This is a genomic window from Mesorhizobium wenxiniae, from assembly GCF_002284535.1.
Taxonomy (GTDB): domain Bacteria; phylum Pseudomonadota; class Alphaproteobacteria; order Rhizobiales; family Rhizobiaceae; genus Mesorhizobium; species Mesorhizobium wenxiniae.
On sequence record NZ_NPKH01000023.1, the window covers coordinates 160646 to 385106 of the forward strand.

The following is a 224461-nucleotide window of genomic DNA, read 5'->3' on the forward strand; positions in this document are numbered from 1 at the left end:
TGGGGCGGGCTCGGCCTCTATCTCGCCAAGTCCTTCGACGTAGACGTGCAAGGTGTGACGTTGTCGACCGAGCAGCATGGCGTCGCCACCGACCGCGCCCATGCGCAAGGCCTGGAAAACCGCGTGCATTTCGAATTGAGGGACTACCGCGAGCTCAACGAGCGCTTCGACCGCATCGTCTCGGTCGGCATGTTCGAGCATGTCGGCGTCAATCACTACCGGACCTTCTTCGACAAATCGGCGACGCTCTTGAAGCCGGACGGCGTCATGCTGCTGCACACGATCGGCCGCTCCGGCGTGCCGTGGGCAACCAGCGCCTTCATCCGCAAATACATCTTCCCGGGCGGCTATATCCCCTCGCTCTCGGAAGTGATGCCGGCGATCGAAAAGTCGGGCCTCATCGTCACCGACATCGAAATCTTGCGGCTGCATTATGCCGACACGCTGAAGCACTGGGGCGAGCGCTTCGCCGCCAACCGCGACAAGGCCAAGGCGATTTACGACGAGCGTTTCTGCCGCATGTGGGAGTTCTACCTAGCAGCCTCGGAAGCCGCCTTCCGCTGGCAGGATCTGGTGATCTTCCAAATCCAGATCGCCAAGAAGAACGACACGCTGCCGATGTCTCGCGACTATATGGCCAAATGCGAGAAGGCGCTGGAGATGCGCGACATGGGACATCGCCCAAAAGCCGTTACCGCCAAGCCCGCGCGGCGGCGCAAGGTAGCGGATATGGAATAGACCGCCGGCGATCGCCCCATTGCGGCTTGCCTTTGCCGGCCCGCACGCTGAAAAAGGTCTCGTCGTCGCCGCGAGACCTTTTTTTATGACCTATCTCATCTACATCGTTGCTGCCCTTGCCGAGATCGCCGGCTGCTTTTCGATCTGGGCGTGGTGGCGGCTGGAAAAGTCGCCGTTGTGGCTGGCGCCAGGCCTGGCCTCGCTCGCATTGTTCGGCCTCCTGCTGGCGCTGATAGACGTCAGCGCGGCGGGCCGTGCCTATGCTGCCTATGGCGGCATTTACATCACTGCCTCGCTCGGATGGCTGTGGCTGGTGGAAGGCGTGCGCCCCGACCGTTGGGATCTTGCCGGTTCCGCGCTCTGCATCGTCGGCGCCTCGGTCATCCTGCTCGCACCTCGGGGTGCCTGAGCTATGGAACTGCCTATCCCGCTTCGACAGGCCGTCGAGCGCCTCCTCGAAAAAGTTCCGCTGCCGACGCTGAAGCAAGCGGCAAAAACGCTGTCGGACCGCTACCGCGCCGAACTGCGCGACGGCCGTCTGCACATGGCCGAGCAGATGGCGGTCAAGGCCTATCTGGCGACGCGGCTGCCGGCGACCTATGCCGCCGTCCGTGCCAGCCTCGATGCGCTCAGCGAGGCAAGACCCGATTATGCTCCGAAAACCCTGCTCGATGTCGGCGCCGGCCCTGGTACGGTGCTTTGGGCCGCGCTCGATCTCTGGCCCGACCTCCAGCAGGCGGTGCTCATCGAGGCGAGCGCCGCGGTGCGCCGGGTCGCCGAGGCGCTTGCCACTGAGGCGATGACGGCCAGGGTGGCCTGGCTGGCCGGCGATGTCACCCTCGATCTCGCCGATCTCAAACCGGCCGAGCTGGTCACCTGCGCCTATGTGCTGGACGAGATCGGACCGGCGTCGCTGCCAAAACTCATCGACCGGCTCTGGCACCTGACCGACAACACGCTGCTGGTCGTCGAGCCGGGCACGCCGGCCGGATGGCAGCGCATCCTTGCCGTGCGCCGGCAGCTGATCGAGGCGGGCGCGCATGTGCTTGCGCCTTGCCCGCATGAGGCTCCCTGCCCGCTCGTGCCGCCCGACTGGTGCCATTTTTCGCGCCGTGTCGCGCGTTCGCGCCTGCACCGGCTGGCTAAAGACGCCGACGTGCCATGGGAGGACGAGAAATTCATCTACATCGCCGTCTCCCGCCAAGCTGTTGCCCCACCGCAGGCACGTGTAATCGCACCGCCGAAATCGGGCTCCGGCAAGGTCCTGCTGAAACTTTGCCAAAAGGACGGCAGTGCCGACGAGAAACTGTTCACCAAGCGCCACGGTGAACCGTTCAAGGCGGGGCGGCGGCTGGACTGGGGTGATTCCGTCTAGCGACTTCGGCCCGCGTCCACCACACACTTGATTTTGTTCTTCATTTGTTCTAGCTATCGCGCAGAATCACGACCTTACCGAGTCAACCGGAATCGGAGCACGGGAATTCCGTCCTGTGGACGGTTTATCGTTCCTGTGAACAGTGGGCATCAAAGCCGGTTGGACAGGTACTGTTGCAGATAAGTCAGCACTGATTTTTCCCATTCTGATATCGAGGAGCCGGGATCGAAATCGGGGACATCATGGCAGAGGCAGCACGAAAATTCGGCGTGGCGGAAACACCGCTCTATCGCGAGGCACCGAACAACATCGAAGCTGAGCAGGCGCTGCTCGGCGCCATCCTCGTCAACAACGATGCTTTCTACCGCGTCTCGGATTTCCTGAAATCCGGCCATTTTTACGAGCCGCTGCATAGAAAAATCTTCGAAGTCGCCGCCGAACTCATCCGTATGGGCAAGATTGCGACACCGATCACGCTGAAGACCTTCCTGCCTGCCGACGAGAAGGTGGGCGACATGACGGTTGCGCAATATGTCGTGCGGCTGGCCGTCGAGGCGGTCACCGTAGTTAACGCCGCCGACTACGGCCGCGCCATCTACGATCTCGCCACGCGACGCGCACTGATCACCGTCGGCGAAGACATGGTGAACATCGCCTACGATGCGCCGGTCGACATGTCGCCGTCCGAGCAGATCGAGGATGCCGAACGGCGCCTGTTCGAACTGGCCGAGACCGGCCGCTACGATGGCGGCTTCGAGAGCTTCACCGATGCGGTCAAAACCGCCGTCGACATGGCCAATGCCGCCTATATGCGCGACGGGCACCTGTCGGGCGTCGCCACGGGCCTGCGCGATCTCGACCGCCGCATGGGCGGCCTGCAGCCCTCAGATCTGATCATCATCGCCGGCCGCCCCGGCATGGGCAAGACCTCGCTTGCCACCAACATGGCCTTCAACATCGCCGAAGCCTATGTGCCGGCGCAACAGGCCGACGGCTCGTTCAAGGCGGCAAATGGCGGCGTCGTCGGCTTTTTCTCGCTCGAAATGTCATCGGAACAGCTCGCTACCCGCATCATTTCCGAGCAGACCGAAATCCCGTCGTCAAAAATTCGCCGCGGCGAGATCAGCGAGATGGACTTCGAAAAGCTGGTCGCATGCTCGCAGACCATGCAGAAGATCCCGCTGTTCATCGACCAGACCGGCGGCATCTCGATCGCCCAGCTATCAGCGCGGGCGCGGCGGCTGAAACGCCAGCGCGGCCTCGACGTCATCGTCATCGACTATATCCAGCTGATGCAGGGATCGAGCGCCAAGTCCTCACAGAACCGTGTGCAGGAGATCACCGAAATCACCACCGGCCTGAAGGCGCTGGCCAAAGAGCTTGCCGTGCCGATCATCGCGCTGTCGCAGCTGTCGCGCCAAGTCGAAAGCCGTGACGACAAGCGCCCTCAGCTTTCGGATCTGCGCGAATCCGGTTCGATCGAGCAGGACGCCGACGTGGTGATGTTCGTCTACCGCGAGGAATACTATCTGAAGAACCGCGAGCCGAAGCCCGGCACCGACGAATACATCAAATGGGAAAACGAGATGAACGAGATGCGCGGCAAGGCCGAGGTCATCGTCGCCAAGCAGCGTCATGGGCCGACCGGATCAGTCAGCCTCGCTTTCCAGGGCGAGTTCACCCGCTTCTCCGACCTCGCCGAGGAGCATCATATTGCGGAGAGGTTTGAGTAGTTTTTGACTTACCGCCGCGCTCCGTCACACCCCCCTCTGGCCTGCCGGCCATCTCCCCCGCAAGGGGGGAGATCGGCAGCTTTGCCGGCATTGCTCTTCCTGCAACGTCAGCGATTGGCCAAAGCGATGGCGACATCCAATCTCCCCCCTTGCGGGCGAGATGTCCGGCAGGACAGAGGGGGGTGGGCAGGATCACCAGCCTCCGGCCGCTTTGGAGCGTCATCAGCCTGATGGCCAAATCGCGCATCCAGTTCATCTGCCAGAATTGCGGTTCGGTGCATCAGCGCTGGGCCGGCAAATGCGATGCCTGCGGCGAGTGGAATACGCTGGTCGAGGAAGGCACGTCCGGCGGCATCGGCTCGGGTCCGGCCAACACCCGCACTGCGCGCAAGGGCCGTGCCGTGGTGCTGACGACTTTGTCCGGCGATATCGAGGATGCGCCGCGCATCGTCTCCGGCATCGGCGAACTCGACCGCGCCACCGGCGGCGGTTTCGTGCGCGGCTCGGCCCTGCTGGTCGGCGGCGATCCCGGCATCGGCAAGTCGACGCTGCTCACTCAGGCTGCCGCAGCGCTGGCGTCCAAGGGCCACCGCATCGTCTATGTCTCGGGCGAAGAGGCGGTTGCCCAGATCAGGCTGCGTGCGCAGCGGCTCGGCGTCGCCGATACTCCGGTGGAGCTTGCCGCCGAAACCAATGTCGAGGACATTCTCGCCACCATCGCCGACGGCAAGCGGCCGGATTTGGTGATTCTGGATTCGATCCAGACCTTGTGGACCGACATGGCCGATTCGGCTCCCGGCACCGTCACCCAGGTGCGTGCCGCCGCCCAGGCGATGATCCGCTATGCGAAATCCACGGGTGCGGCGATCGTGCTCGTCGGTCACGTCACCAAGGAAGGCCAGATCGCCGGGCCGCGCGTCGTCGAGCATATGGTCGACGCAGTGCTCTATTTCGAGGGCGAAGGCGGCCACCACTACCGCATCCTGCGCACGGTCAAGAACCGCTTCGGACCGACCGACGAGATCGGCGTCTTCGAAATGTCTGATATGGGCCTGCGCGAGGTCGCCAACCCGTCCGAACTTTTTCTCGGCGAACGCCACGCGAAAGCGCCGGGCGCCGCGGTTTTCGCCGGCATGGAAGGCACAAGGCCGGTGTTGGTCGAGATCCAGGCGCTGGTGGCGCCGTCGTCGCTGGGCACGCCGCGCCGCGCCGTCGTCGGTTGGGACGGCGCCCGGCTGTCGATGACCCTCGCCGTTCTCGAAGCTCATTGCGGCGTCCGCTTTGGCACCCATGACGTCTATCTCAACGTCGCCGGCGGCTACCGTATCTCGGAGCCGGCTGCCGATCTGGCGGTAGCGGCCGCACTGGTTTCCTCGCTCACCGGTCTTGCCCTTCCCGCCGATTGCGTCTATTTCGGCGAAATCAGCCTTTCGGGCGCCGTGAGGCCGGTTGCGCACGCGCAGCAGCGCCTGAAGGAAGCCGAAAAGCTGGGTTTTGGAAGCGCGGTTCTGCCCTTGGGCAGCGAGGAACTTGCCGGGGGGATAGGGGCCGGCGCTTTCCAGCCCACCGAGCTTGCCGATCTCGTGGCGCGCATAGCCGGCGCACGGCGCAGCCGCGCCGACGAGCAAGAGTGACGCGGCTCATGAAGTGGGGCAAAAGACATGCCGATTACGCTGCTTGACGGAATTCTCGTCGGCTTCACCTTGGTCTCGGCGATGCTCGCCATGGTTCGCGGCTTTTCGCGCGAGATCCTTTCCGTCGTCTCCTGGATAGCGGCGGCGGCTGCGGCGTTCTTCTTCTACCAACCGGTCCTGCCTTACGTTCAGCCCTATGTCGACAATGAGAAGATTGCCATGGTGGTGGCCGCCGGCATCGTCTTCATTGTCGCGCTGATTGTCGTCTCCGTCATCACCATGAAACTCGCCGACTGGATCATCGATTCCAGGGTCGGCGCGCTCGACCGCACGCTCGGTTTCCTCTATGGGGCGGCGCGCGGCATCCTGGTCGTCGCGGTGGCCCTGCTGTTCTTCAACTGGCTGGCCGGCCCCAAGGCTCCGGGCTGGGTCGCAAACGCCAAGTCGCGGCCGCTGCTCGAATCGATCGGCGCCAAGCTCGAAAGCCTGCTGCCCGAGGATCCGGAGAACGCGATCCTCAACAGGCTCAATCCGAATCAGCCGGCACCCCAGATCGGAGCCGAGACGCCTCCGGCGGCCGACGCGCCGGCGGCGGACGCACCGGCAGCCGGCGACGATGCTCCGGCGCTCGACGGGAGCGCGACCGACGCGCCACCGGCCGACAATGCACCGGCCAATCCGGCGCCGGCAAACTGACGATCATGTGAAAGCCGCAAACTCTACGTTGCTCTCGGGCAGTCATCACACTATATAGCGACTTTAGCGGAGCTGAAGATGGCAGACGCAGACGACGTGCTTTCCGCCGAAGCTGACGATCATTTCCATGACGAATGCGGTGTCTTCGGTATTTTTGGCCGGCAGGACGCCGCGGCTATCGTCACGCTCGGCCTGCATGCGTTGCAGCATCGCGGCCAGGAAGCGGCCGGTATCGTTTCCTATGACGGCACCCAGTTCCATGTCGAACATCATGTCGGCCTGATCGGCGACACCTTCACCAAGCAGCGCGTCATCGACAGCCTGCAAGGCAACCGCGCGATCGGCCACACGCGCTACGCCACCACAGGCGGCGCCGGCCAGCGCAACATCCAGCCGTTTTTCGCCGAGCTCGCCGACGGCGGCTTCGCCGTCGCCCACAACGGCAACCTCACCAACGCCATGACGGTGCAGCGCGCGCTGCAGAAACAAGGCGCGATCTTCTCGTCGACCTCCGACACCGAGACGCTGCTGCATCTGGTCGCCACCAGCAGGGAACGCGATCTCAACTCGCGCTTCATCGATGCGGTGCGCCAGGTCGAAGGCGCCTTCTCGCTGGTGGCGATGACTTCCAAGAAGATGATCGGTTGCCGTGATCCGCTCGGCATTCGCCCGCTGGTGCTCGGCGATCTCGACGGCGCCTGGATCCTGGCTTCCGAAACCTGCGCGCTCGACATCATCGGCGCCCGTTTCGTGCGCGACCTGAAGCCCGGCGAGATGGTCGTCGTCACCACAAAGGGCATCGAGAGCCTGTTTCCGTTCGAGCCGCAGAAGACCCGCTTCTGCATCTTCGAATATGTTTATTTCGCACGCCCGGATTCATCGGTCGAAGGCCGCAACGTCTACGAGGTGCGCAAGCGCATCGGCGCGGAGCTGGCGCTGGAAAGCCCAGTCGATGCCGACATCGTCGTGCCGGTGCCGGACAGCGGCACCCCGGCGGCGATCGGCTTTTCGCAGGCCGCGGGCATCCCGTTCGAGCTCGGCATTATCCGCAATCACTATGTTGGCCGCACCTTCATCCAGCCTGGCGATTCGATCCGCCACATGGGTGTCAAGCTCAAGCACAACGCCAACCGCCGCATGATCGAAGGCAAGCGCGTGGTGCTGGTCGACGATTCGATCGTGCGCGGCACCACCAGCCAGAAGATCGTGCAGATGGTGCGCGATGCCGGCGCCAAGGAAGTGCACATGCGCATCGCCTCGCCGCCGACGCGAGCCTCCTGCTTCTACGGCGTCGACACGCCGGAAAAGTCAAAGCTGCTGGCGTCGCGCATGTCGGTGGAAGAGATGGCCGAGTTTATCCGCGTCGATTCGCTTGGATTCCTGTCGATCGACGGGCTTTACCGCGCCGTCGGCGAGGCCGGTCGCGACAATGAGCAGCCGCAATTCTGCGACGCCTGCTTCACCGGGCAATATCCGACCCGACTCGCCGACTTCGAAGGTTCGGACAATGTGCGCACGCTGTCGCTGCTGGCGGCGGGCGGGGCGTAAGTCTTGCTGGGACCCGCGAATTTCGCCGGTTTGCAAATTTCGTCGCGATTGCTGTGTCGCGCCCCTCTGTCCTGCCGGACATCGTAGAGCGCTAACCTTCGGAGCTGCCCGGTGACCCCTGCCCTCGACCTTTCCGGCCGCGTCGCGGTCGTCACCGGTGCCTCGCGCGGCATCGGCTACTTCATCGCCCTGGAACTTGCCGCCGCTGGAGCGCATGTCATCGCGGTTGCCCGCACCGTCGGCGGACTGGAGGAACTCGACGACCAGATCAAGGCAATGGGCGGACAAGCCACCCTTGTGCCGCTCGACCTCGCCGACATGGCCGGCATCGACCGGCTGGGCGGCGCCATCCACGAGCGCTGGGGCAAGCTCGACGTCCTGGTCGCCAATGCGGCGGTGCTCGGCGTCATCTCGCCGATCGGTCATGTCGAGGCCAAGACCTTCGAAAGGGTGATGACCATCAACGTCACCTCGACATGGCGACTGATCCGCTCGGTCGATCCGTTGCTCAGGCTCTCCGATGCCGGCCGCGCCATCGTGCTTTCCTCCAACGCCGCCCATTCGGCGCGAGCCTTCTGGGCGCCCTATGCGGCGTCGAAGGCGGCGGTCGAGACCATGATGCGTTCCTGGGCGCATGAGACCGAAAACTTGGCCCTCAGGGTCAATGCCGCCGACCCCGGCGCCACCCGCACCGCCATGCGGGCGCAGGCAGTGCCCGGCGAGGACCCGGAAACGCTGCCGCATCCCCAGGAGATCGCCAAACGCATCCTGCCGCTGGCCAGCCCTGCGCTTAGGGAAACCGGGCTGATCTTCCAGGCCAAGCACAACCGCTTTGTTGCCTACCGGCAGCCGGAGTAGACGCATCGCGCAATTTGGCGGAAGAATTGCACCGCCACCGACGTTGTTGGAATGCCAAACGTTCGCAAACGGAGGACCACCATGCGCAAACTGCTTCTCGTCACCGCCGCTGCATCGCTAGCAGCCATCGGCGTTGCATCCTCGCAGGATGCGACAATGAGCTTCTTCGTCACCAGCGTCGGCTCCGGCAAGGGAGCAGATCTCGGCGGCCTTGCGGGTGCCGATGCGCATTGCGGGTCGCTGGCCGAAGCGGCCGGCATTACCGGTAAAACATGGCGCGCCTATCTCTCGACCAGCGACACCGACGCACGCGATCGCATCGGCAAGGGACCGTGGTTCAACGCCAAGGGCGTCAAGATCGCCGACGATATCGCTTCGCTGCATAGCGATGCCAACGCCATCACCAAGCAGACGGCGCTCGACGAAAAGGGTGGAGTGGTCAACGGCCGCGGCGATAAGCCCAACCGGCACGACGTGCTGACCGGCTCCAATCCGGACGGCACGAAAATCGCCGACCAAACCTGCGGCGACTGGACGCTCAGCGGAGCAGAAGGTGCGGCAATGACGGGCCATCACGACCGCATGGGTCTCGACGATTCGGCCGCCGCCAAATCGTGGAATTCCTCGCACGCTTCACGCGGCGGGTGCAGTCAGGAGGCGCTGAGGAGCACCGGCGGCGACGGCCTGTTCTACTGCTTTGCCGTGAACTGAGCTGTTCCAACAAACACAGGACATCGCACGGCTGTGATGCGAACCACCGCCCCGGCCGCGCTTTCGCCGATCGCCCGGAGTTGATAGGATCGCCCGACTGCCACAATAAGCGAGGAAATTTCCATGGCTTCGAGCGTAGCGTTGGTCTGGTATCTGGTGATTGCCGGTCCGCAAGGCGGCATGGTGGTGCTGCCCAGCACGTTCGACACCCGCGAACAGTGCACCTCCGCCATCACCGAATATCAGAAGCAGCCGACGCCGGCCGGCTGGTCGGTGCAGTGTGTGCCGAGCGCCTCGCCGTTCGCCGACGAGGGCGAAAGTGAGTAGCCGGCGGCGCGCGTTTCAGCACTTCGCACTGACCGTCAGTTCCGGCCTGGTATTGATGGTCTGAAACACCACGCAGTAGCGTTCGGTCAGCTTGAGCAACGAGTCGACGCGCTCTTGTGGCTCGTCGGTGTCGAGGCCGAAATTCAGCCGGATGGCGCGGAAGCCGACCGGCGCATCTCTTGCCACACCTAAGGTGCCGCGAAAATCGAGATCGCCTTCGGCCTCCACCGTGGCGGCGCCGAGCTTGAACTCCAGCGCCGTTGCCACTGCCTTCAGCGTCACGCCGGCGCAAGCGACCAGCGCCTCCAGCAGCATGTCGCCCGAGCACAATTCGAGCCCCGAACCGCCGGTAGCCGGATGCAGACCGGCAACGGCGAGCGCCCTGCCCGTCTCGACCTTACAGGCGATCGACTGGTCGTCGATCGAGCCTTTGGCCCGAAGCGTGATCAGCGCGCGCGATGCGTCATCGCGATAGGCCTCCTTGAGCGGCGCCTGCATGGCCTTCAGTCCGGTGGCGTCCATCTCGAATCCTTTCGACCGTCATTTTCATCGCTCGTCACGATACTCGAATGGAACCGGTACGGGCTAAACCTCGATTTCACGACATTTGGATCGGAGTGACAAGCTGTCCAGACATTGCTGCGTCGTCAGACCTGATGACTTCATGCGACCTGGGGGCGCCCACGCGATGACGCCGTCCGTCCGAGCCCGTACCTCGGGTGAGGCCAGGCACATGGCGACGGCCTCGTAGCCGAGAGTGCCGGGGTACAGGGCAACGTGCGTTGGCGGGCTGTGATTGGCGGGCAGAGGATGGCACGCGCCTGCGCGATAATGGCCGACACACCGAGCCGGCCGGCGGCTTCGGAAGCGTTCAGGAACTGGGCGGAAGAGCCCATGAATCACCTTGTTGCTTTTGACCGCCTTTCTATCGGGGCTGACTCAGGGGCCGAGTCAATAGTGATGTTCACGGCGTGCTCCGCAGGGAGCTTGCGATGGTCACTTCGTATCGAACTGACGTATCGGCTTGATGAGATGAATCGAGTTGCGCAACTAAGTCCTGTTCAGCCGCATCGGCCGGACGGGATACCCAGCTGCCAACCCTGCCCTAACGCAAGCCCACCGCTGGCGTAGCGCCGCGCAGGGTTTCGCCCGTGTAGCGTACGCCGTGGCCCTGATCGTCGCGGCCGCCGTGCTGATCATCGGCAACGATGCGGCAACCACTGCTGACGGTAGGGTGTCAGGACAAGGCAGCATAGTCTGGCGAAATGACGGGATTCCTAAGCATGCCAGGCACCACCGACACCGCCGCCGAGCGCACCCTTGGCATCATCCTGGTTTCGGCGTCGGCGGCAGTGTTCGGCCTCACCGGCGTGTTGACCAAGTCGATCCATGCCGACCCGCTGACCATCACCTGCTGGCGCGGCTTTGTCGGCTCGATCCTGATCACCCTCTATGTGCTTTGGCGGCGCCGCCGCTCCGGCAGGCGTGAAAGCCTGCGCCTCGGCTGGCGCGGCTGGCTGTTGGCGGTCGAGGGCGCGCTCGCCAGCATCGCCTTCATCTCGGCGTTCAAGTTCACCTTCGTCGCCAATGTCGCGATCATCTACGCCACCGCACCCTTTGTCACCGCGCTGCTTGCCTTCGTGCTGGTTCGTGAGCGCTTCCGGCTGCAGACGCTTGCCGCCGCCGCCGTGTCGCTCTGCGGTGTGGCGATCATGGTCTGGTCCGGCTTCGGCACCGGCCATCTGTTCGGCGACGGGCTGGCGCTGCTGATGACAATCGGCAGCGCGCTCTACATGATCATGGTGCGCGCTTTCCGCGACACGCCTGTGGTGTGGGCCGGGGCAGTGTCGGCATTCCTTTTGTTCGTGCTCGGCTGGTTCGTCACCGATCCATTGGCGGTCTCAGCCAGAGACGCAGCGCTGCTCGTCGCCTTCGGCATGTCGTTCGCGCTGGCCTCTATTCTGTGGACGGAGGGCGCGAGGCTCATCCCGGCCGCCGAATCCGGCCTGCTGGGCTCGGCTGAGGTACCGTTCGCGATCCTGTTCGCCTTCGCGTTCCTGGCCGAGGTCCCGCCTGCCGCCAGCATGATCGGCGGTGCCATCGTGCTCTGCGCGGTGTTCGCCCATGCCGGGCGCGACTGGCAGGCGGCGAGGCAGCGTTCTGCGGGTGAAAAATCTGCCCCTGAAATAAATTTATAAAGTCATGGAACCATCATCGGGTTCAGGCATTGTAGGCCGACGGGTCATCCCAAGTCCCCCAAACCCCTCGGCCCGTCTAACCTATAGCCGACCGCAAGGTCGGCTTTTCTTTTGCGAGAGTTCTTTTGGTACGACGGAAGAGAGATCCTCACTGAAACGGCTCGGCCAGATCTTGCGGCTCTAGTACCGCCAAAGATACCTCCGCATTGACGTTGAGCCCACTTCGTCTAGGTTCTCATCGAAGCGGTCAGAAAGAGCCGCGACGTGAAAATCTGTTGGGAGAGACGCGGCATGATCCTGACACTGGCGCTGCTTGCGGGGCTCGTCGCGGCCTGGCTGCTGATCGGCGTGGTGGAAAAATTCCGCCTCGGCCTGCGCTTCACGCAGGCGCTGCTTTATGTACCGTTCAAGCTCGCCTATCGGATTGCCGACGGCCGCATCAACATCGCCCGCAACGCAGCCGCCCCGGTCATCTATGTCATTTCGCACCAGTCGCGCCTCGAACCCGCGCTGATGCTGTCACTGCTGCCGGAAGATACTCTGCACATTCTCGACCAGGCCTCCGCCAAGTCACCCTGGCTCGAACCATGGCGCGAGCTTGGCCGCACCATCGCCTTCAACGCAGAGCATATCTTCGTCAGCCGCCGGCTGGTGCGGGTGCTCAAGGGCAAGGGCCGCCTTGCCGTCTATTTGCCGGACGCGGTCGAGCCGGATATCAAGACATTTCGCCTGTTTCGCGCCGTTACCCGTATTGCCATGCAGGCCGATGCCCGCATCGTGCCGATCTTTGTCGCCGGCGCGCGCACTCTGCCGGTGTCGCTGACGCCGGCGGACAAGGCGCCGCGGCGCTGGTTTCCGCGCCTGTCGATCAGCGTGCTGGAGCCGATGACCATCGCCGAGCTGGTGGCGCGAAACCCTGATCAGTCCTCGAACACCAATGCGCTGTTCGACCGTTTCGCGGAAGCCCGGCTTTTCGGCAGCGATCTTAATCGCGGCCTGTTCCTCGCCATGCGCGACGCCGCCGACCGAGTCGGCGCCTCGCATCCTATCGTCGAAGACGTGGTCAGCGGCACGTTGAACTACAGAAAGCTGTTCATCGGCGCGCGGGTGTTGGGCCGCCGCTTCGAGGCGGTGACGGCGCCGGGCGAAGCGGTTGGAGTGCTGCTGCCCAACGCCAACGGTGTCGTGCTGTCGCTCATTGGCCTGTTGTCGGCGAGCCGGGTGGCGGCGATGATCAACTACACAGCAGGCCGGGCCAGTGTCACCGCCGCCGTGCGCACGGCGGAAGTCCGCACCGTGGTCTCGTCGCGAGCCTTTATCGACAAGGCCAACCTCGCTGACATCGTCGCGGCGGTGGAAGAAGGCGGCGCCAAACTGTTATGGCTGGAGGACGTGCGGGCCAGCGTAACCGTGCTGGACAAGCTCGCTGCCGCCTTGCTGTGGCGCTGGCCGCTGCAGCCGCAGAATGCGGCCAAGCCAGCAGTGATCCTATTCACCTCAGGCTCGGAAGGCACGCCGAAGGCGGTGGTGCTGTCGCATAGGAACCTTCTTGTCAACGCCATGCAGGCCGAAGCCCGCATCACTATCTCGCCGGCCGATATCCTGCTCAACGTGCTGCCGGTGTTCCACTCGTTCGGGCTCACCGGCGGCACCATCCTGCCGCTGGTCACCGGAGTGAAACTATTCCTCTATCCGTCGCCGCTGCACTACAAGCTGATCCCCGAGGTCGCACGCAAAGCAAGGCCGACCCTCATGTTCGGAACCGACACGTTCCTCGCCAACTATGCGCGCACCGCCAAGGACGGCGATTTTTTTAGCCTGCGCTTCATTGTCGCGGGCGCCGAGGCGGTGAAACCGGAGACACGCCGCGTCTATCGGGAGCGCTTTCAGGCCGAGATCATCGAGGGTTTCGGGCTGACCGAGGCGTCACCAGTCGTTGCCGTCAATACCGCCATCCACGGCCGCGACGGCACGGTCGGGCGGCTGTTGCCAGCCATGCGCATGAAGCTCGAGCCGGTCGAGGGCATTAGCGGCGCCGGACGGTTGTGGCTCGACGGGCCGAATTTGATGATGGGCTACATGACATCAGATCGGCCCGGCGAATTGCAACCGCTCAACGGCTGGCACGATACCGGCGACATCGTTTCGGTCGACCGCGAAGGCTTCATCACCATTCGCGGCCGGGCCAAGCGCTTCGCCAAGATCGCCGGCGAGATGGTGTCGCTGGGCGCAGTCGAGATGCTGGTACAGTCGCTATGGCCGGAAGAACACCACGCTGTGGTGGCGGTGCCGGACAGGCGCCGCGGCGAGCGCATCGTGCTGGTCACCACCGCTGATGAGGCCGAACCCGATGAATTGCGCAAATTCGGCAGACAAGCCGGTGCCGCCGATCTGATGGTGCCGAACGACATCGTCAGGGTCGAGGAAATCCCGGTGCTGGGTTCAGGCAAGACCGACTATGTCGCGACCCGTAAACTGGCGATTGAACGACTGGGGCTCAGCGCGGCAGCTTAACGCTTAGAGCGCTTTTTAGTGGACCCAAAAACGCGCTCTAACTCTTTGTTTTAACGCATTTTACCGGACGCCAGACGAACACGTTTGGCTGCAAATGCTCTAGAGGACCACAACCGACAACAGCAGGATGAACCCGACCGCTATCATCAGCAGGCCCGGCCAGTTCTGCGACAGGCCGAGGAAACCGAGCCCGCGCCGCCGCGGCTCAAGTGTCGGACCTGGCGTTGCGAGCTCTGGCGTCGAGCGATCCGGCGCCGCGCGAACAGGTGCCGGATCGCTGAGCCGCCCACGCCTTAAGGCCGCGCCAGCCATGTACACAACGCCAGCGACAATAAGCAACGCACCAATGAGGACGACAGCCATATCTACTCACTCTTCTTCGGCTCCTGCGCCGGGCACAGCAACTTGAGAGGTTGGTAGCGAGGCGTTCGCGAGGTCGCCCGCTGAGACAGAACGGTCAAGATACCCGGCAGGTTCCCGCTAAAGCGGGATGCGTCCAAATTGAACCGGAAATCCCGCTCCATTTATTTGTTTTAGCCGCATTTCTGCGACGCCAAGTGATTCCACTTGCTGCAAAATGCTTGAGGTGACCGTCGGAGGAATTGGCGGCAGGTCTGTCAGCCGATGTCTGAAGGCGGCACCTTCTCGCCTTCGCGCTTGGCGCGCTTTGAATAGGCGCGGATGCTGAACGGCAGGAACAGCAGATAGCCGACAACCGACGCCGTCAGCGTGTACCAGGGATAGGTCATCAACAGCAGGATGTAGAGAACGACGCCGAGGATGATCGGCAGCACCTTGTCACCCGGGACTTTCAGGCTTTTTCCGGAATAGACCGGCAACCGGCTGACCAGCAGGAAGGCTACCAGAACGGTGAAACCGGCGGCGATGAAGGCGGCAGGGCGGGACGGCTCCACACCAAGCCGCAGGAAGAAGAGATAAAGCGGCAGCATCACCAGCACGGCGCCCGCCGGCGCCGGCACGCCGACGAAATACTCGGTCTGCCACTGCGGGCGATCAGTTTCTTCGTCGAGCACGTTGTAGCGAGCGAGCCTCAGCCCGCAGGCGATGGTGAACAGGAGCGCGGCAATCCAGCCCGGCGAGCCGGCCTGGTCGAGCAGGAAGGCATAGAGCACCAGCGCGGGTGCGACGCCGAAATTGACGATGTCGGCCAGCGAATCCATCTGCGCGCCGAATTTGGACGTCGCCTTCAGCATCCGCGCCAGGCGGCCATCGATGCCGTCGAGGAAGGCAGCGAGCAACACCATCACCACTGCCGGCTCGAAACGGCCTTCGAAGCCGAAGCGGATGCCGGACAGGCCGGCGCAGATGGCGAGCACTGTGACGAGATTGGGCAGCACCATACGCATCGGAATTTCACGGATGCGCGGACCGCCGCTGCCATGCGCCTCGAATTTTTTGAACGGCGCACCCACGGCTCAGGACACCCGCACGAGCGGCGTTGCAGCAATGCCGCCGAATTCAGCCAGTATGGTTTCACCGCCGACTGCGGTCTGGCCGACGGCGACACGCGGCGTTGCGGTCGAGGGCAGGAATACGTCGACACGCGAGCCGAAGCGGATCAGCCCGAAGCGCTCGCCGATGCCGATCGTGCCGCCGGTTTCGGCCCAGCAGACGATGCGCCGCGCCACCAGACCGGCGATCTGCACTGCGGCCACCGTGCCGTTGGGGCTTTCGATGACCAGACCGTTGCGCTCGTTGTCGGCGCTGGCCTTGTCGAGTGCGGCGTTGAGGAACTGGCCCGGCCGATGCTCTATTCTTGTGATGCGGCCGCGCACCGGAGCCCGATTCACGTGGCAGGAAAAGACGTCCATGAACACCGAGATGCGGGTCATCTCGCCGCCACCGAGGCCAAGTTCGCGCGGCGGCACTGCCGGCCCGACCGCCGTGATGATGCCGTCGGCCGGGCTCACCACCAGCCGGTCCTCGACAGGCGTGACGCGCTCGGGATCGCGGAAGAAATAGACGCACCAGGCCGTCAGGATGAGGCAGACCCAGAACAGGATCGAAGAGAAATAGCCGAGGAAAAGCGTCACCGCTGCGAAGGCGGCGATAAACGGATAGCCTTCGCGATGGATCGGAACGAACGTTTTCTTGATCGTGTCGACGAGGTCCATGGGATGGGAACAGCCTAGTTTCAGGTCCGGCCTCAATAGCGGAAACACCCTGTGGCCGCAACGCAACAATAGGAAAGGCCGGCTCGGCTATTGATCCCGTTCACCGTCGATGGGACGCACAACAGCCGAGGACGACGCCGCCGTTACGCGGACGATGAGAGAGGTGGATCGACGCGTACGGCGCATTGAGCCGGTTCACGCGGCCAATCCTAATCTGGTGACGCAAAAACCGCCGTCGCCGGCCCTCACCTGTCGGGACGGAGCACTCTCGCCCGTCCTTGGCAGGACAGCGCTTTCTCGTCGGCCCGTTAGCCGTGACGATTCGCGCAACCTGGAGGTTCTCGGTCCATGCAGAAATCAGCAGCCAAAGAAGTAAATGTCGTGATGAACGGTCTGGCGTTCGGCGAGTCGCCGCGCTGGCATGACGACAGGCTTTGGTTCTGCAACTGGGGGACCGGCCAGATCGTCGCCGTCGATGCCGAGGGCAACAGTCAAGTCATGCTCACCGTGCCGGCCACCCTGCCCTATTCGATCGACTGGCTGCCGGACGGCCGCCTGGTCGTCGTCAGCGGGCGTGATGGGCTGGTGCTGCGGCAAGAACCAGACGGTACGCTGGCCACCCACGCCGATCTGCGAGGTCTTTCAACGAGCCCTTGGAACGAGATCGTCGTCGACGGGCGCGGCAACATCTACGTCAATGGCGGAGGACCGGCGCCGGCTCCTGGCCAGCATTTCGGCCCCGGCACCATCGTGCTCATTGCGCCGGACGGGTCGGTGCGGCAGGTGGCGGACAAGATCGCCTTCGCCAATGGGATGGCGGTGACGCCTGACAACAAAACATTGATCGTCGCTGAATCGCACGCCAACAGGTTAACCGCCTTCGACATCGCCGCCGATGGCAGCCTCGCCAACCGGCGGCGATGGGCCGACCTCGGCAACGGCTTTCCCGACGGCATCTGCCTCGATGCCGAGGGCGCGGTCTGGTATGCCGACGTCCCCAACCGGCACTGCGTGCGCGTGCGCGAAGGCGGCGCAATGCTCGACAGCGTCGATGCCGATCGCGGCTGCTTTGCCTGCATGCTCGGCGGTGCCGACGGCAAGACACTGTTCATCGTCGCCGCCGAATGGCGCGGCTTCGAACACATGATCAGCGATGCCCGCACCGGCCAGGTGCTCAGCATCGAGGCTTCCGCGCCGGGCGCCGGCTGGCCATAAGGGCTACGACACCTCGGAGGGGCGGCGGCGGACAACGACGCCGAACTCGTCGCGCTCGCGAGCAATGCGCAGCCGCTCCTCGGCCTCGGTTGCCTCACGCTGGCGGTCCCACATCGACGCGTACAGACCAGCCTTGCGCATCAAGGCGGCATGCGTGCCGCGCTCGGCGATCTGGCCGTCCTGCAGCACGATGATCTCGTCGGCCGAAATCACCGTCGACAGCCGATGGGCGATGACGATGGTCGTGCGGCCCTTACTGACGAGATCGAGCGCCGCCTGGATCTCCTGTTCGGTATGGCTGTCGAGAGCCGAGGTCGCCTCGTCGAGCATCAGGATCGGCGGCGCCTTCAAAATGGTGCGGGCGATCGCCACACGCTGCTTCTCGCCACCGGACAGTTTCAGCCCACGCTCGCCGACCATCGACCGGTAGCCGTCGGGCAGACGTTCGATGAACGGCCCGATCTGAGCGAGTTCTGCCGCCTTGCGCACATCCTCCTCGCTGGCATCGACGCGGCCGTAGCGGATGTTGTAGGCGATGGTGTCGTTGAACAGCACGGTATCCTGCGGCACCATGCCGATCGCCGCGCGCAGGCTCTCCTGCGTCACGTCGCGAATGTCCTGGCCATCGATCAGAATCTTGCCGCCCTGGATGTCGTAAAAGCGGAACAGGAGCCGCGAAATGGTCGACTTGCCGGCGCCCGATGGCCCGACAATGGCAACCGTCTTGCCGGCCGGCACTTCGAAGCTGATGCCTTTCAGGATCTTGCGGTTGGGATCGTAGGAAAAGTGCACGTCGCGGAACTCGACCTTGCCGGCGCCGACGACCAGCGGCTTGGCACCCGGCTTGTCGACGATCTCCTGCGGCACATCGAGCAGATCGAACATCTGCTCGATGTCGGTCAGGCCCTGGCGGATTTCGCGATAGATGAAGCCGATAAAGTTGAGTGGGACCGAAAGCTGGATTAGCATGGCGTTAATGAAGACGAAGTCGCCAACCGTCTGCGTACCAGCCTGCACCTCTAGCGCCGAAAGGCACATGACGATAACCGTGCCGAGACCGAAGATGACGCCCTGGCCGAAGTTCAGCCAGCCGAGCGAGGTCCATATCCTGGTGGCGGCGGCTTCGTAGCGCGCCATTGAACGATCGAAGCGCTCGGCTTCCATGCTCTCGTTGTTGAAATATTTAACCGTCTCGAAATTGAGCAGCGAGTCGATCGCCTTGGTGCTGGCGTCGGTGTCGCTGTCGTTCATGTCGCGGCGAATGACGATGCGCCAGTCGCTCGCCCTGATGGTGAACCAGATGTAGAGCCAGACCGTCACCGCCACCACAGCCACGTATTTCCATCCATAGGTGACGGCGAAGATGCCCGCTGTCAGCGCGAATTCGAGGATGGTCGGCAAGGTGTTGAGCACGGTGAAGCGGACGATCGTCTCGATGCCCTTGGTTCCGCGCTCGATGATGCGCGACAGGCCGCCAGTGCGGCGCTCGAGATGGAAGCGCAGCGACAGTTGATGCATGTGGATGAACGTGCGGAAGGCGAGCTGGCGCACCGCATACTGTCCGACGCGGGCAAACAGCGCGTCGCGCAACTGGTTGAAACCGAGTTGCACCAGCCGCACGACATTATAGGCGATGACCAGCATGACCGGCGCCAGCAGGAAAGCCGGCAGCGGCGGCACCGACTTGGCGTCACCAGCCAGCGCATCGGTTGCCCATTTGAAGAAATAGGGGCCGGCAACCAGTGTCAGCTTGGCGACGACCAAAAGCACGGTCGCCCACACCACCCGTGCCCTGAGGTCACCACGGTCGGCCGGCCACATGTATGGCCAAAGATTGCGCAATGTCTTGAAGGTCGAACCGGATTCAGCGGAAACGGTTTTTTCGGCCATTTTTATCGCCTTTTTCTTATATCTTACTGCTTGACCGCCATCTCTTCCGAAAACTGGCCTCCACTTTTCGCTGACGCGGTCCTTCGATTCGGGACCATGATCTAGCGGCCGGAGCAGCACGAAGTGACGAGCGCGGCCAGCGATGCGGAAACATTGGCGAGCGCATCGCTGTCGACTTCATAGCGCGAGCGTTGCCGGTCCGGCTTGTAGCGGACGAGCCCGGCGTCGACCAATACCCTCAGGTGCTGTGAAACCGTGGACTGCGCCAGGTCGAGATGGTCGACGACCTCCCGGCAGCAGCAGGAGCGGCTGGCCGAAAGGTGCCTGAGGATCTCGATCCGGGCCGGATGCGAAAGCGCGGCGAGCTTCGCGGCCACGGACTGGCTGTCGGCGAAGCCGCAAGTCTTTTCGGTCAAGGGAGCATTCATCGTTTATCGGCGATAGACGATGAACGAGCTTTCCGCAAGAGGGCGGAAAGAAGAAAAAGATTTCTAATCAGCCTTCGTCGGGGCAGTCGTCATCTGGTCGCCCATCGCCTTGAGGTTGGCGGCTTCGCCTTCCTGCGATTTTTCCGGGACCTTGAACACCTGCCCCGGCCAGATGCGGTCGGGATTCCTGATCTGATCCTGATTGGCGAGGTAGATGGTCGAATAGCGCACGCCTTGGCCATAGACGCGCCGCGAGATCTGCCACAGCGTATCGTGGCGGCGGATAATAACGGCGCTGTCGGCGTGTTCGAGCTTCGGCGCCGCGGTCTCGGGAATTTCAGCCGATGTGGCGGCAACTGCGGGCGCTTCGGCTCCGATTGCAGCAGGCGCGCCAGCGGCGGAGGATGGCGTGGCAGGCTTCTGCTCGGCGGGCGCCACGGCGGCGACCGACTCGCCCGGCTCGCGCTCGAACGGCACGGCGGCGCGGGCCAGTACCTTTGCCCCGTCGGCATCGAGTGCGTCGACATGGATGGTGTAGGTGCCAACGGGAATGCTGCGCGTCGCCTCGACCAGGAAGTGGCCGTCGGGCGAAGTTTTCGCGTCGCCGAGCAAGATATCGTTGGCATAGGCGCGCACCTTGCGGCCGGGATCGGCGAGCCCGGCGACGAAGATCTTGTTACCGTCGATCTCGATGGCTTCGACGACGATCTTTGGCCCTGCAGCTGGTGTCGCCGGTGCGACAGGCATGTCCGGAGCCGGCGCGGGGGCGACTTCGGCAGTGGCCGGCGCCGTGGCAGCCGGTGCGCCTGGGGCCGGTGCTGCGGCAGCGGGGTCCCCGGCAGCGGAGTCCTCGGCAGCCGGGGCGGCCGCCTTGTCGCCAACAGGCGCTTCAGGCTTCTTCTCGGGTGTAGGAACGGTGAGCAATTCGGAGGCCTTGCCCGGCTCCTCGATCATCGCCAGCACCTGGCCAGCAGCACTCTGGGGAATCGAGACGACGGCTGTCTGCGCCGAGGGGGTCACGACATTGCCGGTCATTGAGCGCAGCGCGATCGTGTAATCGCCGGGTTTCAGCGGATCGTCGAGAACGATGGCAAAAGCACCATCGGCGCCGGCGACCGTCGAGCCGAGAACCGTCGAACCGTTGAGAATCTCGACCTTGGCGTTGGGTGCGGCATTGCCGGCGACGACGATAGAGCCCTTGATTTCGACCCGAACAATATCGAAGGTCGGCGCGATCGCATCGGCCGTGGCCGGCGCTGCCGGTGCCCTCGCATCTGTGGCCGGCGCGGGCGAAACCGATCCATCGGTCCCCGGCTCGGCCGGCTTCTCCGCCGGCGGCGTCAGCGATGCCACTTCCGCCGGTGGCGCGCGATTGAGATACGGGTCGAGCGCGCCCGACACATAGGCGGTTCCCGCCGCGGCGACGGAGCCGCCGACGGCGAACAAAAGCGCCTTTACTGGATTAATTGTCATATTTCCCTGCCCTTAGCCACCTAATGCCGGTCTAGCCTGTTTTGCCCAAACCGACAAGAAAAAGGGGGCCGACAAGAAAAAGGAGGCCAGCAAGAAAAAGCCCGCCCGGGCTTGACCGCGAATAAAGACCCAATCACCAATCATCTCATGAACACGATTCGATCCATCTGCGTCTATTGCGGCTCGTCTCCAGGCCGCGATGAAACCTATGCCAAGGCCGGACACCTGCTTGGGCGTTCGATCGCCAAGTCCGGCCTGCGTCTGATCTATGGCGGCGGCACCAGAGGCATCATGGGAGCCGTTGCCGAAGGGGCGTTGCGGGCCGGCGGAAAGGTGACGGGCATCATTCCGCGCTTCCTGATCAACAGGGAGGCCACCGAAACCGCGCTTAACCGGCTCGACGAGCTCGTGATCACCGACAACATGCACGAGCGTAAACATACGATGTTCGAGAAATCCGACGCCTTTGTGGCGCTGCCGGGCGGCATCGGCACGGTCGAGGAAATCATCGAGATCATGACCTGGGGCCAGCTCGGCCATCATCGCAAACCGATCGTCTTCGGCAACGTCGGGGGATTCTGGGACCCGATGCTGGCGCTGCTCGACCATATGATGGCCGAAGGCTTCATCCACACCGCGCAGCGGGTCAAGCCGCTGGTGGTCGACGATCCGGAAGCGATCGTCGCCGCCATCATAGTCGCCGGATCATCGGTCGACGCACCGACCGATGGTGTGCAGTCGGTAATCGACAAGCTTTAGGGGAGTAAAGGCAGTAGGGCAGCAGGTAGTGAATGCCGCGCTTATGAAGCGCGATCCTACTCCCCTACTCCCCCCGCAAGTCGGCGACTTGCCCGGCGGACCCGCCAGATGACATTGCCGACATCGTCGGCGACGAGCAGTGCGCCGGTCCGATCGATAGCAACGCCGACCGGACGGCCCATCGCCTTACTATCACGCCCGATAAAGCCAGCGAGCACATCTTTTGGAGGACCGCTCGGTTTACCATCGCGGAACGGCACGAAGATCACCTTGTAACCGCTGAACACGCTTCTATTCCACGAGCCATGCTGGCCGACGAAGGCGCCGTTGCCGTAGGCCGGGCCGAGCGAGGTGCCTTTGGAGAAGGTCAGTCCCAGCGAGGCGGTATGGGAACCCAGCGCATAATCGGGCTTGACCGCCCTCGCCACGAGATCGGGGCGCTGGGGCTTGACGCGTTCGTCGATGTTCTGCCCGAAATAGCTGTAGGGCCAGCCGTAAAAAGCGCCGTCACGAACCGAGGTCATGTAATCCGGGACGAGATCGTCGCCGATCTCGTCCCGCTCATTCACGGCGACCCAAAGCTCGCCAGTTTCAGGGTTCCAGGACAGCCCGTTCGGGTTGCGCAGCCCTGACGCGAAGACCCGGGTGCGGCGGGTCGACCGGTCCACTTCAAGGACGGCGGCGCGATTCTTCTCCGCGGCCATGCCATTTTCTCCAACATTGCTGTTGGAGCCGACGGTGACATAGAGCTTGCGTCCATCCGGACTTGCGATCACGTCCTTGGTCCAATGATGGTTGATATCTCCGGCCGGTAAGTCGACGATCTTTTCCGGCGGCGTTGTGACTCGGGTCTGGCCATTGGAGTAGGGGAAAGCGATGAGGGCGTCGGTATTCGCGACATAGAGCTTGCCTTTGGAAAGCGTCATACCAAAGGGTGAATTGAGGCCTTCCGCGAACGTCATGCGCACATCCGCAATTCCGTCGCCATTGGTGTCGCGCAGGAGCGTGATGCGGTTGGCGCTTTTGGTCGCGGCGCCGGCGCGCTTCATAGCCAGGTCCATGAAGACCTTTCTAAGGCTGAAGCCTTGGTCATCCTTGGCAGGAGCATTGGTTTCGGCTACCAGCACGTCGCCGTTCGGAAGCACGTGCAGCCAGCGCGGATGGTCGAGGCCGGTGGCGAAGGCGTTCACCATCAGCCCCCGAGCCGGGGTTGGCATGCCACCTTTCTGCCAGCCCTTCGCCTCGGCGATGTTGACGGTCGGGATCAGCGTCGGTCTTGGTTTCGGTAAAGTGGGGTTGGGGCCATAGCCGGTCATTGCCCCCGTTTTCTGCGCCGAAATGCCAGCGCAGCTCGCCATGACGGCTCCCAATACAGCTATGAGTACGCTTCGAGGGAAGCCGGCATGCATCGGACGTCCTCCGCACAGATTTGCGTCGTGCTCTTTACGCAAACGCGAGTCAACGACGTATTATTCCAAACTGGCTCCAATAACGGCGTTCGTAGGTGCGCCTCGGATGACCATCAAAACCGTCACACGAAACCGGTTCGCCCGTGCTAGTGATCACAGTCTGGTCCCCGCCGCGCGGCGGCATATTCGAGACACTGGCGACGCGACCATGAACATCACTCTCAACCCGGAAGGCAGCGACCTGTCGCCTTATCTGCCAGACGAGCACGGGCTGTTCTTCGTCTATCACTTCACCGCCAAGGCGCGGGCTCGGCCATTTCCGTTTCGCCTTCAACGACACGATGCTGATCGGCGGCCGCAAGCAACCGCTACGGTCGGTCGACAATATCCGCAAGGCGATCGACAACGGTTCGCGCAAAGTTCCGCTCTTCGGCAGAGCTGATCGAGGCTGTCATGGGCCAGTCGCTCGACGGCATGGCGACGGAACTCGGGAGCCTGGGCGATACGCTCGACGCATCGAGGACCGCATCGTCTGCGACGCATGGCGTCGCGGCGGTCGTCTATCTGTTCGTCAGGCGGCTGGGGCGCGGGGTGTAGCGCCGGCCTTGCGCGCCGAAGAAAACATCGACCAGGAATAGATCGCCAGTGCCGTCCAGATCAGGCCGAAGGCGATGGCCTGGGTGCTGCCGAAGGGTTCGCCGAAAATCAGCACGGCGATCAGAAATACAATGGTCGGCGCGATATACTGCATGATGCCGATTGTGGAGAGACGCAACAGCTTGGCCCCGAAGGCAAACAGCAGCAGCGGTATGGCGGTGACCGGGCCGCAGCCGATCAGCAATGCGGTATCGTTCAGGGAACTGGAGACGAAATGGTCCTGCCCTGTGACGATGAGCAAGATGATGTAGCCGAGCGCCGGCACCGACAGTAACAGCACCTCGAGCAAAAAGCCCTGGCTGGGACCGATTGGCAGCGTCTTGCGGAAAAAGGCATAGGCGGCAAAGGAAAACGCCAGCACCAGAGACACCCAGGGCAGCTTGCCGGCGTCGATCGTCAGCACCGCGACCGCAATGGCCGCCAGCAGCACCGCCGCGATTTGCAGCCTGTCGAGCCGCTCGCCAAGCAGCAGCGCACCGACAACGACGCTGACAAGCGGGTTGATGTAATAACCAAGCGCGGTCTCGATGGTGCGGTCGACCGCAATCGCCCAGACATAGATGCCCCAGTTAACCGAAATCAGCGCCGCCGTCAGCGCCGCCATCGAAATGATGCGCGGCGAACGTAACGCCGCTTTGAAATCCGCCGTGCGTCCGGCCCAGATCAAAACGGCCGCCGCGATCGGCACCGACCAGACGATGCGGTGCGCGATGACTTCGGCCAGCGGCAGATGCGCGACAGCCTTCATGTAAAAGGGCAGCAGCCCCCACAGGAGATAGGCGCCCAGGGCCAACAGAAAGCCACGCCGGGCCTTTGAGTCTGCTTCGAGCTGGATTGCTTGCGTGGGCATGGCCCAACGCTATGCGCCAGCCGCCGGGCCAAGACCATCGCAAAGTTCTGATGGATCAATGGACTTTCGCTGATGGTTCAATCCTACTCCGCGCGACCAGCCCGGCCATCTCGCGGTTCTTCATCAGCTTGTAGACGATCGAATCCATCAGCGCCTGGAACGAGGCGTCGATGATGTTTTCTGAGACGCCGACCGTCCACCAGCGGGCGCCGGTTGCGTCATGCGATTCGATCAGCACGCGGGTGATCGCCTCGGTGCCACCATTGAGGATACGCACCTTGAAGTCGGCAAGTTCGAGGTCGGCGATCTCGTTCTGGAATTTTCCGAGATCCTTGCGCAGCGCGATGTCGAGCGCATTGACCGGGCCGTGTCCTTCGGCCACCGACATCTTCTCCTCGCCGTCGACCATCACCTTGACGATCGCCTCCGAGACCGTCTTCAGCTGGCCGTTGGCGTCGAAGCGGCGCTCGACCATGCAGCGAAACGAGGTGACGCTGAAGAATTCCGGCAGGCCGTGCAGCATCTTGCGCGCCAGAAGCTCGAAGCTAGCATCGGCGCCCTCATAGGCATAGCCTTCGGCCTCGCGCTCCTTGACCACAGCGATCAGTGCGTCGAGCCGGTGGTCGTCCCGGGGCATGTCGATGCCGCGTCGTTTCAGCTCGGCGAGGAAATTGGCCTTGCCGCCCTGGTCCGAGACCATGACGCGGCGGCGATTGCCGACCGCTTCCGGCGGCACATGCTCGTAGGTGGCCGGCTCCTTGGCCAGCGCCGAGGCATGGATGCCGGCCTTGGTGGCGAAGGCGGAAGCGCCGACATAGGGCGCCTGCGCTTCCGGCGCGCGGTTCAGCAATTCGTCAAAGGCCCGGGAAAGGCGCGATATTCCGGCCAACGCTTCGGCCGAAATGCCTGTCTCGAAGCGGTTGGAAAAGGCCGGCTTCAGCGCCAGCGTCGGCACGATCGAGATCAGATTGGCGTTGCCGCAGCGCTCGCCGATTCCGTTCAGCGTGCCCTGGATCTGGCGCACACCGGCCTCGACGGCGGCCAGCGAATTCGCCACCGCCTGGCCGGTGTCGTCATGGGCATGAATGCCGAGATGGTCTCCGGGAATGCCTGAGGCGATGACCTTCTCGACGATGGCGCGCACTTCCGACGGCTGCGTGCCGCCATTGGTGTCGCACAGCACCACCCAGCGCGCGCCGGCGTCGTAGGCGGTCCTAGCGCAGGCCAGCGCATAATCGGGATTGGCCTTGAAGCCGTCGAAGAAATGCTCGCAATCAACCAGTGCTTCCTTGGCCGAGGCAATCGCCGCTTCGACCGAGGCCTTGATCGCTTCGAGGTTTTCCTCGTTCGTGCAGCCCAGCGCGATGCGGACATGGTAGTCCCAGCTCTTGGCTACAAAGCAAATGGCGTCCGACTTCGACTGGACCAATGCGGCAAGGCCTGGATCGTTCGAAGCCGAGACCCCAGCCCGCTTGGTCATGCCGAAGGCGACGAAATTGGCACTGGCCGTGCGGGGCTCGGCGAAGAAGGCGGTGTCGGTCGGGTTGGCGCCGGGATAGCCGCCCTCGACATAGTCCATGCCGAACTCGTCGAGCAGCCCGGCGATGGCGATCTTGTCCTCGACTGAAAAGTCGGTACCCGGTGTTTGCTGGCCATCACGCAGTGTCGTGTCGAAGAGATAGAGGCGCTCGCGGCCCATGATCATTTCCCCGCAAACCGATCCGTCGCCCGGATCAACCGGTCGAGGATGCCCGGCTCCGAATAGGCATGGCCGGCGCCCTCGATCAGGTGGAAATCCGCTTTCGGCCACGCCTTGTGCAGCGCCCAGGCATAGCGCGCCGGGCACGGCATGTCGTAGCGGCCATGAACGATGGTGCCGGGGATGTCCTTCAACTTGAAGGCATCACGCAGCAGTTGCCCTTCCTCCAGCCAGCCGGCATGGACGAAATAGTGGTTCTCGATGCGGGCGAAGGCCACGGCATAGTCGTCTTCGCTAAACCGGCTGCTGGTTTCCGGATCGGGCAATAGCGTGATCGTCTCGCCCTCCCACAGGCTCCAGGCGCGGGCGGCCTCGACCTGCGCCTTGCGGTCGCTGCCGACCAGCCGCTTGCGATAGGCGGCCATCATGTCGCCGCGCTCGGCCTCGGGGATCGGCGCCAGGAAGCGCTCCCATTTGTCGGGGAACATTTCGGAGACGCCAAACTGGTAATACCATTCGAGTTCCGCACGCGTCAGCGTATAGATGCCGCGCACGACCAGCTCGCTCACATGTTCGGGGTGTGTCTCGGCATAGGCCAGCGCCAGTGTCGATCCCCACGAACCGCCGAACACCAGCCATTTGTCGAAGCCGCACATGTCGCGCAGGCGCTCGATGTCGGCGACCAGATGCCAGGTGGTGTTGGCCTCGAGCGAGGCGTTGGGCGTCGACTTTCCGCAGCCGCGCTGATGGAACAGTATGACATCGTAAAGCTTCGGATCGAACAGTCGCCGGTGCTTTGGCGAGATGGTGCCGCCCGGTCCGCCATGCAGGAACACAGCCGGCTTGGCACCCCTGGTGCCGGACCGCTCCCAATAGACCTGATGGCCGTCGCCGACATTGAGCATGCCTGACTCAAAAGCCTCGATCTCTGGGTAGAGGGTGCGGAGTTCACTGCTCATAATTTCAGGCCCTGCTGCGGCCAGTTGGCCGTCTCGTGATCCGGATGCTGGAAGGAGATGATCTGTTCCTGCCGGGTGTAGTAGTCAGGATCGTCATGGATCGGCGCCTCGAAGATCTTCTCCACCCAGGGCAGCCGCGCGGCGTAGTTGACCTGTATCTGCGGCGCGAGGTCGGAGCGATCGTCAAAAGCGCCGATGGCGATCTCAAGCCCGCCGGGCTGCCGATAGGTCAGCGGCGTGCCGCAGCGGGCGCAGAACCCGCGATCGATATTGACCGACGACTGAAAATAGCTCGGCTCCTCACGGACCCATTCGACGCCGTCCTTGGGCACCGTCACCAGTGCGCCGAAGAAGGAACCAAACTGCTTCTGGCACATACGGCAATGGCAGATGGACGGGCGCCCAAGCGCCCCACGGATGCGGAAACGCACGGCGCCGCACTGGCAGCCGCCGGTTCGAACGGTTTCGGTCATGATCTTTCCTCCGGCGGCCATTGTTCGGTGTCGTGGTCGGGATGCTGGTAGGAGACGAGATCGGCGAGATAGGAGGCTGACGAGATATCGGCCATCGTGTCCTCGCCGGGCAATGTGTGGATGCGGTCGACGTAGGGGAGCTTTGCTTCGGTACCCCACTGGATGGTGGGCGCGATCTCCTGCGGAGCGTCGAAGGCGGCGATGGCGAGCGCGATACCCTCGGGCGCCTCGAAGGTCAGCGGGGTGCCACAATCGGCGCAGAAGCCGCGCAATGCGGCGTTGGACGAGCGGAAGCGTTTGGGCTCGCCGCGCGTCCAGTCGAGTTTTGCGCCACGCACGGACACCAGCGGCAGGTAGAAATTGCCGCTTGCTTTCTGGCACATGCGGCAATGGCAGACGGAGGCATCACCCAGCGCGCCTTCGACCCGGAAGCGCACGGCGCCGCACTGGCAACCGCCTGTGTAGACCGGTCTGTTGTCTAGACTCATTGCTTCACTCCGCGGCATGGCAGACGGCTTCGATATTGTTGCCGTCGGGGTCGAAGACAAAGGCGCCATAGTAGTTCGCGTGATAGTGCGGACGCAGGCCTGGCCCGCCATTGTCCTTGCCGCCGGCGGCGATTGCGGCTGTGTAGAAGGCGTCGACCTCGGCGCGGCTGCGCGCAGTGAAGGCGACGTGCTGACGGTCCTTCGGCTTGTCCTTGCCTTGATGCAACCAAAACACCGGCCGGTCCCGGCCATAGCCGCCGACCTTGGCGCCGCCGGTATATTCCTGCGGCACCATATAGAGGAGCGCGGCACCGAGCGGCGCCATCGCCTTGTCATAGAACGCTTTGGAAGCGTCGAAATCGGAAACGGTGATGCCAAGATGATCGATCATCTTTTTACCTCCCAAGTGGTGATGCGGGCGCCGGTGACGGGGTCTTTGCCGTCCTTCAACTGAATACCTTGCGCCAGCAAGTCGGCACGGATGCGGTCGGCCTCGGCCCAATATCCGGCGGCGATCAGTGCGAGCCGTTTGGCGATCGCCCTGGCGATCGCGTCTTCATCGACCTTGGTCGGCGTGACGTCGAAGCCGAGGAACAGCAACGCCGCCTTCAGCGAAGCGGCAGCATCGTTGCCCGCTGCGGCAGCCTTGCCGCCACCGGCACCACTGAAATCTACAGCCTCACCGGCCAACTGCGTCAGCACCTGGAACGCAGAATAGGTTGCGAGATCGTCCGACAGGGCTTCCACCACTTCCACCGGCAATTGCTTTGCCGCCGCCGGTGCCAGATCCGCCGCCCGCTTCCATTTGCGCAGCGTGTTTTCCGCCTCTTCCAGCTTGCGCACGGAAAAGTCGATCGGCTCGCGATAATGCGTCATCAGCATCGCCAGCCTGAGCACCTCGCCCGGCCATTTGCGGCCGCCAAAGGTATCCGTCTCCAGCAACTCGTTGATCGAGTAGAAGTTGCCCAGGCTCTTGGACATCTTCTGCCCCTCGACCTGCAGGAAGCCGTTGTGCATCCATACCTTGGCCATCACGTCAGTGCCGTGGGCGCAGCGCGACTGGGCGATCTCGTTTTCGTGGTGCGGGAAGATCAGGTCGAGCCCGCCGCCATGGATGTCGAAGACCTCGCCGAGATAGGCGGCCGACATCGCCGAGCACTCAATGTGCCAGCCCGGCCGGCCTCTGCCCCACGGGCTGTCCCAGCCCGGCTCTTCCGGCGAGGACAGCTTCCACAGCACGAAATCGCCAGGGTTCTTCTTGTGGGGATCGACGGCGACGCGAGCGCCGGCCTGCTGTTCGTCGAGATTGCGATTCGACAATTGGCCGTAGTCCGGCATCGAGGCCGTGTCGAACAGAACTTCGCCTGCCGCAACATAAGCATGGCGGCGTTCGATCAACCGTTGAATCAAGGAGATCATGTCGACTTTGCCATCGGCGCGCGGCTGGACGAATTCGGTGGCGCGCGGCTCGACTGTCGGTTCCAGGCAGCCGAGCGTCGCCACATCCTTGTGGAACTGGTCGGCGGTTTTTTCGGTGACGCGCCGGATCGCCTCGTTCAGCGACAGCTTTCCCGAGGCAATTTCGCCGCCGAAATCGCGCAGTGCGCGGTCGTTGATCTTGTCGTCGACATCCGTGATGTTGCGCACATAGGTGACGTGCGCTTGCCCGTAGAGATGGCGCAGCAGACGGAACAGCACGTCGAAGACGATCACTGGCCGCGCGTTGCCGATATGGGCAAAGTCGTAGACCGTCGGGCCGCAGACATACATGCGCACATTGCGCGGATCGATCGGGAAGAAATCCTCCTTCGTCCGCGTCAGCGTGTTGTAGAGGCGCAGGCCCTTCGATGCGTCAGACATTCGTGCCTTCCCGGTGCGTTACCTTTTGGTTGGGGCCACTTGCGCTGAGACGCAAATCAGGCACCAGCCTGCTGGCCGGGGCGTTTGTCCACTCTAGAAGGAAGATAGGCGAAAACGTCCGGACCAGCGCGAAGCTAGCCAATAATGCAAATGCCACAAATGGCGAAAGACGTTCTCATGAGCGGCTTTATCGCCTCACCCAGTGTTGCCGTCAAGTCGCAACTTTCGGCAAAAGAGTCGCCGGATCACAGGTAATGACGCAGTGAAACATTTTATTAAACATCTCGGCACAGTCATGAAACATTCGCCGGCTAGATCACCAGATGTCACGATTTGGTCGGATTCGACCAGCAAACGCGGACACGAAGACGTTACCAGGGAAGAGAAAAATGCCCCGAACCAAGCAGGACTCCAGCAGCGCGAAGCAACCGGCGCTCGCCAGCCAATACCGGGCGATCGGCCCGGCCGCCATCGTCGCCGCCCTTCTCCATACCGCGAAGAAGAAAAAGCCGGCGCAAAAGATCACATCGCCGCGCGCTGCCTGATGCGACGTCAGCCGACGCCATGCGCCGGCAATGAGGCGCCGAATGTGCCAGGAAAATAGCTGCTAGAACAAGGTCATCTGACTGTCGTCCGCGCCGGATTCTGGCGCCTGGCCTTTTCGGGCTCCGCCCCCACGACGCCCCTTTTCTGAATCTCCGGTCCGGTGTTGGCGACCTCGTTGACGAGGTCGGAAACCGGGAAAGCCTCGAAGGAGTCGAGCTGTGCCGGTCCGAGCAGGTCCGCCCCGTCGCGCGGCTCCAGGGTGCGGCAATCCAGCCAGCGGGCGAAATCCTGCGGATCTATCACTACCGGCATCCGGTCATGGCTATGGGCGACGTCGGTATTGGCGTTGACGGTCAGGATGGCGCCGGTGTCCATTTCGGAACCGCCCGGCTCGGCATAGGTCTCGATCAGCCCGGCGAAGGCGACAAGTCCGCCGTGCCTCGGCCGCACCCAATAGGGCTGCCCCCTCTTGCCGCCTGATTGACGCCATTCGTAGAAGCCGGAAGCCGGCACCAAAGCGCGGCGATGGCGCATGGCGGTGCGAAACGAGGCCTTTTCCGTTGCTCCCTCCGAGCGCGCGTTGAACAGCAGCGGAAACTCACGCGTGTCCTTCACCCAGGCCGGGATCAGCCCCCAACCGCACCAACATCGACTGCCGGTCGGGCTGGTTCGAGCCTGGCGCCTGCGCCAAGCCTGCAATCGCCATCAGGACCGGCTGCGTCGGCGCGATGTTGTAACGGGCCGGAAAATCCTCCAGCTCCGCCAGACCGGGAAAAGCGGCAGTCTGGTCCGGCGTGGCGGTCAAGGCAAAGCGTCCGCACATAAGCGAAACTCGTTGAAACGGTCGGATGTGAAGGTGGCGATGGAACTGGCGTTGCGCAACCGCTAATGCTTCTTCACGCCGACCGGTCCACAACCGGCTGCAGCGAATGACGATCGGAGATCCATGGACGAAATGCGCAAGATTCTGCCGGCTGTCTCGGTCGCCATTGTCCGCGGCGACACGGTGCTGCTGGTCAAGCGGGCGCGGCAGCCTTCGCAAGGATTTTACGCGTTTCCAGGCGGCAAGGTCGAGGTCGGCGAAACGCTGGAACAAGCCGCGCAACGCGAATTGCTGGAGGAAACCGGGCTGCATGCGCACAACTACCGCGCACTTCGGGAAATCCACATCGACGGCGGCAGCGACGGGCACCCGGTCGACTATCTGCTGACGGTGTTCGGCGCTACCTATGCCGGCGGCGAGCCCGTGGCCAGCGACGACGCCGAGAACGCCGCCTTCTATACGCTCAGCGAAATGACGGCGCTGCCGCTTGCCGCTTCGGTGTTTGCCGTTGCCGAAGAATTGCTCAGGAATGCAGGGGCGTAACCTCCAAAATCGCCTTGCAGTCGACAGATTGTTTGGCCACATAGACTCATGATCCGCGCATCGCTTTTCCTTGCAGCTTGCCTCGCCGCCAGTACGGCATTCGGGGCGCGGCCGGCTCTGGCCGCCGAGTCGCCGTTCGAGCCGAAGCTGATGCGGCTGGCGGAGGTGCTTGGATCGCTGCATTTCCTGCGTAATCTGTGCGGCGAGAAGGGCGACCAGTGGCGGGTCGAGATGGAGAAGCTGATTGCTTCGGAAAATCCGGACTCGGAGCGGCGCGCCCGCTTCATCGCCAGCTTCAACCGCGGCTACCGCTCCTTCGGCGGCACCTACACGCAGTGTACCGCCTCGGCGACCGAAGCCATCAGCCGCTATATGAAGGAGGGCGAGACGCTCTCGCGCGACATCGCCTCGCGCTACGGCAACTGACCTTGACACCTCGCTGCGTGTCCGGTGGCGCCTTCATCCCTGTGTTGCACTTTTGCAACGGTATTAACGAAACGTTACGGCGCGGATGCGGAATTAACTCAAACTGAAGGTTTTCATCCCGCTCGCCGGCCTAATCGGCTAAGTTTGAATCGGATCGAACGCAGGTTTGCAAAACGTGACGAGCCCTTGTCGAAACGACCCTAGAAATGTCGTATTTACAAGTACTTACTTAACCTGCGTGTAAAAGGGACAGCCCAAGCCTGATCCGCATCTGCCGGATCGCCGCTTGAAAAGGGTGGACATCGCAATGGAACATGCCGTCAACGACATCGACGCGCTGGTCAGGGAAGAAAAGCGCCTGACCGCCGTGGAAAGCCACAGCGAGGCCTGGGCGGAAGGGCTTTCGGCTGGAATCGAGCCGGAAATCATCGCCGAGGCGGCCCTTGAAACGGCGTTCGGTGAAATGCTGCGCGCCAATGGCGAGACCTCGGCCCTTGCCCTGCTCGACCGCATGCGTGAAAAGGTGATAGCCGGGGCCTTCGAACCAGGACGGCTGCGGCACTGAACCGGCATCAGGCTCTTTGACGACGGCGTGCCGCTTGGGCGGTCATGCCCCGGGCACCTGGGCGGGCCTGGGCATCTGGACGGAATCATGGAGAGGCAGGCGGTGAATTTTTCGACGTCAGGCCAGCCGCGTGGCTTGGCCCTCAGCATCCGGCTCGTCGCTTTTTGCGCCGCGGTCCCTCTGGCTTTTTGCCTCGCAAGCAGCCCTGCTTATGCGCTGAGTGAAATCAAGCGCGAGGACCTGCCCTCGCCAGTCACGCCGCCCGCCGATGACGACATGTCGCCGCCCGGAACCGCGGTGCCGATGCCCGATCCGCTCGGCACGACACCGCCTGCGACCAACCTGCCGAGGCCCCCCGACGAGCGGGAACAGGTCGAACCGGAAGGGCCAAAAGACGATGGTGGCATGGCCAATCCGCAAGCCGATCCGGATGAACCCTTGCCCGAGGTCGTCTACGATCTCGGCAAGCTGCCGGAGCCGGTCAGGCGCATGCACGATTTGATCCTCGAGGCCTGCAAGAGCGGCGACATCGAAAAGCTCCGGCCGTTGATCGGCCAGGGCGATACGATGACCCAATTGTCGCTGAGCGAGATCGAAGGCGACCCGATCACCTTCCTGAAAAGTCTTTCGGGCGACACGGAAGGCCAGGAGATCCTCGCCATCCTGGAAGAGGTGCTCAGTGCCGGCTATGTCCATGTCGATGCCGGCACGCCGCAGGAGCTCTATGTCTGGCCATATTTCTTCGCGCTGCCGCTGGACAAGCTCGACGCCAGGCAGCGGGTCGAGCTATTCAAGATCGTCACCGCCGGCGACTATGACAGCATGAAGCAGTTCGGCGCCTACATCTTCTACCGCGTCGGCATCACGCCGGACGGACAGTGGACATTCTTCGTCGCCGGGGATTGAGCGGCATTGCCCTTTCCTACCCTCAAGCCCGCTTAGAGCATCGGAGTGGGTCCCCGCTTTGGGAAAGCCGATGCTCAAAGAAAGAGATAGACCGGTGGTCCGATCGATTTGAAAGTCCGCCGCTTTAGACCGGCAGCGCCTCGGAAAACTCCACAGCCTTGCCCTGCCCTGGCGTGACGATCTCGCCTTCCCACATCACGCGGCGGCCGCGGACGACTGTTCCGACCGGCCACCCGGTTACTTCTCTGCCGTCATAGGGCGTCCAGCCGGCCTTGGAGCCGGCCTGCGCATTGGTGATGGTTTCGCGGCGCTTCAGATCGACGATGGTGAAATCGGCGTCGTAGCCGGCGGCGATGCGGCCTTTCCTGGCCATGCCGAAGATACGCTGCGGACCGTGGCTGGACAGGTCGACGAAACGTTGCAACGTCAGCCGGCCGGCATTGACGTGATCCAGCATGATCGGCACCAGTGTCTGCACGCCGGTCATGCCGGACGGCGAGGCAGGATAGAGTTTTGCCTTCTCCGCCAGCGTGTGGGGGGCGTGGTCGGAACCCAGCACATCGACAATGCCTTGTGCAATGCCGTGCCAGATGCCGTCGTGGTGGCGCGATGCGCGCACCGGTGGGTTCATCTGGATCAGCGTGCCAAGCCGCGCATAATCGTCCAGGCTCAGCGTCAAGTGATGCGGCGTCGCCTCGCAGGTCGCGACGTCCTTGTGCTGTTCGAGGAAGGCGATCTCCTCTGCGGTCGAGATGTGCAGCACGTGAATCCGGGCGCGAACCTGGCGCGCGATGCGCACCAGGCGCTCGGTGCAGCGCAAGGCGGCGATCTCGTCGCGCCACACCGGATGCGAGGACGGATCGCCCTCGATGCGCTCACTCAGCCGCTCGCGCAACCGGAACTCGTCCTCGGAATGAAAGGCGGCCCGACGGCGCGTATTCCTCAGAATCGAGGCGACGCCCTCATCGTCCTCGACCAAAAGGTTGCCGGTGGACGAGCCCATGAATACTTTTATGCCGGCAGCACCGGGTAGCCGCTCCAGTTCGCCGGCATCCCCGGCATTGTCGCGGGTGCCGCCGACCCAGAAAGCAAAGTCGCAATGCATGCGGCCGGTGGCGCGCCGAACCTTGTCGGCAAGGGCTGCTTCGCTGGTGGTCAGCGGGTTGGTGTTGGGCATCTCGAAGACGGCGGTGACGCCGCCCAGCACCGCTGCCCGCGAGCCTGTCTCCAAATCTTCCTTGTGCTCCAGCCCTGGCTCGCGGAAATGCACCTGGCTGTCGACGACGCCGGGCAGGATGTGCAGGCCACGACAGTCGACCGTCTCGCCGGCTGATGGCTGGCCGAGATCGCCGATGGCGGCGATGCGCCCGCCGTTGATGCCGATGTCGCGCCGGCCCTCGCCATCGTGGTTGACCACCGTGCCGCCTGTCAGGATGAGGTTGTAGGTCGTGGCCATGCTGATCCGGTCTCTTGCGGGGGGAGTGTCAGCGGCTTACGTAATGGCCGACTGTTTTGCAACATCAGGTTCTTTTTCCGCCCATGCCCTTTGCCCAGTTGAAAGACCGTGCCCTCATTTCCGTGTCAGGCCCGGATGCCGAGATTTTTTTGCAGAACATTCTGACCACCGACCTCGACGCACTGGCTGCGGGCGAAGCAAAACCTGGCGCCTTGCTGACGCCGCAAGGCAAGATCCTGTTCGACTTCCTGATCTCCCGCGCTGGCGAGAATTCCTTCCGCCTAGAATGCCGAGCCGATATATCAGACGATTTCATGCGCCGGCTGATGCTCTACAAATTGCGCGCCAAGGTCGAGATCGCCAAGTTAGATCAGGGGCTTGTCACCGTCGCGTGGGGAAGTGATTCAACCACTTCGCAATCTGATTCAACGCCGGTTGCCGATGCACGGTTCCGCGACGCGTCCGTGACGCGCTGTTATGGCGGCACGGGTGAGGGCGGCGACCCGGCCGCATGGCAGGCTCTGCGCATCGCCCATGGGATTGCCGAAAGCGGCTGCGACTATCCGCTCGGCGACGCCTTCCCCCATGATGTGCTGCTCGACGAGACCGGCGGCGTCGGCTTCAGGAAGGGCTGCTATGTAGGCCAGGAGGTGGTCTCGCGCATGCAGCATCGCGGCACCGCCAGACGGCGGGTGCTGATCGTTTCGGCCGAACGGCCCCTGCCCGCTCCTGGCGCCGAACTGACAGTTTCCGGGCGACCGGTCGGCACGCTTGGCACTGCCGCCGGCACGGCAGGCCTCGCCATAGCCCGTATCGACCGCGTCAAGGCAGCGCTCGACGCCGGCCAGCCGATCATGGCGGAAGACGTCCCTGTGTCGCTCGCCATCCCTGCCTGGGCGAAGTTCACCTTCCCGCAGCAACCTGTCGGCGCGGAGGAGACCTGATGGCGGCCGACCGTGCCGGCGCACCGCCGCGCGCTTGGCAGCGCATGCTGTCGGGCCGACGGCTCGATCTGCTCGACCCCTCGCCGCTCGACATCGAGATTTCGGACATCGCCCAGGGGCTTGCCCGCGTCGCCCGCTGGAACGGCCAGACCAGCGGCGACCACGCCTTTTCCGTCGCCCAGCATTCGCTGCTGGTCGAGGCGCTTTTCGGCGAGCTGGTGCCAGACGCCCCGGCCGACGCGCGGCTGGCGGCTTTGCTGCACGACGCGCCGGAATATGTCATCGGCGACATGATCTCACCGTTCAAATCGGTGATGGGCGGCAGCTACAAGGAGTGCGAGCTGAGGCTGCAGCGCGCCATCCATCTGCGCTTTTCGCTGCCGGTCGAACCTAGCGCGGGCCTGCGCAAGGAGATCAAGCGCGCCGACCAGATCGCCGCCTATTTCGAGGCGACGCTGCTTGCCGGCTTTTCGACCGCCGAGGCGACCGAATTCTTCGGCCGGCCGCGCGGCTTCAATGCCAACCGCTTCGATTTCACACCGCGTTCGGTGACCTGGGCGCAAAACGCGTTCCTCGAACGGTATGCGGCGATCGAGAAATGGCGGCGCCAAACAGTGCAGCCGGCCGACTGAAAAAACGGTAAATTAACCGGAAAGGACAACAGTACCGTGTTCGATCACGGTCTGCAGGCGCGCCTCATGTCCGTCACTCATGCCAAGGCTGGTTCGCCCGTCCGCGGACGGAGGGCCGAAGGCATAGGCCTGCCGCGACGGATAGAAAACGAACTGCGCAAACAGAATGATCGTTTTTCGGCCGCCGTCGAGAACATGTCGCATGGCTTGGCCATGTTCGATGCCGACGAGCACATGATCATCTGCAACGGCAATTATATCAGCATCTTCTGCCTCGACGCCGAGATCGTGCGGCCCGGCATCCGGTTTTTCGACATTCTCCAGCACAGCGTCGACATCGGCGTCGCCTCGCACAGCGCCGAAGAACTTTATGCCATCCGCAAGCCCTATATCGACCAGGCGAAACCTTCGACCTATGAGGAAACGCTGTCGGATGGGCGCATAGTTAACATCTCGCACCGGCCGCTTGCTTCAGGGGGCTGGGTGTCGATCTATGAGGACATCACCGAGCAACGGCGTGCCGAACAGGAACTGAAGGAGCAGCACCGCCGTTTCGACGCAGCACTCGCCAACATGTCGCAAGGCCTTTTGATGTATGACTCGGACGGCAGGCTGATCGTGCGCAACGAACGTTTCCTGGAACTCTACCACGTGACGCCGGCCGACATTCCGCTTGGCATGGGCCACCGCGACGCGCTCGAGCAACTCGTCCGCCTGGGTCTCTATGCAGAAATCGACATCGACAGCGAAATCTCGAAAACCGCGGCCTGCCTTCAAGCCGGAGAAATAAGGTCGACCTACCGCCATCTTGCCGATGGCAGAACCCTTTTGGTCGTGCGACGGCCGATGAGTGGCGGCGGATGGGTCGCAACCTTCGACGACGTTACCGAGCGCCGCCGCGTCGAAGAGCGCATGACCCACCTTGCGCATCACGACACGCTGACCAACCTGCCCAATCGCTCAATGTTCCGCGAACGGCTCGATCAGGCCTTGGATGAGGCCACGGACCTGGCGATATTCTCGCTCGACCTCGATCGCTTCAAGGCCGTCAACGACACCTGGGGGCATCCGGCCGGCGACTGGCTGCTGAAATGCGTGGCCGAGCGGCTGCAACGTTGCCTACGCAACGAAACGGACGTAGTCGCTCGTTTCGGCGGCGATGAGTTCGTTATCATCCAGTCCAATACCAAAGGTGCCGGCGACGCGGAAAAACTGGCAAGACGCATTGTCGACATCATCGGAAGGCCGTTTCGCGACAAAAGCCGCGACATGCATATCGGCATCAGCCTTGGCATCGCCCTTTTCCCCAATGACGGCAGGGATGCCGACACGCTGCTGAAAAACGCCGACATGGCCCTCTACAGGGCGAAAAGCGAAGGACGCAACGTCTATCGCTTCTTCGAGCCAGGCATGGATGCGATGGTGCGGGCACGACGCGCACTCGAAACCGATCTGGAGGCAGCGCTGCGGCGGCAGGAATTCGAGCTCGACTTCCAACCCATCATGAACATCGCTTCCAGCGAAATCGTCGGCGCCGAAGCCCTGATGCGGTGGCACTCGCCGGCACGCGGCTTGGTGCCGCCAGACGACTTCATCCCGGTCGCCGAAGAGATTGGGCTGATCGTGCCGCTGGGAGAATGGGCGCTGAGGAACGCCTGCACAGTTGCGGCGGGCTGGCCGGATGGGCTGCGTATCGCGGTCAATGTCTCGGCTGTGCAGATCAAAAGCGGCACCTTTGCCCGCAGCGTGATCTCCGCGCTGGCATTTTCCGGCGTGCCGGCCGATCGGCTTGAACTGGAAATCACCGAAACGGTGCTGATGGATGAGAGCGATACCGTGCTCAAGACGCTCAGCCAGTTGCGCGACCTCGGCATCCGTATCGCGCTGGACGATTTCGGCATCGGTTATTCGTCGCTCAGCTATCTCCGCCGCTTCCCGGTCGACAAGATCAAGATCGACCGCTCCTTTATTCGCGACATCGACAAGCGCGACACGGCCGCGATCGTGCGGACGGTCATCGGCCTCGGTGCCCAACTTGGGATCACCGTCACCGCCGAGGGCGTCGAAACCGAAGCTCAGCTGGAGTTCCTGAGCAGGGAAGGCTGCGTCGAGGCCCAGGGCTATTTGATCGGCGCACCGTCGAAGGCGGCGGACATCAATCCCCTGCCGAAGTCGCGCGCCGCGATCAGGCAATCCGGCTAAGTGCGACAGGCCAGACGAGCCAGTCAAAGGTGTCCGCTCAATGCCTCCACCATGTCCTTGTTCGTCGCCACAGGAACGATCTCGAATTCGACCAGATCCGCCCATTCGACGACCCACTGTTGCAGGAGCGTGACGTCATCGGCCTCCACCAGCAGGAAGCAGCGGCTCATATCCGCCGCGATCCAGCTGTGGTGCACAAGAAGCGCGTCCGGCTTCAGGCGGCCCTGGTCGCGGAAGCGACGGTAGATCTCCTTGCGATCACAGCCGCGAAAATCCTCGGTCACAAAAAACAGCATCTCTGTCCCCCACTCGGATGATTATCGCCCCGGCCGGTCGAGCCGCTCCAGGAACCACTGCGTCAGCCGCACCCAGACCTCATCTTTTTCGCCGGAATCCTCCCAGCCATGGTCGAGGTTGGGATTGTCGTTGACCTCGATGACGAAGACACCGTCCTTGGTCTCCTTGAGGTCCACCCCGTAGAGGCCATCGCCGATACAGCGCGCGGCCCTCACCGCCGTCTCGATGACATGGGCCGGCGCCTCTTTCAAGGTAAAGGTCTTGATGCCGCCCTGGTCGGGCTTGCCGTTGGCCTTGTGGTTGACGATCTGCCAGTGCTTTTTGGCCATCAGATAGTGCACGGCAAACAGAGGCTGGCCGCCGAGCACGCCGACGCGCCAGTCATATTCGGTCGGAATGAATTTCTGCGCGATCAAGAGATCGGAATCCTCCAGCCATTCGGTGGCTAGCGTCTTCAGCTCCTCGAAGGTGGCGCATTTCTTGACGCCGCGTGAAAACGACGAGTCCGGGATCTTCAGCACCAGCGGAAAGCCCAGCGTCTGCGCCGCGATTTCGAGATCCGAGGTGCCGGCGATCATCACCGTCGGTGGCACCGGAACCTTGTTGTAGGTCATCAGCTCGTTAAGGTAGACCTTGTTGGTACAGCGGATCATCGACAGCGGATCATCGATGACAGGCATGCCTTCCTGCTGGGCGCGGCGCGCGAAGCGATAAGTGTGGTTGGAGATCGAAGTGGTCTCGCGGATGAACAGCGCGTCGTAGTTGGCGAGTTTGGCCAAATCCTTTTTGGTGATCGGCTCGATTTCGACGCCCATCTTTTCGGCGATCTTGGCCCAGTAGCGCAGCGACGAGATCTCCGATGGCGGCAACTCCTCGTGCGGATCGACCAGCGTGGCGAAGGTGTAGCGCGCCGGCGTGCGGCCTTTGGTGTCACGCCACTCGCGGTTGGTGTAGGTCTCGAGGCACTGAAGGAAGCGCTTTTCTTCCTCCTCGGTCATCCTGGCCAGCGGATGGAAGCCGATCTTGCGGATCGACGCCCATTCGGAGCTGTCCGTGATGTGGACTTCCAGTGCCGGCGCGCGAAACCAATCGAACAAAAGCTTGGCAAAGCGATCCCATATCCTCGACGGGCCGATGCCGAAGAAGATGCAGACTTTTTGCGGAAAGGCGCCGCCCAGATCCTTGCGGCACTTGTTGAGCGCGAGTTCCAGCTCCGGCAGCGCGTGATCGTAGAGCTTGCGCTCGGACAGGTCGATCATCGTCTCGACCGTCGGGATGACCTTGTGTCCGCGCGAGCCGGCGAGCAGCGAGGCATAGTAGCCGCGGCTTTGATAGCCGTAATTGTTCGACAGGTTGATAACCTTCGGCCGCTGGCCGCGAAACAGCGCCGGATGGGCAAGGTAGTCGCGATTGGTGATGATCTTGTGCGGTGTCGCCACCTGATCGAGATCGTTCTGCCGGCCGGTAAGGATGACCCAGGTCATTGTCTGTCGCGCTTTCCGAGGGTAATGGCGGCACGCAATCCGTCGCGGCCGAACTGCGCCATGTTCATAAAGATGCCGTAAGGCACGGGAATATTGGCGGCATCAAGAATGGTCTCCTGTCTCTCGTCTTCGACCCAGGGATCGTGGATCAGGATATGGTCGCCGTCGTCGCCGATGGCCAGCACCCAGTGCGGAACCTTCTTGCCGAACATCATGAAGCCGCTGATCAGGACCAACACCAGTTTCCCCTCGGCGATCGCGGTGCGGATATCGTCTATGGCGAATGGACGGTAATTCACCGGGATGCGGTAAAGTTCCGCGCGCCGGCGAAAGTCGACCTGCGCCAGTTCCATCACCCGGCGCTTGTCTTGGCTGCGCACCGACTGCAGGAACAGCGCGCCATGGAAGGAGACATATATCTCGGCAGAGAGTCCGCTTTCGTGGCCGGCAACGGCGAGGCCGAACGGCTCACAGCCGCCAGGCCCCGACATCATGAAAACGGTGGTCGCCTCGCGCCACAAACGGATTTCCATGACCGGGTCGGGCACGAAGCCGGGCTCGAAATTGGCCATTGCCATCATCAGGCAGCACGGGCCGCAGGTGAATTCGCAGGTCTGCTGGTAGAACGGCACCTTGGTGGCGACCGGAATGTCGCCGCGCAAAGTCTTTTCGTAGCGCAGCGCCGTGGCGCCGTCCTCGTAATAGCCCGGTTCGCGGCCGATCTTGCGGTAGCCGCTCTGCTCGTAGATGCGAATGGCTCGGCTGTTGTCCTCGCGCACCTCGAGGCGCAGCATCATGCGGTTGTGTTCGAAGGCGGTCTCCTCCGCCGATGCCAGCAGCATGCGGCCAATGCCGAGCCCGCCAAAAAAGGGACCGATGGCGATGGAATAGAGCCGCGCGACGCCGCTGCCTTTGCGAAACAGCACGACCGCATAGCCGGCGACGCGGCCGTCGCTTTCGGCAACCAGTAGCTCGGCACTTTCGCGTTCGATCAGCTGGCGAAAGGAGCGGCGGGATATGCGGTCGCTCGAGAAAACAGCCTTCTCGATGACGGCGAGGTCATCGACGTCGGACGCGCGGGCCTTGCGAATCTCGGCAGGCATGCGGGCTCGGAAAACCTCGATTGGGTTGTGGAAAAGACCCTGGTCAGAAGTGTCGACAACACAGCCGAAGCGCCAGCATCCGTCAAGCGCTATCGCACTTCGATTCGGGCCGAATTGTGACAGTTTCGGCGGGCGCATGACGCCGAAAATCGAAATCGATTTTCGGAAGGATCATGCGCAAAATTAAAGTGCTACAGTGGTCCTTTGCGCGTCCAAAGGACGCGCGGCGCTGTAGGCGCAAGCTTTGAAAATTGGGTCGTCAGCTGGCCAGCCCGGCCAGAAGCTGGCTGTAGGCGCTCTTCGCCACGGCAGTCAGCTGCGCGCGCGGTAGCGAGCCGACGACGGCGCAGCCATAGCCCTCATCCAGCCAGTAGACGGCCTCGGGGCCGTTCTCTTCCGACCCGTAGGTGCCCTTGGCCTTCTCGGCCGATTCAGCCGTGACGAACAGCGAGATGCGCTCGCCCTTGTCGTCCTCATAAAGCAGCATCGCAGCCTTGCTCTCGCCAGCAGGCAGCAGCCGGCCGCCGACGAGTTGGAACCCTTCCGCCGCCAGATCCGGTGCGACCAGCTTCAGGCCGACCCTGTTGGACAGCCAAGTCTGCAGATGATCCTTGTCGCTGGCGGGCACTTCCACCGCATGCCGCTGCTCGGCGGCATAGATGACATGGGCTGCGATCGCCTGCTCGGCGAGCTGGTCCTCGGCCGGTTCTTCCAGACCGAGATGGTCGATGCCGGCGACATAACCACCAACACCGCCGATGGCCAGCACCGCCGCAGCCGCCAGCCACCAGCGCGAGCGCGATGCCGCCGTCTTGACCGGCGCCTCGCCGAACACGATCTTTTGCAACCGCGCCGGCACCGGCTCGTCGAGCACGCCGGCGAAAGCGGCACGAAGGGCTGCGCGGTCGGCGACGTAGCGGGCGCTTCTCGCCTTCAATTCAGGATTGGCATCGAGCCAGGCGTCATACGCCACGCGCTCGTCGCCCGGCAACTCGCTGTCGAGCGCCATGTGGATGTCGCGTTCGGAAAAATCGCGCCGGGTCATTTCTCGACGATCCTTATCGCCCGGCGGCGCGCGGCGTCATCCAGCAGGCCGCGCAACTCATCACGCCCGCGCGCGATGCGCGACATCAGCGTGCCGGCCGGCACGCCGAGGATGGTCGCGGCCTCGGCATAGGAAAAGCCTTCGATGGCGACCATGACCAGTGCCGCGCGCCGGTCGGGGCTGATCGCCTGCAACGCGTCGATAATCTCGCGCGAGGCGATGCTCTCCACTTGCTCGGCGGGTGCTGCCTGCGCTTCGCCCGCTTCCAGCGGCAGCATCGCGGCTTCGCCACGCCGGTTCACCTTGCGCATCTGGTCGATGAACAAATGATGCATGATCGTAAACAGCCACCTCCTGGGGCTTTCTCCAGTCTGCCAGTTGTCGAGCCGCACAAGCGCCCGCTCGAGACAGTCCTGAACGAGATCGTCGGCGGAATCGCGGTCACGCAGCAGCGAGCGCGCATATCGGCGCAGGCGCGGTATTTCGCCCAGGATTGCTGCCTTCTTTTCGTCCATGACCGCTGGTTCTGAGGTGCCTTGTTCATCCGATTGAACGCGCCTTCGCGGCGCGGCGCAAGCGGCCAGCGCGAAGCGGTCCGCCGCCCTGGTCACCCAAGCAACAAGATAACGCGGCCGGCGGGCGATCTATTCCCGGTTAAATTGAAAACTGTTAGCTATTGCTCGTCTGAAGCTTTTCCCTCGCCGCTCTAGTCAGCAGCCGCTGGTAGAACAGGCCGATGCCGATCAGCACCGCGCCGAGGCCGATGAAGGACAGCGCCCTCAGCACGCCTTCCAGTTCCGACATGTCGAAGAGGAAGACCTTCAACACGGCGACCGAGATCAGCGCGGCCGACGCGATGCGCAGCACCTGCGACTTGAGCCAGACGCCGGCGGTAAGCAGCGCCACACCAATGATCAGCCACAGCGCGGAATAGGTGTAGGTTTCAAGCTGGCCAAGGCCGCTCCACAGGCCGATGAACTCGCCCTTGAACAGCCGCCTCACCGACAGCGTCGCATAGACGAAAGCGAGCAGTGCCGCCACCAGCGCCAGCATCGCGGCATACCATTTCGGCCGCTTGTCTCTGGCATAGAGCGCGAGCCCCCCAGCAGCCACGGCCGGCAAGAGATAGGCGAGAAACAAAAGGTTGAACACCGGGATCTCGCCGGTCGATTCGTCCGTAAACAGCGGGTTCAGCGCCAGGAAATGCTGGATGACGATGAAGGCGACCGAGACAACACCCGCGGCAAGCGAACCATAGCGCAGCACCGAGCTTGGCGAGCGCATGTCGATGGCGACCAGGATCGCGCCGGCGCCGATGGCGATCAGCGTGTAGATCGCCTGTTCGGCGAGTGTCGCAGCACCCGTGTCGATGACGCCGCCATGCATGGCGTGGCGCACCAATATGGCAATCGTGAGCAGCGCAAACAGTGCTGCGCCCGCTTCCATAGCGAGGCGCGGCCGGCCATTGGTGGTGCGGGCGAGCTGCCACGCTGCAAAGCCAAAGGCGAGCGCCGGAACGCCGTATCCCGGCATCAGCCAGTTGAATACCGGCGTCGTCGACAGGAATTCGGCGCCGACGATTGTCGGATCGAAGGCGACGCGGCCGAGTACGGCAATGACCGCGCCGACCGAAATCCAGCCGAGCACCGGATAGGCGCGCCAGCGGGTGGCCAGCGCCGGCACAATGGCCGCGGCACCCAGCAGGATGGTGGTCCAGCCGGACCCAAAAGCCATGTAGATCATCAGCAAGGCGGCGACTGCTGCCCCACCAAGCGCGAACGAGACGGCAGCACCGCCCCTTAGCGGCGGCTCCTCACCGCGCGCGATCCACTCGCCGCCGGTGGCGAAGACCACGACCAGAAGGGCTGCAAACGCCGCGTAGACAAGATCGCGGTCGAGATTGCCGAAAGTGAACCAGAGCGCCAACAGAATGACCAGCGGTGCGACAATGCCCCATGCCGCCCATGAGGCGGCTCGGATGTGAGCCGATGCGGCAGATTTGCGCGCAGCCCAGAATCCGGCGCCGATAAACATAAGTCCAAGAAAGATACCGATCCTGAGCATCAGCGTATCGGCAACTGCAGCCGGCAGACCTTCGACGTCGAGAACGCCACCTGAAAAGTCTGAAGCGACGGAGGCTGGCGGAATGATGCCGAGATAGACCAGCACCGTCGCCAGCCCTGCGGCGTGCAGAAGCGCCAGCGCCAGCGGCCGGTAGAGCGCTATCGCGACCAGGGCTGCGATAAGGGCTGCTCCCGGCAGAGCATCGCCGGCAGCGAATGCCGGGTCGACGAACAGCGCCATCGCCGAAAGGCCGACGAAGAAGCCAGGTGCGATCGACGGCCAGTCGAAGCCCCTGGCGGGCTCTGCTTCGCCACCGCGACGGCCGAGCCAGACGAAGGCGAGCACGGCCAGGGTCACCGCATTGATGAAGAGGATGACAGGCAGGTTCGTGCCCGGCGCATCAGTCATGTAAAGAATGGTCCAGAGGCCGGTGCCGACGAACGCTGCCGCCATCAGCAATTTCCAGTCGCGCAGGCGTGCGATGACGCCGGTGGCGGCGAGCACGATCGCCAAATAGCCGAACAGCGCCCAAGGATTCGGCGCCTGCGAGGCGAGCAGCATCGGCGTCACCACCGCGCCGAGCAGGCCGATGCCGGCCAGCGCCTGGCCGTGGACGAGGGCGGCCGCGATAGTCGCCACACCGATGGCGCCGAGCAGCGTGAAGGCGAGCGCCGGCCCGATGAAGCCGTAAACGCCATGCGCGGCATAAACCGTGCCGAACAGGATGAAAGCACCGGCCGCCGTCAGGATCGCCGGAATATAGGCGCCGGCGACGCCCTGCACCGGCACCGTGAAGCCGGTGCGGCGGATGAACTCGCCAACGGCGACCAGCACCAGCCCGAGCATTGCTGCCATGCTCAGCCGCACGCCGGGACCGAAAATGCCGGCCTCGATGGTGTAGCGGATCAGGAACAGGCCGCCCAGCGCCAGCGCAATGCCGCCGACCCAGACCGCCCATCGGGTGCCGAGCGCCGTTTCGATGTCGGGTTTTTGCGTCGCTTTCGCCGTCACGGCGGCCGGTTGCGCTGGTGCAGATCCAGCCGGCGCCGCTTCGCCCGCAGCCCACGGTCCGGATGCAATCTCCGCGGCCTCAACCTCTGTGGACGGCTTTTCCTCAGCCTCGCCCGCCGATGACGGGACAATATCAGTCACGGCCCCAACTGCCGCGTCTGCTGGCTTGCTGTCGTTTGCGGCCGGTTCTACCGGCTTGGCCTGCGGCGGGGCCACATGCGCGCCCGAAAGCACGAGGCTGCGCAGCGCACCAAGTTCGCGCTCGATCAGGCCGATGCGGCTCTGCTGGCGCGAGATAATGACGAATAGCGCGATGATCGCGACTAGGCCGATCAGGCTTTCGAACATGGCGGTTCCCCCAAACCAAGCCAGTAGTTACTGACAAATACGGCGGCAGACGGCCACACTACAGCGCCGCGCGTCCTTTCGGACGCGCAAAGGACGCTGTAGCGCCTTAATTTTCCGCATGATCCTTTCCGAAAATCTATTCGATTTCGGGTCATGCGGCAGTCAGCGCGCCGCCAGATTGGCGGCCGGAAAGATCGAGCACGTTTCGGCGCCGAAAGCCAGCAGCTTGCCGTTGGCATCCTTCAGCGTTGCTTCCGAAACCGCCAATGTGCGGCCCTTGTGCACCACCCTGCCCTCGCACACCACCTCGCCGGTCTTCGCGTGATCGGCCGTGTCAGGTTCACCTTGAACTCCGCCGTCGTATAGACCTCGCCCTTGTCGAGCAGCGTTTGCACCCCGCAGGCAAGAGCCGAATCCGAGCGTCGCGGCCCAGCCGCCATGCACCCACCCAGCGGATTGAGATAGCGCTCGTTCGGCATGCCGCGGAACACCGCGCGTCCTTCCGACACTTCGGTCAGGTCGAAACTGAGCTGGAACGAAATCGTCGGCGCCGGGTATTTGTTGTCGATGATGCGCTAGAGCAATTCCAGGCCGGTATATCTAGAGATGTCGCCGTGCGGAATGGTGCCGAGGCCGAGCCGCGAGACCCGGCCGGGATAGAGTTCCACTTCGCTCATGTAATGTTTTCTCCGGCGGCGTTCTCGGCGCCAATCTCCTTGCCCGCCGCGTGGTGCTTGCGCACGGCGGCGAGGAAGCCGGCGCGGGCACCGGGCGCCTCGATCCCGCGCGGCTCGTAGACATGGCGGGTAAAAAAGAAGCCGGTCAGCCGGAAGGCATCCTCGATCGCCGCCGGATCGGCGCGCAGGCCGGAGCCGCGCTGCAGGAATGCGGGGAGCACCAGCATCTTGTCGCGCCAAGGCGCGCCTGCGGCGCGTGACACGGCGCGCCCGGATTTCGGCGAGACATAGGCAAGGTCCTGCCTGGCGCCGGTCGCAGCACACTGGCTGAGATCGAGGCCGAAGCCGAGTTCGTCGAGAATCAGCAACTCGAAGCGCGCCACCAGCTCGCCGGCGGCGTCCGTATCGTCGAGGTGGGCGATCATCACGGCCAACGTCTCGTAGAGGCCGCCATGAGCGTCGCGCTCGGGCAGCAGGCGCAGATGCGCAGCCATGGTTTGCAGCCCATAGATGGCGACGGCGCTGTCCATGAGCCGGGCGGCGTTCATCTCGATCGCTTCGGCCTGAAAGGTGCCAAGATGTTCGTCGAGCCGCGCCCGCCACAACAGGTCGACACGGTTGCCGGGCTGCAGAACGGGCTGCTGCTTGCGCGAGCGGCCGCCGCGCACAAGGCCGAGGTGGCGGCCATGCGCACGAGTCATGACCTCAAGAATGGCGCTGGTTTCGCCATGCTTGCGGGTGCCGAGAATGATTCCCTCGTCGCGCCATTCCATGAACGGAGCTTGTCACCGCTTCGATGGCGAAATCAAGATTGGGTTTTTGGGCCGCGCGCTGGTGATCGGCAAGCACTCGGCAGGGAAATTGCGTGGCGACCAACCGGCTCAGGAGAGCTGTGTCGATAGTGACGTTAATATGGAAACTCCAGCCCCATCTCGCGATAGCGTTCGGGGTCGTCGCCCCAGTTCTCGCGCACCTTGACGAACAGGAAAAGATGCACCTTCTGTTCGAGGATACCGGATATTTCCATGCGTGCCGCCTGGCCGATGGCACGGATCGTCTCGCCCTTGTGGCCGAGCACGATCTTCTTCTGGCTGTCACGCTCGACATAGATGGTCTGGTCGATGCGCACCGAGCCGTCCTTCTTCTCCTTCCATTTCTCGGTCTCGATGTGGGAGGAATAGGGCAGTTCCTGATGCAGCCTGAGATAGAGCTTTTCGCGGGTGATCTCGGCCGCCAGCTGACGCATTGGCAGATCGGAGATCTGGTCTTCCGGGTAATACCAGGGGCCGGTAGGCAGGGTTTCCGAGAGATAGTCGAGCAGGTCCTTGCAGCCCGACCCGGTTAGCGCCGAGACCATGAAAGTGCGCTTGAAGGGCACTTTTTCGTTGGCTGCCGCCGACAGGGCCAGCAGCGCCTCGGGCTTGACCCGGTCGACCTTGTTGAGGATCAGCACCATCGGCTGCCGCACATCCTTCAGCCGTTCCAGGATGGCATCGGCGTCGCCCCTGATGCCGCGCTCGGCGTCGATCAGCAACAGCACGATGTCGGCGTCCTTGGCGCCGCCCCAGGCGGTCGTCACCATCGCCGTGTCCAACCGCCGCTTCGGCTTGAAGATGCCCGGCGTGTCGACGAAGACGATCTGTGCGTTATTGTGGATGGCAATGCCGCGCACGATGGCGCGCGTCGTCTGCACCTTGTGGGTGACGATCGACACCTTGGCGCCGACCAGTTGGTTGACCAGCGTCGATTTTCCCGCATTGGGCGCGCCGATCAACGCGACGAAGCCAGAGTGCGTGGTGGTGGCTTCTGCTGCCGGCGGAACGTCTTCGGTGGCGGTCATGCCGCGCTCCCCTTGTTTAGCCAGACGCCTTCGCGCAACAGCAGTGCAGTAGCGGCGGCTTGCTCCGCCTCGCGCTTGGAGCGCCCGCTGCCGGTCGCCGGCAGAAAGGCGCCGACCTTGACGCTGACGGTGAACAGCGGATCGTGGTCCGGTCCCTCGCGGCTGTCAATTATGTAGACCGGCACGGCGCCTGCGGCCTGATGCGCCCATTCCTGCAGTTCGGTCTTGGCATCGCGGCGGGCGGCACCGATGGCCTGCGAGCGCGGCCGCCAGTATTTGTGGATGAAGGCGCGGGCCGCCTCCAGCCCGCCGTCGAGATAAAGCACGGCAATGAGCGATTCCAGCGCATCAGCCCGCAGATTGACGCGCTTGCGCCCGTCCACGCCGCGTACGTCCGAGCCGGCACGGATCAGCTCCGGCAGGCCGATCTCCTCGGCGATCTCCGCCAGCACCTCGGCATTGACCAGCGCGTTGAGCCGGAGCGACAGCTCACCTTCGGCAGCGTCCGGATACGCCGCCAGAAGCATGTCGGCGACGACCAGGCCGAGGACGCGGTCGCCCAGGAATTCGAAACGCTCATAGTCGATGCCGGCATGGCTGCTGCGGGCGCTGGCATGGGTCAGCGCGCGCTGCAGGCGCTGGCGGTCGGCAAAGGCGTGGCCGGTGCGCTGCATGAGCGCTTCGGCGAGCGCGTCGATGGTCAGCCGTTTTGTCGCCGCCATGATCCTAATTGACGAAATGGAGCAGGCGCGACGCGCGCATCAGCGACGGCCATTTCCAGATTTCGAGCGGACTGGCGCTGCCACCGATCGAGAAGAAGATGAGGTTGGCGCGGCCAACGAGATTGTCGTCGGGCACGAAACCGACGGTGAAGCGGCTGTCCGAGGAATTGTCTCTGTTATCGCCCATCATGAAATAGTGGCCGGGCGGCACGTCGAATTCCTGGGTGTTGTCACCGATCGAGTTGGGTATCAGGTCGAGCGTGTCATAGCTGACACCGTTCGGCAATGTCTCGCGATAGACGTCGACCGGCCCGCTCTTCTCGGTGATGTCGCGATTGTCGATCTGCCCGACCTTCTGGCGCGGCACGCCGACGCCGTTGATGAACAGCTGGCCATCCTTGACCTGGATCTTGTCACCCGGCAGGCCGACGACGCGCTTGATGTAGTCGACGGAGGGGTCCGGCGGGAACTTGAACACCGCCACGTCGCCGCGCTTCGGCTCGGCGCCCCAGATGCGGCCCGAAAAGAGGTCCGGCCCGAACGGCAGCGAATAGCGCGAGAAGCCATAGGACCACTTGGTGACGAAGAGGTAGTCGCCTTCGAGCAAGGTCGGCCGCATCGACCCTGACGGGATAGAGAATGGCTGAAAAAGGAGCGTGCGGATGACCAGAGCGAGCAAAAGCGCCTGGACGATGACGCTGACGGTTTCGCCAAGCCCGCCGGATTTCTTCTGAGATTTTTCAGCCACGCTCATGTCGTCCTCGATTATGCGTTGGTTGGTATAGAGTCTCGGCGCGCGCTGGGCAACGTCATGCCGGTGGTCAGATGCAATCAATATGGCGCTTCTTCGACGGGCAACGCCTCGATGATCACAAAGGCTTGAGCAAGCGGAAAATCGTCGGTGATGGTGAGGTGGATCGCCGCTCTGTGGCCTTCAGGCAGGATTTTGTCCAGCTGCGCCGCCGCCCCGCCGGTCAACGCTATGGTCGGCTTGCCGCTGGCCAGGTTGACGACGCCCATGTCGCGCCAGAACACCCCTTGCGCCATACCGGTGCCCAGCGCCTTGGCGCAGGCTTCCTTGGCGGCGAAGCGCTTGGCATAGGAGGCGGCGCGGGCGCCGCGGTTTTCGGAGCGGGCCTGTTCGACCTCGGTGTAGATGCGCTGGATGAAGCGCTGGCCATGGCGCTCCAGCGATTTTTCGATGCGTCTGATATCGATCAGGTCGCTGCCGATGCCAATGATCATTCGGCGGGAACTTCCCGTCCGGCGGTTCCAGCTCTGTCCGCCAGACGCAGCGAGCGCGAGAAAGAGCGGCGTGGCCACAGATAGATACACATCCGCTCGAGAAAACCGTCAGGCTTGCGGCGTCGAAAAAGCACTCTGTTCCTGTCCTGATATCCAAAGCTGCCGCTCCGACCATCCCGGGCCGGCCCGACAGCTACATTTTGCGCTTTGCGGCCGTCGAAAGGCAACAACGACCTTGATATAGCGATACGCTGGCCGCAGAACAACCGTAGCTGCATGCCGTCCGCTGCTGTCGCCTGCGGGACTGGCGTTTCGCCACTCCGGACACAGTGTAATCGCGACGGATTTGAGAGGAGAGTTCGCCGCAGAATCGGCAGCAACTCCAGCTATCTACGGCCCATACTCGCTGACCTCGACGAGATTGCCGTCCGGGTCGCGGAAATAGACCGACATCATCGGGCCACGGGCGCCGATCCGCTCGACCGGCCCGACTTCAACGCCAACGCCGTTGGCCGCCAGGCTGGCGCATATCTCCGAGAGCGGACGAGCGGCGACCAGGCAGAAATCCGCGGAGCCCGGAGTCGGCGCCTTGGCCTTGGGCTCGAAGGTGCGCCCGACGTCATGCACATTGATCTTTTGCGTTCCAAACAGCAGCGCCGTCGGCCGGTCCGGCTCGTCGAGGCGCCTGAAGCCGAGCACGCGCTGATAGAAGGCGCAGGTGTCTTCGACGGAGCGAACCGTCAGCACGAAATGATCGATGCCTGCAATCACGGCTGCGCCTCAGTTAACGTTGTTTTATGCATGTCGTTGTCCCAAAACCGCTGCGCACTTTTGGGCGATCCATCAGATATTGCGGCTGCCAGGTTTGATGGCCGGTATGGCGGCGAGCTCGGGCGGCAGCCTGTCGGCTGGGTAGGCCGGAACCTCGTATTCGGCGAGCGCGATCAGCGGCACGCCGACATCGGCCTTGCCGGCCGAGCGGTCGATGATGCAGGCAGCGGCAACGACCTCGGCGCCAAGCGCGCGCAGGCAGTCAACGGTCTCGCGGATCGACAGGCCGGTGGTGACGATGTCCTCGACGATGACGACGCGCGAACCCTTGGCGATCTCGAAGCGGCGGAGCCTGAACTCGCCCCCTTCCCGCTCGACCCAGATCGCCGGCGCGCCAAGATGGCGCGAGGTCTCGTAGGCCGGGATCAGCCCGCCGATCGCCGGACCGACGACATAATCGATCCTGCCGGACACAGCAGCGCGGATCTTCTCGGCCAGTGCCTTGCACAGGCGCTCGGTCTTGTCGGCATGCATGAAGACCCGCGCCTTCTGCAGGAAGACCGGGCTTCGCAAGCCCGACGTCAGGATGAAATGCCCTTCGAGAACGGCACCGGCTTCACGGAAAATGCGCAGCACTTCGTCGGTGTTCATCTCTGCCTTGTCTCCAGCACGCTGATGATTTCTAGCCGTTCACGCGTCGCGCATCGCTGACGCTCGAATTGTCCTTGAGCTGCGACAGCAGCCGGTTCAGGTGCTTCAGGTCCCAGACTTCGAGATCGATCAGCATTTCGGTGAAATCGGGCGCGGTGCGCACCATCGACAATGTATGGATGTTGGCGTCGTTGGATGCAACGACCTGCGCAATGTCGGCCAGTGAACCCGGCGCGTTGATGGCGGTGACCGAGACTCGCGCCGGAAACCGCTCCTTGGTGCGCTCGTCTATGTCCCAGCGCACGTCGATCCAGCGTTCGGGCTGGTCGTCGAAAGCCTGCAGCGCCGGCGACTGGATCGGATAGATTGTGATGCCGGTTCCCGGCTGCACGATGCCGACGATGCGGTCGCCGGGGACAGCACCTTCCGGCGCGAAGCGCACCGGCAGGTCGCCGCGGACGCCGCGGATCGGCACGGCGCCGTCCTTTGGCTGGTCCTTGTCCTTGCGTGCCGCGCGGCCCGGAATCTGGAACAGCATGCCGGCGGCGTTGCGGATCTTCGACCAGCCCTCCTCGCGCTGCTTGGGCGCGGCCAGCGTGACGCGCTCGTCCTTGTAGTCGGGAAACACCGCCTTCATGACATCGGTGGAGGCAAGTTCGCCGCGGCCGACAGAGGCCAGCACATCCTCGATGTCCTTGCGCGCCAGCCGATGCAGCACCGACTTCAGGCTCTCCTTGGTAAAGATCTTTCCGGATCGTTCGAAGGCGCGTTCCAGTATGCGGATACCGAGACCCGAATACTGCTTGCGGATGGCATTCTTGGTGGCGCGGCGGATCGCCGAGCGCGCCTTGCCGGTGACGACGACCGACTCCCACGCCGCCGGGGGCACCTGCGCTTTGGAGCGGATGATCTCGACTTCATCGCCATTCTTCAGCTCGGTCATCAGCGGCATGATGCGACCGTTGACCTTGGCGCCGACGCAGGTGTCGCCGACATCGGTGTGCACGGCGTAGGCGAAGTCGATCGGCGTGGCGCCGCGCGGCAGCGCGATCAGCATGCCTTTGGGCGTGAAGCAGAACACCTGGTCCTGGAACAGCTCCAGCTTGGTGTTTTCGAGGAAGTCCTCGGGATTGTCGCCTTCGGCAAGCTGCTCGATGGTGCGCCGCAGCCAGGCATAGGCGTTGGTCTCCTTCGAGATCGCGTGGGCAGTGCCGTTCATCTTGCCGCCGCTGTCCTTGTAGATCGAATGCGCGGCAACGCCATATTCGGCAATCTTGTTCATCTGATAGGTGCGGATCTGCAACTCGACGCGCTGGCGCGACGGTCCGACGATGGTGGTGTGGATCGAACGGTAGTCGTTCTGCTTCGGAGTCGAGATGTAGTCCTTGAAGCGGCCTGGCACCATCGACCATGTCGAGTGGATGGCGCCGAGCGCCCGGTAGCAGTCCTCGACGGTATCGACGACGACGCGAAAGCCGAAAATGTCGGATAGCTGCTCGAAGGACAGCGCCTTGGCCTCCATCTTGCGGAACACAGACCACGGCTTCTTCTGGCGGCTCTTGACCTCGGCCTTGATCGCATATTTCTCGAACAGCGTGGACAGCGCCCTTTCGATCTCGGACAGCACATCCTTGTTGCGTTCGAAGATTTCGGCGAGCCGCGCGGTGACGGCGCGGTAGGCTTCCGGATTGATGAAGCGGAAGGCGATCTCCTCGAGCTCCTCGCGCATGCCTTGCATGCCCATGCGCCCGGCAAGCGGCGCATAGATATCCATCGTTTCCTCGGCGATGCGCAGGCGCTTGGCTTCGGGCACATGGTCGAGAGTGCGCATGTTGTGCAAGCGGTCGGCGAGCTTGACCAGCAGCACGCGAACGTCTTCCGAGATCGCCAGCAAGAGCTTTCGCAGGTTTTCCGCCTGCTCGGCCTTCTTGGAGACGAGGTCGAGTTTCTTCAGCTTGGTCAAGCCTTCGACCAACTTGCCCATTTCCGGACCGAACAGCTCGTCGATCTCGGCCCTGGTCGCCGTGGTGTCCTCGATCGTGTCGTGCAGCAGGGCAACCGCGATGGTCGCCTCATCCATGTGCATTTCGGTGAGGATGGCGGCGACTTCGAGCGGATGCGAGAAATAGGGATCGCCGGAGGCGCGCTTCTGGTGACCATGCTTCTGCATGGCGTAGACATAGGCCTTGTTGAGCAGCGCCTCGTTGACGTCAGGCTTGTAGCGCTGGACGCGCTCGACAAGCTCATACTGACGCATCATGGGCGGGATCTCGCAGTGCTGAAACGAATCATGCGCCGCACTGGCGTACGGCGCATGTCATAGATAACCACGAAACCGCCGACGCGAAAGTGTCGGCAGCCGTTGCGAAGATCAATAGTCGTCGCTTTTTTCCGGCGGCACCAGACCTTCGATGCCGGCCAGGAGATCTTCCTCGGTCATGCGGTCGAAGGTGATGTTGTCCTCGGTGTCGTCGGCATCGGTTGCCGCAGCGGCGGTACCGGTCTGGTCGGCGATCGCCTCGCCATCGGCTTCCGGCTCGTCGACCTCGACATGCTTCTGCAGCGAGTGGATCAGATCTTCCTTGAGGTCGTCGGGCGACAATGTCTCCTCGGCGATCTCGCGCAGCGCGATGACCGGATTCTTGTCGTTGTCACGAGGGACGGTAATCTGCGCGCCCTGGCTGATCTGACGGGCGCGATGGCCGGCCAGAAGCACGAGCTCGAAGCGGTTGTCGACCTTGTCGATGCAATCTTCAACGGTTACGCGGGCCATGAGCTGCCCCTTTCATGCCTGGATTTGATGGAAAACAGGCGCGGTCCATAACCCGGACGTCGCCAAAATACAAGCTTTTTGGCAATCTCAGGTCTGGGGCCAAGTCCGGGGCCAGGTCAGGGGCGGACTAAGGCCGGGCCAAGGCGAGTCTGGGGGCGCCGCCTGCGACGATACGGCACCGATCACAATTGCTTGCTATACAGCATCATACCCTTGGATTGCCGTAAAACCGGCGTTATCTCGAATGACGAAGGTCAGCCGGTTATTTCAAGCCGACCGATAGGCACGCGCATTTAGACGACCGCTTATTTTCGAAAAGGAATATTTCCATGTTCGACCCTCGTGAGAAAATCGCTCTTTTCATCGACGGTGCCAATCTTTACGCCACGTCGCGCGCGCTCGGCTTCGATATCGACTACCGCAGGCTTTTGTCGAGCTTCCAGAAGCGCGGCTACCTGCTGCGTGCATACTACTACACCGCGCTGGTCGAGGATCAGGAATACTCCTCGATCCGGCCGCTGATCGACTGGCTCGATTACAACGGTTTCAAGGTAGTAACAAAGCCGGCCAAGGAATTCACCGACTCGACCGGCCGCCGCAAGATTAAGGGCAATATGGACATCGAGTTGACCGTCGATGCGTTGGAACTTGCCGATGTCGTCGACCACTATGTCATCTTTTCCGGCGACGGCGATTTCCGCACACTGGTCGAGGCGCTGCAGCGGCGCGGGCGCAAGGTGTCGATCGTCTCGACCATGGCGTCGCAGCCGCCGATGATCTCCGACGACCTGCGCCGCCAGGCCGACCATTTCATCGATCTGACGACGCTGAAGAACGAAGTCGGCCGTGATCCCTCCGAGCGGCCGGTGCGCCGGCCCGAGCCGGCTGAAGTCGACGAGGACGATTTTTGACGGCGGGGGTCTTGACCGCCCCCTTGGTCGCCTCCCCCGAGCCCGATCGCGACTGCCCGCTCTGCCCGCGGCTGCACGATTTTATCGCGCAATGGCGGCAGCGCGAGCCGTCCTGGTTCAATGCGCCGGTGCCGACCTTCCTTCCGCCCGAGGGCGAGGATGCGGTGCGGCTGCTGATCGTCGGACTGGCGCCGGGCCTGCGCGGTGCAAACCGCACCGGACGTCCCTTTACCGGCGACTATGCCGGCGACCTCCTCTACAACACGCTGATCGCGCACGGCTTTGCGCGCGGCCAATTCAAGGCGCGGCCCGATGACGGGCTGGAGCTTGTCGGCACGGCGATCACCAATGCGGTGCGCTGCGTGCCGCCGGACAACAAGCCGGTCGGCGCCGAGATTGCCACCTGCCGGACGTTCCTGGTGCCGACGATCGCGCGGTTCAAGAACCTGCGCGCCGTGCTGGCGCTGGGCTCGATCGCGCACCAGTCGACGGTGCGGGCGCTCGGCCAACGTGTTGCTGCTTATCCGTTCAAGCATGGCGAGCAGCAGCAAACCAATGGCGTGACGCTATTTTCCAGCTATCACTGCTCGCGCTACAACACCAACACCGGCGTGCTCACGGAAGCGATGTTTGTCAACGTCTTCAGGGATATAGCGGCGTTTCTCAAGAGCTAGATTCGGGCGGAGGCGCAAACAGCTCGGCCAATTTCTCCTGCCCGCCCTGAAGGACATTCAGATCGACATCGCCGCTGACGCCGTCGACGCGACCGCTGTCGTGGTACTGCCAATAGATCCAGTCGTCATGACCTGGCCACAGCGCCAGTGAACGAACCCAGAGCGGGCGACCGACGATCTGGCCGGCGTAGGCCCGTGCGGCCTCGTCGGTCACATAGAGGATCGCCGTTTTGCCGAAAGCTGCCTCGACAGGGCCGAGGAAAGCCGAGAGTTCGACATTCAATTCTTCGGGCGATGGCCGCCGCGGACAATTGCCGACGAATTCGATATCCACCACCGGCGGCAGCAGCGGTTGATCGCGCGGCACGACGGAGATGAAATTCTTCGCCTGATCGGCGCCAGGCCTGCAGAAGGTGAAGAAATGATAGGCACCGACTGCCAAACCAGCAGCGCGGGCCTCGCGCAGATTGGCGTCGAAGGCATTATCGACGTGGTCGCCGCCCTCAGTTGCCTTGATGACGGCGAAGGCAACATCGTCGGCGGCAACACGCTGCCAGTCGATCTGCCGCTGGTGATGGGAAACGTCGATGCCCCTGACCGGATACTTGCCGCGATCCGGAGAAAACGGACGGAGGTAGAAATAGCCGCCGGCCGCGACGAGGCACGCCAGGATCAGGCTGGCCGCACCCCAAAGGACGATCCGGTTCTTCATCCGGTCCTTCAAAAGAGTGGCTCCCAGCCTACCCACGCTCCTTCAGCAGCCGGCCCTTCTCGCGCGACCAGTCGCGCTGCTTTTCGGTTTCGCGCTTGTCGTGCAGTTTCTTGCCGCGGCCAACGGCAAGCAGCAGCTTGGCCCGGCCCTGGTCGTTGAAATAGATTTTTAGCGGCACCAGCGTCATGCCTTCGCGATCGACACTCTGCGACAGCTTGGCCATCTCGCGCTTGTTGAGCAGGAGTTTGCGGCGCCGGCGCGGCTCGTGGTTGAAGCGGTTGGCTTGCAGATATTCCGGCAGATAGGAGTTGATCAGCCAGATCTCACCGCCCTCGACCGAGGCGTAAGAGTCCTGGATGTTGGCCTGGCCCTGGCGCAGCGATTTCACCTCGGTGCCGGTCAGCACCAGGCCGGCCTCGATCGTGTCGAGCACCTCATAGGAAAACCGCGCCTTGCGGTTTTCCGCAACGGTCTTGTTGTTGGGATCGGCTTTTCTGACTTGATTCATGATGCGGAGAGGTGGCGCCTCATCCCTAATTAATCAAGCCGGCGTGCTTCATGGCCGCATCGATGTTCTCGGCGGTCGACTGCTCGACGGTGACCAGCGGTGAACGCAGCACGTTCTCGACCTTGCCGAGCTTTGACAGCGCATATTTCGCGCCGGACACGCCGGGCTCCAGGAAAATCGCCTTGTGCAGCGGCAGCAACCGGTCCTGCAAGTCCAGCGCCTTGGCGTTCTCACCGGAAAGCGTCGCCTCCTGGAATTCGGCGCACAGCCGCGGCGCGACATTCGCCGTCACCGAGATGCAGCCGACGCCGCCATGGGCGTTGAAGCCGAGCGCCGAGGCATCCTCGCCGGAAAGCTGGATGAAATCCTTGCCGCAGGTCGCGCGCTGCTCGGAAACCCGCTCGACCTTGCCGGTGGCATCCTTGACGCCGATGATGTTCCTGAAGTCACGCACCAGCTCGCCCATCGTTTCGGGCGTCATGTCGATCACCGAGCGCGGCGGAATGTTGTAGATGATGATCGGCAGGCTGGTCGCTTTGGCGACGGCGGCGAAATGCGCGTAGAGACCGCGCTGCGTCGGCTTGTTGTAGTAAGGCGTGACGACGAGTGCAGCGTCGGCGCCCGCCTTCTCGGCATATTGCACCAGGCCAACCGCCTCCTCGGTGTTGTTGGAGCCGGCACCGGCGACGACCGGAGCGCGGCCCTTGGCGACCTCGATGCACACTTTGACTACGTGGCGGTGCTCGTCATGCGACAGCGTCGGCGACTCGCCGGTGGTGCCGACCGGAACCAGACCGCTCGTGCCTTCGGCGATCTGCCAGGCAACGAGAGCGCGAAAGGCTTTCTCATCGAAACGGCCGCTCTTTTCGAACGGTGTCACGAGCGCGGTAAGCGAGCCTCTCAGCATGTCGTCCAACTCCCTGGGACTAGCGCATGACCCCGAAAATCGGAGTCGATTTTCGCGGGGGATCATGCGCCAAATTTAAAGTGCTACAGCGTCCTTTGCGCGTCTGAGACGACGCACGGCGCTGTAGGTGTTTTGTCGTGCGCGCCTTCTAGCCGAAAGCGAAGCGGCGCACCATAGTCTCGACACTGTTGCGCGGCAAGCATGGTGGTAATGCCAGCAAGCGCAATTTGAAAGGCCTCGATAGCGTTGTTTACGGGCTCTTCATCACAGCCAACTAGGCTTCGGTTGATCTGTGCCTGTTGGTAATGTGTAGACAGGAAATGATGAAGACCATGCCGACCAGGCAGCCTCATTTTTTTGCGCTGCTTGGCGCAATTCTCCTGCTGACGCCGAGCCTTGTGGCCGCGGGCAAGATCGATGTGCAGGTCACGTCGGCCATACCGATACCAAACCTGCAGGATACGGGCCTGCACGATACGGGATCTCCATCCGTCAGTGTCGCCAGGCTGAAAAGCGGCCTCGATGCGCTGGCGGCAAACGACATTGCCGGTGCGCTTCAAGCGCGCGAAACCCTGCCGGTCAATTCGCTCGACCGGCACATCCTTGCCTGGGCGATCGCACTCTACGGCGGCGACAAGGTGCCAAGCGGCGACATCGCCGATGCTGCGAAAATGCTGCCGAACTGGCCGGGCTTGATCGCCTTGCGCAAAAACAGCGAGCGTGCGCTCTATCGCGAAAATCCCGCGCCTGAGACCGTGGTGAAGGCTTTCGGCGGCAGCCAGCCACAAACAGTCGAGGGCGTGGTGATCCTCGCCCGCTCCTATGTGTCGCAGGGCAACGTCGAGGCAGCGCGCTCGGTGCTGTCGCCTTTCTGGCGCACTGAGAAACTGGAAGCCAAGGACGAAGCGGCGATCATCTGGGAATTCGGCAAGCTCATCGCCGCTGCCGACCACAGCTTTCGCATGGAGCGCATGTTCTATGCCGACCGGGTCAATTCCGCGCTGCGCGTCGCCGGCCTTGCCGGCGCCCAACAGCTGGCCGATGCCTGGGCAGCGGCGGACAGGGGCGACAAGAAAGCGGCCAAACTGCTGAAGGCGGTGCCCGCTGCGCAGCGTTCGGCCGGCTATTTCTTCGCGCAAGCCCAATATCTACGCAAGCAGCAGAAGTTTTCCGACGCCGCCGCAGTGATGATGAAGGCGCCGAGCGACCGCAGCGCACTGATCGATCCGGATGCCTGGTGGGCCGAGCGCCGGGTGCTGTCGCGCGAACTGGTCGACCAGGGCGACATGAAGACCGCCTACAAAATAGTCGCAGCACACGCCACCGAAAGTGCTGCCAACGCGGCGGATGCGGAGTTTCATGCCGGCTGGTACGCGCTGCGCGGCCTCAATGAGCCCAACACCGCTGCCAGGCATTTCGCGCGGATCGCCGATCTCGCCCAGGGGCCGATCTCGCTGTCGCGCGCCTATTACTGGCTCGGCCGTGCGGCCGAAGCCGGCGGTCCCGGCAGTGCGAAGGATAATTTCACCCGTGCCGCTGGTTACGGCACGACCTTCTACGGCCAGCTCGCCGGCGAGCGCGTCGGCCGGCAGGTCCTCAACATCGCCCATCCGCAGCCGAGCGCCGCCGATCAGCGGAATTTCGCCAATCGCGAGGCGGTCAGCGCCATCAAGCGGCTGCAGGAGGCGGGCTATGAGCGCTACGCCGACACGCTTTACCGCGACCTCGCCGGGCAGTTGACCAGTCCCGGAGAGCTGGCGTTGCTCGCCGCTATGGCGGAAAAGCAGGGCAACCATTTTCTGGCGCTGAAAATCGGCAAGATCGCCGGCGCGCGCGGCATCGATGTCGGCGCGCTGTCGCATCCGCTCGGCGTCATTCCCGCCACCGCCAACATTTCCGGCTCCGGCAAGGCGCTGGCCTATGCGATCGCTCGCCAGGAAAGCGAATTCAATATCGGCGCCGTCTCCAGCGCCGGCGCGCGCGGGCTGCTGCAGCTGATGCCGGGGACCGCCAGGCAATTGGCGAAGAAGGCCGGGATGACGTTCTCGCAGGCGCGGCTGACCACCGACGCCGGCTACAATGCGACGCTGGGCGCCGCCTTCCTCGGCGAGCAGCTCGGCCGCTTCGACGGTTCCTATGTCCTGACCTTCGCCGGCTACAATGCCGGCCCCAACCGCGCCGCCCAGTGGGTGGCTAGATTTGGCGATCCGCGCGGCAAGGACATCGACTCAGTAGTCGACTGGATCGAGCGGATTCCTTATACGGAAACAAGAAGTTACGTCCAGCGCGTGATGGAGAATTACGAAGTCTATAAGATGCGCATTTCCGGCAAGTACGATATCGTTGGAGATTTGGTGAACGGGCGGAGTTGAGGAGCGTCGACGGCGTTCGAGATTGGCGAATGCGTCGATGACGGCCAATCTCCCTCACGAGGGGGAGATCGGCAGTTTCGCCGGTCCGCCTTCCCGATTTGACCGCACCTTCCCTCGCCTGTAGCAGTCGGAGACTATCCGGCAGCAGCGAGGAACCACGTCTAGATGCCCAGCGACCAGGGTTTTTCCGATTTCTTCTACGCCTCGCCGGACGGGCTGCAACTTCACGCCCGTGTCTACGGCGAAGCGAATTCCGAACACTGGCCGGTCGTCTGCCTGCCTGGCCTGACCCGCAATTGCCGCGATTTTCATGAGCTGGCGCTGCACCTGTCGCGACGGGCGGAAGGTTCGCGAAAAATTGTCGCTTTCGACTACCGCGGGCGCGGGCAATCCGCCTACGACCCCGATATCGGCCATTACAATATCGGCGTTGAAGCCGGTGATATCCTCGCCGGGTTGGCGGCGCTGAGCATCGAGGCGGCGGCGTTCATCGGAACGTCGCGTGGCGGGCTGATCATCCATGTGCTCGGCACGATGCGGCCGGCCGTCCTTAAAGCCGTCGTCCTCAACGACATCGGCCCAGTGGTCGAGGCTAGCGGTTTCGCCTATATCCGCTCCTATCTCGAGCAGACACCAAAGCCGAAAACCCATGCCGAGGCGATCGGCGCCCAGTGCGGCGCGCATAGCAGCGACTTTCCAGCTCTGACCGAGGCGGATTGGGAGCGGATGGTATCGGCCCTCTACCGAGAGACGGATGAGGGGTTGGTGCCGGATTTCGACCCGAAGCTGGTCGATACGCTGGCGGGTCTCGATCTTACTCAGCCACTGGCAGATCTGTGGCCGCAGTTCGAGGCGCTGGCGGCCATACCCTTGCTCGCCATCCGCGGCGCCAATTCGAAGCTGCTTTCCGCCGAGACGCTCGAACAGATGCGAAAGCGTCACCCTTGTGTCGAGACGATTACGGTCGAGGGCCAGGGCCATGCGCCATTCCTCGAGACCGTCGGCCTGCCCGGCGCCATCGCCAATTTTCTTGATAGGGCCGAGCAACGCATCGGCTCGAGCTAATGCTCGAGAACTGAGGAATTTATTTGAGGCAGTGCCGCAGCGCATCCTGCTTTCGCGGAAAGTTATCCTGCGAAGCGCCCAGCGCGAAGCAGGATGGCGGAGAGGATGGGATTCGAACCCACGAGAAGCTTTTGACCTCTACTCCCTTAGCAGGGGAGCGCCTTCGACCACTCGGCCACCTCTCCGTTGCGCCGGTGGATAAAGAAAAGCGCCGGCACAATCAACAAGCCGGCGCGATTATCATTGAAAAAACCGGCTTCCGCCAAATGGCGCTTTCGCCATGCGGCGATTCTGCGGCAATCCCTCGGCCGGCGACTCACGACATCGTCGCAATTCCGGCGGGCAATTGTCAGAATCGGCCGGATTGCAAAGGTCTCGCCCAAGGGTTTCCGATAGCTCAATGGTTAACGGGAGCTTTCCGAGTGAGGCCAAATCGTGTCATTTGTGCAACAAGGCAGGGGGATAGCGCCTGCACAGCCCTTTCGCCGATACGATGGTGGTTGAACGCCGCCGCCTCATGGGTAATGTCGAATTCGAAGGAGCGGCGCGGTGCGCATCTTTTTCGGTAGTGGGGATGGGGCAGGGAACGCTGTCCTTCAGCAAAGAATACCCAGACCCGTTTTTTAACTTTTGACTGGAGGTCAGAAAATGAACATCAAGAGCCTTCTTCTTGGCTCCGCTGCGGCACTGGTCGCAGTTTCCGGTGCGCGCGCCGCCGACGCCGTCGTCGTCGCCGAGCCGGAACCCGCTGAATACGTCCGCATCTGTGACGTCTACGGCGCTGGCTATTTCTACATCCCCGGCACCGAGACCTGCCTGCGCATCGGCGGCTATATCCGCTACGACATCGGCGTCGGCGACGTCGGCACATTCACCGGTGCGGGTACCGTCGACGTCGAGGACGGCGACGAGCAGGATACCTACTGGAAGCGTGCTCGCTTCGCGCTGAAGACCTGGACCGGCCAGGAAACCGAGCTCGGCACGTTGAAGACGTACACCGAGACCCGCTTCAACTTCCGCAACACCCAAGGCGATACATCTCCGTACCTCAACGAAGCTTACGACAGAGGCGTTTCGCTGAACTTCGCCTGGATCCAGCTCGGTGGGCTGCGCGTCGGTAAGGACGAATCGGCCTTCGATACGTTCATCGGCTACGCCGGCAATGTCATGAACGATACGCTGGTTCCCTACGGCGGCTTCGACACCAACGTCGTCCAGTACTACTTCGACGCCGGCAACGGCTTCTCCGCCGTCGTCTCGCTCGAACAAGGTTATGGCGACTTCACGATCGACAGCTACGTTCCGCATGTGGTCGGCGGCGTGAAGTGGACGCAGGGCTGGGGCGCGATCACCGGCGTCATCGCTTACGACAGCAACTATGAGGAAGTGGCCGGCAAGGTTCGCCTCGACGTCACCCCGATGGAGAACCTGTCGCTGTTCATCATGGCCGGCTACGGCACGGACGACAACTACACGGATGGCGGCTTCGCACTCCCCGCCGCCGGCCGCGGCATGTACAAGCTGTGGAGCGGCAATTGGGCACTCTGGGGCGGTGGTACCTACACCATCAACGAGAAGACCTCGTTCAACACCCAGATCTCGTATGACGAGGGCGAGAATCTCGGCGTCGTGGCCAACATCGCCTACGATATCGTCCCCGGCCTGACGATCACGGCCGAAGCCAGCTACTTCCATCTTGGTGATGAGAGCGTCAGCAACTGGACCGGTGCCGATGACGACGACAACTTCGGCGGCCAGCTCCGCTTCCAGCGCTCGTTCTAATCAGCAGCGTTTGACTGAAATCGAACCCGGCGGGCAACCGCCGGGTTTTTTCGTATCGGCGTGGCTGTCGCGTTGCGTGATGCACGACGCCGCCAATGCCGGCCATGGTCGTTCTTTGCCGGATCGGCCTTCAATTTCTAAATCTCAACGCCGGCGAGTGGCATCAGCCACCATGCCTCAGCCAATGTCCAATGTGCGCGATTTGGCACTGACTTATCGACATTCGCTGCCGATCGGCCTGCAGCCGCCAATCTCCAACACTGGCGATTAGCCATCAGCCACCATGCCTTCGTCATCCCAGGGCGGAGCGAACGCGAAGCGCAGCGCAGACCCTGGGATGACGAAGAGAGGGATGCTGACCGGTGCCGGCCGCACGCTAAAAATCGGCCCGCGAATCTATGCGCTTGCGACCCCCGCGGTCCACGCAATGCGGACCGCGGACCTCAAGTCAAATCTCTGCAAGATCGCCCAGCGACTGTATCAGCGGCTGAATTTCGTTTTCATAATTCTTCCAGCGCTTGACGGACGATTTGTAAATCGGCTGACGAACCTGCCAGCGACTGGGCGTGTTGACCGAACCATCCCTATCGAAAAAGCGCAGGCAGGCGTCATCCCAAGGCAGCCCGAGATAATCTATGAGGCGGCGTGACTGCGCTTCCTGGTCCTCGACCAGCGTTTCGTAGCGATTTTCGAAGATAAGGCCTGGAAAAACCTTGTTCCAATGCTGCATCAGGCGGTCATACTCGCGATAGTACAGGCCTAGTGTTTTCAGGTCGGTGTTGTAGCTGTGCCCCTCGCTAAAATTGAGGACAAAGCAGGAGACGCAATTGTCGATGGCGTCACGACGGCAATGAATGATGCGTGCGTTGGGGAAGAGAAGCCCGATAAGGCCGATCAGTTCAAAATTGTGCGGCATCTTATCCACGACGCGAAGTGCGGCAGGCGCCCGCTCCCGCAAATAGGACAGATGCTCTTCGGCCAGCGTTCTGGACAGGTCTTCCGTGATCGACATGACTGGCTGGTGCAAATCTCCAGCCGATGATGTCTTCAGACCGATCGCATTCGCGACCCGCCTTAGTTTGCTAAGCTCCCCTGCACCATGGACATCGGGATGGCTGGCGCAGATCTGCTCCGTGAGCGTCGTTCCCGAGCGGGGCATGCCAACCACGAACACAGGCACTTCGGAAGGATTTCCATAGCCGGCCCGGGCGGCCAAAAAGTCCGGCGTGAAGGTTTCAATCATCGAATCGATCCACCGACGATACAAGTCGATGTCGAACTTGTAGCCGGAGGCCTGTTTCGCCCTGTTGAAATGATCGAATGCCTCATCATAGCGCTTGATGTCGTTTAGCACCTTGCCGGCGGCGAGATGGAGTTGCTGCGCGGCTTCCGAACCAAGTTTCGGATTACCGAGTTCGCGAAGGATGGATTGGAGCTCCTCTGGCTCCTCGGTGAACTTTCGTGTCTGTACAAGGTCGTTGTAGGCAGCCGGCACCCCAATACGGCGATCGATCGCTTCTTTCAGATAGTCGGCGGCTTCATCCATACGCCCTAAGCCGCTGAGCGCGCCGGCCAGCCCGGCTCGCACCTTGGGATGATCGCGGTTGATTTTCAGCGCCTTCTCGTAAAGGGGCAAAGCCATGTCGGGCTTGTCAAACGCCGTGTAGGTGCGGCCCAATGCGCAAAGTGCTTCGATAAGGCCGGGCTGCAGTTCCAAGGCGTACTGCATATGCCTGATTGCGTGCGAATACTCGCTGACCTTCACATAGGCCTCGCCCAGGCTGAGGTGGTAGTAGGGGTTTTTAGGTTCCTCGCCGACCGCCCGTGCGAAATATCGCAAGGCCCTCTCATCATCGTAACCCAAGTATACGGTCCCCAAGATGTACAAGGCGAGCGGATGGTTTGGCGTGCGCGCCAGAACCCGAAGGCATAGGTCCTGAGCCTCGTCGAGCCGCTTGGCCTGCTGAAAGGCATATGCCTGTTTCAGCAGCGCGTCGTCGGCCTGCGCACGCGACTGGGCGTTTCTTTTCTGCGGGCTCGCTAAAGGCTTCACTATCGGCACGTTCGCTTTCGGCGCGGGTCCGGGCTTGATGTGCTTTGACCAAGCAGGTGGGAGTCGATTGTTCATAATATCTCGCTAGCAAAAAGAGCGGGGGAAATCCAGCATGCTGGTTGCAGCCAAGGCGGGAGCTTGCGCGGCCAACTGTGCCGCGCTAGCAAGAAGGCCCCTTTTCGAACGAGCCTTTGCCATGCGCCAGCGCCCTCCCCTCATGTCGATCGTCAGTGCGCTTCCCTCGACGGTGCCGTTTGTCGGCCCGGAGGCACAGGAACGTGGTCGGGGTCGTGCGTTTCGCGCCCGCATCGGCGCCAATGAGAGCAGCTTTGGCCCTTCGCCGCGCGTCGTCGCCCGCATGGCCGGCCTCGCCCGCGACATGTGGATGTATTGCGACCCCGACAATCACGATTTGAAGGTAGCTGTCGCTGCGCATCTTGGCGTCAGTGCCGAAAACGTGGTGGTCGGCGAAGGCATAGACGGGTTGCTCAGCCTGGTGGCGCGCATGTATGTGGCGCCGGGCGACGCGGTGGTCACCTCGCTCGGCGCCTATCCGACCTTCATTTTCCATATTGCCGGCGTCGGCGGCCGGCTGGTCGCGGTTCCTTATGAGAACGATCGGGAAAGCCTCGACGGCCTATTGGCTGCGGTCGCCAGGGAAAATGCGGCGCTGGTCTACCTGTCCAACCCGGACAATCCGATGGGCAGTTGGTGGGAAGCGGCCGAACTCATCCGCTTTATCGAAGCCCTGCCGGAGACCACAATGCTGGTGCTCGACGAGGCCTATGGCGAGTTGGGCCCGGCCTCGGCGCTGCCGCCGATCGATGTCGCGCAGCCGAACGTCATCCGCATGCGCACCTTCTCGAAGGCCTACGGGCTGGCCGGCATACGCTGCGGCTATGCGGTGGCCGAGGCCCAGGTGATCCGCGATTTCGAGAAGATCCGCAACCATTACGGCGTCAGCCGCATGGCGCAGATCGCCGGCGTGGAGGCGCTTGCCGATCAGGACTATCTCCAAAACGTGGTGGCGCGGGTCGCTGCCGGCCGCCGGCGAATCGCCGAGATCGCCGAGGCCAACGGGCTGAAGCCGCTGCCCTCTGCGACCAATTTCGTCACCATAGACTGCGGCGGCGACGGCGCCTTCGCGCTGAACGTGCTGCAGGCGCTGCTGTCGCGCGACGTGTTCATCCGCAAGCCGATGGTGCCGGTGCTCGACCGCTGCATCCGGGTCAGCGTCGGCCTCGACCATGAGCTCGACATTTTTGCTGAGGAACTTCCGGGCGCGTTGGCGGTGGCACGGGGGAACTGAAAGGCACTCTTCCTTCTTCCCTTGTTTGTAGGAGAAGGTGGATCGGCGCGTAGCGCTGAGACCGGTGTTGGACGGAGTGCCGGCGGTGCCAAGCTGGAACACCCCTCATCCGACCTCGCTTCGCGAGGCCACCTTCCTCCCACAAGGGGAGAAGAAAGAGCCGCGCGGCTTGCGCCGTCTCGCCTGCCGGAATGTTCGATTCACACCCCTTGAATTAATTGAACGTTCATTTTATTATCACGCTTCTCGATCAGGTGACCATGGCGCGCACGACCGGTTCGGACGGGGAAAAGACCGAAGCTGCGGTCCGTGAGGCGGCGGTCAGCCTGGTCGCGCGTCTTGGCTACGAGGCGATGTCGATGCGCCAGCTGGCCGCCGAGGTCGGCGTGCAGGCGGGGGCGCTCTACCGCTATTTCCCGACCAAGGAAGACCTCTTGTTCACGCTGATGCGCGAGCACATGGTAGGGTTGATCGAGGCGTGGGAAGCGGCGCGCCCGGCCGCGGCCGATCCGGCGACGCGGCTCGCCGCCTATGTCAAAAACCACGTCGCCTTCCACATCGAACGCCGCCATTCCACCCATGTCTCGAACATGGAATTGCGCAGCCTTTCGCATGATCGCCTGACGCAGATCCTGCGCCTGCGCACGAACTATGAAAAGGAGCTGCGCGCCATTCTGCGCGACGGCGCAGAGGCCGGCGACTTCATCGTCGAAGACACAGGTCTGACTGCCATGGCGCTGATCCAGATGATGACCGGCGTCATCGTCTGGTTCCGGCCGGGCGAGCGGCTATCGATCTCGGAGGTAACCGCCACATATCTTTCAATGACGATGCGCCTGGTTGGAGCAAAGGCCCACGGCGCGACAAAGACCTACAGCGTCGCAGCCCCTTCCGGCGAGCAAAGGACGTTGTAGCATTTTGGTTTTGCGCATGATCTACCGCGAAAATCGAATTCGATTTCGGGGTCATGCGCCGGGAGGAACGGCATGTACACGCACACACTTAACTTCGGGCTTGACGAAGACATCGAGGCGTTGCGCGACCTGGTGCGGCGCTTCGCCCGGGACAAGATCGCGCCGATCGCCGCCGAGATCGACCGTTCGAACGAATTTCCGGCGCATCTGTGGGCCGAGCTCGGCGGGCTCGGGCTGCTCGGCATCACCGCCGATCCGGATTTCGGCGGCACCGGCATGGGCTATCTCGCTCATGTTGTCGCTATGGAAGAGATTTCCCGCGCCTCGGCCTCGGTCGGCCTCTCCTACGGCGCCCATTCCAACCTCTGCGTCAACCAGATCAATCGCTGGGCGACGCCGGCGCAGAAGGAGAAACATCTGCCCGCTCTATGCACCGGCGAAAAGGTCGGCGCGCTGGCAATGTCGGAATCCGGCGCCGGCTCCGACGTCGTATCGCTCAAACTGCGCGCCGAAAAGCGCAACGACCGCTACGTTCTCAACGGCACCAAGATGTGGATCACCAACGGCCCGGATGCCGAAACACTGGTCGTCTACGCCAAGACCGATCCGGAGCTCCATTCGCGCGGCATCACCGCGTTTATCGTCGAAAAATCGATGGCCGGGTTTTCCGTCGCGCAAAAGCTCGACAAGCTCGGCATGCGCGGCTCGAACACCGGCGAACTTGTGTTTGAGAATGTCGAAGTGCCGTTCGGCAACGTGCTTCACGAGGAAGGGCGCGGTGTCGAGGTGCTGATGTCGGGCCTCGATTACGAGCGCACGGTGCTCGCCGGCGGCCCGCTCGGGTTGATGACGGCGTGTCTCGATGTGGCGATCCCCTATGTGCACGAGCGCAAGCAGTTCGGTCAGCCGATCGGCGAGTTCCAGCTGGTGCAGGGCAAACTCGCCGACATGTATACGGCGATGAATGCCGCGCGCGCCTATGTCTATGCCGTCGCCGCCGCTTGCGACCGCGGCCAGACGAGCCGCAAGGACGCCGCCGCTTGCGTGCTGTTCGCTGCCGAGAAGGCGACGCAGATGGCGCTCGACGCCATTCAGTTGCTGGGCGGCAACGGCTACATCAATGACTATCCGACCGGCCGGCTTCTGCGCGACGCCAAGCTTTATGAGATCGGCGCCGGCACCAGCGAAATCCGCCGCTGGCTGATCGGGCGCGAAATCATGGCGGAGGGGGTATAAGATGGCTACGCTCCAGTCCCAGATCTCGCCAGCATCCGACACGTTCCGCGCCAATGCCGAGCGCATGCGGGCGTTGGTCGCCGACATTGCGGAAAAGGCGGCAACCGTCGAGCGTGGCGGCTCGGAGGAAGCGCGTGAACGGCACCAGAGCCGCGGCAAGCTTTTGCCGCGCGAACGCCTGGCCCAACTGCTCGACACCGGCTCGCCCTTCCTCGAAATCGGCCAGTTCGCGGCGTGGTCGATGTATGGCGAAGACATCTCATCGGCCGGCATCATCGCCGGCATCGGCCGCGTCGAACGCACCGAAGTCATGGTCGTCGTGAACGACGCCACGGTGAAGGGCGGCACCTATTATCCGCTGACCGTAAAGAAGCATTTGCGCGCACAGGAAATCGCGCTGCAGAACAAATTGCCTTGCGTCTATCTGGTCGACAGCGGCGGCGCCAATCTGCCAAACCAGGACGAGGTGTTTCCCGACCGCGACCATTTCGGCCGCATCTTCTACAACCAGGCCAACATGTCGGCTTCAGGCATACCGCAGATCGCCTGCGTCATGGGCTCGTGCACGGCGGGCGGCGCCTATGTGCCAGCGATGTCGGACGAGACAATCATGGTGCGCAACCAGGCGACCATCTTCCTCGGCGGTCCGCCGCTGGTGAAGGCCGCTACCGGCGAGGATGTCAGCGCGGAGGAACTGGGCGGCGCCGATGTGCACACGCGGCTTTCCGGCGTTGCCGACCATTATGCGCTGGACGACGAGCACGCGCTGGCGATCGCCCGCCGCATCGTCAAGAACCTGAATCGAAAGAAGGAGATCGGGCTGGCACTTCGCGATCCGATTCCGCCGCTTCATGCAGCCGATGAGCTCTACGGCATTGTGCCGACCGATCTGCGCCAGCCCTATGATGTGCGTGAAGTGATCGCGCGCCTCGTCGACGGCTCCGAGTTCGACGAGTTCAAGCAGAATTACGGCACCACGCTGGTCACCGGCTTTGCCCATCTCAACGGCATGCCGGTCGGCATCATCGCCAACAACGGCGTGCTGTTCTCCGAAAGCGCCCTCAAGGGCGCGCATTTCATCGAGCTGTGCTGCCAGCGCAAGATCCCGCTGATCTTCCTGCAAAACATCACCGGTTTCATGGTGGGGCGAAAGTACGAGGCCGGCGGCATCGCCAAGGACGGCGCCAAGCTGGTGATGGCCGTCGCCACGGCGCGCGTGCCGAAGGTGACCATCATCATCGGCGGCTCGTTCGGCGCCGGCAATTACGGCATGTGCGGACGCGCCTATTCGCCCCGCTTCCTGTGGATGTGGCCGAATGCCCGCATTTCGGTAATGGGCGGCGAGCAGGCGGCCACCGTGCTGGCCGTCGTCAAGCGCGAGGGGATCGAGCGCAAAGGCGGAGAATGGAGCGCAGAGGAAGAGGCAAAATTCAAGAAGCCGATCCTGATGAAATACGAGCACGAAGGCCACCCGCTCTACTCCTCCGCCCGGCTCTGGGACGACGGCATCATCGACCCGGCCAAGACGCGCGAGGTGCTGGCGCTCAGCCTATCGGCGGCGCTGAACGCCGGGATCGAGGAGACAAAGTTCGGCGTGTTCAGGATGTGAGATGAGCGAAATCGACCACAGAATTCGCGTTCATACCGGCGACATCACCAAGCTGGCTGTCGATGCCATCGTCAATGCCGCCAACACCTCGCTCTTAGGCGGCGGAGGCGTCGACGGCGCCATTCACCGGACGGCCGGGCCTGAACTTCTGACTGAATGCCGGATGCTAAATGGCTGCAAGGTCGGCGACGCAAAACTCACCAAGGGCTACAGGCTGCCGGCACGCTACATCATCCACACGGTCGGCCCGGTCTGGCAAGGCGGCGACAAGGGCGAAGCCGAGCTGCTCGCCTCCTGCTACCGCCGGTCGCTCGAAATCGCCGCCGCCAAGGATTGCCGGACGGTGGCATTTCCGGCGATCTCGACCGGTGTATACCGATATCCAAAGGACCAGGCGACGCAGATCGCCGTTGGCACGGTGAGCGTCTTCATCGGCCACAACGCGCTTCCGGAAACCGTCACCTTCTGCTGCTTCGACCAGCAGACGGCAGAACTGTACCGGCAAACCGTTGCTGCCCTGGCGAAGGGTGATCTGCACCGATGAAAAGTACGATCCACATTATTCAGACTCATTTTCAACCAGGGTACTGGTCACGCGGAAAGATTGCGGCTATTGCTCTTTGCAAATACCAATGGGGATTGGGCGAAGATGAGACTGCAACTTTTTCAGAAAACAACTGTATCTATACTTGCGGGGTTGCTTATATTAGCGGCGCCAGGCGTTGGCACAGCGGAATCGCTGGCGGGAAGCAAAGGCGACCGCCGTTTCGCAGTCCATTTTCCGCCAGGTTCGACGGGAGACTGCCCGAAGGCCTACAAAGCCTATGTTGCAGCCAGCGGGCATTCCGCTTATGCCACGAGCTTTTATTCGCGCGTGGTCGACCTCTATATCATCTGTGGCTCAAGACTCAATGCGCCGTCCCAGAAGGCTGCGGAAGAGATGGCGCTGCGCAACTGCCAGTCCGGCTTGACGAGGTGGAAGGTCAAGACCGCCAGCGGCGGCTGCGCGATCGCGGCGTCGAAGTAGGCGCTGCTTCCGCAAGGACAGGCTGGCGGGCAGGACAGAGGGGGGTGTTCAAGCGCCCTGCCCCCCGCGGGGTTGGAACCTTACTCGCGGAGGTCCCATGTTCGCCAGGATCCTGATTGCCAATCGCGGCGAGATCGCCTGCCGGGTTATTCGCGCGGCGCGCAAGATGGGCGTGCGCACGGTCGCGGTCTATTCGGATGCCGATGCCAGGGCTTTGCATGTCGAGATGGCCGACGAAGCTGTGCATATCGGCGCCTCGCCTGTCGGCGAAAGCTATCTGCGCGGCGACAAGATCGTCGCGGCGGCTTTGGCCGCCGGCGCGGAAGCCATCCATCCCGGCTACGGTTTTCTGTCGGAAAACCCTGATTTCGTCGACCAGGTGACGGCGGCGGGGCTCGTCTTCATCGGCCCGTCAGCGGCCTCGATCCGCGCCATGGGGCTGAAGGACGCGGCCAAGCGGCTGATGGAGAAGGCCGGCGTGCCTGTTGTGCCGGGCTATCACGGCGAGGCGCAGGAGATTGTGCTGCTCGCCTCCAAGGCACGCGAGATCGGCTATCCCGTGCTGATCAAGGCGCGCGCCGGTGGCGGTGGCAAGGGCATGCGGCGCGTCGAACATCCCGACGACTTTTCCGAGGCGCTGTCGGGTGCGCGGCGGGAGGCCAAGGCCGCTTTCGGCGACGACCGCGTGCTGGTCGAGAAATATATCGACAAGCCGCGCCACATCGAGGTTCAGGTATTCGGCGATAGCTTCGGCAATGTCGTGTATCTCTACGAGCGCGACTGCTCGGCGCAGCGCCGCCACCAGAAGGTGATCGAGGAAGCCCCTGCCCCCGGCATGACGCCGGCATTGCGCAAGGCGATGACGGAGGCAGCGGTGAAGGCCGCCAAGGCGATCAACTATTCCGGCGCCGGCACGATTGAGTTTATCGTCGATGCCTCGCAAGGGCTGAAGGCCGACCGCTTCTGGTTCATGGAAATGAACACCCGCCTGCAGGTCGAGCACCCCGTCACCGAAATGGTCACAGGCATCGACCTGGTCGAATGGCAGTTGCGGGTAGCGTCCGGCGAGAAGCTGCCGAAGACGCAGAGCGAGATCACGTTCTCCGGCCATGCCTTCGAAGCGCGCATCTATGCCGAGGACGCGGCAAAGGGTTTTTTGCCGGCGACGGGCACGCTGCATCACCTGAAATTTCCGGATTCCGCGCCCGAGGGCGCCAGCATGCGGATCGAGACCGGCGTGCGGGCCGGCGATGCCATCTCGCCCTTCTACGATCCAATGATCGCCAAGCTGATCGTGCACGGCAAGAGCAGGCAGGCGGCACTCGAAGCGCTGGGCATAGCCCTTTCGCAGACCGAGATCGCCGGCTCGACTGTCAACACCGCCTTTCTCGCTGCTCTTGCCGCTGATGCGGACTTTTCGGCAGGCGATGTCGATACCGGCCTGATCGGCAGGCATCAGCAAGCGCTGACCGCAGTCCCGCCGCCGAGCAGCGAGATCGTCGCCGCAGCCGCATTTGCGGCGTCCGGCGCCGGGACTCAGGCGCCGTCCAACGATCCGTGGTCGTCGCTTGCCGGTTATTCGCATTTCCACACTGTTCCGCGGCGCACGCGGCTACGATACGGCAATGATGAGATCGTCGCGCTCGTGTCGGTGCGGCCGGACAAGCGCTTCCAAGTGGCACTGGACGCACCTTATGACAGCGCCAGTCCGCTCGATCTTCGCGCCGCCCCTCGCCTCGCCCGCTGGCCAGGCCATGTCACTGTCTTTTCGGGCGCCATCGGCTACAGCTTCGCGGTGCCGGACCCGCTGGCGAGGGCCGACGAAATCGCCGCCGGCTCTGAGAGCCTGCGCGCGCCGATGCCGGGCCTGGTCAAGCTGGTGCGCGTGGCAAGAGGCGAGGCCGTCATCAAGGGTCAGCCGCTGTTGATCCTGGAAGCGATGAAGATGGAGCACACGATTTCCGCCACTCATGACGGGACCATCGCCGAGATCGCAGCGGAAGGCGCACAAGTCACCGACGGGACCGTGCTGGTGCGTTTTGCCGAGGAAGCCCACGTCTGACCGCTGTTCCTTCATCCACGAGGCGACGTCGAAGACACGCGCCACAAACGCGTGCCCAAAATGAAAATGGCCGGGTCTGCCCCGGCCATCTCCGATTGTCGCCAAGCGCTAAAGCGCGTCTCATGCGACGCGCTTTAGTTCTTGTTTTATGGATGTCGTTATCGCAAAATCGCTGCGCACTTTCGCGCGACATGCATTAGCCATTACGGCTGGATCGGCGCGTATTTGCCGTCGTGCCACTGGTTGATGTCGTAGCTGACGTTCTTGAGGTCGCCCTTTTCATCGAAAGTGACAGGGCCGACGACGGTGCTGATCGGCTCGCCATTCTTCAGCGCTTCGGCAACCTTGGCCGGGTCGTCGCTGCCGGCGCGCTTGATGCCCTCGGCAAAGGCCTGGATCACGGCATAGGAGAACAGCGTGAAGCCCTCGGGCACGAAGCCGCCCGCCTTGATCTTTTCAATGGCTTCCTTGGCTTCAGGCTTCGCCTGCGGATCCGACGGGAAGACAAACATGGTGCCTTCGCCGGCCGGACCGGCGACCTGCCAGAATTCCGGCGTGGCGATCGAGTCCGGCATGATCAGCTGATACTTCAGGTTCTGTTCCGCCGACTGGCGCAGGATGAGGCCGGCTTCGGGGTGGTAGCCGCCGAAATAGACCACATCCGCCTTCAGGTCCTTGAGCTTGGTGACAAGCGCCGCGTAGTCTTTTTCACCGGCGTTGATGCCCTCGTAAAGGATCTCTTTGAGACCGTTCTGGTTCATCGTTGCCTTGACGGCGTCGGCGACGCCCTGCCCATACGCGCTCTTGTCGTGCATGATGACGACGTTCTTGCCGGCATATTTCTTGGCGATCCATGGACCGATGAAAGCGCCCTGCGCATCATCGCGCGTATAAAGGCGCATGATCGTCGGCCAGCCGGCTTTCGCGGCCGCGTCGGTCAGCTCTGGATTCGACGAAGCCGGACTCATCATCAGCGTCCCGGCTTCGGCGTAGACGGCCGAGGCCGGAATGCTCGAGCCCGAGCAGGCATGCCCATCGACGAACTTGACACCGTTGGCAACGATGCGGTTGGCGACCGAAACCGCCTGTTTCGGATCGCACTGGTCATCCTGTACGTCGAGCTTGATCTGGCGGCCTTCGACACCTCCAGCCGCGTTGATCGCGTCGGCGGCGGCTTGCGCGCCCTGCTTGAACTGGTCGCCGATGGTGGCAAGCTGTCCGGTCATTGGTCCGACCACCGAAAAGGTGATGTCTTCGGCGAACGCAACCGGCGCGCTCATCATCAGGCCGATTATGGCCGCGCTCAAAATACCCAACTTTTTCATGGTGACACAACTCCTCCACTCTCGCGCGGCCGCTCCGGCCGCGCCTCTTCCAGTGTGGCCGGGAGAATCTCACCCTTCGCCAAGCCTGTCTAGGCGCATCGGCGGCACTCAATTGGGCCTGCAGCCTTTCTGTTTGACCATGATCTTTTCCAAAAACCGGTTTCCACTTTTTGGGGTCATGGTCCGAAAACGCAAAAGCCGCGCCTGCCTTGTTCCGGCCGGTCGCGGCTTTGTCGATCGAACAATCCCGAACGCTCACGCGCCCGAAAACCGCTCGCCTTCCCTGTCCGTCGCGCAGCCTGGCCGTATCCGGCCTGCCGCGTTCTTGTCATTGTTGGTACGACCGTCTTGCGCGGCCTTGTTCTTGCCGGCCCGGCCGTCTTGCGCGGCCTCGACCTGAAGCGTCCCTGTCGGTATCTCAGTGCCTGATGAACTCAGGGCCAACTTAGTGCATTGTCATCCATTCGCGGGCTTCGCGCAGAGCCCTGGCGATCTCGACCTTCGACATGGCGGCCGACAATTCCGAGCGCAGTTCCGCAGCGCGGACCGAACCCTTGATCGCAGCAATATTGAACCATTTGTGGGCGGCGACGACATCGGTCTCGCAATCGCGGCCAGTCGCATACATCATGCCCAGTTCGAAAAGAATGTCGGCCTGGGCAGTTGCCCCCATGGCGCCGAAGCCGGCTTCAGGCATTTCAAAACGTGCCATTTCAATCCCCTGTTCTAGCCCCTGTCAGGCTCCCGAGAGCTGCCTCGTTCTGTCCCTTGGTATCTGTTGATAAACCTTGGGGGTGGCCGCTCTTTCGATGTTTTCGAGAATGAACCGGAGGCTTGAATCCGTCGTTAAGTGGCGTGCTTAATTTGAGGAAAACAAAGTTAAAACAAGAGGTAAACGCGAGAATTCGTTAAGGATGCAAAGCCAGCAATTTCGCCGGTTTGCACTAAATTTGACGAAAATTTGCGAGGCGAAGATCAAGACTCCGCTAACCACGGGAGACAAAGACGGAGTTGCGAACGTTTCATTTCTCATCGATGAGACCGCTTCGGGCGACCAGAAAATCCTGAAGTCTTCCGCAGCGGCACCGCTTTTGTTTTGCCGGGACGTGAATTAGCTTACGTTTGCGTAAAAGGCAGACCGGCGGGCGGAACATCCGGCCGGATTTCCACAGGGAGGACAAACATGTTTCGCAAAATCAGCATGGCCTTGGCGGCCACATTGATCATGGCCGGCACGGCTTGGGCCGATCCGATCGAGGGCAACTGGAAAACGCAAGCCGGCGCGACCGCCGCCATAGCCGGCGGCGGCGGGGCATTCTCCATCACGCTCAAATCAGGCAAATTTTCCGGCAAGCGCATTGGTTCGTTCAAGGTGTCCGGCGCCAACAAATATATTGGGACCATAACCGACCCGGAGACCGACAAGACCTATTCCGGCAAGGCCTCGGTCTCAGGCGCTTCGCTCAAAATGAGCGGCTGCGTGCTCGGCGGGCTGGTTTGCAGGAGCCAGACCTGGCACAAGCTCTGATCGTTTTGACTGCCACAAATTGAAAACGGGGCCGCGAAGGCCCCGTTTTTGTTTGCGCCGTCTGTTTGAGTGCATCCTTCGTCCCTGTCACCAAGATTTGGGGGGCAGCAAGACTGCGGGCCGGCAGCACGACTGCGGCGACGCTCGTGGCCACCGCGCGGTGGCGGCGGGCACTCAACACTCCGTCGATAAATTTGAACCGCAGATGAACGCCGGCATCAGAACCGGTTCAGTTGCATCAGGGCATTCTCATGCGTGTTGAAGGAGACCACGCAATGTTCGCCCGCCGCTTCACCATCGTCTGCCTGCTGATGGGCCTGTTCGGCATGTTGTTCGCCATCCTGGTTGCCGAGGCCGGCCGCCCGGCCCGCTCCTGGGACCAGGCCAATTCCTGCCGGTTCGGTTGCCCGAGCCACCTTCGCCATTGAAGCCGGCAAAAACCTTAGAGAGAGGCAACATACCATGAACCGCATCGTCGCCAACGCCCTCAAGGCCCTTCGGCTTGTGCCGCGGGCGACGCTCATCCTGACGGTTCTTGCAGCGCCGGTTCTGGCCGTGCCCACGATGCGCGCCGCTACTGGCTCGACGATCGAAGCGCCGGCGTTGAAGAAGAACGGCGTCGGCTTTGTGCTGTTGGTCAGCCTGCGACGCGGCTAGGTCGATCGGCCTTCATTGAAGCCATTCAACAATGAAAAACGACCCTTTGGCCCCTCCCAACCGTATGGCCAAGCCTCTATATTGGGTCATGGAAAAGCGAATCTATCCCCAAGCCATAGACTCAGTCGTGATGCCGGAGCCGTTTGGCCGGCAGATCTTCAATGATGCCGGAAAGGCCGTCGCGGCCCTGCAGGCCCTCTACGACCGCAACACCAAATTCCTGCGCGATTCGTTTACGGCGCTCGCCGCAGGCGGCGACAACAACAAGCGCTACCGGGCCTTTTACCCCGAGGTCGGCGTCACCACGACTTCGTTCACCCAGATCGACTCGCGGCAGGCTTACGGCCATATGCCGACGCCTGGGCATTTCTCGACCACCATAACCCAGCCCGCCCTTTTCGAACGCTATCTCATCGAACAGCTTCGCCTGATCATGCGCAATCACGGCGTTCCGGTCACGGTTTCGGAATCGACGACGCCCATCCCGCTGCATTTCGCGTTCCTGGAAGGCTCCCATGTCGACGGCGCGGCAGCCGAGCGCATCAGGCGGCCGATCCGTGACCTGTTCGACGTGCCGGATCTCGACGGCACCGACGACCAGATCGCCAACGGCACGTTCGAAGTGGCTTTAGGCGAAGCCAGGCCGTTGGCGGCGTTCACGGCGCAACGCATCGACTACTCGCTGCACCGGATGTCGCACTATACGGCGACCAGTCCCCAGCATTTCCAGAATTTCGTGCTGTTCACCAACTACCAGTTCTACATCGACGAATTCGTCGCCCGTGCGCACGAGCTGATGGCGAAAGGCGGCGGCGGATACGTCGAATTCGTTGAGCCGGGAAATGTCGTCACCAAGGCTGGACAAAGCGCGCCTTGCCATGGCGTGGCGCCGCCGCGCCTGCCGCAGATGCCGGCCTATCATCTGAAGAAGCCGAACCATGGCGGCATCACGATGGTCAATATCGGCGTCGGCCCCTCCAACGCCAAGACGATCACCGACCACATTGCGGTGCTCAGGCCGCATGCCTGGGTGATGCTCGGCCATTGCGCCGGGCTGCGCAACACCCAGGCACTGGGCGACTATGTGCTGGCGCATGCCTATGTGCGGGAAGACCATGTTCTGGACGATGATCTTCCGGTCTGGGTGCCGATCCCGCCGCTGGCCGAAATCCAGGTGGCGCTGCAGGAGGCGGTCGCCGAAGTCACCGGTCTTTCCGGCTACGACCTCAAGCGTATCATGCGCACCGGCACCGTCGCCACCATCGACAACCGCAACTGGGAGCTGCGCGACCAGCGCGGGCCGGTGCAGCGGCTGTCGCAGTCACGGGCGATTGCGCTCGACATGGAATCGGCGACGATCGCGGCCAATGGCTTCCGTTTCCGCGTGCCCTATGGCACGCTGCTTTGCGTGTCCGACAAGCCCCTGCATGGCGAACTGAAGCTGCCCGGCATGGCGACCGAGTTCTACAAGCGCCAGGTGGCACAGCATTTGACCATCGGCATCAGGGCGATGGAAAAGCTGGCCGAGATGCCGATGGAACGGTTGCATTCGCGCAAGCTCAGAAGCTTTTCGGAAACGGCATTCCAGTAGCACCGATCGATCGACCGGAGCATGGCCGGAGCTTGGTAAGAGCGCAGCAGGGCATTTCGCCATCTTGATTGGGCCGCATTTCTACCGATAAGCAAAGTAGATGGCACGCGTTCGAAACATGATGACATCGGCGGCATTCGTCGCAATGCTCGGCTGCTCGGTCGCGCTGGTGGCTGGGTTTTTCGGAACGCTGCATCCGGCCTTCGATTCCTTCGCTCATTTCCGCGTTCATCTTGCCGTGCTGATGGCGCTTTGCGCGCTGCCCTTGCTCGTGACCTCGTTTCGCCTGCAGGCCGCCGCAGCGCTGCTCTTTGCGGGGGCTGCCTTTGCCACCACGTCGAACATCCTGCCAGTGCCCCGCCTGTGGCCAGTCCAGGCAGCCTTCGAAGCCAACCCCGGCGACCAGCCCGTTTACCCCGGCGACCAGTCGGTCTATCCCGGTCACAACGCGGTCTATCGCCTGCTGCAGATGAACCTGCGGTTCAACAACCCAACGCCTGAAAAGGTATTGTCGCTGATCGGCCGGACCCAGCCTGATGTGATTACCCTCGACGAGGTATCCGACATGTGGAAGGCAAAGCTTGGACTGCTGTCCAGCGCCTACCCCTACCGGATCCTCTGCCCTTACCCAAATGGCGTGTTCGGCGTTGCGCTGCTGTCCAGACGGCCGTTTGCCGCCGGCACACAACCACGCTGCGACAGGCGCGGCGCGATTGCCATCGCGACAGTCGATTTCGGCGGAACCGACGTCGACGTCGCAGCCGTGCACCTCACCTGGCCATGGCCGTACAACCAATCACGGCAGATTGGCGGATTGTCGGAAGAGTTCGCATCGCTTGGCGAGACATCGATCATGGCAGGCGACTGCAATGCAGTGCCGTGGAGCGCCGCCGTCCGGCGCGTCGCAGATCTTGGCAAGCTGACCGTGGCGCCTTCGCCGGGGCCGACTTGGCTCTACATCAATCTGCCGGATTTCCTGCGCTTCGCCGGATTGCCGATCGACCAGGTTTTCAGCAAGGGCGCGGTTCTTATCCATTCGGTGTCGAGGCTGGAAGGCACCGGCTCCGACCATCTTCCGCTGATGGTGGAATTCTCGTTCAGGCCGGAACAGAAAAAGCCGGTCGATGAAGATGAAACTGCGACCGCATCCGTGACACAGCACGGCAGGACTCGAGGCTGAGCGCCTACTGCTTGCGCAACAGGGCACCGATGAGGCGTTCGACATGGCCGCCGTGGCGATGCTCGCGCGCGTCGAAGGCGTTCTGTTTCGCCTCGTATTCGGCATAGACGGCCTTGATCCGGCGCCTCGCCTCGCGGTGCGTCTTACTGCAAACCCAGTTGTCGGCGAACTCCAGTCCCGTGATCGATCTTTCGGTCGCCCGCATCATTGTCCTGGCGATGCGGCCATGGTTATGCTCGTGAGCACGAACGCCGGCGAAGAACCGCTTCCAGCGCTTCTGAAGCGCCGGTGTCGCGGCTGAGACCATGCGGGGTAAGGTGTAGGTGAGATCGAGTGTCCCATTGGCCTGCCGCAGCCGACAGACGCCACCCTCCCTGCTGATCTCAAGGTCCCAACTTACGGTATAGGCGGTCAGCGCGATGGCGTGCGTCATAAAGCCGTGCCGCTTCGGGCCGTTGCGGTCCATGGCCTCGATCAGGGCGGCGCCCGTGGTTCCTGATATGTCGTACGTCCGGGTCTTGACCAGCACCTTCGTGTTAGCCGATGCCGACGGTGCGAAGCCGCACAAGCCACCAATCGCCACAAGGCACGTCAAAACCGCCAGGCGCATGGTCATCTCTCCGGTCAGAAGGGAAAGGAACCACAAGCGCCGCGCCGCTTCAACTTTTTTTAGACACCGCAAATATAATAAGCCTTTACCGGCTTTCATTTTGGTCGACGTCGAGATGGCCGGCGGGGCCGTTCTGGCAGGCTACATGTTCTGGTAGACTGGTCCCTCACCACCTTGTGGCGGCACCCAGGTTATGTTTCGGTTCGGGTCCTTGATGTCGCAAGTCTTGCAGTGGACGCAGTTCTGCGCGTTGATGACGAAGCGCACGTCCTTCGCCTCGGGATCGGCGGCGGCGTTGCCATCCTTGTCGACCCATTCGTAGACGCCGGCCGGGCAGTAGCGTGTCGAGGGCCCGGCATAGACATCGTGTTCGGAACGCTGCTGCAGGTCCATATCCGCGACCAGCAGGTGGACAGGCTCGTTTTCCTCGTGGTTGGTGTTTGAGAGAAACACCGAGGACAGGCGGTCGAAGGTGAGCACGCCGTCCGGCTTCGGATAGGCGATCTTCTTATGCTTAGCGGCCGGTTCCAGCGTCGCATAGTCGGCCTTGCCGTGCTTCAGCGTGCCGAAAGGCGAGAAGCCGAACAGCGAATTCAGCCACATGTCGAGGCCGCCAATACCGACGCCGACGACGGTGCCGAAGCGCGACCACAATGGCTTGACGTTGCGCACCTTCTTCAAATCCTTGCCGATATCGGTCGCCCGCCATGCCGCCTCGTAAGTAGCCGGTTCGTCATTGGCACGGCCGGCGCCGATCGCCTCGGCGATATGCTCGGCCGCCAGCATTCCGGAGAGCACGGCATTGTGCGAGCCCTTGATGCGCGGCACGTTGACGAAGCCGGCAGCACACCCAATCAGCGCGCCACCGGGGAAGGACAGTTTCGGCACCGACTGCCAGCCGCCCTCGGTGATGGCACGGGCGCCATAACCCAGCCGCTTGCCGCCCTCGAATGTGCGTTTGATCGCCGGGTGGGTCTTGAAGCGCTGGAATTCATCGAAAGGCGACAGATAGGGGTTCTTGTAATTGAGGTGGACGACGAAGCCGACCGCCACCTGGTTGTCTTCCAAATGGTAGAGGAAGGAGCCGCCGCCGGTCTTCATGTCGAGCGGCCAGCCGAAGGAATGCTGGACAAGGCCTGGCCGGTGGAGCTCCGGCTTGATCTGCCAGAGCTCCTTGAGGCCGATGCCGTATTTGCCGGGCTCGCGGCCGTCGGAAAGATGGTATTTGGCGATCAGTTGCTTGGCCAGCGAGCCGCGCGCGCCCTCGCCGATCAGCACATATTTGCCCATCAGCGCCATGCCCGGCGCGAAGCCCGGGCCATGCGTGCCGTCTTTCTCGACGCCCATATCGCCGGTGACAACGCCGGTGACCGCGCCCTCGTCGCTGTAAATGAGGCCCACCGCGGCAAAGCCCGGGTAGATCTCGACGCCCAGCGCCTCGGCCTTGGTCGCCAGCCAGCGGCAGACATTGCCGAGCGAAACGATGTAGTTGCCGTGGTTGTTCATCAGCGGCGGCATCAGGATGTTGGGCAGACGGAACGAACCGGCAGGGCCGAGGACCAGGAAATGGTCTGCCGTAACCGGCGTCTTGAACGGATGTCCCTCTTCGTCACGCCAGCCCGGCAGCAGCCGGTCGATGCCGATCGGGTCGACTACAGCGCCAGACAGGATGTGGGCGCCGACTTCGCCGCCCTTTTCCAGGACGACGACGGAAAGCTCGGGATTGACCTGCTTGAGACGGATCGCCGCGGCGAGGCCGGCCGGACCAGCGCCGACGATGACCACGTCGAATTCCATGCTTTCGCGTTCGATCTCGCTCATCAACCCCTCACTGGCTGCCGCATTTGCGCATCTTGCTGGCTTATCCGCTGCATAGCGCATCAATTCGCGACGCGAAACCGGCGCTGACGTGACAATGCCGATTTCGTCAAAAAATCGCGCATCGTACTACAAAATCACGGTTTGCGGTCCACCGGAACATCGATCCCGGCCAGGCCCCATTTTAAGGAGAGCCGGCGCCCTGACGTTTTTAATTGTTCGACGGCTTGCTTATCGGCCATACTTCGCACCATGCGCATATACGGGCCAATTGGCTTTTCATCGACGCGCTTTTTTTCCGCGCCCGGACGGATTTGCCGGGCGCTCGTTTTGGCCCTTTTGCCGCTGACGCCCGTTGGCGCCCATGCCGAGCCGCAGAGGGTCTGGGCGGCCGGAGCCTACTCCTTTTCCGACGAGCTGGGCGGCTTCCGCATCACCAGCGCCTCGGGCATCGGGACAAAGGAGGACCCGCTTGTCATCACCGAAGAGCTGAACTCGGCAACACCGGTGACACTGACTATCCGCACGACGAAGCCGATCCATCCCTTCGGCACCGCGGGCCAATTTGCGAACGGCCTCATGTATATGCGTATCGACGTGCTCAATAACAGCGGGCAGGCCTGGGTCGAGTTCCAGTTCGAGCTCCAGGAGGTGCTCCACCGGCCGAGCGTGTTCGGCGACGGCCTGTCATTCGACCAGCGCAACAAGACGCCTGACAACATCTGGTCGAGCAGCTTTGCCGATTTCGATCGCGACTTCGAACCCTATGATCGGCTGCTGTTCAAGAGTGGCAAGATCGACCCGCTGAAGACAGCAAAATTCGATTACCTGATCACCGACTACACACCGCGCTGGACGTTCTATCTGGTGCAGGATCCGCGTATACCGTCGAGCTAAGGGTCCTGTTTATGTCGTTCCCAAAACCGCTATGCACCCTCGGGTCAGGCCCGAGGGCATGCTTTCGGGCGACATGCATTACTTGCAAATTCTTGCTGCGCGGCCGAATGTGAAAGCATGACTGCCGTTTCCCGAGACAACCGACCTGCTATCGCCGACCTGCTGGCCTTTTACGCCAGCGCCGGCGTCGATGAAGCGCTCGAAGAGGAGCCGCTGAATAGGTTTGCCGAGGCTGCGTCAAAGTCCCCTGAGCCGGCGCCAGCGACAGTTACGCCGACAACTGGTGAAAACGCCGCACTGCCACGCTCGACAAGCCTGTCACGCGCCGGAATGGGCGACAGGCAAGCTGCGGCACCGGCGGTGCGCGCCCCGTCCGGTACGGTGACGGTGCCCGATGAGCAACAAGCGGCATTGGCGCGGCAATTGGCAACGACGGCGACGAGCCTGGACGAGCTTCGCCAGCACATGGCGGCATTCGACGGCTGCAATCTCAAATTCACCGCCAAGAACCTGGTGTTCGCAGACGGCAATCCGAATGCTGCGGTGATGCTGGTCGGCGAGGCGCCCGGCCGCGACGAGGACCTCGAGGGATTGCCGTTCGTCGGCCGCTCGGGCCGGCTGCTCGACCAAATGCTGGCCGCGATCGGACTCGACCGGACCTCGGCCTACATCGCCAATGTCATTCCCTGGCGACCGCCGGGCAACCGCACGCCGACACCGCACGAGACCGAGATTTGCCGGCCATTCATCGAACGGCAGATCGAGCTGGTCAAGCCGAAGGTGCTGGTCAACCTGGGCGGCCCCTCGGCAAAGACCTTGCTCAACACCACCGAGGGCATCCTGCGGCTGCGGGGCAATTGGCGCGTCCACACGACCGCCTCCGGTATTGCCATTCCCGCCATGCCGACCCTTCACCCGGCCTATCTCTTGAGAACCCCCGCTCACAAGAAGCTGGCGTGGCGGGATTTCCTCGAGGTGAAAGCGAAGCTGCGGGCGCTCGGTTGACGACCAGCGTTTCCTCGCCCCGCAAAGAGGGGAGAGGAAGCGCTATAACCTGCCCGGTAATTGAAATACATCCGCTGCCGGCCTAGTCATGCGCTCATGACAGCAACCCAGACTTCCGCCGGCAGCCTTATTCGCGAATGGCGCACTCGCCGGCGCATGAGCCAACTCGATCTCGCCATGGAAGCCGAAATCTCGCAGCGGCATCTGAGCTTCGTGGAAAGCGGCCGCGCGGCGCCCTCGCGCGACATGGTGCTGCATCTGGCCGAGCAGCTGTCGATCCCGCTGAGGCAGCGCAACCAGCTCCTGCTGGCCGCGGGCTTTGCCCCTAGCTTCAGCGAGCGTTCGCTCACCGATGCCTCGCTGGCGCCGGCGATGGCAGCCGTCGAGATCGTGCTCAAGGGGCACGAACCCTTCCCAGCGCTCGCTGTCGACCGGCACTGGAACCTAGTATCGGCAAACGCCGCCATCGGCCCGTTCCTCGCCGACGTCGCCGAGGCGTCCTTGCTGACGCCCCCGGTCAATGTGCTTCGGCTCAGTCTGCACCCCGGTGGCGTCGCGCCGCGCATCGTCAACCTCGCCGAATGGCGCGCGCATCTTCTCGATCGGCTGAAACGCCAGAACGACGCTACTGGCGATCCGGTTCTGGTCGAACTGGAGCGCGAGCTTCGGACCTATCGGTCCGGCCTGAACGGCGCACGGCCGGTGCCGGTTGAGCCGAACGCGATCGTGCACCCGCTGCGGCTCGCGCATGGCGATGCCGTGCTGTCGTTCATCAGCACCATCACTGTGTTCGGCACGCCGCTTGACGTGACGCTGTCGGAACTGGCGATCGAATCCTTTTTCCCCGCCGACGAACAAACGCGGACGGTGCTGGTGCGATTGGCGAAAGACCGGGCCGAGCTGCCCTGATCATCCTTGCGGCGGGGTCGCCTGGCGGGTGCGGGCACGTTCGAGGCCAAGCTGTCGCTCGCGCCAGATGATGAAGATGCCAGCGGCAACGACGATCAGGCCGCCGATGAGCATATGAACCGTCGGGACGTCGCCGAAAGCGAGATAGCCGACGACTATGCCAAGCAGCATCGACGTGTATTCGAAGGGCGCCACGACCGAGGCCTCGGCATGGCGATAGGCTGCCGTCATCAGAATCTGAGCGACCCCGCCGCAAAAGCCTGCAGCAATGAGCAGGCCCGCCTGGACCGGGGTCAGCGCCTGCCAGCCGAACGGCAGCGACAGCAACGCCAGGACGCTCGCCGTCACCGAAAACCACAGCACGATGGTTGCCGTAGGCTCGCTCTGGACGAGATTGCGCACCAGCAGCATGGCGACAGCCGAGATCGCTGCCGCGACCAGGGCGGCGATGACGCCGAGCACCTCCTGATCGCCGAGTGCTGCGCCCGAACCCAGCAGCGTCAGTTCCGGCCATGAGATGACCAGCACCCCGACCAGTCCAACCGCAACCGCGCTCCAGCGATAGACGCGGATCGCTTCGCCGAGGAAGATCGAACTGAACACCACCACCAGCAGCGGCTGTGCGTAGTTCAGCGTGATCGCTTCCGGCAGCGGCAGCCGTATCAGCGCGAAGAAGCCAAGCCCCATGGCGCAGACGCCTACAACGCCGCGCGCAATGTGGTTGAGCGGGCGCTTGGTCGAAAACGCGGTGCCAAGCTTTCCCTGGAAGGCCAGGAAGACGACGATCGGAAAGATGGCGAAAAAGGAGCGGAAGAAGACGATCTGGCCGGCCGGCACCGTGCCCGCCGCCTTGATACAGGACGACATGGCGACAAAGACCGCCACCGACACGATCTTGAGCATGATCCCGGTCAGCGTGTTGTGCCCGCCGGGATGGTCCGTCGGGTTCACTTAGCAGCTGCTTCCTGGATCGCTGCCCAGATGCGCGCCGGTGTTGCCGGCATGTCGATATGCCTGATGCCGTAGGCGCGATAGAGCGCATCCGTCACCGCGTTGAGCGCGGCCGGCGTTGCTCCGATCGTGCCCGCCTCGCCTGCTCCCTTGATGCCAAGTGCATTGGTGGTCGAGGGCACGTTGCGGGTCTCGAAATGGAAGAACGGGAAATCGTCGGCGCGCGGCATGGCGTAATCCATGAAGCTCGCCGTCAACAGCTGCCCGTCGTCGTCATAGACGGTGTTCTCCGTCAGCGCCTGGCCGATGCCCTGGACGACGCCGCCATGCACCTGGCCGGCCAGCAGAATCGGGTTCACGGTGACGCCGAAATCGTCGACGATCGTATAGCGGACAATCTCCGTCATGCCGGTGTCGGGATCGATCTCGACTTCGCAGATGTGGGTGCCGTTCGGATAGGTGCATTCGTCCTGCGCGAATTCGCCAAAGCCCTTGAGATCGTCCGGGTTCTTGGCGGCCTTGGCGATGGCCGAAAAATCGATCATCCGGTCGGTGCCGACGATGCGGGCAACGCCGTTGGACAATTCGATGTCGCCGGCCGAGGCTTCCAACTCATCCGCTGCGATGCGCTTGATCTTGTTGGCCAGATCCTCGCCCGCGCGAGAAGCTGATACACCGCCAAGGGGTATGGAGCGCGAGCCGCCGGTGCCGCCGCCGGCTTTCAGTTCGTCGGTGTCGCCCTGGCGGACATGGATCTTGTCGATGTCGAGATGAAGCTTTTCCGAGAGGAACTGCGCATAAGCCGTCGCGTGCCCCTGCCCGTTGGTCTGGGTGCCGATCTTCAGCGTCACCGTGCCGTCGCCGTTCAATTCGACAAAGGCCGGTTCAGAGCCCGGAAAGGCACAGGCCTCGATATAGGTCGCCATGCCGATGCCGCGGATTTTGCCGGCCACCTTCGACTGCGCCAGCCGCTCCGGAAACGCCCGCCACTCCGCCTCTTCGATGGCCCGGTCCATATGGCCTGCGAATTCGCCGGTATCATAGAGGCGGTCCGTCTGCGTGCGATAGGGAAACTGCTCAGGCCGAATGAAATTGCGCCGGCGGATCTCTTCGACTGGCAAGCCCAGATCGTGGGCGCAGGCGTCGACGAGCTTTTCCAGGAGGAATGCTGCTTCCGGGCGGCCGGCACCGCGATAGGCATCGACCGGGCAGGTATTGGTGTAGAGGCCGGTCACCGAAACATCGAGCGCCTGGATGTCGTAGACGCCGGTCGACATGGTGACGCCGATATAGGGGATGAATGGGCCGTATTGCGAGACATAGGCGCCGATATTGGCGAGAAGATCGACCTTCATGCCGAGGAAGCGGCCGTCCTTGTCCATTGCCATCTCAGCGGTCACGACATTGTCGCGGCCTTGCGCATCGGTGAGGAAATGCTCGGTGCGGTCGCCGGCCCATTTCACCGGGCGGCCAAGGCGCCTGGCGGCCTCGAGCACCAGCGGATGTTCGCGATAGACGAAGCTTTTCGGTCCGAAGCCGCCGCCGACATCAGGCGTGATGACGCGCAGCTGGTTCTTCCTGATCTTGAACACATCGGCCAGGATGTACTGCATGGAATGCACGCCCTGCGAGCCCGTGGTCAGCACGAAGCGATTCTCTTGCGTGTTCCACTCGCCGATCGCCGAGCGCGGCTCGATGTAGTTGCAGACCAGCCGGTTGTTGATGAACTCTATGCGGGTGACATGCGCCGCCCTGGCGAATGCCGCCGCGGTCTTCGCCTGGTCGCCGATGTGGTAGCTGAAGGCACGGTTGGAGCCGAGTTCCGGCCAGACCAGCGGCGTGCCTTCGTCAAGCGCCGTGGCGGTGCCGGACGCGGCATCCTCGGCCTCGTAATCGACCTCGATCAATTCGGCCGCGTCCTGCGCCAGGGTGCGGCTGTCGGCGACGACGAAGGCAACGGCGTCGCCGACATAATTGACTCGGTCGCAGCAAAGGACCGGAATGTCGCGGGTCGGCGCCTTGGTGCCGTCCGGCTGCCTCTGCATGACGCCGGATTTCAGCTTGCCGCGATGAGCAAGGTCCGCACCAGTCAGCACCAGATGGACGCCAGGTGCCGCCTTGGCCGCCTCGGTCGAACCGATGGTGAAGCTTGCCTTGGCCACCGGCGATCGCAGGACGTAGCCGTGCAGGAGGCCAGCCGGCTGGATGTCGTCCGTGTAGCGACCGAGACCCTTGATGAAGGCTTGGTCCTCGCGACGCAGCACAGAGGCGCCCATGCCGAATTTCGGTGTGACGACAGTCATGAATGCCTCGCGATGATGATGGGAGAACGAGTGCCTGAAATAGGCACTGCGCCAGTTTTGTCGAGTGACGGTTTCGTGTAAAGAGCGCGTGCTTCAAATTTCTTAGACCAGCGGACCCACCTGCCGCTGCGGGAATCGACAGGAAACCCCACGGAATGCGCACGGACACCGGCCAGGTCTTCAAGCTCGAAGACTATCGCCCCACCGATTATCTCATTCCGAAAACCGGCCTGACTTTCCGCCTGTCACCAGAAGCCACGCGCGTCATCGCCGTGCTGACGGTCGAACGCCGCGACGGTGTCGCGGCGTCAGTGCCACTGGTGCTGGACGGCGATGGATTGACGCTCAGCCGCCTCGCAATCGACGGCCGGACACTCACGCCGGCAGATTTTCTTGCCACGCCCGATCAGCTGACGATCACCACGCTGCCCGCAGCATCCCGCTTCCAACTCCTGATCGAAACCGAGTTGGCGCCGGCGCACAACGAAGCCCTGATGGGCCTTTATCGCTCCAGCAACGTCTATTGCACGCAATGCGAGGCCGAGGGCTTTCGGCGCATCACCTATTTTCTCGACCGTCCCGATATCCTGTCCGTCTATACGGTGCGCATCGAGGCGCGGCACCACGAGGCGCCACTGCTTCTTTCCAACGGCAACCCGGCTGGCAGTGGCGAACTTGCCGACGGCTGGCATTACGCAGTCTGGCACGACCCCTTCCCCAAGCCGTCCTATCTGTTCGCCCTGGTGGCGGGCGCTCTCGGCAAGGTGGCGGACAGCTTCGTCACGTTGTCTGGCCGGAAGGTCGAGCTCGGCATCTATGTCGAGCCGGGCAAGGAGGGGCTCGCCGGCTATGCCATGGACGCCCTGAAACGGTCGATGAAATGGGACGAGGAGGCGTTCGGCCGCGAATACGACCTCGACGTCTTCAACATCGTCGCCGTGTCCGACTTCAACATGGGCGCGATGGAGAACAAGGGCCTCAACATCTTCAACGACAAATATGTGCTGGCCGACCAGGAGACCGCCACGGACGCCGATTTCGCCAATATCGAAGCGATCATCGCGCATGAGTATTTCCACAATTGGACTGGCAACAGAATCACTTGCCGCGACTGGTTCCAGCTTTGCCTGAAGGAAGGGCTGACGGTCTTCCGCGATCACGAATTCTCCGCCGACCAGCGCTCGCGAGCGGTGAAACGCATTGCCGAAGTGCGCACATTGCGGGCACATCAGTTTCCCGAAGACCAGGGACCGCTGGCGCATCCTGTGCGGCCGCGCCGCTACCGCGAGATCAACAATTTCTACACGGCGACAGTCTATGAAAAGGGCTCGGAAGTGGTGCGCATGATCCGTACCATTCTCGGCAGCGAGACGTTCCGGGCCGGCATGGATCTCTATTTCGAGCGTCATGACGGCGAGGCTGCGACGATCGAGGACTTCATCAAGGTGTTCGAAGATGTGTCCGGCCGCGACCTCTCGCAATTTTCGCTCTGGTACCATCAGGCGGGCACGCCCAATCTGACGATCAGTTCGACGCACAATGCGGCAGCGCAGGAGTTCACGCTCGAGATCGAGCAGTCGGTGCCGCCGACGCCGTCCGAAAGCCGCAAGCGGCTGATGCATATTCCGCTTGCCTTCAGCCTAGTCGGCACCGACGGCAAAGCGATAGCCTATAGCGGCGTCGAGGGCGCCAGCGTCGAGGACGGCGTCATCCATATCCGCAGGCGCCGGCACATGGTGCGCTTCTCGGGCGTTGGCGAGCGCCCGGCGATGTCGCTCAATCGCGGCTTTTCGGCGCCGGTGACGCTTTCAGTCGAGCAGAAGGCCGACGATCAGTTCTTCCTTGCCGGCCATGACAACGATACCTTCTCGCGCTGGCAGGCGTTCAACACGCTTTTGACCGAGGCGCTGATATCAGCCTTCCGCCAGGTCCTTGACGGCCAGCAGCCCGGTTTCGCATCACGGTTGACCGGGCTTGCCGGCAAAATAGCCGGCGACGAGACACTCGAACCGGCCTATCGGGCGCTGGCTGTGGCGCTTCCGAGCGAAGCCGATATCGCCCGCGACATCGGCAAGAACATCGATCCCGATGCCATCTTCTCCGCCCGCGAGGCGCTGACGGCCGCGATCGCCGAGGCCAACCGCGAGATATTCTCCGACCTCTACCATCGACTGGCCGACAAGGACGCTTTCAGTCCGGATGCGACGAGCGCCGGGCGCCGGGCGCTGCGCAACATCCTGCTCGACTACGTGTCGCTGCTGCCGGGAGGTGCGGCGCTTGCGGCCCGGCATTTCCAGTCCGCGACCAACATGACGGACCGCGCCGCCGCACTGACCGTGCTTGCGCTCCGCCACAGCGGTTCGCCCGAGACGGTCAAGGCGCTGGCCGACTTCGAAGCGAAATATACGACCGATCCGCTGGTGATGGACAAATGGTTCCAGATCCAGGCCAGCGTGCCCGGCCCGCAAACCATTTACGCGGTGCGCGCCCTGACCAGCCATCCGGCCTTCTCGATGGCCAACCCGAACCGGGTGCGCTCGCTCGTCGGCACGTTTTCCAGCGCCAACCAGACCGGCTTCCATCGCGCCGACGGCGAAGGCTACAGGTTTTTCGTCGAAACGGTCCTGCAGGTCGAAAAGCGCAATCCGCAGTTGGCCGCCCGGCTGGCGACAGCACTCAGATCATGGCGCTCGCTCGAACCTGCCCGGCATGCCAAGGCAAGGGAAGCGCTGCTTTCGATCTCCAATGCCGAGAACCTATCGGCCGATTTGCGGGACATCGTCGAGCGCACGCTGGCGTGAGGGTTTCCTCCCCCTTGAGGGGAGGGTGGACAGCCGCCGAAGGCGGATGGAAGGGTGGGGTCACTGCGGCAGTACGCGGCCTCGACCGACGCCACCCGCCCCGACCTTTGATTTAAAAGGTGGAGCGCTTCGCCGGGGACCCCTCCCGGCCCTACGGGCCACCCTCCCCTCAAGGGGGAGGGAAAGTCGGCGCCGAACTATTTTAGTCGATTTTTAATCTTTTTTCGCCGCGCCTATGGACAAGCCGAATCACCTTTGATTCTTTAGCTGAAGATTCGGAAGTGCGGCGTCGCCGGATCATCAAGCAGATTTAAAATCGGGGAGAGCCATTTATGGCGGACGCGTGGGGCGCGCCCGGAGGGACAGCTTTTGAGCGGCGTGAGGCGAGAAGCGATGGTCTCGCCGGCAACGCGCGGCTCATCGCCGAACCCGCCTACCGACGGCTTCTGGCAGCCGAGCCATTGTTGCGCCGATCGATACCGGCCCTCATCATCATTTTCCTGGTCGTCATCGCGGCGCTGCGGTTCCTGTCGCTGATGAACGAGCGTGACGACGTGGAACGCGACGCCAAGGCGATCCTCTCGCTCGCGGCAGGCCAACTGGCCAGTTCGATTAGCGTGGATGCGAACTTGGGCTCAACGCCTGGCGCGACGCAGGACCTGTTGGAGGGCATCAGCCGTCAGGGCGCGATGGGCCGAAGCCACGTGCTTGCGGTCACCGACAGCGCGTTCAAGATCGTTGCCGTGTCACCGCAATCGACCGGCTGGGAAGGGCGGTCGCTCGACGCCATCGCCCAGGGCGGTCAGCCGCTGTTCATGTTCGGCGACCGCGCCGGGGTGATGGAGGTCAGAATCGGCGGCCAGGACTGGTATGCGGCGGTGAGCCTGACAAACGGCAGGAACAGTGCTGCCGCAGCGCTCGTTCCGCAGGATGCGGTCTTCTACACCTGGCGCAAGACTGTTTCGCTCAACGTCACGCTGTTCGTGCTGACAGCCGGCGTACTGATCGTCATCCTCTACGCCTATTTCGGCCAGGCGGCGCGCGCCCAGGCGGCCGACCGCATTTATCTCGAAGCGCACCAGCGCATCGACATGGCGCTGGTGCGCGGCCGCTGCGGCCTGTGGGACTGGGACATGGTGCGCGGCAAGATGTACTGGTCGCGCTCGATGTACGACATGCTGGGCTATGAGCCCTGCGACGCAATGCTGTCGTTCGGCGAGGTCGACGAGATCATCCATCCCGAGGACGGCGACCTGTTCCAGCTCGCCAACAGAATCGTCGCCCGCGAGATCGATCACATCGACCAGGTGTTCCGGATGCGCCATGCCGACGGACAATGGGTGTGGATGCGCGCAAGGGCGCAGGTGATCGACCCGGAAGCGCCGGAGATCCAGCTGATCGGCATCGCCGTTGACGTCACCGAGCAGCGGCACCTGGCGCTGCGCTCCGAGGCCGCGGATCTTCGCCTGCGAACGGCCATCGAAAACATCAACGAGTCCTTCGTGCTTTGGGATTCCGCCCAGCACCTGATCATGTGCAATTCCAAGTACCAGCAGGACAACGGTCTGTCGGATCGCGACGTGATGCCAGGTGCCTCGCGCGCCGTTCTCGAAGATCGCATGCTTGCCTTCGCTTCGGAGCGCCGGCTTGCCAACACCAACGGGCAGCAAGGCGGCGTGACCTTCGAGCGGCAGCTTGCCGATGGCCGCTGGCTGCAGGTGAACGAGCTGCGGACCAGGGACGGCGGCACCGTCTCGGTCGGCTCCGACATCACCCAGATCAAGCTGCACCAGGAGAAGCTGGTCGACAGCGAGCGCCGGCTGATGGCGACGATCCACGATCTCAGCCTTGCCCGCCGGGCGGAGGAAGAGCGGTCGCGCGAACTGGTCGAGCTCAATCGCAAATACATGAAGGAAACCGAGCGCGCCGAGGCGGCGAACCGGGCCAAATCCGAGTTCCTGGCCAACATGTCGCATGAATTGCGCACGCCGCTCAACGCGATCATCGGCTTCTCGGAGCTGATGGAACAGGCGCTGTTCGGGCCCTTGGGTTCGCCGCGCTACGAGGAATATGCCACCGACATCAACGGCAGCGGCAAATATCTTCTGGGCGTCATCAACGACATCCTCGATATGTCGAAGATCGAGGCCGGCCAGTTCTCGATGGATCAGGAGGAAATCGACCTCTGTCCGCTGATGAGGGAAACGGTGCGCGTCATCTCGCTGCAGGCAGCGGAAAAGTCGATCACCGTCGAAACGCGCATCCCCGATTCACTGACGCTGTTCGCCGACCGCCGGGCGATCAAGCAGATCATCATTAACCTGCTGTCGAATGCGGTGAAATTCACCGGCCAGGGCGGCCGCATTGCGGTAAGGGCCCGCAACACGTCCAGTGCTCTGGTCCTGACGATCGAAGACAATGGCTGCGGCATCCCCAAGGAGGCGCTGAGCAAGCTCGGGCGGCCGTTCGAACAGGTGCAGAACCAGTTTTCCAAGAGCCATGCCGGTTCCGGCCTTGGCCTTGCCATCTCACGCTCGTTGGCCGAGCTTCAGGGCGGCGCCTTGAAAATCCGCTCCACCGAAGGCACCGGCACGATCGTGTCGGTGCGCATTCCGATCAAGAAGTCGACGCAGCCGGTCAGGGCCGCCGCCTGACTCTCTGTTGTCGTGAGCGGTTGGAACTTTCGGAAACGCCGAACGGACAGCGCCCCCGATGCTTTTCGAAACAGCCGTTTGGCGTTGTAACGTCATGATCGTTTCGCACGAAGCAAAAGGTCGAAATCCTTTCTGACCTTTTGAGATGTCTCCTTGAGGTGCGCTTCCAGTACACCGAAATCCGGCAGGTCGGTAACCGCCAGAAGCAGATCCGAAAGCCCCGGCGGAACGTCGTCCCGTTCGAATACGCCGGTGATGCAGAGCCGCGTCATCTGGGTCAGCGCCAGATAAAGCGCATAAGCATCGCAAAGCTCTTGTCTGACCTGGACCTCAGCGAAATCCGGCGCCAGCCTCGACAGGACTTCCGCCGTCCCGGTGATTCGGCGGCCGGCTTCGACCTTTCCCGTGATCACCGCCACCTGCGCGATGAATTCGAGATCGATGAGACCGCCCGGAATCAGCTTGAGGTCCCAGAGATCGCGTGGCGGCTTCTCCTTCTCGATCATCGTGCGCATCTCGGACGCCTCGGCCATCACCTTGGCGCTGTCGCGCGGCAGGGCAAGCACCGCCGCCACCTCGGCCTCGGCCTCGGTGCAAAGCGTTTGATCGCCACCGATCGCGCGAGCCCTGGACAGCGCCATGTGTTCCCATGTCCAGGCGTCCTTGCGCTGGTATTTCTTAAAGGCATCGACATGGGTCGCCACCGGCCCCTTGTTGCCGGACGGCCGCAAGCGAAGGTCGAGCTCGTAGAGAACGCCCTCGGCGGTCGGCGCGGACACGGCTGATATCAGCCGCTGCGTCATCCTGCTGTAATAGTGGGATGGGGCGAGCGGCTTGTCGCCATCGGATTCTTCGGCATCGGTGTCGTGATCATAGAGCAGGATAAGGTCGACGTCGGAGCCGGCCGTCAATTCGCGACTGCCGAGCTTGCCCATGCCGAGCAGCGCAACGGTGCCGCCGGCGATGCGACCGTGGCGCAGCGCGAACTCGGCGATGACCGCCTGCAGCGCCGCTTCGATGGTGAGATCGGCCAGATCGGAAAAGGCGCGGCCGGCGCGGGCCGGATCGATCGAGCCGGCAAGCAGCCTGACGCCGATCAGGAATTTTTGCTCGGACGCAAAGATGCGCAAGCGGTCGAGCACGTCCTCATAGTCTCTGTCGCCTTCGAGGAAGGCGGCGAGACGGCCGGACAGATAGGCGCGGTCCGGCAGTTCGGTCAAAAGGGCCGGATCAAGCAGGCCGTCAAACACGTGCGGCCGGCGCGTGATGATGGCGGCCAGCCGGGGGGCCGCGCCCATGATCGTCGCCAGCAGCTTCAGCAGAGCCGGATTGGACTGGAGCAGCGAGAAGAGCTGGATGCCGGCGGGCAGGCCGGCGAGGAATTCTTCGAAGCGCATCAACGCCTCGTCCGCCCGGCGCGTCTGACCGAAGGATTGCAGCAGCGCCGGCGTCAGTTCGGTCAGCCGCTCGCGCGCCTCGGCCGACTGGGTGACGCGATAGCGGCCGAAATGCCAGCCGCGGATAACCCGGCAGATGTCGCTCGCCCGCTGAAATCCCAGTCTCTGCAGGGTCCGCAACGTATCGGGGTCATCGACATCGCCGGTAAAGACCAGATTGCCGATGCCAGCCGAAAGCTCGGGCGCGGTTTCGAAAAGCGCTGCGTAGTGACGTTCGACCTGATGGAGTGCGGCGCGAAAGGCCTCGGCAAAGACGGCCGCATCGGCAAAACCGAGCATTCGGGCAATGCGTTCGAGCCCTTCGTCATCTTCCGGCAGTATATGGATCTGCTCGTCGGCGACCATCTGGACGGCATGCTCGACACGGCGCAGGAACCAGTATTGCCGAGCGAGCGCGTCGCGCGCATCGGCCGTAATCCAGCCGCGTGCCGCAAGCTGGCCAAGCATCGGCACGGTCTCGCGGCCGCGCAGCTCGGGGAAGCGGCCGCCGGCGATGAGCTGCTGGGTCTGGACGAAGAATTCGATCTCGCGAATGCCGCCGCGGCCGAGCTTGACGTTGTGGCCCTTCACCGCGATCTCGCCGTGGCCCTTGTGGGCGTGGATCTGGCGCTTGATCGAATGGACGTCGGCGATCGCCGCGTAGTCCATGTATTTGCGCCAGATGTAGGGCTGGAGGTCCTTCAGGAACGCAGCACCGGCGGCGAGATCGCCGGCCACCGGACGCGCCTTGATCATGGCCGCGCGCTCCCAGTTCTGGCCACGCGCCTCGTAGTAGCGCAGTGCCGCCTCGACCGGGATCGCCAGCGGCGTCGAACCGGGATCGGGACGAAGCCTGAGGTCGGTGCGGAAAACATAGCCGTGTTCGGTGCGGTCCTGGAGAATGCGGACCAGCCGGCGGGTCAGGCGCGAAAACAACTCCGTCGCATCGAGCGGATCGACGACGGCTGGCGCCTGCGGGTCGAAGAAAACGACGAGGTCGATGTCGGAGGAGAAGTTCAGCTCATGCGCGCCAAGCTTGCCCATGCCGAGCAGGATCCAGCCCGACCGGCGCGCCGGATCCTCGGGGTCCGAAAGTTTGAGCTTGCCCTGTCCGTGCGCGTCGCGAAGCAGGAAGTCGACAGCAGCGCGGGTGCAGGCGTCGGCAAGATCGCTCAGCCGCCGTACTGTGATTGCAGTTTCAGCCTCGCCTGAAAGGTCGGCCAGCGCGATCAGGATATGCGCTTCCGCTTTCCATTGCCGCAGCTCCATCATCAGGCTGTTTTCAGAAATGCCTTCCGCCCGCGCCGCCTTGTCGATCGCGGCGCCGATCATCGCCAACCGGGTCTCGACGGTCTCATCGAAAAGCGCATCAAGGATCTGCGGGCGGCGGCGCACGGTGCCCCGCAGGAATGGCGACAGATCGAACACTGCCGCGAGGAACTCCTGACTGGCGCCCTTGCCGGCGAGAAATTTCGCGAGCCGGGTAAGCCCGTCTTCCTGCGCGGCGGAAGTGATTTCCGACAATTCCCGCCTGGCGCGGTTTTGATCCAGGGGAGCGAGCTTTGCCGCCGGCTTCAAAAGCCAGTTGGTCTGTTCCCCAGCCGCCCTCACCGCCATCAGCGATCCTCCCGTTCGGGAAAACTCATGACGACGGACAATCCGGGATCGGCGGGCAGAAGATCAAGCCGTCCATTGTGGAATGTCATGATTGCCTTGGCGAGGCTGAGGCCCAGGCCGGAACCCGGCTGCGATCGGCTTTTCTCCAGCCGCACGAAACGCTCGGTTGCCCTGGCGCGATCGGCATCGTCGGGAATCCCCTGGCCGTTGTCTGTGACGGAAAGCCTGATTTCCCTGCCGACGCGATCGAGCGCCACGCGGACGGTCGGCTTGGAGTTCGAATCGATCGAATATTTTATCGCGTTGTCGACGATGTTCGATAGCGCCTGGCCGATCAGCTCGCGATTGCCCTCGACGGCGAAGCCATCCTGACCCGAGGTCTCGAGTGTCACCCCCGCCTCCTCCGCCACCGGCTCGTAGAGCTCGACGACATCGTGCACGGACGCGGCCAGATCGACCCGGCTGGTGCTTTCGGAGGAATAGCCCGCCTCCAACCTGGAGATCATCAGGATGGCGTTGAAGGTCTTTATCAGCTGGTCGGACTCGGCGATCGTCCCTTCCAGCGCCTGGCGGTAGTCGGTAGTGCTGTGCTTGCCGGAAAGCGTCGCTTCGGCACGGTTGCGCAACCTGGTCAGCGGTGTCTTCAGATCGTGGGCGATGTTGTCGGAGACCTGCTTCAGCCCTTCATTCAGCGTGGCGATCCTGGCCAGCATGGAATTGAGGTTTTCCGACAGCCGGTCGAACTCGTCGCCGGCCCCGGTGACCGGCAGCCGGCCGGAGAGGTCACCGCCCATGATACGGCGGCTGGCTTCCGATACGATGTCGATGCGCTTCAGCGCTGCGCGGCCGACAAAGAACCAGATCAGGAGCCCGCCGAGCGCCATCATGCCGAGCGCCAGCATCAAGGCGCGACGGATGACGGCGCGGAACCGCTCAGGCTCGCCGAGATCGCGGCCGACGAGCATGATCATCTGGTTTGGCAGGCGCAGCACCAGCGCGATGGCGTTGTGGCCCTTCTCGCCTTCGACTTGGACTTCGCTCTGACTGGGTTCGTTTGGGTCGGCCACCGGGTTGCGTTGCCGCTCGAGCTCGCCCTCGCCGAAGCGCCGGTAGGAAAACGGCTCCGTCGTCCAGCCCTCGGCTTCGAGAACGCCAGGCTCCAGGCTCTGAACGTTTCCGGTCAGGATCTGGCCGTTGGTGTCGGCGATCAAATAGAGATTGGCGCCGGGCTGGCGGGAGCGCTGCTCGACCACGCGGACCAGCAGCGGCAAGCCGCCGCGCTGGTAGGCCCGTGCGAGGCCGAGCACTTCGTCGTTGATGGTCTCTTGCGTTTGGCCGGTCAGCATGCGTGCAGACAGCGAAGTCATGTAGAAGACGAGTAGCACCGCGCATATGGCGAACAGCAGGAGATAGAGCGCCGAAAGCCGCGCTGCCGTCGTCTTCATGATGGCCGGCATGGAAAGAGCCATGCTACCCGCTCTTGAGCATATAGCCGGCGCCACGAACCGTGTGCAGGATCGGCTTGTCGAAGCCCTTCTCGATCTTGCCGCGCAGCCGCGAGACGTGAACGTCGATGACGTTGGTCTGCGGATCAAAATGATAGTCCCAGACATTTTCCAGCAGCATGGTGCGCGTCACCACCTGGCCGGCATGGCGCATCAGATATTCCAGCAGGCGGAACTCGCGCGGCTGCAGCGTGATTTCGCGCGCCGCGCGTCGCACCGAATGAGAGAGCCGGTCGAGCTCGAGATCGCCGACCCGGTAGAGGGTTTCGGCTTCCCTGGCGCTGGCGCGCCGGTTCAGCACCTCGACCCGGGCCAGAAGCTCGGAAAAGGCATAGGGCTTGGTCAGATAGTCGTCGCCACCGGCTCGCAAGCCGGTGACCCGGTCGTCGACTTCGCCGAGCGCCGACAGGATCAGCACCGGCGTCGTGTTGCCCCTGGATCTCAGACCGGCGATGACCGACAGGCCGTCGCGGCGCGGCAGCATGCGGTCGACGACCATCACGTCATAGTCGCCGGAGTCAGCGAGCGCGAAGCCGGTTTCGCCGTCGCCGGCGACATGGGCGGTGTGTCCGGCCTCGGTAAAGGCTTTCTGGAGGTAATCGGCCGCTTCGCGATCGTCTTCTATGACGAGAATCTTCATGGGACCGTTATACGCGATTTCGCTGGAAGATTGAGTGGCCGGCATATGTATCGTGGGCCTTCATCAGGGCGTTTCGCGAACAAAGTGATTCAAGGATACGCAGTAAGTCTTTGTTTTGGAATGTCGCTGACGCCGAGCCGCCGGCACCCTCGGATCAAGCCCGGGATCAAGCCCGAGGCGGGCTTTTGGGCGACCTGCTTTGTTGTTTGACATGCCATCATGCTTTGTTCGAGCGGCAGCGGGCTCCCATCGCCGGCTGCCGCTGGGGCGGAACACGATGACTGACTAACTAATGTATTCAAACCCCGTGCTTTCCCGTGCGGCGGCTCGGGGGTGTTTGAAACCGCCGCACCGGAAGATTTGGACCTCAGCCCTTGGCGACAGGCAGCGCGACGAAGCGGTTGCTATCGTCGCGGGTGATCTGCATCAGCACCGCCTTTCGGCCCGACTTCACCGCATCGGCCATGGCCTTGGCGACGTCGTCGGTGCCATTGACCTCCGTCGAATTGACCGAGGTGATGACGTCGCCGGGCTGGATGCCGCGATCGGCGGCATCGCTGTCGGGATCGACATCGGTTACCACAAGCCCTTTGCCATCGTCGGACCTGGTGACGGTGAGACCGAGATCGGCCAGCGTATCGGCCTTTGCCGAAGCGGAAGGTTGCTGGTTGGCCGAAGCCTGCTTGTCGCTCGAAGGCAGCGTGCCGAGATCGACCTTGACGGTCTCACTCCTGCCGTCACGCCACAGCGTGACGTCGACGGGCTTGCCGGGCTGGTAGGCGCCGATCAGACGGGCGAGTTCCTTCGGCGAAGCGACGTCCTTGCCGTCCACCTGAGTGATGACGTCACCGGCGGTGATGCCGGCCTTCTTGCCGGGACCATCCTCCTGCGCGCTGGAAACGAGCGCACCCTTATCGGACTTCAGCCCGAGCGATTCGGCGATTTCTGAGGTGACCGGTTGGATCTCGACGCCAAGCCAGCCGCGCTGGACGGTGCCGTCCTTCATCAGATCCTGCACGACCTGCTTGGCCGTCGAGGCGGGAATGTCGAAGGCAATGCCCACGCTGCCGCCGGACGGCGAGAAGATCGCGGTGTTGATGCCGACAACCTGACCGTTGAGGTTGAAGGTCGGGCCGCCCGAATTGCCGCGGTTCACCGAGGCGTCGATCTGGATGAAGTCGTCATAGGGGCCGGCGCCGATATCGCGGCCACGGGCCGAGACGATGCCGGCGGTGACCGTGCCGCCGAGGCCGAACGGATTGCCGACGGCCACGACCCAGTCGCCGACGCGAACCTTGGAATCGTCGGCGAAGTCGACATAGGTGAACTTGCCGTCGCCTTCGACCTTGAGCACAGCGAGGTCGGTGCGAGGATCTGTGCCGACCAGCTTGGCGTCGAGTTCCTTGCCGTCATGCATCACCACCGTGAAGGACGAGCCGTCTCCGACGACATGGTTGTTGGTGACGAGGTAGCCATCCTCGGAGATGAAGAAACCGGAACCCTGGGCGACCGGCCGCGGCTGGCGGTCACGGCGTTCGAAACGCCGCATTCCATCCCGGCCATCCTGATCGCCAAAGCCACGGAACTCCCTGAAGAAGCGGCGCAATTGCGGATCGTCGGGAAGATTGCCGAAGGCGTCGGGCAGGTCGGAGCCGTCGTCGGCGGTCGTTTCTATCTTGGCTTTGACGCGGACACTGACGACCGCCGGCGAAACGCGCTCGACCACGTCGGCGAAGCTCGGGACCTGCGGTGCCTCGACACGCACCGCCTCGGCCAGGACCGGGGCTGTCCCGGTGGCAACCGCGCCGAAGCCGATCGCGCCGGCAATGGCCACTGAAGCGGCGGCAGCCAACAGGCGTTTGCGGGTGCGGGGATTTGAATTGGGGGCAATATTCATGGGTCTCGTATCCTCTTTCAAGGGATGCGCTTCGGTCGGCATCCTCGGGCAAGAGAAATAGGGGCGCGCACATTACGGCGCCATTTCCGGTGCATGAAACTTTTGTAATGTTTGCGGGCGGCCGCCGCCTTCAGTCCCGGTGCAAAATAGTGTCCAGCTCCGCCTGCTCCTCGGCGGTCAACGCATTGGTTGCCGTCGAACGGCGCGACCGGGCGGTCAATACTATGAAAATCCCGCCGGCAAAGAGCAGAAACACCGGCGTACCCCACAACAGCGCATTGCGCAGGCTGAAGCGCGGCTTCAACAGCACGAACTCGCCGTAGCGGGAAACGATGTAGTCTATCACCTGCCGGTCGGTGTCGCCGGCGACGAGGCGCTGGCGCACCAGCACGCGCAGGTCGCGGGCAAGGTCGGCATCGGATTCGTCGATCGACTGGTTCTGGCAAACCATGCAGCGCAGCTGCTCCGAAAGCGTCCGCGCCCGCGCCTCGAGCGCCGGGTCGGCCAGAACCTCGTCGGGCTTCACCGCAAGTGCGGCGCCGGCAAACAACAGCGTCAGCAGCAAGACTAAGGAGGCCAGTGAAAATCTTGCGGTCATAGCAGGCTCGCGGAAGGTACGGCGCCCGCCGACTTGCGACGGCGGGACGGTGCCCCGACGCGCAGGCGCCGGTCCATGAGCGACATCGCGGCACCCGCCATCATGACAAGGCCGCCACCCCAGATCAGCGTCACCAGCGGCTTCCACCACAGCCGCACCACGACAGAACCGTCGGTCCCCTCATCGCCAAGCGAGAGATAGAGCTGGCTGAAACCGATCGTCTTGATACCGGACTCGGTCGTGGTCATCTGTCGGACCGGATAGGAGCGCTTGGCGGAGGTGATTACAGCGGTAGTGCTTCCATCGGCGCCGAGCAGAGCGAAGCGGCCGCGATCCTCGCTATAGTTAGGTCCCTGGGCCGGATAGAGCCCTTCGAAACGCAGCATGTGGCCGGACAGTTGCACGGTCTCGCCAGCATGCATCGACAAGATCTTCTCGGTGCCGAAGCAAAGCGTGCCGACGATGCCCAGCGTCGTCAGCCCGAGGCCAAGATGGGCGAGTGCGGTGCCGAAGACCGAACGCGGCAGGCCGGCGAAGCGCCTGAGCATGACGCCGGGCGCGACAGTGCCGAAGCCGGACTTGACGGCAATATCGGTGAGCGCGCCGCAGATCAGCCAGAAGGCCAGGCCGACGCCAAGTGCCGCGAACACCGAGGCGCCATCGATGAACAAGGCCGTTACCAGCACGGCCAGAAGCGCTGCGGCGAAGGCCGCCATCAGGCGCTGGGCGACGGCGAAGATGTCGCCGCGCTTCCAGGCCAGCAATGGTCCGAACGGGACCACGACCAATAGCGGCACCATCAGCGGTCCGAATGTCAGGTTGAAGAACGGCGCGCCGACCGAAATTTTATCGGCTGAAACGGCCTCGACCGCCAACGGATACAATGTGCCGATCAGCACGGTGGCAGTGGCCGTGGTCAGGAACAGGTTGTTGAGGACCAGCGCTCCTTCGCGCGAGATCGGATGAAACAGGCCGCCCGCCGTCAACCTCGAGGCGCGCAGGGCGAACAACGCCAACGATCCGCCGATGAACAGTGTCAGGATGCAGAGAATGAACACGCCTCGCGTCGGATCGGTGGCGAAGGCGTGGACGGAAGTGAGCACGCCTGAGCGCACCAGGAAGGTGCCGAGCAGCGACAGCGAGAAGGTCAGGATCGCCAGCAACAGTGTCCATATCTTCAGGGCCGAGCGCTTTTCCATGACGATCGCCGAATGGAGCAGCGCCGTGCCCCCCAGCCAAGGCATGAAGGAGGCGTTCTCGACCGGATCCCAGAACCAGAAACCACCCCAGCCAAGTTCGTAATAGGCCCAGTAGGAACCCATGGCGATGCCGCCGGTCAGGAACATCCAGGCGACCAGCGTCCATGGCCGCACCCAGCGGGCCCACGACGCGTCGATGCGGCCTTCGATGAGGGCGGCGACCGAGAAGGAAAAGCAAATCGAGAAGCCGACATAGCCGAGATAGAGCAGCGGCGGATGGATGGCGAGGCCGAGATCCTGCAGGATCGGATTGAGATCGCGGCCCTCGATCGGCGCCGGATTGAGCCTGGCGAACGGGTTTGATGTCGCCAGGATGAACAGGAAAAAGGTGGCGCCGATCGCCCCTTGCACGGCCAGCACATTGGCTCGAAGGGCCGCGGGAAGATTGCGGCCGAAAGCCGCGACGAGGGCGCCGAAAAAGGTCAGGATCAGCACCCAGAGCAGCATCGAGCCCTCGTGATTGCCCCAAGTGCCGGTGATCTTGTAGATCAGCGGCTGCAGCGAATGCGAGTTGTCCCAGACGTTGGCCACCGAAAAATCAGACGTCGCATAGGCTATGGCCAGCGCCGCGAAGGACAGAGCGGTCAAGGTAAAGCCGGTCACCGCGACCGGACCGCCGACGGCCATCATTTTCTGGTTGTTCATGTGCGCGCCGAACATCGGCACCAGCGTCTGCACCAAAGACAGCGCGAACGCCAGGACCAGCGCGAAATGTCCGGTTTCAACCATTGTGGCGCCCGCCAGGTTTTTGTTTTGCCACAGGTTCTTGCCGCAAAACCGTGAGACACTTTTGCGGAACCTGCTTAGTCACTCTTGCTCTCCTGCCACACGCCCTTGGACTTGAGGCCGTCGGCCACCTCCTTGGGCATGTAGTTCTCGTCGTGCTTGGCCAGCACGCTGTCGGCGACGAAGACGCCGTCCGGGCGAAACGTGCCTTCTGTGATGACGCCCTGCTCCTCACGAAAAAGGTCGGGAAGAATGCCGGTGTAGGTGACCTTGACCTGCTTCTGGTTGTCGGTCACCGAAAAAGCGACGGTAGCCCCCTGACCGCGCTCGATCGTGCCTTTTTCGACGAGGCCGCCGAGCCTGATACGCTGCCCAGGCTGCAGGCTGGCGGTGGTCAGATCGGCGGGCATGTAGAAGTAGGAGGCCTTCTGGCCGAGCGCGTAGAAGGTCAGGCCGGTGGCGGCACCGAGGAAGGCCAACCCTCCGGCGATCACCGACAGTCTTTTCTGCTTGCGCGTCATGTTTTACTCCGTCGCCGTCAGGCCGAGCGAGATGGCAAAGGCGGTGAATTTCTTCGCTTCCTCACTATCTGAGCCAAAAACGGCGATACCGCGATTGAGCGCGTCGCGTGCTTGATCGGCCTTGCCCAGCACGACATAGGAACGAATAAGCTGCATCCATCCTTCCGCATCGCGCGGGTTTTGCCGAAGTCTTTCATCAAGTCCCGCAACCATGGTGTTGATCATCGCTTCCCTGTCCTGCGGCGACATCGACGAGGCTGCATCGACATTCGCGGCGTCCGGGCCTTTTGCAGGCACTCCCGAAGCGACGTTCTGCTTGGCGGATTCGGCCAGTGCCTGCTCGACGGCGCCGCGCCAGGCTGAGTCCTGCGGCAAGGCCGCTAGCATTTTCTGCCAGACAGCTGTGGCCTGCTCAGTGCGGCCTTCCTGCGCCATGCCCATCGCCAGATAAAAGCTGGCCTTCGGATTTGCCGGATCGAGCTTCAGCGCCGCCTCGAAGGCGGCCTGAGCGTCGGCCGAGACTATGCCGCCCGCTGCGCTGGCGATCGCCTCGCCGAGGCCGGCCTGGCGGGCAGCACTGTCGCCGTCGAGGCGAATGGCGTTCCGGTACGCCGTCACCGCGTCGGAAAACCGCTGCGTGCGCAGATAGACCGGCGCCAGAACGCCCCAACCCCTGCCATCGGACGGATTCGCGGCAAGGTGGGCCTCGGCGCGTGCCACCAGTTCCTCCACCGAACTGTCGGCGGGATTCTTGGCCAGTCGCTCGCTGAGCGGCTGCGACGGCAGATCGGGCGAGCCGAGCTGGCTGTACAAGCCCCAACTGACCAGCGGAACCGCCAGGACCGCGGCCGTCGCAACCAGCCTGGTCGCCATTGACGGCTGCCGCGCCGCTGACTTGTCGGCGGCATTGTCAAGTCGAAGGATGCGGCGGGCGATCTCCGCACGCGCCTCTTCGGCCTCCGCCGGCTGGATCAGGCCACGCGCCACGTCCAGGTCAAGCTCGGACAACTGGTCGCGATAGACTTCAAGGTCATGATCGCTGCTCGCCGTACCACCCTTCGAGCCGCTGGCCAGCGGTATCAGAACCGCCAGGCTTGCACCCAGCGTGAGAATGGCAGCTATGACCCAGAACAGCATGCTTATTCCAATAACGGCAGAGCCCTGCCCTGCCAACACAGGGGTCCTGCGACGCTTTGACGGCAGGAGCGTCGCATGTCCTTGATTGATGTCAACCGGAGCATTCGGCCGGTTGTTATGTCAGTGGCGTCCAGCTGCCATCGGCGTTGCGGCAAGCGGTTCCGCGCGCGGTGGTGCCGGCGGCACCGGTAAAGACTGTATGGGTGTATTGCCGGCAGTCCTGCGAGCCGACACGATAGGGCTGGGCGGGCACGACTTCACCGTAATGCGCCGACCGATCGCTCTTCCACCTCACCTTCTGGCCGCTCGCGGTGTACTCCAGCGCCCTGTATTCCGCTTCCAGCGCCTTGCGCTTTTCGGGATCGCTCAAACCGGTACCGATCGATCCGCTGACGAGGCCGCCTCCCATGGCGGAAATGATCGTCGTCGCGATCTTGCCGTCACTTTGCGGCGTGGCGGCCGGCTGCGGCGCCACCGTGGAGCCAGGGCTCCTGCCCAGCGTCGTGCAGCCGGAAACGGCCAGCAGTGCGGAAACGAGCGCGACGCGAATCTTCATGCCAACAACCAGTTTTCTTGAGTTAGAGCTGGGCCGCGCCATCGGGGGAAGTCAGCGTGGCCATAGTGACGATGTTTGTCGGAAATTTGGCCGCGGCCGACGGCTCCGGGACCAGTCGACATGCCGCAATATCACGCACGGTCGATCAATGTCGACTAGCCCAGCAAAAGCATAAGTCTAGTGAAGGCTCCGCAATCGAACCACCGCCTTCAACCCGCCCATGCTCGACCGTTCCAGAGCCAGAACGCCTCCATACTCGTTGACCAAGTCGGCGACAATGGCAAGTCCAAGCCCGGTCCCCGGCTTTGTCTCGTCGAGCCGCCGTCCGCGCTTCAGCGCCTCGCGCGCCTTGTCTTCGGGAATGCCCGGGCCGTCATCTTCGATGCTGATCTCGAACAGATCGACAGCACCCTCCTTGCCGACGCCACTCTTCTTGCCGGAGATCGGCGCCACCGACACGGCGACCGCGCTCTTTGCCCATTTCATGGCGTTGTCGAGCAGATTGCCAAGCAATTCTTCCAAATCCTCGCGTTCGCCGGCAAAGACAATATCGACTGCGGGCAGCGACAGCGAGAGAGCGGTCTGCGGGTTGAGTTTTTGCAGCACGCGTACCATGCGCTGGACCAGCGGCGCCACCGGCGTGCGGTAGACGACGCTGTCGCGTTGTGCCGCAACGCGGGCGCGCTGCAGATAATGGTCAACCTGCTTCTGCATCGACGCGGCCTGCTCGGCTATGAGCTGGCCCTTGGCGCCGCCGAGCGCCCGCCCCTCATTGATCAGCACCGCCAGCGGCGTCTTCAGCGAATGGGCGAGGTTGCCGACCTGCGTCCGTGAGCGCTCGACAATACGCTTGTTGTTTTCGATCAGCGCGTTGGTCTCGTTGGCGAGCGGCTCGATCTCGGCCGGGAAGCGACCGTCGAGCCTTTGCGCGGTTCCTTCGCGCACCATAGCGAGAGCGTTCCTGACCCGGCGCAATGGCTGCAGGCCCAACAGGATCGCGATGGCGTTGATGGCGATCATGCCAACGCCGAACAGGGAAAGATAGGTCAGCAGGCGACGCTGGAAGGCGCCTATTTCCTGCTCGAGCTCGGTCTTGTTGCCCATGACACGGAAGCGCGCTGCGCGATTTTTCGCGTCGAGAACGAATTCGCTCTCGAAAACTTCCAGTTCCTCGCCATCGATGCCTTCTGTCGCATAGCTGCGCTGGAAGCTGGCATTGAAAGGAACCTCGGCGACGCTTGGCGACAGGATCGCCTCGGTCATCGAGGAGGAGTGCAGCTCACCGCGTACGCCTTCCGACGCAGGCTCCACCGACCAGTACCAGCCGGAATTCGGCTCCGAGAACCGGAGGTCGCCAAGGTCGGGAGCGCCGGTCAGCGACCCGCCTTCGGACACGCCGACCGAGCCGATCAGATTGAACAGATGCGCCGACAGCAGGCTGTCGAAACCGCGCTCGCTCGCCTGGCGATAGAGGGTCGTGATCAGCGTGAAGATGACAATCAGGGTGAGTATCGCCCAGACCGTGGAAAAGGCAATCACCCGGAACGCTAGCGAACGCGGCCAGAACCGCAGTGAAAGCGGCGTTCTTGCAGTCTGTTTGAGCGGTTCCGCCTTACGCCTCCGGCTCACGCATTCGATAGCCCATGCCGCGAACGGTTTCTATCATGTCGATGCCCATCTTCTTGCGAAGCCGCCCGACAAAGACCTCGATTGTGTTGGAATCGCGGTCGAAATCCTGATCGTAAAGATGCTCGACCAGTTTCGTCCGGGACACGACCTCGCCCATATGGTGCATCAAATAGGCAAGCAGGCGGAATTCGAGCGACGTCAGCTTCAGCGGCACGCCGTCGACATCGGCCTTGGAGGCCTTGGTGTCGAGCCGCAACGGCCCGCAGGTCAACTCGGACGACGCATGGCCGGCCGCGCGCCGGATCAGCGCTCGGACCCTGGCCAGCACCTCTTCGATGTGGAACGGCTTGGTGACATAATCGTCGGCGCCGGCGTCGATGCCGGATACCTTGTCGCTCCAGCGATCGCGCGCCGTCAGCATCAGGACCGGCATCTTGCGGCCGCCGCGCCGCCAGCGCTCGACCACACTGATGCCGTCCATCTGCGGCAAGCCAATGTCGAGCACGACGGCATCATAGGGTTCGGTGTCGCCGAGGAAATGCCCTTCCTCACCGTCGAAAGCCCGGTCGACGACATAGCCGGCATCGACCAGCGCGTCCGATATCTGCCGGTTGAGATCCTTGTCATCTTCGACAACGAGTACGCGCATGCGGGGATCATACCTGTTGAAGAACTGGCCTGTTGAAGAGCTGCCCTATTTGAGAGGCTGCCCTGTCGAGAAACTGGGCGTCATCTATAGGCCGATTCCAGCGCCTGGGAAACGGCAGGGATCAGTTCAGCGGAACGACGATCTCGGTGCGGCGCGGACGCTGCCCGTCCTTGCCCGGGACCAGCACGACGATGACGCAGACCGGCTGGCCACCGCGCGTCGACTGCGACGCCTTGGCCAGCGTGCCGCCATTCTGCTCGGCAACCTGCTGACCGATCGCGTAGCAGTCGGAGGCAGCCAGGACGATCGGCCGGTTCTGCTCGGGCACGACGACCGGCAGCGCCGTCGCCTGCGACGCAAACAGACCGGCAGCGCAGAGCGCCAGTGTCGCGGTTCGGAAATGGGAGCGAAGCGTTTTCATGATCAGCGTCCTAACGCATCGGTGCTGAACGTGAAATGAACAGTGAACGCCTGCAACACATGCCTATCTCACCCCCCTGAAACGCGAGACAACCGACCCTATGATTCGCCGCCCTAACCCGGCAAACTCATCCAAGTGCCAGTCTAGACTGTGTTGCAGCCATATTGAAAGCGCGTCAGGCGTTTTCTTCCGTCACGGCGCGAAAGCGCAGCAGCCCGTGACAGGCTGAAAGATCCTCGTCGTAACGGGCCTCGGTGAATTCGAGCCTGAGATTGGCGCGGTGATGTTCGTCGAGCGCGAGCGCCGCGTCCTGGAGGCGGGTGCTGACTAGGTCCATCGCATCGAGCATTTCTTTCCGGGCCTCGGACTTCGACCAGAAATGCAGCGTGAAAAGCTGCTCGGCATCGTTCTCCGCGCCTGTTGCCCAGTCGTAGACGCTGGTCCGACCGAAGGTCACATAGGGAAACGGGACATTTTCCGGGGAATGGTCGAATAGTTTTGCGCCGCCCAATGCCGCTGACAGGTCACCGTTCACCGCTTCGAACAAGGCCTTCTGCAGCGCGGCGGCCGGCGCGGTCATAGTCTTCTCCCTCGCCCGTCACGGCTGAACAGGCCCCCGTCAGCGATTTCCGCTTGCAGCGTAGCCGCGTTGAAGTTCTGGCGCCAGATCATGGGATTTCCAAGGCCCCGATCGCGCGGACCGTCGGAATTATCGAAAATCGGCTGCGGTCAGCACATACATGCTCTTGCCGGTACGGGCATAAGCATTCCTTGCGACGTCATGTATGGGACCGACGGCCGAATCGAAAGCGGCGAGATATGTGGCTTCGGCTGTCGCCGTCCCCGGCGGTGCCCCCGAGATGGCGGCTGCATCGATAAAGAAAGAAATCTGGGACATGCCGTCATAGCCGACGAAGCGGATCCGTCGGCTCGCCTCGTCGTAGCTTCGGCTTAGGTTTGGAAATGTCAGGCTCATAATTGACGGCCGTCACGCGGCCCCCGCCTTCTTGACTGCGGCCCGCTTTTTCTTGGGAGCGACGGGATTGAGGGCTTCCGCCGCGCGGTCGGCCTCTTCCTTGGCCATCCGCAGCGCCCGCAACTTTTGAGTCTTAATGGTCCTGGCCTTGGCCTCGGAGACATATTCGGCCGTAGCCTGGTTTCGCTCCGCAGTTTTCTTTTGCTTCTCCATGAAGCGCGCTTCAGCCTTTTCCGTGATACTTTGATTGAATTCCGCCATCGATAAAATATCCCTTTTTGACCGAGGTGATGAAATTGCAATTTCCTCCTAAAATAGGAGCTCTGAGCAGAAAATTCAATTTCCGAGCTATCTTTGATCGCCCAGATTCGTAAAAATAAACTGCGGAATAATACTATTCGACAATTTCAACCAGCCCATGAACATTTTTGAGCCATCGGCTCTAAAGAGGTGAGCGGTGGCACCTCACGTGCGCTGGCAGCAACCGCGTCCCCTTTGACGCAGTTACTGGATTAGATCACGACACCGGTGCTGCGCCACCCTCTTCCGTGCGCCGCGCGATGAATTCGTCGAGAACACCTGATGTAGCAGCGGCGGAAGCCGGCGGCCGAAAATCGGCAAGCAGCCGTTTCCAGATGCCGGTCGCGCGCTCCGTGGCGGTTCTTGACCCGGCCTGCGTCCAGTTGCCGAAATTCGACCAGTCGGCGACCAGCGGCTCGTAGAATGCGGTGCGGTAGCGCGCCATTGTGTGCCCGGCCGAGAAGAAATGCCCACCCGGCTGCACTTCAGCGATAGCCTCAAAGCCGATCGCGTCCTCGTCGCCGGGCGTCGCCGCGCAGAGTTCGGCGACCGTCTGCAGCGCCTCGACGTCGGTGATCAGCTTCTCAAAAGAGACGCTCAAGCCGCCTTCGAGCCAGCCAGCGGCATGGATGCAGACCGTTGCACCCGCAAGCACCGAGCCCCACAGCGCGAACTGCGTTTCGTGGGCCGCCTGCGCGTCCGATATGTTGGCGGCGCTGCCGCCGCCGGACCGCCAAGGAAGACCGGTGAAGCGAGCAAGCTGACCGGCGCCGAGCGTCGCTTTGACGTGCTCCGGCGTGCCGAACGCCGGCGCCCCCGACTTCATGTCGACATTGGAGGAGAAGGAACCATAGACGACCGGCGTACCCGGCCGCACGATCTGGGCCAGCGTCAGCCCGGCCAGTGCTTCGGCGTGCTGCAGCGTCAGCGCGCCGGCCACAGTGATCGGCGCCATCGCGCCGGCCAGGCAGAAGGGCGTGATGATCAACACCTGCCCTGCCCTGGCAAAGTCGATGATGCCTTGCGCCATCGGAATGTCGAGCTGGCGAGGCGAATTGGTGTTGATGACGGTGTAGCAATGAGCGCCCGAACGGAATTCGTCCTCCGACAGGCCGCGCGCCAGCCGTAGCATCTCGAAGCCGTCCTCCACCTGCGGCGTGCCGCGCGCGAAGACGAACGGCAACTTGTCCGACAGCGTCAGCTGCGCGCGGTTGACTGCATAGTGGCGGAAGCGGTTGTCGATGTCCTGCGGCTCGATGCAGGGTCCCAGCATGTGCAGCACGTCGAAATGCTGCACCAGGCGGATGAAATCCTCGAAAGCGGCAAGCGTTCCCGGCCGCCGGCCGTGCTCTAGATCGGTGACGTTCGGCGCCCCGGATCCCGCCAGAAACGTCATCGAGCCGAGCTCGAGCGTCAGGTCGCGGGCACGGTCGCCGGCGTGGACACGGATCGATTTCGGCGCCGAAGCCAGTGCCGCCGCGACGATGTCGCGGCCGATGCGCACCATCTGGTTGTCCTCGTCGACCAGCGCACCGGCACGAGCAAGAATTGTGCGCGCCTCCGGCAGCAGCACCTTGACGCCGAGTTCCTCGAGTACGCGCAGTGCCGTGTCGTGGATCGCGGCGACCTGGTCGACCGAAAAGATCGGCTGCGTCAGGAACGGGTTCTTCAGCGAGCGATAGTCCGGCCGGCGGCTGGTCTCGCTGCCGGCCTCGCCGGTTCGTCCGCGCCTGCGTTCGCGCCTAAGATCACGTGCGGCGTCATCGATCATGGCGGATACTCCTCATTGCCGTATGCTTGCCGTATTGCCGTGCCTTGGGATCGTAGGGAGAAGCCGCGATGACGCGCGCCGGCCGCTCGGCCCAGTTCGTTGGAGCGGGCAGGATACTTGTACTGTACATATGTGTCTAGTACGGTTGTATGCAGCTCGCCTCATGCCTATTGTGCGGCCATGATCATGATTGCTCCGCAGGACGAGCCGGCGCCCGGCAACATCAAGGTGACGCGCTGGGACTGGATCAATCTTGCGCTCCGGACATTGATTTCAGACGGCATCGAAAGCGTGCGCGTGCTGCCGCTCGGCCAGAAGCTCGGTGTTTCGCGCTCAAGCTTCTACTGGTACTTCGAGAGCCGTCAGGATCTGCTCGACCAGTTGCTTGCCCATTGGCGGGACACCAACACCAGGGCGCTCGTCGAACGCGCGCAGCGGCCGGCCGAAAGCATCATCATGGGCGTCATGAACGTGTTCGAATGCTGGGCGGACGAGCGCCTGTTCGATCCCAGGCTCGACTTCGCCATCCGGGAATGGGCGCGTCGCTCCGACGACGTTCGCCGGGCCATCGACCAGGCCGACAATGACCGCCTCGGCGCGATCCGCGACATGTATCGCCGGCATGGCTACGATGATGAGGATGCCTTCATCCGCGCCCGCGTGCTCTACTACATGCAGATCGGTTATTATGTGCTCGACCTCAAGGAACCGGTCGAGGCGAGAGTCAGTCATCTCGCTGCCTATCTGCGCAGCTTCACCGGCCAGGAGCCAAGCAACGCCCATGTGGCGCATTTCATGCGCTTTATCGCCGCGCGGTAATATTGAAAGCGGTGCGAGTGGCAAGCTCTACTCTTCGTATCGACGAACTGGACCGCGAAAGCCTCACTCGCTCTTGTGAGCCGGGCCAAAATGGACGAATAGTCTTGGCTGGCGCGCCGCCCTGAAATTGCCCGCAAGCAGTTTTCTCAGTGGGAGGCGTAGCCGCAGCAGGATCCTGGAATGGCCAGTCCCTTGAAACCACGCAAGAGAAGAGGTCCGATTGCCGCACGACTGTTGGCGGCAGATGCGTGGTTCGATTCCTCGCTCTATGAGATCGGCTTCAAGGCACGCCGGTTCTGGGAAGCGGCCACCATTTTTTTCCGGCGCTTCCGCGTCTCCGGCTGGCGCCGCGGCATCATCGAACTGTTGAGCGAAGGTTTCACGCTCGGCGCCGGCGGCATCGTCGTCATGCTGGCGCTTGCCTTGCCGGCCTTCCAGGAAACCGCTGGCGACTGGCGTGCCCAGGGCGATTTCGCCGTCACCTTCCTCGACCGTTATGGCAACGAGATCGGCCAGCGCGGTATCATTCAGCGTGATTCGGTGCCGGTCGACGAGATGCCCGACCAGGTCATCAAGGCGGTGCTGGCCACCGAGGATCGGCGTTTCTTCGATCACCACGGCATAGATGCGCTCGGCCTTTCGCGCGCGATCTTCGCGAATGTGCGGGCGAATTCCGTGGTGCAGGGCGGCTCGAGCATCACCCAGCAGCTGGCCAAGAACCTATTCCTGACCAATGAACGGACGCTGGAGCGCAAGGTCAAGGAAGCCTTCCTGTCGCTGTGGCTTGAGGCCAATCTGTCGAAGAAGGAGATCCTGCAGCTCTATCTCGACCGCGTCTATATGGGCGGCGGCACCTTTGGCATCGAAGCGGCCGCCGATTTCTATTTCGGCAAAAGCGTCAAGGATCTGAACCTCGCCGAAGCAGCTATGCTGGCCGGCCTGTTCAAGGCACCGACCAAATATGCGCCGCACATCAACCTGCCTGCTGCCAGGGCGCGGGCCAATGTGGTGCTGTCCAATCTCGTCGAGGCAGGCTTCATGAGCGAGGGGCAGGTGCTGCAGGCGCGGCTGCATCCGGCCGAAATCGTCGACCGCGGCGAGCAGAAGAGCCCGGATTACTACCTCGACTGGGCATTCGAAGAGGTCAAGAAGATCGCGGCGAAGTCCGGCCAGCATTCGCTGGTCGCTCACACCACTTTCGACGCCAACATCCAGAAGGCGGCTGAAGAATCGATGGAGTTCCATCTCCGCCAGTTCGGCAAGGAATATAACGTCACCGAAGGCGCCATGGTCGTCATCGAAACCAACGGCGCAGTCAGGGCGATCGTCGGCGGCCGCGACTACGGTGCCAGCCAGTTCAACCGCGCAACCAAGGCGCTGCGCCAGAGCGGCTCATCGTTCAAACCTTATGTCTATGCGACGGCGATGGAGCACGGCTTCACGCCGGACTCCGTCGTTTCCGGCGGGCCGATCTCCTGGGGCGGCTGGTCGCCTCACAATTACAATGGCGGATCGGCCGGCAATGTCACGCTGATCACGGCGATGGCCAAATCGATCAACACCGTGCCGGTGCGGCTGGCCAAGAATCATCTCGGTATCAAGCCGATCAAGGCGATGGCGGAAGCCATGGGCGTCGAATCGCCGCTCGAATCGCACAAGACGATGGTGCTCGGCACATCGGGCATGACCGTGATGGACCAGGCGACAGGCTATAGTGTGTTCGCCCAGAACGGCTTTGTCGGCTCTCGGCATGGCGTCACCCAGCTGGTTACTCGTACCGGCGAGGTGGTTTACGATTTCGCCAAGGATGCGCCGCCGCCGCACCGTGTGCTCTCGGAACAGGCGCTGAAATATATGAACACCATGCTGGCGGCGGTGCCGGTGATGGGTACGGCGCGGCGCGCTGCCCTTCCCAATATCGTTTCGGCCGGCAAGACCGGCACCACGCAGTCTTACCGCGACGCCTGGTATGTCGGCTTCACCGGCAACTACACGGCTGCCGTGTGGCTAGGCAATGACGACTTCACCACGACCAACAACATGACCGGCGGCTCGCTGCCGGCGATGGTTTGGCAGCGGCTGATGGTCTATGCGCACCAGAATATCGACCTCAAGCCGATCCCCGGTCTCGATCATCCCTTCGTCGACGAGGAGATCGCCGCCAAGGCCGAGGAAGCGGAAAAGAAGGATGCCGAGCAGGCAGCGGCCGACGCCGCCGCCGAGCGCCCGCCGGTGCTGTCCAGCCAAACCACGCGGGCGCTCAGGGACATCACAAGATTGTTCCAGTCGGCGCCCGTCCTCCAGGCGCCTGCGACGCCGGAGACCCTGTCGGCGCTTTGATGCCGGCACACGGGCCAGGCCACCCTCGCGCCGGCAATTCCACAGAGGTCCGCTTGCCATGGCCCCCTCCCCCGCGATATCCCCGAGCGCACTCCTCTTTCCCGCGGCTCTTCATGCTCAAGAACGCATTCCTGACGCTCCTCGCGCTTGCCATAGCCATCGGCGGCGGCGGCGGCAGCGTCTGGTATGCTCTCAAGACGCAGGATCGCATCGGCGCGATCAGGATCGGCCCATGGACGGCGTTCCCCGATATCGGCACGCGGGCGGCGGATCCTTATTCGAAAGCGCGCGTGGCGCGCGAGGGTGTCCTTGCACTCGGGCAGACAGAAGGCCTGTCCTTTATCGCCGAACGCGATTCCGGCGGCGAACAATTGAAACGCCAATGCGCCTATGAGATCGAAGGCGGATTTCCCACAGCCCGGTTCTGGACCCTCTATGCCGCCGATGAATCGCTCAGCGTGGTCGAGACCGGAAAACCAAGGCTTGCGGCACTTCAATCCTACCAGGTGCTGCGCCAGCCCGACAATTCGGTGGCAATTTCCGTCAGCAACCGCCCCGCACCAGGCAACTGGCTGCTTTCCGACGGCTTCGGCCGGATGTATTTCGTACTGACATTCTACGACACGCCGGTCGCCAGCAGCACGGGTCTTTCGGATATCACGTTGCCGCAGATCCGGAAGGTCGGCTGCAATGCGTAGGCTGCTGCACGCGATCCTGCTCGGCCTGCTTGGCGCCGGCATCGTGCACATCGTCGTGCTGCTGCTCGTTCCGGAATTTTCCGAACGTGATGCGTGGTCGCGGCTGGCCATGGCATCGGACCTCTATAAGATGACCAGGCTGGATGCAGAGGCCGGCGGGACGCCGGTGGTGAAATCCGTCGATCCGCTGTTTTATGCTGCGGCTTGCCGGTTCGATCTGTCCGAAGGGATGGTTCGGGTGAAGGCACCGGGAAACGTCCCGTTCTGGTCCGTATCGGTCTATGACCGCAGCGGACATAACATCTATTCCTTCAACGACCATAGTGCGACCGGAAGGGTGCTGGACAGTATCGTACTGACGCCGGCCCAGATGATCGAGATCCGCAAGGATCTCCCGGAGGAATTGCAAGGAGCAATCTTCGTCGAGGCGCCCATCGACGAAGGCATGTTCGTCATCCGCTCGTTCGTGCCCGATGACAGCTGGAAGCCGCTCGTGTCGCGGTTTCTCGAGCGGAGTTCCTGCGAACTGCAGGGCTACTGACGTCAACCGAAGTATGCGGCGGCCGGTTTCCAGCCTGCAGCGATTCAAAGTTAGAGCCTCCTGTACGCGCCGAACAGGGCTTGCGGCCCGCTTTCAAAGTGTTAGAGCATCCTTTGCGCGTCGGACCGGGCCGCGGCGCTCATTCAAGGCGTTCCTTTGCGCGTGCCCGGCAGGGCGCGCGGCGCTCTAATGATGCGGAACAGGCATCGTCCTTGACGAGCCCGGCTTGTCCAGACCGGCGCCTGGCCGCGTTTCGCCCGCCCGTGGCTCGTAGCGGACGCCGGGGAAAATGATCACCGCTGCCGGCGTTCCGGTGTTTCGTTCTGCTCGATTGGTCGCCGCCGTTCGCGGCACGAAAGTCAGTACCATGCCCATGGTTCGTGCATTTCCTCTCGGTTGCCCCGGAGCACAACGCAACGCCTCCAATCTGATTAAGGACGGCAGTAGGTTAACGGAACGCTAACGGATCGCCGCTAATTTGATGTTTGTTCTGAGGTCAGGAATTCTTGACCCGAGGCAAATGCGAAACCGACACAGTCCCGGTCGAGCATGGTCCAGATTGTGTCGAGTATCGGGCGTATCCTTCGTGTCAGCTTCGGATTTCAGGCAAATCGCTATACGGGCTGAATCGGGAAAGGCCGAAAGGCTGTTCCGCGCCGCGGTGTCGGCGTTCTGTTCGCTCACCCGCCCTTCGCGCCGGGAGATCGCGCAACTTGAGGATTTGACGCTTCCGCTTTTCGCCAATGTGTCGGTCGAATCGCGCCGCTACGTCGCCGCCGCCCTTTCCGAATGCGAATATGCGCCCGCTGCGCTGGTCCGGCGGCTTTGCGAGGAGCCGGTCGACGTTGCCGCGCCATTGCTCATCCGCTCGTGCGCGCTCAGCGATATCGACCTGATCGCGCTGATCGGACGGCACGGCCTGCCGCATGCGCGCGCCATCGCGCGCCGCAAGGATCTGAACCCGACCATCGCCCAGCTGATCAGGGCGCTTGAAAAGCCGACGCTGGTGAGCGTGCGGCAGCCGGAGGCAATCGCCAAGACGGCGCCTGAAAGCGCCGAGATCGTCGCGCCCAGCCCCGACAGCCAGCAGGTGCCCGGCGCCGCCGCCGAGAATGCACGGCGCCGGCTGCGGTCGTTGATGCGTGCCGATGCTGAGAGCGGCGGCGCGACCGTCAATCCGTTCGCCGGCGCTGAAACCTATGTCAAACTGCGCGAGACGGCGCTGACCGGAAACGCCGCATTCTTCCAGACAGCACTGGCCGACGCGCTCGAAATCGATTTTTCAACGGCGCGGGCGCTCACCGCAAACCAGAACTACGCGTCGCTGCTGGCCGCCCTGCGCGCGCTTGATTTCGGCGAAGAGAGGGCGTTCCTGATCACCGCCGCCGTCTATCCCACAGAGTTTCCGCATCCGCAGGCCATCCGCATCTTTCTCGACCGCTACCGACTGCTGCATCGCGACGCGGCGCTGGACAGGCTACGCGGCTGGAAGGCGGAGATACTGTCGAAGGCCATTCGCAATGCCGGACCCATCTCGGCAAACGCCGACATCCGTAAAGCGGACAGCGATAATGCTGCCGCCAGGCCTAAGGCGCGTCACGTCTGAAAGAGATTCAAGCGAACGCTTTAAGCCTTTGTTTTCATCCATAATCGTTAGAGCGACTTGACGGAAATAAACTCCTCGACGGGAGCAGCGCCGGCCTCGATCTCGACCACCCAGATGTCGGGATCGAATTTCTTCTCCCTTTCCAGGCGCGCGTCAAAGACGGCGGCATCGTCGCCGGCGCCGAGCAGACTGAAGAAACGGTCGTCGGGTTTCGCTGAATCGTAGCTCGTCTGCGGCGCCGGTCCAAACAAAGCAACCTCGCCCAGGCGGCCACGCGCCAGCACGAAGACGGCGCCGGCCTCAGTTGCGCCGCGCTTGACCACGGCGGCGAATCCGCCGGCGCCGAAAACCCGGCGCAATAGGGCCGACACCCACAGATCGGTGGTTACGCGCATTACAAAACTCCGGACGAGAACCGGATGCTGTTTAGCGAGGTTATCGCCAATCCGCGAGCGATCACTTCGACTATTAGTAGGCCAAAGCCTCAGTTGGTCAGGCCGATCTCGCGCATCTTGACGTAGACGACCTCGTCGGGCTCGCCGGTCTCCGGCAGCCCGAACAGCGACTGGAACTCCTTGATCGCTGCCTTGGTGCGGGCCCCGACCACGCCATCGAGCTGCATGTCGTCATTGCCGAATGCCTTCAGCCCGGCCTGGATTTTGATAATGCGGGCATCGGGTGCCTGCGCCGGCGCATCTGCCGGCGCCGAAGCGGAGACGGGAATTGCGGCCATGTCGTCCGGACGAGGTGCCGGATGCGGCACGACCGTCGAGGCGGTTGGCGTGGCGCCCAGTTGATCGAGCAGAACGCTGTCGACCTCGCCGGAAGCGTTGAGCCCGACTTTCTGCTGATAGGCTTGTATGGCCTTGCGCGTGTTGGGGCCGGAAATGCCGTCGACGGTGCCGGAATAAAAGTCCAGATCCTTCAATATGCCCTGGACCTGCTCGACGACCGGATCGCTCTTGATCGGAGCCGAGCCCGGCCGCACGATGTTGATGGTGGTTTCGGGTTCCTCGGCGCCGGCTCGAGGAAAGCCCTCGATGCTCCTGGTCGCGAAAAACGCGCCGGCATGAGGAAAAGGCTGATACCACAGGGCATTCGCCGAGACGTAGAAGAGCGTCACCAGGAAGGCGGTCGAACCGCCGACCAGAACCGGATTGCGCGAGATCAGGCTGCCGACGGCGACCGCGCTACCTTGGAAGGCATTGCCACGGCGCTTGGCCGCCTTAGGCTGTTTTGCGGAGCGAGCCATGCCTGTCCCCCTTCGTCTCCGCCTTGGCTGCAGGCATCGGCAGCACGCCGGGCTTGTCGGTCGAACGTCCCTTCGGTCCGTTCACCGGCAAGCTGATCGTGACCGTGGTGCCCTCGCCCGGCATGCTTTCGATCGACATCGTGCCCTCGTGCAGCGCCACAAGGCCCTTCACCAGCGACAGGCCGAGCCCGGTTCCCTCGAAGCGGCGCGTATAGTCGTTCTGGATCTGCATGAACGGCTTGCCGAGATTGGCAAAGTCTTCCTCGGCGATGCCGATACCGGTGTCCCTGACCCAGAAATGCACTCGCGAGCCGATCCGCTTGGCGCCGACGACGACATCGCCGCCATCGGGCGTGAACTTGATGGCATTGGAGACTAGGTTGATGAGTATCTGCTGCACGGCACGACGATCAGCGTTTATCTCGCCTGCATCCGGTGCGATCTGAGCTTGCAGATCGATGTTCTTTGCCTCTGCCTGCAGCCGCATCATCGACTGGCACATTTCGACGGCTTCCACGAAACGGAACGGTTCCGGCTCGGTTGCGTAGGCGCCGGCTTCGATCCTCGACACGTCGAGTATCGAGGTGACGACGGCAAGCAAATGCTGGCCGGACTCCTTGACCAGACCGACATATTCCTTCTGGCGCGGATCCTTGAAGGTGCCGAACATCTCATGCAGCAGCATGTCGGAAAAACCGATGATGGCGTTCAACGGCGTGCGAAGCTCGTGGCTGACGACCGCCAGAAACCGTCCCTTCGCCACTTCGGCAGACGCGGCCGCCTCTTTCGCAGCGGCAAGCTCTTCGTGCAAGCCGGCGAGTTCGTCGTTTTCGCGCAGGACGAGCGTGAAGACATCCTCATGCTCCACCCGCATCAGCTCAAGGGAAAACGGCCGGTAGTTGTCCGCCGTCGGGCCATCGCCGTTTTGCGGCAGCCGGACGCGAAGATCGAGCCGGCGCGCCGACGCGCCGTCGCGCATGTCGGCCAGCGCGCTGAGGTATGCGACGCGATCGGACAGATGGATACGGTCGAACAGGCCGTTACCGAACAGCAGTTCCGGCTGCAGCTTCAGGATCGTGCGCGCCTTTGCCGACGCATCCAGAACCTCGCCATGCCTGCCGGCCCGCAGGACAACGGCGTCGATGATGTTCTCGAGCCGGTCATCGGTCGCCGGATCTAGCTGCGCGCCGGCCGGGCTGCCAAGTGCTGCTACGCGGGGAACCAAGGTGAGCGCCCAAGCCAGCGGCAGCAGCCAGTGCCAGGCAGCGGTTTCCGCCGGGCCGAACGGGAAAACAGAACCGGCAAAAGCCTGCAGCAGGATAGCGACAAATGCGGATGCGGCACCCCAGAGTGCAGCGCGACGAGACGCGCCGATCCACCAGGCTTCGAACGGCAGCGCCACGACAAGCATGGCGACCGGCGAGGCCATCCCGCCCGCCGCGGCAATGGCACCGGCAAGAGCAAGACTGCCCATCACCAGGGCGACCTGGCCGGCGAACGCCATCTTGCCCGATGCTGCCACCAGCAAGGCAGCAAACCAGCAGAGGCCGAATGTCGCAAAGATCGCAGCCATGGTCACGGCCACGCCCATGCCCGAGGTAACCAGCGTGACTGCTGCACCTGCGGCAAAGAACGGAGCGGCCAGCATGACACCTATAAACCGCCCCTGGCACCGGCGGTCGTTCTTTCCGAGGATCGACGGATGAACCATACGTTCGCAACCGGCTGCCATCGCGCCGGGCAACTCAACGTATCTGGCCCTTATCGAACTCAACTCAACGCACTCGCACCTGGTCGTGAACAGCCCTGCTTCGCAGGTTGCTTTTATTGATCTGAAACTCGCATCCAGCGTTTAAGGAATGGATAAGGCGGGACCGATCAATGCCCAGCCTGAGGGAAATATTGGGAGGCCGGCGCGGCAAAGCCTTGGCAATTGCGGCCATAGTAAATGGAGCGTTATCCCGGCGGACCGCCATTTCGCCTCTGACAGTCGCCACCGGCACGCCCGCCCTTCCGGGAAATAACTAAGGAAAACAGGCAGATGGATAGTTAACCTTAAGTGAAGAAAATCGGCTGGATTTGACACAAATCCATTGCAAAATACTTCGTTTCGAGTTTGCCTAAAATTCGAGGAAAATTTTCGCTGACCGGGCAAGCCGTCCTTTGAGCGTCTATGCCACTATCGTACCCCATAAAAGAGGTCATGTCGCCGAATGCATGATCCGGTCAAAGATGAGGGCATACAGATGGGCTTTCTGATCAGAATGGCTTTCTGGTTTTCGCTGGTGCTTCTGGCGCTGCCGCTGAATGTCGGCTCCGACGAGACAGGCCACCAAAGCGTTGGGCCGATCCAGGCGTTGTTGGCGGCACGCGAAGCCGTTGGCGATATTGCCGGCATATGCGAGCGCAAGCCCGACGTCTGCGAGACCGGCAAGTCCGCAATGCACACGATCACCGCCCGGGCCAAGGAGACAGCCAAGATCGCGGCCGCCATGTTGGACGACAAGACCGCCGAACCCGACACGGCGACAACGACCGGCAGCGTGCCGGAAGACATCGTCTTACCGGCGAAAGTCCACTTGCCCGCGAAAGTCGAGTTGCCGGCGAAAAACTGAGATATTTCAGCGCATCTGTCACTGCACCGCAGGCCGTCCGCACCTCGACGCCTATGGTGTTTTTCCTCTTTTTCCGTGACGCGGCGTCGCCGGATGACTATATCCTAGGTGATGAGCACGACGATCCAAACGATCCGCGACGACTTCTCCCTGCTTGACGAGTGGGAAGACCGCTACCGCTATGTGATCGAACTGGGCGAGGCCCTGCCGCCATTTCCCGATGAGGAACGCAACGCCGCCAACAAGGTGCCCGGCTGCGTCAGCCAGGTCTGGCTGACAACCGAATATGGACCGGGTCCCGATCCAGTCGTCACCTTCGCCGGTGATTCGGACGCCCATATCGTGCGCGGCCTCGTCGCTATCATGCTGGCGCTGTTTTCCAGACGACCGGCCAGCGAGATCCAGAAGACCGACGCGGAAGCCACGCTGAAGGCACTTGGCCTCGACGAACACCTGTCGCCGCAACGCGCCAATGGTCTTCGTTCCATGGTCAAGCGCATTAAGCGCGACGCCGAGGCGGCGTTGAGGCAGACCGCCTGATTAGACAACAGCGCGCGATTGCCCCCGCACGGCAGTGAGCCCCGCACCTCGGGCAAGGCGTATTGCACCAGCAATGCCTCAAAGGCAAAACGGCGCCCGGAGGCGCCGTTGATCGTTCAACCCACGTTGGGCAGAGCCGATATCAGCGTCCCTTGCGCTTGCGGCCGAGACCCATCTTCTTGGCGAGCTGGGAGCGGGCGGCAGCATAGTTTGGAGCAACCATCGGATAGCTTGCGTCCAGGCCCCATTTTTCACGATACTCGTCGGGCGTCAGACCGTAGTGGGTCATCAAATGGCGCTTCAGCGACTTGAACTTCTTGCCGTCTTCAAGACAGACGATGTAGTCGTCATGGACGGAGCGTTTCGGGTTTACTGCCGGCTTCTGCTTGTCGGCAGGAGGTTGTTCACTGGTCCCGCCCACGCGCCCGAGGGCGGCATGGACATCGGCAATGAGGCTCGGCAGCTCGCCGACCGGCACCGGATTGTTGCTGACATAGGCGGCCACGACGTCGGCCGTCAACTCGATCAGCGCATCACTATTTCTGGAAGGTGTTTCGATAATATCCATGGCTTCATGACCCCAACGAGAGTTGTTTCTATCTGCGCCCTATTTTTGACAGGTCGGGCATCGCGCGAAATTTTTGCAGGAAAGAGCCTCTGCGATTCGCGTCACAACATCCTAATGAGCCAGTGAACCAAGTAAGTCAATTCGCTTCTTGCGCTGTATTCATCGATGTTAATAAAATATTCCACGATCAGCTTCAACCTTTCGTGCACTCTGTAATTTTGCGATATTTTCTGGTCCGACCAGCAACGGCTGACGCCCCGTCGGGCTGCCGTTACATCCTCGATAGCCAGTAAAAAATTCTCAATGCTTGGCTATGCTTGGTTGTGGCGCAGGCTATCTGGTTGTTTTCAGAAACTGCAAAACCATAGGTTGCGATTTGCTGTTTGCAAACAAACCAGAAATCAGCGCCGCGGATCGCCGCCGATCCATCAATGTGGGGTAATGTATTTTCCGTAGACCCAGCCGGTGACAAAATTGCCGTTGTGTACAGGATCATGCCAGACTTCGCACCAGCGATAGCGGATCTTCTATTCCTGCTTCCAAACCGGCTGCTTGGCGATGTCGAGCAGGTTTATGCCGCCGGTGCATTTCCCGGTCATCTGCAAAACGGCACCGTTGGGATAGGCGGCCTGCTTCTGGGAAGACCCCGCCGGGTACTTGCGCACGTTGAGCGTGTCGCCAAACGGAACGTTGGTCACTTGCCAAGCTGCGAACACGGTTGCATGAGATTGGCCGGTAAAGGCCAAAACTGTCGAAGCGACGACGAAAGCCGCGGCAGCGCGAAAACGGAATTTCATTTTTCTCTCTCCTCCGGCTCATCTTCTGGAGCCCAGCGCAAAACATACTTCCGGCTCTTGAACCTGCGCTGATCGGCGTGTTCATTCTCCATTCAAATAACTTCCCAGCGAGACGCAATGACCCGAACCCCAGCATTTCCGACTGTCAGCCCGCCACAACCCGAGAAGCGGCCGGTCTTCGATCTGCATCATGGAGTAACCCGGACGGACGACTATGCCTGGCTGAGAGCCGACAATTGGCAAGAGATGTTCAGGGATCCGTCCCTGCTCGACGCCCAAATCCGCGCCCATCTCGAAGCCGAAAACGCCTATCAGGCGGCGTTGATGGCCGACACCGCCCAGTTGCGGAAGCAGCTTTTCAAGGAGATGAAGGGCCGCATCAAGGAAGACGACTCTTCCGTGCCGATGAAGGATGGGCCGTACGCCTATGGCTCATCTTTCAAGCTTGGCGGCGAGCAGCCGCGTTATTTCCGCACGCCGCGCGATGGCGGTGACCAGCAGATCCTGCTCGACGGCGATCTCGAGGCCGAAGGCAAGGCCTATTTCCGCCTCGGCGGTGTCGACCATTCGACCGACCACCGCAAGCTTCTCTGGGCCTTCGACGACAAGGGTTCCGAATTCTACACGCTTCGCGTCCGCGATCTCGCCGACGGCAAGGAGTTGCCGGATAGGATCCCGGCTACCGGTGGCGGCGGCGTATGGAACGCCGACAATGACGGATTTTTCTACACCCGCCTCGATCCCAACCACCGTCCTTCCAAGGTGCTGTTCCATGCCCTTGGCGACAGTCCTGAGAACGACCGGCTGATCTACGAAGAAACCGATCCGGGCTTCTTCATGAATGTCGGCGGCACGCGCTCCAACGAGTGGATCATGGTCGGCATCAACGACCACGAGACCTCGGAATATCGCATCATGAGCGCCAGCGAGCCGTTCGCCGAACCGAAGCTGGTTTCGGCGCGCGAGACCGGCCTGCAATACGACCTCGAAGAAGGCGGCGATATCTTCTTCATTCTCACCAACGCCGGCGGCGCCAAGGATTTCAAGATCATGACGGCGCCGGCGAGCGACCCGGTGCGCGCCAACTGGCAGGAACTGGTGCCGCACGAAGCGGGCCGGCTGATCCTTTCGGTGATCGGCTTCAAGGACCATATGGTCAGGCTTGAGCGCAAGGAAGGCCTGCCGCGCATCGTCGTGCATGACCGCAAGAGCGGCGAGGAACACCTCATCTCCTTCGACGAGGAAGCCTTCTCGCTCGGCCTGTCGGGATCTTATGAATACGACACCGAGATCATGCGCTTTTCCTACTCGTCCATGACAACGCCGGCGCAGATCTTCGACTACAACATGCGGACCCGCGAGCGCGTGCTGCTGAAGACGCAGGAAGTTCCGTCCGGTCACGACCCGGACCATTATGTGACACGGCGGCTGATGGCGCCCGCCGCCGACGGCGAACTGGTGCCGATCTCGCTCATCCACCATCGCGACACGCCGCTCGACGGATCAGCGCCTTGCCTGCTTTACGGCTACGGCTCCTACGGCATCACAGTCCCGGCCGCCTTTAACACCAATTTGTTTTCGCTGGTCGACCGCGGCTTCGTCTACGCGATTGCCCATGTCCGCGGCGGCAAGGACAAGGGCTATGGCTGGTATGATGACGGCAAGCGGACGCACAAGATGAACACGTTCACCGATTTTGTCGCGGTCGCCCACCACCTCGTCGCCGAACGCTATACGCAACATGACCGCATCGTCGCACAGGGCGGCTCGGCCGGCGGCCTGCTGATGGGCGCGATTGCCAACATGGCGCCGGAATGCTTCGGCGGCATTGTCGCCGAGGTTCCGTTCGTCGACGTGCTCACCACCATGCTCGACGCGACCTTGCCGCTGACGCCGCCGGAATGGCCCGAATGGGGCAATCCGATCGCTTCGGAGGAGGACTACCGAACGATCGCCGCCTACTCCCCCTATGACAATGTCGCCGCGCTCGACTATCCGCCGATTCTGGCGCTTGCCGGTCTCACCGACCCGCGTGTCACCTATTGGGAGCCGGCCAAGTGGGTGGCGCGGCTGCGCGACCGCAAGACCGGCGACAATCCGGTGCTGTTCAAGATCAACATGGACTCCGGCCATGCCGGCGCATCCGGCCGGTTTTCCAGGCTCGAGGAAATCGCCTTCACCTACGCGTTTGCGCTGAAGGTGGCGGGCAAGGCCGACCTTGCCACCACCAGCGGCACCCACCCTTTGGACGCGCAAAGGGCGCTGTAGAAGCTTGATCTTGCGCACGATCCCCTGCGGAAAATCGATTCCACTTTCCGGTCACGGCCTGGCTGATTTTCCGCTCGCAATTGCCATGGCCGCGCGCTACCCAATGCGCGGCTTTTCGCAGCCGCGCCACCAAAATCATCCAGTCACGCCAAAGGTCTGCCATGTTGCTCGTCGACGTCTATCTCGACAAATCGCGTATCCAGGGCATCGGAGTCTTTGCCAAGAACCACATTCCCCGTGGCACTCTGGTTTGGAAGCTCGATCCCAATTACGACCGACGCATTCCCGTCGAGACCTATGAGCGCGAAACCGGGCCGATCAAAGCCTATCTCGATCGCTATTCCTATCCCGACCGGCGCGACCCGAACTACATCGTCTTCGAAGCCGACGACGCACGCTACATGAACCATGCCGATGACCCGAATTGCGACGTCTCCTTGCCCGAGGAGACGTATGCGTCGCGCGACATCGCGCCCGGCGAGGAAATGACCTGCAACTACAATCATTTCTTCGAAGCCGGCTTCGATTTCCTCGGCGACCGCTGACGCACCGCCATCCCGTTCGGTTTTCGTGTCAGCTCGAAGGCTGCTTGCGCGCCGGATAGCCATTGGGATGCGGCGGTATGGCCTTCAGATAGGCTGATATCGCCGCCCGGTCCTCGGGCGTGAGTTGGGCCATGTTTCTCTGCACGTCGACCATGGCGCCACCGACGGTATCGAAATCCGGCGTGAAGCCGGTCTCGAGAAAGTTGGCGATGTCAGCCTCCAACCAGTCACTAAGCCCGCCTTCACCCGAAGTAATGTTCGGCACGATGCCGCTGCCTTCGGCAGCAGTGGCTCCGGCCAGCCACTCGCTCTTCCTGGTGCCGCCAGCAAAATCACGCGGCGTGTGGCATTCGCCGCAATGGCCCGGCCCTTCGACCAGGTAGCGGCCGGCCATCACCGGATCCGGCGTGCCCTCGGGGAAGGAAACCACCGGCTGGTCACTCAAATAGAGACGTTTCCACAGCCCGATACCGCGACGGATGTTGAACGGGAATCCCAGCGAATTGGCCGGCGCCTTGCCGGCGACCGCCGGAAGCGTTTTCATGAAGGCATGGAGATCGGCAATGTCGGCCGGCTTCATGCGCGCGTAGGATGCATAAGGAAACGCCGGATAGAAATGCTCGCCGCTCGGCGACACTCCCTTCATCATGGCGTTGGCGAGGTCTTCGACCGACCAGGCGCCGATACCGTCCTTGGCATCCTGCGAAATGTTCGGTGGCACGAAGGTGCCGAACGGCGTCTTGAGTTCGAGACCGCCTGCAAGTTGAAGGCGGGCATCGCCTTGTGAACCTGGCTTCGCATGGCACGATGTGCAGCCTCCGGCATAAAAAATGCGCTTGCCCCTGGCGGCATCGCCGGGGCCGAGCTGCGCCAGGGTCTGAGTGTCGAGCCTGACCGGCGCCGACAGGACCCAGCCGGCGACAGCGCCGGCGGCGCCCAGAACGAGGGCGGCGCCGACGAGCTTTTTCAGCAGGCGCATCGCCCGCGATCAGCCCTTCTTTATCCTGTATGTCTGGTGGCAGGTGCCACAATCGCCGCCTATGGTGTTGAACCCCGCCTTCAAGGCATCGACATCGGCCGGGGCGGCGGCCGCCGCAGCCTTGACATCGGCGAGATATTTTTCCTCAATCGCCTTGAAGCCGGCCATATCCTCCCAGATCTTGGGGGCAGCGGTGGTGTCGCCGGTTTCACTGCCAGCCGGGAAAAGGGTCTCGACGTTTGCATGGAATTTCTCGGCGTTGGCCTGCAGCGCCTTCAACGCCACCAGCACGGCCGCGGCGTCATAGGCGGCCTCGCCCTTGACCACTTTCGACAATTGGCCGGCGATCTTTCCGCGTTCCTTCATCAGGGCCTGGCGCTCCTGGATCGGATCGGCGAATGCCGCCGAACCGGCGAAGGCGAGCGTCGAGATGGCGAGGATAAGCTTTCTCATTCAATTGGCTCCATGGTGAAGACGTTTCGGATGAAGGTCGGCACTGATCGATAACGGCAAAATTGGCTTAAAAATTCCGGAAATTCGCCTCACGCTTGTGTGAATTTTTGCGACAGTCGTTCTGTGCTGGAAAAGGGCGGCCGATCTTGAGCCAAAAGAAAAGCCCCGGTTTTACCGGGGCTTTTCTGCAACTCAGTTAGGCCTACGCCTTTTCGTAGAGCTCGAGGACATGGTCCCAGTTGATGAGACTGTCGACGAAGGCTTCGAGATATTTCGGCCGGGCGTTGCGATAGTCGATGTAATAGGAGTGCTCCCAGACATCGACGCCCAGGATCGGCGTCGCGCCATGGACCAGCGGATTCTCGCCGTTCGGCGTCTTCGAGATCGCCAGCTTGCCGTCCTTGACCGAAACCCAGGCCCAGCCTGAACCGAACTGGGTGGTTCCGGCGGCGATGAAGTCGGCCTTGAACTTGTCGTAGCCGCCGAGGTCACTGTCGAACGCCTTTTGCAGCGCGCCCGGCAATTTGTTGCCGCCGCCGCCCTTCTTCATCCACTTCCAGAAATGAATGTGGTTGTAATGCTGGCCGGCATTGTTGAAGAGCCCGGGGTTCTTGCCGAAGGACTGTTTCACAACCTCTTCGACCGACAAATCGCCGAGCCCAGCTTCGGCAGCCAGCTTGTTGCCGTTGTCGACATAGGCCTTGTGGTGCTTGTCGTGGTGATACTCCAGCGTCTCCTTCGACATGTAAGGCTGCAAGGCCTCGTAGTCATAGGGCAAGGCAGGCAGTTCAAAAGCCATCGGTCGTACTCCTCGTGGAAAAATCCGGTGCGATACCGGACTAACATAGGTCTGGATTGATATGGAGCAACTCCGGAATGAAGCGCCGGTTCGCTTTTTCGCCAGTCAGCCGGTCGAAGTCGAATGGGCCCAATCCCAGTAGAGTTCGCGCGCCTTCTTGGCTACAGGCCCAGGCTGGAGATTGCGATCCTCGATGCGGGTGACCGGCACGACTTTCGAATGGTTTCCCGTCGAGAATATCTCGTCTGCTTCGAGGAAGTCGCGCACCGACAGCGTCTTCTCGGTGGTCTTGAACCCATACTCGCCAAGCAGCGTCATCGTCCGCGAGCGGGTGATGCCGGACAGGAACGTGCCGTTCGGCGCCGGCGTCAGGACATGGCCGTCCTTGACCAGGAAAATGTTCGAGGTTCCGGTCTCGGCGACATTGCCCAGCATGTCGAGCACCAGGGCATTGTCGAAGCCGCGCATCTTGGCTTCGAGGATGGCACGACCATTGTTGGGATAGAGGCAGCCGGCCTTGGCGTTGGTCGGCATGGTTTCGATGGTTGGGCGCCGGAACGGCGAGACGGTGACCGAAAAGCCCGCCGGCGAGATCATTGGCGATTCGTAGAGGCAAAGGCAGAAACGGGTCGAGGCCGGATCTGCCGGCACGCCCATATAGCCGCCATGCTCGGCCCAGTACATCGGCCTTATATACACCGCCGTCTTGCCGTTGAACTTCTTCAGCCCGTCCCAGGTCAGCCCGACGATCTTTTCGGCACTCATGGATGGTTTGAGACCAAGCGCGATCGCCGAGGCGTTCACCCTCGCGGCGTGGCGGTCGAGGTCGGGGGCGACGCCCTCGAACCAGCGGGCGCCGTCGAACACGCTGGTGCCGAGCCACATGGCATGGCTGCGCGGCCCCAGAATGGCGACATTGCCTTCATACCAGTCGCCATCCACGAAGGTCCATGTCGCGGATTGCGCCGCAGCCGCCAGTGTCATCGCTTGGTTCCGCGTTTTAAAAGCTGTCCTGTCCCCCCATTGGAAGATGCTTTGGCGTCTGCCGTCAACTGAAATGGCTGAGATTTGTTAAGGCCAGCGGCATGCGAACTGCAATCTGGGCTTGCGCCTCGCCTTGCCTCGCCGCAAAACTGTCACCATGCACCATGCGGCTTACGTTTTCGACGCCTACGGCACGCTGTTCGATGTCCATGCCGCCGTGCGCCGTCATGCCGACCAGATCGGGCCGGACGGCCAACTCCTGTCGGAGATCTGGCGGGCCAAGCAACTGGAATATTCCTGGGTGAGGACGCTGATGGGCGCCCATGCCGATTTCTGGCAACTCACCGAACAGGCGCTGGATTTCGCCTTGCGCAAGGTTCCCTCCGCGGACAAGGGGCTGAGGGCCAAGCTGCTCGACGCCTATTGGCGGCTGGACTGCTATCCGGAGGTGCCGGCCGTGCTCAAGGCGCTCAAGGCGTCGGGCGCCAAGCTGGCGATCCTCTCCAACGGCTCGCCTGAAATGCTGGAAGCGGCGGTCAAATCGGCCGCGCTCGACCAGGTTCTGGACGACATCTATTCCGTCGAGGCCGTCAAGCGCTTCAAGGCCGATCCGTCGGTCTACGACATGGTCACGACAGGCTGGCGTCTCTATCCGGGTGCGGTGTCGTTTCAGTCATCCAACCGCTGGGACGTCGCTGGCGCCACCAAATTCGGCTTCCGGACAGTCTGGATCAACCGCTCCGACCAGCCCGAGGAATACCGGGACTTTCCGCCGGCCCTGATCCTGCCCTCGCTCGAAGGCCTGCTCGCCGCAGGCTGACGGATGACCTCAAATCGGAATCGATCCTTGGAAAGGATCACGCGCAAAACAAACGTGCTACAGCGTCCTTTGCTGACGCCCGGCGCTGTGGGCCTGTTGCCTCGGCGCAACAGGGGCTGAACCGTCACAGCTTTGCCTTTGTTTGTTCACCCTCAGGCCAGAATCGGAACCGCCTATCGCGCCACGCATTGGTAGGGCTGGCGCGCCGTACTGATTGGCGTATTCATGTTCTGTTTCGATATGAGACTTAAAAAAGGCAACGATGTCCACAACCGAAATCGACCCCTATCGCCTGAGCCGTCGCGGCTTTCTCAACGCCGCTGCGCTAGGCGTCGCCTCGATTGCGGTTTCCGCCTGCACCACGACGGCAGGCCGGCCGGTCGAGCCGCCGCCGCCAGCCAATGTCGAGCCGCCGCTCATGGACTATGCAACAATGTACGGTCCGGTCAGCGACGGTGGGTTCGAGCTGCCGGGCATACCCTACGAGAAAATCGACGAGCAATTTCTGCGTCAGATCGTTCCCGATCCGACCGGCCAAGCGCCAGGCACCATCGTCGTCGATACGGCCGGCCACCACCTCTATCTCGTGCGTCCGGGCGGACAAGCCATTCGTTATGGGGTCGGGCTGGGTCGCGCCGGTTTCGAATGGTCTGGCGATGCCGTCGTCCAGTGGAAGCAGAAGTGGCCGAAATGGACGCCGCCGGCCGAAATGATCGCCCGCCAGCCAGAGCACGCAAAATACAGCGCCGAGAATGGCGGCATGCCCGGCGGCCTCACCAATCCGCTCGGAGCGCGGGCGCTGTATCTCTTTGAGGGCAACGAGGACACGCTTTACCGCTTGCACGGGTCGCCGGAGTGGTTTTCCATAGGCAAATCGGTGTCATCTGGGTGCGTTCGCTTGATAAATCAGGACATTATCGACCTTTATGACCGTGTGCCCAACAAGACGCCGGTGATCGTTACCGCCGGTGTCGGTCAGGAACTGGTTGCCACGGCAGACCGCAAAGCCATTCCAATCGATGCGGGCGTCCCGGAAGGATCGATCCTGCTCGGCCCGGCAAGGGCGATTTCGGACTCGATCTTCTGAGCTGGTCGAAAGCGCTGGAGCGGCCGGCGTACCTCTGAACCCGATGCTCTTGCTTGAGCATCGGATATTCTCAAACCGAGGTCCAATACTGTCAGCGCCCTCTTGCCAGACTGCCGAGGATACCCCTCACAATCGCCCGGCCCACGGACGAGCCGACCGAGCGAACCACCGATTTGATCGCCGCCTCCGCCACCGTCTGGCGATTGGACGATCGCGGCGCCGGTGCCCGCCTGCCGCCGGTGGGTTGGGGGGCGGAATCGTCATCGCCGAAGCCTGGGATAGTCCAGCGTGAGCGGCCGCTCTCCTGCTGCTGCGCCTCTGCGTCGAGAGCGTCCTTGGCTTTTTTCTGCAGCATCTCGAAAGCCGATTCACGATCGATGGTTTGGTCGTATTGCCCGCTAACCGGGCTCTCAGTGATCAGCTTGCGGCGCTCGTCTGGCGTGATCGGGCCAAGGCGTGAAGACGGCGGGCGAACCAGCGTACGCTGGACCATGGACGGAACACCTTTGGCTTCCAGAGTCGAGACCAGCGCTTCGCCGGTGCCGAGCTGCGTGATCACGGTTGCACAGTCGAAGTCGGGATTTGGCCTGAAGGTCTCGGCGGCGGTTCTCACGGCCTTCTGCTCCCGCGGCGTGTAGGCGCGCAAGGCGTGCTGCACCCGGTTGCCGAGCTGGGCCAGAACCGTTTCGGGGATATCCAGCGGATTCTGGGTGACGAAGTAAACGCCGACGCCCTTCGAACGGATCAGGCGGACCACCTGTTCGACGCGGTCGATCAGCACCTTCGGCGCATCATCGAACAGAAGGTGCGCCTCGTCGAAGAAGAAGACCAGCTTCGGCTTGTCAGGATCGCCGACTTCGGGCAGCTCCTCGAACAGTTCCGACATCAGCCACAAAAGGAATGTCGCATAGAGCCGGGGATTCATCATCAGCTTGTCGGCAGCCAGCACGCTGATGGCGCCTCGGCCGTCGCGGGTGGTGCGCATGATGTCGGCGATCCGTAGTGCCGGCTCGCCGAAGAAATTCGTCGCTCCCTGCTGTTCCAGAACCAGCAGCGTGCGCTGGATCGCGCCGACCGAGGGCTTGGTCACGTTGCCGTAGCGAGCGCCGATTTCTTCGGCGCGTTCTGCGATGTTGGCAAGAAGCGCTTGCAGGTCCTTCAGGTCCAACAGCAACAGGCCTTCCTCGTCGGCGATGCGGAAGGCGATGTTCATGATGCCTTCCTGCGCCTCGGAGAGGTTCATCAGGCGCGACAGAAGCAGAGGCCCCATTTCCGAGACGGTGGCGCGAATCGGATGGCCCTGCTCGCCGAACAAGTCCCAGAAGATGACCGGAAATTCCTGGAAATCATAGGGATCTAGCTTGACCTGCTCCGCACGCTTGACCAGAAAATCCTGTGGCGTGCCCATCATGGCGATACCGGACAGGTCGCCTTTGATGTCGGCGCAAAAGACCGGCACGCCGGCATTGGAGAAACCTTCCGCCAAAATCTGCAAGCTCACGGTCTTGCCAGTACCGGTCGCACCGGTGACCAGGCCGTGACGATTGCCATACTGAAGCAGCAGATTTTCGGCGCGCTGGTAACTGTCGTCGGGCTTTCGGCTGGCTCCTATGAAAATACTGGTGTCGTCAGCCATATGTCCGGTCTCCGCAAACCTGAAGTGTTGAAGCCCCGGTCTATTGAAAGTAGCGGGGCTCGCCGCAGGTATAATGACGCCATTGCGCAGCGACAATGGCCATGGTCGAAATTGAGTTTTTGGAGCTTGCGGATTTTGCGCATGTTTGGCAATCGGTTGACGGTTCATTGTCGCAGGACGCGTGTTGCATTGTGATATGGGACGGGGAACCGTAGACTGACGTTCCAGGCCTATCGGCCGAGAAGACGAGGAGAGCGGATGGGCGCCGGTGCCTTGAACCACGATGCCGAACTTCCGAACCCTGACCGGCAGCGGTGGCTTGGCCTTGCGGAAAAAGCCTTGGCCGGCGGATCCTTCGAGGAAAAGCTCATATCCCATACGGACGATGGCATCCGCATCGAACCGCTCTACGACCGTTCGGTCACCGCAGAGCCTCTGGCGCGGGCAAATCCCAGTTCGCCGTGGATCGTCAGCCAGCGTATCGATGATCCGGATACCGGCCGCGCCAAAGCCCAGGCCCTGGAAGACGTCGCACAGGGCGCCACCGGATTGTCGCTTGTTTTCGAAGGCGCGCCGAATGCGTTCGGCTACGGCCTGCCGAGGACTGCCGAGGCGCTGGAGACCGTGCTCGACGGCGTGCCGCTCAACCGCATCCAGGTTCGCATCGACGCGCATCCCTGGAGCCGCGCCGTGGCCGACTGGCTGGTTGCGTTCTTGAGCAAGCGCCGGTCAGACCCGGCAAAGCTCAACCTGTCCTTTGGTATCGATCCGGCGGCGATCTTTGCCGGAACCGGCCGGTTGCGCATGTCGATCGAGGCCCTGCAGGCGTCGATGCCGCAGTCCCTGGCGCATTTTTTCTCGATGGGCGTGCCCGGGGTCCTGCTGGAGGCAGACGGACGCGTCTTCCACAATGCCGGCGCCACCGAAGCGCAGGAGCTGGGCACCATGATGGCTTCGGCGGTCTCCTATCTCAGGATGTTCGAGGAGGCGCGCCAGCCGCTTGTCTATGCGGCGCCCCATATCGGCTTCGCGCTGAGCGTCGACCAGGACCAGTTCGTGTCGATGGCCAAGGTCAGGGCCCTGCGCAGGCTGTGGGCGCGGGTCCAGGAGGCATGTTCGATCGCCGCGTCCACCGCCAACATCCATGCCGAGACCTCCTTCCGCATGATGACTTCGGCGGACCCGGAGACAAACATCCTGCGCACCACGATCGCCGCTTTTGCCGCGGCAGCCGGCGGGGCGGATTCGATCTCCATCCTGCCGCATACGATCGCGCATGGCCTGCCGACGGGCTTTGCCCGCCGTGTCGCCCGCAATACGCAACTGATCATGGCCAACGAAAGCCATATCGATCATGTCGCCGACCCTGCTTGCGGTTCGGGCGCCGTTGAAGCGCTGACCGCCGAACTCGGCGAAGCGGCGTGGGAAGAATTCCAGCGGATCGAGGCGGAAGGCGGCGTGCTGTCCAGCCTGCAGCAAGGACACATCCAGAAACGAGTTCAGGCGGCCTCCGCCCGCCGCAATGCTGCCTATCAAGCGGGCGAGCGGGCCATCATCGGCACGACGCTTCACCCTTCGAAGACCGAACGTCCGGTCGAAACGCTGGCGGCGGAGCGGCGGCCTGCCGTCACCGAGGGCGTGGCGGTGTGCGAGCCGCTGTTTCCGATCCGCCTCGATCAATCGATCGGAGCAGCGCCATGATCCCGGACTTTAGCCAAATCGGCTGGTCGGCGCCGCGCCGGGCGCCGATCGAGGTCAAGGGCCAGCGGATGACCCCGGAAGGACTGGCCATCAAGCATCTGTACAACCAGGGCGACCTCAAGGGGTTGCCGCATCTCGACACTTATCCGGGCCTGCCGCCATTCGTGCGCGGCCCCTACCCGACCATGTATGTCCAGCAGCCCTGGACGATCAGGCAATATGCCGGCTTCTCGACGGCGGAAGAGTCGAACGCCTTTTACCGGCGCAACCTTGCAGCCGGCCAGAAGGGACTGTCGGTCGCTTTCGACCTCGCCACGCATCGCGGCTACGACAGCGATCATCCGCGTGTTGCCGGTGATGTCGGCATGGCGGGCGTCGCCATAGATTCCATCCTCGACATGCGTCAGCTCTTCGACGGCATCCCGCTTGACGAGATGACGGTGTCGATGACCATGAACGGCGCGGTGCTGCCGATCATGGCGCTCTACATCGTGGCGGCGGAAGAACAGGGCGTTGCGCAGAAGGACCTCGCCGGAACCATTCAGAACGACATTCTGAAAGAGTTCATGGTGCGCAACACCTACATCTATCCGCCAAAGCCTTCGATGCGGATCGTGTCCGACATCTTCTCCTACACGTCGCAGCACATGCCGAAGTTCAATTCGATTTCGATCTCCGGCTATCACATGCAGGAAGCAGGGGCGACCGCCGACCTCGAGCTCGCCTACACGATCGCCGACGGCATCGAATATGCCCGCGCTGGTGTCGCGGCGGGTCTCGATATCGACCGTTTCGCGCCGCGCCTTTCCTTCTTCTGGGCGATCGGCATGAACTTCTTCATGGAGGTCGCCAAGCTGAGGGCAGCCCGCCTTTTGTGGTCGACCCTGATGCTGAAGAACTTCTTGCCGAAGGACGAGCGCTCGCTGTCACTGCGAGCCCATTGCCAGACTTCGGGCTGGTCGCTGACGGCGCAGGATCCTTACAACAACATCATGCGCACCATGATCGAGGCGATGGCGGCGACGCAGGGTCATACGCAATCGCTGCACACCAACTCCTTCGACGAGGCGATGGCGCTGCCGACCGACTATTCGGCCCGCATCGCCCGCAACACACAGCTCATCCTGCAAAAGGAATCCGGCACCACCCGCATCATCGACCCGTGGGGAGGCTCTGCCTATCTCGAACGGCTGACGCATGATCTGGCGGCGCGCGCGCTTGCCCATATCGAAGAGGTCGAGAGCCTGGGCGGCATGGCCGTCGCAACCGAAAAAAACATACCGAAGCTGCGCATCGAAGAGGCTGCCGCGCGTACGCAGGCGCGGATCGATTCCGGCGAGCAGATACTGGTCGGCGTCAACGCCCATCGTCCCGAGACGGATATCAAAGTCGACGTGCTGAAGATCGACAATGCCGAAGTCAGAGCCCGGCAATTGTCGAAACTGCAACGGCTGAAAGGCACGCGCGATGTCGGCGCCGTCGAGAGCGCACTGAGTGCGCTGAGCCGGGCCGCGGAGAGCGGCGAAAATCTGCTGGAGTTCGCCATTCGCGCCGCGCGCGCCAACGCCACGGTCGGCGAGATTTCGCTGGCTCTGGAAAAGGTTTTCGGCCGTCATGTCGCCTCGGTCCAGACGATCTCCGGCGTCTATCGCAAGGCGCTCGGCGACAATCCCGTGGTCGACCGCCTGCAGGACAAGATCGTGGCATTCGAGGAGAAGTCCGGCGGCAAGCCGCGCATTCTCGTCGCCAAGATGGGACAGGACGGCCACGATCGCGGCCAGAAGGTCATCGCCACGGCCTTTGCCGATCTCGGCTTCGACGTCACCGTTGGGCCGATGTTCCAGACGCCGGAGGAGATCGCCAGGCTCGCGGTCGAGCACGACGTGCATATCATCGGCGCCTCGTCGCTAGCGGCAGGACATTTGACGCTCATTCCCGAACTCAAGGACGCGCTGAAGAAGCTCGGCCGCGACGATATGCTGATCGTCGCCGGCGGCGTCATCCCACCGCAGGATTACGGTGCCGTGATGCAGGCGGGAGCCGCGGAGATCTTCCCGCCGGGCACGGTCATCCCCGAGGCCGCCGACCGGCTGATGGACCGGCTGCTGCAGGTCGGCTGACGCAGGTTATAATGTACGTTGCAACGGAAGCCACGCTGAGTTATAATCGGCGTTGCAACAGGACGTTTTGCCATGAACACGATCATTCGCAAGATCGGCAATTCCGAAGGCGTGATCTTGCCCAAGGAAATTCTCGACCGCCTGAACCTGAAGGCTGGCGACAGCATCGTCATCGTCCAGGAGGGGGATGAGCTTCGCCTGCGCCGCACCGAAGACACTGCCGAGGAATTTGAGCGCAAGATGAATATCGCGCGCGAGCGGATGAAGAAGTACGAGGTTGCCTACCGCGCGCTCGCGAAATGACCGAGCATCATTCGAGGGAGTTCGTGGAGGCGCTTCACGCCGAGCAATTGCGCCTCCACGGAGGAGCAGCGGGTATCCGCGACGAAGGAATGCTGGAGTCGGCGCTTTATCGACCGCAACAGAGGGAGATTTATGGCGACCCCGACCTCTGTGAGCTGGCATCCGTCTATCTTTTCCGCATCGCCAAGAACCATCCATTCGTCGACGGCAACAAGCGCACCGCTTTTGCCGCAGCCGATCTTTTTCTTTATTTCAATGGGCTAAGCATCGAAGCCGAGCAAGCGGACATCATTCAACTAGTCATGATGGTCGCCGCCGGCGAGATCGACGAGGCCGGTGCTGCGGCGTTCTTTCGCGACCATGTCGTCAAGGTCGAGGGCTAATTGTCGGAGAGCTTCACAATCTCCCATTCCTTGCCGTTCACCACGGCAATCTCGCCGACCTTCTTGCCGAACAAGGCCAGGGCCATGGGCGACACGTGGGAAATTGTGCCCTTGCCCGGATCGGCCTCATCCTCGCCGACAATCTTCCAGTGTACCTTCCTGCCGTCATCGCCTTCCAGCGTGACGCCCATGCCGAAGCGAACCAAATTGCTGCCCGATTCCGGCACGGACAGCTCGGCGCTTTCACGCCGCGCGGTCCAGTAGCGCAGGTCGCGCGAAATGAGCGCGATACGCTCGCGGTCGGCCCTCTTTTCCGCTCTGGCCAGATCATCACGCAGGGCCGCCAGTTCGGCGTCGATCAGCGCCAGGCCGCGTTGCGTCACCAGATTGCGGTGCTGACTGATCGGCCGCTCGCCGATGCCGGCGATGGCGTTTTCGCTATCCTCTTCGCGCGTGAAGGCTCTGCTCATCAGTCGAGCTTATGCCTCGCGCGGCGACTTCACAAGCTATTGCCGGCAAACCGGATCGGCCGATCCGGTCTGGCACGATTCCTGCGGCGCGACGGCCGAACGCTGGGGATCTGTGCCGATGTTGAACAGACGAAAATTTCTCGCACGAACCGCCGGCTTTGCCGTCCTGGGCCTCTCGCTCGGCAAGGCAGCTGCGGGCAGCCTGCCCGGAATCGACAATGCCTCGATACGCGGCTCGATCAACGCTGCCGACCTCGGCGTGCGGCCTGGCGCGCTTGACGACCAGAGCAAGGCCTTCGCCAGGCTGCTGCGCGACGCAAACGACCGCGACATGCCGGTGTTCCTGCCGCCGGGAACCTATGTCGTATCCAACCTGTCGCTGCCCAGCCGCGTCAGGCTTTCCGGCGTGCCGGGCGCATCGCGGATCGTCTATGGCGGCAACGGCCATCTGCTCATGGCCGAACAGGCCGGGCACATCGAATTCACCGGGCTGGTGTTCGACGGCACCAACCGCTGGATGGGCGATTACGCGCAAGGCCTGCTCGACCTCCGCCGCGTCGCTCACCTCGTCATCGACAATTGCCAGATATCAGGCAGCGGCAAGAGCGGTCTGGCGCTCGAGCACGCTTCGGGCCGCATCGAGCGCTCGGAAATATCGGGCGCTGCCGACGCGGGAATCTATTCGGTCGAAGCCGCCGGACTGGAGATATCAGGCAACACCGTTTCCGACTGCGCCAATGGCGGTATCCTGGTGCACCGCTGGCAAGCGGCCGAGGACGGCACCATCGTCAGCGGCAACCGCGTGGAACGCATCCAGGCGCGTAGCGGCGGAACCGGCCAGAACGGCAACGGCATCAATGCGTTCCGCGCCGGCAACGTCGTCATCTCGGGCAATATCGTCTCGAACTGTGCGTTTTCGGCGGTCCGCGCCAACAGTGCCAGCAATCTGCATATCACCGGCAACACCTGTTCGCGGTCGGGCGAAACGGCGCTCTATTCCGAATTTTCCTTCGAGGGAGCGATCGTCAGCAACAACATCGTCGATGGCGCCGCCAACGGCATCTCTATCGTCAATTTCAACGAGGGCGGCCGCATGGGCGTGTGTTCCGGAAACATCGTCCGCAACCTCTCGACCAGCGGCCCCTACCTGCAGATGCGCCCGGTTTCGGCGTCGGCATCAGCGTTGAGGCGGATACCACGGTCTCCGGCAACGTCGTCGAGAATGCGCCGCTCTACGGCATGCACATCGGCTGGGGGCCGTTCATGCGCAATGTGGTCGCTACCGCCAACATCATTCGCAAGGCCGGAACCGGCATCGCCGTCACCGTGGTCGAGGGCGCCGGGACGGCGGTCATCTCCGACAATGTCATCGACGGCGCCCAAAACGGCGCGATCGTCGGCCACCGCTGGGCCGAGCCGGTGACTGGCGATCTCGCCTCATCAGGAAATGCCGGCTATGCGCATCTGACTGTCGAGCGCAATCATGTGAGCTAAAGCCGTTCTCAGCTCAATGCGGCGGTGGGGCGGAGTGCGCCGACTTTGGCGCCGATCCGGCTTTCGATGGGCGGAAGTGCCTGTTCCTTCAGTTTCGCCGTCAGCGCCTTGTCGGCGTGCAAAAGCCTGGCAATGCATGCCGCGACCATGACTTCAGCGGCGCGGCCAGCGCCATCATCGCATTTGAGCGCAATGCCAAGGCCAAGCTCCGGAAGTGCTGCGCAATAGACGCCTTCAGCCCCTCCCTTCACAAAAATCCGGCCGGGTGCGGCCTCCATCAGCGCAACATCAGCCCTGCCTGTGCCGGCGACCAGAAAGGGCTCGGCCATGCAGGCGGAAAGCAATCGCTTTGCGGCCTTGGCGCGCACGGGTTCGAAGCCGACACCGGTCGCCATGCGGGCAAAGCCGAGCGCGAAGCTGCGTAGCGGCACGGCATAGGTCGGGATCGAGCAGCCGTCAGTGCCGCAATGATCGAAATCATGGGCAGCACCTGTCACCGCTTGCATTGCGTCGCGCACCATCTCCTGCGAGGCATGGCCTGATTTGACATAGCCGCGATGGGCGATGCCGGCGTGGACGCAAGTGCAGAGAAAGCCCGCATGCTTGCCAGAACAATTGTTGTGCAGTGCGTTTGGCGCCTTGCCGGCACGGGCGAGCGCAACTGTCGCCGCATGGCTGGACGGCCAATGGGCGCCGCATTCCAGCGCGGTCTCGTCCAGCCCGGCCTTCGCCAGCATCGCCCACGCAAGTTCGACATGCGCCGGCTCGCCGGAATGCGAAGCGCAGGCAAGCGCCAATTCGCGGTTGCCGAAACCGTACGCATCGGCCGCGCCGCTTTCGACCAGCGGCAGCGCCTGGATCGCCTTGACCGCCGAGCGCGGAAACACCGGGCGAGCCGTATCGCCGATTTCCCAGACCGGCTTTCCGTCGGCCTCGAAGACCGCAATAGCGCCACGATGCGCGCTCTCGACCACGGCGCCGCGCAAAACTTCGACCAGAACCGAATTTGTCATGAATTCCCCGCTAGAGCGCGATGCGTAACTTTGGCATCCCGCTCTATCTCTTTGTTTTAGCCGCATTTCTGCGACGCCAAGTGATTCCACTTGGCTGCAAAATGCTCTAGCGCATGCCCTCGAAAATCGGAATCGATTTTCGAAAAGGATCATGCGTAAATCAAAGTGTTACAGCGTCCTTTGCGCGCCCGGAAGGGCGCGCGGCGCTGTAGGCGGGCCGCTTTTATCTGATCCGATCGAGAATGGAAACGTAGTTGGCGACCGCGGCACCGCCCATATTGAAGATGCCGCCGAGCTTGGCCCCCGGCACCTGGATGCCGCCGGCTTCGCCGACGAGCTGCATGGCGCTCAGCACGTGCATCGAGACGCCAGTGGCGCCGATCGGATGCCCCTTGGCCTTTAGCCCGCCGGACGGATTGACCGGCAACCGGCCGTCCTTCGCCGTCTCGCCGTCCAGCGCCAGTTTTGCGCCCTCGCCCGGTTTCGCCAGGCCCATCGCCTCATATTCGATCAGCTCGGCGATGGTGAAACAGTCATGCGTCTCGACGAAAGACAGATCCTCGATCGTCACACCGGCCTTCTTCAGCGCCTGGTTCCACGCATGCTCGCAGCCTTCGAAGGCGAGGATGTCGCGCTTCGACATCGGCAGGAAATCCTGCACATGCTCGTTGGCGCGGAAGGCAACGGCGCGGCGCATCTTCAACGCCGTCGCCGTGTCGGCAAGGACCAGAGCTGCGGCGCCGTCCGAAACCAGCGAGCAGTCGGTGCGTTTCAGAGGGCCAGCGACGAAGGGGTTCTTCTCACTCTCGTGCCGGCAGAACTCATAGCCGAAATCCTTGCGCATCTGCGCATAGGGATTGTCGACGCCGTTCTTGTGGTTCTTGGCGGCGATCATCGCCAGCGCGTCCGACTGGTCGCCATAGCGCTGGAAATAGGCTTGCGCGATCTTGCCGAAAACGCCGGCGAAGCCTGCCGGCGTGTCGCCCTCCTCCGGCAGATACGAGGCCTTGAGAAGATTCTTGCCGATTTCTGGACCAGGCGTCGTCGTCATCTGCTCGGCGCCGACCACCAGCACGATACGGGCGGCATTGGCGTCGATGGCGCGGATGCCTTGCCTGACCGCCGCCGAACCGGTGGCGCAGGCGTTCTCAACGCGCGTCGCCGGCTTGAAGCGCAGCCGGTCGTCGGCCTGCAGGACCAGGCTTGCGGTGAAATCCTGTGCGGAAAAGCCGGCATTGAAGTGGCCAAGCACGATCTCGTCGACCTCGTCCGGACCGATGCCGGCATGATGGAGCGCCTCGCTAGCCACCTTGGTGATCAGGCCCTCCAGCGTCTCGCCTTCGAGCTTGCCGAAGCGCGAATGCGCCCAGCCGACGATGCATGCTGTCATAGCCATCTCCATCCTGCGGGCCGGGCTACGCGACGTCGCGGCGCCAAAGCATTGTTCAAGCATGAACCGTCTTGCGATTTCGTGAAAGGGCCAGAACCACACAATCGCTTGATCTTGATATCTGGTCACTGCACCTGACTTTTGCCACCAATTCAGCCCGGATTTTTGTTGATTGATCCGTCAATAAAAAATAACCTTGTCGCAACAGCCGGAGCAAAGATGCCGAAAATTGGGATGGAGCCGTTGCGCCGCAAGGCGCTCATCGACGCGACGATCTCGGCGATCGGCGAGCGCGGCTCGCTTGACGTGACCATGTCGGAAATCGCCGGGCGCGCCGGCGTGTCCTCGGCGCTTGCGCATCATTATTTCGGCGCCAAGGACGAACTTTTGCTGGCGACGATGCGGCACATCCTGGCCGAGCTGACCGCCGATATGCGGCGCGCGCTTCGATCGGCCAGCACGGCGCGCGAGCGCGTTTCGGCGGTGGTCGCCGTCAATTTCTCTGACGTCCAGTTCCGCCCGGAAACGATCGCCGCCTGGCTCGCCTTCTATGTCGAGGCGCAGAAATCAGCAGCACTTCGCCGGCTGCTCAAGGTCTATGCGCGGCGGCTGCATTCCAATCTGTTGAGCGGGTTGACCGGCATCCTGCCAAGAAACGAAGCCGACCGCGTCGCCGAGGCGACAGCGGCGCTGATCGACGGGCTCTATATCAGGCGCGCGCTGAAGGACGGCGTGCCCAATGCCGCGACCGCGATCGCACTGATCGAGGATTATCTCGAAACGAAACTCAGCCGGCGGAGCGCACAGTGACGTCCAAGCGACCCAACTTCCTGATCGTCATGGTCGATCAGCTCAACGGCACATTGTTCCCGGACGGGCCGGCGGACTTCCTGCATGCGCCGCATCTGAAGGCACTGGCCGCTCGTTCGGCACGCTTTGCCAACAACTACACCGCCTCGCCGCTCTGCGCGCCGGGCCGCGCCTCGTTCATGAGCGGCCAGTTGCCGTCGCGCACCGGAGTCTACGACAATGCCGCCGAATTCGTCTCGTCGATCCCGACCTTCGTCCATCACCTGCGGGCAGCCGGTTACTACACCTGCCTGTCGGGCAAGATGCATTTCGTTGGGCCGGACCAGTTGCACGGTTTCGAGGAGCGGCTGACCACCGACATATATCCCGCCGATTTCGGCTGGACACCGGACTATCGCAAGCCTGGCGAGCGGATCGATTGGTGGTATCACAATCTCGGCTCGGTGGTCGGTGCCGGTGTCGCCGAGATCACCAACCAGATGGAGTATGACGACGAGGTCGCCTTCCACGCGGTGCAGAAGCTCTATGATGTCGCCCGCGTCTCCGACGACGCTTCCCGCCGGCCGTGGTGCCTGACCGTTTCCTTCACCCATCCGCACGACCCCTATGTCGCCCGGCGGCGCTATTGGGATCTCTACGAGAACTGCCCGGCGCTTGAGCCTGAAGTGGGCTTCGTCGCCTATGAGGAACAGGACCCGCATTCGCAGCGGCTCTACCGGGCAAGCGACTACGATAGTTTCGATATCAACTCGGAGCAGATCCGCCGCGCGCGGCGCGGCTATTTCGCCAATATCTCCTATGTCGACGACAAGCTCGGCGAGCTTCTGGATGTTCTCAAGCGAACACGCATGCTCGACGATACGATCATCCTGTTCTGCTCGGATCACGGCGACATGCTCGGCGAGCGCGGCCTGTGGTTCAAGATGTGCTTTTTCGAGGGCTCGGCGCGGGTGCCGCTGATGATCGCCGGCAAGGGCGTACCAGCAGGACTGATCAAGGCCCCAGTCTCCAATCTCGATGTCACCCCGACGCTTTGCGACCTCGCCGGCATCGACATGAGCGCGATTGCGCCATGGACCGACGGCCAGTCGCTGCTGCCGCTGCTCGACGGCAAGACGCGCACCGCACCCGTGCTGATGGAATATGCGGCCGAAGGCTCCAACGCGCCGATGGTGGCGATCCGCGACGACCGATACAAATTCATCCATTGCGAGATCGATCCGCCGCAACTGTTTGATCTTGACTCGGATCCGCGGGAATTGACCAATCTCGCCGCCGACCCGGCTCACGCCCCCTTACTGGCTGCTTTCACCGAAAAGGTCCGGGCGCGCTGGGACATGGCCGCTTTCGACGCCGCCGTCCGGACCAGCCAGGCGCGCCGCTGGGTGGTCTATCCGGCGCTGCGCAACGGCACCCATTACCCCTGGGATTTCCAGCCGCTGCAGAAGGCATCTGAGCGCTACATGCGCAATCACATGAACCTCGACAATCTCGAAGAGAGCAAAAGGTATCCGCGAGGCGAATGATGACACCCCTTGTGCCCTCCCTAGATCATCTCAGGCAGGCCTATGCCGTCACCGCCAAGGCGACGCAGGTCACGCCATTGCTGGAATCGGCGGCGCTCGCCAGGGAGACCGGAGCTGCCCGTGTCTTCGTCAAGCCGGAATCGCTCCAATGGGCGGGATCGTTCAAGGTGCGCGGCGCCTATTGGCGGCTGAAGCGGCTGTCGCCCGATGAAGCCAGGAAGGGCGTCGTCGCCTATTCCTCCGGCAATTTCGCGCAAGGACTGGCCGCCGCCGGCCAGGCGCTGGGCATTCCGGTTACCATCGTCATGCCGATCGACGCGCCGGCCGCCAAGCGCGACGCAACGGCCGGCTATGGCGCGCGCGTGGTGCTGACCGACCATGGCGAACGCGCGCGTGAGGAGGTTGCCGCCGCCAAGGCGCGCGAGATCGCCGAGACCGAGGGGCTGGCGCTGCTGCATCCGTTCGACGACCCCGAGATCGTCGCCGGCCAGGCTGGTGCGGGGCTGGAGGCGCTCGAGCAACTCGATGCCAGGAATGCCAGCGCCGATCTGCTGTTCTGCGCGGTCGGCGGCGGCGGGCTGATCGGCGGCGTTTCGCTGGCTTTCCACTATCTGTCGCCGGCGACTGAGATCATCGGCGTCGAGCCGGAAGGTTTCAACGGCATGGGCGCGTCGCTGGCGAATGGCGCCATCGAGACCATGCCGATCGGGCCGAAATCGATCTGCGACGGGCTGATGGCGCGAAAGCCCGGCGACGCGCCGTTCGCAGCGGTCAGGACCGCGGGCGTTCGCGGCATCACCGTCGACGACCAATCGGTGCGCTGTGCGATGCGGATCGCCTTCGAGCGGATGAAGCTGGTGCTGGAACCTTCGGGCGCTGCATCGCTGGCGGCGCTGCTCGGCGGCAAGGTGGATGTGAGCGGCAAGACGGTGCTCGTGGTGGCAACCGGCGGCAATGTCTCGCTCACCGATTTCATGGCGCATATGACCCATGCTTGAGGCGGATTTCGTCATCATCGGCGCCGGCTCGGCCGGCTCGGCCATGGCCTACCGGCTGTCGGAAGACGGCAAATATTCGGTGATCGTCATCGAATTTGGCGGCAGCGACATCGGGCCGCTGATCCAGATGCCGTCGGCGCTGTCGATCCCGCTCAACATGAGCCTCTACGACTGGGGTTTTGCCAGCGAGCCGGAGCCGCATCTCGGCGGCCGCGTGCTGGCGACGCCGCGCGGCAAGGTCATCGGCGGCTCGTCCTCGATCAACGGCATGGTCTATGTGCGCGGCCACGCCCGCGACTTCGACCACTGGGCCGAACAGGGCGCGGCCGGCTGGGGGTTTGCCGACGTGCTCCCCTACTTCAAGCGCATGGAGGACGCCAACGGCGGTGAGAATGGCTGGCGCGGCCACGGCGGCCCGCTGACCGTGCAGCGCGGCTCAAGGACGAATCCACTCTACGGCGCCTTCGTCGAGGCGGGCCGTCAGGCCGGCTTCGAGCTGACCGACGACTACAACGGCGCGAAGCAGGAAGGCTTTGGGCCGATGGAACAGACCATCCGCGGCGGCCGCCGCTGGTCGGCGGCGAGCGCCTATCTTAGGCCGGCGCTCAGGCGGAAAAACGTTAGCCTGGTCAAGGGTTTCGCCCGGCGGGTGATCGTCGAGAATCAACGCGCCACCGGAGTCGAGATCGAAACGCGCAAACGGATTCAGGTGGTCAAGGCGCGACGTGAAGTGATCGTTGCCGCCTCCTCGATCAATTCGCCCAAGATCCTGATGCTGTCCGGCATCGGCCCGGCCGAACATCTCAGGGAATACGGCATTCAGGTAATCGCCGACCGGCCCGGCGTCGGTCGCAACCTGCAGGACCATATGGAGCTCTACATCCAGCAGGAATCGACGCAGCCGATCACGCTGAATTCGGTGCTGAATCCCTTCTCCAAGGCAATGATCGGCGCGCAATGGCTGTTCTTCAAGTCGGGTCTCGGCGCAACCAACCATTTCGAGGCGGCCGCCTTCGTGCGCTCGCGCGCCGGCGTCGAGTATCCCGATATCCAGTATCATTTCATCCCGGCGGCGGTCCGCTACGACGGCAGGGCGGCGGCGAAGGCGCACGGTTTCCAGGCGCATGTCGGGCCAATGCGATCGAAGTCGCGCGGTTCTGTCACGCTGCGCTCGCCAGATCCCAAGTCGAAGCCGGTGATCCGCTTCAACTACATGTCGCATCCGGACGACTGGACCGAGTTCCGCCACTGCATCCGGCTGACGCGCGAGATCTTCGGCCAGTCGGCATTCGACCCTTATCGCGGCAAGGAGATCTCGCCGGGCTCGCACGTTCAGTCAGACGACGATCTCGACGCCTTTATCCGCGATCACGCCGAAAGCGCCTATCACCCTTGCGGCACCTGCAAGATGGGCCGCAAGGATGATCCGATGAGCGTCGTCGATCCGGAATGCCGTGTCATCGGCGTCGAGGCGCTGCGGGTCGCCGATTCCTCGATCTTCCCGCGCGTCACCAACGGCAATCTCAACGCACCGTCAATCATGACCGGCGAGAAGGCCGCCGACCACATTCTTGGCCGCACGCCGCAGGCGCCGTCCAACCAGGAACCATGGATCAATCCGCGCTGGCAGGTGTCGGATAGATAGGCGATGATCCGGCGGACTGTCCGCCCGCCGGCCCCCGGCGAAAGACAATTTGGAGAAACTCTCATGCGCGCCCAGCCAAAGGCATCGCACTATGTCAACGGACGCTACATCGACGACGAGCAAGGTGTGCCGCTGCCGGTGATCTATCCGGCAACCGGCGAGACCATCGCGATGCTGCGTTCGGCGACGCCGAACGTGCTGGAACTCGCGATCGAAGCCGCGCGTGCAGCACAACCGGCCTGGGCGCGGCTGAAGCCGGTCGAGCGCGGGCGCATCCTGCGCCGCGCTGCCGACATATTGCGTGCGCGCAACGCCGACCTGGCGCGCATCGAGACGCTGGATACCGGTAAGGCAATCCAGGAGACGCTGGTGGCGGATGCGCCATCGGCAGCCGACTGCCTCGAATATTTCGGCGGCGCGGTCGCTGCTTATAATGGCGAGTCCTTCGATCTCGGCGGACCCTTTGCCTATACAAGGCGCGAGGCCCTCGGCGTCTGCGTCGGTATCGGCGCCTGGAACTACCCGATCCAGATCGCCGGCTGGAAATCGGCACCCGCGCTCGCCATGGGCAACGCCATGGTGTTCAAGCCGTCGGAGAACACGCCGCTGTCGGCGCTGGCGCTCGCCGAAATCTATACCGAAGCTGGGCTGCCCGACGGGCTGTTTAATGTCGTGCAAGGCTACGGCGATGTCGGCGCCGGCCTCGTCGGGCACGATGTCGTCGCCAAGGTCTCGGTGACCGGTTCGGTGCCGACCGGCCGCAAGGTGCTGTCGCTCGCCGGTTCGAAAATGAAGCATGCCACCATGGAGCTCGGCGGCAAGTCGCCGCTGATAGTCTTCGACGACGCCGATCTCGAAAACGCCATTGGCGGCGCCATGCTCGGCAATTTCTATTCGACCGGCCAGATCTGCTCCAACGGCACGCGGGTCTTCGTGCAGAAGGGTATCCACGACCGTTTCGTCGAACGGCTAGTCGAGCGGACCAAGAAGATCCGTATCGGTGATCCGCTCGACCAGGAGACGCAGATGGGGCCGCTTGTCTCCAAGGACCAGCACGAAAAGGTCATCGGCTATATCGAAGCCGGCAAGCAGGATGGCGCCGTGCTCGCCTGCGGCGGCAACGTGCCCTCGCTGCAGGGTTTCCAAGGCGGCTTCTTCGTCGAGCCGACGGTCTTCACCGGCGTCACCGACACGATGCGCATCGCCCGCGAGGAGATTTTCGGGCCTGTGATGAGCGTGCTGAAATTCGACGATGAGGACGAGGTGATCGATCGCGCCAACGACACCGAATTCGGCCTTGCCGCCGGCGTGTTCACGCGCGACTTGCGACGCGCCCACCGCGTCATCGCCGAGCTGCAGGCTGGCACCTGCTGGATCAACGCCTACAATCTGACCCCCGTCGAGATTCCGTTCGGCGGCTTCAAGCAGTCCGGTATCGGCCGCGAAAATTCGCTGGCGGCGCTGGCGCTCTATTCGCAGTTGAAGTCGGTCTATGTCGAGATCGGCGATGTGGCGAGCCCGTATTGAGGCTCGCGGCTACTGCTGGTCAGCCGCTGTATTTGCCCGACTGGAAATCCGGTCGGATGCAAGCACGATGAATGCCTTGACGAGGGGCGAAAGATGCCGGCTGCTCGGATATAGAACATGCAGCCCGCCGACCGGCGTCGTGTAGTCCCGGAGAACGCGGCTCAGCCGCCCCCCATTGATGAGGGGCTCGGCGATGCTGTGCGGCAATTGGGCGATGCCGAAGCCTGCGAGCGTGGCCGCAACGACCGCCTGCATTTCATTAGCGGCGAAGCGCCCGGCCACCGTGACCGTTTCCTGACCGTGTGGCCCGTCCAGCACCCAATGGGTGCCCGAGGTCGAAGGGCCTGCGATGACGCACTGGTGGTGTGCGAGATCCGCCAGGCATTCCGGCATCCCGCGCCTTGCGAGATAGTCCGGGCTGGCGCAGAGCAGCCTGTGCGTGGAGCCGAGCTTGCGGGCGATCAGCGTCGAATCCTGAAGAACCCCGGTGCGGAAAGCGAGGTCTATGCCGTCCTCGACCAGGTTGAGCTTGTCGTCAGTCAGGCGAAGTTCGACTTTGGTCTTCGGATACATTGCCAGAAAGTCGACCACAGCAGCTGTGAGGAAATGACCCCCGAAGCCAACGGGCGCCGAGATGCGAATTGTGCCCGAAGGCTCCGCCCTCGCTTCCGCGAGGCGCAGATTTGCTTCCTCGATCGTCCGCAGGGCCTGGCTGCTCTGCTCGTAATAGAGACGCCCGGCATCCGTCACGTTGAGGCTGCGCGTCGTGCGCTGCAGCAGGCGAACCCCAACCTCACGCTCGAGCGCGGCAACGCGTCGACTGACCGTCGTCTTGGGCATGGCAAGCAGCCGCGCAGCAGCGGTGAAGCTGCCAGCTTCGACGACGCGAGCGAACACCACGATATCATTAAGATCGAGCATTGTATCCTTGCATGGCACAAAGTTTTCCAATTGTAGGCAATTATGCATCAATGTGACAAACCCTAATTTTGCTCCATCGGAAAAAGAAGGAGCAAACACATGACCACCAAACGAAGCGTTCTGGTGACCGGTGCCACAGGCCAGCAAGGCGGCGCAGTTGCGCGTGCCTTGCTGTCGAGTGGGCACCGCGTCAAGGCACTAACGCGCAGGCCGGACAGCGATGCTGCGCGGCAATTGGCGTCGGCAGGCGTCGAGATCGTGGCCAGCGATCTTGGCGATACAGCCTCCGTTGTGAAGGCAGCAAAAGACGTCGATACCATGTTCCTGATGGGCAACAGCTACGAGGCTGGCATAGCACAGGAAACCCGCCAGGGGATCCTTGCCGCCGACGCGGCGAAGGCTGCCGGCGTCGGGCATTTGATCTATTCATCCGTTGCCGACGCCGACAAGAACACCGGTATTCCGCATTTCGAGAGCAAATATCTTGTCGAGCAACATGTCGCCGGGCTCGGCATCCCCTACACGATCAGCGCGCCGGTCGCCTTCATGGAGAATATCGTCGCGCCGTGGTCGATCGGCGCGCTCATCCAAGGCACGCATGCCTTTGCGATGCCTGCCAAACGTGTCCTCCAGCTGGTCGCACTTGCCGATATCGGAGCCTTCGTTGCCGCCCTGGTCGAGCGGCGCGAGCGCGTGTTCGGCAAGCGCTTCGATTTGGCCGGGAGCGAATTGTCCGGCGAAGACCAGGCCAAAATCCTTTCGCAGTCCATCGGCCGCCCGATCAACTATCAGGCAATTCCAATCGCGGTGGCCCGCCAACAAAGCGAAGATACGGCGCTGATGTTCGAGTGGTTCGACCGCGTCGGCTATGACGTCGATATCGCGGCTTTACACCGAGATTTCCCGGAGGTCCGCTGGCACAGTTTTGCCGACTGGGCGCGGGAGTTCGACTGGCGTGCCGTTGAGCGGGCTTATGTAGAGATCATCGGCCGATGAAAACCTGGGGGAGCGGACCAGCTGCAACCGGAAACCCGTGATCCGCTTCCCCATCGTGGCCTTTCTCGCGCCGCGATGAAAGAACCTAGAACGTCTGGTTGTAGGCGCCGACCTCAGGGCTGCGGCGCAGCACCGCATCGACGCCTTCGAACATCTGCCGGCGCCGCTCGGACGACACCGGGCTCTCTACCACCACGACCAGCTCTGGCTTGTTCGACGACGCCCGCACCAGGCCCCAGGTGCCGTCCTCGGCAACGACGCGAACGCCATTGACGGTGATCAGATCGGCGATCTTCTGGCCGGCGAAGACAGTGCCATCCTGCTTCATTGCCTGAAAGTCGGAAACGACTCGCTCGACCACGCCGTATTTCAGCTCGTCGGCGCAGTGCGGCGACATGGTCGGCGTGCCGAAGGTCAGCGGCAGGGCGCGATAGAGATCGGCCATGCTGCTGGTCGGGCTGCGATCCAGCATCTGGCAGATGGCGATAGCCGTGATGAGACCATCGTCATAGCCGCGCCCGATCGGCGGATTGAAGAAGAAATGACCGGATTTCTCGAACCCGGCGATGGCGCCGAGCTCGGCCACGCGCCGTTTTATGTAGGAGTGGCCGGTCTTCCAATAGTCGGTGACGGCGCCATCGGCACGCAGGGCGGCGTCGGTGTTGAACAATCCGGTCGACTTGACGTCGACGACGAAGGTCGAGCCGGGATGCAGTCGCGCGATGTCGCGGGCGAGCATGACGCCGACCTTGTCGGCGAAGATCTCGTTGCCTTCATTGTCGACCACGCCGCAGCGGTCGCCATCGCCGTCGAAGCCAAGCCCGACGTCGGCTCCCGTTTCCAGCACCTTGTCGCGGATGGCGTGCAGCATCTTCATGTCTTCGGGATTTGGATTATAGTTCGGAAACGTATGATCGAGCTCGATATCGAGCGGAATCACCTCGCAGCCGATCCGTTCCAGCGCTTCCGGTGCAAAGGCGCCGGCGGTGCCGTTGCCGCAGGCGGCGACCACCTTGAGCTTTCTTGCTATGCGCTTGTCCCGGGTCAGGTCGTCCAGATAGGTTTTGCGGAAATCCGCAACGAAGTCATAGCAGCCGCCGCCGACAAGGTCGAAGTCGCCGGCAAGGACGATCGTCTTCAATGCGCTCATTTCCTCCGGACCGAAGGTCAAGGGGCGCGCCGCCCCCATCTTGACGCCGCTCCAGCCGTTTTCGTTGTGAGAAGCGGTGATCATGGCCACGGACGGCGTATCGAGCGCGAACTGGGCGAAATAGGCCATCGGCGACAGCGCCAGCCCGATATCCTTAACTCGCGCGCCGGCGGCCATCAGCCCGGAAACCAGCGCCAGCTTGATCGCAAGCGAATAGGAGCGGAAATCATGACCGGTCACGATGTCCGGGCCGGCGCCCAGGCGCCGGATCAGCGTGCCGAGCCCCATGCCCAGCGCCTGGACACCGATCAGGTTAAGCTCAGGCGGCTCCGCAGAGCCAGGATGGCCGAACCACCAGCGCGCATCATACTCACGAAAGCCGGACGCCTTGATCAGCGCCGAGGTTTCAAACTCGAAGGTGTTGGGACGGGCTTCGCTAACGATCTTCAGGGGCAAGACAGCAACTCCAAGCGGCTGGAATCAGGGTGTTTCGAGGCGGGTGGCCGATACCTATTACACGAGCCTTTATGCAGTGTTTATCGCGCAGGAAACTGAAACCTGTATGACCTTAAGGCGAAAGCGGAAGAAATGCGACAGAAGCGCCGCCATTGGCGCTTGCAGGAACGAAGTGCCACGGCTATAAGCCCGCGGTCTGGTCACGGAGTGTAGCGCAGCCTGGTAGCGCACATCGTTCGGGACGATGGGGTCGCAGGTTCAAATCCTGCCACTCCGACCAGAAGCTCCTCTCCTCTCCCATCAAGTTGGCCTGCCCGGGGTGATCATGTATCCCGGCGAACAGCGGTTTTGCCGAAGAACTCGCGTTTCGCGGCCTCACCGACCAGCCGCAGCCGTGAGGCATTGCGAAGCAGTCGCCTGGGTCGTTTGAGCGCGCCCCAGTTCAGGAAATACTTGGCCATGATACCGGGCGTCCTGCTGTGCGAGCCGGCATGGGCGACGCGATAGACGGCGCCGCGAAACGGCAGCGTCGCCAGAGGCGTACCGCGCTCGGCCAGAATGTCTGCTATCCGGATATGACTGCCGAGCATCGACTTCATCCAGTCGGGAGAGGCATCCCCGTAACGGTCGGGCAGACCATAGAGGTCCGAGCGGATTATCAATGACGTCCCGCAAAGATGGTTAAAGTCGTCATAGCCGAGCAGGAGCTTGCCGCCGTCGTCCCAGACATAGCCGCGGTCGATGGTCCATCCGTTTGCGTTTCGGTTCTCCGACACGTGCTGGACAAGGCGGGCGCTCACGAAATCGTCGTCGTCGACGATCATGAAGAAGCGGCTGTCGCGTGCCCGCAGCATGCCCTTCAGCACGCGGCGGCCCTTGTCGACGCGGAAGGCGTCGTAGAAGTCCTCCTTGCTCGCCCCACCGCGCTCATGCGCATCGTTTGGCGGAAAGGTCACGCGTTCGACACTGAAGCGCTCGGGGAGATTTGGCAGATCGGCGCCCTCGTTTGCGACGATGATGCCCCGCCAGTCGTCGTTGGTCTGGCTCGATATCGAGCGAACCGTCTGGGCGAGATTCGCCTTGAGCCTGCTCCAGTCGCGCGCATTGTCCTGGTGGCGCACGGGAATGATGAAGGTGACGAGTGTCATCTCAACCTCAGCAAATGTCTTCTGCGTGCCAAAGATCAGGCGGCGACAGCGGCTGCCTGCCGCGCCCAGCCGATCCCGTCGTCGAGCGAGGTCGCCTTGTAGGAAAGGTCGGATCCCCCCGAGAATGCCGCCATGAACCGCCGTATCTTGCCGTAGCTGTTGTCGAGGACCGCATGCGGCCGACCGATCAGCAGCGAGCAGATATGGACGTGCAGGCGATCGGTGACGATCGCACGCCCGCGCGAAATCTGCCGGATGCCTCGCCGGAAGCGATTGTGCGCGGCCGCGTCCAGCTTGCGCAGCCGCACCTCTGCCGGCTTGAGCGCCAGCAGCGCGGAGGCAGCACCAATCGCCTTGGCGACGCGCACCTGCCGCGCAGATTCGGTGATCCAGTCCTCCATCGGAATGTCGGGATAGGCCGAGCGATCCACGTCACCTGCCTTCTCGAGGTCCGCCCTCAACATCGCCAGCACCGGAAACTCGGATGCTTCCGGTTCGAGCGCGCCGATGCAGAATGCCATATCGGGGCAAAGCCGCACCTCGCAATCGAAGTGCTTCTCCGCGAACGCCTTCGATTCCTCGTCGCGCACCAGGAGAACAAAGTTCTTGTGCCTGCCGATGATGCGCGCGCTCCTTTCGCGGCGCTCCTGCGACTTGTAGTGAATCGATTGCGGAAACTGGATGATCCGGCGGTTGGGGAATTGCTCGAGCACGCGCTCGCGGAAATCCTGATGCGTGATCCAGAGGTCGCCGAAATTGCCGCCGCCATGGATGAAGATCGGTCCAGTCGGGACGGCCCGTTCGAGATCCTCCGCCGAGAAATCGCGCATGCGCGAGACATAGGCCGGCCGCTTGCCGTAGCGATCTTTCAGGTAGGCCATCTCGCCGAGCCAGATGGCTGAGTCGCCGCAATTGCGGATATCCGGAAAGTCGAGGATCGCCAGCGGCTCGTCCGCCCGGACATAGTCCTTCAGGCAGTCATGGATCATGTCCTGCAACCTGGCGATCAGAACCGGAGGCGTTTCCAATGGCATTCCTCTTCCTCCATCTGGCCGGCCGTCCGGCTCGTGTTGCAGCAAATCCGACGTGCTAGCTTCAGCCATGGCGAACCTTCGACAGTATCTTGCCCAAGATGTTCAGGATTTCCCGCTCGGGGCCGTCGGGCCGCTTCATCAACAGCCATAACCCGAAGCTCAACCCGCAATAGAGGACCGCGCCCAACGGAACGAGGATCGCCAGCTGCCAGGCGAGCCCCACGCTGTCGTTCGCCGCGGGCAGCCAGGTCGAGGCGAACAACACGCCCGCGGCCATGATCGCGATGCTTGCGAGCGCACGCCCGTTGGCCGCCAGCTGCTCCAGCACCGTGACGCCGATGAAGTGCTTGACCAGCACCATGTTGACCAGCGCTCCGAGCAGTCCGGTGAACACTCGGCTGTAGATGACACCTTCGAGCCCGTAGAGCATGAGGGCACCGAAGATGATCGGTACGCGGACGAACAGCATCTGCGTGTCCCGGATGAACAGAAGCCTCGTCTTGCCCTTCGCCATGCCGAGCGGCTGCGCCAGCGAGCCCAGCGTCTGCAGGGCGTACACCGAGGCGAGCGACTGGATGATGAAGATTGCCGGCGCCCATTTTTCACCCAGCGTCAGCCTGACCAGGGGATCGGCGATCACCGCAACGCCGATGCCGGCAGGAAGCGCGATCGCGGCGACAAGTGCCTGGACGCGCTGATAGGCGGCGGCGAGGCGGCCTGGGTCGTCGCGAATTGTGGCGAAGCTCGGGTAGATCGTCTGGGTGAGCGGCGCCGTCGCCTCGCGTGTCGGCAGGCGGGCGAGATTGCTGCCGAAGGTGTAGTAGCCAAGCTGCGCATTGCCGAGCACCTTGCCGATCAGCAGGTGGTCGAAGCGCCAGTTGAGCGTGTTGACGATCTGGCCGGCCGTCAACCAGGCCGAGAAAGAGAAGAACTCCCGCATGTGCTTGAAGACGATCCTCGGGCGGAACGGCACCACCAGATAGGAGGTGACGAGATAGGTCGCCTGGCTCACGAGGGTACCCACCACGAGGGCCCAGTAGCTGTGGAAGATCATCGCGATGGCCACCGCCACGACGACCCCGACGAACTTCTGCGAAACGCTCAGCACGAATTCCTGCCAGAAGATCAGCTTGCGCTGCAGCATGATCAGCCGCGGATTCGTCATGCTGCCGAGCAGCACGCTGAAGCCCAGCGCAACCATGACGCCGAACAGGCGCGGGTCTTCATAGACCACCGATGCCGGCCAGGCACAGGCCGCGAAGAAAAGGCACAGTATCAGTCCGCGCGTGGCATTGAGGGTCCAGGCAGCGCTGAAATGCGATTCGGTGGGCGCCTCATGTCGGATGAGCGCCTGGGTGAGCGAGAGTTCGGTGACTGTGGTGACGATCAGGAGCATCGTCGTCGCCAATGCAACGAGGCCGAAATCGGCAGGCGAGAGGTACCACGCCAGCACGAAGGTGCTAAGCGTCGCCAGTCCGTTCACGATCGCTCGCGACAGGCTGAGCCACATGCTTCCCTTGATGAGCCGCCCGGTGATACTGCTCATGCTGCAGGCGATTCCCGATACTCTCAGCGCCATTTGGCGCTCTTGTTGCACCCCGAGCCGCAGCGCTTATACCGCGAACGAAGACGGGTAACGAGAACAAAGATCAGCGCCCATTTGCCGCACCGCACAATTACCGTGGAGAGCCGGCGCGGAGCGGATTTTCACATTTGCGGTGGCGCCGATTTGCCGCACTGCACAACGGCTCGCGTTGGTCGAGAATGAGGCAACACCCGCGGTCGAATGTGCTACACCGCTTCCGGTGGCGGGTCTGGCAGAGAGCAAGCCCGAGGGAAGAGGTGTTCGTTTTGCTGGAAGAGGCCGCCGTGGCTCAAGGTGTGAGGAAAATTGTCCGCAAGGTGCGCGGTCTTGCTCGACGGGACAGAGGCTACGTGCCCCCTCCCCCGTTCCAGCCGAACACGATCGAGCTGTTCTACTGGAAGTCGCCCCTCGGCGTGAACTTCGGCGACTATCTCTCCTCGGTGATTGTCAACAAGATGGCGGCCGACGCCGGCTGCTTCCTGGACGAGGAACGTCCGAGGCCGGTGAGGCTCCTGGGCATAGGCTCGATCCTGCATTTCGCGCGCAACGGCGACGTCGTCTGGGGTTCCGGCATCAACGGCAAGATCCGAGACGAACGGCACGTGTTCAGCTCGCTCGACGTGCGCGCCGTCCGTGGTCCCCTCACCCGCGATTTTCTCATGCGGCGTGGCATTGACGTGCCCGAGGTGTTCGGCGACCCCGGGATCCTCGTTGCCGATCTTCTGGGTTCCCGTTTTCCGAAACCTGCCGAGCGCAAGACGCCGGTCGCGTTCGTCCCCAACTTGCACGACCTGCCGAAGATGGAGGGATGGGAAAACGTCGTCTCTCCACTCGACCATTGGGCGAGCGTGGTACGGCGCATTTCGGAAGCGAGCCATGTCATCTCGAGCTCGCTCCACGGGCTGGTTATTGCCGACGCGTTCGGCATCCCCTGTACGTATCTGCGCCTGTCGGAAGAAGAAAACACACTGAAATATGAGGACTATGTCCTCGGCGTCGGCCGCGCGCGACTGGACATCACGCGATCGCGCGAGGAAGCCGTCCGCGCGAGCCCGATGGGCACGGCCCGGCCAGATCTCGCGAGGCTGAAGGCGAGCTTCCCCTACGATCTCTGGGATTGCTGAGAGGCCGTCGGGGTCGGCTCGACAGCAGCGCGCCGCGCGGTCAGCGATTTCAGGAAGCGCGTGACATCCGATCCGACCCTCGTCCACTCAAATGGCGACAGATCCGGGCGCGGCGACGTGGACTTGCGGAGTGCGGCGAGGAAGCTCTCGAGAGTGGCGGCCGATATTTCGCCGTCGAACAGATGCACCCACTCGGCTCCGACCACCTCCTGAAGCTCCGGCAGGCTGCCGATCCGCGGGGCCAGGAGCGGCTTGTTGCGCCCGAGCGAATGCAAGGCGACGCCGCTGTTCAGGATATTGCGGTATGGCAGCACGACGGCGTCGTGTGAATCGATGACGCGCTCTAACTCGTCGTCCGGCACGAACTCCCTTCGGATGTCCAGCTTGATCCGCTTGTCGTCGCCCGCGGCTGTGCGGATCCTGCGTTCGAGATCCTCTTCCGGGCAAACGCCGATCACCGTGAGCGAAAACGCGGCCGTCGCCGCCTTGCGGGCCTCGGTAACCAGCTTTTCGACGTTCTTGTACTCCCTGATCAGTCCGAAGAAGAGAAGCCTGTTGCGTCGCTCGGATGGTCTGGCGTCCCGCGGCGGTTCGGCGACCGATTCATAACGACCATGGACCGTGACCAGCGTGGCGAGCGAACGGGCCGCGGGATGCAGGCGATGCAACTCGCGGCGGGAATGTTCGGAGAGGAGGATCACGCCGTCGAGCAGCTTCAGAAACAGGTAGGTGGTCAGCCCCGATTTCAAGCTGCCGCCGTCATGGGGCTCCAGGTTGTGTACCACCCACAGAAACCTGGTTCCGTGAAAGACCCTGTCCCAGAGCATGCGGCCGAGAAGCTTGAGCGTCGCCTTGCGGCTGCTCGGCCGAAAGAATTCAGTCGGCCAGTGGAAGAGGACGATGTCGTAGCGGCCGCGGCCCAGGTGCTCCCAGTCGAACTGAACCCGCTCGAAGCTTGTGCCGTCGATGTGGCCGGAGAAGAGACCCGTAAAGCTGTTGCCCGGAGCATTGAGGGGTTTCAGCGCCAGAACAGGTTTCTGCGCGAAATGTGTCTTGTCGGTCATCGGCAATGTTCCGTGGCAACGCTTGATCCCGAAGGGGAGCCTAGGCCTGTCCCGTGCCAGCGCAAGCGCGGGTGTCGGGTCAATTGGTCGCGGCTTCTGACCCAACGCGTTCAGGAACGAAGTGCGGCGGCTATAAGCCCGCGGTCCGGTCACGGAGTGTAGCGCAGCCTGGTAGCGCACATTGTTCGGGACGATGGGGTCGCAGGTTCAAATCCTGCCACTCCGACCAGAAAAAACAAGCACTTAGCTTTTTCCCGAAGCGCCTCCCACCTGAAACCCTACCTGAGACTCACTCGCAAGCCCAACCCTTCTGCGCGTTTTCGGGCTTGACCATGCCGTATTGGCCGGCGGTTAACGCGCCATAAGGATCGGCATCGACGGGTCTTCAAGCATCGAGATGGTGACGCCGCCGAAGATGCGCTCGCGCAACCGGGAATGACCATAGGCGCCCATCACCATCAGATCGGCGGCGATGTCGACCGCGTGCCTGCGAAGCACGTCGGCGACTGAATGATCCAAGCTGGGCAGCCGGTCGACCGTGACATTCACGCCATGCCGCGCGAGATAGGCGGCGGCGTCGGCTCCGGGTTCGGCCCCGTGGCGGTATTGGTGCTCCACCGGATCGACCATGACAAGGCGCACCTCTTCGGCACCTGGCAGCATGTTGAGAGATTCGCGGACGGCACGCGATGACTCCAGACGAGCGTCCCATGCAATCAGCACGCGTTTCGGCTTCAGTGTCGGCCGCGACCCCTCGGGGATGAGCAGCAAGGGCTTTCCTGAAGAAAACAACGCGCCTTCGATCGCTTTGCTTTTCAGCGCTTCATTGGCAAGCAACTCCGGTCCAATAACCGTAATGTCGGCGTAGCGGGCACGCCGGCCAATGGTGTCGTCGGCCCAGCCGGCTTCCGGATATTCGTTGGAGACATCGGCCGAAAGCACCCTGCCGGCGAGAAAAGCCGACACGGCGGCGGTTCGCTTCTTCAACAGGTTCTCGTCGGCCTGACGCTCCTCGAGCCAGGCTTCCGAAACGACTGCGGCATACTCCCCGACTGGTGGCGGCGCAGCTACGGCAACGACCAGAACCGCAAGATGGGCGCCGATTTCGTTGCACAGGTCGCCGGCCAGCCTGAGATCGTCGTCGCCCTTGTCCGGCCCCGTAACGGTAAGTATCGTCCTGAAAGCCATGGCGGCTGCTCCCGATCTTGCCTCAAAGTCCAATCGTCGTTGCAACAACAGCGAGACGGCTCGGCGCGTTCCTAGCGCTGAGACAAGAACGTCGCCGCGCATCATTTTGATCCGTATCAACACGCTCACGTGCCGGACGCTAACAGGCTTCAGGCCGCTACGTCGTGCCGGAACATGGCGATCGCGATATGCCGTTGTGGGGCCGCCAATGTCTTGCGAAGGACGCCAACAAATACGGCCGAACGCCGGAGAAGTTGCACTAGGGAACGCATCCGTGACTTGGCTGGTTATATCCAGACGCTGCAGCAGGAAGGGCCCGATGGCGCGGAATTTCAGCGACCACGCCCATCGGATTCCAGGGTGGATACAAACAAGAGGCATCCGATGATCGTCGAAGATCAGGAATCCGTGGTCGCGATGTTGATGGACCCTGCCGCATATGGCGAGACTGGGCCGGTCGAGGCGATCGAAACCCATATCTCGCGTATTTTCCTGGTTGGCCAGCGCGCCTACAAGATCAAGCGAGCTGTAAAGCTGCCCTATGTCGACTTCTCGACCCCGGTGCTGCGGCTCGCCGCTTGCGAGAAGGAGGTGGAGCTTAACTCCAAGACCGCGCCCGGCCTCTATCTGGGTGTGCGGCGCGTCACGCGAGAGGCCGACGGCAAGCTCGCCTTCGACGGGAGCGGCGAACTGGTCGATGCGACGATCGAAATGGTCCGCTTCGACCAGCCGAAGCTGCTCGATCGAATGGCAGTCGGTGGCGAACTGACGCCTGCGCTGATGACGACGGTCGCGCGCATGATCGTGCGCTATCATCGGGGCGCGCCGGAGGTCCACAAGGGCAGCGGATCCTCGAACCTGGCAGGCGTGCTCGCCATCAACGAAGCCGGCTTTGCCACCAGCCATGTTTTCGACGAAGCCGAGATCAACGCATTCACCGGGATTTTCAGCACCGCCCTTGCCCGTCATCGCGAACTGCTCGACCGGCGGGAAGCGGCAGGCAAGATCCGGCGATGCCACCGCGATCTGCATCTGCGCAACATCTGTCTCTTCGACGGAGAGCCCCGCCTCTTCGATTGCATCGAATTCAACGACCAGATCGCCAGCATCGATGTGCTTTACGATCTGGCCTTCCTGCTGATGGACCTCTGGCATCGCGGCTTTCCGGAACTCGCCAACCTGGTGATGAACCGCTACCTAGACGAGGCAGACGACGAGGACGGCTTCATTCTCCTGCCGTATTTCATGGCAGTGCGGGCCGCAGTGCGCGCGCACGTCACCGCAACCCAGATCGAGGAAGGCAGTGCCGATTCCGGCGGGCTGATTGCCGAGGCGAGATCCTATTTCGAGCTTGCCCGAACACTTCTCCAGGCAAGGCCTGCTCGGCTGATCGCTATCGGCGGCTTGAGTGGTTCCGGCAAGACGGCCGTTGCCGAGGCACTCGCCGCGCATGTCGGCGCGCCGCCCGGCGCCCGCATTGTCGAGAGCGATCGCATCCGCAAAGCGATGCATGGGGTACCGGCCGAGACGAAGCTGCCGGACAGGGCTTATCGACGGGAGGTGTCCGACCGCGTCTACCGCGAAATGGCATGGCGCGCCGACTTGATCCTTTCCGAAGGCGGTTCGGTGGTCGCCGATGCCGTCTTCGACAGGCCGGCCGATCGCGACCGCATCGAGAAGGTGGCAAATGGTAGAGACGTTGCTTTCGCCGGATTCTGGCTGGAAGCGGATCCGCTTGTTCTTTGGCGACGAGTGAGCGAGCGCAGCGGCGGTCCTTCCGACGCCACTGTCGATATCTTGTCGCGGCAATTGCAACGAAAGGCCACCCCGTCCACCTGGCGCAAGGTCGACACCGATCGAAAGCTCGCCGACGTCGCCGCCGAGTTGGCGAGCGTTTCGGACGCGGCCGCTCCTGCGCAGGGCACTGCACTCAAGACAGCATCGTGACGGCGACGCGCATAAAGATGGGTGAATGGGCATGACGCAGGAAAAACTGGTGGTTTGCGGCAAGTGCGGCGGGGTCAATCGCCTGCCGCTGGGACGGGATGCCGGGGACGCGAAATGCGGAAAGTGCGGCTCTAAACTGTTCTCGGGTCACCCGGCAGACGTCGACGCACAGAGCTTCGATCGCCAGGTCAAACGAAGCAGTCTCCCCGTTGTCGTCGACATCTGGGCACCGTGGTGCGGCCCCTGCAAGATGATGGCGCCGGCCTATGAAGCAGCAGCAAACGAACTGGAGCCGCACGTTCGCCTGATCAAGCTCAATTCCGACAATGAGCAGGCCGTTGCAGCCAGGCTCGGCATTCGCAGCATCCCGACCATGATCCTCTTCCATGGCGGCCAGGAGGTTGCGCGCACATCCGGCGCCATGACGCCGGGGCAGATCGTCAGGTGGATCCGCGATCACCTACCGACGGCCCCGGCCTGAAAGTCGGCACGCTGTCGATGATCGCCGTGGCCGCATCAGCAGAAAGCCATATGATGACCTGATGGCTTTGACAAATTTCATATGATGATCTCGCTTTTGACCCGCACTGGGAGTATGGATCCCTCATGACCCGGCAAAGTTTGGAGGACCCATGCAGCAGGTCGAACATCGAACATCCCGCAGGTCATTCGTTTCTCAGGTCGCAGATGCGCTGCGCGGCCAGATCGAAGCCGGCTTTTATGCGCCTGGCGACAAATTGCCGACAGAACCCGCGCTGATTGACCGGTTCGGATTCAGCCGCACTGTGGTCCGGGAGGCCATTGCGGCGCTTCGCGCTGATGGGCTGGTGGAATCGCGGCAAGGCGCCGGCGTCTTCGTTCTCGGCCCGAAGCCCGTCGACGAGAGATTGAAGCTCTTCACCGACGAAACGAACAAGATCTCGGACATCATCGAAGAGCTCGAGCTGCGCATCGGCATCGAAGTCGAGGCAGCCGGCCTTGCCGCAGCCCGCAGTTCGCCGGCGCAGGAGGCCGAAATCGAGGCCCAGGTCGAAAGGTTCGCCGAACTCATGGCGCAAGGGCAACCCACCGACGAGGCGGACTTCCAGTTCCACATGGCGATCGCAACCGCAACGAACAACGCCAGGTTCAAGGCATTCCTCGAACATGTCGGCCGGAGGATGATCCCGCGGGTGAAGTTCAAGACGATGATGGGTGGCATCGACCCCTTGCCCAATCGCGACCATCCGATTCTGGAGGAGCACAGGGAAATCGCGGATGCGATTCTCGCCCGCGACCCGGAAAAGGCGCGTGAGGCGATGCGCCGCCATCTGGTGACGGGGATAAAGCGCTATCGCACCCTCACCGTCCGGCGCTCGACAAATCAGGACAACACCGGCGGTTGACTCTCCCGGATACTCATCATATGAATCGGAATGACATCATATTAATTTGTGGGATGAGTTCCTTTGTCGCCAGATGAAATCAAGTCGCGTGTCGCTTCAGGGCTGCTGTCGTTTTCGGTCACACATTTCAACGAGGATTTCAGCCTCAATCTCGAAAGTTATCGCGCGCATGTGGCATGGCTCTCGGGGTTCGGTGCCGCTGCCCTGTTCGCGGCCGGCGGCACGGGTGAATTCTTCTCCCTGTCGCCGGAAGAGGTCGCCGATGTTACCCGCGCGGCCAAGGATGCCTCGGGAGACGTGCCTATCATCGCCGGCTGTGGCTACGGCACGGCGCTCGCCACGGAAATTGCTCGCCGCGCCGAGGCTGCGGGGGCCGACGGTCTTTTGCTTTTGCCTCCTTATCTGATGGACGCCTCCCAAGAAGGGATATTCCGGCATGTCAAAGCCGTGTGCGAATCCACCGGCCTCGGCGTCGTTATCTACAACCGTGCGAACTCGGTCGCCAATGCCGAACGCGCCAAGCTCGGGCAAGGCCGTCTTCGCCGGGGAAAACATCTTCGAGATGAACGAGAAGCGTCTTATGGCGTTTCGGCGCAAGGTCCAGATGGTCTTCCAGGATCCATACGGATCGATGAATCCCCGCATGCGCGTTTACTCCATCATTTCCGAACCCTGGGTGATCCACCGCGATATTCGGCCGAAGAACAGGTGGAAGGCTCGAGTGGCAGAGCTCCTGGAATTGGTTGGGCTGTTGCCGGAGCACGCCGACCGCTACCCGCACCAGTTTTCCGGCGGTCAGCGGCAGCGCATCGCCATTGCGCGCGCGCTTGCGAGCGAGCCGGAACTGATCGTCTGCGACGAGGCGATTTCGGCGCTCGACGTCTCTATCCAGGCGCAGGTCATCGGCCTTCTGGCCGACCTTCGGACCAGGCTCAGCCTCTCATATATCTTTATCACACATGATTTGCCGATCGTGCGCCATTTCGCGGACCGGATCATGGTCATGAAAGATGGAAGGATCGTCGAGGAAGGCCAAACCTCGGCGCTGTTCGGGGCGCCTCGCCACGAATACACACAAAGCCTGTTGCAGGCTGTTCCCAGGCCCAAATGGCTTACGCAAGCTCAATAGGTCCTCGTCCGCGCCTAGCGCGCCAGGCGCGAGCGACGTCTTGTCGATACCAAGCCCGCGTCGCCGAAGACTTCTGTACCGGCCCGGATTTCAACCTACCGCCGTCACCCTTTGAATAGCCGAACGTCAAGCTCGAACGGATCGACCCGTGCGATTTTGATTCGGGCCGCGGCTACCGCGCCGGCTTGCCTACTAGGTTGTTGGCTGAATCCGCCGACTTGAGTCGCCGGATTGTCCGGCACTATGATCAAACGGCACTGCCGGAGGATCTGCCGATGCCACAACGCCCCTATGATGAGCGCCTGCTCCGTCAGGCGTTCGAAGTCGCGCGCAAGGCCCGCGATGCTGGCGAACATCCCTTTGGTTCGCTCCTCGCTGACAAAGACGGCAATGTGTTGCGCGAGCAACTCAACGGTTACAAATCCGGAGGGGGCGACCGCACCGCTCATGCCGAAAGGCTGCTGGCCTCGTGGGCCGGGATGAATTTCAGTCTCGAAAAGCTGGCCTCCTGCACACTCTACACTTCGGCCGAACCTTGCGCGATGTGCTCCGGGACAATCTATTGGGCGGGTATCGGACGCGTCGTGTTCGGGCTGGCTGAGCATGACATGAAGGCACTGACGGGTGCACACGTCGAGAATCCCACACTCGACCTGCCCTGCACGGTCGTTTTCGAAGCTGGGCAGCGTCCGACTGAAGTCGTCGGCCCGCTGCTTGCCGATGAAGCGGCGCAACTCCAGGCCGATTTCTGGAAAGACAAGTAGCTCAATTGCCGCGCGCGGCAAACGAGTGAGTGCTAGGCGATGTCGTCGCGAATGCAGGCCTTCAGATGGCCATCGGACGTTGCCCGCAGCGGTGGGACAATGCCAGCACAAGCGTCCAGGGCAACCGGGCAACGGGTTCGGAAAACACACCCGGTTGGCGGATTTGCGGGGCTTGGAATGTCGCCCTTCAGCACCTGCCGGCCTTGCTTGACCAGTGGGTCGAGCGATGGAATGGCCGAGAGCAGCGCGCGCGTATAGGGATGCTGCGGCCGCGCATAGAGCGCGGCCGCCGGCGCAACTTCCATGATGCGGCCGAGATAGAGAACGATCACCGTGTCGCAGATATATTCGACGACGGCCAGGTCATGCGAAATGAACAGCATGGTCAGACCGAGCCGGACCTGCAGGTCGCGCAGAAGATTTACGATTTGCGCCTGAATGGAGACATCGAGGGCAGAGACCGGCTCGTCGGCGACGATGAATTCGGGTTCGAGCGTAATCGCCCGTGCGATGCCGATGCGCTGACGCTGCCCGCCCGAAAATTCGTGGGCGTAGCGATCATAGGCATCGACTGGCAACTCGACCGCAGCAAGTGCCTTCTCCGCCCTCGCCCGCCGCTCGCGCCTGTTGCCGATGCTCTGAATATCCAGGCCTTCGGTCAGGATCTGCCCGATGGTCATGCGCGGCGACAGGCTGGCGAACGGATCCTGGAAAATATACTGCATCTTTCGGCGCTGGCGAGCCAGCGGCCCGGCGCTCAGCTTGGTGATATCGATGCCGTCAAAGCTTATTTCGCCGGATGTCGGCTCGATGAGACGCAGCAGCGAGCGGCCGATCGTGGTCTTGCCCGATCCGGATTCACCGACGAGGCCGACCACCTGGCCGCGCGCAATATCGAAGGAAATATCTTGCAGCGCCCTGACGACAGGACCGCGCGAGAACGCCGTCGGCGCAAAATGCTTGGTCAGATTCCTGACCGAAAGGAAGGGGGCATTCATCGTCAGAGATCCTTCCAACGCAAACAACGGCTGTGCTGGGTCGACGTCGCCGCGAACAATGGCGGCACCGCGGCGCGGCAGGCGTCGACAGCCATGGCGCAACGCGGCGCGAAGGAGCAGCCCTTAGGCAGCAAGGCCAGCGACGGAACATTGCCGGCGATGGTCGGAAGCGGCGTTCCTGCTGCCTTCAGCGAGGTGGCCTGGCCAAGCCGTGGCACCGAACGCATCAGCCCCGCGGTGTAGGGATGACGCGGACGGGTGAACACCTCGCTCACCGGACCCGATTCCACGATGCGCCCGGCATACATCACCGCGACCCGGTCGGCGATCTCGGCAACGACGCCCAGATTGTGCGTGACGAACAGAATGCCCATGCCGCGCTGCGCCTGCAGCTCGGCCAGCAGGTCGAGAATCTGGGCCTGGATGGTGACGTCGAGCGCGGTAGTCGGCTCGTCGGCGATCAGCAAGGTCGGATTGCAGGATAAGGCCATGGCGATGGTGGCGCGCTGGCGCATCCCTCCCGACAGCTCATGCGGGTATTGCCGCGCCCGCCGATCGGGATCGGGAATGCCGACCTGAGCCAGCAGCCGCACGGCGTCGGCGGCCGCATTGCGATGCGACTTGCCAAGATGAATGCGGATCGGCTCGGCGATCTGTTCGCCGATCGTGTAGACCGGATTGAGGCTGGTCATCGGCTCTTGGAACACCATGCCGATGTCGTTGCCGCGCACCTTGCGCAGCGACTCAGGATCGAGGCCGGTCAGCTCGGTGACCGTGCCATCCCTGCGCCGCAGCGCGATCGATCCCTCGGCGATGTGTCCGATCTTCTTCGGCAGCAGGCCGATGATCGACAGGCTGGTGACGGACTTGCCCGATCCGGACTCGCCGACGAGCGCGACCGTTTCACCCGATCCGATCGTCAGATCGAGGTCCTGCACGGCGGCAATGTCGCGTCCCGCGATACGGAACACCGCCCGCAGACCGGAAATCGAGAGAATCGGAGCGTCCACGGTCAGCGCAGCAACCCGACGTCGCGAAGGATGATTTCGACCTTTGCGCTTTCCTCGTCGTTCAAGCTGCGTTGCGGCCGCGCCATGGTGTTGGAGGCGATGATGCCGAGGCTCTTCATCGCGGTCTTGAAAGCGCCAACGCCGGCCGAGCCGGCGCTTGTCCTGCCGAGCGAGATCCAGACGATCTCGAACAGCTTCAACAGCCGCTCTTGTTCCACGCGGGCTTCGGCGTGCTGACCCGTCTGCATTAGGGTCCACAGCTTGACGTAGCCGTGCGGGTCGACATTGGCGAGGCCCGGCACGACACCATGCGCGCCCATGGCTAGCACGCTGTCGACCAGGATCTCGGACCCGGTCATGCCGAAGAAATTCGGATCGTCGGCCATATCCTTGAGCACATAACGCAGGTTGCCGTCATCGCCGCTGGAATCCTTGATGCCGGCGATAGCGCCCTCGCTAGCAAGGGCAACGGTGGTCTTACGCTCCAGCTTGACATGGACGCAGACCGGAATGTCGTAGGCGATGATTGGAATGTCGACCGCGTCCTTGATATAGCGGAAGTGATCGCCGATCTCGGGCTGGCTGGTGCGGGCATAAAACGGCGCGGTGACGACGACCGCGTCGGCACCGGCCAATCTGGCTATCTTGGCATGGTTGATGACACGATCGGTTGTCGGGTCGATGACCCCGGCGAAGATCGGAACGCGGCCATTGTTGACCTTGACCGCGTGCTCGACGATGGCCCTGCGGCCGGGCTCGTCATGGAAGACCACCTCGCTGGTCGAGCCGAGCACGAAGAGCCCGTGTACCCCGCCGTCGAGCAGGTTCTCAATCGTCCGCGTGAACGACGGGAAGTCGACGCTGAAATCGGCATTGAGCGGGGTGACGACAGGTGGCACGACACCGGTAAACAGGGGCATTTTGAAAAACCTTTGGTCAGTTGAGATCGGAACGAGGGTCGAATGCATCGCGCAGGCCATCGCCGATGAAGTTAATGGCCAGGACGGTGAGCACAAGCACGGCGCCGGGAAACATCCATTGCCAGGGATATTGTTCGAGCACCACGGTGGAGCGGGCGAGATTGAGCATGTTGCCCCAGCTGGCTTCGGGCGGCGCGATGCCGAGGCCGAGAAAGGAGAGACCGGCTTCGAGCAGAATGGCATTGGCGATCTGCAGCGTGGCGTAGACGACAAGAATATCGATGCAGTTGGGCAGGCCGTGACGGAACAGGAGATGCGGCAGCCCCGCCCCCATGCCGCGGGCGGCGACGACGAAGTCACGCTCGCGCAGCTCGAGCAGCCGGGCGCGCACCATGCGCGACAGCACCGGCCATGAGAGCAGCGAGATCACCAGGATGGTCGGCGCGATGCCGGTGCCGGCGATCGAAGCGAGCACAAGCAGGAAGATCACCGGCGGCAGCGTCATTGCGAGATCGACGAAGCGCATCACCGTGCCGTCGACAAGACGCCCGCCGAAGCTGGCGACGGCGCCGACCAGGAAGCCGATGACGATCGAGATGGCGACGGAGCAGACGGCGACCAGCAGCGATATCCGCCCGCCTTGCATCAGCCGGGCCATGACGTCGCGGCCGACGCCGTCGCTGCCTAGCCAATGAATGGCGGACGGTCCCTTGTTGATCGCCCTGAGATCGATGGCATTGGGGCTGAACGGCCACCATAAATGATAGGTCGAAACCGCCAGCAGGATGGGAACGACGATAAGCAGACCGGCGCGCGCCGCACGATTTTCAAAGAAGCGGTCGAGCGCGCGGCGGAGCGGTCCTTTGGTTTGCGGCGCGGCTGTCGGGTCGACGGTCGGATCTCGCGCGGTGATCGTCATCACGACACCTGAATGCGCGGGTCGACGACGGCATAGACGATATCGGTCAGGAGATTGACCAAAATGACGCAGATGCCGATCACCAGAGTGGCGCCCATGATCACCGGGTAATCCCGTGTGCCGACCGCGTTGACCAGCAGCAGGCCCATGCCCGGCCAGTTGAACACGCTTTCGAGGAAAATGGCGCCGCCGATCGCGATGCCGACCGTCGAGCCGATCAGGGTGATAACTGGCAAAAGCGCATTGCGCGTCGCGTGCTTGATGATCACCCAGAATTCGCGCACTCCCTTGGCACGCGCGGTTCGCACATAATCCTGGTTGAGCACTTCCAGCAGCGACGCGCGCATGTAGCGCATGATCAGCGCGGCGTGTCCAATGGACAGCAGGCAGGCGGGCAGGACGAGGTGCGCGAGTACGTCCGATACGGAAAAAGGTGCGCCGGCGGTCTGCATGCCGCCTGATGGCGCCCAGCGCAGCAACACCGAGAAAAAGTACAGCCCGAGAAGTGCCGTCAGAAAAGCCGGGCTGGAGATGCCGACGAAGGCAACCACCGACAGGATGATGTCGGGCAGCGCGTTACGGCGGACGGCGGAGAAAATGCCGGCGGAAATGCCGAGCACGATGGCGATGGCCAGGCCCGTACCCATCAACAGCGCGGTTGGGCCGATGCGCTCCATGACCAGGGGCAGCACGGCAACGCCGCTGCGTTGGATCGAATAGCCGAAGTCGCCGCTGAGTGCTGCGCGAAGCCAGGCGAGGTATTGCACGGGAAGCGGCTGGTCGAGCCCAAGCCGGTCGCGCAGGACTTCGAGGTCGGAAGCAGACATCGGGCTGGACGGGTTGATATACGCGTCGATCGGATCGCCGGGCGCCAGTCGCAGAAGGATGAAGATGAGGACGCTCAAGGCGACCAGCATCAACAGTCCTGTAGCGCTGCGGCGGGCAATGAAACTCAGCATTGGCGGTCCGTGGTGATGATGAGAGGAGCCGGCAACAGGCCGGCTCCTTGCAAAGGCGGGCCTGGCCCGCCAAGCGCTTTTACTGGATATCCCAGCGTTCCGGGTGAGCCGCATAAGGACCGCCGGCCGGTGCCGGCGTCCAGACGAAGTCACGCAGCTTGTTGGAGGCGACGCCATAGCGGTTGGCCACCCATAATGTCGCCCAGGGCAGATCCTTGTTCATCACCTTGCAGACTTCCTGCCACGATTTATCGATCTTGGCCGGATCGGTCTGGCCGAGCGCAGCGTCCAATGCAGCGCTCAGATCGTCGAACTCGATGCGCATGGTGTTGAAGCCTGCCGGCGGAATCTGGGACTTGTTGAGACCAGGGCTGATGCCAGCCGGATTCGGACCGTTCTGCAGGCCGGCATAGACCATCGCAAATGCGTTCCAGTCCGGCGTCCCTTCCTTGTAGACGATGCCGTTATAGGTCGGCGTATCGACGACACGCGGCACCACATTGATCCCGACCTCGGCCAGCATCGACTGGATGGCGGCCATCACATTGGCCGCTTGCGGCGAGCCGTAATAGGTCAGCAAGGTGATGGGTTTGTCGCCGTTGATCTTTTCCCAGCCCGCCTCGGCAAGCAGAGCCTTGGCCTTTGCCGGATCGTACGCATAGGGTTCGAGGCCTTCGGGGAGCAGATGCGGCGCGACGTAGCCGCAGTTGGCCGGTTTGGCCGCGCCGCCATAGAGGCTCTCGATGATGGCATTGCGATCGATCGCGTGCATGATCGCCTGGCGGACGCGAACATCCCTAAAGAGCTCGACCTTCTGGTTGAGGCCGATGTAGTTGACCACATAAGAAGCGCCCTCGATCACCTTGAAATTGCTGTCGCTCTTGAAGGATACCGCGTCGTCGGGCTCGACATAGGTGAACTGGATTTCGCCGGCGCGCAGCGCGGCAACGGCCGCCGCCGGGCTCTCGAAATACCGGTTGATGAGCACATCGACCTTCGGCTTGCCGCTGCGATAGTCGTCATCCGCGGCCAGCTCGACATATTGATCGCTGACGTAGCGATTGAATTTGAAGGGGCCGGTGCCGACCGGAGTGGTGGACCACCAGGTGCTTGTGGCCAGCGTTTCTGGTGGCATCCCGGCCAGAGCATGCTCCGGCAGGATCATCACCTGCGAGAGAATGGACAGGAAGGAGCCGTTGGGCTTCGACAATTTGACGACCACGGTGCGATCGTCCGGCGCGTCGACCGACGCGATGTCGCCGAGACGCGCGGCAAACAAGCTGCCGGAGGCTTTGTTCCTGGCGAGTTCAAGCGTAAACTTGACATCCTTGGATGTGAACGGCTTGCCGTCGTGCCAGGTCTCTTGGACAAGGTTGAACGTATAGGTCAGTTGGTCGTCGCCGACCGTGTAGTCCTTGGCCAGATCCCCTTCGAGTTCGGTCAGTTCGGCGTTGTAGATCACCAGCGGTTCAAAATAGGTGCTGAGCCAGGTAAAGCCGCCGGTCGCAGCCAGCGGGTTGAAATTCTTGGGAAAGCCGCCGGGGCCGACGTCGAAGCCCCCGGTTATGGTCTTGGCGCCCTGCGCCTGGACGCTGGTGGCCAGGCCGCCGAGCAGCAGTCCGGTGATGGCCAGATGACGAGCGATAGTCTTGATGCGCATGGTTTCCTCCCTTGGCATTGTCAGGTAGTTCGGCGTTGGGTCAGGTGGTTCGGTTTTTGGCGATGACTTGCTGAAGCCCCCTGTAGTGGTCGTCGAGGCGCTGACGCGCCCGGTCGACATCCTTGGCGGCGACGGCCTCGACGATCTCGTGATGGTCGCGCCATGTCGCCAGCGGTGTCGGATTGTCGAGGCTGGTGAAATTCGAAGCCTTGTTGAACGCCACCCAAAAAATGTCGATCAGCGCGCTCAGCATGTGATTGTTCTGGCAGCGGAACAGCAGCTGGTGGAATTGCTGGTCCTCTTCGGCAAAGCTCTCCTGGCGCTCGGCGCGCCGCCGCATGCTTTCGGTCAGCTGGCGCAGCGCGGTGATGTCTTCGGCGCTGATCATCTCGATGGTCTTGGCGATGAGGCCGGTTTCAAGGACGCGGCGGATCTCGCGCAGCTCCTCCACGTCGCGCAACGAATCCTGCAGGCCATATGCCAAATTATCCAGCAAAGGCTTGAACGAGAATTCCTTGACGAACACGCCGATGCCGCGACGCGTCTCCAAAATACCGATCGACTCCAGCGCTTTGATCGCTTCCCGCACCGAGTTGCGGCCGACGCCGAGCCGCTGCGCCAGGAAGGTCTCCGGAGGCAAGGGATCGCCTGCCTTGAGCTTGTTGCTCTGGATATAGTTCCTGAGGCTCTCCTGCACGCTGACATGAAGCAGCGGCGGTCGGGTCAGCGGTTCGATCGACTTGGGTTCCGACATGGATTTGGGTTCCGAGATCGATTTGGGTTCCGACATTTTGCTCCAAGCGCCGCCGCAATTGCGCCGATGGCGCGTCGTAAAGCGGTCGATGCTTGTAGCATAGCGACTTGTAGGATATCCTGCAAGCAGGAGGATACACCACTGAAATGAGGATCGTCCTGGCCGGCTCAAGCCATTGGCACGCCGAAATGCATCTCGACGCTGCACACTCATGTAACGCCGAAATAGCCGGCATTTGGGATGAGGACGCGGAGCATGCGCGCGCCTTCGCGACGCGTCATCATCTGCCGTTCATTGCGGATTTTGCGAAAATCCTCACCAGTCCGCCGGACGTGATCCTGCTGATGGGACATCCTTCGACCGTACCGGCGCGGGCGCGGGCTGTCATCGAAGCTGGCATACCGCTGATCCTGGAGAAGCCGGCGGCGAGCAGCACCGGAGCGTTGGCCGCGCTGCGCGACCTGGCGAGGCAGCACCGGGCCTTTGTCAGCGTTCCCCTGCCCAACCGCTTTGGACCGGCCGTCACTGCCTTTGAACGGCTGCGCCGGCAAGGCCGTGCCGGTGCGGTTGCGCATTGCCAGTTCCGGCTGGTCAATGGCCCGCCGCAGCGCTATGCGGCCGAAGGTGTCGCCTGGGTCGTGGATCCGGCGATCGGTGGCGGTGGCGCGCTGAGGAACCTCGGCATACACGGCGTCGACGCCGCGCTCAGCCTGGCAACCGGCGGACTTCAGCTGAAAGCCGTTTCGATCGAGAACCGCATTCACCGCGCCGCGGTCGAGGACCATGCGCTGCTTATGCTGGAAGATGCTGCCGGAGCCTTGTTCGTCGTCGAGGCAGGATACACGTTCGCGTCGATGCGCCCCGGCGGCGATTTCGAATGGCGCATCGTCAGTGAGAATGCCAGCCTCATTGACTATGGCGACCGCGCCATCTGTGCGACGCTCGACGATGGGGCTATCGTTGACTTGCCGATCGAATTGCCGGCGACGCGCTACCGCCTGTGCATGGGCGACACGCTCGACCGGCTGGCCCGAAAGGCGCCGCCGGGGACTTCAATCAATGACTATGTTGCGGCGATGTCGCTTATCGACGCCGCGTATGAAAAGGCAGGACGATGACTGGAATAGGGATTATCGGAGCGGGCGATTTCGGTGCGGCCCATGCAAGGGCAATCAAAGAAGTGCACGGCCTGCAACTCGTCGCATCGTGCCGCGGGAATAACGATGCCCTGGCCGACTTCACCGGCGAACATGGTGGTCGCGGCTACACCGATTGGCGCAAGCTGCTGGATGACAAGGATGTCGACGCTGTCCTCATCGCCAGCCCTCACCACCTCCATGCCGAGATAGCGATCGGCGCAGCAGAGGCCGGCAAGCACATCATGCTCGAAAAGCCGATGGCGCCGACGGCAGCGGCCTGCGATGCGATCAATGCCGCCGTGGCCGCCGGTGGCGTCAAGCTGATGGTCGCCCATCTCATGCATTTCGCCCTGCCCTGCATGGCAGCCAGGCAGATGCTGGAGGAAGGAGCGCTCGGCCGGCCTCTCATCGGATCGAGCTGGATCATCAAGCTCTGGATGGAGCACAATCGCCGCGACTGGCATCTGCGAAAAGCAACCGGCGGCGGCATGCTGTTGACGGCCGGTATTCATGCGCTCGACCGCCTGGTCTGGCTGATGGATGACGATGTCGTTTCGGTGAGCGCCATGCTTGGCGCCAAGTTCCATGAACAGGAAGCCGATGACACCGCCCTGCTCGGACTGCGCTTCGCCGGCGGCGGGCTCGGCCAGGTGCAGAGCGTCGGCTATCGCAATGGCGCGACCACCTACGCCATGGACCTGGTCTGCGAGCAGGGAACGTTGCGCATCGATATGGACCGCGGCACGATGCTGGGGCGCGATACGGTCTGGACCGACCTGCCCGGCTCGTTCGAGCCGAACTGGATGCACAACGCGCTGGTGCGCGAATGGACGGCGATGCGCGATGCCATTGCGGACGACAGTTCGGTGCCAATCTCCGGCGCCTATGGGCGCAAGATCATCGGCATCATCGAAGCCGCCTTTGCCTCGAACGAGACTCGGCGCGAGCACGAGATCGCCGGTGCGCGCTGAACCGGACGACCACCTGACCCACTTGCCCGCACATGCGCCGCGCGGTGTCTGGGGTGCAGTGATGCTGGCCATCGACGATCGCAGAGCGATCGATTGGGAGGCGACGGCAGAGACGATCGCGCGGCTCTGCGCATCGGGAGTCGACGGCATCTATTCCAACGGCACCGCCTGCGAATTCCACTGCCAGACCGAGCCCGAGTTCGACCGGCTTTGCGACCTGGTGGCCACGATAGCCGGCCGCGCGCGCCTGCCTTTCCAGATCGGCATCAGCCAGTCCAATCCGCGCGTCGCGCGCGAGCGGCTGATGCGGATGTCGGCGCTTCGCCCGGCGGCAGTGCAATTCACCTTGCCCGACTGGTGGCCGCCGAGCGACGGCGAGGTCATGCGTTTCGTCGGCGGTCTTGGCGAGACTGCGCCTGACATGCCACTGGTGCTTTACAATCCGCCGCACGCCAAGCGGCGCCTGACGCTCGAACGTATCGCCAGGCTGCGCGCAGCCGTGCCGTCGCTGGTCGGCGCCAAGCTGCCGGGCGGCGAGACCAGTTGGTACGCCGACATGCACCACGAACTGCCGGGATTTTCGGTCTTCGTGCCCGGCCATATGCTGGCGACGGGATTTGCCCATGGCGCCCACGGCAGCTATTCGAACATTGCCTGCCTCAGCCCGAAGGGCGCGGTGATGTGGTGGCGTATGATCCGCACCGACGCGGCAACCGCTGCCGAGGTCGAGAAGCGCATCCAGGCCTTTCTCGCCAGGCACGTTCTGCCTTTTCGCGCTCGCTATAATGTCAGCGATGCGGCACTCGACAAAGCGATGGCGGCGGCCGGCGGCTGGGCGCCGCTTGGCCCGCGACTGCTCTGGCCCTACAGCTCGGTTCCCGACGGGGAGATCGCGACGCTGGCCGAAGCTGCCCGCACGGCCTTCCCCGAATGGTGGCAGTGACCGTCGGTCAATCGAAGGCGCCTGCCCGCCCTGATCCAAAAGGAACAACCATGGCCTTGTTCCGGATTTGACGCATGGCGGACTCGTGCTCATGCTGGACCGATGACAAGGGGTGTACTGCTGGACCTCGCAGGCGTCATCTATGATAGCGAGACCGCAATACCAGGCGGGATCGACGCCCTCGCGCGTTTGCGCCAGGCCGGGTTGGCCATACGCTTCGTAAGCAATACCACGCGCTCGTCGAAACAGGGGGTTCTCGAACGTCTGGAGGCAATGGGACTCACCGTTACCAAGGCAGATGTTTTCACGCCGGCGCACGCTGCTCGCGAATGGCTGCTTCGCAATGGCTGTGCGCCACACTTGTTGGTTCACCCTGGCCTTGCGCCGGAGTTTGACGAACTGCCGGATCGCGACAAGCGCGCCGTCATCGTCGGCGATGCCGGAGACGCCTTCACATATGCGGCGTTGAATGACGCGTTCCGCGAGCTGAGCGCGGGGGCCGAATTGCTGGCCCTTGCCAGCAACCGGACGTTTCGAGATGCTGACGGCGGGCTCAGCCTCGATGCAGGGCCATTCGTCGCGGCATTGGAATTTGCCTCCCTGAAACGCGCAACCGTTCTCGGCAAGCCCTCGCCGGCATTCTTTCTGTCGGCGCTGGCAAGCATGGACTGTCCGCCGGATCAGGCGATCATGGTTGGCGACGACGCCGAGGCCGATATAGCTGGCGCCCTGCGCGCCGGACTTTCGGCTGCATTGCTGGTGCGGACAGGCAAATACCGGCAGGGCGATGAGAAACGGTTTGATCCGCGCCCGACCGCAACCGTGGCCGATCTCGCGGCGGCAACCGATTGGATCATTGCGCGCCGAGACTGATTGCGCGGGCTGAACCGGCCGTACAGCGCCCGCCTTGCTAGGTCATCCGGCGCTCCATTTGCACCTCGGCCCCTAGACTTTCGATGTCGCGGAAGATCGAAGCGACAGCCAGCGCGCGCCCTTCGCGCTTGAAGCGGAGCAGGCAATCCTTGGCAATGATGTCTCCATCGACCTCGATCTCGTCCCATTGCGCGGCATGGCCGACGTAGTTGATGGGAACGTCGTAATGCTGGCTCCAGAAGAACGGCACGCCGACGTATTTCTCGCGATGGCCGAGCATGTTGAGGGCCGCGGTTCGCCCCTGCCTCTCTGCGACCACCCAATGCTCGACCCGGATGTTCTCGCCACTGTGCGGATCTGGCCACCGCGCAATGTCGCCGGCCGCGAAGATCCCTGGTGCGCTCGTCTCCAAAAAGGCGTTCACGACGACACCGCGGTCAAGGATGAGCCCCGCCGTTTCGGCAAGCCCTGTCCGCGGTCGCACGCCGATGCCGGCGACGACGAAATCCGCCGCCAACGTATCGCCACTGCTGAGTTTCACCTTGTTGCCGTCGATGCTACTTGCGGTGTCCTCGAGATGGAATACGACACCATTCTCCTCATGGAGGGCGCGGATGAAATCGCCCATTTGCGGACCCAGGACGCGTTCCATAGGCCGTTTTTCCGGCGCCACGACATGAACTTCGATATCGCGCGAGCGCAGGGCCGCGGCAACTTCTAGGCCAATGAAACTGGCGCCAAGCACGACGGCGCGGCGCGCGGTCGTGGCTCGCTCGATGATCGCCTTGCAATCTGCGAACGAGCGCAGCGTGTGAACGTGTGGCAGGTTGGCGCCGGGTATGGTCAGGCGAACCGGTTCGGCTCCGGTCGCAAGGAGTAGCCTATCGTAAGGAGTCCGGGCCCCGTCCGCGAGTACAACTTCGCCAGAACGTGCATCGATGCTGGCGACGTTCGCATTGAGGCGCAGGTCAATATCGTTCCTTGAGTAGAAGCTTTCTCCGCGGAGCGGAATCCAATCCTCCGGTGCTTTGCCGGCGAGGTAGTCCTTGGAAAGATTGGGCCGATCAACGGGCGGCGCTTCGTCGTTGCTGAACATGACAATGCTGCCCTGATAGTGTTCGCGCCGCAGTTTCTCTGCCGCCGCGAAACCGGCCGCGCCGCCACCGACAATGACGATTCTTTGCGGAACCTGGCCGGAGCTTCCATTGCGCTGCTTCGGTGCCGTCCGTTTGCGCTTTTCTCCGACGAATATCCGATCATCGCGTTGTTCCACCGACCAGCAAGCGAGTGGACTGAAAGCAGGGGGACGCAAGGCCTCGCCTGTACGCAAATCGAAGCACGCGTGATGCCAGGGACACCGGACGGTGTCTTCCACCACAAGACCGTCGGCGAGCGGCCCGCCATAATGTGTGCATGTCGCCCCTATGGCGAAGACCTCCGCCCCGCGGCGCACCAGCAGCACCTGCTCATCGCGGCAATGGCCGAGGATCTTTCCACCATCGGGAAGGTCGGTTAGCGCGATGCCCTCGACCAGATCCGGCCCATTTGGTTTGACATGACCTTCAGCCATTTTCCTCTCCCCTGGCGCGATCCGGTGACAAAATAGCCGAGCGGCGGGAAATCTTCAGGTCACCAGCTGCCTGGCTAGCGCGCCTTCAGGTTCTCGGACACCGCTTGAGCCCAACGTCCGGCCGCGCAATTTGTTGCCAGTTGGGCAGTACGCGCCGTCGATTTCCTGGCGTTTGGATTCGCTGCTGAAGGAATGACACCGTCGCGTAAACTTTTTCGCCGAACATGCGTTGTCCCTTTTCCAAGCCAAGGAGACAGCCATGCAGATGAAATCGGAAATCGCCGGCGAGGCCGCCAAGCAACGCCACATCCAGCGCGGCATCGATGCCAAGGACAAATCGAAGGACGGCAAGCAGCAAGGCGCCATGCAGGCCGGAGCACGCAAATATCCCGAGCCGCCCTTTCCTGAACAGCACCAGCCGAAGCCGGGGCACGAATGGGCCATTGAGCCGGCGCCGCTCTATGATGCGCCATTCTATATCGGATCAAAAAAACTAGATGGCAAAGTAGCCGTCATCACAGGCGGCGATTCAGGCATCGGCCGAGCCGTGGCCGTGCTCTATGCGCGCGAAGGCGCCGATGTGGCGATCGTCTATCTGTCCGAGGATAAGGACGCCGATGAGACGAAGAGGGCCGTCGAAGCCGAAGGCCGGCGCTGCATGCTGGTCAAGGCCGACGTCAGCGAACGCGACCACTGCCACAACGCGGTTGCTGAGGTGGTAAAGGAATTTGGCCGGATCGACGTGCTGGTCAACAACGCCGCTTTCCAGATCCATTCCAGCGACTTCAGCGAGCTGACCGAAGAGCATTTCGACACGACGCTGAAGACCAACCTCTACGGTTATTTCCATATGGCGCAGGAGGCCGTGCCGCATATGAAGCCCGGTTCGGCGATCATCAACAGCGGCTCCGTAACCGGCCTAGAGGGCTCGAAGCAACTGGTCGACTATTCAATGACCAAGGGCGGCATTCATGCCTTCACGCGCGCGCTCTCGGGCAACCTTATCGAGAAGGGTATTCGGGTGAACTGCGTGGCGCCGGGCCCCGTGTGGACGCCGCTCAACCCGTCTGACAAACAAGCCGGTGACGTTTCGAAGTTCGGCGCAGACACGCCGATGAAACGGCCCGCACAACCGGAGGAGATCGCGCCGGCCTATGTATTCCTCGCCTCCCCGCATTGCTCGAGCTACATCACCGGCGAGATATTGCCGATCATCGGCGGCTACTGAGTGCCTGTCGCCCGCTCAGCCTGATCGTCGTGCGACCTCTTGCCTGTGACGATGGTAGCGGCGATCTCAGATATGAAATGGTCGACAGATGTATTTCATTGCCTTGGCGACAGACTATGACGGCACGCTGGCGCACGATGGGATCGTAGCTGAAAAGACGCTTGCTGCTCTCGAACGGGTCAAGAAAAGTGGCCGCAAACTCATCCTCGTCACGGGCCGCGAGCTGCCCGATCTCAAGCGCGTTTTTCCCGAACTCGGCGTGTTCGACAAGGTCGTCGCCGAAAATGGGGCCTTGATCTACACGCCTGCCAGCGAGGAAGAACGTGCGATCTCACCGGCACCGGCGCCCAAGTTCGTCGACAAGCTGAAGAAACACGGCGTCAAGCCGCTTTCGGTCGGACGGTCGATCGTCGCGACCTGGGAACCACACCAGGCAACAGTTCTTGAGGTCATCAAGGAACTCGGGCTGGAGCTGGAAATCATCTTCAACAAAGGCGCGGTGATGATCCTGCCCAGCGGCATCAACAAAGCAACAGGGCTGGCCGCCGCACTTGAGGACCTCAGGCTGTCGCCACACAATGTGGTCGGTATTGGCGATGCTGAAAACGATCATGCCTTCCTGCAGGCCTGCGGCTGCAGCGTCGCTGTCGACAATGCACTTGAGGCGGTCAAGGATACCGCGGACCTTGTAACGCGCGGCGCGCGTGGAAAAGGCGTCGAGGAGCTGATCGAAAAACTGGTAAAGCGCGATCGGGAATTTGTCCGAAAACGCCGTGACGGCATCCTTCTCGGCTCGGCCGGCGGCGACGAAGTCTATCTGACGCCGACCGACACGGTTCTGATCGCCGGAAGCTCCGGCATCGGCAAATCCACCTTGGCCACCGCGCTGACGGAACGCTTCGTCGAGAACGGCTTTCAGTTCTGCATTTTCGATCCGGAAGGCGACTATGATGGCCTCGAAGGCGCCGTCCGGATAGGCGATGGCTCGAGCGAACCGACAAAGGCACAAGTGCTCGACCTGATCGAGAAGCCGGACACCAGTGTGGTCGTCAATGGGCTGGCGTTGCGGGTCAATGAGCGACCGGACTTCTTTGCCGATCTGCTTCCCGGCCTTGGCAGTTTCCGCTTCCGTACAGCGAGGCCACACTGGCTAGTCATCGACGAGGCGCATCATCTTCTCCCCAAGAAGCGCGACGACACGCGCGCCGTCCTGTCGTTGGAATTACCTGGCACTGTCCTGATCACCGTTCATCCGGAAGCGATTTCGACCGATGCCCTGCGTCTGGTCACTGCCGTCATTGCGCTCGGTCCCAAGGCCAAGAATGTCATCAAGGCCTTTTGTCATGAAACGGATATCAAGCCGCCAAAGGATATTCCCTCGCCAAAAGGCGAGCGCGTGCTGTTCTGGCGGCCGCAAGCCCGCAAGAAAATTGCCATGGTCAAAGCGATCGAACCGCGCCAGTCGCTCAAGCGTCACAGCCGCAAATATGCGGAAGGTCAACTCGACGAGGCCGGCAGCTTCTATTTCAGAGGTCCCGACAAAGCCATGAATCTTCGGGCCCACAACCTGATGATCTTCGCTCAGATTGCAGAAGGCATCGACGACGCGACCTGGGAGCATCACCTGCGTGCCGGCGACTATTCCGAATGGTTTCGCCATCAGATCAGGGACAAGGAGCTGGCGCGCGAAACCGCCGAGGCAGAAAAAGACGAAATGCTCTCGGCGCAGGAAAGCCGCAAGCACGTTCTGGATGCAGTACGTCGCCGTTATACGGCTCCTGCCACCGCCCCGGAGGAATAGGGAGCGAAGGGATCGGCCATGCACATCATTCTCGGCGGCACGGGCCATGTTGGTTCTGCTGCAGCCATGTTTTACGGCAGGGCGAAGCGGTCACCATCGTAGCTCGCGACCCGTCCAAAGGCGCTGACTGGACGCGGCGTGGTGCCGAAATCGCGGTGGCGGATGTCCACGACAGCGAGGCCCTTTCGTCAGGTTTTTCGTCAAGGCGAGCGCCTGTTTCTGCTCAATCCGCCGGCTGACCCATCGACCGACACTGACGTTGAAGAGCGCAAGACCGTTGCCGCCATCACTGCAGCTCTTGAAGGATCTGGATTGCGAAAGATCGTCGCGCAATCAAACTACGGCGCTCGGCCCGGCGACCGGTGTGGCGACCTTAACATCCTCTACGAGTTGGAGCAGCAACTGCGCGCCCAGCCGATCCCTGCCAGCATCATCCGGGCGGCGTATTATATGAGCAACTGGGATTCTGCTGGGGATGGTGTGGTGAACACCCTTTTTCCGGCGGACTTCAGATTGCCGATGGTGGCACCGGACGACCTTGGGCGCGCCGCTGCCCCTCTGCTGAAAGAGCCGATCGAACAGACAGGTATCCACTATATCGAAGGGCCGGCGCCTATTCTGCATCTGACGTCGCGGCTTGTCTAAGGGAGGAGTTACGGACACATTAAGGTCGTGACGGCACCGCGTGAAAAGTGGCAAGAGACCTTTGAGGACATGGGCTTTTCCAAGGCAGCCGCCAAATCGTATGCGCGCATGACCGCCGTCAGCCTGGACGACCTTGAACTGCCCGACAGTCCCGAGCGTGGCACGGTTTCCCTGCAATGCTACATTTCCGATTTGGTCACCCGACACAATTAGCGTCGCAAATCGACTCGGACAGGTCGGAACGAAACAGTGTTATCTCTGGATTTTCAATCCGTTACCGGAGCAAATTATACTATTAAATCCTCTATTCTGATCGGCAGATCGCGGATACCCCTGCCCGTCGCATGATAAACCGCGCTTGCGACTGTTCGCCAAAGACCTTGACGCCGGCCCGGTTGACCTCGTGACCGGGGCTGAGTTCCACAGCCATTTCATCCATGGCGTTTTCGACTGGTCAGGGTTCACTGTATCCACTAGCAAAGAGGCGCAGGTCATAGGCCTCGGGATCTCGACGAAAGATCAACGCGCCATTCCGTTGGGATTCCTGTGGGACATAGTCGAGCGTAGCGCTGCTCTCCTCGACGACCTCATCGCCATTGCGGAGTTCACCTTTGATTTCGACAGCAGCAACTGATTTCCCCGCCCTGTTTGCGGCGGTGAACTCGACCACATAGCCGCCCTCGGTGACCGCGACCGCGAGCGGCAGCACAACGATCCGGGCGGTCCCATCGCGCGTGCTCAAGCCATCGACGACAAGAAAGCTGAGTACGGCAAGCAGGGCTACCGAGCTTATCCCCGCCACAACCCACTCCGTGACCGAAGTCCCGGGTTTGCGTGTCATTCCTTTGTTGTCGGACTGCTGCTTCTGTTGCTTGTCGCCTTTTGCGGGATTCTTTGTCACAGAATGAGCCTCGCAACCGCCGCCCCGAGCGCGCCAGGAAACGACAGAACCACGACTGCACTGAGTGTCTCCGAAAAGCCGGCGCCATCGGTCCTGCCGAAGGTCCACAGGATATAAAGGTTCACAAGCATCACCAGGACATAGCCGACGATTGCATAGCGAAAGAAGATGCTGACGAATCCAGCGCCTGGCTCGGGACCGTGCGAGCCGCGGAATTCGAACTCATAGACGAAGGCGTGCATGAGAGCGAGGGTGACCACCACCAGAGCGATTTCCTGCCAGGGGTGCATCTTGTAAGCGATGAGGACGACCTCCTCCGTTGGTGCGATGTTCACCGACAGAAACAGAGCTCCGACCACCATCAGGAACAGCTCTCCGGTGTAGCCGGGCTCGGGAATGTCCTCCTCCTCCAACAGACTCGGGCCAAGCTGAGCGCGTGCCAAAGATGCTCCTAGACTGCCTGGGACAACCTGCACCGCTATTTTGCCAATCACCTCCCGTAGCGGCATTTCGACGGTCACGATGCCGAAAATAAAAAACACCGCAGCAGCCGCCACAGCGGCCACAAGTATGGCCACAAAAGCATCGGCGATGCGGTCGCGAAGCGCCACCGTCTGGCGAAAGCCTCCGTACTTGTGCAGCAGCACCAGCATTGGCAAAGTGACAGCCAGGAACAGGGCGAGCCGCAGTGGGTGAAGGTGAAATCCCAGCGCCCAAGCTTCCATGGTCATCAGCACCGGGACGGCGAAGATCAACGCTCCGGCAAAGGCGCGCCCAAGACCAATCCAGAACTCACGCGGCGTTGGCACACGCCTGACGATGATTTCAGTTGGCGCCACGTCCGCTCCCTCAGAGATAGCCTGCGGGGAACAATGTTTCCTGCGCGATCTTGTTCCGGACCACTGCACCTTCGATAGTCAGACGGCGCAGCGATGTTCAAGCCCAGACCAAACCTGTTGGGAACTCGCGAGCCAGCTTTCCGTTCGAACTCTCGATCGAAATACAACGCAAAGCCGACATGGTATCTGGAGTGAAATCATGAAATCGCAGCTCGTTGCCGAAAGCGCCGGACAAAGGACGTTCGTGGTGGTGCTTGAACCTGGCGAGGAAGCGTTCGCGGCGCTTACGTCTTTCGCGGTCGGGCAGAACATTGGCGGCGCCTCGCTGACCGCGCTCGGCGCCTTCGAAACGGCGACAGTCGGCTGGTTCGACGTTGGAGAAAAGACCTATCGGAAAATCCCGGTTCGGGAACAGTGCGAGGTGCTCAGCGCGATCGGCGATATTGCGATCGGCGACGACGGCAAGCCCAGCCTTCACGTCCACGCGGTGCTCGGGTTGCGCGATGGCAGCACGCGGGGCGGGCATCTGCTCGAAGGCATCGTTCGGCCGACTCTTGAAGTCACAGTGGTGGAAGCGCCGGGGCATCTGCGCCGCAGGAAGCGCCCGGAACTCGGCATCGCCTTGATCGATCTGGATACTTGAAACCGAACTCGGATCAGGCGATCCGGGCGCGCTTATCCTTTTTGTTTGATTTGTTTGACGTCCGCGGGCGCCTCGGGTGCCGCCTCCCAGCCGAACACACTGCGACCGCCGAGCAGATGCGACTGATCGAACTCTCCGGCAACGATTTCCTTCAGGCTGGGGCCTGTGGCATAGCGTTCGACCTGCCGTGACTGGTCGTCGAGCCGCTTCAAGGCACCGATTTCTTCGTCGCGGCCGAGCCTGGCCTTGTGGACCGCGGACTTCAGCACGCCGATCGTCTCGTCATAGACTTTCAGCGGCACGGGGAATGGATGTCTGTCCTTGCCGCCATGCGCCAGCGAGAAGCGCCCCGGATCGGAAAACCGGCATGGCGCGCCATGCAGAACCTCGGCAACCAGCGCCAGCGCCCGCACCGTGCGCGCACCGACGCCGGGGACCAGAAGAAGATCGGAAAAATCGGCGGGGCCACGCTCGGCAGCCGCCGCCATGTTCCCATGAAGGCGGCGCATGACGACATCGCTTTCGCGAACGTCGTGGTGCGCCGGCATGACCAGGTGTGGCAGCATCGGCTGCTGTTCAGGCGCCTGCTCTGGAGCCGGGGCCGTGCCACGTTCAAGCGCGGCGAATTCCCTCAGAATGCGCTCCGGTCCGAGGTCCTGCAGGAGCTCCAGCTGTCCCTTGCGCGAAGCGTCGGCGCGGCGGTCGGTCAGGTTGACGATTTCGCCCTGGTTGGCGCCTTCGATGGCGGCATGCGGCTGGTCGACGAAGCTCTTCAGGCCTTCGGACAGCCAGTGATAGCGGCGCGCCACCTTGCTGTCGCCGTTCATGCCCTGCTGCACCACGACCCAGTCGCCATCATTGGTAACGATAAAGCCATGCAGATAGAGGTCGAAGCCGTCCTGAACGGCGGCGCTGTCAACCTTGGCGACGAGCCGGCTGGCAGTTGCCAGGCCTGTTCCGTCGAAGCCGACGCGCTCGCCGATGACGGCAAGCTCGTGCGGGGTCTTGCGTGAATGCGCGCCGCGGCCGCCGCACACGTGAATACCAAGTTCACCGGAGAGCGGAGCCAACCCGCGTTTCAAGGCGCCGATGACGCTGGTCGTGATGCCGGATGAATGCCAGTCCATTCCCATAACGGCGCCAAACGACTGGAACCAGAAGGGATGCGCCAACCGGCGCAGCAGCTCCTCGCGACCGTAGTGGTGAATGATCGCCTCGCACATGACCGCGCCAAGGCGCGTCATCCGGTCGCCGAGCCATTTCGGCACGCGTCCGCCATGAAGTGGCAGGTCTGCGCTTCCCGATCGTTGTGCCAAATCTTGCTGCCTGTTGCCGAACTATGCCTTGCGCTCAACAGATAGGTATCGAAAGCGGCGTGAAGAAGCGATGACACCCGCTTCAAGCTGCCGATGCCCGTTCCGAATTCCATTGCCGGCCTTGGTGCCCGGCCGCTTGGCGATCACTGTAGCCGGTTATCGCTTCGCTGAGGAGATCAAACTTCTCGATGTCACAATGCTCACCCGTCAATAGATCCGTCGGCCGCGGTGACTCGTCAGGTCGCCGCCAATTGATCTCGAACGACATCACGGGTCCGGGATCTGGGCGCCGCTCCGTTCCAGGCGTGCTCGATAACCGGAAGGCCCGATGATCGTCTCAAGGTCTTCATGGTCCGTCGCCTTCCAGGTGAGCGCCAACACAGCGTGGTGGTCGCGGGCTATCACCAGATCGACCATTGGCGGCGTTTTGCCGGGTTACCGATCGGCGGGATTTCCGACCGCCGGATCGCGCCGCCTTGAATATCTTCCCACACGTGGCAGATCGTCACGAAATTCCACCCACGGCAGCTTCATGTCCCAATAGGCATGAGCCTGCGGCGGAAAACGTTCGGGGTGGTCGAAGAAGCCGATCGTCACATAGAGTTCTTCGGGAAGCCCCTGGTCGAGATAGGCTATGGATGTCCCGCAATCGGCGCAGAAGGTGCGGAGCACGCCTCGGGTCCTCGAGAACGTCTTCGGCGTGCCGGTCAGCAATCTGAACTGGGCCGGTCGATAGCCGACCCAGACGGTCAGCGGGCTCCCTATGGCCTTGCGGCAATCGTCGTCGTGATCGGAGCAAATCCAGAACGGGTCGCCATGCATCTCAGCCGTTATCGAACCGCAAAAACAGGAGCCGGTCTCGATCCTGGTCATCGAACTATCGCTTCTGATCGAGGCGACCGTTCCGGGTGCAGAGTCCGCAGGGTGATGGAGTAGCGGTGCTCGGAAAGCGGCGGGATGCTGTGCTGCCATTCGGTGCGCGCCGGTCCCGTCATCAGGTAAGCCGACCTTGGCTCGATGATGATGGTCTGGCGATCCCATCCAGCGCCGTTCTTCCGGCGGAGCCGAAAGCTGCATGGCGCAAGAAGAGAAACGCCGGCTACGGCATCGAAATGCGGCTTGTCGCGATGCCAGCCGATACCCGCGCCGGGCCGGTACTCGTTGATCAAGACCTGCACGAAAGCATCGGCGGGCAGCCGCGCAAATGCCGCCACCTTGTCCCTGAGCGGCATCAGAAAAGCAGGGATAGGAGGCGCCTCGACGACTTTGCGTTGGTCAAAATCGTAGCGCAGGCCAAAACCGGCGACGCGCCGGTTTGCGAGATGGCCATGAAAGTCGAAAGGCTGGAAGGCGAGACTTTCGAGCTGCCGCGCCAGCTCGGGCTCTTCCTGCGCGGTGATCAGCTCCGGCTGATAGTGAAATCCTTCCGGCAGATCGTTGGGCGCACGAAACAGGTCGCCTTGGCCAGCGAATTCCGGCTGCTTGGTTTTGAGCGATGGCATCAACCCTAATTGGTGAAGCCGGCCGGCGGCGGCAAGACCTTGGAGGCGTCGAGCCGGCCGGATCACCGCCTCCATATCTTGGGCGAGACGGAACCTGGCTTGCCGGGGTGGGTTATTGCCCAGACGCGTCGAGTGTTTGGAAATGCCTTCAACTGCTATTCAAAGCATCAATTACGACCCGGCGACGAGGACCCTCTCCGTATGGTTCGTCCCAAGCGGAAATCGCTACGATTACGACGACGTGCCGCCGCAGACCTACGCTGCATTCCGCAAGGCCTCGTCAAAAGGTCGGTTCCTCAACGCGTTCATTCGAGACCGGTATAGCTACCATTTGGTCGAGCAGAGCCAGTCGGGGTGAGATCTTTTGCCCTTGTCGCGCGTAATGCATCCGGGAGAATCCGGTCGGTCGGCCGATCCCTCATTGCGCCGGCGGCGTACCGGGTTGATCGCCGCCCGTAGTCGTCTTCGGCGTCGGGTCCTTGTCGACTTCGGGATTTTGATCGACCGTGTTGGTGTTGCTTTGTGTCGGTTCAGTGCTGCTGGTGCTGCCCTGTGTCGGTTCGGTCTCGTTGCTGCAACCCGCTAGAGCCAGCGCCGCCAAAAATGATAGGCTCGTCAACGACAGTCTCGTCATGGCCAACCGCTCCCTTCCTGCTCGACAACGGTGAGTCGTGAATTTGGTTGCAGCGGAATGGCTTGTCTGCTGGCCCAGGACCCTTCTGATCGTCGCCGCGTAGGCGCCAAAGGAACAAATCTCCGCGCCGCCACGTTGCATTTCCAGTGCAATGCTTGTGACAGAGAGGCTAACGTCTTGGCGCCGAGAGCAAATTGGAAGGGTTTTCTGAAAATTGGAGAACTCAGCTGCCCGGTGGCGCTCTATACGGCTGCCTCAACCTCTGAGCGGATCGCTTTCCACACAATAAACCGCGCCACGGGCCATAGGGTGCATCGCGCCTTCGTCGACAGCGATAGCGGCAAGCCGGTCGAGAAGGACGACCAGGTCAAAGGCTTTGAGATCGGCTCGGGTGAGTACGTCGTGCTCGAACCCGATGAGGTCGCAGCCGCTGTCCCCGAGAGCGACAAGACGCTGTCGGTCTCAGCCTTCATCGGCTGTTCCGATGTCGACGACGTGTATTTCGACAAGCCGTATTACCTCGCCCCGCCGGATAAACACGCCGAGGAAGCTTTTGGGCTGATCCGCGAGGGCATGCGCAGGAAGAAAGTCGCTGCCATCGCCCAGACCGTCCTGTTCCGGCGCATCCGGACCCTGCTCATCCGGGCCTATGACGAAGGCCTGGTCGCAACGACGCTGAAATTCGACTACGAGGTGCGCTCGGCGGAGGAGGCCTTCGACAACATTCCCGATATGAAGATCGAGGGCGAGATGCTCGAACTGGCCGAACACATCATCAAGACCAAGAAGGGCAAATTCGATCCGACCAAATTCGACGACCGATATGAGGCGGCGCTTGCCGAGCTGGTGAAAGCAAAGCTCGAAGGCAAGAAGATCGCCGTTCCGAAGCCGGCCAAGCGGGAGAAGGTCGTCGATCTTATGGATGCGCTGCGCCAGAGTGCCGGCGTTGGCGGCAAGCAGCCCTCGACAAGAAAGCCCGCGGCAAAGTCAAAGCCGGCGCGCCACGCAAAGGCGAAGCAGACAGCACCGCGTCGGAAGGCCGGCTGACCGATGGCGCTCGAGACCTACCGCAAGAAGCGGAATTTTTCCGTTACCCCGGAGCCGCAGGGGCGCAGGGCGCCCGGGACCGGCAACAGCTTCGTCATACAGAAGCATGATGCCACCCGGCTCCATTACGATTTTCGTCTCGAAATGGACGGCGTGCTCAAGAGCTGGGCCGTCACAAAAGGGCCGAGCCTGATCCCCGGCGAGAAGCGCCTTGCCGTCCATGTCGAGGATCATCCTTTGGAATATGGCGGTTTCGAAGGCACCATCCCTAAAGGCGAATATGGCGGCGGCACCGTTATTTTGTGGGACAGAGGCACTTGGTCGCCGATCGGCGACGCGCATCGCGGCTATGCGAAAGGCCATCTCGATTTCGAACTTCACGGCGAGAAGCTCGGCGGCCGCTGGCATCTTGTGCGGATGGCCGGAAAGCCGCGGGAGAAGCGCGAGAACTGGCTGCTGATCAAAGGCGACGATGCCGCCGCGCGCACGGAAGGTGATCCCGACATTCTGGACGAGCGGCCGGAATCTGTCGCGACCGGCCGCAAGATCGAGGACGTCGCCGGCGAAGAGCCCGGCTGGTCCTCCAAGACGGGGCGCATTCGGAAGCGCCGCGGCGGCCGCACGGGGGCAACTCAACCAGAAGAGCGGCCTGCAACCGTAAGCGTTCCCCAACCGTCAAAGATCAAGGGTGCCAAGAAGGCAGCGCTTCCCGATTTCGTCGAGCCGACGCTGGCGACCCTGGTCTCGTCCGCGCCGTCCGGCGAACGCTGGCTGCACGAGATCAAATTCGACGGCTACCGGCTGCAGGCCAGGATCGAAGCCGGTCGTGTCAAACTGTTGACGCGGAGCGGTCTCGACTGGACAAAGAAATTCGGAAAGGCGGTCGTTTCGGCGCTGGCCGATATCCCTGTCGGGACGGCGCTGATCGATGGTGAACTCGTGGTCGAGACCTCCGCCGGCGCATCGGATTTTTCCGCGCTGCAAGCCGATCTCAGCGAGGGCCGCAGTGATCGCTTTCGCTTCTACGTCTTCGACCTGCTTCATCTTGACGGGTACGATCTGCGTGACGTTGCGTTGATCACCCGCAAGGAATTGCTGGAAAAGATCATCGGCGGTGATAACGCCATCATCAGCTACAGCGGACATTTTGAGGAGAATGGCGCTCTGGTCCTGCAACACGCCTGCCGGCTGAGCCTGGAAGGCGTTGTCTCCAAGCTTCGCGACGCGCCCTACCGCTCTGGCCGCAACAAGAACTGGGTGAAGTCGAAATGCTCTGCGCGGCAGGAATTTGTCGTGGCCGGCTATGTCCCCTCGACAACCTCGCGCAATGCGATCGGTTCGCTCATCCTGGGTGTCTATGATGACGGCAAGCTTCATCATGTCGGACGCGTCGGCACCGGCTACACGGCGGCGGTTGCCGAGAGCCTCTTCAAGAAGCTCGAGCGAATACGCATTCCGTCAACCCCGTTCGACGAACGGCTGACCGCCGAGGAGGCTCGGCAAGTCCGCTATGTCAGGCCGGAACTCGTCGCCGAAATCGAGTTCCGGGCGTGGACCGCCGACGGCAATCTGCGCCACGCCTCATTCCGCGGATTACGCGAAGACAAGCCGGCGAAGGAGATCGTCCGCGAAACGCCGAAGACGAGCAAGGCAGCACCCAAACCTCAGCGTCGGAGCGTCAAGCTCACCCATCCCGATCGCCTCTACTGGCCGGACCAGGGCGTGACCAAGGAAGGCCTCGCCGATTATTATGCCGAGGTGTGGCGCTATGCGTCGCCCTACATCGTCGGCCGCGCGTTAGCGCTGGTGCGATGTCCCAACGGGATTTCGGGTGAGCAGTTCTTCCAGAAGCATGCCTGGAAGGGCCTCAACCCCAACATTGTCCTGGTTCACGACCCCAAGGATCCGCCCGACGAGCGGCTGATCAGCATCAATGATCTCGATGGGCTGATCGGTCTCGTCCAATCGGCGGCGCTGGAGATCCACCCCTGGGGTTCGATGGTAAGCGATTGGGAGCGTCCGGACACGATCATCATGGATCTCGACCCCGGCGAGGACGTGAGCTGGGAGGCGGTGATCGAAGCGGCCGTCGAGACCCGCGACCGGCTGAAGAATGCAGGGCTTGTCCCCTTCATCAAGACCTCCGGCGGCAAGGGTCTGCACGTTGTGGCGCCGTTGAAACCGAAAGCGGAATGGCCAGCTGTGAAAGCCTTCACCAAGGCGATTGCCGACTCCATGGCCGCCGACAGTCCCAACCGCTACGTCTCGACCATCACAAAATCCAAACGGCGCGGAAAAATCCTCGTCGACTATCTGCGAAACCAGCGCGGTGCGACCGCAGTCGCACCCTATTCGACAAGAGCACGACCGGGTGCGGCGGTGTCTATGCCGCTTGCCTGGGACGAGCTCGGACCCGGCATCGGACCGGCCTATTTTACCGTCGAGAACACACCGACCCGGCTTGCCTCACTATCGTCGGATCCCTGGCAGGATTTCCGAGCTGCCGCAGCGCCGATCGAAGATCGTGCAAACCGACGCAAGAAAGCGGCTTGAGGAGGGCATTGCGAAGGTGCATGCATCCGAACAAATCAGGCGATCTGCTCAAACGTGCATTGTTCCGGAGCCTTGTCCGGCCGCCAGCGCAGGAACTTGGTGCCATGCCGGAAACGGTCGCCGGTGACGTGATCGAAGCGTACTTCGACCACCAGTTCGGGCCGGACCGGCTCCCATTCACCGCTGCGCTCGGTGCTCCAGCGGCTCAGCCCGCCCGGCGCCTTTCCGGTGAAGCCGGGGGGCTCGCGCATCGCTTCGAGTTTGCGGGTAAGCTCGGCCCTGTCGTCCTTGGCAATGGTCGAGGTGAAACCGACGTGATCGAGCTTGCCGGCCTGGTTGTAAAGACCCAGCAACAGAGAGCCGACCTCCGGGCTGTTGCTGAGATAGCGAAAGCCGCCGACCACGCAATCGGCCGACCGCAACCGCTTTACCTTCACCATCGCGCGCACCCCCGGTTGGTACGGACCGTCCAGCCGCTTGGCGACCACGCCGTCTGTCGCCCCATGTCCGGCAGCCCCTAACCAGGCGCGGGCTTCCTTCACATCGCGCGTACAGTGCGAAAGCACGATGTTCCTGCGGTTTGCCGAAGCGACGAAAGCCTCAAGGATCGCTCGCCGTTTTTTCAGGGTCCGCGCCAACCAGACAGTTCCGTGCTCATCGCAGAGCATGTCGAAGAGGACGATGTGCGCCGGGGTTTCGGCGGACAGCTTGCGGATCCTGCTCTCGGCGGGATGAAGCCGCATCTGGAGGGCGTCGAACGACGGTTTGCCGTCGACCGAGATGACGATTTCACCGTCGACGACAAAACGGCGCGACGGCAGTTCCTTCAATGTCGCGACGAGTTCGGGAAAATAGCGTCCGAGCGGCTTGCCTGACTTTGCGCGCAACTCCACCGCATCGTCCTGCCGAAATGCCAGGCAGCGAAAACCATCCCATTTGCGCTCGTATTGCCATCCGTCTCCTTCGGGAATCGCATCGGCCGCCTTGGCCTCCATCGGAGGCGTATCGAGCGGCAGGGCGAAGCCGCCGTCGCGGGGGATGACCTTCATTGTGCTGCCTTTGTTCTCCCGAGCAACTCCGTGCGCCTATTTTCGCTTTCCGGCCTCCGAGCCGATGCTTTTGCGCAGCGCATCCATGATGTTGATCACGTTGCTGGGCGGTTGCTCGGCCTTGTCCTTCGCCTTGGTTGGACGCTTCTTGCCCTTCTTCTTCGAGGCAATGATCTCCAGCAGCCGCGCCTGGACGGGATCTCCGGTCATGGCGGGATCCCACTGCCTGGTTCGCTCATCGATCAAGGTCGAGACCATATCCATCAGTTTCGGGTCGGGTTTGGCGTTTTCGATCTTGCCGAAATAATCCTCGGGATCGCGAACCTCGTCGCCATAGCGCAGTGTCCACAGCACGATGCCCTTGCCTCGTGGTTCAAGCATGACGGCGCGCTCGCGGCGGTACATGACCAGTCGCGATATTCCGACTGTCCCTGTCGACTGCATCGCGTCGCGAATGACCGAGAATGCTTCCTCCCCGACCGGATCGTCAGGGGTGAGATAGTGGGGCTTGTCGTACCAGATCCAGCCGATGCTGTCGGCATCGACAAACATGTCGATGTCGATGGTGCGCGTGCTCTCCAGCGCGACTGCGTCGATCTCATCGTCCTGGAGCAGGACGTATTCGTCCTCGCCGCGCTGATAGCCCTTGACCTCGTCGTCTTCAGCAACTGGTTTGCCGCTGACGGCGTCGACATATTGGCTGACGACGCGATGCCCGCTCTTGCGATTGAGCGTATGGAACCGGACCTTTTCGCTCTCGGTGGTAGCGGGCGTCATCGCGACCGGACAGGTCACGAGCGAAAGCTTCAGATAGCCTTTCCAGAAAGGACGCGGCGCCATCGAGGATCCTCGGCAGGTGTAAAACAGTCGAACGCATCAAGGTGATCGATTGTTCCAGCATCGTTTCGTCGCGCTCCCAAGGCTCGCCAGCAAGAATCCATCATTTTTCCGGTTCGAGAAGGAACCGATGCGCGCAAGCGCAGTTCGGGGCAGACAAACAGCTCGGCAGCAAGGACCATTTCAATGTCGGAAGCGATCCGGATCGCAATCGGCGCTCCATTGTCGGGAAATGCGGCGGCGCTTGGCGCCGAGATGAAGCAGGCGATCGAACTCGCGGTCGAGGAGCAGAACGCGGACGGTGGCATTGCGGGCTTTCCCATCATGGTTGAGGGTGCGGACGATCAGGGAAAGGTCGAGACCGGACGGCAAGTCGCGGACGACTTTTGCAACCGGCCGGATCTGCTTGGCGTCGTTGGCCACTACAACAGCAATGTCACCATCGCTGCGGCGGAAATCTATGCCGCCCACGACCTCCCGATGATCACGCCGATCGCTTCCGACACAGCGCTCACCGAGCGCTCTCTGCCGAATGTCTTTCGCTTCACCAACCGGGATGATCAGACCGGAGCAGCCATTTCCCGTCATCTCTACGACACCATGGGCAAGCGCCGCGCCGTCCTGGTCGAAACCGAAACGATCTACGGCCACAGCATAGGCATCGCGTTCTCGCGGGCCTTTCTGTCGCTCGGAGGACGCATCGCGGAGCGGCGAACGGTTCGCGAAGGGAGCCGCGATTTTGACCCGCTGGTCGCATCTCTGCGGGCCGATTTCGATCTGCTGTTCTACGGCGGCAGTTTCGAGGGTGCTTTCATCCTGCGGGCGATGCGCCGTGCAGGTCTCCACCAGCTCTTTGCCAGCGGTGACGGCTGTTGGGACGCGGTGAATTTCCTTGAGCCTGCGGGAGAAACCGCAACATTGGGCGAAGGCGTTCTCGTGCTGTCCGCCACGCCCGAAGTGGGTAGATTCGCTGGTTCAAGCGATTTCGCTGCACGCTATGCGACGCTGTTCGGACCAATCGGCAACTATGCGGTGAATTGCTACGATTCAGTCCGCGTGCTGATCGCCGCAATCAGGGACGCGATCACTGAAACCAAGGGAAATCCGAGCCGGCGCGACGTTCTGACTGCGATGCGGAAGCTCCGCTTCAAAGGCATTGCCTATAGCGATCCCGTGCAGTGGGACGAAAAAGGCGACAACCTGGCCGTCGTCACGGCGCTCAATGTCGTGGAAAATGGCCGATTCCGACAGGTTGCGGAAATCCCGCGAACGCAAGGGGGCCTGATAGATGCGGCCTCGCGACGACCGCGGCAATTTTTATCAAGGTGAAACGAAACAATTGCCTCCGATCGCCGTTTCGCCAGCAAGGTGAATTTTGGGCGAGGAAGCGACGATGAGTGCAACCGGCCCGGAGGTTTTCGGCAAGACGCTGCAGACCGCGAACATCTTGGCACGAGTAGCGACCCAGCGATGCCAGGTCTCGCCCTTGCAAAGGTGAAGCCAATGATTTTTGACGCGCCGAAATTCAGGGATCGAACGGAGGCGGGGCGCCAGCTTGCCGCCGCTTTGACCGGGTTCGCGGCAACCGATCCACTGGTGCTGGCGCTGCCACGCGGCGGAGTGCCGGTTGGCTTCGAAGTGGCGAAGTCACTCCGTGCCCGGCTCGACGTGCTGCTTGTACGCAAGATCGGCGCGCCGGGCCATTCCGAATATGGCATCGGCGCGGTCGTCGACGGGGAGAATCCGCAGCTCGTCCTCAACGAGGAGGCGATGGCTTTGGTCCAACCGTCAGACGATTACGTCGAGGCAGAGAAACGGCGGCAACTGCTCGAAATCGAACGCCGCAGAAACCTCTATCTCGGCAGCAGGCCTGCAGCTTCAGTCCTTGGCCGGACCGTTATCGTCGTCGACGACGGCATAGCGACCGGAGGCACGGTCAGAGTGGCGCTCAAGGCGTTAAGGAAGGATCGGGCCGCGCATGTTGTCTTGGCCGTTCCGGTAGCACCCAGGGATACGCTCGCCCTGATAAAAGCCGATGTGGACGAAGTGGTCTGTCTCGCCACGCCCGAGCCGTTTGTTGCGGTGGGCCGGTATTATGGGGACTTCGCGCAGACCACGGACGCGGAGGTGATCCGGCTGCTGCGTGAGGCAGAACAGTTCGAGAGCAAATCGTCGATGCGATCTGCCGGTTAACTCATCGCCGACAGCCGAAGGAGCAAGCTATCGCTAGGGACCGACGGAAGCAGATCGTCGAGCGGGCGATATCTTTCTCTACCAGCCAGACCGCGCCCCAACGGCGGGCGAGCGGTCAGTCCCGCAAACGATTGGCAGCGTGATCCTGGCGCTGCTCGGTCGCGACCTGCTTGGAATCCAGACCGCGTTCCTTCGTATGCTGAGCCTTGTCGCGGTTGGACAGGATTTGGTTTTCTTCGAGCTTATCCTTTGGGGTCGTGGTCATGGCACCTGTACCAGAACCCTTTCCCCGTGCACCCGCTCCGACATGCTTCTTGCTACCTTTTGCCATCGGCTTGCTCCAATTCTTAGTCGTCGGGACGATTCTTGTGGTGAACGCTCTCCTGATTTTCTCCGCGAAGGATGTTGCGATCGTCAGGATCAACAAGGTCGGGTGTCTTGGACCTGATTTCCGATCCCTTGCGCAGCGCTTCACGTTCCGCTGCGGATCGCTTCAGGTCCGCCTCTGCGTCGAAATCCTTGCCGGCGCCCTTCGTGTTCTCCCGCTTTTCAATGATGCGCAATTGCTGCTCATGGGTCCTGCGTCCAGCCATTGGTTCCTCCTTGCGTTGGATTTGAGGCCCAGATTGCTGGCGGCATCGTCGACTTCCCGGTGATTGCAGGGGCCACGGTCGTTGCCGAAGCGGGAATCGTGGGCACCACGATCTGAGCCTGTCCTTATGGCGATAATGGCAGGGCGGCGGGATCGTTCCGAAATGGCGGTCGAATAAACCGTCCATCGCTCATCGACTCCGGACTGCCCATCCGCATCTGCCAAGATCCGTCAGTCTTTCTCCTCGCGATACAAGCGCTCGGTCGCCCGCGCGCTCTCCCTGCGTTCTGCGGGACCGCGACGGCGTCGCGTAAGGAGTGCGTAGGCGATCAGGATTGCCAGTATCAGGGGACCGCCTGCAACGACGAGCAACCACATGCTGTTCTCAAACATGGACCATCTCCTTTCCCTCACAACCGAGAAGGCGCCGTAACCGTTCCTGGGCTCTGCGTAATGGAACCCTGTTCGCTGCGGACGGCGCCCGACCCGAAGCGATTGCCTGTCTGCGAGCTCGCGATCCGTTGCTTTGACGGCAATTATGCTACTGATTTGGCTGTGGTGCTGATTTGCGCCGACGACCCGCCGCCGAGGCGGGTTTTTTGTTTGAGTTTCGGCCATCCCTCAGAGCTGCATGTCACGCTTAAGGCGCGACTTGACCTCGCCGAACCATTTCCGAGAAACCGAGACCTGGCTGAAGTCCAAACGCGGTCTCCTGCGGTTTTGCCAGGCAAAGACCGAGGCCCGCCCCTCAGGCGGCGCTGCCCGCCTGCCGTTCCGATGGAACATCCCGGCATCTCCGTCGTTCGGCGACTGATCGCCGATGTCCACGTCTGACGCCTATCGCCGCAGCGAGAGCGTAAAGCTGCAGATACCAGATACAGAGGAGGCAACCATGCCCAACACTGCCGAGATTCTTGTCGACACATTGATCGCCTGGGACGTTCGCGTGATCTTCGGCCTGCCGGGAGACGGCATAAACGGCATCATGGAGGCGCTGCGAACAAGGCAGGACAAGATCCGCTTCGTACAAGTGCGCCATGAGGAATCCGCGGCTTTCATGGCGACGGCCTATGCCAAATGGACGGGCAAACTCGGCGTCTGCCTCGCCACCTCAGGGCCAGGAGGCACTCACTTGCTCACCGGCCTCTACGACGCAAAGCTCGACCAGGCGCCGGTCCTTGCCATAACCGGCATGCAATTTCACGACCTGATCGAGACGTTCACGCAGCAGGATGTCGATCTCTCCCGTGTTTTCAACGACGTCGCCATCTTCAACACGCAAGTGAGCGACGCAGCGCATATGGAAAACGTTGCCGGCCTGGCCTGTCGCTCCGCGCTTGCGGGACGCGGCGTCTCCCATCTCTCGATAGCCAGCGACGTGCAGGAACAGACGTCGGCGAAGCGCTCGCCCCGCAACCTGCCAAGACACACGCCCGAACGGTGGTTCGAAGGGGACAAGCGACCCGACGAAGCCCAGCTTGCTCTTGCGGCCGATATCCTCAACACAGCCTCAAAGGTGGCGATACTCGCCGGGCGCGGTGCGCTGCATGCCCAGGCCGAACTCGAGAGGACGGCGGAACTCCTCGCCGCACCCGTCGCCAAGGCTTTACTCGGCAAAGCCGTCTTGCCGGACGATCACCCGCACGTCATGGGAGGAATCGGAATATTGGGCTCGCTGACCTCGCAGGAGATCATGGAGGAATGCGAGGCGCTGCTGATCGTCGGCTCGACCTTCCCCTACATCGAATACTATCCCAAGCCCGGCAAGGCGCGCGGCGTGCAGATCGACCGCAACGCGCAGCGGATCGGCCTTCGCCATCCTGTCGAGGCCGGTCTCGTCGGCGATGCGGCCATCACGCTGCAATTGCTGAATGAAAGGCTGAAGCCTAAGCAGGACAGATCATTTCTCGAGAACGCGCAGCAGAGCTTACAGCGCTGGCGCAAGATGATGGCCGAGGCGGAAAGCAGAGACGACGTGCCGCTCAAGCCGCAACGCGTCGTCAAGGCATTCGGCGACCGAATGCCGGCCAATGCGATCCTGGCTAGCGATTCCGGCCAGAACACCGAACTTGCCGCCCGTCATATCGATATCAAGGCAGGCCAGGATTTCGCCGTCTCCGGCTCGCTGGCATCGATGGCCTGCGGGCTGCCCTATGCGATTGCCGGCGGGATCGCCTTTCCGGGCCGGCCGGTTTTTGCGGTGGTGGGCGATGGCGGGCTGGCGATGCAGCTTGGCGAATTCTCGACGGCCGTGCGTTACAAGATTCCGCTTAAGCTTCTGGTGATCAAGAACAACATGCTCAACCAGATCGCCTGGGAGCAGATGATGTTCCTCGGCAACCCGCAATTTGCCTGCGAACTCCAGCCGATCGATTTCCCTTTGGCTGCTGAGGCCATGGGGGGCATCGGCTACAGCGTCACCCGGCCTGAGGACGTCGATGGGGTCCTTGATGCCGCGTTTGCCGCGGAAGGCCCGGTGATCATAGAGGCGGTGGTCGACGCGTATGAACCTATGCTGCCACCGCGCATGCCGGACGAATATCGCAAGAACATGCGTACAGCGCTGCGGGAAACGCCAGGCCGTAAGGAGATCGAAGCAAACCTCGCTCGGGAGCCGCTGGAGACAATGATGGGCTGACTGCAGGTCCCCTGGCCGGTCACTCCTTGACGTAGGCGCCTGGCTGGCGCCCGCTCTTCGGAGCCTTGGCGTCCTTGGAACGCTCGGCGATCGACGGTCCGGCGCCGGATGTCTTTTCGGTCGCGGCACTGGGCGTGGACTGACTGGGCGGGTTTTGCCCTTCGGACTGATGGGTTTTGTCCTCCACCTCGTCCTTCGACCGTGTCAGGCCCATCCCGCCGGCAGGCTTCTTGTTGCCAGCCGCCTCTTGGGAGAATTGATCCGACGCGTCCGCATCTTTCTTGGCCGGGTACTTGGTAGCACCATGTTCGTAGCGGGTTTCGTTTTCAGTCATGGCGTGTCTCCGATTGCCTCATGCATAGCGGTTAAACAGCCCTGTGACGGCCGGGTTCCAACTGCCGCCCGTGCTCCCCACTGCCGGCATATGCGACATCTGCAAACGGACGCGGCGCCCGCTGGCGCGGCTGCCGATATTCGGCAACGCTCAGGCGTCCTGCGGTAGTCAGGCCTCTTGCCATGGCGTGTGCAGGATATCGGCGCCCGGCTGCTCGTCGAACAGGACCGCGCAGCCGCGCTCCCACGCCACCGGCGACAGGGCGTTGGCCACGATTTCGTCCGGCGAGATGAAATCCCCGGTCAGCACCCGCAACTCTTCCACGGCTTTGGCCATTGACACCAATCGCCCGGTGGCGCGGCCGGTCGTGCAAGCGTTGACGACGGAAACGAGATCGATCATTTCGAAGTGGCCCATCCTAGGCCTCCGCAAACGGCGTCCCTTTCCGGCTATGAACGTCGCAGCGATCGACAATGTTCCCGGCCTGGTCGAACGAAGTCAGCTTTCCGAACTTGCCGTCAACCATTCGGCTTCAAGTGCGCTGCATCACATGGCCTTTCCGGTATTGTCTATCCCTTCCTTAAGCTTGCTCAGGAATGCCACCAGAGCATCCTCCGGCCGATCGGCCTCCTCGGTCAGCATGTCGATACCCCAGCGTCCGAGGACCGCTTCCTGGACGACGCTCGGTTGCGGCATGAAGACGAACGATTTCGGACGGTTCTTTTCGTAGCCGGACCGGCGCCAGGTTTCCCAAAGCCGATACAGCAACAGACGGATGTTCATGTCGGACATGCTGTAGCCGATGAACAGGATGGTGCGCCCCAGTGCGTCGGCACGAAACTTCACATCCAGCGGCGACTCGAACGAGAGCCGCTCGAAATAGTCGGACTCCGCCAGGACCAGAGATGCATCGTCGTCGAAATCGCCGTGGTATTTGATGATCTGGGTAACTTGGCCGTTCACCTTGGCGATATCCTTGGCATTGGCCACTTTTACGAACGGGCGGTCGTGGACTTCGAATGCAACCTCAAGGTTCCGATCATAGTTGGTGGTGTAGATGATCGGGAAATCCAATGACACGATCAGCTTGCGGATCGCCGACCCCTTGACTTTTTCCCGCGAGACGCTCCATTCGCGATCCATCCAGCTGCGCAAGGGACCGAGACCCCCATTCTTCAGCCGGTAATATTCGGCAAGAGCCTGGTAGCTGGGTTCAGGTATGTCGACCATGTCGCGGTCGAGGCCGAGTTCATCCTCCATATGCTCGATGAGCTTCTGCCAGGATGGCAGGCCGACGCTCATCGACACCCCCGCCCCAACGAACAAGATCGCTCGTCGCTCTTTCACGGACTGAGCCAGTTGCTCGAGTGCAGACGGCATGGCCAACTCACCAGGCAATGATCCAACACAACTGCGAAAGGCGTCCTGTTCCGGAGAAGCCCTGACCACTGCCAAATGTGTCCAGCAAATGGGGTGTGTTCAGAAAATCGGGTGTGTTCAGCAAATCGGGCGCAGACTGGAACCGGTTGAGGCAGATTGAAGTTTGGTTGTCAGGGAGACGACGATGGCCGCACGACGAGATCAGACGACTGCCAAAGCGAGAGGCGATATTCAGGCCGGGGCGACGCAGGACAAGACCCCGGGGTTCGACCCTGCCGCGGCACCTGAAGCGACCGACGCCGAAGCGGCAGATGTGCCCAGCCCTGTCGCCGAGGCTCGCCCACGCCGACAGCCGGAGTTCACGAATGAAGCAAGCTTCGGCGATGCGATGCGGCGGCCGGTAGGAAGCGAGCCTGATCTTCAGCCTCGCAGCAACTGGCCGGTGCTGGTGATCGCCGCAGTCGTTCTCGTAGCGGCCGCGGTCTTCGTGATAGCAGCCATGCTGCGCTAGCGAGGTACGTTTCGAGAGCTATTCGTACCCGAGGGCAAGGTCATTGTGAGCATCTGTCGCGGCTATCGCAGCCTGGCCAAAAGCGACTGCGATCTGGTTCAGCGCTTTGACCAGGTCGCCGATGGCATACACTCCATCGACCGAAGTCCGCTGATGCTTGTCGACGACAACATAGCCCTCGTCGCAGCATTCGATGCCCATTGCCAGGGCGAGTTCGGAACGCACCCGGCATCCCATCGCCGGATAGATGACGTCGAAATGTCGCACCTCGCCGTCCTTAAGGACGGCCTCGTAACCATTTTCGGACGGAACAAACTTTTTGAACGTGTCGCAAATGGCAATGTTCTCTTCCATGGCCACGCGCCGTGTGCTGGCGGAAAAATCGGGAAGATAGCGTGCGAGCAGTGTGATGTGCTGCGTGTACTGCTTGAGGAACAAGGCCTCTCGCAGTGCCTTCGCCTCGTGTCCGATAACGGCGACCCGACGATCTATGACTTCATAGCCGTCGCAAACCGGGCAAAGGCGTACGCTGCCTCTGGCGATGGCCTCGCCCAGACGCGGAATTGCAGGCACGACGTCGACGATACCTGTCGCCAGGAATATCTTGCGGGCGACGATCCGCCCCGCGTTTGTCTCGACACCAAATCCGCCTAAGGTCGGCTCGATCGATGACGCCTGATCCTGCACCAGTGTCGCTCCGTATTCGGCGGCCTGCGCGCGAAGGCGTTGCAGAAGATCGGGGCCGCTGACCCCTTCCGGAAATCCGGGGCAGTTACGGCTTTGTGCAATCAGCATCGCGCGCGATTCACCCGCGTCGACCACAATGACCCGATGACGAAACCTGCCGAGATAGATAGCGGCGGCCAGCCCCGCAGGTCCGCCGCCAACAAATGAGAACATCCGCTTCAGTCGCGGATGAGGCTGAATGTCGGCGTTTGCGCACGGATTGATCCATCCGCGCCGAACGCACTCATCGGAAAGATGTTCCAGCGCCGAAATCGAAAGGCGCGACATCTGCCGCGGCAAGGCGTTACCACTCGATCGCCGGCCGCGCGATCATCAGCCAGAAAATCCCGAGGACGGCAGCAAAGGCGGGAAAGCCAAAGGCGAACCACAGCCAGAAAAGCCTGATATACCGGGCCGGCAGCGGGGCTCCCGCCTTGGCGGCTTCGGACGCCAGATTGCGCATCTCCATCTGCATCCATACCACCGGCAGCCAGAACACACCGGTGACGATATAAAGCGCGATGGAAAGCACGATCCAGCCTTCGGAGAGCGAGTAACCTGCCAGCCAGGCGAGCGCGACGCCGGTTATCGGCTGCGCCACGACGGCAGTTGCCGTGAAGAGAAAGTCGGCGACCACTACGATGCGCGCCACTGCCGCAATTGTTGCTGTATTGCCGGTCCTGTGGGCGAGAAGCATGAAGAAGGCAATGCCGGCGCCGGTGCCAAGCAGCACGCTGGCACCGATGACATGCAGGTATTTCAGCACGAAATAGAGCATCAGCGCTCCTCCAGGATCGCCAAGGCAACGAAGTGAAGGACGATAATCGGCAAGACCTTCAGGAACGGCCCAAGTGGTTCGTTCCACAGGTCCGGGCGCAGGAAAGTGCCCACGATTAGATAGAAGAGCGAGAGCGCGATGCCGGCGTAGACGCCTTTTCGCGCCGTTGGCCGCCAGGCTATGAGTGCGCCGACGACGACGTCGGCAAGAGCGCCGGCGATCACGGCAGGCGCCGACAACATGCCAGCCCCCGTGCTTTGCATGAGGCCGATGCCGTTGCCGTAGCCAGTGGTCAGCGAAACAATCCCCGTCATGCTCCAGAAGAACGGCAGGACGACGAAGATTGCAGGCTTGGCGAAATAAAGCCCGGAGAACCATTTCTCCTGCACCGTTGCCGGATTGAGCGCGAGGAACTGCGCCAAGCTTTGTGGGTGTATGCCGGTCAGGGAAATCCAGTTCGATGGATCTCCGACCGCCCCTCGCGTGATCTCCCTGGCGGCATTGGTGCGCATCGGAGGTCGCCAGCCGAGCATCGCGGCAAGATCGCCAAGGCGGTAGAGAAATCGGGCAACCCATCCCGGCAAGACAAGCCTGGCTGCGGAACCCCAGCCGAGCCAGCGGCGCAAAGTGCCGACAATCTCGTCCATGGTCAGCTGTTCGGGACCTGCAAGTTCCAGCGCCATACGAGACGGACTGCCGGGATTGAGAAAGAAGAGCACCGTCGAGACCACATCCTCGAGCTGCACGACCTGTAGCCGGCCGGTATCTGGCATTGACGGCAGCACCGGCAGCGAGGCCAGACCGCGAAACAATGCACTGGCCCCAAACACAGGCCGGCCGAGCACCACGGAAGGGCGAAGGATTATCCAGTCCAGATCAAGTGCCATGAGGGCCTGATCGCCAGCATATTTCGTCGCCGAGAAGGACGAAGGCTGTGCCCGATCGACACCCATTGCCGAGAAGTGGATCACCTTGGCAACGCCGGCCCGCGCGCAGGCGAGAAAAAGAGCCGCCGCAGCATCGCGATGAACTTGCCCGGTCTTTTCGCGAGGGCTGTCCTGCAGAACGCCGGCACAGTTCACGACGGCATCGATGCCGGCCAGATGCGGCAGCCAATCTTCAGGGCGTAGCGCGGTCGCCATGTCCAGCACCAGCAATTGGTAGTCGCGGGCTGCATTTGCCCGAGGGCTACGGACGATGCCGACCACCTCATTTCCTTCGGAAACGAGGCGGGAACAGACCGAAGCGCCGATCAGGCCGGTGGCGCCAACAACGAGAATTCTCATCGGACCCCGGTCTCCGGTAGCGGTAACCACGAGACCATCGCCGTCCTATTCGGCGCGTGTCTCCTCGATGGCGTCGATGTTGTTCCGGCGCTGCGAAAACACACGTCTCCCAGGCAGTTGTTCAAGGGTGATGGTGACCACAGGCAGTCAAGTCGAAGACCGCGACGTTTACTGGTATTTACAGTGCGCGCTTGTAGCGTTGCTTCCACACATTGTCCTCCCAGCGCCGAAACGGACCACAAGACTGCTGTGCAACTTGAAATAGAGCACATCATGGTTGCGTCAACTGAACCGGACCTGCGCGATCATTGGGCAGTCCAGTGGGGCATTAGCTGTATGAATGCGCGAGAGACGATCGCGGCCACTGTCCGGCAACGCGGAACAAACCATCGAGGACGGGATTAGGAAAGCACCAGGAGACCTATTATGGACAGGGAAGCGCGTATCAGGCGGCGAGCCCATGAAATCTGGGAGCGCGAAGGCCGTCCGGAAGGGCGGGAGCGCGAGCGTTGGGATCAGGCCGTACAAGAGATCGAGGCAGAGGGTTCCGAGGCAGAACGTGGACCGGTCGTGCCTGACCCGACCGTTGGCGCCGACTCCGAACCCGATACGGGCGGCGCCCGAGCTAACGGCAAGCCGATCTCTTGACCGGCTGTTCGGCACGGAAAGGGAAATGCCATGCCTCGTATCATCGCCTGGGTCGTGATCCTACTGGCGGTACTCTTCATCATTTGGCTGTCGTTCAACCAGACCGGCCGGACCAGCGACGGGACTCAGCCTGCGCCCCATGCAATAGACCAGGACGGGTGACGACGGCGGTTGACCTCGATTCCGGGCAGGACCGGCAAAGTTCGAAGTTGAGGCGATCCTCGCCTAACTCGATGGGGCGGACTCCTCATTCCTGTACTCGTGAATGAGGCCGAGGATTTGCGATCGGACCAGTTCGCGAGCCTCGGCCTGAACGAACGGCATCAACAGTTCGACCCGTTCCTCGACGCTCTCGGGCAGATCCGCAGCAGGATCGATGAGGTCGTTACCGTGCGCGTAGAGATTTTCCGTCAGTTTTTTGTCGAGGTCGGAAAAAATGCCCATTGATCTGCTCCAAGCCAGCTTCTCTGCTTAAATTGAATGCTGACGAAAATGTTCCCCGGATGATCGATCACAACAGCTGCTTCTCCGGCCGAACGCGGGCTAGTCCAGCTCTAGTGGTAGCTTTTGACGTGATGCGGATTACCTGTTCCGACCCCAACTAGGACGCTCATTGTTTGGCGCTGAGCGTCGGCAGTTTAGTGAAAGCGATCCGTCAAAACCTTACCTGACTCGCCCGTTTTCCCACAGTCAGGATCAAATCCGGACGAGAAAGGACCAAGTCGGCTTGGGGGCGGGAAAACAGCGCGAGCGTTATCGCTTTGGTCGAGCGAAGGGGAAACTGGCCTATGGCTTTCTAAAGAAGCCGGACAGAATATTCGGACCCACTTCGCCGGGCCGCATTCTAATCCCGTCCTCGAAGCAGTTCAGCGTCACGCACTGGAAGCCGCTGTGTGCGAGGAGTGCCACCAGCGAGTCACGGTCGAAATGGTGCAGGTGCTCGTTGGGGAGACGCATACGCCACGTTCGGAACCACGCGTCGCCGGCGGTGCCGAGCTCGCGCCAGCGGCAATAAGGGACGGCGACGGCCAGGTAGCGGGCCTGAAGGCGGGCGAGGAAACCCAGGTCCGGGATGTGCTCAAGCACGTCGAACATGGCGACGAGATCCCACGAGCTGGCGAGAGCCTCATCCCAATCGACAAAGCGGACGCCCTTGGGCAGCGGAAACCTGGCGATGTCGCAGCCGGCGCAATTGGCGACCCCGGTTATTTTCGCGGCTTCGACGAATGTGCCCGTGCCATATCCAATCTCCAGGACGGACCGAGGAATTTGGCCGGTGATTCCCAGCACCCAGCCAAGTCGCTGATATCCGAGCTTGATGGTCCGGTCACTCAGGTCCTCGTAATAGGAAATGTATTGCTTGTCGTACTTGATCGGTGTGAAGTCGATCTGGTGGATCACGCCAAACCCGTCGACCTGGTAGTTGTCCAACATTAGCGTGCGGCCTCCAGTTTCCGAATTCCTTACATGGCAGAGCTAAACGCGACGTAACCGGACAACTGAGCGGTTCCGGTATTCGGGCGGTAGCGGATCGGCCCCTTTAGCCATATGGCTCCCAATCACGGACTGTCAGGTTCCGGCCCAGACTGCCGGGCGGCAATGCCTCTATCTCTGCCGGAGAGATCACCTTTGCCGCTTCCTGAAAGCAGAGACAGCCAGCGACCACGCTGGCGATTGCCATGACGCTTCGCGTGCAATAGGCCTTTGCCGGAAAAGCTCAGGGAGGATTGCCGTGACAGGTACAGCCGGGACATGGCGCGTCGGAATCCTCTTTTCGCGCAGCGGCATCACTTCGGTCACCGAAAGCGAGCATTTCTACGGAACCGCCTTGGCCATCGAGGAGATCAATGCCGGCGGCGGCGTGCTGGGGCGGCAGATCGAGCCGATCACCTACGATCCGGGCAGCGACCCCGAGGCGTTTCGTTCGCTGGCCCGCAGGCTTCTGACCGAGGACGCGTCAACGTCATCTTCGGCTGCTCGATGTCTGGCAGCCGCAAGGCCGTGCTGCCGATTGTCGAGCGCTACAACGGCCTGCTCTGGTATCCTTCGATCTACGAGGGCTTCGAATATTCGGAGAATGTCCTCTATACCGGCGCCACGCTCAACCAGAATACCTTCGCGCTGGCCGACTTCATCCTGCAGCGCTACGGACCGCGCGTGTTCATGGCCGGGTCCGACTACATCTATCCGCATGAATCCAACCGGGTCATGCGCGATCTCCTGGAATGCAAGGGCGGCACGATCGTCGAAGAACAGTATGTGCCGCTCGATGCCGACGAACGCCGGATGCGCCGGCTGATGGCCGATATCGAGAAGGCCGCGCCGGACGCCGTCTTCTCGACGGTGATTGGGCGCAGCGCGCAAATCCTCTACAGGCTCTATGCCGAGGCAGGCATCGATCGGACACGGCGGCCGATCGCCAGCCTGACCTTGGCCGAAGGCGAGATCCGCGTGATCGGCGCCGAGCACTGCACCGGCCATGTGCTGGCGGCTCCTTACCTGGCGAGCGTCGACAGCGGCGAGAACCAGCGCTTCGTCGGCGAGCTCGCCCGCCGGTTCGGCGACCGGACGACCGCGACGTTGTGAACGGCAGCAATGCGCCTGATATCGGCCACCGAGGTGACCGTTGCCACTGCCTGAAAGCAGAGATTGTTGGCGACCATTCTGGAGGCCGCGGTTGCGCCATCTGCGGAAGTTCGAGGCATTCCCAAACGGTAGCAGTCGGACCCGTTCCAGAAGTTCGTGCGCGAGCGTCCATGTCACATTATCTACACCTAATGTATAACCTAGCCGATTTCGAAGAAATGGGACATAGTTGAGGAGCATATGATCTCTTGTTCATGAATCCGGGCGAGTGGCCCGCCAGCGATTGGAGATATGTCATGGCAGCCAATTGGGATCCTATTCAGACTCTTAACTCCGGCCGGGTCGAGTGGCCGAAGGGTGATATCGATATCACAGACCTCCCCGCAGGCAATTTTGTCCCCAGGTGGGTCGACGCCTGGGTTGTGCAGGGGGGAGGCATGGGCGCAGGACAGGTCTTGGAGGGCCCAAGTCAAAGCACTAGCCACAGCTCATATTGGTCACCTTGGACGCCGCCGTATAATCGCTGGACTGCAGACACGGCGGGGTGGGTATTGGGAACCTTCCAGGCCGGGCAGCCGGCATTGGGAATCTCGGTCCTGGCGTGGCGCGATCGCAACACAGGGACTAATCTGTACGAATGGTGGTTTGACTTTATCGTTCTTCAGTAGCGCTCGGTGACTGTCGGGCGGGGCACAAATGGAGGAATGAAATGGCCATCATCACCGACGAATTTATCAAGAATTTCCAGAATCAGATCTACGCCCTTAAGAGCTTGGAGAAGACGATCCAGGATGCGATCGCAAGAGGCAACTACGAGCTCGAGCAACTGAACAAAAACAAAGGGGAACCTGTGGAGAAGGTCTTTCGTGTCCCGCCAAAGAAATAAGTCCGGCGGCTCAGGGCAGTGGTGGCCAGGATCGCTCGGTAGAAGCGACCTAAAGGCAGCAGCTTTCAGCTCCCTCGGGACAGCCGCAGCTGGTTTCGCGGGTGGTCGCGTGCGTCGTCATGGACGATAGAACTTCGCGCACCGCCGTTTTTGGACAGTAGCGGGGCTTGAGTTCACAACCTTGGCAGTCTCGTTTGCTGGCCCGATATTTCCGGTTTCCACTGGCATTGTCGGAACGCGGGTAGTTGCGACGATACTGCATGTGCTGCTGCTCGCCAGCGGGACAGGTAAACTGGTTCTGGACCGGATCGAAGTTGAAGTCAGCACGGCTGAAGGTCCCGTCGTCGGCGTTCGCAACGCGATTTCTATGGTTGCGTTACTCCGGCGAACGCCACCAGATCGGCCACCGTGAAGTTTCCAGGCGTGGACGAAGGAAGGATAGGTGTGAACCCGCCGGCGACGTTCAGATAAGATGACGCATCCCGCTCCAAAATCCTGACAAACGTCTCCGCCACGATCCTGCCGCCGACCGGGCCCAACTGATTTCCGCCGGCGAGGACGGCAGCCTCGCGAAGGACGTAATACCACAGTGGCGTCTTGCTCAGCAGTAAACCGCCGCTGGAATTCAGCACAGCCATTTCGGCCGCCGGCAGCCCAGATGTCAACTGCGCCGCGGTCATCGGCGCAATGCCGAATGAGTTGGCCATGCCCTGTCCACTCGGCAGACCGAGAGCTAGAGCGCGCCGGAGGTTTCGCGTTGCCAGAATCGCCATCATTCCAGAGAATCCGGGCAACGATTCCAATCCGTTAGCCATGAAGCTATCGATTTTCCGGGCCTTGTTGTGAATCGGTACTGGCACTCCGGTGTCAAAGAACGCGTTGAAGTCAACGACCCAGGTGGAAAAGACCGGCAGCCGTGGATCGCGATTGAACTCAAATACCTTTCCAAGAGTGGCTTTCGGGAAGTTGAAATTCACCCAGTACGTATCACGGATCATACTGTGGCCGAACCGGTACGCTGCCACGGCGAACTCGACGGGCATTCGGAACGAGCTACCGATGGGAGCAGATACGCTCGCCATCGCGTTGTTCACGGTAGCCACTCCGCAGATTCTTTTCAAAAAGTCGTGCACCACGGCCCATTGGTAGTGATGGGTCACGATTCGTTTGGCCTCTGCGAAGATGTCGCCTGCAAACGCTACTGCCACCAGCAGATCAACGACGGCGTTATGGAAACGCAGCATAGCGTGCTGGAACTGTACGATGATCAGATTTTCGTCGTTGCGCGGATCGCCGATCGCAGCAGTATTCGTGCCCTGCATGCGGGGCACATCCCAGTTCGTCTGCTGGACCATGCCCGACTTGTCACCGTTGTTGCTGGGGCCGCCCGGGCCAATAGGAGTGTTCGAGCCCCTATGCAGCTTGATTGCGGTAGCTGGACCACATGTAGGAAAAACGTAGAGAAATGGATCTAAGCCAGGCCCGCGGCCGTAAACGGAATCCAGATCGAGCGCCGGGCTTCGCATGTTACTGATTGTATTCGCATCGGTAGCGGCGTCGAGAGTCGACGAGACGTCGAACGTGATGTCATGGTCCACAAACTGACCAAAATAAGTGAAGCCTGCTGGTATCGAAGACACGCCCGCATCAGCGGGATTGTGAGACGCGGGATTAGGATCACGGCCGGGGTCTCCCATCATGTTACCGAGTTGGCCGAGGAGTTTTTGCGTCGCGACATTGAATGGCAACTTCGTTGCCGCCCGGGTGGCCGCTGACGACATGTATCCGAAGCGATCTGCACAGGCAGAACTCAGCCAGGGAAACGGAACCAGTAGAGCGGAATTTTAACGCCGTGAAAACGTCCAATCCCTGGCTTTAGTGCGAGGATAGACTCTTTGACGTCTTCCGGTAACTTCTCCACGGGAAGGTCCGCCGGCTTGATGCGATTCGCGCTGGCCAACAGTTGCTCCAGCGAAACGGTGGGCCTCAGATTCGTTTCGGTCACGCGCTTTCGCAACTCCGACAGCACGATCGGCTTTGGGTTAACGAATCCTGTAGGAATCGATGTCTTCTTGAGAAATTCGCGGACTGGCTCGGCAATTTCGGAAGTTGCGGCTGGGTTCGCTGTCTCAGCTTTTCGCTTCGTAGGCTTCGTCGCACCGAGTCGCTTGGGTGTCTGTTTTGCTGGGGCTTTCTTTTTCGTGACCATGCTTGACCTCTGAAAATGATTTCAGGAAGTAGCACCCTCACCCCATGGGAAAGGGGCCCTTCAACAAGTTGGGATTAAGCAGAAAGGCCCATGCAGGCGCCACCCGGCTGGAGGACCCAAATATCGAGCCTCAGCACTGTCTCGCCCGGTCCAGCTCTAGGGGCCAGCGGTGAGACATATTTATGCTCGTCGATCGTATCGAAGTTCGGTGGCATCACATCACCTCCGATCCAGAGCGGTTCACAAGGAGGTGCGGGCGGTGCCCTTGCCGCCTCCCGACGGTGTCACATTTTGACGAGTTTGCCTAGGCGGAGCTGGGTCGCGGCCGCGGCGACCACGTTTCCCTTCAGCTGGTAGAGATGCAGCGCTCCGGACACAGCGGCGACCGCCTCGTCGCCGAGGCGGGCGGCCTCGAGCACGTGCGACAGGTCGACCAGTGCATCCGCCCGGTCGTTGACGAAGTCGGTCGCTTCGGCGATCGTCACCGCTTCGCGCGCGAGCGCCTCCGCCGCCCGGAGCTCTGCCCGCCGCGCATGCACGCGTGCCCGCACGCGGCGCCAACGGACCTGCGTCACCAGGTCTCCGCTCGCAGCCAGCTGGGCGCTGAGTTTAGCAAAGTCCTCGGCCTCTTCGTCGCGTCCCTGTTCGAGGATCACCACGGCGAGAGACGCGGCCATCGTCGAACGGAACGCGCGCTCGCCCATCTCCTCAAGCGCGCGATACGCCGCGCGCGCGCTCCTCTCGGCCGCAGCGGGGTTCCCGGCGAGCAGCTCGATGACGGCCTCGTGCTCTGAGGACGCCACGTAGAGCGTAAGGCCGAGGTCGGCGTAGGTGGCGTTGCTCGTCGCGATCAGCTCGCGGGCAATCGCGAAGCGGCCGACAATCGCGTTGAGGCACGCGAGCTGGCGGAGGATCGCTGCCTCGGACTCGGGGCTTTCGCCCACCTGCACGCGCATCGCCTCGCAACGGCGGATGCCTTCGGCTGCCGGGGTGGGCCCGAACCACAAGGAGGAAGCGATCCACGTGAGGATTTCGTAGTACTCATGCCAATCCCCCGCACGTCGCGCGTGAGCAGCAGCTTGCTCCCAAGCTGCAATGGCGGCCTCGCCGCGAGCTGCGGTGAAGGATAGCCAGGCCTCGAGCCGCCGTGCGCGGCAGAGGCCGAGGTCGTCCCCGAGGCGCTCGAAGACCGGGATCACCGCAGCTGCCGCGCGTGCCGCCTCCTCCAGCCCGCCCTCTTCGCCGTGGAAGATCCGGAGGAACTGCCGCTGAACGAGCACATGCGCTGCCAAGCGCTGGTCGTCAGCGGCAGCGGCCAAGCGCTCTGCCTCGTCCAGCGCGCGCCCGGCGTCGTCCAGCCGGCCGCTTTCGATCAGCGCGCCGCTCAACTCGGCGAGCAGCGCGATCCGCCGTGTGTCATCGGTGGGAAGCAGCCGGGAAACCCTCTCAAGCAGGCTGATCGCCGCCGGCAGGTCGCTGCGGACAAGCGCCCGCCGACCGGCTGCCTCGAGCCGTTCGCACGCCCGGGCGGCAAGCGAGGCCGCGCGCACGTCGCGCGGACCGAGCGCGACACGGTACTGAAAGGCCTGTTCGAGGTGATAGCCGACAATCTCCTCAAACTCGCGTAGCCGGTCCGCGGCCGCTAGCTCGAGCCAGGCGGCGAAGCGCTCGTGCAGGTCGGCGCGCGCATTCTTCGGCAGGGAGCGATACGCGGCGTCGCGGATCAGGACGTGACGGAAGCGATAGGCCTTCTCGCCGGCGAACAACGGCGCCTCCGGGCGGATAAGGTCCCGGCGGACGAGCGCGAGCAAGCCGTCCTCGAATGTGTCGAGCACCGGGCCGGCGAGCTCGCTGACGGCGCTCCGATGGAATACTGAGCCCTCGACCGCTGCGGCCGTCAGGATGGCGCGCTCGACGGACGGGAGGCCCTCGAGGCGGGCAGCGAGAAGCGCATTGATAGTCGAGGGGACGGGTAGCTCAACGAGGTCCGACGCGGCGACGCTGTCGGGCCTGAGCAACGCGTCGTCGACGAGCATCGCCACGAGTTCCTCAGCGAAGAGCGCATTGCCCTCGGCCGCGCTCGCGATCCTCGACTCGGCAGCGGGCGGCAGCGGCGCGGGGCCAAGCAGGTTGGAGATCAGCTCGCGGCATTCCGCGTCGCTGAGCCGCTCGAGGACGATCGACGTCGCGTTGCGTTTGCCGGCCCCCCAGCCAGGACGCGAGTCGAAGAGCTCCGGCCGCGCGATGCAGATGAGCAGGATCGGGAAATCGCGTGAGAAGTCGGCGACGTGCTCGACTAAGTCGAGGAATGTCGACTCGGCCCAATGGGCGTCGTCCACCACAACGACAAGCGGCCCCGCTCGCGCGAGCGCCTCAAACAGCCTCCGGACGGCCCAGGCGGTCTCCTCGGTCGTCCCTTGTCCCGCGCCGCCAAGCCCGAGCGCCCCGGTCACACGCTCGGCAATCAGCCCGGCCTTCTCGTCGCCTGCGAGCCGAGCCTCGATCACCGCTGCGAGCTGCTTGCCGGAGTCCGGTCCCTCCGCGCGGGTAAGCTCCCGGACGATCTCGGCCAGCGGCCAATAGGTTATGCCCTCGCCATAGGGCAGACAGCGGCCGTGCAAGACTGTGACATCCTCGGCAAGGCCGCTCGTGAACTCCCGTACGAGCCGCGACTTTCCCACACCCGCGTCGGCGAGAATGGTGACCAGGTGGCAGGTTCTATCGCCGACCGCGTTGCGGAAGACGGTCTCAAGCAAGGCTCGTTGGCGTTCGCGCCCGACGAAAGGCGAGTCGAAGCGGCGCGCAACGCCGGGGGCGTGGGCGAGGACTTCTAACACGGCGAGGGCGCGGATCGTCGCGCCGCGCTTGAGTGCGCGCGGCCCGCTCGGCTCGACGACGACCGCATCGCGCACGAGCTTGTGCGTCGGCTCCCCGATCAGGATCTCATTCGCCGTCGCTGCCTCCTCAAGGCGCTTCGCGACAATGACGGCCTCTCCGGCGACGGACAAGTATCCCTGCATTTGGTCGCCGGCGATCACCTCGCCGGTGTCGATGCCGATTCGGTTCATAAGGCGGACGCCCCAACCGGCTTCGAGCTCGTGGTTAAGGATGGCAAGTGTTTCGCGCATCTCCACCGCTGCCCGCACCGCGCGCAGCGCGTCGTCTTCGTGGACGAACGGCATGCCGAACACAGCCATGATCGCGTCCCCGATATAGTTGTTCACGATTCCGCCGTGCCGTTGAACGACGGCGCTCAACTCGCCGAAGTACCGGGAGAGCAGGTTCCGGAGCGCTTCGGGATCGAGGGAGAGGCTAAGCCGCGAGGAATCGACGATGTCGGCGAAGAGGATGGTGACCGTCTTGCGGGCGTCCGGCGCGGGCTCCCGCGCGTCCGGCGCTGCCGGCTTAGCTGGAACCGAGGAAGCCACCTTCGGCCTCCGCTTCGGGTTCGGCCGGAGATGCTTATCCGATGACATGGCACGGCTCCGTGTCTTAGCCCCCACGCCGCTGACCAGTTGCGGACTGTCATGGGTGCTGATTTCACGATACAGCCGCTTCTCAACAAGAACAAAGCGGTTTCCTCGCCGGTCAAAACTCCCGCACTTCTTCCAAAGATACTTTTTGGGCTATCTGCGGGGCTTTACTTGGCTTCTCCCTCATAGATGGAAGAACCGGCTGCAAACTTGCCGAGCGGTGCGTCCGCAGAAGACATGCGGCATGTGGCTCGAATGCTCGAAAAATACCCATCGAATACCCGAAACGCGTTCCAAATAGGGTCGAACCACCTCGGGTGTAGGCTCGTCGATCTGCGGCGAGCATCATAGGGCGAGCCTGTCAGAGGGGGCAGCTATGAAAAGAGTAGGGTCTTTTCGTCAGTTGTCGAGCAGGCGGAAATGCGCGGCGCGAACGACGGCCTGCGTGCGGTTCCTGGCGCCCAGCTTCCTGGCGGCGGCGGTGAGGTGCATGACGACCGTAGGAATCGAGCGCCCGATGACGCGCGAGATCTCCTTGGCAGAGAGGCCATGTGCCGAATGGCGGAGACACTCGCGCTCGCGCGCAGTCAACGACGGCAGGAGCGGACTGAGAGCCGATCGGTCGTAGAGGGCGTAGGCCGTGTCGTGGAAGACATGCGCCAGCAAGCTAAAGCGCGCGATGGTTCCCGCATCCCGATCTACCATCTCGTCCGCGCCGAGGCGGATGCCGGTAACCGTGGCATAGCCGCCGCGCGGCATGTGGATAGGGATCGTGACGCCGCTAGTGAGGTCGCGCTCGCGCAGATAGCGCGCAACGGGTTCCGTAGTCTCGTCGAGGAGCGCGCCTATCTCGGTGTCGATCTCCTTGTCGTAGCTCCAGGCGAAGGGGGTGGAGCTGCGCGCCGCCACGATCTGCACCGGATCGATGCGGAAGTAACCTCGATCGCACCAATAGTCGCGCATGTCGTCATCGATGTTACGCAGCTTGAGCATCGACGGGATCATGATAGCGCCGTCGAGATCGTACGGGATGGGCGTGTAGTCATAGACCAGCGCGTCGTAGCCTAGGCCGGACAGCGCGGCGAACGCCTCGTCGATGCAGTCGTCCAAGGTGCCATGGCGCGTGAAACGCCGCCTGATCGTTGTGATTTCGTCCAGCATGAGCTCTTCCGCCGACATCCTCCCGGACCCCACCCTATCACTTCTTATAGCTGACGCACTCCCAACGTTTCGCTTAAAATATGAGCATGCCTAAAAGCTGTGCATTCGGAGCGTATCATGTGGCGTGAGATGGCGGCCGACGATCGCATCGAGGTAAATGTCGACGGCTTTAAGGTCGTCGCCTACAGCTTCGGCTCCAGCACCGAGACGGTGTTCTGCCTCAACGGCGGGCCTGGCCTGGCCTGCGACTACCTTCGCGAATCGCACTCCTGCCTGGTAGACCATGGATACAGGGTCGTGGCGTTCGACCAGCTTGGCACCGGCGCCTCCGACCGGCCGACGGACACCTCGTTGTGGACTATCGCGCGCTACGTCGAGGAAACCGAGACGGTGCGCAAGACGCTGGGACTCGGCAATGTACACATGATGGGTCATTCCTGGGGCGGCTGGCTGGCGATCGACTATGCGCTTGCCTACCAGGAGAACCTGCAGACGTTGATCCTCGAGGATACCGTCGCCGACATGCCGCATCTTGTTCTGGAACTGGAACGCCTGCGCGCTTCGCTGGGACCCGAGACTGTATCGATGATGCAGAAGCACGAGGCGCAGGGAACATACGATCATCCGGAATACATGGCGGCGGTGACGATCCTCAACTACCGACATGTCTGCCGCCTGCCCGAATGGCCGGCGCCGGTGCGCCGCTCGCTCGACGACTGGAACATGGGACCCTACGCGACCATGCAAGGTCCGAACGAGTTTCTCTACATCGGCAATCTCAAGGACTGGAACCGGGTGCCCGACCTGCCCAGGATCAAGGTGCCGGTGCTGATCACGCATGGCGAGCACGACGAACTGACACCTGCCTGTGGTCTGCGCATGAAGCTTGGCCTGCCGCAGTCGGAGTTGCACATCATCCCGAATGCGAGTCACATGCCCTTCTACGAGAACCCAGCTGCATACTATCCGATCCTTTTAGGGTTCCTCTCGCGCAACAAGGCAGGCTGATGCAGGCAGAATGCAGGGGAAAGGGAGCGGACGGGGAAACACCTCAGGGCCATGCACCGCTATAAGTTCGTTCTATACCGTCCGCTTCAGTTCCTACCGGTGCTGTTCGGCATCAGCGTGATCACGTTCATCCTTGTCCGGCTGATCCCCGGCGACCCCGCTCGCGTTCTGCTCGGCACCCGCGCCACCCCCGAAGCGATCGCCCGCATCCGCGCGCAGTACGGCCTCGATGAGTCCATGCTCGCCCAGTATTTCTACTTCCTGCGCAACCTCGCGGACGGCGAGATGGGGCGCTCGATCCTCTACAAGATCGATGTGCTGAAGCTGATCGCCACGCGCATCGAGCCCACTCTGACGCTGGTGCTTTGCAGCGTTGTGCTGTCGGTATTGATCGCCGTGCCGGTGGCGGCGATCGCGGCGCGCAATCAGGGCAGGCTGGCGGACCAAGTTATCCGCATCGTTTCCACCTTCGGCATCGGCTTCCCGCCCTTCTGGCTCGGCCTGATGCTGATCATCCTGTTCAGCGTCGAACTCGCCATTCTCCCGGTGTCCGGTTACGGCAACACGCTTTCTGAAAAGCTTGCACATCTCGTGCTGCCGAGCCTCACTGTCTCGCTGTCGCTGTCGACCGTTCTGGCGCGCAGCTTGCGTGCGGCGATGGTCGAAGGCTTGAGGTCCGACGTGGCGACTGCCGCGCGCGCGCGCGGCATGCCGGAGAGCATCGTGTTCTGGCGCCACGTGCTGCCAAATTCGTTGGTGCCGACCGTCAACCTTCTCGCCGTAAACATCGGTTGGCTGATCGGCGGCACCGTCGTGGTGGAGACCGTCTTCGCGCTGCCCGGCATGGGCCAGCTGCTGGTGCGCGCCATCTTCTCGCGCGACTACATGGTCGTGCAGGGCGTGGCGATGGTCTTCGCCTGCGCCACCGTGCTGATCAACTTCCTGGCTGACATCGTCACGGTGGCTCTCGATCCGAGGGTGAAGCTGTGAGCGAGCCCTTGGTCGCGCCCGCGCTCGGCCGGAAGGGCCGCTTTCGCCGCCGCGGTACGCTGGCGGCCGGCGCCTTCCTGCTTGGGGCGTTCGTCGTCCTCGCGCTCGGCGCGCCGCTGATCGCGCCCTACGATCCGATCACCCAGGACGCGACAGCACGGCTCCAGGGGCCGTCCTGGCTGCACCCGTTCGGGACCGACAATTTCGGCCGCGACATCCTCTCGCGCGTCATCTGGGGCACGCGCATCGACCTCAAGATCGCCGTCATCGGCGTTATCTTTCCCTTTCTCATCGGCACCACGTTGGGCACGGTAGCCGGTTTCTTCGGCGGGATAGTCGACGCCATCTTCATGCGGCTGGTGGACATCATCCTGGCCTTCCCGTTCCTGGTATTGATGCTGTCGATCATTGCGATCCTGGGGCCGGGCCTGGCCAGTTTTTACATCGCCATGGCCCTCGTCGGCTGGGTTTCCTACGCGCGGCTCATCCGCGCCCAGATGCTCGTGCTCAAGAACCACGACTACGCGGTTGCGGCGGTCAGCCTTGGCTTCAGCCGCATGCGCATCATGTTCCGTCACCTCCTGCCCAATGCCGCTGCCGGCTCGGTCGTCTTCGCGATGTCCGACGCGGTCCTCGTCCTGCTGAATGGCTCGGCCATTAGCTATCTCGGGCTGGGCGTGCAGCCGCCAGTCGCGGAGTGGGGCGTGATGGTGGCGGAAGGCCAAGCCTTCGTCACCACCGCGTGGTGGATTACACTGTTCCCGGGGCTCGCGATCGTGACGCTCGCCTTCGCCTTTAGCATGATCGGCGACGGGCTGGCCGATTTGTTCGGGGTTCACGAGTGATCGCGGCGCTGCTCAAGGTCACCGACCTGACGGTCGTCCATGACGGTGACGGCGGGGAGCGTACCCTGCTTGATGCCGTGTCGCTCGATCTCGCCCCGGGAGAAGTCCTCGGGCTGGTCGGCGAGAGCGGGTCGGGCAAGAGCCTGCTCTGCCGCTCACTCGTCAGGCTGCTGCCATCGAGCCGGCTCAGGATCAGCGGTGGCTCGATCACACTTTCCGGGCGTGAGCTGACGACCGCGCCGGAAGCCGAGATGCTCGCGGTGCGCGGCGGTGAAATCGGCATGATCTTTCAGAATCCGAGCAGCCATCTCGACCCGGTCATGAGGATCGGCGACCAGATCACCGAGGGCATCCGCTTTCACCAGCGGCTGGACGCCAAGGCGGCGCGCGCCGCGGCGGTGGATATCCTCGCCCAGGTCGGGTTTCCGGATCCGGCTCGGCAATACGATAGCTACCCGCATGAATTCTCCGGCGGCATGCGCCAGCGCGCCATGATCGGCGCGGCGCTATCGAGCAATCCCAGGATCCTGATCGCCGACGAGCCGACGACGGCACTCGACGTGACGATACAGGCGCAGATCCTGCGGCTTCTGATGGACATCCGCGCCAGGCGTGGACTCTCGGTGATCCTGGTCACCCACGATCTCGGCATCGTCGCCCAAGTCTGCGACCGCATCGCGGTGATGTGGCAAGGTCGACTGGTGGAGATTGGAGAGAAGCGCGGTCTGCTTGCGGCGCCGGCGCATGCCTACACCCGTTCGCTGATCGCCAGTCATCCCTCGCTGCCGGAGGAGGACATGCCGGCAAAGGCTGAGAAGCTCCGGGCACCCGGAGCGGTGCCGGTGGTCGATATCGAGAAGCTGCACGTGCGCTTCGCCACGGGCGGCCTGTTCCGGCGAGGCGCGGTTGATGCAGTCAATGGGGTCACACTCCGTGTCATGCCGGGCGAAACGGTCGGCATTGTCGGAGAATCCGGAAGCGGCAAGAGCACTCTGGCGCGCGCCGTCCTTGGACTTACGCCGGTCTCGTCAGGCACGATACGGTTCGATGGTGCGGACATCGCATCGGGCCGCGCAGTCCTCGGCATGCTGCGACGTCAAACCGCCATGGTTTTCCAGGACCCCTACAACGCGCTCAATCCTCATCTTACCGTTGGCAAGATGCTGGCGGAGGTCCTGCGGGTACAGGGCAAGATCGAGACCGCGCAAATTCCGGCACGCTGCGGCGAACTGCTCGACCTGGTCGGCTTGGGGCGCGCGTTCCTCGACCGCAAGCCGCGCTCGATGAGCGGCGGCCAATGCCAGCGGGCCGGCATAGCTCGCGCGCTCGCCGTCGACCCGAAACTTATCATTGCGGACGAGTGCGTGGCCGCCCTCGACGTCACTATCCAGGCGCAGATCGTGGAGTTGTTCCGCGAACTGGTGGAACGTATGTCGCTCACGCTGCTATTTATCGCCCACGATCTCGCAATCGTTCGCAATCTCTGCCAGCGTGTTGTGGTGATGCACCGCGGCGTGGTCGTCGAGGAAGGTCGGTCGGAGGAAGTGTTCTCCCGGCCGAAGCATGCCTACACCGCCGCGCTGATTGCCGCCGTTCCGCATATCGATCCGGACAAGCCGCTGCTTGCTCCCTCGAAGATGGCGACCCCGCAGGCCGACGGGGTCGCAAACTGAAACCAAAGGCAAACCAGAAGGGGAATACCGATGTTAAGAAGCAAATGGATGCGCATCGGCTTGGTCACCGTTATGACCAGCCTGTCCCTGGGGGCGACGCTGGCAGAAGCAGCCGGCGTACTCACGATTGGCCGGCGCGAAGACTCGACCACCTTCGATCCGATCAAGACCGCCCAGAACATCGACCTGTGGGTGTTCGCCAACGTCTACGACGTGCTGATCCGCGTCGACAAGACGGGCACCAAGCTGGAGCCCGGTCTCGCCGAGAGTTGGGAGGTCAGTCCGGACGGCCTCACCTATACGCTCAAGCTGCGCGACGCGAAGTTCTCGGACGGCTCCGACCTGACGGCCGACGACGTGGTGTTCAGCCTCACCCGCATCAGGGATGACGAGGGCTCGCTGTGGGCGGATCCTTTCAAGGTGATGGATGCGGTCGAGGCAACCGATCCAAAGACCGTCACGATCAAACTCAAGCAGGCGACCGCGCCGTTCCTGGCGACGCTGGCCTTCCCGATCGCCTCGGTTCTTTCCAAGAAGGGCTTCGAGACGCTCGGTCCGGAGAAATATGCCGAAACACCCATCGGCTCTGGCGCCTTTACCATCACGGAATGGAGGCGCGGCGACCGTGTCATCCTGGCGAAAAACCCGCATTTCTGGGAGGCCGATCGTGTCAGCCTCGACGGCGTCGAGTGGATCTCCGTGCCGGACGATAACACCCGCATGCTGAACGTGCAGGCCGGCCAGCTCGACACCGCGATCTTTGTGCCGTTCTCACGCGTCGCCGAACTGCAGAAGGATTCCAACCTCACCGTCCATCTCGACCCGTCGACCCGCGAGGATCACCTGCTGATTAACCACGAGCATGGCGCGCTGGCGAAGAAGGAGGTGCGGCAGGCCCTCGACATGGCCATCGACGAGCAGGCTGTGGTCGACACGGTGACGTTCGGCTACGGCGAGGTCGCAAACTCCTACGTCCCGAAGGGCGCGCTCTATTATTACGCCGACAATCTCAAGCGGCCCTACGATCCGGAAAAGGCCAAGCAGATGCTGGCCGACGCCGGGGCCTCGGACCTGACGCTCAACTACGTCGTGCGGGCCGGCGACGAGATCGTCGAGCAGACCGCCGTGCTGCTGCAGCAGCAGCTCGCCAAAGCCGGAGTCACCGTCCAAATCCAGAAGGTCGACCCGAGCCAGGAATGGGACATGCTGGTGGCCGGCGACTATGACGTCTGTGTCAACTACTGGACCAACGACATCCTCGACCCAGACCAGAAGACCACCTTCGTTCTCGGCCACGACGCGAACATGAATTACATGACCCGCTACAACAACGAGAAGGTCAAGGAGCTGGTCGCGGCGGCGCGCATCGAGATGGATCCGGCCAAGCGCGAGCAAATGTACACCGATCTGCAGAAGATGGCCAAAGAGGACGTCAACTGGATCGATCTGTACTACAGCCCGTTCATCAACGTCTCGCGTAATAACATCGAGAACTTCTACCAGAATCCGCTGGGCCGGTTCTTTCTGGAAGACGTGGTCAAGAACTAGACTTGTCAACGAAGCCACGGGACGCCGCTCTGCGGCGTTCCGCCCAACCCTGACAGCACGTTTGGCGTGCCGCCCGTCTCACCGCGTGTCGTTTGTTGGGACAGGTGAGCGATCTGCTGCTGTCGCTATTTCCGCTTTCTGACAGTTCCGCGCTGATTGCGGACGGTCCGTACTCGGCCCCTGAGCGGTCCTACGGCTCCGGTACCAAGCTTCATGTGTGGATGCCCCCGTTGATGCAGATTTTGACCACAAACTATAGAATTGCTGCTGGGCTATTCGAAGGAATAGGTGAATCCTCCTTCGGAGGCTCCGACAATCACTTTCGTCATCTTTTCGCCCTCGAGCGACCGGTTCAGCACGCCACGGCTCAATTCCGGCAGAAGCGTGTTTGTCAAAATGGCGTCGATCATCCGCCCGCCGGATTCGATCTCGGTGCAGCGGGCCTTGACCAGATCCATGACGCCGTCACCGATCACCAGCTCGGCATCGTTGCTTGAACGCAGCCGGCGGGCGATCTTGGCGAACTGATGGCGGGTGATCGCTTCGATCATCGTGTCCGAGAGCGGGTAGTACGGGATGGTTACCACCCGGCCAAGGAAGGCCGCGGGGAAAACCTTCAACAGCGGGCCTCGCAAGGCCGTGTCGAGATCGTCGAGCCCCGCCCGTACCGTGCCGCTGCTGGTCCGGTCCATGATGACTTCGGAGCCAACGTTCGAGGTGAGCAGGATCAGCGTATTTTTGAAATCGATCCGCCGGCCTTCACTGTCGTCCATCATTCCCTTGTCGAAGACCTGGAAGAAGATTTCATGCACGTCGGGATGCGCTTTCTCGACCTCGTCAAGCAGGATCACCGAATAGGGCTTGCGCCGGACCGCCTCGGTCAGGATGCCGCCCTTGCCGTAGCCGACATATCCGGGTGGCGCGCCCTTCAAGGTAGAGACCGTGTGCGCCTCCTGGAACTCGGACATATTGATCGAAATGAGGTTCTGCTCGCCGCCATAGAGCGTCTCGGCCAGGGCCAGGGCGGTTTCGGTCTTGCCGACGCCCGAGGGACCGCAGAGCAGAAAAACCCCCACTGGCTTTTCGGGCGCGCCGAGCCCGGCCCGGCTGGTCTGCACGCGCTTGGCAATCATCTCCATGGCGTGATCCTGACCGACCACGCGCTCGGACAGGGTGGCGGCGAGCCGCAGCGCCTTTTCGGTCTGGCTCGACAGCATCCGGCCAGTCGGGATGCCGGTCCAGTCCTGCACCACGGCAGCCACGGCATTGCGGTCGACCGACGGCAGGATCAGCGGCGTCTCGCCCTGCGCTTCTGCGAGTTCGGCCATCAGCTCCCGCAGCCGCGCGAGATCGGCAGCCGGATCGGGTGGAGAAGGATCGGCAGTGGCGTTTGCATCCGCATCGGTTTCAGGCGTTTCGATCTCGGGCGTTTCGATCTCGGGCGCATCCGCACTTGCCGTTTCGGCGACCGCCTGCGGAGTCTCCACTGCATCGAGCGGCACACCCTCGCCGCGCAGCCTGGCGCGCAATTCCAGTATCTCGCCAACCAGCGCCTTTTCCCGATCCCAACGTTCCTGCGCGGCAGTAAGTGTAAGTTCGGTCTCGGCGAGCCCTGTTTCGACCCGCCCCTGCCGGTCGGCCACGTCGATGCCGATCGCTGCCTCGCGGCCGATGATGCCGCGCTCGACCTCAAGCGCCTGGCGGCGGCGCATAATGTCCTCCACCTCGGCAGGGGTGGCATGCTGCGAAATGGCGACACGGGCGCAGGCGGTGTCGAGAAGGCTCACGGCCTTGTCGGGCAGTTGCCGCGCCGGGATGTAGCGGTGGGACAGGCTGACCGCTGCCTCGATCGCCTCATCGAGGATCTGCACCTTGTGGTGCTGCTCGAGGACACCGGCGACACCGCGCAGCATGAGAACGGCCACCGCTTCCGACGGCTCATCTATCTTGACGACCTGGAAGCGACGGGTAAGCGCCGGGTCCTTCTCGATGTGCTGCTTGTATTCGGCCCAGGTCGTTGCTGCGATCGTGCGAAGCTCACCCCGCGCCAGCGCCGGCTTCAGCAGATTGGCCGCATCACCGGTTCCTGCCGCGCCGCCGGCGCCGATCAAGGTGTGAGCTTCGTCGATGAAGAGGATGACCGGCGTTTCGGAGGATTGAACCTCGTCAATGACCGCCTTCAGCCGTTTTTCGAATTCACCCTTTACGCTGGCGCCCGCCTGCATCAAGCCGACATCGAGCATGCGCACGCTGACGCCCTGCAGCGTCGGCGGCACGTCGCCCTCGGCGATGCGCAAGGCAAAGCCCTCGACGACCGCGGTTTTGCCGACCCCGGCCTCGCCGGTCAGGATCGGGTTGTTTTGCCGGCGTCGCATCAGGATATCGACGATCTGCCTGATCTCCGGATCGCGCCCGACGACAGGATCGATCTTGCCGTCGCGGGCGCGCTGGGTCAGGTCGGTCGCATACTTCGCCAGCGCCGAATCCCCGCCGGCAGCCCGCCGCGGTGTTTCGGAGGCGGGAACCTCAGTCGAGGCGCCGGCTTCGAGTGAACCCTCCATGATATCTGCGAACCGCGCAATGACGGCCTGCGCATCGATCTTGTCGAATTCACCGCTTATCTTCGACAGCAGGCCTTCCAGCACCGGCGTCTTCAGGCAGGCAAGCAGAATATGCGCACTGCGAACTTCCTCGACGCTGAATTCCAGCCCCGCCAGGCTCCAGGCTTCCTGGATGGCGTGAAAGATGTGATCGGAAAATTCTTCGATCGAAGTGGCGCCATAAGGCAGCTTGTCGACGGCGCGGGTCATATCGGCCGTGAGCCGGCTCGCATCCACCCCGGCGTCTGCCAGTATCAGTTGCACATCCGAGCGCTCGGAAAGCACCAGTTGTTCGATGAAGTGAACGAGCTCGACATATGGATTGCCGCGCAGTTTGGCGGTGTCGGCTGCAGCCTTGAAGGCACGCAAACAGACGGGGTTGAGCTTGCCGACCAATTCCTTGCGTTTAAAGCTCTGCGACGACCGGCGCTGTTCCATCGAACTTGCTCCTCCAATCTGCCAGGCAATAAACTGCCACATAAGCAGCGACTTGACAAAGAGCGTTATCGACGGGGCGTCTGGGTGTTCGAACCAGTCGATTTCCCCCTGACAGCAAAGCCGACGCCATCGGCTACAAGCCGTGGAGTGCGCAGCTCTTTGCGGTGCCTTCACATATAGGGTTCGACAATTGCGCCAGCGATTTCGAGCTCAGGCCCCGCTCTGCAAGCTTCCATTAAGATTGAGCAGCAACTAAATTGTGGTAAAGTGTCGCGGTGTGGTAACGTTGGGTCACGCACGGCCCAGGAGCCGCTCGCTGGGGGATGGTGTGATTGATCTCGCACTCTGGCTGAATCCGCTGGACGGTGAAAATCCGTCAGGGGAGGATTTGCGCAACGATCCAGCCTTTCATGAGCTGGAGCGTCTGACGGAACAGCAGAAAAAGGTCGAGTATCAAGGGAACGCCAAGTTAGAAGTTGCCGTTCCGATCGACTGGTCCACCGTGCTCACCAAGGCCGAAGAGCTGCGTCCACACGGCCGGGACCTGCGCCTCCTCGTCATCGTTACGCGTGCTCTGGCCAACGAGTATCGGCTGGCCGGGCTAGCTGAGGGCCTGACCCTCATAGCGCAGACCTTCGATCAGCACTGGGCAACCATGCACCCGGCCCTGCGGTCCGGTGCTACGCCGCGCGACGCCGCGCTGCGCCGCATCAATGCGCTGACTGACCTCCAGAACAGTCAGGATGGCCTGCTCAAGGATTTGCGGAAAATGACGTTGTTCGCGCCGCGTGCAATCGGCCCGATTCTCGGCGAGGATCTGGAGAAGGGCGCGCTCGACGAGCGTGTCATGCTTCAGGAAGCGGCCTCGGGACTGAACGCGACCGAAAAGGCGGCTCTGGCGAGCGCGCACAGCCAATTGG

Annotated in this window: 211 protein-coding genes, 3 tRNA genes and 7 pseudogenes (2 of these 221 cut by a window edge); 103 read left to right on the forward strand and 118 right to left on the reverse strand. The window is 62.5% G+C overall.

The features are described 5' to 3' along the window. From CIT31_RS17265 to CIT31_RS17315, 10 genes are all read left to right on the forward strand, one after another. Positions 1-738, forward strand: partial view of a cyclopropane fatty acid synthase gene (locus CIT31_RS17265; RefSeq protein WP_095519615.1) — the 3' portion only. The gene continues 552 nt to the left of window position 1, outside the view; the window shows 738 of its 1290 coding nt (coding positions 553-1290); its start codon lies off the left edge, out of view; the stop codon is at positions 736-738. Positions 739-823: 85 nt separating this feature from the next. After that, positions 824-1147, forward strand: coding sequence for a YnfA family protein (locus tag CIT31_RS17270; protein WP_095519913.1), 324 nt, complete (start codon positions 824-826; stop codon positions 1145-1147). Between the two features lie 3 nt (positions 1148-1150). Continuing rightward, a complete protein-coding gene (locus CIT31_RS17275; RefSeq protein WP_095519616.1) occupies positions 1151-2113 on the forward strand; it encodes a small ribosomal subunit Rsm22 family protein in 963 nt (320 codons plus the stop codon). A 242-nt stretch (positions 2114-2355) separates the two neighbouring features. Then, the gene (locus tag CIT31_RS17280; RefSeq protein WP_065009846.1) at positions 2356-3846 is read left to right on the forward strand and encodes a replicative DNA helicase; all 1491 of its coding nucleotides are present in this window, start codon (positions 2356-2358) and stop codon (positions 3844-3846) included. A 230-nt stretch (positions 3847-4076) separates the two neighbouring features. Further along, positions 4077-5480 carry a DNA repair protein RadA gene (gene radA / locus CIT31_RS17290; protein ID WP_095519617.1) on the forward strand — a complete coding sequence of 468 codons (1404 nt, stop codon included), beginning with the start codon at positions 4077-4079 and terminating at the stop codon, positions 5478-5480. Positions 5481-5507: 27 nt separating this feature from the next. Further along, positions 5508-6176 (forward strand): CvpA family protein, encoded by a 669-nt coding sequence (locus tag CIT31_RS17295; RefSeq protein WP_095519618.1) that lies wholly within the window; start codon positions 5508-5510, stop codon positions 6174-6176. Positions 6177-6254: 78 nt separating this feature from the next. Further along, positions 6255-7724: an amidophosphoribosyltransferase gene (gene purF / locus CIT31_RS17300; protein WP_029354408.1), complete on the forward strand. Its 1470-nt coding sequence runs from the start codon at positions 6255-6257 to the stop codon at positions 7722-7724. A gap of 111 nt (positions 7725-7835) precedes the next feature. Beyond that, positions 7836-8582, forward strand: coding sequence for an SDR family NAD(P)-dependent oxidoreductase (locus CIT31_RS17305; protein ID WP_095519619.1), 747 nt, complete (start codon positions 7836-7838; stop codon positions 8580-8582). 81 nt (positions 8583-8663) lie between these two features. Then, positions 8664-9293 carry a hypothetical protein gene (locus tag CIT31_RS17310; protein ID WP_095519620.1) on the forward strand — a complete coding sequence of 210 codons (630 nt, stop codon included), beginning with the start codon at positions 8664-8666 and terminating at the stop codon, positions 9291-9293. A 123-nt stretch (positions 9294-9416) separates the two neighbouring features. Continuing rightward, positions 9417-9620 (forward strand): hypothetical protein, encoded by a 204-nt coding sequence (locus CIT31_RS17315; RefSeq protein WP_029354411.1) that lies wholly within the window; start codon positions 9417-9419, stop codon positions 9618-9620. A gap of 15 nt (positions 9621-9635) precedes the next feature. Here CIT31_RS17315 and CIT31_RS17320 read toward each other — a convergent pair whose 3' ends face one another. Continuing rightward, positions 9636-10142, reverse strand: a complete 507-nt coding sequence (locus CIT31_RS17320) for an OsmC family protein (RefSeq protein WP_029354416.1) — start codon at positions 10140-10142, stop codon at positions 9636-9638. Between the two features lie 761 nt (positions 10143-10903). Here CIT31_RS17320 and CIT31_RS17330 point away from each other — a divergent pair. Next, positions 10904-11818 (forward strand): DMT family transporter, encoded by a 915-nt coding sequence (locus CIT31_RS17330; protein WP_095519621.1) that lies wholly within the window; start codon positions 10904-10906, stop codon positions 11816-11818. A gap of 291 nt (positions 11819-12109) precedes the next feature. Further along, on the forward strand, positions 12110-14332 hold the full coding sequence (locus CIT31_RS17335) for an AMP-binding protein (protein WP_095519622.1): 2223 nt from the start codon (positions 12110-12112) through the stop codon (positions 14330-14332). Between the two features lie 99 nt (positions 14333-14431). Here CIT31_RS17335 and CIT31_RS17340 read toward each other — a convergent pair whose 3' ends face one another. The 3 genes from CIT31_RS17340 to CIT31_RS17350 all read right to left on the reverse strand — a co-directional run bounded on the left by CIT31_RS17340 (position 14432) and on the right by CIT31_RS17350 (position 16467). After that, positions 14432-14695 carry a hypothetical protein gene (locus CIT31_RS17340; RefSeq protein WP_095519623.1) on the reverse strand — a complete coding sequence of 88 codons (264 nt, stop codon included), beginning with the start codon at positions 14693-14695 and terminating at the stop codon, positions 14432-14434. Positions 14696-14949: 254 nt separating this feature from the next. Next, positions 14950-15765, reverse strand: coding sequence for a CDP-alcohol phosphatidyltransferase family protein (locus CIT31_RS17345; RefSeq protein WP_095519624.1), 816 nt, complete (start codon positions 15763-15765; stop codon positions 14950-14952). Positions 15766-15768: 3 nt separating this feature from the next. Beyond that, positions 15769-16467 carry a phosphatidylserine decarboxylase gene (locus CIT31_RS17350; protein ID WP_095519625.1) on the reverse strand — a complete coding sequence of 233 codons (699 nt, stop codon included), beginning with the start codon at positions 16465-16467 and terminating at the stop codon, positions 15769-15771. 348 nt (positions 16468-16815) lie between these two features. Here CIT31_RS17350 and CIT31_RS17355 point away from each other — a divergent pair, with 348 nt between their 5' ends. Continuing rightward, positions 16816-17682: an SMP-30/gluconolactonase/LRE family protein gene (locus CIT31_RS17355; protein ID WP_095519626.1), complete on the forward strand. Its 867-nt coding sequence runs from the start codon at positions 16816-16818 to the stop codon at positions 17680-17682. A 3-nt stretch (positions 17683-17685) separates the two neighbouring features. Here the strand turns inward: CIT31_RS17355 and CIT31_RS17360 are convergent, their stop codons facing one another. The 3 genes from CIT31_RS17360 to CIT31_RS17370 form a co-directional block, all read right to left on the reverse strand. Further along, a complete protein-coding gene (locus CIT31_RS17360) occupies positions 17686-19572 on the reverse strand; it encodes an ABCB family ABC transporter ATP-binding protein/permease (RefSeq protein WP_029354429.1) in 1887 nt (628 codons plus the stop codon). 101 nt (positions 19573-19673) lie between these two features. After that, complete coding sequence (locus CIT31_RS17365) at positions 19674-20000, reverse strand: ArsR/SmtB family transcription factor (protein ID WP_095519627.1); 327 nt, start codon at positions 19998-20000, stop codon at positions 19674-19676. Positions 20001-20063: 63 nt separating this feature from the next. Further along, a complete protein-coding gene (locus CIT31_RS17370; protein ID WP_095519628.1) occupies positions 20064-21473 on the reverse strand; it encodes a LysM peptidoglycan-binding domain-containing protein in 1410 nt (469 codons plus the stop codon). Positions 21474-21620: 147 nt separating this feature from the next. Here CIT31_RS17370 and CIT31_RS17375 point away from each other — a divergent pair, with 147 nt between their 5' ends. Then, positions 21621-22232 (forward strand): LOG family protein, encoded by a 612-nt coding sequence (locus CIT31_RS17375; protein WP_065009833.1) that lies wholly within the window; start codon positions 21621-21623, stop codon positions 22230-22232. A 56-nt stretch (positions 22233-22288) separates the two neighbouring features. Here the strand turns inward: CIT31_RS17375 and CIT31_RS17380 are convergent, their stop codons facing one another. After that, the gene (locus tag CIT31_RS17380; protein WP_095519629.1) at positions 22289-23641 is read right to left on the reverse strand and encodes a PQQ-dependent sugar dehydrogenase; all 1353 of its coding nucleotides are present in this window, start codon (positions 23639-23641) and stop codon (positions 22289-22291) included. Positions 23642-23747: 106 nt separating this feature from the next. Between CIT31_RS17380 and CIT31_RS17385 the strand changes: the two genes are divergently transcribed. After that, on the forward strand, positions 23748-24083 hold the full coding sequence (locus CIT31_RS17385; protein ID WP_245316352.1) for a hypothetical protein: 336 nt from the start codon (positions 23748-23750) through the stop codon (positions 24081-24083). A gap of 11 nt (positions 24084-24094) precedes the next feature. Then, positions 24095-24238 (forward strand): hypothetical protein, encoded by a 144-nt coding sequence (locus tag CIT31_RS35200; RefSeq protein WP_245316353.1) that lies wholly within the window; start codon positions 24095-24097, stop codon positions 24236-24238. Here CIT31_RS35200 and rarD read toward each other — a convergent pair. From rarD to cysS, 7 genes are read right to left on the reverse strand one after another with little or no spacing between them, the layout of a single operon-like run. After that, positions 24213-25148: an EamA family transporter RarD gene (rarD, locus tag CIT31_RS17390; RefSeq protein WP_095519630.1), complete on the reverse strand. Its 936-nt coding sequence runs from the start codon at positions 25146-25148 to the stop codon at positions 24213-24215. The genes CIT31_RS35200 and rarD overlap by 26 nt on opposite strands. A gap of 55 nt (positions 25149-25203) precedes the next feature. Next, positions 25204-26847, reverse strand: coding sequence for a citramalate synthase (gene cimA, locus CIT31_RS17395; RefSeq protein WP_095519914.1), 1644 nt, complete (start codon positions 26845-26847; stop codon positions 25204-25206). 2 nt (positions 26848-26849) lie between these two features. Then, complete coding sequence (gene pip, locus CIT31_RS17400; protein ID WP_095519631.1) at positions 26850-27806, reverse strand: prolyl aminopeptidase; 957 nt, start codon at positions 27804-27806, stop codon at positions 26850-26852. Further along, positions 27803-28279 (reverse strand): GFA family protein, encoded by a 477-nt coding sequence (locus tag CIT31_RS17405; protein WP_095519915.1) that lies wholly within the window; start codon positions 28277-28279, stop codon positions 27803-27805. The genes pip and CIT31_RS17405 overlap by 4 nt, the downstream gene beginning before the upstream one ends. After that, positions 28276-28767: a GFA family protein gene (locus tag CIT31_RS17410; protein ID WP_095519632.1), complete on the reverse strand. Its 492-nt coding sequence runs from the start codon at positions 28765-28767 to the stop codon at positions 28276-28278. The genes CIT31_RS17405 and CIT31_RS17410 overlap by 4 nt, the downstream gene beginning before the upstream one ends. A 4-nt stretch (positions 28768-28771) precedes the next feature. Continuing rightward, positions 28772-29158: a VOC family protein gene (locus CIT31_RS17415; protein ID WP_095519633.1), complete on the reverse strand. Its 387-nt coding sequence runs from the start codon at positions 29156-29158 to the stop codon at positions 28772-28774. Continuing rightward, positions 29155-30627, reverse strand: coding sequence for a cysteine--tRNA ligase (gene cysS / locus CIT31_RS17420; protein WP_095519634.1), 1473 nt, complete (start codon positions 30625-30627; stop codon positions 29155-29157). The genes CIT31_RS17415 and cysS overlap by 4 nt, the downstream gene beginning before the upstream one ends. Positions 30628-31016: 389 nt before the next feature. Here cysS and CIT31_RS17425 point away from each other — a divergent pair, with 389 nt between their 5' ends. Beyond that, a complete protein-coding gene (locus tag CIT31_RS17425; protein WP_082982528.1) occupies positions 31017-31172 on the forward strand; it encodes a hypothetical protein in 156 nt (51 codons plus the stop codon). Positions 31173-31234: 62 nt separating this feature from the next. On the opposite strand, the pseudogene CIT31_RS17430 reads toward CIT31_RS17425, so the two are convergent. After that, positions 31235-31996: pseudogene (locus CIT31_RS17430) on the reverse strand (SOS response-associated peptidase). Between the two features lie 123 nt (positions 31997-32119). Between CIT31_RS17430 and CIT31_RS17435 the strand changes: the two are divergent. The 4 genes from CIT31_RS17435 to CIT31_RS17450 all read left to right on the forward strand — a co-directional run bounded on the left by CIT31_RS17435 (position 32120) and on the right by CIT31_RS17450 (position 34436). Next, positions 32120-32539, forward strand: a complete 420-nt coding sequence (locus CIT31_RS17435) for an NUDIX hydrolase (protein WP_095519635.1) — start codon at positions 32120-32122, stop codon at positions 32537-32539. A 48-nt stretch (positions 32540-32587) separates the two neighbouring features. Next, the gene (locus CIT31_RS17440) at positions 32588-32965 is read left to right on the forward strand and encodes a TIGR02301 family protein (protein WP_095519636.1); all 378 of its coding nucleotides are present in this window, start codon (positions 32588-32590) and stop codon (positions 32963-32965) included. A 307-nt stretch (positions 32966-33272) separates the two neighbouring features. Continuing rightward, positions 33273-33530 carry a hypothetical protein gene (locus tag CIT31_RS17445; protein WP_029354447.1) on the forward strand — a complete coding sequence of 86 codons (258 nt, stop codon included), beginning with the start codon at positions 33273-33275 and terminating at the stop codon, positions 33528-33530. 102 nt (positions 33531-33632) lie between these two features. Next, complete coding sequence (locus tag CIT31_RS17450; RefSeq protein WP_165778485.1) at positions 33633-34436, forward strand: hypothetical protein; 804 nt, start codon at positions 33633-33635, stop codon at positions 34434-34436. A gap of 124 nt (positions 34437-34560) precedes the next feature. Here the strand turns inward: CIT31_RS17450 and CIT31_RS17455 are convergent, their stop codons facing one another. Further along, positions 34561-35892, reverse strand: a complete 1332-nt coding sequence (locus CIT31_RS17455) for a dihydroorotase (RefSeq protein WP_095519638.1) — start codon at positions 35890-35892, stop codon at positions 34561-34563. 83 nt (positions 35893-35975) lie between these two features. On the opposite strand from CIT31_RS17455, the gene ygfZ reads away from it, so the two are divergent. The 3 genes from ygfZ (at position 35976) to CIT31_RS17470 (ending at position 39670) form a co-directional block, all read left to right on the forward strand. Beyond that, positions 35976-36836, forward strand: a complete 861-nt coding sequence (gene ygfZ / locus CIT31_RS17460) for a CAF17-like 4Fe-4S cluster assembly/insertion protein YgfZ (RefSeq protein WP_095519639.1) — start codon at positions 35976-35978, stop codon at positions 36834-36836. Beyond that, entirely contained in the window at positions 36836-37468 is a 633-nt protein-coding gene (locus tag CIT31_RS17465) for an HD domain-containing protein (protein WP_095519640.1), read from the forward strand. The genes ygfZ and CIT31_RS17465 overlap by 1 nt, the downstream gene beginning before the upstream one ends. Positions 37469-37534: 66 nt before the next feature. Continuing rightward, a complete protein-coding gene (locus CIT31_RS17470) occupies positions 37535-39670 on the forward strand; it encodes a putative bifunctional diguanylate cyclase/phosphodiesterase (protein ID WP_095519916.1) in 2136 nt (711 codons plus the stop codon). A gap of 23 nt (positions 39671-39693) precedes the next feature. Here the strand turns inward: CIT31_RS17470 and CIT31_RS17475 are convergent, their stop codons facing one another. The 17 genes and pseudogenes from CIT31_RS17475 to rpoZ all read right to left on the reverse strand — a co-directional run bounded on the left by CIT31_RS17475 (position 39694) and on the right by rpoZ (position 55701). Next, positions 39694-39966: a DUF3303 domain-containing protein gene (locus CIT31_RS17475; protein ID WP_029354458.1), complete on the reverse strand. Its 273-nt coding sequence runs from the start codon at positions 39964-39966 to the stop codon at positions 39694-39696. A 21-nt stretch (positions 39967-39987) separates the two neighbouring features. After that, positions 39988-41451 carry a RimK family protein gene (locus CIT31_RS17480; protein ID WP_095519641.1) on the reverse strand — a complete coding sequence of 488 codons (1464 nt, stop codon included), beginning with the start codon at positions 41449-41451 and terminating at the stop codon, positions 39988-39990. Continuing rightward, positions 41448-42554, reverse strand: coding sequence for a peptidase C39 family protein (locus CIT31_RS17485; RefSeq protein WP_095519917.1), 1107 nt, complete (start codon positions 42552-42554; stop codon positions 41448-41450). Before CIT31_RS17485 ends, CIT31_RS17480 begins: the two co-directional genes overlap by 4 nt. 259 nt (positions 42555-42813) lie before the next feature. Further along, positions 42814-43599, reverse strand: a complete 786-nt coding sequence (locus CIT31_RS17490; protein ID WP_095519642.1) for an anti-sigma factor family protein — start codon at positions 43597-43599, stop codon at positions 42814-42816. Continuing rightward, positions 43596-44114, reverse strand: coding sequence for an RNA polymerase sigma factor (locus CIT31_RS17495; protein ID WP_065009856.1), 519 nt, complete (start codon positions 44112-44114; stop codon positions 43596-43598). Before CIT31_RS17495 ends, CIT31_RS17490 begins: the two co-directional genes overlap by 4 nt. 154 nt (positions 44115-44268) lie before the next feature. Beyond that, the gene (locus CIT31_RS17500) at positions 44269-47022 is read right to left on the reverse strand and encodes a DUF2339 domain-containing protein (RefSeq protein ID WP_095519643.1); all 2754 of its coding nucleotides are present in this window, start codon (positions 47020-47022) and stop codon (positions 44269-44271) included. A 162-nt stretch (positions 47023-47184) separates the two neighbouring features. Beyond that, a complete protein-coding gene (locus CIT31_RS35205) occupies positions 47185-47325 on the reverse strand; it encodes a hotdog family protein (RefSeq protein WP_245316355.1) in 141 nt (46 codons plus the stop codon). 370 nt (positions 47326-47695) lie between these two features. Then, positions 47696-48472, reverse strand: coding sequence for a DNA repair protein RecO (gene recO, locus CIT31_RS17510; RefSeq protein WP_095519644.1), 777 nt, complete (start codon positions 48470-48472; stop codon positions 47696-47698). Positions 48473-48606: 134 nt separating this feature from the next. After that, positions 48607-49539 (reverse strand): GTPase Era, encoded by a 933-nt coding sequence (gene era / locus CIT31_RS17515; RefSeq protein WP_095519645.1) that lies wholly within the window; start codon positions 49537-49539, stop codon positions 48607-48609. Then, positions 49536-50261, reverse strand: coding sequence for a ribonuclease III (gene rnc / locus CIT31_RS17520; protein ID WP_095519646.1), 726 nt, complete (start codon positions 50259-50261; stop codon positions 49536-49538). Before rnc ends, era begins: the two co-directional genes overlap by 4 nt. 4 nt (positions 50262-50265) lie before the next feature. Continuing rightward, the gene (gene lepB, locus CIT31_RS17525; RefSeq protein WP_065009855.1) at positions 50266-51015 is read right to left on the reverse strand and encodes a signal peptidase I; all 750 of its coding nucleotides are present in this window, start codon (positions 51013-51015) and stop codon (positions 50266-50268) included. A 77-nt stretch (positions 51016-51092) separates the two neighbouring features. After that, positions 51093-51506, reverse strand: a complete 414-nt coding sequence (gene acpS, locus CIT31_RS17530; protein ID WP_029354476.1) for a holo-ACP synthase — start codon at positions 51504-51506, stop codon at positions 51093-51095. A gap of 44 nt (positions 51507-51550) precedes the next feature. Beyond that, positions 51551-51640 (reverse strand): annotated as a pseudogene (locus tag CIT31_RS35210) (DUF2062 domain-containing protein); the annotation flags it as partial. Positions 51641-51896: 256 nt separating this feature from the next. After that, entirely contained in the window at positions 51897-52277 is a 381-nt protein-coding gene (locus CIT31_RS17535) for a VOC family protein (RefSeq protein WP_065009813.1), read from the reverse strand. A gap of 72 nt (positions 52278-52349) precedes the next feature. After that, entirely contained in the window at positions 52350-52928 is a 579-nt protein-coding gene (gene pyrE, locus CIT31_RS17540) for an orotate phosphoribosyltransferase (protein ID WP_095519647.1), read from the reverse strand. A 31-nt stretch (positions 52929-52959) separates the two neighbouring features. Then, on the reverse strand, positions 52960-55188 hold the full coding sequence (locus CIT31_RS17545) for a RelA/SpoT family protein (RefSeq protein WP_065009812.1): 2229 nt from the start codon (positions 55186-55188) through the stop codon (positions 52960-52962). Positions 55189-55299: 111 nt separating this feature from the next. Continuing rightward, a complete protein-coding gene (gene rpoZ, locus CIT31_RS17550; RefSeq protein ID WP_029354482.1) occupies positions 55300-55701 on the reverse strand; it encodes a DNA-directed RNA polymerase subunit omega in 402 nt (133 codons plus the stop codon). Between the two features lie 329 nt (positions 55702-56030). Between rpoZ and CIT31_RS17555 the strand changes: the two genes are divergently transcribed. Both CIT31_RS17555 and CIT31_RS17560 read left to right on the forward strand, forming a co-directional pair. Then, the gene (locus CIT31_RS17555) at positions 56031-56612 is read left to right on the forward strand and encodes a LabA-like NYN domain-containing protein (protein ID WP_095519648.1); all 582 of its coding nucleotides are present in this window, start codon (positions 56031-56033) and stop codon (positions 56610-56612) included. A gap of 11 nt (positions 56613-56623) precedes the next feature. Then, complete coding sequence (locus CIT31_RS17560) at positions 56624-57286, forward strand: uracil-DNA glycosylase (RefSeq protein WP_165778486.1); 663 nt, start codon at positions 56624-56626, stop codon at positions 57284-57286. Here the strand turns inward: CIT31_RS17560 and CIT31_RS17565 are convergent. From CIT31_RS17565 to dapA, 3 genes are read right to left on the reverse strand one after another with little or no spacing between them, the layout of a single operon-like run. After that, the gene (locus CIT31_RS17565; RefSeq protein ID WP_095519650.1) at positions 57276-57998 is read right to left on the reverse strand and encodes a glycoside hydrolase family 25 protein; all 723 of its coding nucleotides are present in this window, start codon (positions 57996-57998) and stop codon (positions 57276-57278) included. The two genes, CIT31_RS17560 and CIT31_RS17565, sit on opposite strands and share 11 nt — an antisense overlap. Before the next feature lie 28 nt (positions 57999-58026). After that, complete coding sequence (smpB, locus tag CIT31_RS17570) at positions 58027-58506, reverse strand: SsrA-binding protein SmpB (RefSeq protein ID WP_006202221.1); 480 nt, start codon at positions 58504-58506, stop codon at positions 58027-58029. A 25-nt stretch (positions 58507-58531) separates the two neighbouring features. Further along, on the reverse strand, positions 58532-59413 hold the full coding sequence (gene dapA / locus CIT31_RS17575) for a 4-hydroxy-tetrahydrodipicolinate synthase (protein WP_095519918.1): 882 nt from the start codon (positions 59411-59413) through the stop codon (positions 58532-58534). Between the two features lie 332 nt (positions 59414-59745). Between dapA and CIT31_RS17580 the strand changes: the two genes are divergently transcribed. Together CIT31_RS17580 and CIT31_RS17585 are read left to right on the forward strand one after the other, a co-directional pair. Then, positions 59746-61785, forward strand: a complete 2040-nt coding sequence (locus CIT31_RS17580; RefSeq protein ID WP_095519919.1) for a lytic transglycosylase domain-containing protein — start codon at positions 59746-59748, stop codon at positions 61783-61785. Between the two features lie 165 nt (positions 61786-61950). After that, positions 61951-62850, forward strand: coding sequence for an alpha/beta fold hydrolase (locus CIT31_RS17585; protein ID WP_095519651.1), 900 nt, complete (start codon positions 61951-61953; stop codon positions 62848-62850). A gap of 94 nt (positions 62851-62944) precedes the next feature. On the opposite strand, the gene CIT31_RS17590 is transcribed toward CIT31_RS17585, so the two are convergent. Further along, positions 62945-63035: transfer RNA gene (locus tag CIT31_RS17590), tRNA-Ser, on the reverse strand. Continuing rightward, the gene (locus CIT31_RS17595; RefSeq protein WP_133116179.1) at positions 62997-63233 is read right to left on the reverse strand and encodes a hypothetical protein; all 237 of its coding nucleotides are present in this window, start codon (positions 63231-63233) and stop codon (positions 62997-62999) included. The genes CIT31_RS17590 and CIT31_RS17595 overlap by 39 nt, the downstream gene beginning before the upstream one ends. Before the next feature lie 265 nt (positions 63234-63498). Here CIT31_RS17595 and CIT31_RS17600 point away from each other — a divergent pair, with 265 nt between their 5' ends. Then, positions 63499-64632, forward strand: coding sequence for a porin (locus CIT31_RS17600; protein WP_095519653.1), 1134 nt, complete (start codon positions 63499-63501; stop codon positions 64630-64632). A gap of 10 nt (positions 64633-64642) precedes the next feature. Next, positions 64643-64903, forward strand: coding sequence for a hypothetical protein (locus CIT31_RS33870; protein WP_133116180.1), 261 nt, complete (start codon positions 64643-64645; stop codon positions 64901-64903). A 177-nt stretch (positions 64904-65080) separates the two neighbouring features. Here the strand turns inward: CIT31_RS33870 and CIT31_RS17605 are convergent, their stop codons facing one another. Then, positions 65081-66760, reverse strand: coding sequence for a tetratricopeptide repeat-containing sulfotransferase family protein (locus tag CIT31_RS17605; RefSeq protein WP_095519654.1), 1680 nt, complete (start codon positions 66758-66760; stop codon positions 65081-65083). A gap of 121 nt (positions 66761-66881) precedes the next feature. On the opposite strand from CIT31_RS17605, the gene CIT31_RS17610 reads away from it, so the two are divergent. The 7 genes from CIT31_RS17610 (at position 66882) to CIT31_RS17640 (ending at position 74842) form a co-directional block, all read left to right on the forward strand. After that, the gene (locus tag CIT31_RS17610; protein WP_095519655.1) at positions 66882-67994 is read left to right on the forward strand and encodes a pyridoxal phosphate-dependent aminotransferase; all 1113 of its coding nucleotides are present in this window, start codon (positions 66882-66884) and stop codon (positions 67992-67994) included. 260 nt (positions 67995-68254) lie between these two features. Further along, entirely contained in the window at positions 68255-68908 is a 654-nt protein-coding gene (locus tag CIT31_RS17615; RefSeq protein WP_095519920.1) for a TetR/AcrR family transcriptional regulator, read from the forward strand. Positions 68909-68980: 72 nt separating this feature from the next. Further along, a complete protein-coding gene (locus tag CIT31_RS17620; RefSeq protein ID WP_095519656.1) occupies positions 68981-70144 on the forward strand; it encodes an isovaleryl-CoA dehydrogenase in 1164 nt (387 codons plus the stop codon). A 1-nt stretch (position 70145) separates the two neighbouring features. After that, positions 70146-71753, forward strand: a complete 1608-nt coding sequence (locus CIT31_RS17625; RefSeq protein ID WP_095519657.1) for a carboxyl transferase domain-containing protein — start codon at positions 70146-70148, stop codon at positions 71751-71753. A gap of 1 nt (position 71754) precedes the next feature. Further along, positions 71755-72297, forward strand: a complete 543-nt coding sequence (locus CIT31_RS17630; RefSeq protein ID WP_095519658.1) for an O-acetyl-ADP-ribose deacetylase — start codon at positions 71755-71757, stop codon at positions 72295-72297. Positions 72298-72402: 105 nt separating this feature from the next. Continuing rightward, complete coding sequence (locus tag CIT31_RS17635; protein WP_095519659.1) at positions 72403-72780, forward strand: hypothetical protein; 378 nt, start codon at positions 72403-72405, stop codon at positions 72778-72780. Between the two features lie 97 nt (positions 72781-72877). Then, positions 72878-74842 carry an acetyl/propionyl/methylcrotonyl-CoA carboxylase subunit alpha gene (locus tag CIT31_RS17640; protein ID WP_095519660.1) on the forward strand — a complete coding sequence of 655 codons (1965 nt, stop codon included), beginning with the start codon at positions 72878-72880 and terminating at the stop codon, positions 74840-74842. Between the two features lie 203 nt (positions 74843-75045). Here CIT31_RS17640 and CIT31_RS17645 read toward each other — a convergent pair whose 3' ends face one another. Beyond that, on the reverse strand, positions 75046-76167 hold the full coding sequence (locus CIT31_RS17645) for a branched-chain amino acid ABC transporter substrate-binding protein (protein WP_095519661.1): 1122 nt from the start codon (positions 76165-76167) through the stop codon (positions 75046-75048). 445 nt (positions 76168-76612) lie between these two features. Then, positions 76613-76879: an SEL1-like repeat protein gene (locus tag CIT31_RS17655; protein ID WP_027152750.1), complete on the reverse strand. Its 267-nt coding sequence runs from the start codon at positions 76877-76879 to the stop codon at positions 76613-76615. A gap of 471 nt (positions 76880-77350) precedes the next feature. Here CIT31_RS17655 and CIT31_RS17665 point away from each other — a divergent pair, with 471 nt between their 5' ends. The 5 genes from CIT31_RS17665 (at position 77351) to CIT31_RS17680 (ending at position 81123) form a co-directional block, all read left to right on the forward strand. Further along, positions 77351-77695, forward strand: a complete 345-nt coding sequence (locus CIT31_RS17665; RefSeq protein ID WP_095519664.1) for a DUF2147 domain-containing protein — start codon at positions 77351-77353, stop codon at positions 77693-77695. A gap of 275 nt (positions 77696-77970) precedes the next feature. Beyond that, positions 77971-78123, forward strand: a complete 153-nt coding sequence (locus CIT31_RS34285) for a hypothetical protein (protein WP_165778487.1) — start codon at positions 77971-77973, stop codon at positions 78121-78123. 34 nt (positions 78124-78157) lie between these two features. Next, the gene (locus CIT31_RS17670; protein WP_095519665.1) at positions 78158-78352 is read left to right on the forward strand and encodes a hypothetical protein; all 195 of its coding nucleotides are present in this window, start codon (positions 78158-78160) and stop codon (positions 78350-78352) included. A gap of 130 nt (positions 78353-78482) precedes the next feature. After that, positions 78483-79943, forward strand: coding sequence for an AMP nucleosidase (locus CIT31_RS17675; protein WP_240992499.1), 1461 nt, complete (start codon positions 78483-78485; stop codon positions 79941-79943). 100 nt (positions 79944-80043) lie between these two features. Next, positions 80044-81123 (forward strand): endonuclease/exonuclease/phosphatase family protein, encoded by a 1080-nt coding sequence (locus tag CIT31_RS17680; RefSeq protein ID WP_095519666.1) that lies wholly within the window; start codon positions 80044-80046, stop codon positions 81121-81123. 4 nt (positions 81124-81127) lie between these two features. Here the strand turns inward: CIT31_RS17680 and CIT31_RS17685 are convergent, their stop codons facing one another. Beyond that, on the reverse strand, positions 81128-81733 hold the full coding sequence (locus tag CIT31_RS17685) for a DUF922 domain-containing protein (protein WP_095519921.1): 606 nt from the start codon (positions 81731-81733) through the stop codon (positions 81128-81130). Between the two features lie 141 nt (positions 81734-81874). Beyond that, complete coding sequence (locus CIT31_RS17690) at positions 81875-83554, reverse strand: electron transfer flavoprotein-ubiquinone oxidoreductase (RefSeq protein WP_095519667.1); 1680 nt, start codon at positions 83552-83554, stop codon at positions 81875-81877. 249 nt (positions 83555-83803) lie between these two features. Between CIT31_RS17690 and CIT31_RS17695 the strand changes: the two genes are divergently transcribed. The 3 genes from CIT31_RS17695 (at position 83804) to CIT31_RS17705 (ending at position 86362) form a co-directional block, all read left to right on the forward strand. Continuing rightward, positions 83804-84448 (forward strand): hypothetical protein, encoded by a 645-nt coding sequence (locus CIT31_RS17695; RefSeq protein WP_095519668.1) that lies wholly within the window; start codon positions 83804-83806, stop codon positions 84446-84448. A gap of 117 nt (positions 84449-84565) precedes the next feature. Beyond that, positions 84566-85453, forward strand: coding sequence for a uracil-DNA glycosylase (locus CIT31_RS17700; protein WP_095519669.1), 888 nt, complete (start codon positions 84566-84568; stop codon positions 85451-85453). A 96-nt stretch (positions 85454-85549) separates the two neighbouring features. Then, positions 85550-86362, forward strand: coding sequence for a helix-turn-helix domain-containing protein (locus CIT31_RS17705; RefSeq protein WP_095519670.1), 813 nt, complete (start codon positions 85550-85552; stop codon positions 86360-86362). On the opposite strand, the gene CIT31_RS17710 is transcribed toward CIT31_RS17705, so the two are convergent. Further along, entirely contained in the window at positions 86363-87265 is a 903-nt protein-coding gene (locus CIT31_RS17710) for a DMT family transporter (protein ID WP_095519922.1), read from the reverse strand. Positions 87266-87309: 44 nt separating this feature from the next. Continuing rightward, a complete protein-coding gene (locus CIT31_RS17715) occupies positions 87310-89616 on the reverse strand; it encodes a xanthine dehydrogenase family protein molybdopterin-binding subunit (RefSeq protein WP_095519671.1) in 2307 nt (768 codons plus the stop codon). Between the two features lie 155 nt (positions 89617-89771). Here CIT31_RS17715 and pepN point away from each other — a divergent pair, with 155 nt between their 5' ends. Continuing rightward, positions 89772-92417, forward strand: a complete 2646-nt coding sequence (pepN, locus tag CIT31_RS17720; protein ID WP_095519672.1) for an aminopeptidase N — start codon at positions 89772-89774, stop codon at positions 92415-92417. A 332-nt stretch (positions 92418-92749) separates the two neighbouring features. Then, the gene (locus CIT31_RS17725) at positions 92750-95071 is read left to right on the forward strand and encodes a PAS domain-containing sensor histidine kinase (RefSeq protein WP_095519673.1); all 2322 of its coding nucleotides are present in this window, start codon (positions 92750-92752) and stop codon (positions 95069-95071) included. Positions 95072-95163: 92 nt separating this feature from the next. Here the strand turns inward: CIT31_RS17725 and CIT31_RS17730 are convergent, their stop codons facing one another. From CIT31_RS17730 to CIT31_RS17805, 16 genes are all read right to left on the reverse strand, one after another. Then, on the reverse strand, positions 95164-98124 hold the full coding sequence (locus CIT31_RS17730; RefSeq protein ID WP_095519674.1) for a bifunctional [glutamine synthetase] adenylyltransferase/[glutamine synthetase]-adenylyl-L-tyrosine phosphorylase: 2961 nt from the start codon (positions 98122-98124) through the stop codon (positions 95164-95166). After that, positions 98124-99593: a sensor histidine kinase gene (locus tag CIT31_RS17735; RefSeq protein WP_095519675.1), complete on the reverse strand. Its 1470-nt coding sequence runs from the start codon at positions 99591-99593 to the stop codon at positions 98124-98126. The genes CIT31_RS17730 and CIT31_RS17735 overlap by 1 nt, the downstream gene beginning before the upstream one ends. A gap of 1 nt (position 99594) precedes the next feature. Next, entirely contained in the window at positions 99595-100269 is a 675-nt protein-coding gene (locus tag CIT31_RS17740) for a response regulator transcription factor (RefSeq protein WP_029354580.1), read from the reverse strand. 367 nt (positions 100270-100636) lie between these two features. After that, positions 100637-102166 carry a DegQ family serine endoprotease gene (locus tag CIT31_RS17745; protein ID WP_095519923.1) on the reverse strand — a complete coding sequence of 510 codons (1530 nt, stop codon included), beginning with the start codon at positions 102164-102166 and terminating at the stop codon, positions 100637-100639. A gap of 130 nt (positions 102167-102296) precedes the next feature. Then, the gene (locus tag CIT31_RS17750; protein ID WP_029354584.1) at positions 102297-102764 is read right to left on the reverse strand and encodes a cytochrome c-type biogenesis protein; all 468 of its coding nucleotides are present in this window, start codon (positions 102762-102764) and stop codon (positions 102297-102299) included. After that, the gene (locus CIT31_RS17755) at positions 102761-104752 is read right to left on the reverse strand and encodes a heme lyase CcmF/NrfE family subunit (RefSeq protein ID WP_095519676.1); all 1992 of its coding nucleotides are present in this window, start codon (positions 104750-104752) and stop codon (positions 102761-102763) included. The genes CIT31_RS17750 and CIT31_RS17755 overlap by 4 nt, the downstream gene beginning before the upstream one ends. 74 nt (positions 104753-104826) lie before the next feature. After that, on the reverse strand, positions 104827-105270 hold the full coding sequence (ccmE, locus tag CIT31_RS17760) for a cytochrome c maturation protein CcmE (protein WP_065010432.1): 444 nt from the start codon (positions 105268-105270) through the stop codon (positions 104827-104829). A gap of 3 nt (positions 105271-105273) precedes the next feature. Further along, on the reverse strand, positions 105274-106407 hold the full coding sequence (gene ccmI / locus CIT31_RS17765) for a c-type cytochrome biogenesis protein CcmI (RefSeq protein WP_095519677.1): 1134 nt from the start codon (positions 106405-106407) through the stop codon (positions 105274-105276). A gap of 115 nt (positions 106408-106522) precedes the next feature. Next, entirely contained in the window at positions 106523-106963 is a 441-nt protein-coding gene (locus CIT31_RS17770) for a hypothetical protein (protein WP_029354590.1), read from the reverse strand. Between the two features lie 177 nt (positions 106964-107140). Next, complete coding sequence (locus CIT31_RS17775) at positions 107141-108592, reverse strand: ATP-binding protein (RefSeq protein WP_029354592.1); 1452 nt, start codon at positions 108590-108592, stop codon at positions 107141-107143. Then, positions 108576-109241 (reverse strand): response regulator transcription factor, encoded by a 666-nt coding sequence (locus CIT31_RS17780; RefSeq protein WP_095519678.1) that lies wholly within the window; start codon positions 109239-109241, stop codon positions 108576-108578. The genes CIT31_RS17775 and CIT31_RS17780 overlap by 17 nt, the downstream gene beginning before the upstream one ends. Before the next feature lie 121 nt (positions 109242-109362). Next, positions 109363-109662 (reverse strand): hypothetical protein, encoded by a 300-nt coding sequence (locus tag CIT31_RS17785; RefSeq protein WP_095519679.1) that lies wholly within the window; start codon positions 109660-109662, stop codon positions 109363-109365. Positions 109663-109837: 175 nt separating this feature from the next. Then, on the reverse strand, positions 109838-110242 hold the full coding sequence (locus tag CIT31_RS17790) for a DUF3168 domain-containing protein (protein WP_095519680.1): 405 nt from the start codon (positions 110240-110242) through the stop codon (positions 109838-109840). A 129-nt stretch (positions 110243-110371) separates the two neighbouring features. Then, a complete protein-coding gene (locus CIT31_RS17795) occupies positions 110372-110638 on the reverse strand; it encodes a DUF1488 family protein (RefSeq protein WP_095519681.1) in 267 nt (88 codons plus the stop codon). Between the two features lie 12 nt (positions 110639-110650). Next, positions 110651-110899: a hypothetical protein gene (locus CIT31_RS17800; RefSeq protein ID WP_095519682.1), complete on the reverse strand. Its 249-nt coding sequence runs from the start codon at positions 110897-110899 to the stop codon at positions 110651-110653. A gap of 256 nt (positions 110900-111155) precedes the next feature. Further along, positions 111156-112709: a trimethylamine methyltransferase family protein gene (locus CIT31_RS17805; protein WP_095519683.1), complete on the reverse strand. Its 1554-nt coding sequence runs from the start codon at positions 112707-112709 to the stop codon at positions 111156-111158. Between the two features lie 180 nt (positions 112710-112889). On the opposite strand from CIT31_RS17805, the gene CIT31_RS17810 reads away from it, so the two are divergent. From CIT31_RS17810 to CIT31_RS17825, 4 genes are all read left to right on the forward strand, one after another. Next, positions 112890-113528 carry a TetR/AcrR family transcriptional regulator gene (locus tag CIT31_RS17810; RefSeq protein ID WP_095519684.1) on the forward strand — a complete coding sequence of 213 codons (639 nt, stop codon included), beginning with the start codon at positions 112890-112892 and terminating at the stop codon, positions 113526-113528. A 180-nt stretch (positions 113529-113708) separates the two neighbouring features. Beyond that, positions 113709-115868, forward strand: a complete 2160-nt coding sequence (locus CIT31_RS17815; protein ID WP_095519685.1) for a transglycosylase domain-containing protein — start codon at positions 113709-113711, stop codon at positions 115866-115868. Positions 115869-115981: 113 nt separating this feature from the next. Further along, positions 115982-116566, forward strand: coding sequence for a DUF1214 domain-containing protein (locus CIT31_RS17820; protein WP_095519686.1), 585 nt, complete (start codon positions 115982-115984; stop codon positions 116564-116566). Next, on the forward strand, positions 116559-117107 hold the full coding sequence (locus CIT31_RS17825) for a DUF1254 domain-containing protein (protein ID WP_095519687.1): 549 nt from the start codon (positions 116559-116561) through the stop codon (positions 117105-117107). Before CIT31_RS17820 ends, CIT31_RS17825 begins: the two co-directional genes overlap by 8 nt. Before the next feature lie 186 nt (positions 117108-117293). Here CIT31_RS17825 and CIT31_RS17830 read toward each other — a convergent pair whose 3' ends face one another. Beyond that, on the reverse strand, positions 117294-117482 hold the full coding sequence (locus tag CIT31_RS17830) for a hypothetical protein (protein WP_095519688.1): 189 nt from the start codon (positions 117480-117482) through the stop codon (positions 117294-117296). A gap of 211 nt (positions 117483-117693) precedes the next feature. Here CIT31_RS17830 and CIT31_RS17835 point away from each other — a divergent pair, with 211 nt between their 5' ends. Further along, complete coding sequence (locus CIT31_RS17835) at positions 117694-118713, forward strand: hypothetical protein (protein ID WP_165778489.1); 1020 nt, start codon at positions 117694-117696, stop codon at positions 118711-118713. A 47-nt stretch (positions 118714-118760) separates the two neighbouring features. Here CIT31_RS17835 and CIT31_RS17840 read toward each other — a convergent pair whose 3' ends face one another. From CIT31_RS17840 to CIT31_RS17850, 3 genes are all read right to left on the reverse strand, one after another. Further along, the gene (locus CIT31_RS17840; protein ID WP_095519690.1) at positions 118761-119108 is read right to left on the reverse strand and encodes a DUF1491 family protein; all 348 of its coding nucleotides are present in this window, start codon (positions 119106-119108) and stop codon (positions 118761-118763) included. Between the two features lie 89 nt (positions 119109-119197). Beyond that, positions 119198-119965 (reverse strand): peptidoglycan-binding domain-containing protein, encoded by a 768-nt coding sequence (locus tag CIT31_RS17845; RefSeq protein WP_095519691.1) that lies wholly within the window; start codon positions 119963-119965, stop codon positions 119198-119200. Next, positions 119940-121676: a sensor histidine kinase gene (locus tag CIT31_RS17850; RefSeq protein WP_095519692.1), complete on the reverse strand. Its 1737-nt coding sequence runs from the start codon at positions 121674-121676 to the stop codon at positions 119940-119942. The genes CIT31_RS17845 and CIT31_RS17850 overlap by 26 nt, the downstream gene beginning before the upstream one ends. Positions 121677-122211: 535 nt before the next feature. On the opposite strand from CIT31_RS17850, the gene CIT31_RS17855 reads away from it, so the two are divergent. Then, positions 122212-122580 carry a DUF5330 domain-containing protein gene (locus CIT31_RS17855; protein ID WP_095519693.1) on the forward strand — a complete coding sequence of 123 codons (369 nt, stop codon included), beginning with the start codon at positions 122212-122214 and terminating at the stop codon, positions 122578-122580. A 111-nt stretch (positions 122581-122691) separates the two neighbouring features. Beyond that, positions 122692-123120 (forward strand): SufE family protein, encoded by a 429-nt coding sequence (locus tag CIT31_RS17860; protein WP_095519694.1) that lies wholly within the window; start codon positions 122692-122694, stop codon positions 123118-123120. Positions 123121-123262: 142 nt separating this feature from the next. Here the strand turns inward: CIT31_RS17860 and CIT31_RS17865 are convergent, their stop codons facing one another. From CIT31_RS17865 to CIT31_RS17870, 3 genes are all read right to left on the reverse strand, one after another. Beyond that, positions 123263-123688 carry a Ros/MucR family transcriptional regulator gene (locus tag CIT31_RS17865; protein ID WP_029354623.1) on the reverse strand — a complete coding sequence of 142 codons (426 nt, stop codon included), beginning with the start codon at positions 123686-123688 and terminating at the stop codon, positions 123263-123265. A 271-nt stretch (positions 123689-123959) separates the two neighbouring features. Then, positions 123960-124184: a hypothetical protein gene (locus tag CIT31_RS34290; protein ID WP_165778470.1), complete on the reverse strand. Its 225-nt coding sequence runs from the start codon at positions 124182-124184 to the stop codon at positions 123960-123962. Positions 124185-124215: 31 nt separating this feature from the next. Beyond that, the gene (locus tag CIT31_RS17870) at positions 124216-124485 is read right to left on the reverse strand and encodes an SH3 domain-containing protein (RefSeq protein ID WP_342586938.1); all 270 of its coding nucleotides are present in this window, start codon (positions 124483-124485) and stop codon (positions 124216-124218) included. 117 nt (positions 124486-124602) lie between these two features. Between CIT31_RS17870 and CIT31_RS17875 the strand changes: the two genes are divergently transcribed. Together CIT31_RS17875 and CIT31_RS17880 are read left to right on the forward strand one after the other, a co-directional pair. Further along, entirely contained in the window at positions 124603-126753 is a 2151-nt protein-coding gene (locus CIT31_RS17875; RefSeq protein WP_095519695.1) for a S9 family peptidase, read from the forward strand. 161 nt (positions 126754-126914) lie between these two features. Beyond that, the gene (locus CIT31_RS17880) at positions 126915-127298 is read left to right on the forward strand and encodes an SET domain-containing protein (RefSeq protein WP_095519924.1); all 384 of its coding nucleotides are present in this window, start codon (positions 126915-126917) and stop codon (positions 127296-127298) included. 28 nt (positions 127299-127326) lie between these two features. Here the strand turns inward: CIT31_RS17880 and CIT31_RS17885 are convergent, their stop codons facing one another. The 4 genes from CIT31_RS17885 to CIT31_RS17900 all read right to left on the reverse strand — a co-directional run bounded on the left by CIT31_RS17885 (position 127327) and on the right by CIT31_RS17900 (position 130513). After that, positions 127327-128277, reverse strand: coding sequence for a cytochrome c (locus tag CIT31_RS17885; protein ID WP_095519696.1), 951 nt, complete (start codon positions 128275-128277; stop codon positions 127327-127329). A 9-nt stretch (positions 128278-128286) separates the two neighbouring features. Next, the gene (locus CIT31_RS17890) at positions 128287-128730 is read right to left on the reverse strand and encodes a c-type cytochrome (RefSeq protein WP_065010411.1); all 444 of its coding nucleotides are present in this window, start codon (positions 128728-128730) and stop codon (positions 128287-128289) included. Between the two features lie 202 nt (positions 128731-128932). Then, the gene (locus CIT31_RS17895; RefSeq protein WP_029354634.1) at positions 128933-129529 is read right to left on the reverse strand and encodes a superoxide dismutase; all 597 of its coding nucleotides are present in this window, start codon (positions 129527-129529) and stop codon (positions 128933-128935) included. Between the two features lie 105 nt (positions 129530-129634). Further along, positions 129635-130513, reverse strand: a complete 879-nt coding sequence (locus CIT31_RS17900; RefSeq protein ID WP_095519697.1) for a branched-chain amino acid aminotransferase — start codon at positions 130511-130513, stop codon at positions 129635-129637. 157 nt (positions 130514-130670) lie between these two features. On the opposite strand from CIT31_RS17900, the gene CIT31_RS17905 reads away from it, so the two are divergent. Further along, positions 130671-131333, forward strand: a complete 663-nt coding sequence (locus CIT31_RS17905; RefSeq protein ID WP_095519925.1) for a haloacid dehalogenase type II — start codon at positions 130671-130673, stop codon at positions 131331-131333. A gap of 262 nt (positions 131334-131595) precedes the next feature. After that, positions 131596-132420, forward strand: coding sequence for a L,D-transpeptidase (locus CIT31_RS17910; RefSeq protein WP_095519698.1), 825 nt, complete (start codon positions 131596-131598; stop codon positions 132418-132420). Positions 132421-132511: 91 nt separating this feature from the next. Here the strand turns inward: CIT31_RS17910 and CIT31_RS17915 are convergent, their stop codons facing one another. Next, positions 132512-134056: a helicase HerA-like C-terminal domain-containing protein gene (locus tag CIT31_RS17915; protein WP_095519699.1), complete on the reverse strand. Its 1545-nt coding sequence runs from the start codon at positions 134054-134056 to the stop codon at positions 132512-132514. A gap of 258 nt (positions 134057-134314) precedes the next feature. Here CIT31_RS17915 and CIT31_RS17920 point away from each other — a divergent pair, with 258 nt between their 5' ends. From CIT31_RS17920 to CIT31_RS17935, 4 genes are all read left to right on the forward strand, one after another. After that, positions 134315-135757 carry a methylmalonyl-CoA mutase subunit beta gene (locus tag CIT31_RS17920; protein WP_095519700.1) on the forward strand — a complete coding sequence of 481 codons (1443 nt, stop codon included), beginning with the start codon at positions 134315-134317 and terminating at the stop codon, positions 135755-135757. Next, the gene (gene scpA / locus CIT31_RS17925) at positions 135754-137877 is read left to right on the forward strand and encodes a methylmalonyl-CoA mutase (protein WP_095519701.1); all 2124 of its coding nucleotides are present in this window, start codon (positions 135754-135756) and stop codon (positions 137875-137877) included. The genes CIT31_RS17920 and scpA overlap by 4 nt, the downstream gene beginning before the upstream one ends. A 72-nt stretch (positions 137878-137949) precedes the next feature. Continuing rightward, positions 137950-138180 (forward strand): AbrB/MazE/SpoVT family DNA-binding domain-containing protein, encoded by a 231-nt coding sequence (locus CIT31_RS17930; protein WP_095519702.1) that lies wholly within the window; start codon positions 137950-137952, stop codon positions 138178-138180. Next, on the forward strand, positions 138177-138563 hold the full coding sequence (locus CIT31_RS17935) for a type II toxin-antitoxin system death-on-curing family toxin (RefSeq protein WP_095519703.1): 387 nt from the start codon (positions 138177-138179) through the stop codon (positions 138561-138563). The genes CIT31_RS17930 and CIT31_RS17935 overlap by 4 nt, the downstream gene beginning before the upstream one ends. Here the strand turns inward: CIT31_RS17935 and CIT31_RS17940 are convergent. Then, positions 138560-139033 (reverse strand): GreA/GreB family elongation factor, encoded by a 474-nt coding sequence (locus tag CIT31_RS17940; protein WP_095519704.1) that lies wholly within the window; start codon positions 139031-139033, stop codon positions 138560-138562. The genes CIT31_RS17935 and CIT31_RS17940 overlap by 4 nt on opposite strands. 118 nt (positions 139034-139151) lie before the next feature. Between CIT31_RS17940 and CIT31_RS17945 the strand changes: the two are divergent. After that, positions 139152-140527 (forward strand): annotated as a pseudogene (locus CIT31_RS17945) (TIGR03808 family TAT-translocated repetitive protein). An 8-nt stretch (positions 140528-140535) separates the two neighbouring features. Here the strand turns inward: CIT31_RS17945 and CIT31_RS17950 are convergent. Both CIT31_RS17950 and CIT31_RS17955 read right to left on the reverse strand, forming a co-directional pair. Continuing rightward, positions 140536-141540: an asparaginase gene (locus CIT31_RS17950; RefSeq protein WP_095519705.1), complete on the reverse strand. Its 1005-nt coding sequence runs from the start codon at positions 141538-141540 to the stop codon at positions 140536-140538. A gap of 223 nt (positions 141541-141763) precedes the next feature. After that, entirely contained in the window at positions 141764-142930 is a 1167-nt protein-coding gene (locus CIT31_RS17955; RefSeq protein WP_095519926.1) for an acetyl-CoA acetyltransferase, read from the reverse strand. Positions 142931-143149: 219 nt separating this feature from the next. On the opposite strand from CIT31_RS17955, the gene betI reads away from it, so the two are divergent. The 5 genes from betI to betB all read left to right on the forward strand — a co-directional run bounded on the left by betI (position 143150) and on the right by betB (position 149436). Further along, complete coding sequence (betI, locus tag CIT31_RS17960; RefSeq protein WP_095519706.1) at positions 143150-143740, forward strand: choline-binding transcriptional repressor BetI; 591 nt, start codon at positions 143150-143152, stop codon at positions 143738-143740. Further along, the gene (gene betC / locus CIT31_RS17965; protein WP_095519707.1) at positions 143737-145266 is read left to right on the forward strand and encodes a choline-sulfatase; all 1530 of its coding nucleotides are present in this window, start codon (positions 143737-143739) and stop codon (positions 145264-145266) included. The genes betI and betC overlap by 4 nt, the downstream gene beginning before the upstream one ends. Then, positions 145263-146264 carry a threonine/serine dehydratase family protein gene (locus tag CIT31_RS17970; RefSeq protein ID WP_095519708.1) on the forward strand — a complete coding sequence of 334 codons (1002 nt, stop codon included), beginning with the start codon at positions 145263-145265 and terminating at the stop codon, positions 146262-146264. Before betC ends, CIT31_RS17970 begins: the two co-directional genes overlap by 4 nt. Then, entirely contained in the window at positions 146257-147909 is a 1653-nt protein-coding gene (betA, locus tag CIT31_RS17975) for a choline dehydrogenase (RefSeq protein ID WP_095519709.1), read from the forward strand. The genes CIT31_RS17970 and betA overlap by 8 nt, the downstream gene beginning before the upstream one ends. A 63-nt stretch (positions 147910-147972) precedes the next feature. Next, entirely contained in the window at positions 147973-149436 is a 1464-nt protein-coding gene (gene betB / locus CIT31_RS17980) for a betaine-aldehyde dehydrogenase (protein WP_065010399.1), read from the forward strand. Between the two features lie 9 nt (positions 149437-149445). Here the strand turns inward: betB and CIT31_RS17985 are convergent, their stop codons facing one another. Next, the gene (locus CIT31_RS17985; RefSeq protein WP_065010398.1) at positions 149446-150357 is read right to left on the reverse strand and encodes a LysR family transcriptional regulator; all 912 of its coding nucleotides are present in this window, start codon (positions 150355-150357) and stop codon (positions 149446-149448) included. Positions 150358-150456: 99 nt separating this feature from the next. On the opposite strand from CIT31_RS17985, the gene CIT31_RS17990 reads away from it, so the two are divergent. Continuing rightward, positions 150457-151353: an NmrA/HSCARG family protein gene (locus CIT31_RS17990; RefSeq protein WP_095519710.1), complete on the forward strand. Its 897-nt coding sequence runs from the start codon at positions 150457-150459 to the stop codon at positions 151351-151353. 85 nt (positions 151354-151438) lie between these two features. Here the strand turns inward: CIT31_RS17990 and CIT31_RS17995 are convergent, their stop codons facing one another. Then, a complete protein-coding gene (locus CIT31_RS17995; protein WP_095519711.1) occupies positions 151439-152959 on the reverse strand; it encodes a phosphomannomutase/phosphoglucomutase in 1521 nt (506 codons plus the stop codon). Positions 152960-153162: 203 nt separating this feature from the next. Between CIT31_RS17995 and CIT31_RS18000 the strand changes: the two genes are divergently transcribed. Then, positions 153163-153239: transfer RNA gene (locus CIT31_RS18000), tRNA-Pro, on the forward strand. A gap of 43 nt (positions 153240-153282) precedes the next feature. On the opposite strand, the gene CIT31_RS18005 is transcribed toward CIT31_RS18000, so the two are convergent. The 3 genes from CIT31_RS18005 to CIT31_RS18015 form a co-directional block, all read right to left on the reverse strand. Continuing rightward, positions 153283-154107 (reverse strand): galactosyl transferase, encoded by an 825-nt coding sequence (locus CIT31_RS18005; RefSeq protein ID WP_065010395.1) that lies wholly within the window; start codon positions 154105-154107, stop codon positions 153283-153285. 35 nt (positions 154108-154142) lie between these two features. Next, a complete protein-coding gene (locus CIT31_RS18010; protein ID WP_095519712.1) occupies positions 154143-155141 on the reverse strand; it encodes a polysaccharide pyruvyl transferase family protein in 999 nt (332 codons plus the stop codon). A 61-nt stretch (positions 155142-155202) separates the two neighbouring features. After that, a complete protein-coding gene (locus CIT31_RS18015; RefSeq protein WP_095519713.1) occupies positions 155203-156687 on the reverse strand; it encodes a lipopolysaccharide biosynthesis protein in 1485 nt (494 codons plus the stop codon). Positions 156688-156992: 305 nt separating this feature from the next. Between CIT31_RS18015 and CIT31_RS18020 the strand changes: the two genes are divergently transcribed. Next, complete coding sequence (locus tag CIT31_RS18020) at positions 156993-157850, forward strand: polysaccharide pyruvyl transferase family protein (RefSeq protein ID WP_206073384.1); 858 nt, start codon at positions 156993-156995, stop codon at positions 157848-157850. On the opposite strand, the gene CIT31_RS18025 is transcribed toward CIT31_RS18020, so the two are convergent. Continuing rightward, entirely contained in the window at positions 157829-158914 is a 1086-nt protein-coding gene (locus CIT31_RS18025) for a glycosyltransferase family protein (protein WP_095519715.1), read from the reverse strand. The genes CIT31_RS18020 and CIT31_RS18025 overlap by 22 nt on opposite strands. Before the next feature lie 152 nt (positions 158915-159066). Here CIT31_RS18025 and CIT31_RS18030 point away from each other — a divergent pair. Next, positions 159067-159143, forward strand: a tRNA-Pro gene (locus CIT31_RS18030). Between the two features lie 122 nt (positions 159144-159265). Here the strand turns inward: CIT31_RS18030 and CIT31_RS18035 are convergent. Further along, the gene (locus CIT31_RS18035; protein ID WP_095519716.1) at positions 159266-160102 is read right to left on the reverse strand and encodes a universal stress protein; all 837 of its coding nucleotides are present in this window, start codon (positions 160100-160102) and stop codon (positions 159266-159268) included. A gap of 384 nt (positions 160103-160486) precedes the next feature. Between CIT31_RS18035 and CIT31_RS18040 the strand changes: the two genes are divergently transcribed. The 6 genes and pseudogenes from CIT31_RS18040 (at position 160487) to CIT31_RS18065 (ending at position 165327) form a co-directional block, all read left to right on the forward strand. Then, on the forward strand, positions 160487-162049 hold the full coding sequence (locus CIT31_RS18040; RefSeq protein ID WP_095519717.1) for a bifunctional aminoglycoside phosphotransferase/ATP-binding protein: 1563 nt from the start codon (positions 160487-160489) through the stop codon (positions 162047-162049). Positions 162050-162080: 31 nt separating this feature from the next. Continuing rightward, a complete protein-coding gene (trxC, locus tag CIT31_RS18045) occupies positions 162081-162530 on the forward strand; it encodes a thioredoxin TrxC (RefSeq protein ID WP_095519718.1) in 450 nt (149 codons plus the stop codon). Positions 162531-162681: 151 nt separating this feature from the next. Then, positions 162682-163434 (forward strand): FadR/GntR family transcriptional regulator, encoded by a 753-nt coding sequence (locus tag CIT31_RS18050; protein WP_095519719.1) that lies wholly within the window; start codon positions 162682-162684, stop codon positions 163432-163434. A 63-nt stretch (positions 163435-163497) separates the two neighbouring features. Further along, positions 163498-163947 (forward strand): annotated as a pseudogene (locus CIT31_RS18055) (dihydrodipicolinate synthase family protein); the annotation flags it as partial. Beyond that, positions 163946-164563, forward strand: a pseudogene (locus CIT31_RS18060) (ATP-binding cassette domain-containing protein); the annotation flags it as partial. The pseudogenes CIT31_RS18055 and CIT31_RS18060, both read left to right, overlap by 2 nt. 275 nt (positions 164564-164838) lie before the next feature. Further along, positions 164839-165327 carry a nucleoside deaminase gene (locus CIT31_RS18065; protein ID WP_095519927.1) on the forward strand — a complete coding sequence of 163 codons (489 nt, stop codon included), beginning with the start codon at positions 164839-164841 and terminating at the stop codon, positions 165325-165327. A 32-nt stretch (positions 165328-165359) separates the two neighbouring features. Here the strand turns inward: CIT31_RS18065 and CIT31_RS18070 are convergent, their stop codons facing one another. The 7 genes from CIT31_RS18070 to CIT31_RS18100 form a co-directional block, all read right to left on the reverse strand. Next, complete coding sequence (locus CIT31_RS18070) at positions 165360-166325, reverse strand: ABC transporter ATP-binding protein (protein WP_095519721.1); 966 nt, start codon at positions 166323-166325, stop codon at positions 165360-165362. 2 nt (positions 166326-166327) lie between these two features. Further along, complete coding sequence (locus CIT31_RS18075; RefSeq protein WP_095519722.1) at positions 166328-167335, reverse strand: ABC transporter ATP-binding protein; 1008 nt, start codon at positions 167333-167335, stop codon at positions 166328-166330. Between the two features lie 2 nt (positions 167336-167337). Next, positions 167338-168255 carry a dihydrodipicolinate synthase family protein gene (locus CIT31_RS18080; RefSeq protein ID WP_095519928.1) on the reverse strand — a complete coding sequence of 306 codons (918 nt, stop codon included), beginning with the start codon at positions 168253-168255 and terminating at the stop codon, positions 167338-167340. A gap of 16 nt (positions 168256-168271) precedes the next feature. Beyond that, a complete protein-coding gene (locus tag CIT31_RS18085; RefSeq protein ID WP_095519723.1) occupies positions 168272-169174 on the reverse strand; it encodes an ABC transporter permease in 903 nt (300 codons plus the stop codon). After that, the gene (locus CIT31_RS18090; RefSeq protein ID WP_095519724.1) at positions 169174-170133 is read right to left on the reverse strand and encodes an ABC transporter permease; all 960 of its coding nucleotides are present in this window, start codon (positions 170131-170133) and stop codon (positions 169174-169176) included. The genes CIT31_RS18085 and CIT31_RS18090 overlap by 1 nt, the downstream gene beginning before the upstream one ends. 79 nt (positions 170134-170212) lie before the next feature. Beyond that, a complete protein-coding gene (locus CIT31_RS18095) occupies positions 170213-171793 on the reverse strand; it encodes an ABC transporter substrate-binding protein (protein ID WP_095519725.1) in 1581 nt (526 codons plus the stop codon). A gap of 40 nt (positions 171794-171833) precedes the next feature. After that, entirely contained in the window at positions 171834-172547 is a 714-nt protein-coding gene (locus CIT31_RS18100) for a FadR/GntR family transcriptional regulator (RefSeq protein ID WP_095519929.1), read from the reverse strand. Between the two features lie 146 nt (positions 172548-172693). On the opposite strand from CIT31_RS18100, the gene CIT31_RS18105 reads away from it, so the two are divergent. The 4 genes from CIT31_RS18105 to CIT31_RS18120 all read left to right on the forward strand — a co-directional run bounded on the left by CIT31_RS18105 (position 172694) and on the right by CIT31_RS18120 (position 176473). Then, positions 172694-173665, forward strand: coding sequence for a Gfo/Idh/MocA family protein (locus tag CIT31_RS18105; RefSeq protein WP_095519726.1), 972 nt, complete (start codon positions 172694-172696; stop codon positions 173663-173665). Continuing rightward, on the forward strand, positions 173662-174657 hold the full coding sequence (locus CIT31_RS18110; protein WP_095519727.1) for a Gfo/Idh/MocA family protein: 996 nt from the start codon (positions 173662-173664) through the stop codon (positions 174655-174657). The genes CIT31_RS18105 and CIT31_RS18110 overlap by 4 nt, the downstream gene beginning before the upstream one ends. Then, the gene (locus CIT31_RS18115; RefSeq protein ID WP_245316356.1) at positions 174647-175600 is read left to right on the forward strand and encodes a dihydrodipicolinate synthase family protein; all 954 of its coding nucleotides are present in this window, start codon (positions 174647-174649) and stop codon (positions 175598-175600) included. The genes CIT31_RS18110 and CIT31_RS18115 overlap by 11 nt, the downstream gene beginning before the upstream one ends. A gap of 102 nt (positions 175601-175702) precedes the next feature. Beyond that, complete coding sequence (locus tag CIT31_RS18120) at positions 175703-176473, forward strand: TIGR01458 family HAD-type hydrolase (RefSeq protein ID WP_095519729.1); 771 nt, start codon at positions 175703-175705, stop codon at positions 176471-176473. A 37-nt stretch (positions 176474-176510) separates the two neighbouring features. Here the strand turns inward: CIT31_RS18120 and CIT31_RS18125 are convergent, their stop codons facing one another. Further along, on the reverse strand, positions 176511-178043 hold the full coding sequence (locus CIT31_RS18125; protein WP_095519730.1) for an FAD-dependent oxidoreductase: 1533 nt from the start codon (positions 178041-178043) through the stop codon (positions 176511-176513). A 259-nt stretch (positions 178044-178302) separates the two neighbouring features. On the opposite strand from CIT31_RS18125, the gene CIT31_RS18130 reads away from it, so the two are divergent. The 4 genes from CIT31_RS18130 to CIT31_RS35220 all read left to right on the forward strand — a co-directional run bounded on the left by CIT31_RS18130 (position 178303) and on the right by CIT31_RS35220 (position 181930). Further along, positions 178303-179271 (forward strand): SDR family oxidoreductase, encoded by a 969-nt coding sequence (locus CIT31_RS18130; RefSeq protein ID WP_095519731.1) that lies wholly within the window; start codon positions 178303-178305, stop codon positions 179269-179271. 88 nt (positions 179272-179359) lie between these two features. After that, on the forward strand, positions 179360-181072 hold the full coding sequence (locus tag CIT31_RS18135) for an HAD family hydrolase (protein WP_095519732.1): 1713 nt from the start codon (positions 179360-179362) through the stop codon (positions 181070-181072). Between the two features lie 138 nt (positions 181073-181210). Continuing rightward, complete coding sequence (locus CIT31_RS35215; protein ID WP_245316357.1) at positions 181211-181717, forward strand: Rossmann-fold NAD(P)-binding domain-containing protein; 507 nt, start codon at positions 181211-181213, stop codon at positions 181715-181717. A gap of 27 nt (positions 181718-181744) precedes the next feature. Continuing rightward, a complete protein-coding gene (locus CIT31_RS35220; RefSeq protein WP_245316358.1) occupies positions 181745-181930 on the forward strand; it encodes a hypothetical protein in 186 nt (61 codons plus the stop codon). Between the two features lie 241 nt (positions 181931-182171). On the opposite strand, the gene CIT31_RS18145 is transcribed toward CIT31_RS35220, so the two are convergent. Together CIT31_RS18145 and CIT31_RS18150 are read right to left on the reverse strand one after the other, a co-directional pair. Next, on the reverse strand, positions 182172-182618 hold the full coding sequence (locus tag CIT31_RS18145) for a TIGR02588 family protein (protein WP_245316359.1): 447 nt from the start codon (positions 182616-182618) through the stop codon (positions 182172-182174). After that, entirely contained in the window at positions 182615-183373 is a 759-nt protein-coding gene (locus tag CIT31_RS18150; RefSeq protein ID WP_245316360.1) for a TIGR02587 family membrane protein, read from the reverse strand. Before CIT31_RS18150 ends, CIT31_RS18145 begins: the two co-directional genes overlap by 4 nt. Before the next feature lie 283 nt (positions 183374-183656). Between CIT31_RS18150 and CIT31_RS18155 the strand changes: the two genes are divergently transcribed. Continuing rightward, complete coding sequence (locus tag CIT31_RS18155; protein WP_095519733.1) at positions 183657-184100, forward strand: PPC domain-containing DNA-binding protein; 444 nt, start codon at positions 183657-183659, stop codon at positions 184098-184100. Between the two features lie 32 nt (positions 184101-184132). Here CIT31_RS18155 and CIT31_RS18160 read toward each other — a convergent pair whose 3' ends face one another. The 3 genes from CIT31_RS18160 to CIT31_RS18170 form a co-directional block, all read right to left on the reverse strand. After that, entirely contained in the window at positions 184133-185416 is a 1284-nt protein-coding gene (locus CIT31_RS18160) for a DUF763 domain-containing protein (RefSeq protein WP_095519734.1), read from the reverse strand. 435 nt (positions 185417-185851) lie between these two features. Next, positions 185852-186289 (reverse strand): GFA family protein, encoded by a 438-nt coding sequence (locus CIT31_RS18165; protein WP_095519735.1) that lies wholly within the window; start codon positions 186287-186289, stop codon positions 185852-185854. Continuing rightward, positions 186286-186918: an alpha-ketoglutarate-dependent dioxygenase AlkB gene (locus CIT31_RS18170; RefSeq protein ID WP_095519736.1), complete on the reverse strand. Its 633-nt coding sequence runs from the start codon at positions 186916-186918 to the stop codon at positions 186286-186288. The genes CIT31_RS18165 and CIT31_RS18170 overlap by 4 nt, the downstream gene beginning before the upstream one ends. A gap of 142 nt (positions 186919-187060) precedes the next feature. Between CIT31_RS18170 and CIT31_RS18175 the strand changes: the two genes are divergently transcribed. Continuing rightward, positions 187061-187276 carry a KTSC domain-containing protein gene (locus CIT31_RS18175; RefSeq protein ID WP_095519737.1) on the forward strand — a complete coding sequence of 72 codons (216 nt, stop codon included), beginning with the start codon at positions 187061-187063 and terminating at the stop codon, positions 187274-187276. Between the two features lie 60 nt (positions 187277-187336). Here the strand turns inward: CIT31_RS18175 and CIT31_RS18180 are convergent, their stop codons facing one another. Then, the gene (locus CIT31_RS18180) at positions 187337-187552 is read right to left on the reverse strand and encodes a hypothetical protein (protein ID WP_029356319.1); all 216 of its coding nucleotides are present in this window, start codon (positions 187550-187552) and stop codon (positions 187337-187339) included. Between the two features lie 177 nt (positions 187553-187729). Here CIT31_RS18180 and ku (CIT31_RS18185) point away from each other — a divergent pair, with 177 nt between their 5' ends. Both ku (CIT31_RS18185) and ligD read left to right on the forward strand, forming a co-directional pair. Then, the gene (gene ku / locus CIT31_RS18185) at positions 187730-188599 is read left to right on the forward strand and encodes a non-homologous end joining protein Ku (protein ID WP_095519738.1); all 870 of its coding nucleotides are present in this window, start codon (positions 187730-187732) and stop codon (positions 188597-188599) included. Positions 188600-188602: 3 nt separating this feature from the next. After that, positions 188603-191152 (forward strand): DNA ligase D, encoded by a 2550-nt coding sequence (ligD, locus tag CIT31_RS18190; RefSeq protein WP_095519739.1) that lies wholly within the window; start codon positions 188603-188605, stop codon positions 191150-191152. Positions 191153-191187: 35 nt separating this feature from the next. Here ligD and CIT31_RS18195 read toward each other — a convergent pair whose 3' ends face one another. Together CIT31_RS18195 and ku (CIT31_RS18200) are read right to left on the reverse strand one after the other, a co-directional pair. After that, complete coding sequence (locus tag CIT31_RS18195; protein ID WP_095519740.1) at positions 191188-192201, reverse strand: ATP-dependent DNA ligase; 1014 nt, start codon at positions 192199-192201, stop codon at positions 191188-191190. A gap of 36 nt (positions 192202-192237) precedes the next feature. Further along, positions 192238-193041 (reverse strand): non-homologous end joining protein Ku, encoded by an 804-nt coding sequence (gene ku / locus CIT31_RS18200; protein ID WP_095519741.1) that lies wholly within the window; start codon positions 193039-193041, stop codon positions 192238-192240. Between the two features lie 183 nt (positions 193042-193224). On the opposite strand from ku (CIT31_RS18200), the gene CIT31_RS18205 reads away from it, so the two are divergent. Then, positions 193225-194367 carry a branched-chain amino acid ABC transporter substrate-binding protein gene (locus CIT31_RS18205; protein WP_095519742.1) on the forward strand — a complete coding sequence of 381 codons (1143 nt, stop codon included), beginning with the start codon at positions 193225-193227 and terminating at the stop codon, positions 194365-194367. A 174-nt stretch (positions 194368-194541) separates the two neighbouring features. Further along, positions 194542-195231 (forward strand): phosphoribosyltransferase, encoded by a 690-nt coding sequence (locus CIT31_RS18210; protein WP_095519932.1) that lies wholly within the window; start codon positions 194542-194544, stop codon positions 195229-195231. A 115-nt stretch (positions 195232-195346) separates the two neighbouring features. Here CIT31_RS18210 and CIT31_RS18215 read toward each other — a convergent pair whose 3' ends face one another. The 4 genes from CIT31_RS18215 to CIT31_RS33875 form a co-directional block, all read right to left on the reverse strand. Further along, the gene (locus tag CIT31_RS18215; protein WP_065010366.1) at positions 195347-195562 is read right to left on the reverse strand and encodes a hypothetical protein; all 216 of its coding nucleotides are present in this window, start codon (positions 195560-195562) and stop codon (positions 195347-195349) included. Between the two features lie 16 nt (positions 195563-195578). Continuing rightward, positions 195579-195824, reverse strand: coding sequence for a hypothetical protein (locus tag CIT31_RS18220; RefSeq protein WP_029356303.1), 246 nt, complete (start codon positions 195822-195824; stop codon positions 195579-195581). Positions 195825-196054: 230 nt separating this feature from the next. Then, positions 196055-196216: a hypothetical protein gene (locus tag CIT31_RS34295; RefSeq protein ID WP_095519933.1), complete on the reverse strand. Its 162-nt coding sequence runs from the start codon at positions 196214-196216 to the stop codon at positions 196055-196057. 228 nt (positions 196217-196444) lie between these two features. After that, positions 196445-196651 (reverse strand): hypothetical protein, encoded by a 207-nt coding sequence (locus tag CIT31_RS33875; protein WP_127210443.1) that lies wholly within the window; start codon positions 196649-196651, stop codon positions 196445-196447. A gap of 64 nt (positions 196652-196715) precedes the next feature. Between CIT31_RS33875 and CIT31_RS18235 the strand changes: the two genes are divergently transcribed. Beyond that, positions 196716-198461 (forward strand): thiamine pyrophosphate-dependent enzyme, encoded by a 1746-nt coding sequence (locus CIT31_RS18235; protein WP_095519934.1) that lies wholly within the window; start codon positions 196716-196718, stop codon positions 198459-198461. Between the two features lie 19 nt (positions 198462-198480). Here CIT31_RS18235 and CIT31_RS18240 read toward each other — a convergent pair whose 3' ends face one another. From CIT31_RS18240 to CIT31_RS18250, 3 genes are all read right to left on the reverse strand, one after another. Continuing rightward, complete coding sequence (locus CIT31_RS18240) at positions 198481-198795, reverse strand: hypothetical protein (RefSeq protein ID WP_095519744.1); 315 nt, start codon at positions 198793-198795, stop codon at positions 198481-198483. Between the two features lie 168 nt (positions 198796-198963). After that, positions 198964-199212, reverse strand: a complete 249-nt coding sequence (locus CIT31_RS18245) for a hypothetical protein (protein WP_095519745.1) — start codon at positions 199210-199212, stop codon at positions 198964-198966. Between the two features lie 129 nt (positions 199213-199341). After that, entirely contained in the window at positions 199342-200175 is an 834-nt protein-coding gene (locus tag CIT31_RS18250; protein WP_095519746.1) for an SIR2 family NAD-dependent protein deacylase, read from the reverse strand. Positions 200176-200359: 184 nt separating this feature from the next. Here CIT31_RS18250 and CIT31_RS18255 point away from each other — a divergent pair, with 184 nt between their 5' ends. Beyond that, positions 200360-200686 carry a hypothetical protein gene (locus CIT31_RS18255; protein WP_029356296.1) on the forward strand — a complete coding sequence of 109 codons (327 nt, stop codon included), beginning with the start codon at positions 200360-200362 and terminating at the stop codon, positions 200684-200686. A gap of 18 nt (positions 200687-200704) precedes the next feature. Here CIT31_RS18255 and CIT31_RS18260 read toward each other — a convergent pair whose 3' ends face one another. Genes CIT31_RS18260 through CIT31_RS18270 form a run of 3 tightly spaced genes read right to left on the reverse strand, consistent with a single transcriptional unit; the run spans position 200705 to position 203476 of the window. Beyond that, a complete protein-coding gene (locus CIT31_RS18260; RefSeq protein ID WP_245316361.1) occupies positions 200705-201700 on the reverse strand; it encodes an NAD(P)/FAD-dependent oxidoreductase in 996 nt (331 codons plus the stop codon). Positions 201701-201716: 16 nt separating this feature from the next. Further along, complete coding sequence (locus tag CIT31_RS18265; protein WP_095519747.1) at positions 201717-202190, reverse strand: DUF2269 family protein; 474 nt, start codon at positions 202188-202190, stop codon at positions 201717-201719. Further along, entirely contained in the window at positions 202190-203476 is a 1287-nt protein-coding gene (locus CIT31_RS18270) for an SDR family oxidoreductase (protein WP_095519748.1), read from the reverse strand. Before CIT31_RS18270 ends, CIT31_RS18265 begins: the two co-directional genes overlap by 1 nt. Positions 203477-203902: 426 nt before the next feature. Between CIT31_RS18270 and CIT31_RS18275 the strand changes: the two genes are divergently transcribed. Further along, positions 203903-204124, forward strand: coding sequence for a DUF2934 domain-containing protein (locus tag CIT31_RS18275; RefSeq protein ID WP_084831551.1), 222 nt, complete (start codon positions 203903-203905; stop codon positions 204122-204124). A gap of 225 nt (positions 204125-204349) precedes the next feature. On the opposite strand, the gene CIT31_RS18280 is transcribed toward CIT31_RS18275, so the two are convergent. Together CIT31_RS18280 and CIT31_RS18285 are read right to left on the reverse strand one after the other, a co-directional pair. Then, on the reverse strand, positions 204350-204568 hold the full coding sequence (locus CIT31_RS18280) for a hypothetical protein (RefSeq protein ID WP_095519749.1): 219 nt from the start codon (positions 204566-204568) through the stop codon (positions 204350-204352). Between the two features lie 342 nt (positions 204569-204910). After that, on the reverse strand, positions 204911-205558 hold the full coding sequence (locus CIT31_RS18285) for a class I SAM-dependent methyltransferase (RefSeq protein WP_095519750.1): 648 nt from the start codon (positions 205556-205558) through the stop codon (positions 204911-204913). Positions 205559-205856: 298 nt separating this feature from the next. Here CIT31_RS18285 and CIT31_RS18290 point away from each other — a divergent pair. Both CIT31_RS18290 and CIT31_RS34300 read left to right on the forward strand, forming a co-directional pair. Further along, positions 205857-206707 (forward strand): annotated as a pseudogene (locus CIT31_RS18290) (transporter substrate-binding protein); the annotation flags it as partial. A 712-nt stretch (positions 206708-207419) separates the two neighbouring features. Further along, positions 207420-207596, forward strand: a complete 177-nt coding sequence (locus CIT31_RS34300) for a hypothetical protein (RefSeq protein ID WP_165778490.1) — start codon at positions 207420-207422, stop codon at positions 207594-207596. A gap of 365 nt (positions 207597-207961) precedes the next feature. Here the strand turns inward: CIT31_RS34300 and CIT31_RS18300 are convergent, their stop codons facing one another. From CIT31_RS18300 to CIT31_RS18315, 5 genes and pseudogenes are all read right to left on the reverse strand, one after another. Continuing rightward, positions 207962-209377 carry a peroxidase family protein gene (locus tag CIT31_RS18300; RefSeq protein ID WP_245316362.1) on the reverse strand — a complete coding sequence of 472 codons (1416 nt, stop codon included), beginning with the start codon at positions 209375-209377 and terminating at the stop codon, positions 207962-207964. A gap of 29 nt (positions 209378-209406) precedes the next feature. Continuing rightward, on the reverse strand, positions 209407-209805 hold the full coding sequence (locus CIT31_RS35225) for a hypothetical protein (RefSeq protein WP_245316363.1): 399 nt from the start codon (positions 209803-209805) through the stop codon (positions 209407-209409). Between the two features lie 284 nt (positions 209806-210089). Next, on the reverse strand, positions 210090-213281 hold the full coding sequence (locus CIT31_RS18305) for an ATP-binding protein (RefSeq protein WP_095519752.1): 3192 nt from the start codon (positions 213279-213281) through the stop codon (positions 210090-210092). A gap of 180 nt (positions 213282-213461) precedes the next feature. Then, positions 213462-213620 (reverse strand): annotated as a pseudogene (locus CIT31_RS35230) (proline iminopeptidase-family hydrolase); the annotation flags it as partial. Between the two features lie 57 nt (positions 213621-213677). Next, on the reverse strand, positions 213678-214439 hold the full coding sequence (locus CIT31_RS18315; RefSeq protein WP_095519936.1) for a LuxR family transcriptional regulator: 762 nt from the start codon (positions 214437-214439) through the stop codon (positions 213678-213680). 117 nt (positions 214440-214556) lie between these two features. Between CIT31_RS18315 and CIT31_RS18320 the strand changes: the two genes are divergently transcribed. Genes CIT31_RS18320 through CIT31_RS18340 form a run of 5 tightly spaced genes read left to right on the forward strand, consistent with a single transcriptional unit; the run spans position 214557 to position 220503 of the window. Further along, complete coding sequence (locus tag CIT31_RS18320; protein ID WP_065010344.1) at positions 214557-215447, forward strand: proline iminopeptidase-family hydrolase; 891 nt, start codon at positions 214557-214559, stop codon at positions 215445-215447. A 51-nt stretch (positions 215448-215498) separates the two neighbouring features. Then, a complete protein-coding gene (locus CIT31_RS18325) occupies positions 215499-216437 on the forward strand; it encodes an ABC transporter permease (protein ID WP_065010343.1) in 939 nt (312 codons plus the stop codon). Further along, on the forward strand, positions 216434-217282 hold the full coding sequence (locus CIT31_RS18330; protein WP_095519753.1) for an ABC transporter permease: 849 nt from the start codon (positions 216434-216436) through the stop codon (positions 217280-217282). Before CIT31_RS18325 ends, CIT31_RS18330 begins: the two co-directional genes overlap by 4 nt. Continuing rightward, the gene (locus tag CIT31_RS18335) at positions 217279-218955 is read left to right on the forward strand and encodes a dipeptide ABC transporter ATP-binding protein (protein ID WP_065010341.1); all 1677 of its coding nucleotides are present in this window, start codon (positions 217279-217281) and stop codon (positions 218953-218955) included. Before CIT31_RS18330 ends, CIT31_RS18335 begins: the two co-directional genes overlap by 4 nt. A gap of 48 nt (positions 218956-219003) precedes the next feature. Beyond that, complete coding sequence (locus tag CIT31_RS18340) at positions 219004-220503, forward strand: ABC transporter substrate-binding protein (RefSeq protein ID WP_095519754.1); 1500 nt, start codon at positions 219004-219006, stop codon at positions 220501-220503. A 272-nt stretch (positions 220504-220775) separates the two neighbouring features. Here the strand turns inward: CIT31_RS18340 and tssH are convergent, their stop codons facing one another. Then, positions 220776-223541, reverse strand: a complete 2766-nt coding sequence (gene tssH, locus CIT31_RS18345; RefSeq protein WP_095519755.1) for a type VI secretion system ATPase TssH — start codon at positions 223539-223541, stop codon at positions 220776-220778. 328 nt (positions 223542-223869) lie between these two features. Between tssH and tssA the strand changes: the two genes are divergently transcribed. Next, positions 223870-224461 carry the 5' portion of a type VI secretion system protein TssA gene (tssA, locus tag CIT31_RS18350; RefSeq protein WP_095519756.1) on the forward strand. The gene runs 578 nt beyond the window's last position, so only the first 592 of its 1170 coding nucleotides appear in the window; its start codon is at positions 223870-223872; its stop codon lies off the right edge, out of view.

Excerpts from the sequence above, each read along its gene's own strand:
- CIT31_RS17270 (WP_095519913.1), top strand. The coding sequence starts at position 824 with ATGACCTATCTCATCTACATCGTTGCTGCCCTTGCCGAGATCGCCGGC.
- CIT31_RS17275 (WP_095519616.1), top strand. The coding sequence starts at position 1,151 with ATGGAACTGCCTATCCCGCTTCGACAGGCCGTCGAGCGCCTCCTCGAA.
- CIT31_RS17280 (WP_065009846.1), top strand. The coding sequence starts at position 2,356 with ATGGCAGAGGCAGCACGAAAATTCGGCGTGGCGGAAACACCGCTCTAT.
- radA (WP_095519617.1), top strand. The coding sequence starts at position 4,077 with ATGGCCAAATCGCGCATCCAGTTCATCTGCCAGAATTGCGGTTCGGTG.
- CIT31_RS17295 (WP_095519618.1), top strand. The coding sequence starts at position 5,508 with ATGCCGATTACGCTGCTTGACGGAATTCTCGTCGGCTTCACCTTGGTC.
- purF (WP_029354408.1), top strand. The coding sequence starts at position 6,255 with ATGGCAGACGCAGACGACGTGCTTTCCGCCGAAGCTGACGATCATTTC.
- CIT31_RS17310 (WP_095519620.1), top strand. The coding sequence starts at position 8,664 with ATGCGCAAACTGCTTCTCGTCACCGCCGCTGCATCGCTAGCAGCCATC.
- CIT31_RS17315 (WP_029354411.1), top strand. The coding sequence starts at position 9,417 with ATGGCTTCGAGCGTAGCGTTGGTCTGGTATCTGGTGATTGCCGGTCCG.
- CIT31_RS17320 (WP_029354416.1), bottom strand. The coding sequence starts at position 10,142 with ATGGACGCCACCGGACTGAAGGCCATGCAGGCGCCGCTCAAGGAGGCC.
- CIT31_RS17330 (WP_095519621.1), top strand. The coding sequence starts at position 10,904 with ATGCCAGGCACCACCGACACCGCCGCCGAGCGCACCCTTGGCATCATC.
- CIT31_RS17335 (WP_095519622.1), top strand. The coding sequence starts at position 12,110 with ATGATCCTGACACTGGCGCTGCTTGCGGGGCTCGTCGCGGCCTGGCTG.
- CIT31_RS17340 (WP_095519623.1), bottom strand. The coding sequence starts at position 14,695 with ATGGCTGTCGTCCTCATTGGTGCGTTGCTTATTGTCGCTGGCGTTGTG.
- CIT31_RS17350 (WP_095519625.1), bottom strand. The coding sequence starts at position 16,467 with ATGGACCTCGTCGACACGATCAAGAAAACGTTCGTTCCGATCCATCGC.
- CIT31_RS17355 (WP_095519626.1), top strand. The coding sequence starts at position 16,816 with ATGCAGAAATCAGCAGCCAAAGAAGTAAATGTCGTGATGAACGGTCTG.
- CIT31_RS17360 (WP_029354429.1), bottom strand. The coding sequence starts at position 19,572 with ATGGCCGAAAAAACCGTTTCCGCTGAATCCGGTTCGACCTTCAAGACA.
- CIT31_RS17365 (WP_095519627.1), bottom strand. The coding sequence starts at position 20,000 with ATGAATGCTCCCTTGACCGAAAAGACTTGCGGCTTCGCCGACAGCCAG.
- CIT31_RS17370 (WP_095519628.1), bottom strand. The coding sequence starts at position 21,473 with ATGACAATTAATCCAGTAAAGGCGCTTTTGTTCGCCGTCGGCGGCTCC.
- CIT31_RS17375 (WP_065009833.1), top strand. The coding sequence starts at position 21,621 with ATGAACACGATTCGATCCATCTGCGTCTATTGCGGCTCGTCTCCAGGC.
- CIT31_RS17380 (WP_095519629.1), bottom strand. The coding sequence starts at position 23,641 with ATGCATGCCGGCTTCCCTCGAAGCGTACTCATAGCTGTATTGGGAGCC.
- CIT31_RS17385 (WP_245316352.1), top strand. The coding sequence starts at position 23,748 with ATGACCATCAAAACCGTCACACGAAACCGGTTCGCCCGTGCTAGTGAT.
- CIT31_RS35200 (WP_245316353.1), top strand. The coding sequence starts at position 24,095 with ATGGGCCAGTCGCTCGACGGCATGGCGACGGAACTCGGGAGCCTGGGC.
- rarD (WP_095519630.1), bottom strand. The coding sequence starts at position 25,148 with ATGCCCACGCAAGCAATCCAGCTCGAAGCAGACTCAAAGGCCCGGCGT.
- cimA (WP_095519914.1), bottom strand. The coding sequence starts at position 26,847 with ATGGGCCGCGAGCGCCTCTATCTCTTCGACACGACACTGCGTGATGGC.
- pip (WP_095519631.1), bottom strand. The coding sequence starts at position 27,806 with ATGAGCAGTGAACTCCGCACCCTCTACCCAGAGATCGAGGCTTTTGAG.
- CIT31_RS17405 (WP_095519915.1), bottom strand. The coding sequence starts at position 28,279 with ATGACCGAAACCGTTCGAACCGGCGGCTGCCAGTGCGGCGCCGTGCGT.
- CIT31_RS17410 (WP_095519632.1), bottom strand. The coding sequence starts at position 28,767 with ATGAGTCTAGACAACAGACCGGTCTACACAGGCGGTTGCCAGTGCGGC.
- CIT31_RS17415 (WP_095519633.1), bottom strand. The coding sequence starts at position 29,158 with ATGATCGATCATCTTGGCATCACCGTTTCCGATTTCGACGCTTCCAAA.
- cysS (WP_095519634.1), bottom strand. The coding sequence starts at position 30,627 with ATGTCTGACGCATCGAAGGGCCTGCGCCTCTACAACACGCTGACGCGG.
- CIT31_RS17425 (WP_082982528.1), top strand. The coding sequence starts at position 31,017 with ATGCCCCGAACCAAGCAGGACTCCAGCAGCGCGAAGCAACCGGCGCTC.
- CIT31_RS17435 (WP_095519635.1), top strand. The coding sequence starts at position 32,120 with ATGGACGAAATGCGCAAGATTCTGCCGGCTGTCTCGGTCGCCATTGTC.
- CIT31_RS17440 (WP_095519636.1), top strand. The coding sequence starts at position 32,588 with ATGATCCGCGCATCGCTTTTCCTTGCAGCTTGCCTCGCCGCCAGTACG.
- CIT31_RS17445 (WP_029354447.1), top strand. The coding sequence starts at position 33,273 with ATGGAACATGCCGTCAACGACATCGACGCGCTGGTCAGGGAAGAAAAG.
- CIT31_RS17455 (WP_095519638.1), bottom strand. The coding sequence starts at position 35,892 with ATGGCCACGACCTACAACCTCATCCTGACAGGCGGCACGGTGGTCAAC.
- ygfZ (WP_095519639.1), top strand. The coding sequence starts at position 35,976 with ATGCCCTTTGCCCAGTTGAAAGACCGTGCCCTCATTTCCGTGTCAGGC.
- CIT31_RS17465 (WP_095519640.1), top strand. The coding sequence starts at position 36,836 with ATGGCGGCCGACCGTGCCGGCGCACCGCCGCGCGCTTGGCAGCGCATG.
- CIT31_RS17470 (WP_095519916.1), top strand. The coding sequence starts at position 37,535 with ATGTCCGTCACTCATGCCAAGGCTGGTTCGCCCGTCCGCGGACGGAGG.
- CIT31_RS17475 (WP_029354458.1), bottom strand. The coding sequence starts at position 39,966 with ATGCTGTTTTTTGTGACCGAGGATTTTCGCGGCTGTGATCGCAAGGAG.
- CIT31_RS17480 (WP_095519641.1), bottom strand. The coding sequence starts at position 41,451 with ATGACCTGGGTCATCCTTACCGGCCGGCAGAACGATCTCGATCAGGTG.
- CIT31_RS17485 (WP_095519917.1), bottom strand. The coding sequence starts at position 42,554 with ATGCCTGCCGAGATTCGCAAGGCCCGCGCGTCCGACGTCGATGACCTC.
- CIT31_RS17490 (WP_095519642.1), bottom strand. The coding sequence starts at position 43,599 with ATGACCCGGCGCGATTTTTCCGAACGCGACATCCACATGGCGCTCGAC.
- CIT31_RS17495 (WP_065009856.1), bottom strand. The coding sequence starts at position 44,114 with ATGGACGAAAAGAAGGCAGCAATCCTGGGCGAAATACCGCGCCTGCGC.
- CIT31_RS17500 (WP_095519643.1), bottom strand. The coding sequence starts at position 47,022 with ATGTTCGAAAGCCTGATCGGCCTAGTCGCGATCATCGCGCTATTCGTC.
- recO (WP_095519644.1), bottom strand. The coding sequence starts at position 48,472 with ATGGAATGGCGCGACGAGGGAATCATTCTCGGCACCCGCAAGCATGGC.
- era (WP_095519645.1), bottom strand. The coding sequence starts at position 49,539 with ATGACCGCCACCGAAGACGTTCCGCCGGCAGCAGAAGCCACCACCACG.
- rnc (WP_095519646.1), bottom strand. The coding sequence starts at position 50,261 with ATGGCGGCGACAAAACGGCTGACCATCGACGCGCTCGCCGAAGCGCTC.
- lepB (WP_065009855.1), bottom strand. The coding sequence starts at position 51,015 with ATGAGCGTGGCTGAAAAATCTCAGAAGAAATCCGGCGGGCTTGGCGAA.
- acpS (WP_029354476.1), bottom strand. The coding sequence starts at position 51,506 with ATGATCATTGGCATCGGCAGCGACCTGATCGATATCAGACGCATCGAA.
- pyrE (WP_095519647.1), bottom strand. The coding sequence starts at position 52,928 with ATGAACACCGACGAAGTGCTGCGCATTTTCCGTGAAGCCGGTGCCGTT.
- CIT31_RS17545 (WP_065009812.1), bottom strand. The coding sequence starts at position 55,188 with ATGATGCGTCAGTATGAGCTTGTCGAGCGCGTCCAGCGCTACAAGCCT.
- rpoZ (WP_029354482.1), bottom strand. The coding sequence starts at position 55,701 with ATGGCCCGCGTAACCGTTGAAGATTGCATCGACAAGGTCGACAACCGC.
- CIT31_RS17555 (WP_095519648.1), top strand. The coding sequence starts at position 56,031 with ATGTTCGACCCTCGTGAGAAAATCGCTCTTTTCATCGACGGTGCCAAT.
- CIT31_RS17565 (WP_095519650.1), bottom strand. The coding sequence starts at position 57,998 with ATGAAGAACCGGATCGTCCTTTGGGGTGCGGCCAGCCTGATCCTGGCG.
- smpB (WP_006202221.1), bottom strand. The coding sequence starts at position 58,506 with ATGAATCAAGTCAGAAAAGCCGATCCCAACAACAAGACCGTTGCGGAA.
- dapA (WP_095519918.1), bottom strand. The coding sequence starts at position 59,413 with ATGCTGAGAGGCTCGCTTACCGCGCTCGTGACACCGTTCGAAAAGAGC.
- CIT31_RS17580 (WP_095519919.1), top strand. The coding sequence starts at position 59,746 with ATGCCGACCAGGCAGCCTCATTTTTTTGCGCTGCTTGGCGCAATTCTC.
- CIT31_RS17585 (WP_095519651.1), top strand. The coding sequence starts at position 61,951 with ATGCCCAGCGACCAGGGTTTTTCCGATTTCTTCTACGCCTCGCCGGAC.
- CIT31_RS17600 (WP_095519653.1), top strand. The coding sequence starts at position 63,499 with ATGAACATCAAGAGCCTTCTTCTTGGCTCCGCTGCGGCACTGGTCGCA.
- CIT31_RS17605 (WP_095519654.1), bottom strand. The coding sequence starts at position 66,760 with ATGAACAATCGACTCCCACCTGCTTGGTCAAAGCACATCAAGCCCGGA.
- CIT31_RS17610 (WP_095519655.1), top strand. The coding sequence starts at position 66,882 with ATGCGCCAGCGCCCTCCCCTCATGTCGATCGTCAGTGCGCTTCCCTCG.
- CIT31_RS17615 (WP_095519920.1), top strand. The coding sequence starts at position 68,255 with ATGGCGCGCACGACCGGTTCGGACGGGGAAAAGACCGAAGCTGCGGTC.
- CIT31_RS17620 (WP_095519656.1), top strand. The coding sequence starts at position 68,981 with ATGTACACGCACACACTTAACTTCGGGCTTGACGAAGACATCGAGGCG.
- CIT31_RS17625 (WP_095519657.1), top strand. The coding sequence starts at position 70,146 with ATGGCTACGCTCCAGTCCCAGATCTCGCCAGCATCCGACACGTTCCGC.
- CIT31_RS17630 (WP_095519658.1), top strand. The coding sequence starts at position 71,755 with ATGAGCGAAATCGACCACAGAATTCGCGTTCATACCGGCGACATCACC.
- CIT31_RS17635 (WP_095519659.1), top strand. The coding sequence starts at position 72,403 with ATGAGACTGCAACTTTTTCAGAAAACAACTGTATCTATACTTGCGGGG.
- CIT31_RS17640 (WP_095519660.1), top strand. The coding sequence starts at position 72,878 with ATGTTCGCCAGGATCCTGATTGCCAATCGCGGCGAGATCGCCTGCCGG.
- CIT31_RS17645 (WP_095519661.1), bottom strand. The coding sequence starts at position 76,167 with ATGAAAAAGTTGGGTATTTTGAGCGCGGCCATAATCGGCCTGATGATG.
- CIT31_RS17655 (WP_027152750.1), bottom strand. The coding sequence starts at position 76,879 with ATGGCACGTTTTGAAATGCCTGAAGCCGGCTTCGGCGCCATGGGGGCA.
- CIT31_RS17665 (WP_095519664.1), top strand. The coding sequence starts at position 77,351 with ATGTTTCGCAAAATCAGCATGGCCTTGGCGGCCACATTGATCATGGCC.
- CIT31_RS34285 (WP_165778487.1), top strand. The coding sequence starts at position 77,971 with ATGTTCGCCCGCCGCTTCACCATCGTCTGCCTGCTGATGGGCCTGTTC.
- CIT31_RS17670 (WP_095519665.1), top strand. The coding sequence starts at position 78,158 with ATGAACCGCATCGTCGCCAACGCCCTCAAGGCCCTTCGGCTTGTGCCG.
- CIT31_RS17675 (WP_240992499.1), top strand. The coding sequence starts at position 78,483 with ATGCCGGAGCCGTTTGGCCGGCAGATCTTCAATGATGCCGGAAAGGCC.
- CIT31_RS17680 (WP_095519666.1), top strand. The coding sequence starts at position 80,044 with ATGGCACGCGTTCGAAACATGATGACATCGGCGGCATTCGTCGCAATG.
- CIT31_RS17685 (WP_095519921.1), bottom strand. The coding sequence starts at position 81,733 with ATGCGCCTGGCGGTTTTGACGTGCCTTGTGGCGATTGGTGGCTTGTGC.
- CIT31_RS17690 (WP_095519667.1), bottom strand. The coding sequence starts at position 83,554 with ATGAGCGAGATCGAACGCGAAAGCATGGAATTCGACGTGGTCATCGTC.
- CIT31_RS17695 (WP_095519668.1), top strand. The coding sequence starts at position 83,804 with ATGCGCATATACGGGCCAATTGGCTTTTCATCGACGCGCTTTTTTTCC.
- CIT31_RS17700 (WP_095519669.1), top strand. The coding sequence starts at position 84,566 with ATGACTGCCGTTTCCCGAGACAACCGACCTGCTATCGCCGACCTGCTG.
- CIT31_RS17705 (WP_095519670.1), top strand. The coding sequence starts at position 85,550 with ATGACAGCAACCCAGACTTCCGCCGGCAGCCTTATTCGCGAATGGCGC.
- CIT31_RS17710 (WP_095519922.1), bottom strand. The coding sequence starts at position 87,265 with ATGCTCAAGATCGTGTCGGTGGCGGTCTTTGTCGCCATGTCGTCCTGT.
- CIT31_RS17715 (WP_095519671.1), bottom strand. The coding sequence starts at position 89,616 with ATGACTGTCGTCACACCGAAATTCGGCATGGGCGCCTCTGTGCTGCGT.
- pepN (WP_095519672.1), top strand. The coding sequence starts at position 89,772 with ATGCGCACGGACACCGGCCAGGTCTTCAAGCTCGAAGACTATCGCCCC.
- CIT31_RS17725 (WP_095519673.1), top strand. The coding sequence starts at position 92,750 with ATGGCGGACGCGTGGGGCGCGCCCGGAGGGACAGCTTTTGAGCGGCGT.
- CIT31_RS17730 (WP_095519674.1), bottom strand. The coding sequence starts at position 98,124 with ATGGCGGTGAGGGCGGCTGGGGAACAGACCAACTGGCTTTTGAAGCCG.
- CIT31_RS17735 (WP_095519675.1), bottom strand. The coding sequence starts at position 99,593 with ATGGCTCTTTCCATGCCGGCCATCATGAAGACGACGGCAGCGCGGCTT.
- CIT31_RS17740 (WP_029354580.1), bottom strand. The coding sequence starts at position 100,269 with ATGAAGATTCTCGTCATAGAAGACGATCGCGAAGCGGCCGATTACCTC.
- CIT31_RS17745 (WP_095519923.1), bottom strand. The coding sequence starts at position 102,166 with ATGAATATTGCCCCCAATTCAAATCCCCGCACCCGCAAACGCCTGTTG.
- CIT31_RS17750 (WP_029354584.1), bottom strand. The coding sequence starts at position 102,764 with ATGACCGCAAGATTTTCACTGGCCTCCTTAGTCTTGCTGCTGACGCTG.
- CIT31_RS17755 (WP_095519676.1), bottom strand. The coding sequence starts at position 104,752 with ATGGTTGAAACCGGACATTTCGCGCTGGTCCTGGCGTTCGCGCTGTCT.
- ccmE (WP_065010432.1), bottom strand. The coding sequence starts at position 105,270 with ATGACGCGCAAGCAGAAAAGACTGTCGGTGATCGCCGGAGGGTTGGCC.
- ccmI (WP_095519677.1), bottom strand. The coding sequence starts at position 106,407 with ATGCTGTTCTGGGTCATAGCTGCCATTCTCACGCTGGGTGCAAGCCTG.
- CIT31_RS17770 (WP_029354590.1), bottom strand. The coding sequence starts at position 106,963 with ATGAAGATTCGCGTCGCGCTCGTTTCCGCACTGCTGGCCGTTTCCGGC.
- CIT31_RS17780 (WP_095519678.1), bottom strand. The coding sequence starts at position 109,241 with ATGCGCGTACTCGTTGTCGAAGATGACAAGGATCTCAACCGGCAGATA.
- CIT31_RS17785 (WP_095519679.1), bottom strand. The coding sequence starts at position 109,662 with ATGAAAACGCTTCGCTCCCATTTCCGAACCGCGACACTGGCGCTCTGC.
- CIT31_RS17790 (WP_095519680.1), bottom strand. The coding sequence starts at position 110,242 with ATGACCGCGCCGGCCGCCGCGCTGCAGAAGGCCTTGTTCGAAGCGGTG.
- CIT31_RS17795 (WP_095519681.1), bottom strand. The coding sequence starts at position 110,638 with ATGAGCCTGACATTTCCAAACCTAAGCCGAAGCTACGACGAGGCGAGC.
- CIT31_RS17800 (WP_095519682.1), bottom strand. The coding sequence starts at position 110,899 with ATGGCGGAATTCAATCAAAGTATCACGGAAAAGGCTGAAGCGCGCTTC.
- CIT31_RS17805 (WP_095519683.1), bottom strand. The coding sequence starts at position 112,709 with ATGATCGATGACGCCGCACGTGATCTTAGGCGCGAACGCAGGCGCGGA.
- CIT31_RS17810 (WP_095519684.1), top strand. The coding sequence starts at position 112,890 with ATGATCATGATTGCTCCGCAGGACGAGCCGGCGCCCGGCAACATCAAG.
- CIT31_RS17815 (WP_095519685.1), top strand. The coding sequence starts at position 113,709 with ATGGCCAGTCCCTTGAAACCACGCAAGAGAAGAGGTCCGATTGCCGCA.
- CIT31_RS17820 (WP_095519686.1), top strand. The coding sequence starts at position 115,982 with ATGCTCAAGAACGCATTCCTGACGCTCCTCGCGCTTGCCATAGCCATC.
- CIT31_RS17825 (WP_095519687.1), top strand. The coding sequence starts at position 116,559 with ATGCGTAGGCTGCTGCACGCGATCCTGCTCGGCCTGCTTGGCGCCGGC.
- CIT31_RS17830 (WP_095519688.1), bottom strand. The coding sequence starts at position 117,482 with ATGGGCATGGTACTGACTTTCGTGCCGCGAACGGCGGCGACCAATCGA.
- CIT31_RS17840 (WP_095519690.1), bottom strand. The coding sequence starts at position 119,108 with ATGCGCGTAACCACCGATCTGTGGGTGTCGGCCCTATTGCGCCGGGTT.
- CIT31_RS17845 (WP_095519691.1), bottom strand. The coding sequence starts at position 119,965 with ATGGCTCGCTCCGCAAAACAGCCTAAGGCGGCCAAGCGCCGTGGCAAT.
- CIT31_RS17850 (WP_095519692.1), bottom strand. The coding sequence starts at position 121,676 with ATGGTTCATCCGTCGATCCTCGGAAAGAACGACCGCCGGTGCCAGGGG.
- CIT31_RS17855 (WP_095519693.1), top strand. The coding sequence starts at position 122,212 with ATGGGCTTTCTGATCAGAATGGCTTTCTGGTTTTCGCTGGTGCTTCTG.
- CIT31_RS17860 (WP_095519694.1), top strand. The coding sequence starts at position 122,692 with ATGAGCACGACGATCCAAACGATCCGCGACGACTTCTCCCTGCTTGAC.
- CIT31_RS17865 (WP_029354623.1), bottom strand. The coding sequence starts at position 123,688 with ATGGATATTATCGAAACACCTTCCAGAAATAGTGATGCGCTGATCGAG.
- CIT31_RS34290 (WP_165778470.1), bottom strand. The coding sequence starts at position 124,184 with ATGATCCTGTACACAACGGCAATTTTGTCACCGGCTGGGTCTACGGAA.
- CIT31_RS17870 (WP_342586938.1), bottom strand. The coding sequence starts at position 124,485 with ATGAAATTCCGTTTTCGCGCTGCCGCGGCTTTCGTCGTCGCTTCGACA.
- CIT31_RS17875 (WP_095519695.1), top strand. The coding sequence starts at position 124,603 with ATGACCCGAACCCCAGCATTTCCGACTGTCAGCCCGCCACAACCCGAG.
- CIT31_RS17880 (WP_095519924.1), top strand. The coding sequence starts at position 126,915 with ATGTTGCTCGTCGACGTCTATCTCGACAAATCGCGTATCCAGGGCATC.
- CIT31_RS17885 (WP_095519696.1), bottom strand. The coding sequence starts at position 128,277 with ATGCGCCTGCTGAAAAAGCTCGTCGGCGCCGCCCTCGTTCTGGGCGCC.
- CIT31_RS17890 (WP_065010411.1), bottom strand. The coding sequence starts at position 128,730 with ATGAGAAAGCTTATCCTCGCCATCTCGACGCTCGCCTTCGCCGGTTCG.
- CIT31_RS17895 (WP_029354634.1), bottom strand. The coding sequence starts at position 129,529 with ATGGCTTTTGAACTGCCTGCCTTGCCCTATGACTACGAGGCCTTGCAG.
- CIT31_RS17900 (WP_095519697.1), bottom strand. The coding sequence starts at position 130,513 with ATGACACTGGCGGCTGCGGCGCAATCCGCGACATGGACCTTCGTGGAT.
- CIT31_RS17905 (WP_095519925.1), top strand. The coding sequence starts at position 130,671 with ATGCACCATGCGGCTTACGTTTTCGACGCCTACGGCACGCTGTTCGAT.
- CIT31_RS17910 (WP_095519698.1), top strand. The coding sequence starts at position 131,596 with ATGTCCACAACCGAAATCGACCCCTATCGCCTGAGCCGTCGCGGCTTT.
- CIT31_RS17915 (WP_095519699.1), bottom strand. The coding sequence starts at position 134,056 with ATGGCTGACGACACCAGTATTTTCATAGGAGCCAGCCGAAAGCCCGAC.
- CIT31_RS17920 (WP_095519700.1), top strand. The coding sequence starts at position 134,315 with ATGGGCGCCGGTGCCTTGAACCACGATGCCGAACTTCCGAACCCTGAC.
- scpA (WP_095519701.1), top strand. The coding sequence starts at position 135,754 with ATGATCCCGGACTTTAGCCAAATCGGCTGGTCGGCGCCGCGCCGGGCG.
- CIT31_RS17930 (WP_095519702.1), top strand. The coding sequence starts at position 137,950 with ATGAACACGATCATTCGCAAGATCGGCAATTCCGAAGGCGTGATCTTG.
- CIT31_RS17935 (WP_095519703.1), top strand. The coding sequence starts at position 138,177 with ATGACCGAGCATCATTCGAGGGAGTTCGTGGAGGCGCTTCACGCCGAG.
- CIT31_RS17940 (WP_095519704.1), bottom strand. The coding sequence starts at position 139,033 with ATGAGCAGAGCCTTCACGCGCGAAGAGGATAGCGAAAACGCCATCGCC.
- CIT31_RS17950 (WP_095519705.1), bottom strand. The coding sequence starts at position 141,540 with ATGACAAATTCGGTTCTGGTCGAAGTTTTGCGCGGCGCCGTGGTCGAG.
- CIT31_RS17955 (WP_095519926.1), bottom strand. The coding sequence starts at position 142,930 with ATGACAGCATGCATCGTCGGCTGGGCGCATTCGCGCTTCGGCAAGCTC.
- betI (WP_095519706.1), top strand. The coding sequence starts at position 143,150 with ATGCCGAAAATTGGGATGGAGCCGTTGCGCCGCAAGGCGCTCATCGAC.
- CIT31_RS17970 (WP_095519708.1), top strand. The coding sequence starts at position 145,263 with ATGATGACACCCCTTGTGCCCTCCCTAGATCATCTCAGGCAGGCCTAT.
- betA (WP_095519709.1), top strand. The coding sequence starts at position 146,257 with ATGCTTGAGGCGGATTTCGTCATCATCGGCGCCGGCTCGGCCGGCTCG.
- betB (WP_065010399.1), top strand. The coding sequence starts at position 147,973 with ATGCGCGCCCAGCCAAAGGCATCGCACTATGTCAACGGACGCTACATC.
- CIT31_RS17985 (WP_065010398.1), bottom strand. The coding sequence starts at position 150,357 with ATGCTCGATCTTAATGATATCGTGGTGTTCGCTCGCGTCGTCGAAGCT.
- CIT31_RS17990 (WP_095519710.1), top strand. The coding sequence starts at position 150,457 with ATGACCACCAAACGAAGCGTTCTGGTGACCGGTGCCACAGGCCAGCAA.
- CIT31_RS18005 (WP_065010395.1), bottom strand. The coding sequence starts at position 154,107 with ATGACACTCGTCACCTTCATCATTCCCGTGCGCCACCAGGACAATGCG.
- CIT31_RS18010 (WP_095519712.1), bottom strand. The coding sequence starts at position 155,141 with ATGCCATTGGAAACGCCTCCGGTTCTGATCGCCAGGTTGCAGGACATG.
- CIT31_RS18015 (WP_095519713.1), bottom strand. The coding sequence starts at position 156,687 with ATGAGCAGTATCACCGGGCGGCTCATCAAGGGAAGCATGTGGCTCAGC.
- CIT31_RS18025 (WP_095519715.1), bottom strand. The coding sequence starts at position 158,914 with ATGACCGACAAGACACATTTCGCGCAGAAACCTGTTCTGGCGCTGAAA.
- CIT31_RS18035 (WP_095519716.1), bottom strand. The coding sequence starts at position 160,102 with ATGGCTTTCAGGACGATACTTACCGTTACGGGGCCGGACAAGGGCGAC.
- CIT31_RS18040 (WP_095519717.1), top strand. The coding sequence starts at position 160,487 with ATGATCGTCGAAGATCAGGAATCCGTGGTCGCGATGTTGATGGACCCT.
- trxC (WP_095519718.1), top strand. The coding sequence starts at position 162,081 with ATGACGCAGGAAAAACTGGTGGTTTGCGGCAAGTGCGGCGGGGTCAAT.
- CIT31_RS18050 (WP_095519719.1), top strand. The coding sequence starts at position 162,682 with ATGCAGCAGGTCGAACATCGAACATCCCGCAGGTCATTCGTTTCTCAG.
- CIT31_RS18065 (WP_095519927.1), top strand. The coding sequence starts at position 164,839 with ATGCCACAACGCCCCTATGATGAGCGCCTGCTCCGTCAGGCGTTCGAA.
- CIT31_RS18070 (WP_095519721.1), bottom strand. The coding sequence starts at position 166,325 with ATGAATGCCCCCTTCCTTTCGGTCAGGAATCTGACCAAGCATTTTGCG.
- CIT31_RS18080 (WP_095519928.1), bottom strand. The coding sequence starts at position 168,255 with ATGCCCCTGTTTACCGGTGTCGTGCCACCTGTCGTCACCCCGCTCAAT.
- CIT31_RS18085 (WP_095519723.1), bottom strand. The coding sequence starts at position 169,174 with ATGACGATCACCGCGCGAGATCCGACCGTCGACCCGACAGCCGCGCCG.
- CIT31_RS18090 (WP_095519724.1), bottom strand. The coding sequence starts at position 170,133 with ATGCTGAGTTTCATTGCCCGCCGCAGCGCTACAGGACTGTTGATGCTG.
- CIT31_RS18095 (WP_095519725.1), bottom strand. The coding sequence starts at position 171,793 with ATGCGCATCAAGACTATCGCTCGTCATCTGGCCATCACCGGACTGCTG.
- CIT31_RS18100 (WP_095519929.1), bottom strand. The coding sequence starts at position 172,547 with ATGTCGGAACCCAAGTCGATCGAACCGCTGACCCGACCGCCGCTGCTT.
- CIT31_RS18105 (WP_095519726.1), top strand. The coding sequence starts at position 172,694 with ATGAGGATCGTCCTGGCCGGCTCAAGCCATTGGCACGCCGAAATGCAT.
- CIT31_RS18110 (WP_095519727.1), top strand. The coding sequence starts at position 173,662 with ATGACTGGAATAGGGATTATCGGAGCGGGCGATTTCGGTGCGGCCCAT.
- CIT31_RS18120 (WP_095519729.1), top strand. The coding sequence starts at position 175,703 with ATGACAAGGGGTGTACTGCTGGACCTCGCAGGCGTCATCTATGATAGC.
- CIT31_RS18125 (WP_095519730.1), bottom strand. The coding sequence starts at position 178,043 with ATGGCTGAAGGTCATGTCAAACCAAATGGGCCGGATCTGGTCGAGGGC.
- CIT31_RS18130 (WP_095519731.1), top strand. The coding sequence starts at position 178,303 with ATGCAGATGAAATCGGAAATCGCCGGCGAGGCCGCCAAGCAACGCCAC.
- CIT31_RS18135 (WP_095519732.1), top strand. The coding sequence starts at position 179,360 with ATGTATTTCATTGCCTTGGCGACAGACTATGACGGCACGCTGGCGCAC.
- CIT31_RS18155 (WP_095519733.1), top strand. The coding sequence starts at position 183,657 with ATGAAATCGCAGCTCGTTGCCGAAAGCGCCGGACAAAGGACGTTCGTG.
- CIT31_RS18165 (WP_095519735.1), bottom strand. The coding sequence starts at position 186,289 with ATGACCAGGATCGAGACCGGCTCCTGTTTTTGCGGTTCGATAACGGCT.
- CIT31_RS18170 (WP_095519736.1), bottom strand. The coding sequence starts at position 186,918 with ATGCCATCGCTCAAAACCAAGCAGCCGGAATTCGCTGGCCAAGGCGAC.
- CIT31_RS18175 (WP_095519737.1), top strand. The coding sequence starts at position 187,061 with ATGCCTTCAACTGCTATTCAAAGCATCAATTACGACCCGGCGACGAGG.
- CIT31_RS18180 (WP_029356319.1), bottom strand. The coding sequence starts at position 187,552 with ATGACGAGACTGTCGTTGACGAGCCTATCATTTTTGGCGGCGCTGGCT.
- ligD (WP_095519739.1), top strand. The coding sequence starts at position 188,603 with ATGGCGCTCGAGACCTACCGCAAGAAGCGGAATTTTTCCGTTACCCCG.
- CIT31_RS18195 (WP_095519740.1), bottom strand. The coding sequence starts at position 192,201 with ATGAAGGTCATCCCCCGCGACGGCGGCTTCGCCCTGCCGCTCGATACG.
- ku (WP_095519741.1), bottom strand. The coding sequence starts at position 193,041 with ATGGCGCCGCGTCCTTTCTGGAAAGGCTATCTGAAGCTTTCGCTCGTG.
- CIT31_RS18205 (WP_095519742.1), top strand. The coding sequence starts at position 193,225 with ATGTCGGAAGCGATCCGGATCGCAATCGGCGCTCCATTGTCGGGAAAT.
- CIT31_RS18210 (WP_095519932.1), top strand. The coding sequence starts at position 194,542 with ATGATTTTTGACGCGCCGAAATTCAGGGATCGAACGGAGGCGGGGCGC.
- CIT31_RS18215 (WP_065010366.1), bottom strand. The coding sequence starts at position 195,562 with ATGGCAAAAGGTAGCAAGAAGCATGTCGGAGCGGGTGCACGGGGAAAG.
- CIT31_RS18220 (WP_029356303.1), bottom strand. The coding sequence starts at position 195,824 with ATGGCTGGACGCAGGACCCATGAGCAGCAATTGCGCATCATTGAAAAG.
- CIT31_RS34295 (WP_095519933.1), bottom strand. The coding sequence starts at position 196,216 with ATGTTTGAGAACAGCATGTGGTTGCTCGTCGTTGCAGGCGGTCCCCTG.
- CIT31_RS18235 (WP_095519934.1), top strand. The coding sequence starts at position 196,716 with ATGCCCAACACTGCCGAGATTCTTGTCGACACATTGATCGCCTGGGAC.
- CIT31_RS18240 (WP_095519744.1), bottom strand. The coding sequence starts at position 198,795 with ATGACTGAAAACGAAACCCGCTACGAACATGGTGCTACCAAGTACCCG.
- CIT31_RS18245 (WP_095519745.1), bottom strand. The coding sequence starts at position 199,212 with ATGGGCCACTTCGAAATGATCGATCTCGTTTCCGTCGTCAACGCTTGC.
- CIT31_RS18250 (WP_095519746.1), bottom strand. The coding sequence starts at position 200,175 with ATGCCGTCTGCACTCGAGCAACTGGCTCAGTCCGTGAAAGAGCGACGA.
- CIT31_RS18255 (WP_029356296.1), top strand. The coding sequence starts at position 200,360 with ATGGCCGCACGACGAGATCAGACGACTGCCAAAGCGAGAGGCGATATT.
- CIT31_RS18260 (WP_245316361.1), bottom strand. The coding sequence starts at position 201,700 with ATGTCGCGCCTTTCGATTTCGGCGCTGGAACATCTTTCCGATGAGTGC.
- CIT31_RS18265 (WP_095519747.1), bottom strand. The coding sequence starts at position 202,190 with ATGCTCTATTTCGTGCTGAAATACCTGCATGTCATCGGTGCCAGCGTG.
- CIT31_RS18270 (WP_095519748.1), bottom strand. The coding sequence starts at position 203,476 with ATGAGAATTCTCGTTGTTGGCGCCACCGGCCTGATCGGCGCTTCGGTC.
- CIT31_RS18275 (WP_084831551.1), top strand. The coding sequence starts at position 203,903 with ATGGACAGGGAAGCGCGTATCAGGCGGCGAGCCCATGAAATCTGGGAG.
- CIT31_RS18280 (WP_095519749.1), bottom strand. The coding sequence starts at position 204,568 with ATGGGCATTTTTTCCGACCTCGACAAAAAACTGACGGAAAATCTCTAC.
- CIT31_RS18285 (WP_095519750.1), bottom strand. The coding sequence starts at position 205,558 with ATGTTGGACAACTACCAGGTCGACGGGTTTGGCGTGATCCACCAGATC.
- CIT31_RS34300 (WP_165778490.1), top strand. The coding sequence starts at position 207,420 with ATGGCCATCATCACCGACGAATTTATCAAGAATTTCCAGAATCAGATC.
- CIT31_RS18300 (WP_245316362.1), bottom strand. The coding sequence starts at position 209,377 with ATGTCGTCAGCGGCCACCCGGGCGGCAACGAAGTTGCCATTCAATGTC.
- CIT31_RS35225 (WP_245316363.1), bottom strand. The coding sequence starts at position 209,805 with ATGGTCACGAAAAAGAAAGCCCCAGCAAAACAGACACCCAAGCGACTC.
- CIT31_RS18305 (WP_095519752.1), bottom strand. The coding sequence starts at position 213,281 with ATGTCATCGGATAAGCATCTCCGGCCGAACCCGAAGCGGAGGCCGAAG.
- CIT31_RS18315 (WP_095519936.1), bottom strand. The coding sequence starts at position 214,439 with ATGCTGGACGAAATCACAACGATCAGGCGGCGTTTCACGCGCCATGGC.
- CIT31_RS18320 (WP_065010344.1), top strand. The coding sequence starts at position 214,557 with ATGTGGCGTGAGATGGCGGCCGACGATCGCATCGAGGTAAATGTCGAC.
- CIT31_RS18325 (WP_065010343.1), top strand. The coding sequence starts at position 215,499 with ATGCACCGCTATAAGTTCGTTCTATACCGTCCGCTTCAGTTCCTACCG.
- CIT31_RS18340 (WP_095519754.1), top strand. The coding sequence starts at position 219,004 with ATGCGCATCGGCTTGGTCACCGTTATGACCAGCCTGTCCCTGGGGGCG.
- tssH (WP_095519755.1), bottom strand. The coding sequence starts at position 223,541 with ATGGAACAGCGCCGGTCGTCGCAGAGCTTTAAACGCAAGGAATTGGTC.